Source organism: Nocardia sp. NPDC056541 (genome assembly GCF_042794235.1).
Lineage (GTDB): Bacteria > Actinomycetota > Actinomycetes > Mycobacteriales > Mycobacteriaceae > Nocardia.
Genome location: NZ_JBHTUD010000006.1, coordinates 112,733 through 337,724 on the forward strand (window position 1 = coordinate 112,733; position 224,992 = coordinate 337,724).

Consider the following 224,992-nt stretch of genomic DNA (forward strand, 5'->3'; position numbering starts at 1 on the left):
CGGCAGGGAGATCGACTCCACGGCCCCGGTGACCCAGCTCGACCTCGACGCCAAAGCCATCACCAAACGCCTTGTCGGCAGGCACGACGACCCGCTGGTGGTGCCCGTCCGGGTGTTGTGGCTGCCGCCCGAACGCGACGGCGTGCGCCGGGTGACCTTCGCCGACCTGGCGATGCTCACCAATCCGCGCAAACCCAACCGGCTCGTCCAGCGCAGGCTGCTGCGCACCGAACCCGACCGCCACCGCGTGCTGGTCGGCGCACCCGCCCGGCTCAGCGCGCTGCGCACCAACAATCCCGAGGCCGCGGCGCTGTTGCGCGCGGGCTCGGCGGATCCGTTCGCGCGCGCGGTTGTACGCGCCGCCGTGGTCGCGCTCGAACGCGCCGAACGCACCGTCATCGGCGATCGCTACAAGGTGCCCCAGCTGGTGGCCGAGGAGATCCTCGACTCCCCCGAATTCCAGCGCAAGCTCGACTACATCGCCGACGAGATCGGCTCCGAACCCGACCAGGTGTACCGCAACGCGGAGAAGGCGCTACGCGAGCTCGTCGCCGCCCAGAGCCGGCTGGTCTCGGACCTGTTCACCCAGGCGATGCGACCGGTCCACGCCTCGACCTGGAAGGTCGACACCGATCTGCGCGGCCTCGACGCGTTGCGCAAGCTCAACCGCAAGCACCCGCTGGTGTTCCTGCCCTCGCACCGCTCCTATGTCGACGCGTTCGTCCTGGGTGACGTGCTGGCGCGCAACGACTTTCCACCCAACCACGTGATCGGCGGCGCGAACCTCAACTTCTGGCCGATGGGACCGATCGCGCGACGCACGGGCACGGTGTTCATCCGGCGCAGCTTCGGCGACGACGAGGTCTACAAGGCGGTCGTCGAGGAGTACTTCGCCTACCTGCTGGCCAAGCGATTCAATATGGAGTGGTACTTCGAGGGCGGACGCACCAGGACGGGCAAGCTCCGCCCGCCGCGGTACGGACTACTCAACTACCTTGCCGCCGCGGTCCGTTCGCGGCGCGTCGACGACGTGATGCTGGTGCCGGTCTCGATCACCTACGAGCGGCTCAACGAGCTCGGGGCGATCGCGAGCGAACAGGCCGGCGGCACGAAGAAGGCCGAGGGCATCGGCTGGCTCGCGAAATATGTTCGGCTGCAGCAGCACTCGGCGGGACGGGTGTATGTGCGCTTCGGCGAGGCGCTTTCGGCACGCGAGCGTCTCGGCGTGCACGGCGACCCACTCGATCAGCGCCCGGTGACCATTCCGCTGCGCGATACCGAGACCGGTTCGGCCACCGTTCCCGATGAGAAAGCCGTGGCCGACGCCGAGCACAAAGCGGTGCAGCGCTTGGCTTTCGACATCGCGGTCGGCATCAATGAGGTCACCCCGATCACCGTCAACGCGCTGGTCACCCTGGCCTTGCTGGGCGTGCACGAACGGGCGCTCACCCTCGGGCAGGTGCGCACGGTGCTCGATCCGGTGCTCGGCTACATCACCGTGCGCGGGCTACCGAGCGGCGAATTGTCCACGCTGCGTGACGAACAGGGCCTGCGGGTGGTGCTCGAGCAACTCGCGCTCGCGGGTGTTGTCACCGTGTACCGCGGCGGGTTGGAGCCGGTGTACGCGATCGAACCCGGGGTCCACCTCGAGGCGGCGTTCTACCGCAACAGCGCGGTGCACTGGTTCGTCAACCGGGCCATCCTCGAGCTGGCCGCCCTGACCGCGGTGGAACAGCCGGGTGACGATCCGCTGCGGGCGGCGTGGAAGGCGGCCTTCGCGCTGCGCGATCTGCTCAAGTTCGAGTTCTTCTTCCCGGAACGGCAGGAGTTCGCCGAGCAGATCATCGAGGAAGTGCGCCTCATCGTGCCCGAATGGGACGAGCACACCCCCGACGACCGGCTGGATCGCCAATTCCTCGGCGCTGTCACCGAATCCGGGTTCGTGATGGCCCATCGGGTATTGCGATCGTTCTTCGACGCGCAGCTGGTGGTGGCCGAGCGTCTGGTGGCCCGCGCTGCCGACGCGACGATCGATCGCAAGGAATTCATCGACGAATGCGTGGCGGTCGGCAAGCAGATGCTGTTGCAGCAGCGGCTGCACAGCCCCGAATCGGTGTCGTCGGAACTGTTCACCAGTGCGTGGAAACTGGCCGACAATCACGGCCTCATCGCACCCGCCGCCGCGGGGGCCGAAGCCGAATTGATCGGCAAGCGTCAGGAATTCGCCGACCAGCTGCGTGATCTCGGAGAGCGCATCGCGCGGGCGGCCTCGCTCGATCCATCGAACAGGAACGCGAACTGATGAGCACACTCGCCGAAGCAGTGTCCGCGATCCGGTCGGGTCCGCAGGGCGCGCGGATCGCCGCGGTGTTCGATTTCGGGGGCACCGTCGTCGACGGCCTGCCGCGACGGGGACTGGCACACAAGGTGTTCCGTCGTGGCGACGGCCGCCGGGCCACCCTGCTCGGCGGTATCCAGCGCGGTGGCAGCGATGGTGACTACGGACGCTTCCTGCAAGCCGTGGAACAGACCTGGGCGGGCGCCTCGGAGTCCGAGCTCGAGCAGCTGGGCCGCAAGGCTTTCGCCGAGCAGATCTACGGGCGACTGTTTCCCGAGGCGTGGCAGCTCGTCCGCGCGCACCAATTGGCCGGGCACACCGTGATCATGGTCAGCGAGCTCACCCGATTCCAGGTCCGGCCCGTGGCCGAGCGGCTCGGCATCGACAACGTACTGTGCACGGAACTCGCCGTCCGCGACGGCGTTCTCACGGGCCACACGGCGGGCGCACCGCTGTGGCGCACCGGAAAAGCCACGGCGGTAGCCGAATTCGCCGCGGACCTGGAGGTCGGCTATGTCTATGCCGACAGCGTGACCGACCTGTCCCTGCTCGAACTCGCCACCCGGCCGACCGTGATCGACCCGGACCCCGCGCTGGCCGCGATCGCCATCGGCAACGACTGGCCCACCCTCACATTCCGGCTGCGCCGAGCTCCACGCCCCGTCGACTACCTGCGCACCGTCGCCGGCTTCGCCGGGCTCATCGGCGGTGCGCTGATCGGCGTACTTCGCAAGTCCCACACCGGCAAACGCCAGACGATGGCCGACGCGCTCATGCACGACGCCACCACCGCCACCCTGCGCGCGATCGACGTACAGCTGCGCGTGGTGGGAGCCGAGAACGCCCGCGCACCCAGGCCCGCGGTGTTCCTGTTCAACCACCAGAGCCAGTTCGACGTGATCATCGTCCCGAAGGTGCTCGACGGCGCGGTGACCGGCATCGGCAAGAAGGAACTCGCCAACCACCCCCTGTTCGGCCCGCTGATGCGGTTCGTCGGGGTGACCTTCATCGACCGCACCGATACCGAGCGCGCGAAAGCCGCACTCGCCCCGGTCGTTTCGACCCTGCGCGACGGGCTCTCGATCGCGGTCGCCCCGGAGGGAACGCGCTCGTTCACCCCCGGTGTCGGCCCGTTCAAGAAGGGCGCCTTCCATATCGCCATCCAGGCCGGCGTGCCGGTGATCCCGGTGGTGGTCCGCAACGCCGGCGAGATCGCCTGGCGGGATTCACCGATCGCCCGCCCCGGCATCGTCGACGTGGCGGTGCTGGCGCCGATCGACGTCTCCGGCTGGGACCCGGCCGACATGGACGCCGAGGTGGAAGGCGTTCGGCAGCTGTTCGAAACCACCCTGCTGAACTGGCCGGAACCCGACTGAGATCCGGCCGGGCGCGGTGGTGCGCCCGGCCGGACTCCCTCAGCTCTCGAACAACTGCTGCCCGAGGTAGTTCCCGGCCGCGGGGACGCCGGGCGGGATCGCGAAGACGGCCGAGCCCACCGGAGTCGTCCATTCGTTCAGCGCGTCGAACTCCGCCAGCCGCTGCTGCACAGGCAGGAACTGGGCATCGACGTCGCGCTGGTAGGCGACGAACAGCAGTCCCGAATTCGACAGCTGCCCCGGGGCGGGCGCCTCGTCGTAGTTGAAACCGCGCCGCAGGAACCGTTCACCGTCGTGCGTGTGCCTGGCGCGGGCGACATGCGACGACGGCGGGATCACCGGGATGCCGTTGCGGTCCACCGCCGTCAGATCGGGTTCGTCGTGCTCGGCGGTGCCGGTGAGCGGCGCACCGGTGCTGACCTTTCTGCCCACGGTCAGTTCCCGGCCGTCGGCGTCGAGTTCGTCCCAGCGGTCGAGATCCATGGCGATCCGGCGCAGCACCAGCGAGGTGCCGCCCGTCAGCCACGGCGTCGACGCTCCGTCGTCCCACACCAGACGATCGAAGTCGACCGTGCGCGGGGCGATGTTGACGGTGCCGTCGACCTGGCCCATGAGGTTGCGCATGGTCTGGCCGCGTGGCGCGTCCCGGAAGCCGCGCTGCACCCACCGCACCGTCACCAGCGACTTCACATGCTTGGACAGCACCCGCACCGCGTGCGCTACCGTCGTCGCTTCCTGAGCGCAGACCTGGAGCACCAGGTCCGCGCCGGTGTAGGCGGGCTCCAGCCGGTCGACGGGAAACGGCGGCAGCTGCCGCAGCCACCTCGGTCGTCGTGCCGTGAGACCGGTGACGGTGAACAGCTCGGGACCGAAACCGACCGTGACGGTGAGCCGGGCAGGCCGGGCCGCGAGTTCCGGTTCGGTGTCGGCCAGCGCGGGAACGCCCTGGGTGAGCCGCGACGCGTCGTCGGTCCAGATCCGGAGCAGGCCGACGACGTCCTCGCGTCCGACGCCGGGCGCGAGATCGAAACCGGCGAAGGCCACGTGGCCGGGTGGCGTGGTCTCGATGCCGGCCTGGTGCGTGCCGTAGAACGGAACAACGTCGAGCCCCTCGCCGGGTTCTCGTTCCCGATCCCGGAGACCGGCCGCGCCCCAGCCGATTCCGGCCGCGCCGACGACACCCGCCGCCGCCGCTCCCCCGCCGAGCAACCGGCGGCGGGAGAGCCCGGCATGCGGATCAGCCACCGTGCGTCGGGTTCTCGGAGCCCGGCGTGTAATTCTCCTTGCCGCCCGCGAAATCGCGCACCTGGGCGCTGACGACAGTGCTCGAGCCGTCGGAGAAGGTCAGGGTGAGCGAGGTTTCCGCGCCGGTGCGCAGTGGCTGCAACAGATCCATGAACATCAGATGCTCGGCGCCGGGCTTCAGTATCACTTCACCGTGCGCCGGGATGGTGATGCCGCCCTCCTTCGGCCGCATGGTCTTGGCCCCGGTGCTGTCGGGCACGACCTCGTGGATCTCGACCCGGTTCGAGGCCGGGCTGGTCGCGGCGACCAGGGTGACCGGCACGTCCCCGGTGTTACGCAGGTTGCCGAAGGCGGCGGACATGCCGGAGTCGGCGGCCTTGATCCACTGGTCGCTCATCGTGATCCGGTCGCCCGCCGACGCGGGGGCAGCGGGCGCGGGTTCCGAACCCGAGCAGGCGGTGGAGAAGAGGGCGAGGACAGACAGTGCGGTCGCGGCACCGAGACGGCGGGCGACGCGGGGTGAACGCAGGTGGGTACGCGTGTACGCGGACATGGGGAACTCCGATCATCGGGATGGAATGGACCCCGGACCGGCCTGTCGGCACAGCGAATCATCCACCGGGACGGCGGATTTCGACGGCGTGGAGCCACGCCGGAACGGGGGTGAGTGTGGTCGCGCCCGTTCGGGGCGGACCACGCAGCCCGATGTCCGGTCGTAGGAGGAGTTGCCGGAGCACCGCGCGCTCGTCGGCGGCGGGTCGCCGGACCGCTCGCGCGAGGGGGCGCACGACCCCGGCCAGCACGAGGACCAGCTGACGCACGCTGGTGATCGCCCGGCGTACTCCGACTTCGGCGGCGCGAATCGCGATCGCCCCGACCGGGATCGCGACCAGGTGCGCGAGCACCATCGCGGCCGAAAGGGGATGGTGCTGGACATGTCCCAGCGACATCGCGGTGTGCCCGACGCCCTGGCCGACAGCCAGCACCGCCATGGTCGAGACCGGACTGTGCCCGCGTGGCAGCGCGGAGACCACGACACCGATCAGGGCGCAGGCGGCGAACAGCAGGGCCATCGACGAGCCGGCGGGAAGGGCGGTAGCGCCACCGAGGCCGTGCGCGAGCACGGCGACCGCACCGGACGCGGCACCCACCGCCGCGCCGCGTAAGCGCGCGGTGTGATCCGTCGGTGAACGCACACAGCCATGCTACGACTACGTGTCGTAGACAACGGGATCAGGGCGTATGACCGGGGTCTCATCGGTGTCGCAGCCGAATTCCGAAGAAAGACTTGACCTTAACCATTGTTTGGGTTTGATGATGGTCTCACCACCGAATGAGGGAGAACATCATGACCACCACCACCGCCCCCGCCACCTACACCGTTCCCGCACTGAACCGGCCCGTGGCCGTGCTGGGCGCCGCTGCCGCCGCCGTGGTGCTGAACCTGATCGTCTGGGCCGTCGGCGCCGCCGCGGGCGGGTCGTTCATCATGACCGACCAGGGCAAGGAGGCCAGTGTCGCGCCCGGCGGGGTGATCATGATGTCGGCCGTGCCGCTGCTGATCGGACTGACCGTCGCCGTGCTGGTGTCCTACGTGTGGACCGGCGTGCTGCGGACCGCCGCCGTGGTCGGATCGGTGCTGTCGATCGGGACCATCGCACTGACCGTGGCCACCGACTTCGACACCGCCTCCACCATCGCCCTGTCGGTGATGCACGTGGTGCTGGTGCCGGTCATGGTGATCGCGCTGGAAGGTGTGCGTCGCGGCATCACCGCGAAGTGACCCGAGCACACAGCGAAGGCCCCGCCGAGAAACGGCGGGGCCTTTCGCATGCCGAGTTCTAGACCGAGCGGCCGAACAGCAGCTTCCACGGCATGAGCGCCGATTCGAGCTGCACCTTCAGGCTCATCTTCGACGCGCCGACGGTGCGCTCCTCGAAGCGGATCGGCACCTCGGCGATCGTGTAACCCTTCTTGATCGCGCGGTAGTTCATCTCGACCTGGAACGAATAGCCGTTGCTGCGGATCGACGCCACGTCGATCGCCCGCAGGGTGTCGGCCTTCCAGGCCTTGAAACCGGCGGTCGCGTCCTTCACGCCCAGGCGCAGGATCAGGTTCACGTAGAAGTTGGCCCAGGCCGACAGGGCCTTGCGGTACCACTTCCACTCCGCGGCGGTGGAACCACCGGGCACGTAGCGCGACCCCAGCGCCACGCCGACGTCGTCGGAGCTCAGCTTCTCGAGCATCGACGGGATCACCTCGGCGGGGTGCGACAGGTCGGCGTCCATCTGGATCACCACGTCGGCACCCTCGTCGAGCGCCGCGGTGATGCCCGCGATGTAGGCGCGGCCGAGACCGTCCTTCTCGGTGCGGTGCAGCACGCTCACCACATTCGGCAGCTCAGCAGCCAGTTTGTCGGCGACATCACCCGTGCCGTCGGGTGAATTGTCATCTACCACCAGCACGTGCAGATCGGACACCGGCAGAGCCGTCAGCCGCTCCACCGCCACCGGCAGATTTTCCCGCTCGTTGTAGGTCGGCACAACAACGGTAACCCTCAAGGGTCGCCCTCCCTGCTCACCTGGATAGCCCCGCGGCCCAGGATGCGGGCACGGGGCATGTCATCGATTCGTTATGACGGTACTCGATGGTCCTGACGCTTTCCTGAGTGGCCGTGCGGGCGCTCACCACAGCCGACCCGCGTGGACCAGCGCGTCGATGATCAATCCGAGGCCGAACACGACGAAAAGCACCCTGATGACCGGCGGCCCGAAGCGGGTGATGCCCCGCACGAGCAGGCGGTATACCCGCCGCGCGCGCGGTGTCCGCCGCATGGCGACAGCGAGCACGACCAGCGGCAGGATCAGGGCGATCGCGCAGTAACCGGCCACGATCACCGGCCACACCACCGGCAGCGGGCGCTGTGCGGACAGCAGGGCCAGGGCCGCGAGGTAGGGCACCGAGGTCGGCACCTTCGCCAAACCCAGCGTGAAGCCGAGCACGCCCATCAGCCACGGATGCTTACGCACCGGCTCGACCCAGCGACCACCGGTGGGCGCGGTGGTGTCCACCGGCAGCACGGCGACCGCGATCAGCACCAGGCCGATCACCAGCTCGCCCCAGTACCGCAGAGCCGGGGTCAACTCGAAGTCGAGGAGCCGGACCAGGAAGTCGATGCCGAGCACGGTGCACACGCCGAAGACCACGGAGATCGCGAAAACGCCGCCGAGGAAGCTGAGCACACCCGTCATCGGCGAGCGCCGGGTCAGCCTGGCGTCGGCGACCACGGCCGTGGTGATCGCCACCAGCAGCACATCGAGCGCGTCGAGCAGAGCGAACCCGAGCAGGGCCAACAGTCGATACCCATCCATGACATGGCTGACCCTACTCGCCGGTCATATTTCGATCGCCGACCCGTTCGTCACACCAGCACCACCCGAATCCCGCGGCGAAAGTCCTTGACCTGCGCGGTCTCGAAATCGATCCTGCCATCTGGACTGGACTCCCCCGCAAACGGCGCTCGGTGGTTACGCTTTTGAGCACCGGCCGTGCCGGGATCCGCGATCGTGAAGGGGCAGACATCGTGGCAGAAATGTCTTTCGACCCGTCAGCGCTCGACGCTTATCAGCGTGCGGCAGCTCGGGTTTCCGAACTTCTTGGCACAGCGGCCACAGAGACGACGACCGCGGCCGGGGTCGACCTGTCCGGGCTCGGCGTGCTCGGGCGTGAATTCGCCGCCGCCTGGACACAGGCCGCGGGCGACCACGCGTCGACGCTGAGCACGGCGGGCAACCTGGTCACCGCCTATCAGGACATCTTGAATCGCTTCGGCGCCAGCGTGACCGGGATCGATTCCGGGCTGGCGGGCGATCTGCGAGCAGCCGAGGGAGAGGTGGCGTGATGCGTTCCAAGTCGCTGGTCACCGAGACCACGGTCAGCACGATCACCCCCGCCGAGGCCGAGGCGAAGATCGAGCCGGTGATCGCGCTGCTCGAAGTTCCGCTGCTCGAGTTGCGGAGATCGCTGGGCAGCAACACTTCCGCCGATCCCGACGCGTCCGTGGTCGCCGCACTCACGTCGGCATCCGCCGCGACCACGGCTACCGAAGACCCGCATCGGCTCGGGCTGTACGCGCTCGAGTCGACCGAGACCGCGGCACCGGCCACCCCCGCGCTGCGGCAGACCGCCACCGAGGTCTCGGCCGCGGCCGATCGCGGGACCAGTTTGAGCTCGCTGCTCGGGCAGGCATATTCGACACAGTCGACCGCGGCCGCCAAGGTCGACGCGATCATCGCCGACTTCCGGGCCAAGGCGAAGAAGGCCGCGCCCGCGGTGAACGAGAACAACCTCGACGCCATCGTCGAGCTGGCCGAAGAGGCCATTTCGGAAGCGGTCGGGGTGGTGGGCAACGCCAGCACCGAGATGGATCAGTACACCCGCGACACCAAGGGGCTCACCAGCGATCTCGGCGGGACCAACGGGGTCACCGTGCCCACCGGCGCGACGGAGGTGGCGCCCGGGGTCTATGTGCTCGGCACCGGCGGGTCCGATACGTCGTCGTGGGACGACTCCTCGTGGGATGACGAGGACGACAACATCGATCCGGCAACAGCGGCGCAGATCGCGTTGCAGGAGGCCTTGATCGACGGTGGGGTGTCCTTGGGGACCGCGGCGATCGACGCCGGCGTCACCTTCGGCACGCATCTGATCGACAAGATCGCCGAAGTCGCGATGCACGGGATCGACGCGGGCTCCGAGCTGGCGACGACCGGAATCGACACTCTCGCCGCGAATGCCACCGGCACCGAGGGCGCCGCCTCCACCACCCCCGCGGGCACCGCACCCACCTCGCCGTCGACCAATGGTGGTGGCACCGGCACGAACACCCTGTTCGGCGGATTGGGTGGCGGCACCAGCACCGGCGGGGGCACCGGCACCGGGGCGAACAGCGACAGTGGCGCGTCGGCGAAGCCGGATACCCCCGCGCCGTCCGCGCCGTTCCAGTCCAACCAGGCGCCGAAAACCGAACAGCCCCAACAGGCTCCGAGCACACCGGCGCCTGCCCAGCAGCCGATGCAAGGCGGGGTGGTTCCGCCCGGCAGTCGTCCGCAGCAGGATCAGGAGACCGAAAAACCCTCCGCCGCACCTAAACACGGTCAACCGGGAGTCGTCCCGGCGCCGGCATAGGACCCCCGGATGGAGAATCCGTTCGGTGCCTACTTCACGTCGCCGGATGCCACGACGCCCGGTCGCCGTCGCCCGCAGGGCAAACGGCGACGCAGGCGGCGACGCGAGGCCGAGCCGCAGACGATCGGCACGAACCCCGAGACCTGGCCGCCGCCCGACCCGGAACCGTTCGACAACAACGACCCGTTCGAGCCCGCACCCGTCCAGCCGGTATATCGAAACCCCGCCGACGACGACGGGTTCACCGGCGACTGGAACGACTGGAACGACGGCGACGCGCCGGTCGAGACGCAGCGCGGCGACGATGTCGACTGGAACGACTGGGCCACCGCCACCGCCACCGAACAGAGCGGCGACCACGTGGAGATGCCGGTGTTGCCGCGCCTCAAGGACTTCGGCGGCGGCGGCCAGATCGCGCGGCGCCCCCGCAAGAACTTCGACGACGAACGCTACGACGACAGCGGCGGCCGGGCGAAAGCCGCCGCCGCGATCAAGGGCGTGGTCGGTGCGCTCGCCTTCGTCGTCGTGCTCGGCGTGGCCGCCACCATCTTTCTCGGCCCCGCCGACAAGACGAGCACCACCACCCAGGCCGCCGTCCCCGGCTCGCGGGCGACCACCTCCACCGTGGTTCCCCCACTGCCCGCCCACGCCCTGTCCGGCTGCGAGTCCTTCCGCACTCCCTCGATCACCATCAGCGCCGAGCGCGGCGACACCGCCAGCCCCGAGGGCGCCATCCTCGGCTTCGAATACAGCTACTACGTCGACCGCGACGCCGCCAAGGCCCGCTCCTTCGTCACCGACAACGCGCATGTGGGCAATGCCTCCGCCCTGGCCGAAGGTATCGGTTCGCTGCCCCTCGACGTCAAATACTGCGTCCACATCACCAAGGCCGACGCCGCCGACGCCACCCTCTGGAATGTCACCATCCACCAGAAATGGCCGGGCGACGCCACCACGGAGAAAATCAACCAGGTCATGCGCACCACCGAGGTAGCCCCCGGCCGCCACCGCATCACCAGCATCGACCACCGCATCTGAACACGTCCTCGAACGCGAAAGTCCCCCGCACCGGGATCGGTGTGGGGGACTTTGCTGTGTTGCGACCCTGACGGGACTCGAACCCGCGACCTCCGCCGTGACAGGGCGGCGCGCTAACCAACTGCGCTACAGGGCCTTGCTTCGTTACGTCGGGGGATATTACCCGGTGGGCATCGGTTTCGGTAACCGAACAGGTCAGGCGGTGGATCGGGCGTTGACATTGACGTCAACGTCAACAACACTTGTGGCGGTGACCACCAGCGAGGCGCAGGAGCGGGCCAGGTCGGCGCGCAAGGACAGCGCCGGTCCGCGCCGGGGCGAGTTGCTGGATGCGGCAGCGCGGTGTTTCGCCGAGTGCGGGTACGACCAGACCTCGGTGGAGACGATCACCACGCGGGCGCGAGTCTCCCGGGCGACGTTCTACGCGTATTTCTCGTCCAAGGACGAGGTGTTCGGGGCGATCACCGAGCGAGTGTGCGCGCAGTTCCTGGCCGCGCAACTCGTGGTGGACGTCGAGGTCACCGCGCCCGCCGAGGTCATCGGTGCCACCACGCGAGCGTTCGCGCAAGCCGTGTTCGCCAACGGCGCGCTGGTGGCGCTGATCGAGCACCGGGCGGGGACCGATCCCGCGATCGGCGCGCAGTGGTCGCAGGTGCGCACTCGTCTGCGCAAGCGATTCACCGCGTTTCTCGAACGCACCGAGGTCCGCGGCGGGATCGATCCGTGCGCCCCGCCGTCGCGGATCGTCGAGACTCTCGCCGACGCACTGCTGATCGGCGCCTCCCGGCTCGCCGGAGCCGACCGCGACCGGCGCGAACAGTTCATCACCGACCACATCGCCATCGCCGAACGACTGATCGGCTTCACCGGCCCGACCCGCGCCACCACCGAATCCGAGGACATCCCGTGAAGCTGCTCATCGCCAACCGCGGCGAGATCGCCCTGCGCGTCCTGCGCACCGCCGCCGAACTCGGCATCGACACCGTGGCGGTGTACGCCGAGGACGACGCCGACAATCCCGATGTGCACGCGGCGGGCGAGGCGATCCGGTTGGCGGGCACCGGCGCGACGGCCTACCTCGACCACGCCGCGATCCTCGCCGCCGCCAAGGAATCCGGCGCCGACTACTTGCATCCCGGCTACGGATTCCTCAGCGAGAACGCCGAATTCGCCCGCGCGTGCGCGGCCGACGGCGTCACGTTCGTCGGCCCCGATCCCTCGGCGCTCGACCTGTTCGGCGACAAGTCCTCGGCCCGCGCGACCGCCGTGGCCGCCGGCGTCCCCGTCTTGCCCGCGACCGAGGGACCGACCACCGTCGAACAGGTTCACGCGTTCTTCGGCACGCGCCCCGGCGCGATCATGATCAAGGCGCTGGCCGGTGGCGGCGGCCGTGGCATGCGGGTGGTGCGGAGCGCGCAGGAGATCGACGACGCGTACCGGCAGTGCGCCGCGGAAGCGCGGCTCGGTTTCGGCGATCCGGCGGTCTTCGCCGAGACACTGTTCGAGAACGCCCGGCACATCGAAGTGCAGATCGTCGCCACCGGCGGCACAGCGCTGGCACTGGGCGATCGCGATTGCAGTGTGCAGCGCAGGCACCAGAAACTACTCGAAATCGCGCCCGCGCAGGGACTTTCGGACACCCGGCGCAGAGAACTCCACGCGGCGGCGGCCCGGCTGTGTGCCCACGTCGGCTATCGCGGGCTGGCCACCGTCGAATTCCTGGTCTCCGACGCCGAATTCGTGTTCCTCGAGGTGAATCCGCGAATCCAAGTGGAGCACACCGTGACCGAGGAGGTCACCGGCGTGGATCTGGTCGCCGTGCAGCTGGCGATCGCCCAGGGCACGCCCTTCGACGAACTGGGGTTGCCGAGCGGAATCGTCTCCACTGGAACAGGATCCATCGGCGAACCGGCCGCCGCCGACGGTATCGCGATCCAGGCGAGGGTCAACATGGAAACGATGACGGCCGACGGTTCGGCGGTGCCGGCCGCGGGCACCCTGATCACCTTCGCACCGCCGACCGGCCCCGGCGTGCGGGTCGACACCTTCGGTCGCGCCGGGCTGACTCCGAGCCCGCGCTACGACTCGCTCCTGGCCAAGGTGATCACCCGCACCCGCGGACAGTCCTTCCCCGCCGCCGCCCGCAAGGCCGCGACCGCACTCGCCGAGTTCACCGTGACCGGCATCGGCACGAACATCTCGTTCCTGCGAGAGATCCTCGCCGACAGCACCTTCCAGTCGGGGCTCGCCACCACCAGCTTTCTCACCGAGCGGCTGATCGAACTCGTCTCGGCGGCACAAACCAGTCAGCCCGAGGCCACGGTCACCGCGGTCGAGCTGTATCCAGGGCAGGAGGCCGTGCGCGCTCAGCTCGCGGGCACGGTGGTCGAGGTGGCCGACGAGGGTGTCGACGTCGGCGCGGGCGGTCAGCTCGCCGTGCTCGAGGCGATGAAGATGCAGCATGTGGCCAGCGCGCCCGATGCCGCCAGGATCGTCCGGGTGCTGGTCCGCCCCGGCCAGGTCGTCGCGCCGGGCGATCCGCTGGTCATCATCACCCGCACCGGCGCGGACGAATCCGGCGGCGCGCACACCGAGCTGGATCCCGACCGCGTTCGCGCCGATGTCGACGAGATCCGCGCCAGGCACCTCGTGACGCTGGACGAGTCCCGCCCGGCGGCCGTGGCCAAACGGCACCGGCTCGGTCGCCGCACCGCCAGGGAGAACATCGCCGACCTGGTCGACGAGGGCAGCTTCGTCGAATACGGCGCACTCGCGCTCGCCGCACAACGCAGCAGACGCGCCGAAGCGGACCTGATCGCCAACACCCCCGCCGACGGCCTGGTCACCGGCTTGGCGACCATCGGCGCCGACCGCTTCGACAACGCCGAGGTGGTGGTGGTCTCCTACGACTACACCGTGCTCGCCGGCACCCAGGGCAAGAACAACCACGCCAAGACCGACCGCGCCTTCGAACTCGCCGAACGCAAGCGGATTCCGGTGGTGCTGTTCGCCGAGGGCGGCGGCGGCAGGCCGGGCGACACCGACGGGACCGGCATGGGCCTGGACGTGACGACCTTCCGCGCGCTCGGCGCGCTACGCGGCAAGGTGCCGCTGGTGACGATCGTGTCGGGCCGCTGCTTCGCGGGCAACGCCGCCCTGGCCGGTGTCTGCGACGTGATCATCGCGACGCCGGACGCCAATATCGGCATGGGCGGACCGGCGATGATCGAGGGCGGCGGGCTCGGCGCCTGCCGCCCCGAGGACATCGGTCCGATCGAGGTGCAGCGACGCAACGGTGTCGTCGACCTGGTCGCCCGCGACGAGGCGCACGCGGTGGCACTGGCCAAGCAGTACCTCGGCTACTTCCAGGGCCGGGTCGAAGAATTCGAGGCACCGGATCCGCGGCTGGCCCGGCACGTGGTGCCGGAGAACCGGTTGCGCGCCTACGACATCCACCGCGCCATCGACGCGATCGTCGACGTGGGCTCGGCCCTCGAGCTGCGGGCGGACTACGGGGTCGGCGTCGTCACCGCGCTGGTGCGGGTACACGGCGAACCGTTCGGCTTGATCGCCAACAGCAGCCACCACCTGGGCGGTGCGATCGATGCCGAGGCCGCCGACAAGATGGGCGAGTTCCTCACGCTGTGCCAATCGTTCGGCCTGCCGGTCGTCTCCCTGTGTGACACACCGGGTTTCATGGTCGGACCGGAGGCGGAGAAGACCGCGACGGTGCGCCGGTTCAGCAAGCTGTTCGTGCTCGGCGCGCAACTGAGCGTGCCGTTCGGCACCATCATCCTGCGCAAGGGGTACGGGCTCGGCGCGATGGCGATGGCGGCGGGCCACTTCCACGCGCCGCGGTTCACCGTCGCCTGGCCCACCGGCGAGATCGGGCCCATGGGGCTGGAGGGCGCCGTTCGCCTCGGCTTCAGCAAAGAGCTCGCCGCCGTGACGGATCCGGACGAGCGCGAGACGCTGTTCCAGCAATTGCTCGCCATGGGCTACCAGGCGGGCAAGGCGCTCACCGCTGCCACGGGTTTCGAGCTCGACGATGTGATCGACCCCGCCGACACCCGCACCTGGATCGCCACCCTCGCCGACAGCCGGGCGCGCGGAGGGTCGTGCGGCAGCTCGGCCACTTGATACCACCTTCGCTCCCCGTGTGATTTACGGCATATTTCCAGCCGGTCGCACCGCGCACGCGTCCAGACTTGAAGTTGACGTCAACTTTCAATAGATTCAGACCTGCGGATCACCGAGCAGCCATCGCTGATCGAACCCGGCCGGCGAGCAGGTCTGCGAACCCAGCCGGTACGGAACGAACGGAAGGAATTCTCGTGAGAGTTGCCGACAAAGTGGCCATCGTGACCGGTGGCGGCGCGGGCATCGGCGCCGCGCTGGCCGCCGCACTCGCCGCGGCGGGCGCGAAGGTGGTGGTGGCCGACCTCGACGAGCCCGCCGCGCTGGCGGTGTCGGAGCAGATCAACGCCGATCACCCCGGCACTACCGTCGGAGTCGGCGCCGACGCCGCCGTCACCGAGGAGATCCGCGGTCTGATCGCGGTGGCGCAGCAGCACTTCGGGCCCGTCGATCTGTACTTCGCCAATGCGGGCATCGTCGGCGCCGCCGGACTCGACGTCACCGACGACGAGTGGGACCGCTCGCTGGACGTGAACCTGCGCGCCCACATCCGTGCCGCTCGGCTACTGGTGCCCGAGTGGGTCGAACGCGGTGCGGGCTACTTCGTCAGCACCGCATCGGCCGCGGGACTACTCACCCAGATCGGTTCGGCCACCTACTCGGTGAGCAAGCACGCCGCGGTCGGATTCGCCGAGTGGCTCAGTGTCACCTACGGCGACCAGGGCGTGCGCGTCAGTTGCCTGTGCCCGATGGGCGTCAACACGAAACTGCTGTACGAGGGCCAGAATTCGGGCGAGGAGCTCGGCGCCACAGCGACCCGCGCCGTCGTCGCGGCGGGCGAGGTCCTCGAACCCGCCGACGTGGCCGACATCGTGCTCACGGCCGTCGACGCCGAGGACTTCCTGATCCTGCCGCATCCACAGGTGCTGGACATGTACCGCCACAAAGGCGCCGACTACGACCGCTGGCTGCGCGGCATGCGCCGCTACCAGTCGTCGCTGCTGGCCGAAACCCACTGAGCGAGAGACAAAGCCATGTCACTGTTCGATCTGAGCGATCGCGCGAAGAAGTATTCCGAAGACCTGCTCGACTTCATGGACGCGCACGTCTACCCGGCTGAGGCCGTCTACGAGGCGCAGATGCGCGAATCCGGCGACCCCCATTTCCAGCCGCCCGTCCTCGAAGAGCTCAAAGCCGAGGCCAAACGGCGCGGCCTGTGGAACCTCTTCCACCCGCACCCCGGGCGCGGACCCGGCCTCACCAACCTCGAGTACGCGCCGCTGGCCGAGATCATGGGCCGCAGCCACCTCGCCGCCGAGGCCTGCAACTGCAACGCCCCCGACACCGGCAACATGGAAGTGCTCGAGCTGTTCGGCACCGAGGAGCACAAAGAGAAGTACCTGAAGCCACTGCTCGACGGCACCATGGCGTCGGCGTTCGCGATGACCGAACCGCGGGTGGCCAGCTCCGACGCCACCAATATCGAACTGTCGATGGTGCGCGACGGCGACGACTACCTGCTCAACGGCCGAAAGTGGTTCGCCACCAACGCCTTGCACAAGAACTGTCGTGTGATGATCGTGATGGGCAAGACCGATCCCACCGCGGCGCCGCACCGTCAGCAGACCATGATGGTGGTCCCGATCGACGCACCGGGCGTCACGATCCTGCGCGGGCTGCCGGTCTTCGGCTACCAGGAACGCGAAGGCCACGCCGAGATCGACTTCGCCGACGTGCGCGTGCCCGCCACCGACGTGCTCAAAGGCGAGGGCGAGGGTTTCGCGATCAGCCAGGCCCGGCTCGGACCCGGCCGCATCCACCACTGCATGCGCAGCATCGGGATGGCCGAACGCGCGCTGGAGATGATGTGCAAGCGCGCGCAGGCGCGGGTCACCTTCGGCGCGCCCATCGCCGACAACGCCAACATCGGGGACTGGATCGCCGAGTCGCGCATCGAGATCGAGATGATCCGGCTGCTCACGCTCAAGGCCGCGCATCTGATGGACACCGTCGGCAACAAGGCCGCGCGCACCGAGATCGCCGCCATCAAGGTGGCCGCGCCGAACATCGCGCTGAAGGTCGTCGACCGGGCCATTCAGGTACACGGCGCCGGCGGTGTCACCGACGACTTCCCGCTCGCCGCCGCCTGGGCGCACCTGCGCACCCTGCGGCTCGCCGACGGCCCCGACGAAGTGCACAAGCGTGCCATCGCACGGCAGGAACTGCGCAAGTACAAGGAGAGCAACTGATATGACCGGACTGGATCTCACCGGCCGCACCGCCATCGTCACCGGCGCCTCCCGCGGCATCGGACTGGCGATCGCCCAGTCGCTGGCCACCGCGGGCGCTAACGTCGTGCTGACCGCGCGCACACAGGAATCCGCGGACGCGGCCGCGGCCCAGATCGTCGGCACCGCGATCGGGGTCGGCGCGCACGTCGTCGACGAAGACGCCGCACGGCGCTGCGTCGAGCTGACCGTCGAGCGGTTCGGCAGCGTCGACATCCTGGTCAACAACGCGGGCACCAACCCGGCGTTCGGCCCGACGATCGACCAGGATCACGCCCGCTTCGCGAAGATCTTCGACGTGAATCTGTGGGCTCCCGTGCTGTGGACGCAGCTGGTCACCCGCGCGTGGATGGGCGAGCACGGCGGCGCCGTGGTCAACACCACCTCGATCGGCGGCCTGAGTCTCGAGCCCAACATCGGGCTGTACAACGCGTCCAAGGCGGCGCTGATCCACCTGACCAAGCAGTTGGCGATGGAACTGTCGCCGAAGGTGCGCGTCAACGCGATCGCGCCGGGCGTGGTGCGGACCAAGCTGGCCGAAGCGCTGTGGCAGGAGCAGGAGCGCGAGCTCTCGGCCTCGACCGCACTGGACCGGATCGGCGAGCCCGACGACGTCGCCGCCGCGGTGGCCTTCCTGGTCTCCGACGCGGCGAGCTGGATCACCGGCGAAACCATGGTGATCGACGGCGGCCAGCGGCTCGGCGACGTCGCCCCGTTCCGGAGCGGAGCCTCGGTCGGTGCCTGACGCGCACGAGGTGGTCGGCGTCGACCCGGTCGCCATCGGAAGATGGTTCGCCGCGGTCGGCGTCGAGCACACCGCGCCACTGCGTTTCGACCGGATCGGCCTCGGCCAATCGAACCTGACCTATCTGGTGCGCGACGACGCGGACCGCCGGTGGGTGCTGCGCAGGCCGCCGCTGGGGCACCTGCTCGCCTCCGCGCACGATGTGGTGCGCGAGGCCAGGATCATGGCGGCGCTCGAATCCACCGATGTCCCGGCGCCGCGGATTCTCGGTGTCGTCGACGATCCGGCGGTGTCGGAGGTACCGATGGTGCTGATGGAATTCGTCGACGGGCAGGTGGTCGACACCATGGAGATCGTGGAATCGCTGACCCCACAGCGTCGTCGGGCCATCGCCGAATCGCTTCCGCGCACGCTGGCGAAGATCCACGCCGTCGACCTGGCCGCCGTCGGCCTCGCCGATCTGGCGAGTCACCGGCCCTACGCTGTCCGCCAGCTCAAACGGTGGGGCGGGCAATGGGAGCAATCCAAGACCCGGGAGTTGCCGGAGCTCGACGAGCTCACCCGCAGGCTCACCGCCGACATCCCGGAGCAGCGGGAGGTGACCCTCGTGCACGGCGACTTCCACCTGCGCAACGTGATCACCGCGCACGACACCGGCGAAGTCGTGGCCGCGCTGGACTGGGAACTGTCCACCCTCGGCGACCCGCTGGCCGACATGGGCAGCCTGCTCGCCTACTGGACGGAACCGGGCGAGAACACCGGCGGCGACTTTCCCGCGTCGGCACTGCCCGGTTTCCCGAACCGCGCGCAGATGTCGGCGGCCTACCTCGCGCTGACCGGCCGCGACCCGGCCGCCCTGCGCTACTGGCACGCCTTCGGGCTGTGGAAGCTCGCCGTCATCGCCGAGGGCGTGCTGCGCCGAGCGCGGGACACGCCGCAGAACAGGGCCGCCGCGGGCACCCCGACCGTCGAACGCATCGACGCGATCGTGCACAAGGCACTCGATCTCACCGAACACATCCAGACATGACTCGCACCGCAACCGAGACCGCCGCCGGCCAGGTCACTACCTCGCCGGCGGACCGAAGGACTGATCGACGATGAAAGCATGGCAGGTAACCGAACTCGGCGAACCGCGGAAAGTACTGCAGTTCAACGACATCGACGATCCGGTGGCCGGACCGGGGCAGGTGCTGGTGCGTGTCCTCGCGGCGCCGGCCAACTTCCCCGACGTGCTGCTGTGTCGTGGGCAGTACCAGGTCAAGCCGCCGCTGCCGTTCACGCCCGGCGTCGAACTGTGCGGTGAGGTGGTGGCGGTCGGCGACGGCGCCGATTTCGCGGTCGGTGACCGGATCGTCGGCACCACGAACCTGCCCGGTGGCGCGTTCGCCGAGCTGGCCGTGCTCGATGCCGACAGCGCGTTTCCCGCACCGGACTCCCTCGACGACGCCGAGGCCGCCGCACTGGTCATCGGCTATCAGACGAGTTGGTTCGCCCTGCACCGGCGCACTCGGGTGCAACCCGGCGAGACGCTGTTGGTGCACGCCGCCGCCGGTGGCGTGGGCAGTTCCGCCGTGCAGCTGGGCAAAGCGGCGGGCGCGCGGGTGATCGGTGTCGTCGGCGGCCCGGAGAAGGCCGACTACTGCCGCCGCCTCGGCGCCGATCTCGTGATCGACCGGCGCACAGAGGATTTCGTGCCGATCGTCAAAGAGTTCACCGGCGGCCGTGGCGCCGACGTGATCTACGACCCGGTCGGCGGCGACGCCTACGCCAAGTCCACCAAATGCATCGCCTTCGAAGGTCGCATCCTGGTGATCGGCTTCGCGGGCGGCACGATCCCCCAGCCCGCGCTCAATCACGCGCTGATCAAGAACTATTCGATCATCGGCCTGCACTGGGGGCTCTACAAGCAGTACAACCAGCAGGCGATCGCCGACTGCCACACCGAGCTGTCGCGGCTGGCCGCGGCGGGTGAGGTGAGACCACTGATCAGCGAACGCCTTTCGCTCGGCGACGTCCCCGACGGCCTCGGCCGCCTCGGCGACGGCGACACCGTCGGCAGGCTCGTGTTCCACCCCCGGCTATAAATAGGGCATGGAACGACGTGCGGAGACCGCAGGCGACAGCGCGCCACCCTCGATGGCGCGCACCTCGCTGCTGCGCGAGCTGCCCGCCACGCCGCGCGGGCTGCGCACCAGGACAGCGCTGATCGACGCGGGACGGAAGGTGTTCGAGCGCACGGGGTATCTCGATACCCGGCTCGTGGACATCACCCAGGAGGCCAAATGCTCCTCGGGCACCTTCTACACCTATTTCGCCGGCAAAGAGGAGATCTTCGCGGCGATCCTGGAGCACGCCCAGGAAGACATGATGCATCCCGGGATGGAGCACGTGACGGGTGACGACGATCCCGTGTCGATCATCGAGGCCAGCAATCTGGCGTACTTCGAGGCCTACAAGCGCAACGCGAAGTTGATGGGGCTGCTCGAACAGGTCGCCAACATCGATCCCGAGTTCAGCAAGCTCCGCCAGGAACGGGCCGACGCGTTCATCCGCCGCAACGCCCGCAGCATCGCCGATCTCCAGCGGCGCGGTCTCGCCGATCCCGAGCTGGATCCGATGCTGTCCTCACGGGCGCTGTCGGGGATGGTCAGCAGGCTGGCCTTCAACTATTTCGTCACCGGCGACGGTCTCCTCGACGGCAAGCCGCTCCCGATCGAGGAGCTCGTCTACACGGTGACCCGGCTCTGGGCGAACGCGCTGCGGATGCCGCTGAAGAACTGACCGGCGCGGTCGAACGAAAAAATCCCCTCACCGAGTTGTCTGGTGAGGGGATCGAAGGTGGCCAGAGCCGGGATCGAACCGGCGACCTACCGCTTTTCAGGCGGTCGCTCGTACCAACTGAGCTACCTGGCCGGAAGTACCGGATTGCTCTGGTACTACGTGCGACCCTGACGGGACTCGAACCCGCGACCTCCGCCGTGACAGGGCGGCGCGCTAACCAACTGCGCTACAGGGCCATGCTTCTGCAGTACTGCTAGACACAGTCCGAAGACTGTACCCCCTACGGGATTCGAACCCGCGCTACCGCCTTGAAAGGGCGGCGTCCTAGGCCGCTAGACGAAGGGGGCTCGTTCCGAATCTCTCCGGGGCGGCTTCAACGTTTCCGTTGGGAGCTCGCATAGCTTATGACAGGTGTGCGCAGAGTTCCAAATCGCCTGGTCAGGCGCCCAAACCGAGGTCATCCAGGCGTGCCTGCTCGCGCCAGCCCTCGGTGCGGAAGTTCTGGATCCACAGCGGGGTGGCCATCGCCTCCACGATAACCTCCAGCACCTCGGCGAAGCGGGCGCGCAGGTCGGCGGCGGAACCGTTGGAGATCGGGTCGACCAGATAGCGCTGGCCCGCCAGCGCCGCGGACAGGGTCCGGGTGAAGCGGTCGGGGTCGGCGTCGGCGCGCAGGTGACCGTCGTCGATGGCGCGCACCGCGAGCACGCGGGTGGCGCGGCCGACGATCCGTCCGCCGCCGTTGCCGTTGTCGCGATGGAAGTCGGGTTCGATCACGAGGCGGTACTCGGCTTGCACGATGGTGTCGTGTTCCAGGCGAAGGGCGATCTCGTCGACCATGCCGTGCAGCACGTCGAGCGGACCGAGGTCGGCGCGTGCGAGCCAGCGCTCCGCGCAGATCCGGTACCGCTCGACCGCGGTATCGAGCACCGCGCGCGCCAGGTCTTCCTTGGAGTCGAAGTGGAAGTACATCGCCCCCTTGGTGGCGCGCGAACCTTCCAGAATGCGGTTGAGCGATGCCGCGGCATATCCGCTCTTCCCGAACTCGACGGCCGCGGACTTGATTATCGCCGCGCGTGTCCGGCGCGCCCGCTCTTGCTGCCGTGCCATGCTCGAAACGCCTCCGAACCTTCTCGACGCCGACGGTCGAATACAGACCGTTGGTGCGAATTGTGGTTTTAATTCAAACTTTCGGTATGAAAGACTCGCGGTGCCTCGCACAGCGGCCCCGCCACCAGTGAGAACCGCCTCCTCCTGCGGTAACGACTACCCCTTTGCCGGGAGTTCGCGCACCCATCGCGATCACCTCGGCCTGCGATCCGCCGGTGAATTCCCGAAACGCCACACCCTGCACCGGAGCCACGGAAAACGCGGTACCGGTGATTGTTTCGAAATTCACCAGGCGATCACCGTACCCGCATTCGCGAGTCGACACGCGGCGATTGGAGTACCCATCCGAACATCCGATCCGGTTATCCAAACCAGCAAACGGAGCGCAACCGGAATGGTTACTTCGGGTACGAATTCCATAGGCGCGCAGCCCGGTTGACCACTGCGCCGGCACCGCCGACGTTCGCCGAACGGTCGCGAGACCGGCGCCCACCTTGGACCTCTCCATCGCTGCTGCACCCCTGCTTGTCGAAAGATGTTGCGATACAACAGTATTCGATGACCATACGCAACTCGTAACGCGAACACCGCTGGGGCACCGGGTGTTTACCGGAAATCGTCGCGCACGTCCACGTCGTTACCGGCCGCCACCAGCGGCGATCAGCCGCCCGCGACTCGACCCGGGGGGACTGTTCGGTCCTTCGGCACAGCGTCCGCTAGACTCCGCTGCGCGCCCCTTTAGCTCAGTTGGTAGAGCTGGTGACTTTTAATCACTAGGTCGTAGGTTCGAGTCCTACAGGGGGCACCACGACTACTACCGTGACCATCGTCACGTGGCGACGCGCCAACCACAGACGCCGCCGAAACCAGGGGTTCGGTGCGCGGATTCACCTACCCTGAGCGCGACCCGGACTCCCGGGCGCCCACGACCTCAGGCGGAGTGAGATGACTTCCTTCGACGATTTGCTCTCCCAAGTACCCATCGCCCAGATCGCCGACCAGCTCGGCGTCGACCAGGCGACCGCCACCACGGCCGTGCAGGCCGCGCTGCCGACGCTGCTCGGCGGCCTCCAGGCCAACGCCGCCCAGCCACAAGGCGCGGCCTCACTGCTCGGCGCGCTCGACAACCACGGCGGCCTCGTCGACGGCGAAGGCGCGGTGGATCTGCAGCAGGTGGACGTCGGCGACGGCGAGAAGATCGTCGACAACGTCTTCGGTGACGAGAAGAACACCGTCATCAGCGCGCTCGGCGCGGGCGGCGGCACCGGCGGCAACGACCTGATCGGCAAGCTGCTGCCGATTCTCGCCCCGATCGTGCTCGCCTACGTGGCCAAACAGCTCACCGGCGGTGGCGGCGCCGCGGCTCCGGCACCGCAGCAGACGCAGGCCTCCGGCGGCGGTCTCGGTGATCTGCTGGGCGGCCTGCTCGGCGGCAGCAGCAACACCGGCGGGCTCGGCGGCATGATCGGCGACGCCCTGTCGAAGAACGCGGGAGGTGCGCTGGGCAGCGTGCTCGGCGGACTGCTCGGCGGCAAGCGCTGAGATGTTCATCTACCTGTAGTTAACGTCGCGAGGCCCGCAGCGATAGTCCCTATGCTGCGGGCCGAGCACCTAGACTCGTCAGCACGACCATCGGATCTACTGACGAGTTGTGGCGTTGCTCAACATCGTCGGAAAACCGCTCTGTTGCGTTTCGCATCACACCTACGGTGCCGTAAGGTATGGCCGCATCGCGACGTTCGACCGCAAGCACGACAGCGAAGGGTTTTTACATGGCAAGGGATCTGACTCAACTCGAACTGCTCACGGAGTTGGAGCCGGTTGCCGAGGAAAACGTCAACCGGCACATGTCGCTGGCCAAGGAGTGGCACCCCCACGACTATGTCCCGTGGGACGAGGGCCGCAACTTCGCCGCCATGGGCGGCATCGACTGGGATCCTGAGCAGTCCAAGCTCAGCGAGGTCGCCAAGGCGGCCATGATCACCAATCTGCTCACCGAGGACAATCTGCCGTCCTACCACCGTGAGATCGCCGAGAACTTCTCCCAGGACGGCGCCTGGGGCACCTGGGTGGGTCGCTGGACCGCCGAGGAGAACCGGCACGGCATCGTGATGCGCGATTACCTGGTTGTCACCCGCGGCGTGGACCCGGTCGCCCTCGAAGAGGCGCGGATGATCCACATGACCAACGGCTTCGCCTCCCCCACCGAGGTCGACGCGGGCTTCCTGCACTCGGTCGCCTACGTGACCTTCCAGGAACTGGCCACCCGCGTGAGCCACCGCAACACCGGCAAGGTCTGTGACGACCCGATCGCCGACCGCATGCTGCAGCGCGTCGCCGCCGACGAGAACCTGCACATGATCTTCTACCGCAACCTCTGCGGCGCGGCGATGGACCTGAGCCCCGACCAGACCATCGAGGCCATCTCGATGATCGTCGAGAACTTCCAGATGCCCGGCGCGGGCATGCCGAACTTCCGTCGCAACGGCGTGCTGATGGCCAAGCACGGCATCTACGACCTGCGCCAGCACCTCGAAGAGGTCGTGCAGCCGGTGCTCAAGAAGTGGAACGTCTTCGACCGCACCGACTTCACCGCGCGTGGCGAGGCCACCCGTGAGCGGCTGGCAGGTTTCCTGGAGAAGCTGGGCCAGGACGTGCTGAAGTTCGAGGAGCAGCGCGACAAGATGCTCGCTCGCGAAGCCAAGCGCCGCGAAATGGTGAGCGTCTAACACCTTCCTACGAAAAGCGCCGCCCACCTCGATCGAAGGTGGGCGGCGCTTTTGTGTGGGGACTACTTCATCGGGAGGGCGCCGTCGGCGCTGCCGACGTCGGTGATCTTCCAGTCCTGGCCCGCGTCGACGGTGATGTTGTAGGTGACCGTGTTGCGCAGGCCGTCGGGGTTCTGCGCGTTGGTGGTGCTCACGTCCACGAACGCCGCGACCTTGTAGACCTCGCCCTCGTGCGAGAGCACCTTGGCGGTGATCGGCGTGGCGGTGGAGGTCCACTTCAGCGGGATGATGATCTGCTCGAGCTTCGCGCCGGTGGCGTCGAACTTCTTCGACAGCTCGGGTGAGGTTCCGGCCTTCAGCTTGGCGACCCAGGCGTTGACGTCCTGGTAGTTCAGGGTCGCCGAGCCGACGGAGTAGTCGAGGGCGATCTGTTCGGCCTTCGCGTCGTCGGCGGCCTGGTCCTTCATGTCGGAGATCTCGGAACGGGCCGAGCCGAGCAGCACGCCGAGCACCAGCGCGAGAATCGCGAGGACGGCGATCACGGCACCGCCCACCAGCGACGAGACGCGCACGGCGACCGTGCCCTTGTCGGGCGTGGCAGGGGTTTTCGTCAGGTCGGTGGCGTCTTCCATGGGGGTCTTCTCCGATTACGTGGGGACAGCGCACCGCCGGAGGCGACGATGCCAGCAGAGTAAGGCTACTGACGTCGCGGACCTGTTCCGGACACCGCGTAGCAGGTAAACGGTGTCATCTCGGTCGCAGTGGCGGCGATGACCCGCGGATAAGCATCAGGACGCGAGATCGATCACATCGGGGCGGATGAGACAATCGTGTGCGTGACTACCACGCTGCCCCAGGCGCCCACCGCGCTGCGGATCGGGCCCTACCCGGTCGATCCGCCGGTTGTGCTCGCGCCGATGGCGGGCATCACCAACCGTGCCTTCCGCAGACTGTGCCGGGAGTTCGGTAGCGCGACCTCGATCTACGTGTGCGAGATGATCACCGCCCGCGCAGTGGTCGAGCGCAACGAGAAGACGCTGCACATGATGTCGTTCGACGCCGACGAACATCCGCGCTCGATGCAGCTCTACGGGGTGGATCCCAAGACGCTCGGCGAGGCCGTGCGGATCATCGTCGGCGAGGGCTGGGCCGACCACATCGACCTCAACCTGGGCTGCCCCGTTCGCAAGGTGACCAAGCTCGGCGGCGGTTCGGCGCTGCCGTACAAGCGCAGGCTCTTCGCCAATATCGTCCGTGAGATGGTGGCCGCGGCCGAACCGGCCGGTGTTCCGGTGACCTTCAAGTTCCGCATCGGCATCGACGACGACCACCACACCTATCTCGACACCGGCCGCATCGCCGAGGCCGAGGGCGCCGCCGCCGTGGCGCTGCACGCGCGCACCGCGGCCCAGCTCTACTCGGGCGCGGCCGACTGGTCGGCCATCGCCCGGCTCAAGGAAGCCGTCACCTCCATCCCGGTCCTCGGCAACGGCGACATCTTCACCGCCGACGACGCCCTGCGGATGATGGACGAGACCGGCTGCGACGGCGTGGTCGTCGGCCGCGGCTGCCTCGGCCGGCCGTGGCTGTTCGCCGAACTCAGCGCGGCCCTGCGCGGCGAACCGATCCCGGAGGGGCCGACGCTCGGCCGCGTCGGAGAGATCCTGGTGCGCCACGCCACCCTGCTCACCGAGCACGACGGTGAGGACAAGGCCATGCGCGATATCCGCAAGCACATGGCCTGGTACCTGATGGGTTTCCCGGTCGGCTCGCAGCTGCGGCGCAGCTTCGCCACCGTGTCGAAGCTGTCGCAGATCGAGGACCTGGTCGGGCAGCTCGACCCGGCCGTGCCGTTCCCCACCGACGCGCTCGGACCGCGCGGACGGCAGGGTTCGCCGCAGACCAAGGTGGTACTTCCAGAGGGTTGGCTCGACGATCCGGAGGACGACACCGTCCCGGCCGCGGCCGATGTGATGCACAGCGGCGGCTGACCAGCCACCGATAACGGGTCGACATCAATTCGTAAGCCGCTGCGGTTTCCTCCGATCACACCGTCTCGAGCAGGGCTTTTCGTCGGCGATTCGAGCTTCGTCATCACATCGTCAGCGATTCCCGTGTGCACTGGAGTGGCCACTCGTGGCGGAATCGTTATCATTGCGGGATCGTTCGACTCTGGTTCGAATCGGAGCCGGGCGGTGACGCGCAGGCTGCGCCAGATAGAGAAGTGAGGTTCGTTGGTGGGTGACGATCGGCGCGGGCGTACGCCCCGGCCCGGAAATCGCGCCCCCTGGGAGCGATACCCGACGGCTGAACCCACCGAGCAACCGGAAAACGGCTCGCGACGTTCGCGTCACGCCGACGCGACGCAGGACGCCGGTTCCGCACCGCTGACGGTGGCCGACCTGGTGAACCGGGTCGACAGCGAACGCACCAGGCGCGGCAGACGCGTTCCGCCCGCGGAGAGCGCCGAGCCCGCCTCGCGCGCGGGCCGCCGCGCCCGCGAACAGGCACCGCGCCCCACCCCACGTCCCGACATCGCCCCCCGCACCGACGGCTCCCCCGTCGTCGACGACATCGCGGGCACCCCACCCCATCGCGCCGAATCCCCCGCCGACCGCACCGCGACCACCGCGCTGCCCGCCCAGTCGAAGGAGCCGGTCCGCACCGCCGTCCCGGCACGGCGGGTGGGCGGTCCGGTCGATCCGCCCACCGACATCCTGCCCACGGTGAACCCCGCCGCCGAGCCCGAGCGCGCCCGGCCGGTCAAAACCGCGTCCGCGGCACCGCCACGTCGTCCGGACGGCCGTGCGGGCACAGGAGAGCGCCGGAACAAGCAGGCACGGATGGCAGGGCGCGTCACGCTCACCTTCGTCGCGGTGCTCACGCTGGTGATCACCGGCGGCGGCTGGAGCTACCTCCAAGCCACCAACAGCAGCTTCACCCAGGTCGACGCACTCGGCGGCGGCGCCACCGGCGACGTGCTCGACGGTGATATGCAGCTCGGCGACGAGAACTACCTCATCGTCGGCACCGACACCAGAGCGGGCGTCAACGCCGACATGGGCGCGGGCTCCGCCGCCGACACCGAGGGCGCCCGCGCCGACACGGCGATGCTGGTGCACATCCCGAAGAACCGCTCGCGCGTGGTGGTCGTGTCGTTCCCGCGCGACCTGGACGTCTCCCGTCCGGTGTGCTCGGAATGGGACAACGACACGGCCACCTATACTGACCAGAAACTCCCGTCGGCCATGAGCGACAAGCTCAACGCCGTCTACGCCCGCGGCGGGCCCAAGTGCCTGGTCGACGTGATTCGCAAGATGTCAGGCCTGACCATCGGCCACTTCATCGGCATCGACTTCGCCGGTTTCGAGGCCATGGTCGACCAGATCGGTGGCGTCGAGGTGTGCTCGACCAAGCCGATCATCGACGGCGTCCTGGGTCCGGTGCTCGAGACCTCGGGCAAGCAGCGGGTCAACGGCGAGACCGCACTCAACTACGTGCGCGCCAGGCACGTGGTCGGTGAGGAACGCAGCGACTACGACCGGATCAACCGCCAGCAACGCTTCCTCGCGTCGCTGTTACGTGGGGCGCTATCGAGCAAGGTGCTCTTCGATCCAGGCAAGCTCAACGGGTTCATCCAGGCCTTCACCGCCCACACCTTCGTCGACAAGGTGACACCGCAGGACCTCCTGCTGCTCGGCCGTTCCCTGCAGAAGATGGACGCGGGCGCGGTGACGTTCCTGACCATCCCCACGGCGGGCACCACCTCCTACGGCAACGAGATTCCGCGCGAATCCGACATCAAGGCCATCTTCCGCGCCGTCATCGACGACCAGCCGCTGCCGGGTGAGACCAAGGCACCTGAGGTGCAGAGTTCGGCGCCGTCGCCGGCCCCGGCCGCGCCCAAGCAGTACGCGGTGGCCCCGAGCACGATGTCGCTGCTGGTGTCCAACGGTTCGGGCACGGTGGGCGCGGCCAAGACGGTCGCCTCCAAGCTCAGCTACCAGGGCTTCGGGATCTACAACACCGGCAACTACTCCGGCGGTACCGCGACGACCTCGACGATCCGCTACGCCGCGGGTCTGGAAGCCGAGGCCGCCACCGTGGCGAGCGCGATCCCCGGCGCGGTCCTGGAGCAGGCCAACGAGCTGGGCAGCATCATCGAAGTAGTGGTCGGCACCGATTTCGCGGGCACGGTCCGCACGGCGACACCGGTCGGCACGGAACTGCCGACGGTGCCGATGGGGCAGCCGCACAGCGCGGCCCCGGTCGCGCTGCCCTCCGACCTCGAGCACATGAACGCCGCCGACGACACGTGCAAGTAGGGCACAGCCGCTGACCTGCCACGACACTGCCATGTGGCATTAACCCGGCGTTGGGTGACAGGGATCCGGGTACCCACTAGGGTCTGCAATCATGCGTGTCATCTACAACGAGCAAATGGCCGACCTCGCCAACCTCCTCGGCGAGATGGCCGGTCTCGCTGGCCAGGCCATGGAACAGGCCACCCAATCACTGCTGCAGGCCGACCTGGGTCTGGCCGAGCAGGTCATCGGTGAGCAGGATCGGATCTCGGTGATGATCACCGAGGCCGAGGAGAAGGCCTTCGCGCTGCTCGCACTGCAGGCCCCCGTCGCGGGCGACCTGCGCCAGGTCGTCAGCGCGATCCAGATCGTGGGCGACGTCAACCGGATGGGCGCGCTCGCGCTGCACGTCGCCAAGGTGACCCGCCGCCGCCACCCCGCCCACGCCCTGCCCGAGTCGGTCAACGGCTACTTCGCCGAGATGGGCCGCATCGCGGTCAACATGGGCGCGGGCGCCAAAGAGGTACTCGAGTCCCGCGACCCCGAGCGCGCCGCCCAGCTCAACCAGGACGACGAAGCGATGGACGACCTCCACCGCCACCTGTTCACCCTCCTGATGGACCGCGACTGGAAGTACGGCGTAGCCGCCGCGGTGGACGTCACCCTGCTGGGCCGCTATTACGAGCGCTTCGCCGACCACGCCGTGGAGATCGGCCGTCGCGTGATCTTCCTGGTAACGGGTGTCCTGCCCGGCGACGAGGACCTCGAAACCAGCTGAGAATCAGGAGTCGGCCCCCGCTCACCGCGGGGGCTTTCTTCTTGGCCGGATTCTGTTGCTGCCCTGAGCATTTCGATGGTCGACAGCCATTGTTTCCGCCAACACAGTTCGGTAGCCTACGTAACAAGGGGGGTTCGAACAGCGCAACCTCTGTGGGGATCTACTGAAATGAAAGAGGTTTCGCAATGGCAAAACGATTGCTCTCCGGTGCATTGGTCGGCGCCGCCACGATCTTGACCGCGGTGTTGCTCGCCCCGCAAGCTGCGGCTGCGCCGACAGCGCCGTGCGATGCGTATCACGTCGGCGACGTTCAGTATGAGGGCGCGACGAAGTGGCTGTGCTATTCATACGGCCAGGGCTCGTACGGATGGATCATCGCCTGATATCGCCGGCGGCTGTACAGCAGCGCTAGGTTCCGTGCCGCTGTAACGAGAAAGCCCCGCACTCCTTTCAGAAGGAGTGCGGGGCTTTTCCCTGTGCTCTTACCCGAAGCGGCCGGAGATGTAGTCCTCCGTGGCGCGCTGGGTGGGGTTGGAGAAGATCTTCTCGGTGTCGTCGATCTCGATCAGGCGACCGGGCTTGCCCTGGGCTTCGAGGTTGAAGAAACCGGTCTGGTCACTCACCCGCGCGGCCTGCTGCATGTTGTGGGTGACGATGACGATCGTGAACTCTTTCTTGAGTTCGGTGATCAGGTCCTCGATCGCCAGGGTGGAGATCGGGTCCAGCGCCGAACACGGCTCGTCCATCAGCAACACATCGGGCGAGACCGCGATGGCGCGGGCGATGCACAGACGCTGCTGCTGACCACCGGAGAGGCTGCCGCCGGGCTTGTCGAGCCGGTCCTTGACCTCGTTCCAGAGGTTGGCGCCCTTGAGCGAGCGCTCGGCGACCTCGTCGAGCTCCTTCTTGTTGCGCACGCCCTGCAGCTTGAGCCCGGCCACCACGTTGTCGCGAATCGACATGGTGGGGAACGGGTTCGGGCGCTGGAACACCATGCCGATGGTGCGCCGCACGCCGACCGGGTCGATCGAGGAGCTGTAGATGTCCTCGCCGTCGAGCAGCACGGCACCTTCGACGCGGGCGTTCGGGGTCACCTCGTGCATGCGGTTGAGCGAGCGCAGCACGGTGGACTTGCCACAGCCGGAGGGACCGATGAAGGCGGTGACGCTGCGCGGCAGCACGGTCAGTTCCACATTCGCCACGGCGTGGAAGCTGCCGTAATAGATGTTGAGATCTTTGACGTCGATCCGCTTGGCCATCTGAGTATTCCGTTCGCTTCTATCGGTTCCGGGTGAGCAGCTTGTTGACGCCGGCGGCAGCCAGGTACAGCACCGCGATCATCAGGATCAGCGTGAGTGCCGCACCCCAAACACGTTCGCGGCCCGCGGCCTCCGGGTTGGCCAGCTCTTGGTAGATCAACAGCGGCAGCGAGGCCATGTTGCCGTCGAAGATGTTCTGGTTGATCGACTTCGAGTATCCGACCAGCACGAGCACCGGTGCGGTCTCGCCCATCACGCGAGCGAGCGAGAGCAGGATGCCGCTGATCATGCCGGGAGCCGCGGTGGGAACGACGATCCGCAGGATGGTCTTCCACTTCGGCACGCCGAGCGCGTAGGACGCCTCGCGCAGCTCATCGGGGACGAGCTTCAACATCTCCTCGGTGCTGCGCACGACCACCGGCAGCATCAGCAACACCAGCGCCAGCGAGACGGCGAAGGAACTCTGCGGCATGCCGAAGGTGGCGATCCACAGCGCGAAGATGAACAGCGCGGCGACGATCGAGGGCACACCGGCCAGGATGTCGACCATGAAGGTGGTGACCTTGGCGAGCCGGCCGCGACCGTATTCGACCAGGTAGACCGCGGCCATGATGCCGAGCGGTACCGCGATGACAGAGGCGACCGCCGCCTGCACGATGGTGCCGTAGATAGCGTGGTAGACACCGCCACCGGTCTGGTCGGGCAGGATGCCCTTCTGCGAGTTGAACCACCAGTCCGACGAGATGATCGCGGTGAAGCCCTTGCTCACCACCAGTCCGAGCACCCACACCAGCGGGATCAGAGCGATGACGAAGCAGAGCGTGACCAGGCCGGTCGCGATGTTGTTCTTGATCCGCCTGCCGGTACTGACGTGCCGGAAGGTGGGCGCCTTGAGCGGCTTGTCGAGGGTCGTCGTGGTGGTCATCAGCCGTTCACCTTTCCGCCGGAAGCCAGGCGGGCCAGCGCGTTGACGATGAAGGTCAGCGCGAAGAGAACGAAGCCGGCGGCGATGTAGGCGCCGGTGGGCAGCGGTGAACTGAACTCCGAGGCCGCCGAGGCGATCTTGGAGGCGAAGGTGTAGCCGCCGTCGAACAGCGACCAGCTACCCGCGTTGCTCGCGGTACGCAGCACGACGAGCACTGCGATCGTCTCACCGAGTGCACGGCCGAGACCGAGCATGGAGCCCGCGATCACACCGCTGCGGCCGTAGGGCAGCACGGTCATCCGCACGACCTCCCACTTGGTGGCGCCGAGTGCCTGCGCGGCTTCGATGTGGGCGCGCGGGGTGAGTGCGAACACTTCGCGAGCCACCGAGGTGATGATCGGCAGGATCATCACGGCGAGCACGACACCGGCGGTGAAGATGGTGCCGCCGCCCGCGATCGAGACGTTGCCGTCGGAGAACAGGAACAACCAGCTCAGGTTCTTGTTGAGGAATTCCTGCACCGGCGCGATCTGCGGCGCCAGCACGAGGAAGCCCCACAGACCGAACACGATGGACGGCACCGCGGCGAGCAGGTCGATCAGCATCGTGAACGGCCTGCCCAGCCGCGACGGCGCGTAGTGCGTCAGGAACAGCGCGATACCGACACCGATCGGCACCGCGACGATGAGCGCGAACACCGAGCTCAGCACCGTGACCATGAACAGGTCGCGGATACCGAAGCGCAGGTTGTTCGCGTCACCGGTCGAGAATTCGGTACTGGTGAAGAAGTTGACCTCGTCAGCCCTGATCGAGGGGACCGCGCGGATCAGCAGGAACAGCGCGATCAACGCGATGGCCGCGACGATCGTCGCGCCGGCCGCGGTGGCCGTCCACCGGAAGATCGTCTCGGCGTTCAGGCGGCCGGTACGACCCCCGTCAGGGGCCTTGTCGATTTTCGGTTCGGTCGGCATATTCGCAGTATCTCCGGCCGCCCGTGGGCTCGTCGAATTCGACGAGCCCACTGCGGTCACCTCGGGGTGCATGGTCATGGCCAGGAAGCGATCAGGAGATGGCGTTGATCGCGGTGGTCAGCTTGGTCTTGAACGCGTCGGGCAGCGGCACGTAGCCCGCCTCGGTCAGACCGGTCTGGCCGTTGGTGACGGCCGAGGTCAGGAAGGCCTTGACGGCCTTGCTGGTCTCGGCGTCGGCGTACTTGGAGCACACGATCTCGTAGGTGGCCATGACGATCGGGTACGAGCCGGCGGCGGTCGGCTTGTAGAACGAGCTGGTGTCGAGGACGAGGTCGTTGCCCTCACCCTTGATCTTCACGCCGTCGATGGCCTTGGCGGCCGACTCGGCCGACAGCTTGACCGGGTCCTTGCTCGCGGAGGTGATGATCTGCGAGATGGACAGGTTCTGCGCCTTGGCGAAGGACCACTCGTTGTAGGTGATCGAGTTCTTGGTGTTCTTGATGGCGGCCGAGGTGCCCTCGTTGCCCTTGGCGCCTTCACCGACGCCACCGTTGAAGGTCTTGCCGCCGCCCTTGCCCCACGCGCCGTCGGAGGCCGCGTCGAGGTAGAGCTGGAAGTTGTCGGTGGTGCCCGACTCGTCGGAGCGGAAGATCACGGCGATCTTCTCCGAGGGGAGCTTGGCGTTGGGGTTGAGCGCCTTGATCTCGGGGGCATCCCAGGTGGCGACGGAGCCGTTGAACACCTTGGCGGCGGTCGGGCCGTCGAGCACCAGGTCGGTGACGCCGTCGACGTTGTAGGTGATGGCGATCGGGCCGAAGACTGTCGGCAGGTTCCACGCGGGGGCGCCACAACGCTCCGCGGCCTTGGCCGGCTCTTCCTTCTTGGAGCTCAGCGCCGAGTCGGAGCCACCGAAATCGGTCTGGGCGCCGAGGAACTCGTTGACGCCGGCGCCCGAGCCACTCGAGGTGTAGTTCAGGGTGTAGCCGTCGCAGTTGTTCTCGTAGGCCGCGACGAAACGCTCCATGGCGTTCTTCTGCGAGGAGGCACCGGACGCCTTGAGCGCCTTCTTGCCACCACAGGCAACGCTGGTGTTGGCGGCATTGCTGGCATCGCCACCGGTGGCGTTGTCGTCACTGCCACAGGCCGCCAGGGTCATGGCGCCCACGGCGAAGACGCCGACCAGGGCACTGGTGCGCTTGAAGTTCACTTTTCCTCCGACAATGCTGGGTGTCTCACTCGGTCCCTCACCGGCCCGAGCGAGGCTGGCCGGTGCTCGCTATCCCCGAGGAATGCGCGCACCAGGCGACGACTGTGCCGCCCAGAAGTAACCTAAGGTCGTCCGGTTGACAGTTGGCCCGATGTGGGTTAACGGAGAATGAACAGCCCGGCGCGATCAATGCCGCGAATGTGACGTTAGCCCCAGTTTTACTCGCGCTTACCCGGTCATCCGCGCAATATTCTCCTCGCGCACCAGAATTCACCTCGAATGTGAGGTGACTCGCATCAGGGCAGGGAGTACGCGACGTCGATGTGGGCGGGCGCGAAACCGAGCTTGGTGTAGGTGTTCACGGCGGCGGTGTTGTCGGCTTCGGTGTAGAGCAGGACTTCCGTGGAGCCGGCCGCGCGCAGGTGTCGCAGACCGGCCAGGGTGAGCAGTCTGCCCAGGCCACGCCCCTGCGCGGACGGGTCGACCCCGACCACGTACACCTCACCGGCGGGAGCGGCGTCGGGATGCTGTTTGGTCCAGTGGAAACCGAGCAGGCGGTCCGGGTCGGCGACGTCGAACGCCAGAAACAGACCGGCCGGTTCGAACCACGATTCCGCGCGGCGAGCGGCGATGTCACGCTCGGTCCAGCCGCCCTGCTCGGGATGCCAGGCGAAAGCCGCGTTGTTCACCCGCAGGATCTCGAGGTCGTCGACGGGGCCCGCGTAGGTGCGGAGGACGAGGTCTTCCGGAAGCTCGAGTTCCGGTAGCTCCGGGGTTGCCAGCGAGCGGCGCATCTGCCACAGCTCGCGAGCCGTGACCAACCCGAGGCCGGTCGCCAGTACCTTGGCGGCGGGTAGGTCACCGTGCGCCCACACCCTGGTGCCCGTGCCACCCTCGGCCAGTGCGGCACGGACCAGGTCCGTGCCGATACCGGCGCCACGGGCGGCGGGGTCGACGGCGACCTCGGCCATCGCGGGGTGATCGTCATGTGCCGCAACGAGATTCGCGTAACCCACCAATTCGCCCCCGCGTAGCGCCAGCACGTGCCGGGTCGACGGATCGGCTTCGGCGAGCGACAGCACCGCCTGCTCCGAGACCGGAGCGACACCGTCGAGGTCGGCCGCGCGTTCGAGCAGGGCCCGCACCGTGTTCGCGGTACCGGGCTCGATCTGAGCAGCCCAGGTCAAGGTTGCTGTATCCGGCATCGCCATCCTCCTGGTGCGCTGCTACTGCGCGGTGCCGTTGAGCGGGGCGAAGGAGTCGTCGCCGTCGATGTCCTCGTCGACGAAGGTCACCGCGGGCTCACCCTTGGCTGTGGCCGTCCGTGCCGGGCGCACCGCCTTGTAACCGACGTTGCGCACGGTCCCGATCAGCGACTCGTACTCGGTGCCGAGCTTGGCGCGCAGACGCCGCACGTGCACGTCGACGGTGCGGGTGCCACCGAAGAAGTCGTAGCCCCAGACCTCCTGCAGCAGCTGGGCGCGGGTGAACACCCGGCCCGCGTGCTGCGCGAGGTACTTGAGCAGCTCGAATTCCTTGTAGGTGAGGTCGAGCGGGCGGCCACGCAGGCGCGCGGTGTAGGTGCCCTCATCGATCACCAGCTCACCCAGGGTGATCTTGCCGGTGTTCTCCGGGCTGGCCACTCCACCGTTGCGGCCGACCAGCAGCCGCAGGCGCGCGTCGAGCTCGGCGGGGCCGGTCCCGGGCAGCAGGATGTCGTCCAGGCCCCAGTCCGCGTTGACGGCCACCAAGCCGCCCTCGGTCAGGACCGCGACCACCGGAACAGAAGACCCCGTGCTGCCCAGCAGTCGGCACAGACCGCGCGCGGCGGCCAGGTCGGTTCTGGCGTCGACCAGCGCGACATCGGCGCTACTCGCCTCCAGCAAGGACGACACCTCGGTCGGCGCGGGCCGGACGTTGTGCGCCAAGAGCGTCAACGACGGCAGGACCGCGTCGGGGTTGGGGTCGGAGGTCAGTAGGAGCAGCTCCATGGGGCTCTCCTCCTATCTCGTTGCTCCGCGGACGACAGCAGCCGCGTAGCTACGTCGCCGAAACACAGGTTAAGTCGTGTGCAACATTAGCGCCTCTACAGCCACTACCTCGCAACACGGCGTCCGTTTTGTGTTCTTCGCCCTCGCCTCGGAGGGACCAGGGGCCCGCGACCCGCGACGCCAGCCGCTAGTGTCACAGCATGCGCAAGCTGATCATCGGGCTTCTCTGCCTGGCCGGTTTGGCGGTGGTCATCGATTTCGGCGCCGCCGCCTATTCGGAGTACCACGTCTCCCGTCAACTGCGGGCGGGCGCGGATCTGTCCGCCGACCCGGAAGTCACGTTCCACGGATTCCCGTTCGCCGCCCAGGCGATGAGCGGCCGCTACGACGACGTGACGATCCGTGCCCGCGCCGTGCGGCCCGACATCCCCGGCGAGGTCGGCATCGAGGCCAAGCTGCAGGGCTTGCACGCCACGGCCAGCGAGTTGCTCGACGGCGCGGCGCGCACGGCGCAGGTCGACCGGATCGACGCGTTGATGCGTTTCGAGCCCACCGAACTCGGCAAACTCTTCGGCATCCCGGACCTGCAGGTCCACACCCCGCCGGCCGACAAGTCCGACGGCACGGGTGGCTCCGGCGGGTCCGGAATGACCACCGCGGGCGTCCTCGTCCTCAAGGGCACCCTGCCCACCGCGGCGAACGGCCGCGTCCTGCCCGCCGGTGTCACCCCGTCCAGTTCCGCGACCCGGGTGCCGGTGCAGATCCAGGCCGACCTGCTGCTCGAGGGCGACAAGGTCCGGATCCAGGCGACCGGTTTCTACACCGACACCACCAGCACGGTCGACACCACCGCCGCGGTCAAGACCGATTCGAAGATCCCCGAGACCGATCACGCCGCAGTGCTCGCCCGCTTCAGCCGTACGATCGATATCAAGGAGTTGCCGTTCGGTGTCGCACCGACCGAGGTGTCGGCGCTCGGCGGCCAGATCGTCGTCGAGGGTGTCGGCCGCAACGTCACCATCGACCTGGACCGATTGCAGCAACCATGATCGAGATCGTCATTCTGGCCGCCGTCATCGCGGCCGCCGTCGCGGTCGGGTTCTACCTGTCGCGCAGGCAGGGGCAGGTTCGTCCCGCCACCCTCGACCCCGAGACCCATCAGCGCGCCCGCCTGCTCGACGCCGCCGGTGTGACCGGTGCGGCCCCCGCGGTGCTGCACTTCTCCGCCGACTGGTGCGGCCCGTGTGACGCGGTCCGCCGGGTCGTCGCCGGCGTCACCGCCGACCTGTCGGAGTCCCCGAATGCCCCGCGCGACATCGAGATCGACATCGACGCCGATCCCGCGCTGGCCCGCGAGCTCAATGTCCTCTCGCTGCCGACGACCTTCGTCTTCGACGCCGAGGGCAAGGAGCGCTTCCGCATCTCCGGCGTTCCCAAGGCGGGCGACCTGCGCACCGCCCTCGAGCCCCTGACGGTGTGATCTAGCCCCATATCCAGGGGGGCCGAGACATTCTCCGGTGAGACCGGGTAAACTACTTCTCGTGCAAACCGACCACGAGCTGATGCTCACCCGACGCCGCACAGTTGATCTGTGTCGCCTCGGTGGTTGTTGCTGCCTGTGCTGCTGACCGATCGGCTTTTTCTCTCCCGAGATTTCTGACGTCGATCTATGCCCGCCGTGCGAGTGATCCTCTGGATCCCCCGGTGACCAGGCAGATCCCCCTGACTTACACAAAGCCCAGGAGTTCGCACAATGACCCGTTCCTCTGAATCTCCCCCTCGCGTCGATGTCCGCGGGCCGCGTTTCGTGGCCTGGATCACCACCGGCGTGCTGGTTCTCGTGCTTCTCGTCGCCGCCTTCTCGACCGCCGCGGCCGCGATCCTGATCGGCCTGCAGGCCGTCGTCTTCGCGATCGGCGCGATCAGCGGCCCCGCCAAGCACCCTTACGGCCGGATCTACGCCGCGTTCGTCGCAGAGCGCTTCGGTCCGCCCACCGAGACCGAGCCCGTGCCGCCGCTGCGTTTCGCGCAAGCGCTCGGCTTCGTGTTCGCCGGTCTCTCCCTGCTGGGCTTCGCGCTCGGCTCCTCGATCGTCGGCGCGGTGTTCGCCGGCTTCGCCCTGTTCGCGGCGTTCTTGAACGCGGCGTTCGGGGTCTGCCTGGGTTGCCAGATCTATCCCCTGGTAGCTCGCTTCCGCCGGTCACCAGCCCCGGCACCGAACTGACCCCCTTGCACGTCTCTGAAAGGAACAACATGGCTCGCTCCGATGTCCTGGTCTCCGTTGACTGGGCCGAAGAGAACCTCAACGCCCCCGGCGTCGTCTTCGTCGAGGTCGACGAGGACACCTCCGCCTACGAGGGTGGCCACATCGAAGGCGCCATCCGCCTTGACTGGAAGACCGACCTGCAGGATCAGGTCCGTCGCGACTTCGTGAACCAGGAGCAGTTCTCCGACCTGCTCTCGGCGCGTGGCATCGGCAACGACGACACCGTGGTGCTCTACGGCGGCAACAACAACTGGTTCGCGGCCTACGCCTACTGGTACTTCAAGCTGTACGGCCACAACGACGTCAAGCTGCTCGACGGCGGCCGCAAGAAGTGGGAGCTCGACGGTCGTCCGCTCTCGCGTGACGCGGTCTCGCGCCCGGCCACCCAGTACAAGGCCGCCGCTCCCGACCTGAGCATCCGCGCGTTCCGTGACGAGGTCATCGCGGCCATCGGCACCAAGAACCTGGTCGACGTGCGCAGCCCCGACGAGTTCTCGGGCAAGATCCTCGCCCCCGCGCACCTGCCGCAGGAGCAGAGCCAGCGTCCCGGCCACATCCCGGGCGCGATCAACGTGCCGTGGAGCAAGGCCGCGAACGAGGACGGCACCTTCCGCAGCGACGCCGACCTGGCCGAGCTGTACAAGGACGCGGGCCTGGACGGCGAGAAGGAGACCATCGCCTACTGCCGCATCGGCGAGCGTTCCTCGCACACCTGGTTCGTGCTGCAGGAGCTGCTCGGCCACCAGAACGTCAAGAACTACGACGGCAGCTGGACCGAATACGGTTCCCTCGTCGGAGCGCCTATCGAGTTGGGAGCGTAATCAATATGTGTGCAGCACCTACCCAGGGTCAGGCCATTCCGGCCGGCGTCGATGTGGAGAAGGAAACGGTCATCACCGGCCGTGTCCTGAGCACCGACGGCCAGCCCGTCGGCGGCGCGTTCGTGCGTCTGCTCGACGGCAACGGTGACTTCACCGCCGAGGTCGTGGCCTCCGGCACCGGTGATTTCCGCTTCTTCGCCGCGCCGGGTTCGTGGACCCTGCGCGCGCTGAGCTCGTCGGGCAACGGCTCCGCCGAGATCAGCCCCGAGGGCGCCGGCATTCACGCCGTCGACGTCGCGGTCGCCAAGTAAGAAGCTCACAACGGCCCTGGTAGTTCCTGTGCGGGAACTACCAGGGCCGTTTTCGTATCTGTTACGAGGACTGGCTAGACTCCGATTGTGGTCATCTTCTTCGAGGTACTCCTTGTCGCCGTGTCGATTCTCATCGGCTGGTTCGGCCTGTACGTCTTCTACCGGCTCTTCACCGAGTCATGAGCGGGCTCGCTGGCGAAGGTAACGAACAGGCCGAGCGAGCGAGCACAGAGCAAGACGCTCCGGCCGAGCGTCGTAGCGGCGACGAAGCAGTCAACGTCGCCGCCGAACGGGCGAAGGAAACCGGCGCCCGAAACATTTCGGTGCTGCCCGGCCTCCCCCTGCCCGAGGACACGGCCAATCTGCGCCTCGGCCCGGATCTGAACCACGCCATGCTGGCCCTGCTGCCGCTGGTCGGCGTGTGGCGCGGCGAGGGCGAAGGCCACCACCCCGCCGAGGGCGACTACCGCTTCGGCCAGCAGATCATCGTCTCCCACGACGGCGGCGACTACCTGGCCTGGGAATCGCAGACCTGGAAGCTCGACGCGGACGGCAAGTACACCGGCCTGGACCTGCGCGAGAGCGGCTACTGGCGGGTCGGCGGTGAGGGCACCGACGAGCTGCTCGAACTCCTGCTCACCCACAGCAACGGCGTCATCGAGCTGTACTACGGCAAGGCCCGCAACCAGGCCTCCTGGGAGCTCGCGACCGACGTCTCCATCCGCAGCACCTCCGGCGCGGTGGTGGGCGGCGCCAAACGCCTCTACGGCATCGTCGACAACGGCGACCTCGCCTACGTGGAAGAACGCGTGGACCCCGACGGCGCGCTCGTCCCCCGCCTGTCGGCGCGGCTGGTCCGCTACATCGGCTGAGATTCTTCGAGAACGGCCCGCCCAGATCTGATCTGGGCGGGCCGTTCTCGTCGGGAAATGGAGCGACCCCCGAGCCGTTCCACCGCGATCTGTGAACGCGATGGTCCCGGTTGGATCTTCCGGGGGCTCGGGGGTCGGGTGACTGCCTGGGATTCGCTCAGCGCACCGCTGGGGAATCTCCCGCAGTGGAGCTGCTAGCGGGCAGCCACCTCACGCATCCGATGAACATACATTCTTCAGACCACCTCCTCTCTTGTGTACTGATGAATCTATCCGCGCTCGGCGCGCTCGGCAATTGATTTAATTGCGGTTCTGACCTGGGTGAATGCGTCAGGTTGCCGAAGATGTCGTGGCGTGATGATGCTCGATGTGGCAGGTGCCGGTCGCATCGACGGTGACGACGGTGCCGGCTCTGTGCCCGCGCGGGAGTTGGTGGGTGACAACGACAACGGTGCGATCCGCAGCTACGAGACCGCTGTCCGCGTCGAGGAGGTCGAGCAGAAGTTGATCGCCTTCGGCGGCGGCCAGGTGTTCGGTCGGCTCGTCGAGGAGCAGGGTGTGCGCGGGGGCGACGAGGGCGCGGGCCAGCAGGATGCGGCGGCGCTGACCACCGGATACGGCGGCCGCGCCCGCGGTGAGCGAGGTGTGCAGACCGTCCGGCAGCGTATCCAGCCACGGCCCGAGACCGACTGTGCGCAGAGCGCTTTCGGCCTCGTCGAGGGTGAGGTCGCCACGCGCGACTCGCAGGTTCTCGAGAATCGAGGTGCCGAACAGATGCGCGTCCTCCGCGAAGAACGTGACACCGTCCCGGGGCGTATCGAACAGGCCCGCCCATGCCATCAGCAACGTTGTCTTCCCCGCCCCACTGGGCCCGACGACAACCACCCGCGACCCTTCGGGCATCGGTGTCCGCCGGGCCGTGGCCCATGGACTCGTTACCGGTCCCCCGGGAACCACCGACCGCGCGCGTTCTCGAACTCCCGCGGAGTCGAGGTCAGCCGGAGCAGGCTCGACCGCCGCCCACTCGCGGCGCTCACTGTCGGCACTGTCGGCACCGGCAGTGCCGCGGGTTCCTGCCGAGATGCCACGGAGGCGGTGCAGAGCCGCACGGGAAGTGGTGAGGGTGGTCGCGGCGGCGGGAAGCATGCCCACGGCTTCGAAGGCCGACAGCGGGACCAGCACCAGAATCGTCAAAGCCATCGGAGTCATGCCGCCGGGCAGTCCGCCGGTCGACCCGTAGGCGGCGATGCCGACCAGCAGCGCACCGAACGCGCTCACCCCGATCGACAGCGGAGTGGCCGCGGCCGCCCACGCGCTGCGCGAGGCAGCCGAATCCTCCGCGGTCACCGCCCGCTGAGAAGCCCTGTCCGCCAGGGCGAGTGCCGCATCCAGCCGCCCCGCGACGCGCAGCTCGGCAGCGTGATCGAGTACCGTGAGCGCCCCGGCGGCGAACTCGGCCCGATCGGCTCGCACCGCCCGCTCTGCCTCCCGCGCGGCCGCCGCCGACAGCCATGGCGCGAGGATCCCCGAAACCGCCAGCGCGACAGCCAAGATCACCGCGGCCAGGGGCGAAATGATCGCGATCAGCCCCACCGCGGCCAGCGACAACACCACCGCGACCGCCACGGGCACCAACACCCGGACAACCACCGCCCCGAGATCGTCGATGTCAGCGCCGGTCCGGACAAGCACATCCCCGCGCCGCAGCGCACGCCCCGTGCTGCCGACAGGGCCCGCGTGGTCCGCCACACCGGTCGGCGCAACCGACGAGCTGTTCCGGTCTCGCCACCACCGGACATCCGACTGCGCCAGCGTGCGATACACCGACGTGCGAGCTGTCGTCATCGCCCGCAAAGCCACATCGTGGGTGGCCAGCCGCTCCAGGTACCGGCACAACCCCCGCGAGATGCCCAGTGCCCGCACCGCGACCACCGCGACGCTCAGATCCAGCACCGGCGGCATCTGCCAGGCCCGCGCGATCAACCACGCGGCGAGCGCCGCCAACCCGAGCCCACTGCCCAACGCCGCCACGCCCCAGGCGATCGCCACCGTGACCCGCGCGGGCGACAACGCGAGCAGCCGCCACATCTCCCGCAGATCGCCGATCATGAGACCTCCACTCCGTACGCGCGACCGGCCGACTCACCGGAGGAGCCCACCGCGCGCTGTGGTTCCGAGTCGGCACCAGGCGGGGGTTCGCTCGCTGCCACGGGATCTGAGGCGCCGACCGTGCGGGCAGAAGCCGGTCGACTGGTGTCGGTGTCGGTGACAGGTGCGGAGTTGCCCGTAGCCTCCGAATCCGGAGCGACCGCTGCAGGCGTGTGCGCCGCGACGACGTCGATCACCACATCGCCCGCTGCCAGCACGGTCGGACGGTGGGCGACGACCACAACGGTCGCACCGGCGGCGGCGTGTTCGCGCAGGGTGGTGAGCACGCGCTGCTCGCTCTCGGGGTCGAGGTGGGCGGTGGGTTCGTCGAGGAGCAGGATCGGGCGGTGGGCGGCGAGGACGCGGGTGAGGGCTAGGCGTTGGCGTTGGCCCAGGGACAGGCCGGTGCCGTTCTGACCGACGACGGTGTTCCAGCCGTCGGGGAGCTCGGCCAGCACGCTCTCGAATCCCGTTGCGGCACTGACGGATCGAAGATCGTCGACGGTCGGATCCGGGACGGCCCCGAGCAACTCGACATTCTCGCGCAATGTCCCGGGAACCAGCACCGGCCGCTGCGGCAACCAGGCGATCCGACTCCACCAGCTGTCGAGGTCGAGTTCACGAACATCGGTACCGTCGACGAAGACGGCGCCTTCGTCGGGTTCGACCAGCCCCAGAATCGCCTGCAGCGTAGTCGATTTCCCGCACCCGTTCGGCCCGGTCAGGACGGTCACCATTCCGGGTTCGAGCACGGCCGTCAATCGATCGGGCGCGGTGCCCGTTCTGGCGGCAACAGACAGCCCACGCAAGCTGATTCGCGCCGGCCCGACACCCGCATCAGTCAGTTCGGCCACGTCCGCCGTGCGGCTACCGGAGGCGATGACCTCGCCCCAGGCGGCGCGAGGAGGCGCCGACTCGGCCCGCCGGGCCGGTTCGAGTACCGCGAAAGCCCGGTCAGCGGCTGCCATTCCGTCTTGCGCCGCGTGGAACTTCTCCCCCACCTGCCGCAGCGGCCAGTACACCTCCGGCGCGAGAATCAACGCCACCAGGCCGCTGTACAACGCCATCTCGCCGAACACCAACCGCAGCCCGATCGCGACCGCGATCAACGCGACACTCAGCGTCGCGAGACTTTCCAGCACCATCGAGGAAAGGAACGCGATCCGCAGCGCGCGCATGGTCCGCTGCCGCAGCGAATCGCCGAGGGCCTGCACCTGATCAACCATCGAGGGTCCGTCCGCACCCTCACGCCCGAGCGCACGCAAAGTGGGCATGCCCGCGAAAAGGTCGAGGATCTGGTCCGACAACCGCGTGGTCGCGGCGAGCGTCGCCTCGGCTCGCCCCTGGGTGAGCAGCCCGATCAGCACCATGAACACCGGGATCAACGGCACGGTGATCACCGCGATCAGCGCCGAGGTCCGGTCGTGCAGGGCGATGACCACCAGCACCACCGGCGGAACCAGACAGGCCAGCAACAGCGCGGGCAGATAGCCGGTGAACCACCCACGCAACCCACTGAGACCGTTGCCGACGACGACCGCGATCTCCGTTCGCCGCACGTCGAGTTCCCGTGGCGGCAGCTCGGCGCCGGCCCGCAGCACCGCCGTCTCGAGCTCCGCGACCACCGCGCTTCCGGCCCGATGAGCCAACCGCGCCTGCCACCAACTCGCCAGCCCCCGCACCGCGACGGCCACCGCAAGGACCACCAATTCCGTGGTCCACGTACCGAACTCACGCTTGCCCGGATCCGTGATGACCCCGGCGAGTACCCGCCCCAGCACAATGGCGATCACCACGATCGTCGCTGTGATCACCAGCGCCAGCGCGACAGCGATCACCAGATGCGGCCGCGCCGACCGCGCGTACCGCCACAACCGGGGATCCACCGGGCCGCGCCTCGACCGTGTCGGCGTCACCGCGCCCGGCTCGGGTCCCTCCTGCGACAAGCTCTCCGACACCACAGCGTCCGACCTTTCGCGAGCGACGATTTCCCGAGACGGGGCCGACGCCATCTGTCAGCCCTTACCGCTGCGCGGCAGACCCACCGGCGGCGGAATCTGTTCCACCCGAATCCGCTGCCGGAAAACCCAATAGGTCCACCCCTGATACATCAACACCACCGGCGTAGCGAGCAACGCCGCCCAGCTCATCACCTTCAACGTATACGGCGACGAGGACGCATTGTGGATGGTGAGGTCGTAGAGCGGGCTGGTGGTCGACGGCAGCACATTCGGATACATCGACCCGATGATCAACACCGTCGCCGAGACCACACCGAGCGTCGTGCCGACAAAAGCCCAGCCGTCACGCCCCGCGAAATTCGCCACCGCGGCTAGCGCGAGCCCGAGCACGGCAGTCACCAGCACGATCCACGTCCACCCGGCGCCGTAGGCGAGTTGCGTCCACAATCCGAATCCGCCGACCACCACCGCGGTGGGAATCAGCAGCAGCCTGGCCATCCGCAAGGCATCGGTGCGAACCTCGCCCGCTGTCTTGAGCACCAGGAACACCGCACCGTGCAGCGCGAAGAGAACAGCGGTAGTGAGCCCGCCGAGTAAGGCGTACGGGCTGAGCAGATCCGCGACCGAACCGGCGATCTGCCGGTCCGCGTTCAACGGCACGCCCCGCACCATGTTCGCGAACACCCAGCCCCAGGCCAGTGCGGGAATCCACGACCCGATCCCGATCCCGATATCGCACCAGGCCCGCCAGGTCGGATCGTTGATCTTGCCCCGGTATTCGATCGCGCACACCCGCAGAATCAAGGCGACGAGCAGGAGCAGCAGCGCCAGATAGAACCCGGAGAACATGCTGGCGTACCACTCGGGAAACGCCGCGAACAGCGCACCGGCGGCGGTGATCAGCCACACCTCGTTGCCGTCCCAGACCGGGCCGATCGTATTGAGCACGACGCGCCTGCGGGTATCGGACCCCTTGCCGAGAATCGGCATCAGCATGCCGACACCGAAGTCGAATCCCTCGAGCACGAAGTAGCCGGTGAACAGCACACCGATCAGGAGGAACCAGAACTGTTGCAGATCCATCGTCGGCTCCTAGTACGCGAAGGAAAGTTGGGGAGTGTCCGTGCTGTCCGAACTCTCGGCGTGCACGTGGGTGTCCGGCCCGGCGACGACATACCGTCGCATCAGGTAGAACCACACCACCGCGAGCGCACCGTAGAGCAGCGTGAACACCGCCAGCGAGAACATCACGGTCCCGGCCGAGTGTTCGGAGACCGCCTGCTGCACCGTCATTCGAATATTCGGATCGCCGGTCGGATTGGGCACCACCGCCCACGGCTGACGGCCCATCTCGGTGAACACCCAGCCCGCGCTGTTGGCCAGGAACGGTGTGGGGATCGCGAGCAGGCTCAGCCAGGAGAACCATCGCTGATCCGGCACCCGGCCACCGCGCGTCACCCAGAACCCGGCCAACAGCAGCAGCACCGACCCGCCTGCCAGCCCGATCATGGCGCGGAAGGACCAGTAGGTGACGAACAGGTTGGGCCGGTAGTCCCCTGGCCCGTACGCGACGTTGTAGGTCTTCTGCAGATCCACCACACCGTCGAGCGTCACCCCGCTGAATTCGCCCTTGGCGAGATAGGGCAGCACATAGGGCACCTCGAGCACGTGGATCACACCGTCGCAATTGTTGTGCGTGCCCACGGTGAGAACGGAGAAATCGGGGTCGGTCGCCGTGTGGCACAACGATTCCGCCGAAGCCATTTTCATCGGCTGCTGTTCGAACATCAGCTTGCCTTGAATATCGCCGGTGAAGATCAAGGCGACGCCGGAGAGCGCCACCACCACGAGGGCGAATCGCCCTACCGGCCGCCACATCGTCCGCGCCTCTTCGCGTTTCACCGCATCGCCGCTGCGCGCGTTGCGCACCATCCACCAGCCGGCGATACCCGCCACGAAAGTGCCCGCGGTGAGAAACGCGCCCGCGACCACATGCGGGAACGCGGCCAATGTCGTGTTGTTGGTCAGCAGCGCCGCAATGCTTTCCAGCTCAGCGCGTCCGGTCTCGGGGTTGTACCGGGCTCCCACCGGATGCTGCATGAACGAATTGGCGGCGATGATGAAATACGCCGACGCGTTCACCCCGATGGCGACGATCCAGATGGTCGCCAAATGCACCAGCTTGGGCAACCGGGTCCACCCGAAGATCCACAACCCGATGAACGTCGACTCCATGAAGAAGGCGATCAGCGCTTCCAGCGCCAGTGGCGCACCGAAGACGTCGCCGATGAAGCGGGAGTACTCGCTCCAGTTCATCCCGAACTGGAATTCCTGCACGATGCCCGTCGCGACGCCGAGGGCGAAGTTGATCAGGAACAGCTTGCCGAAGAATTTGGTCAGCCGGTACCAGCGTTCGTTGCCGGTGATCACCCACGCGGTCTGCATCATCGCGATCAGCGGCGCGAGTCCGATGGTCAGCGGAACGAACAGAAAGTGGTAGACGGTCGTGATCCCGAACTGCCACCGGGAGACATCAAGGGTGTCCATCCGACCTCCACCGATCTACTACGACGACTTGTAGTAGATCGTACGCCCGGAATCACCCCGTTCGAGCGTGACAACCGCCACGGCCCGCGGAAACCCTTCCCGCAGGGGCACGCCCACCCGTGCCCCACACACGGATCACCAGTCTCCGATGGTCCCCGGCCGGTCGATCCCGAGGTCGACCATGTCGATGATCTCCTGAGCGTTGTCGGGCGCCGACAAGCGAATGCCGTCGAGCTGGTTCACTCGAGCGGCGAGGGTGATGCTCGACAGCAGCCAGATGCTGTCACAGTCGAAAAGGTCCGCGGTGAACAGTGTCTGGTACTTGCACTCCCAGCCGGACTTCTCCGCCACGTTGAACAGCGCACGCTGCGTGACGCCGGGCAGGACGCCGCTCTTGGCGGGCACGGTGATCAGCTGCTTGCCGCGAGCGATCACCACCGTCGAGCGCGGGCCCTCGAGAACCTTGTGTTCGGTGCTGTGGAAGATCACGTCCTCGGCGCCCATCCGCCGCGCGAACCGCAGCGCGGCCATGTTGGTCGCGTACGACAGCGTCTTCGCGCCGAGCAGCTGCCACGGCGCCGCCTGCGCGAGGTCGACCGAGATGCCGCGCGCCAGCGACATCACCTTCACGCCCTCGGCGCGCGCCGTCGCGACCCGCGCGGGTACCGGGGAGACGAGCACATACGCGGTGGGTTGCGGATCCTCCGGTGCCAGCTCCGAGCGCGGCGCGTCGAATTCCGAGTCGCGGCCGCGCGTGTAGATCAGCCGCAACATTCCTTCCTCTTCCGAGCCCCATTCCTTCACGGCCAGTTCCACCGCGGTGCGCCACCTCGACAGGCCCGGCTCCGGCAGTTCCAGTGCCTGCGCCGAGCGGCGCAGCCGCGCCAGGTGGAATTCCAGCGCGGTGGCCGTGCCGCCGCGCACCAAAATCGTTTCGAATACGCCATCGCCGCGAAGTGCGCCGATGTCGTCGGCATAGAGCGACGGCACGTTCGCGTCAGCGACCGTCCCGTCGAGTGTCACAAGTACCCGTTCTCCCATGCGCCGAGCGTAGGCGTTATCGCTCTGTTATGCCTATGGCTGCTCCGAATCGAGCTCGCGACGCGCGCCGCGAAGACGACCACGTGCGGCGCGTGTCGGCAGACGCGCCTACAGTGGGTGTCGTGTCACAGGTCGTCTCCCCCAGTCCTGTTCTCCATACTCCGGGTGCCGTCGCGGGTGCACCCGATACCCCGGACGCCGCGGTCGCCTGGCATTACGGTGATCCGTTCGGTGAGCAGAAGGCCGCCGCGGAGCGGGTCGCGGTCGTGGATCGCTCCCATCGCAGCGTCGCCACGATCACCGGCGCCGAGCGCCTGAGCTGGCTGCACACCATCACCAGTCAGCACATCGCCGCGCTACCCGACGGGCACAGCGCCGAGACTCTCGACCTCGATCTCAACGGCCGGGTCCTCAATCACTTCGTTCTCACCGACCTCGACGGCACCCTGTGGCTCGATACCGAGGCCGACCGCGGCGCCGAGCTGCTGGCGTTCCTCCAGAAGATGGTCTTCTGGGCCGACGCCAAGCCCGAGGACGCGCCGGATCACGCCGTGCTGAGCCTGCTGGGCCCGCGAGTGGACACGCTGCTCGATGCTCTCGGCATCGCGCAACTGCCAGAGATCTACGGAGCGGTCGCGCTGCCCGGTGGTGGCTTCCTGCGGCGGATGCCGAACTCCTTCGATCTGATCGTGCCCCGGGCCGAGCTCTCGGCCTGGTGGACCAAGCTCACCCAAGGCGGTGTCGCACCGGCGGGTATGTGGGCCTACGAGGCGCTGCGCGTGGCGTCACTGAGGCCGCGCATCGGCGTGGACACCGACGAACGCACCATCCCGCACGAGGCCCGCTGGATCGGCGGCATCGACGAGCACGGGGCCGTCCACCTCGACAAGGGGTGCTACCGCGGCCAGGAAACCGTGGCCAGGGTCCACAACCTCGGCAAGCCCCCGCGCAATCTGGTGCTGCTGCACCTCGACGGCTCGGCCGACGAGCGCCCGGCCACCGGTGACGACGTGACCGCGGGCGGCCGCACCGTCGGCCGCCTCGGCACTGTCGTCGACCACTACGAACTCGGCCCGATCGCCCTGGCTCTGATCAAGCGTTCGGTCCCCGCGGGCACCGAACTGGTGGTCGGCAGCATGGCCGCGGCCATCGACCCCGACTCGGTCCCCGCCGACGACACCGAGCAGGCGGGGCGCGCCGCCGTCAACCGGTTGCGCGGGCGATGAACCGTCCGGTCATGCGCGTCGGCGATACCGGCCGCGTCGAGGCCGTGTGCGTCGTCCACGCCGAGATCGAGGTGCGCACCCGCGTCGGTCGCACCGCCATCGACAAGCGTCCGGTCGACGGCCGGGTAGCGGTGGCCGCCCTCGGTCTGCACGGTGACCACGTCTGCGACACCGCCCACCACGGCGGCATCGACCAGGCCGTCTACGCCTATGCCGACGAAGACGCCCGCCGCTGGGCGGATGAACTCGACCGCGAACTGCCCGCGGGCTGGTTCGGCGAGAACCTGCGCCTGACCGGCCTGCCGGTCAGCGACGCGGTGCTCGGCGCGCACTGGGCGATCGGCGACACCCTGCTCGAGGTCAGCGCGCCCCGGGTGCCCTGCGCGACCTTCCAGCAGTGGTCGGGCGAGCAGCGGTGGGTGAAACGGTTCGCGCTGCGATCCGATACCGGCGCCTACTTCCGGGTGCTCACCGAGGGCACGATCGGCGTGGGCGACGAAGTCCGCGTCGTCCACGTTCCCGAACACGGCATCACCGTGCGCGATCTGTTCACCGGCGCCGACCCCGTGCGCCTGGAACGACTGCGCGCGGAAGAGGCGACCATCTCCGCCGACGTTCGCATGCAGATCGACCGCCACACCCGAACCCGAACCGTCGCCGCGGAGGTCGAGGCATGAGCGGTCAGCACGCGGAGGCGGCAGCTCGCGTAACCACGCAGGACGCCCGAGCGAGGGAGACAGCATGAGTGTCGAACTGGTCGAAGTCGTCCGATCCGGCTTCCGTGAGTGCGTGCACCGCGGATCCGTCGTCATCCTCGACGCCTTCGGCACCCCCACCCTCGAACTCGGCGAGATCCACGGCCCGATCTTCCCGCGCTCCACCAACAAGCCGATGCAGGCACTGGCCCTGCTGCGCAACGGTTTCGATCCCGTCGACGACGACGAACTCGCCATCGCCACCGCCTCCCACTTCGGTGAACCCGACCACATCGCCCTCGTCCGCCGCCTGCTCGATCGCTTCGGCTGCACCGCCGGCGACCTCGCCTGCCCACCCGACCTGCCCTTCGAGGAGAAGGCCCGCGCCGCCGCGATCACCGGCGCGGGTCCGAGCCCGCTGTACATGAACTGTTCCGGCAAACACGCCGCGATGTTGGCGACCTGCGCGATCAACGATTGGCCGCGCACCGGATACCTCGAGATCGAGCACCCGCTGCAGCAAGCGGTCCTGGCCACCGTCGCCGACGTCACCGGCGAACCGGAGACCGATCTGGGCATCGACGGCTGCGGCCTGCCGATCGTGCCCGTCTCGCTGATCAACCTCGCGCGCGCCTTCGCCGGCTTCACCACGGCCGAGTCCGGCACCGCGCCGCGCCGGATCGCCGATGCCGTTCGGGCGAATCCACGAGTGATTTCCGGCACGAGCGGCCCGGATCTGCTGGCCATGTCGGCGACCCCTGGACTGTTCTGCAAGATCGGCGCCGACGGCGTGCACGCGGGCGCGCTACCCGACGGAAGGGCCTTCGCGTACAAGATCGAAGACGGTCACGATCGGGCCCGGATGCCTCTGACGCTGGCGATTCTGCGCGAACTCGGCGTCGAGTGGACCGATCAGCACACTCAGCTCGCGGCCACCGCGGTGTTCGGCGGCGACGCCAGAGTCGGGGTGATCCGCGCGATTCCGGGAGTCATCTGAGACCGGGCGGTCTGGGCGAAGAAGGGGCAAACCGGGGCGCTTCGACAGGTCTTCACCCACTCCTGGGAGCGCGACGCCCTGACACACGCTAAAGTGTCTGTCAGGAAGAGTATTAATTCGAACGGGGCCGCCAACAAACCCCAGGCCGCCCCGCAGTGACGCGAGGGGGTCAGCCATGGGCCGTGGCCGGGCTAAGGCAAAGCAGACCAAAGTCGCACGTGAGCTCAAGTACAGCTCCGCGCCGACGGACTTCGCGAGCCTTCAGCGCGAGCTGTCGGATAGCGATGCTTCGCCCTACTCCCAACCCAGGAGTAGTGCAGTGCTGTCCGATGAGCATGATGCGGACGAGTCGCCGTCTCGTTGGAACGACGAGGACGACGGCTACGACAGCTGGCGCCGCTGACCTGACAGCGACGAAGGGGGAGGCCGACCGGCCTCCCCCTTCCAGCCGTTCTCAGGTGAGTGACGACAGGCTCGCAGTAGCAGTTACGGCGAATACCTGAATACGCGACGAGCGTCCTGTGCGATGCACAGGACGCTCGTCGTGTTCGCCGCCTCGAGGCCCCGACCACCCCGAGCCGACGGTCAAAACCCTCCGGGTATGGGTTAACCACTCAGTGGCCGGAACAAACCCTGAACGCACCGAGAGCCGGGTCGCGACCATCGCGACCCGGCTCTCGTGCGTAGCGGAGATCAGAACCTGGGGTGATCGCCCAGCAGCACCGCACGCGGCGCTTCGACATCGGCGGCCTTCTTGACCTCACCCAGCGTCCAGCAGTCGATGTGGCGGGCCGTGAGCACCGCCAGCGCACGGTCAGCGTCCTCGGGCGCCACGATCGCGACCATGCCGACGCCCATGTTGAACGTCTTCTCCATCTCGATCCGCTCGACGCGGCCGCGCTGAGCGATCATCTTGAACACCGGCGCAGGGTTCCAGGTGCCACGATCCAGCTCGGCCACCAGACCTGCGGGCAGCACCCGAGCCAGGTTGGCGGCCAGGCCACCACCGGTGACGTGCGAGAAGGTGCGCACGTCGGTTTCGGCGATCAGCGCGAGACAGTCCTTGGCGTAGATGCGGGTCGGCTCGAGCAGTTCCTCACCGAGGGTGCGGCCGAACTCCTCGACGTACCCGGTGAGCGACATCCGATCGATGTCGAGCAGCACCTTGCGCGCCAGGCTGTAGCCGTTGGAGTGCAGGCCCGAGGAGCCCATCGCGATCACGACGTCGCCGGGACGCACCCGGTCGGGGCCGAGGACCGCGTCGGCCTCGACGACGCCGACGCCGGTGGCGGACAGGTCGTAGTCATCGGGATCCATCAGACCCGGGTGCTCGGCGGTCTCGCCGCCGAGCAGCGCGCAACCGGCCTTGATGCAGCCCTCGGCGATGCCGGAGACCAGCTCGGCGACCTTCTCCGGGATGACCTTGCCGATGGCGATGTAGTCCTGCAGGAACAGCGGCTCGGCGCCACACACCACCAGGTCGTCGACGACCATGGCGACCAGGTCGAGGCCGACGGTGTCGTGCTTGTCGAGGGCCTGGGCGACGGCGATCTTGGTGCCGACACCGTCGGTGGAGGCGGCCAGCAGCGGCTCCCGGTATCCGCCCTTGAGCGCGAACAGCCCGGCGAAGCCACCGATACCGCCCTGCACCTCGGGTCGGCTGGCCTTCCTGGCCAATGGTCCGAACAATTCGACGGCGCGGTCACCGGCTTCGATGCTCACGCCCGCCGCAGCGTAGGAAGCGCCTGCACCGCTGGGTGTCTGTTCAGTCATTGTGGGGGAAAGCTCCAAACCGAATCGGCGGATAGATGCCTAGTAACTCTATGTGATCCGCCAGTCCAGGTGTCGTGCGGCTCCTAGCTCATTGTTCCAGTTCGGTGGCGAATGTGGCGGCGATCTCGGCGCGACGCCGCCGCTGTTCGACCGGGTCGGGGACCGGAACGGCGGCAACGAGGCGGCGGGTGTACTCGTGCTGCGGGTTGCGCAGGATCTGTTCGTTGTCGCCTTCCTCGACGCAAGATCCCTCGCGCAGGACCATGATCCGGTCCGCGAGCTGGTCGACGACGGCGAGGTCGTGGCTGATGAACAGACACGCCCAACCGCAACCACGCTGCAACTCGGCGAACAGCTCGAGTACCGCCGCCTGCACCGACACATCGAGCGCGCTGGTGGGCTCGTCGGCCACGAGCAGATCGGGGTCGAGCACGAGCGCGCGCGCCAGACTCGCCCGCTGACGCTGCCCGCCGGACAGTTCGTGCGGGTACCGGTTCTCGGTGCCCGCGGGCAGCTGCACGTCGTCGAGCATGTGCCTGACCCGCGCGCGAATGCTCGCCTTGTCACCGATGCCGTGCACGACCAGGGGCTCGGCGACGCATTCGCCGACGGTCAGGCGGGGGTTGAGGGATCCGGCCGGGTCCTGGAACACGAACCCGAACCGCCGCCGGATCGGCCGCAGCTTGCGCTGGGACAGATCCGCGATGTCCTGCCCGCGAATCAGCACGTGCCCCTCGCTCGGCCGTTGCAACGCGGCCACGCAGCGCCCGATGGTCGACTTGCCCGACCCCGACTCGCCGACCAGCCCCAGGGTCTCCCCCGGCCTGATCTGCAAGCTGACGCCGTCGACGGCCCGGAAGGCGGGCCGGCCGAACGGCCCGGGGAACGTGACGACCAGATCCTTCACATCGAGCACGGGCTCGACGGTCCGGTCGATCACGGGCCGCTCGATGGTCGCCGCACCGAGATGCGGAACGGCATCGAGCAGTGCCTTGGTGTAGTCGGCCTTCGGGCTGGCGAACAGCTCGTGCACCGGCGCCTGCTCGACCACCTCGCCCGCGCGCATCACCACCACCCGATCGGCGAGGTCGGCCACCACACCCATGTTGTGGGTGATCAGCACGATCGCGCTGCCGAGCCGATCGCGCAGATCGCGCAGCAGTTCCAGGATCTCGGCCTGCACGGTGACATCGAGCGCGGTGGTCGGCTCGTCGGCGATGATCACCTTCGGCTCACACGAGATGGCGATCGCGATCATCACGCGCTGTTTCTGCCCGCCGGAGAGCTGGTGCGGGTAGTAGTCGACGCGATGCTCGGGATCGGGCAGCCCGACCAGGCGCAACAGGTCGATCGCCTTGGCCTTGGCGGCTTTTCGGCCCATCCCGCTGTGCGCGCGCAGCGCTTCACAGATCTGGAAACCGACGGTGAACAGCGGGTCCAGCGCACGCGCCGGTTCCTGGAACACCATCGACACCTCGCCGCCGCGCAGTGCGGTGAGCTGACGTTCGGTCATCGAGGTGACCGGTCGGTCGCCGATGGTCACCAGCCCGCGCACCGACGCCGAATGCGGCAGCAGTCCGATGGCGGTGCGCGAACTCACCGATTTACCCGACCCGGACTCGCCGACGATGGCGAGCACCTCACCGGGGAACACCTCGTAGGACACGTTGCGTACCGCGTTCACGGGCCCGCTGTCGGTCGAGAAAGTGACCGACAACCCCGAAACAGCCAGTGCGGCGGTCTTTTCACTCATCGACTGTTTCCTTGTCTGCCGAGGTGACCGCACGCCGGGTGCGCAGCAGCGGGTTCAGCGTTTCGTCGAGGCTCTCGCCGACCAGCGTCATCCCGAGCACCACCAGCACGATCGCGGTGCCGGGGAAGATCGAGGTCCACCAGATGCCGTTGGAGACATCGTTGAGCGCCTTGTTCAGGTCGTAGCCCCACTCGGCGGCCTGGGTGGGTTCGATGCCGAACCCGAGGAAGCCGAGCGCGGCGAGGGTGAGGATGGCGTCGGCGGCATTGATCGTGACGATCACCGGCAGCGAGCCGGTGACGTTGGACAGGATGTGGCGGAACATGATTCGCGTCGTCGACGCCCCGGTCACCCGGGCGGCGTCCACGTACGGCTCGGTCTTCACCGCGACCGTCGCGTTGCGCACCACCCGGAAGTACTGCGGCACATAGACAACCGTGATCGCGATGGCCGCCGACAGCATGCCGCCGAGACTGCTCGACGTGCCGCCCGCGACGACGATCGAGACCACGATCGCCAGCAGCAGCGACGGGAACGCGTAGATGGCGTCCATGATCAGCACCAGCGTCTTGTCCACCCAGCGCCCCACGAACCCCGACAGCAGCCCCAGCGGCACGCCGATCAGCAGCGACAGCGTCACCGAGATCGCGATCACCAGCAGCGCGGTGCGCGCGCCGAACAGCACCCGCGAGAGCACGTCCTCGCTGCGCACCGAGGTACCGAACCAGTGCTCGGCCGAGGGACCTTGCTGCGGCACGAAAGCCACTCCGTCAGCGGAGTTCTGGGCCAGCCCGTAGGGCGCGAGCAACGGCGCGAACGCCGCCACGAACACGAACACACCGACCAGCACCAAGCCGGTGATGAGGGTGACCCGTTGCAGCCCCGAGGTTTTCGACAACAGTTCGGCGCCGGGCAGACGCCGGCGTTTCACAGCGGTAGTCATCAGAACCTCACCCTCGGGTCGATCAGCGCGACGATGGCGTCGACGACGAAGCTCATCACCGCGACCACCAGCGCGATGAACGCCACGATGCCCTGCACCGCGATGAAGTCGCGCGCCCGCAGATACTCGGCGAGCTGATAGCCCAGGCCTTTCCATTCGAACGTGGTCTCGGTGAGCACCGCACCGCCGAGCATCATCGCGATGCACATGCCCATCACCGTGATGATCGGGATCAGCGCGTTGCGCACCGCGTGCCTGCCGGTGGCCACCCGCGTGGACAATCCGCGCGCCCGCGCCGCCTCGACGAAATCGCTGCGCAGCGTCTGGATCAGGTTCACCCGCACCAGCCGCAGGAAGATGCCGCCGGTGAGCAGCCCAAGGGCCACCGCGGGCAGCACCGCGTGTTCGAGCACGTCGAGCACATAGGACGGTTCGCCGTAGAGGATCGAATCGATGATCAGGATGTTCGTCTTCGGCGAGACATGTTGCAGCGCGAGCTCTACGTCGGTGCTGGCCCGGCCGCCGACCGGGAACCAGCCCAGCCATACCGAGAAGATCAGCTTGAGCAGCATGCCCACGAAGAACACCGGTGCCGCGTAGGCCAGCACCGCGGAGAACCGCAGGAACGCGTCCGAGGGCGTATCCCGGTGTGTCGCGGCGTATCTGCCCAGCGGAACACCCACCGCGAACGCCACGAGCAGACCCCAGAAGACCAGTTCGAAGGTGGCGGCACCGTAGGTGATCACCACATCGCTGATCGCCTGGTTGTCCTGGGTCCGTCCGAAGTCACCGTGCAGGAAGCCGGTGATGTACTCCCAATACTGCGTCAGGATAGGGCGATTGAGTCCTGCGGCTTCCTTGCGGTCTTCGATCTGGTCCTGGGTCAGCCGACCACCCATGGCCGCGCTGATCGGGTCACCGATCACCCGCATCAGGAAGAACACCACTGTCACCAGCAACCACGCGGTCGGCAGAATCAGCAACAGCCGAATCAGCAGGTACCGCAGCAAAGCCACCTGGCGGGAACCCCCGCCGCGCATCCACCCGAAACGCCGCGCCCGGATCGGTGATCCGGGCGCAGCAGCAACGTCACTCACTTGCTCAGAACCGTGAACCGGAACTTGAAGGAGCCGTCGAGGGTCTGATCGACACCGTCGACGCCCGGCTTCGACACCGCGACCTGCTTACCCGAGAGCAGCGGCAGGGTCGGCAGGAAGTTCTGCGCCAGATCGGTCTGGATCTTCTTCAGCAACTCGGCCCGCTTGGTGGGGTCGCCCTCGGTGGTCTCGGCGGTGAGCTGGGCATTGATGCCGGGGTTCTCGAAGTGCGACTGCAGGAAGTTGTTCGGGCCGAAGAACGGCGTCAGGTAGTTGTCGGCGTCCGGGAAGTCCGGGAACCAGCCGAACTGGTACATCGGGTAACCGTCGGAGGCGCGCTCCTTCTGGTAGGTCACCCACTCGGTGGACTGCAGGTTCACCTTGAACAGACCCGAGGCCTCCAGCTGCGACTTGACCGCCGCGTACTCCTCCGAGGAGCTCGACCCGTAGTGATCGGGGTTGTACTGCAGGTTCAGCGTCACCGGGGTGGTCACGCCCGCGTCGGCGAGGAACTTCGCGGCCGCGGCCTTGTCCGGCTTGGCGCCGTAGAGGTCCTTGAGCGGCTCGGCCGCACCCGCCATGCCGGCGGGCACGTAGCCGAAGGCGGGCTGATAGGTGCCCTTGTAGACACCGTTGGCCAGTGCCTCGCGGTCGACGGAGGACGCGAAGGCTTTGCGTACGGCCAGCTTCTGCTCCGGGGTGTTGCCCGGCATGGTGTTCATGTTGAACACCACGTAGCGCAGCTCGCCGCCGGGGCCGTCGGTGACCTTCACCTTGGAATCGGCCCGCAGGGAGTCGATGTCGGTGGGGGTGAACGAGCGGTAGCCGACGTCGATGGCGCCGTTCTGCAGGTCCAGCTTCAGGTTGTCGGAGGTGGCGTAGTACTTGGTCGACACCGTCTTGGTCTTCGGTGTGCCGAGGATGCCCTGGTAATCGGGGTTGGCCTGGTACTCGACGAGCTTGTTCTTGTCGTAGCTCGAGATCGTGTACGGGCCGGAGTAGCCCTTGGCCTTGACGACCTCGTCGTCGGTGGCCACCTTGTCGGCCGGGAACACCGCCTCGTCGACGATGGGGCCCGCCTGGGTCGGCAGGATGGTCGGGAAGGTCTGATCGTTGGCGACCTTCAGCGTGAACGCGACGGTGAGATCGTCGACCACATCGGTCTTCTCGAGATTGCCGAGCAGCGACGCGGGACCGTGCGGATCGTTGATCTTCACCATCCGGTCGAAGGAGAACTTCACGCTCTTCGCGGTCAGCGGGTTACCGCTGGCGAATTTCAGCCCGGACTTGATCTTGCAGGTGTACACAGTGGGAGTGGTGAATTCGCACTTTTCCGCCGCGTCGGGCTTGGGCGTGGTATCGCCCGGTGCGAAGTTCAGCAGATACGAATAGATCTGGTTCTCCACCAGCAACGAACCGTTGTCGTATGCCGCGGCCGGGTCGAGCGAGAAGATCTTGTCGGTGGTACCGACGACCAGGCCCGCACCGGAGCCCGCCTCATCGGTGCGGCCGGAGCCACAACCGGCCAGCGCGGCGGCGACAGCGGCGGTAATACCCACTGCGGCAATTTGTTTCGCGCGCGTACTTCGTGCCTTGTTCAACATCAGGTCCCATTCTCGAACGCCGCGCAGCCGTCGCACCCGGATCACAGGGGCGACGACTACATGGTGAGCTAGCGATATATCGAGGGACCGTACAGGTGAACCATTACCGCCCAGTTTCAAATGGTCCGAATTATTGCCGCCATGTTATGAACTAATCTTACGAAATTGCCGGTTACCGGAATTACTCTCGTACACAACACAAAAGGGGCCGATCAGGTTTATCCTGTCCGGCCCCTCTGGTGCGGCGTAGTGCAACGTGTCTTTACCGCCGACACGTGTTATGGACGGCTCAGTGCGTCCACGTTGGCGTTCTCACCGAGCAGCTTCGACTCGGCCTTGCCCGAGAGCATCCCCTCGAGCACGTTCTTGCCGATGGCGGCCTCCGGCGGCAGTTCGATCGGGTAGTCGCCGGTGAAGCAGGCGGTGCACAGGCGCGAGCGCGGCTGCTCGGTGGCGGCGATCATGCCCTCGGTGGAGACGTAGCCGAGAGTGTCGGCGCCGATGGAGCGACGCACGTTCTCGACCATGTCGGCGTAGCTGTCGTCGGCGCCGGTGCCGTTGGCGATCAGCTCCGCGCGCGAGGCGAAGTCGATGCCGTAGAAGCAGGGCCACTTCACCGGCGGCGACGCGATGCGCACGTGGATCTCGAGCGCACCGGCCTCGCGCAGCATGCGGATCAGCGCGCGCTGGGTGTTGCCGCGCACGATGGAGTCGTCGACGACGATGAGTCGCTTGCCCCGGATCACTTCGCGCAGCGGGTTGAGCTTGAGGCGGATGCCGAGCTGACGGATCGTCTGGCTGGGCTGGATGAAGGTACGGCCCACATAGGCGTTCTTCATCAGGCCCTGGCCGTACGGAATACCGGAGCCCTGGGCGTAACCCACCGCGGCGGGCGTGCCCGACTCTGGCACCGGGATCACCAGGTCGGCCTCGACCGGATGCTCCTTGGCCAGCTTGCGGCCGATCTCCACGCGGGTGGAGTGCACCGAGCGCCCGGCGATCGTGGTGTCGGGGCGCGCCAGGTACACGTACTCGAAGACGCAACCCTTGGGCTCGGGATTGGCGAAGCGCATGGAGCGCACGCCCTCGGAGTCGATGGCCAGCAGCTCGCCCGGCTCGATCTCACGGACGAACGCGGCACCGACGATGTCGAGCGCGGCGGTCTCGGACGCGACGACCCAGCCACGGTCGAGCCTGCCCAGCACCAGCGGGCGCACGCCGTGCGGGTCACGCGCGGCGTAGAGGGTGTGCTCGTCCATGAAGGTGAGACAGAACGCGCCGCGCAGCTGCGGCAGCAGCTCCATCGCGGCGGCCTCGATGCTGGAGTCCGCCGAGGCGTGCGCCAGCAGCGCGGTGACGATGTCGGAGTCGGAGGTGGCGCCGGTCATCTGCGGGCGGCCATCGATCACACCGGCGCCGATCAGGCCGAGTTCGCGTGCGCGACCGGCCAATTCGGCGGTGTTCACCAGGTTGCCGTTGTGACCCAGCGCCAGGCCGGAGCCGACGGAGGTGGTGCGGAAGATCGGCTGCGCGTTCTCCCAGGTGACGCCACCGGTGGTGGAGTAGCGACAGTGCCCGACGGCGATATGCCCCGGCATTGCCGCGAGCGTCTGCTCGTCGAAGACCTGGGAGACCAGGCCGAGATCCTTGAAGACCAGGATCTGGGAGCCGTCGGAAACGGCGATTCCGGCCGCCTCCTGCCCGCGATGCTGCAGGGCGTACAGGCCGTAGTAGGTGAGCTTCGCCACGTCTTCGTCGGGAGCCCAGACGCCGAAGACGCCACACTCCTCGCGAGGGTCGTGTTCGATCTCGTCGGGGGTATTGGGCGTGGGGACGATCGTGGGATCGACGTCGGTCACCGTTTGCTCCCTGTTCGGGCGGGCTGGGGGCACTAGTCAGTCTACGGGTCATCCGCAGCGGGTAGTACGCGCGCTCGCATCCCGGCAGCAATCCACTGGTCACGAACCCGCCGATCGGCCACACAGAGCTGTTACGGTGCGCATCGTGACGACGGACGACAGTGCACACGTTGCAGCCGGTGGAACCGGGTCGCATAGCGACAACACCGGTGCGGAGCCGATTGATTCCGACCAGAAACCTCTCGGCGAAGCGACGTTCGCCACACCGAACTTGAATCGGCGTCACTGGGCTCGCATCGTGCTCGCGCCGACCGCGGTCTTGACCGTGCTCACCGCACTGCTCGGCTTCATGTACCTCGGCTATATCGCCGACCCGGAGAAGAATCTGCACGACTTCCCGATCGCGCTCGTCGATTCCGACGTCGGCGATGTCATGGGTTCGGGCGATCAGCGCAAGCAGGTCGATTTCGGCAAGCAGGTCGCGGATGCGCTCGTCGCGGGCGTGCCCGCCGATCAGATCGACTTGCGCGTCGTCGGAAAATCGGAGGCCGAGCAGTTGCTGCGCACCGGACAGGTGTACGGCGCGATCATCATCCCCGGCGATTTCAGCAAACGCCTGGGCATTCTCGGCACGGGCAGCATCGTGCCCGGCGAGATGGAACGGCCGATCATCACCCTGCAGACCAACCCGCGCATGGGCGCCTACGGCGTCGGGATCGTGCAGCGCATCGGCGACCGGGCGCTGTCGGAGGTCGACAAGCAGGTCGGGCTCCAACTGACCGAGCAGGTACGGGCGACCCTGGCCGAAACACCGGCGGGCGCACCGCCGCCGCAGGTGTCCGGCGCGGCCATGATCACCCTCGAGAGCCCGATCGATGTGGTCGCGCAGGAATTCCGTCCGCTGCCGAGCGGCACCGGGATCGGCCTGACGGCATTCTTCTTCTCCCTGCTCCTGCTGCTGGCCGGGATGGTCGGGGCGATGGTGATCCACACGATGGTCGATTCCCAGCTCGGCTTCATGCCCACCGAATACGGCCCCTGGTCCGTGCACTATCCGCCGACCCCGATCTCGCGCTTTCACACCCTGCTCATCAAGTGGGGGGTTTCGGCGCTGGTCGCGGTGATCGTTTCGCTGGTGTTCCTGCTGGTGGCGAAGGTGGTGGGCATGCCGGTCGACAATCCGCTCGCCCTGTTCCTGTTCTCGGTGCTCGCCATGATCGCGGTCGGCTGGACCGCGCTGATGACGCTGGCCGCCCTGGGCACCGCGGGTCTGCTGGTGAACCTGACCCTGTTCGTCATCCTCGGTCTGCCGTCCTCCGGCGGTACCGTCCCGATCGAGGCGACGCCGACCTACCTCGCGTGGCTCGCCGAATTCGAGCCGATGCACCAGGTGTTCCTCGGTGTCCGCTCGATCCTGTACTTCGACGCCAGCTATGCGGCGGGTCTCGACCGCGGCATCTGGATGTCGCTGCTCGGCATCGCGATCGCCGTCGTCCTCGGCACGATCATCACCCGCTACTACGACTACAAGGGCCTGCACCGCAAGCACACCGCGGCCGCGTGAGCCGGCGACCCGGTTGCCGCTATTCGGCAGCCGGGTCGGTCCGCGCGGGCAACGGCACGATCGGCAGCCACCCCGCGATCTCCCCCGCCCTTGTCCCCGAGGCGCTCACCACCCCCGCCCGCACCGCGTCGTCGAATCCGAGCAGCCCGGTAGCCAGCAACAACCAGGTCCGCGCATCCGTCTCCACCACATTCGGCGGATTCCCCCGGGTATGCCGAGGCCCCTCGATGCATTGCACGGCCACGAACGGCGGCACCCGCACCTCCACCGAATGCCCCGGCGCACTCCCCGCCAGGGCCCGCGCCGTCCCCTTCACCGCGGCCCCCAACTCCCCCCGCCCCGGCACCGGCAACGCCGGATCCCGCAACCACTCCCCCACACCCAGCACAGCCGCCCGCACCTGCGCGGGGTCGACCACATTCCGTCCAGCCATACCGCGAGACGCTACCGACGTTCACCGACATTCCGGTCACCCGAGCCGACTCCGTGACCCGAACGTCGAACACCCGCTAGCGTGACTTCCGATGAGACGCGCGACAGCCTTGATCTCGATCCCCGCGGCGGCGCTGATCGCCGCCTGCCAGACGCCCGACGACACCACCCCGCCCGATCCGCCACAGACCGTGCTGGCGTGCCAGGGCAAATACGTGACCGGCCCACAAACGATCGCCGGATTCGACCTGTCGAAATTCATGCAGCGCACCCGCCTGCCACCGGATGTCCGCATAGCCGCGGGAAGATCGGCCGTCTCGCCCGAGCGACCGGGCTCGGTCGACTTGTACCTCGACCTCTGCCTGCCCGGGACCGCGACGATGAACGACCTCCTCCCGGTCGCCACCGACCTGGCTCACGAGCTCAAGGCCGACGAACTCGGCTCCCGCACAGACACATTGACCATCGCCTGCGTGTGCGCCCACCTCCCTGGCCGGACCGAAGTGCGCGACGAGGACTTCCTCGAGCACCCGTGGAACGGCACACCGTCCCGCGACGCCGAGTACCTGACCTGGACCAGGTCCGACAGCTGAGACAGAGGCTCATGGCAGCGCCCCGACGGCCGATCGAACGCCCGACGGCGCCGATCGGCGGGGCTCGTCGTACATTCGTCCTATGAGTGTCACCGATCCCCTCGAGCCGACAACGCTGCGATTGCGCGCTGCCGACGGGCTCACCCTGGTCGCGGACAGCTTCGGCGCGGACGGCGGCCCGCTGGTCGTGATGCTGCACGGCGGCGGACAGAACCGGCATTCGTGGAAGCGGACGGGACGGGCGCTGGCCGCGGCGGGCATGCGGGTTGTCGCCGTCGACGCGCGGGGACACGGGGACAGCGATTGGTCACCGGAGGCGGACTACTCCAGGACCGTGATGGTGGCCGACCTGCACACCGTGCTCGAACAGCTCGGTGCGACGCGGGACGCGGGCGCGGTGGTGGTCGGGGCCAGCATGGGCGGGATCACCGGACTGCTCGCCACCGCGACGCCGGGCGGCAGCGCGATCCGCGCACTCGTCCTGGTCGACATCGTGCCCCGTTCGGAGTCCGTGGGCGTGGCGCGCGTCATGGACTTCCTCGGCAGGCACCGCGACGGTTTCGACACCCTCGACCAGGTGGCCGACGCGGTCGCCGCCTACCTGCCGCACCGCCCGCGTCCCGACAACGCCGACGGTCTCCTGCGCAACCTGCGTCAGCGGGACGGCCGCTGGTACTGGCACTGGGACCCGGACCTGATCAGCGACGTCAACGACGACCCGGAAGCCCGCATCGTCGAGATGGAAGCCGCCGCCGAGGCGCTCACCATCCCGGTCCTGCTGATCCGCGGCGGCAAGTCCGACGTGGTCAGCGACGAGGGCGCCGCGGCATTCCTGGCGCTCACACCGCACGCCCGCCTGGCCGAGATCAGCGCCGCGGCCCACACCGCCGCGGGCGACGACAACGACGCCTTCACCGAGGCCGTCGCCGATTTCGTCGCGACTGCCTGAGCGGGGTTACCGCCGCAGCCCGTCCACCCACCGAGCGGCGGCGGGCGCGAGCGCTCCGCCGGCATTGATCGCCAGATGCAGGAGCGCGGGCGCGGTGGCACTACCCGACCGGCGCCGGAGTTCGGTGAAAACGAGACCGGCGAGGGTGGTGGCCAGCACCGTGGGGACAACTGGATCGCCCGCGACCCCTGCCGGTCGGATGTGCCAGAGGCCGAAATCGAGGGCGCTGATCACGGGTGCGAGCGACCCGGCGCTCTCGGCGAGCACCGGGTCGAGGGTTCCGCGGAAGACGGCTTCCTCGGCCAGGACAGTACCCACGGGGATGTGCAGGCCGATCCATTCGAGGGTCGATGTCTCCGGTGCGCGAACAGCGATCTCGAGCGGGAGGCGTCGCAGGGACGGGATCGACAGCGCGACGGCGTAGCCGGCGACGACGACGGCCGCACTGCCGAAACCCCAGCGGAAGCCACTGGGCGACAACCAGTTCGGGTTGCCCCGAAAAAGTTTCGTGTAGCCCGTCGCGAAGGCGATGTTCGCCGCGGTGCGGCCCCGCAGCGCAAGATCGAGGGCGGGGAGAACCCGGTTGCTCCACAGCAGCGGAAGGGCCAGCGCGGCAACGGCTTCGAGCCTTCTCACTTCACCTCCCGCTCGTAGGTTTCCGCCGATTCCAGTGCGGTCCGGATACTTTCGACGACATCACCGTCCATCCCCGGCGGCGCCGCGACGGCCAACCACCCGTCCAGCACCAAACTCCCGTACCGGTGCCCGTGCCCGTCGACCACCCCCTGCGCGTTGGTGAGATCGGCCGTGACCTGCCAGAACGTCACGAACGGCGCCCACCGCATCTGTGTCGACACATCGGGACCGCGCGGTTCGCTCAACCAATCCGGCCGGGTGAAGATCAGATCGGCCGACCACCACACGATCGGGTCGGACGGATGTTGCAGGTAGGCGATGCGGGGTTCGCGCCACGGCTCGGCGCGATCGAGATCTGCCGCGTCATCGGCGAATCGAACGACGAGCCCGTCCGCGTACACCGGCGCCACCGCGGGCGTCCCCGGATCGCGGCGGTCGACGAACTGCCGCCACAACCGATTCGAATTCGGCGGCCCCACCCACAACGCGCCGTCGACCTCCTCGCGAAGATCGGCCAGCCCGTCGAACGCCTCCTCCGACCCCTGCGAACCCAGACTCTCCCCGTAGACGAACAGCTTGGGCCGATGCCCCTCCGGCTGGGCCGACCACCGCTCGTACACCGCGTCGAACAGCTCCCGGCTGGCCGCGGCCGCCTTGTCCCGGTCCGACAGGAACGAGAGCACGCTGGGCAGATACGAGAACTGGGTCGCCACGATCGCCGTATCCCCGCCGTAGAGGTATTCCACGGCGCCCGCGGCCATCCCGTTGACCCACCCGGTCCCGGTCGTCGTGACCACCACCATCGCCTCGCGTTCGAAGGCTTCGGTCCGCTCCAGTTCGGCGACGGCCAGCTGCGCGGCGGTCTGGTCCCGAGTCACCGACTCCAACCCGACGTAGGCCCGGATGGGTTCGCGCGCGGTCTTTCCCGTCACCTCGGTGATCGCGGCGGCACTCGGCCCGTTGGACACGAACCACCGCCCCTCGAACCCCAGCGACTGCCACGGCGCCAGCGATCCCGGACTCCCCGAACGCTCCGGCGCGATCGGCTGCACCGCGTACGGCGTGGCCCGATCGTTGCGCACGCTGAACGCCGAGTTGGCCACCGCGAAGAACGCCCGCGAGGCGACGCCGTTGAAGATCGTCACCGCGAGCACGACCAGCACCAGCAACCCGGCGGCGGGCGCCACTTCGCGCGGCACCCGCACCCACCGATTGAGCTGGCGAGCCAGGCCGAGCACCATGACGCGCACCGTCCGATACGCGGCCACCACCGCCACCCCGACGGCCATGCTGAGCAGTCCGGTCCGCAGATAGGCGGGCGTGGTGGTGCCCGCCATCCCCATCAGCGAGGTGATCTCGCGCTGCCACCGCGCCGACTGCACCAGCATCAGCGCCGCCACCAGCGCACACCCCACCAGCACGGTCGCCTTGATCGCGTATCGCAGCCGATCGGACGGGCTCGGAATCGGAATCCGCGACCGCACCCACCGCCGGAACAACCACTCGAGCACACATCCGAGCCCGTAACCGATCGCGGCGTTGATCCCGCTGATCAGCCCCTGGAACAGCCAGTCACGCGGCACCAGCGAAGGCGTCACCGACAGCCCGAAGAACAGCGTCGCCAGTACCAATCCGACGTAATTCAGATCGACGACGACCTCGACGCGCCGCAAGACCACGGCGCCGCGCGCACGCAGCATCGCGGTAGTCGAAGCGCGCTCGGTCACCGCCCCAGTATGGCGGCCGGTACCGACAATCACCGGATTTGTGACTGCGGAGCCGCTCACAAACTACGTACCGCACTCGAGTAGTTGTACGCGCGATCGCGACACCGAGGATCAGCACACTGAGAGCCATGAGCACAAACACCAAGCCGAAGAACACCTCGGCCTACATGGCCCAGGCCGCGATCGCGTTCGCTGTGAGCCTGTTCGGGACCGGCGCCGGAATCGCGTACCTGCCGCTGGACGGCTGGCAGCGCGCGTTCCTGGCGATGTCGGGCCTGTTCCTGGTGACCAGCTGCTTCACCCTCGCCAAGGTCGTGCGCGACCAGCAGGAGACTCAGTCACTGATCGGGCGGATCGACGAGGCGCGGCTGGAACAGCTGATCGCCGAACACAATCCGTTCAAATCGGTGTCGTGAGCCGAGTCGGGCGGCGCCGATCGAGGGGTTCGGCGCCCCCGGCTCGTCACTTCAACTGACGTTCGGTAGCCATGGATTCTTCGAGGAACACCCGAATCCTGGCAGCCGATTCTGGTGTGTAGTCCGGTGGCTGGGCCACCGCGGCCCACGCGTCGGGCACCAGGTTGCCGTAGTTGTGGCCGTGCCCGTCCGACACCGTCTGCGCGCGCGGCAGATCCGCGGCGACCTGCCAGAACGTGACGATGGGATACCACGACATGGCCGGTGAAACATCGGGTCCGCGCTTCTCCCGCAACCAATCCGGCTGACTGAACAGCAGATCCGGCGACCACCACACCACCGGGTCGGAAGCGTGTTGCAGGTAGGTGATGCGCGGGTCGTTCCAGGTCGGCGTCGGCCGGGCCAGCTGATCGGCGGCGGCGGCGAACCGCACCGACATCCCGTCGGCATAGATCGGGGTGATCTCTTCGGTGCCGGGGTCACGTCTGGTCACGAACTCCGACCACAGCCGGTTCGAGTTGGGCGGTCCCACCCACAGCACGCCGTCGGTGCGGTTGCGGATGTCGGCCAGACCGGAGAACGCGCCCTCCGACCCCTGCGAACCGAGGCTCTCGCCGTAGACGAGCAGCTTGGGCCTCGCGTCTTCGGGCAGCGCCGACCAGCGGTCGTACACCTTGTCGAACAGCGTGCGCCCCATGGTCATCGACTTGTCCCGATCGGACAGGAACGACAGCGCGCTGGGCAGATACGAGTACTGCGTCGCCACCAGCGCGGTGTCGCCGCCGAACATCAACTCGATCGCCTCGGCGCTGACGGTATCGACCCAGCCGGTGCCGGTGGTGCTGATCACCACCAGCACTTCGCGTTCGAAGGCCTTGGTGCGGTCGAGTTCGGCGATGGCCACATCGGTCTGCGCCTCGACCCCGTCCGCGGATTCCAGTCCCGCGTAGACCCGAATCGGTTCGCGCGCGGGCTTTCCGGTGACCTGCCCGATCGCGAGAGCGGTCGGCGCGTTCGCCACGAACCATCGGCCCTCCGAACCCAGCGTGTCCCACTTGGCCAGCGACTCAGGGCTGCCGGAACGTTCGGGCAGCGTCGGCTGGACCGCGTTCGGTGAGGTGTGACTGTTGCGCGCGCTGAACGCCGAATTGGCGACGGCGAAAAAGCCTTTCGCCAGCACACCGTTGAACAGCAGCACCGCGGCCACCAGCACGACGATCACCCCGAGCGGCCGGGCGAACGCCGCCGGAATCCGCACCCACTGGTTCAGCGCCCGCGTCACCGCGCGCACCAATCGCACCACCAGGCGCGAGATCCAGATCAGCAGACCGACCACCACCGCGCCGACCAGCACCGTCCGCGGATACCCCGCGTCGGACACCGGCTCCATCCCCATCAGATCGGTGATCTGCCGCTGCCACTTCGAGGACTGGATACTCATCAGCACCGCGAAGATCAGGCACGCCATCACGATCGCGCTCTGCAGCGCCACCACCAGCCAGCTCGGCCGCCGGGCCCATGCCGTGCGCACCTGCTCGGGCCAGGTGATCCGCGGCGCGACCCATTTGCGCCAGGCCCACGCCAGCAAGCAACCGAGCCCATAGCCGATCGTCGCGTTGATGCCGCTGACCAGCCCCTGGAAGAACCAGTCACGCGGCAGCAGCGAGGGTGTCAGCGACAACCCGAAGAACAACGTCGCCACGATCAAGCCAACGTAGTTGGGATGAAAAAACCTCTCCACCAGGTGAATTCCCCTGATGAAGAGGTTCTCGCGAACTGCCGGTGGAGAAGCCGAGCTCGTATCCTCAGTGGTCACAAGCTCGACTCCTCTGTGCGATCAGGCGGTGTGCGCTCCGAACAGCTTAGGCAGCGTGCCTTCGAATGCCTCGCGCAATTCGGCGAGTGTCACGGAGAACTGCCCCTGCACCTCGACCGAATCCGAGCCCTGGTCGACGACGCCGATGCGCACCCACGGCAGCTGCCGCGCGTCACACATCTTGGTGAACCGGGTCTCCTCCGAACGCGGCACGGCGACGAGCACCCGGCCGGCCGACTCGGAGAACAGCTGCACGAACGGGTCAGAGCCCTCGGGGAGCACGATGCGGCAACCGGTTTCGCCTGCCAGCGCCGCCTCGATGACGGTCTGTGCCAGGCCACCCTCGGACAGGTCGTGCGCGGCGGAGATCATGCCGTCGCGCGAACCCGAGGTGAGCACCTCCGAGAGCAGCTGCTCGCGGGCGAAGTCGACGCGCGGCGGCACGCCACCGAGGTGGTCGTGGGTGACCTGCGACCAGATCGAGCCGTCCAGCTCGTCGTGGGTCTCGCCGAGCAGGATCAGCGACTCGCCCGGTTCGAGGCCGAGGCCGGTCGGGATGCGGCGGTGCACATCGTCGATCACGCCGAGCACGCCGACCACCGGGGTGGGCAGGATGGCGTCCTTACCGGTCTGGTTGTAGAAGCTCACGTTGCCGCCGGTCACCGGAATGCCCAGTGCCGCACAACCATCCGCGAGGCCGCGCACGGCCTGCTGGAACTGCCACATCACGCCCGGATCCTCCGGCGAACCGAAGTTCAGGCAGTTGGTGACGGCCTTGGGGGTGGCGCCGGTGGTGGCGACGTTGCGGAACGCCTCGGCCAGCGCCAGCTGCGCGCCGGTGTACGGGTCGAGCTTGGTGTAGCGGCCCGACGCGTCGGTGGCCAGGGCGATGCCGCGGCCCGAGGACTCGTCGATGCGGACGACGCCCGCGTCGGCGTGCTCGGCCAGCACGGTGTTGCCGCGCACGTAACGGTCGTACTGCTCGGTGATCCACTTGCGGCTGCACAGCTGCGGGCTGGCGATCATCGTGAGCAAGGTCTCGCGCAGCTCGTCGCCGGTCTTGGGCCGGGTCAGGGTGGCGGTGGTGTCGGCGATCAGCGCGTCCTGGGTGTCGGGGCGCTGCACGGGACGCTCGTACACCGGGCCCTCGTGGGCGACGGTGCGCGGCGGTACGTCCACCACGGTCTCGCCGTGCCAGGTGATGACGAGGTGGTCGCCGTCGGTGACCTCACCGATGTCGGTGGCCAGCACGTCCCACTTCTTGCAGACGGCCATGAACGCGTCGACGTTCTCCGGCGTGACGACCGCGCACATGCGCTCCTGCGATTCGCTCGACAGGATCTCGGCGGGGGTCATGTGCGCGGCGCGCAGCGGGACCTTGGTCAGGTCGATGTGCATGCCGCCGTCGCCCGCCGCGGCGAGTTCGGACGTGGCGCAGGACAGACCGGCGCCGCCGAGGTCCTGGATGCCGACGACCAGCCCGGCCGCGTACAGGTCGAGACAGCACTCGATGAGTACCTTCTCGGTGAACGGGTCGCCCACCTGCACGGCGGGCAGCTTCTTGCGGCCGGTGCCGGACTCGTCACCGGAGAAGGAGTCCGAGGCGAGCACGGACACGCCGCCGATGCCGTCGAGGCCGGTACGCGCGCCGAACAGGATGATCCGGTTGCCGTTGCCCGAGGCGAAGGCCAGGTGCAGGTCTTCCACGCGCATCGCGCCCGCGCACAGCGCGTTCACGAGGGGGTTGCCCTGGTAGGAGGCGTCGAACACGGTCTCGCCGCCGACATTGGGCAGGCCGAGCGAGTTGCCGTAGCCGCCGACGCCGCGCACCACGCCGTCGACCACGCGACGGGTGTCGGGGGCGTCCGCCGCACCGAAGCGCAGCTGGTCCATCACCGCGATCGGGCGCGCGCCCATGGCCATGATGTCGCGCACGATGCCGCCGACGCCGGTGGCCGCGCCCTGGTAGGGCTCCACGTAGGAGGGGTGGTTGTGGCTTTCCACCTTGAAGGTGACGGCCCAGCCGTCGCCGATGTCGACCACGCCGGCGTTCTCGCCGATCCCGGCCAGCATCGAGGCCTTCATCTCGTCGGTGGTGGTTTCACCGAAGTAGCGAAGATGCACCTTGGAGGACTTGTAGGAGCAGTGCTCGCTCCACATCACCGAGTACATCGCCAGCTCGGCATCGGTGGGCCGACGGCCCAGAATCTCCTTGATGCGGGCGTACTCGTCGTCTTTGAGACCGAGTTCCTTGTACGGCTGCGGAGCATCCGGGGTGGCTGCGGCGGTAGCGACGGTGTCGACCTGCAGTGTCACGGGAGACCAGGGTCCTTTCGGCCGGGGGGAACTTGATCTGCAGAGTCTAATGGTTGCGGGGTAACCGCCTGCCGCCCGTCCTGCCCTCACGCTGGGGAGGCGGCCGGATTCGGTCTGGTCACACTTGCGGTTGGGCCATTGGGGTACCCATTACTCTGGCGCTGTGAACGAAAGTCCGGGGGTTGCCGAGCAGGTCGAGCCGCGTATTCCCGATTCCGACAACCCGGACCGCCAACGACGCTGGCTGACCGCCGCCATCGGTTTGTTCGTGGTCTCCGCCGCCGTCGCACTGCTGGCGCACTGGTGGCACGGGTTCATCGACCTGCAGGTCTACCGCAACGGCGCGCGGGTGTGGCTCGACGGCGGCGACCTCTACGGCCCGATGCCGCCGGTGTACGGGCTGGGCCTGCCGTTCACCTACCCCCCGCTGGCCGCGATGTTCTTCGTGCCGCTGGCGCTGATGCCGCTGGTGGTCGCCGAGGTCGTCGTGCTGCTGACCTCGCTGGCGAGCCTGGGAATCGTGTTGTGGCTGGTGCTGGTTCGCGTGCGCCCCGAACTCGACCGGATCTCGGTGCTCACCGTGCTGATCGCCGGGCTCGGCCTCGCCCAGTACCTCGAACCGGTCCGCCAGACGTTCAACTTCGGCCAGATCAACCTGATCCTGATGGCCGCGGTCGCCCTCGACATTCTCGTACGCAAGCCGTTCTGGCCGCGCGGGATGCTGATCGGCATCGCGGTGTCGATCAAGCTGATTCCGGCGGGCTATCTGCTGTACTTCCTGCTGCGCCGGGATTGGAAGGCCGCGGCCACCATGGTCGTCTCGGCCGCGGGCGCGGTGGGCGTCGGTTTCCTGCTGTTCCCCAAGGACTCGGTCGAATACTGGTTCCACACCGTGTCCGACACCGGCCGCATCGGCACGCCCTACTTCGCGGGCAACCAGTCGATCAAGGGCACGCTGTTCCGCCTCGGTATGAACGAATCGCTGGCGACGGGCCTGTGGCTCGGTCTGTCGGCGGTCACCATCGCGCTGGCCGCGGTGTGGATGTACCGCCTGATCGGCGTGGGCAACGAGGTCGGCGCGCTGCTGGTGAACGCGGCGGCGGTGCTGTTGGTCTCACCGGTGTCGTGGTCGCATCACTGGGTCTGGGTCGCGCCCGCGCTGGTCGTTGCGGTCAGCCTGGCCGTGTCTCGCCGCTCTCGCGGCTTCACCACCCTCGTCGCTCTGTTCACGGTGATGTTCATCGTGGGCCCGCAGTGGGTGTTGCCACATTCGGGCGACAAGGAACTGGCCTGGGCCTGGTGGCAGCAGATCATCGGCAGCAGCTATGTGTGGACCACGTTCGCCGTGATCGTCTACGCGGTGCTCACCTACCACCCCAGCCGAAAGTCCTCGGCCGCACCGGAACTCGCGTCGGCCTGACCTCGGCGGCCACCGAGGCCGAGCCGATCCCCCGCCGCCGTCAGTCCGTCGCTTCCGGGGTGAGGAAGGCCGCGAGGGCCGAGGCGTAGGCGGGCACGTCGGCGGCACCCATCAGTTCGCGGCACGAGTGCATGGCGAGCTGGGGTGCGCCCACGTCGACGGTCGACATGCCGGTGCGAGCCGCCGTCATCGGGCCGATGGTCGAGCCACAGGGCAGGTCGGCCCGGTGGACATACCGTTGCAGCGGCACGCCGGCCTGCGCACACGCCAGGGCGAACGCGCCCGCGCCCGCCGCGTCGGTGGCGTAGCGCAGGTTCTGATTCACCTTGAGCACCGGCCCCCCGCCGACCTCGATGCGATGCGCGGGCTCGTGCCGGTCCGGGTAGTTCGGGTGCGTCGCGTGCGCCATATCACCGGAGGCGACCACCGAACCGGCAAGCGCGGCAAGGTAATCCGCGCGCCCACCGCCACGGGCCAGCACGATCCGCTCCAGTACGGCGGGCAGCAGATCCGATTGCGCCCCACGATCGGACTGGCTCCCGACCTCCTCGTGGTCGAACATCACCAGCACCGCCGTCGCCGCACCCGGCTCGTCGGCGGCCGCCAGGAAGGCCTGCAGTCCGGCGTAGCAGGTGCCCTGGTTGTCGAGTCGCGGCGCGCTCACCAGGTCGAGGTCGCGACCGACGATCGTGCTCGACGCGAGGTCATGGGTCATCAGTTCCCAGCCGAGCACATCGGCACCGTCGACCTCGGCCCGCTCGGCGACGAAGTCGAGGAACGAGGCGGGCGCGTCGCCGATCCCCCAGATCGCGTTCACGTGCCGCTGCGGGTCGAGGGTGACCCCGCGCCGGTCCTCGGACAGGTGGATGGCCAACTGCGGCACCCGCAGGATCGGCTCGTCGATCCGCACCAGCACATCGCGCATCCGCGCGCCCTCGCGCACACTGAGCCGCCCCGACAGACCGAGCTCGCGGTCCAGCCAGGAGTTCAGCCAAGCCCCGCCGTACGGCTCGAGCCCGACGAGCTGCCACCCCGCACCTGCCAGATCGGGATGCTGCTTCACGCGCAGGTTGGGGCTGTCGGTGTGCGCGCCGACCACCCGGAACGGAGCCGCGGGGACGGCGTCGTAGTCAGCCCACGCGATCAGCGAACCACCGCGCACCACATAGTGTTTGCCGCCCGCGTCGTCCCACGCCGACGCCTCCGTCAACGGCGTGAAACCGTTGCCGTCCAGCTCGGCCGCCACCGTCGCGCACACATGGAAGGGCGAGGGTGACGCATCGATGAAGGCACACAATCCGCTGGCCGTGGCCGCTGTCAAGGAAACCGGCATCCTGCGATCCTAGGCACGATGCCGTGCCCCGGCACCCCGCCCCGGAATACCGCGCTCGGATCAGTCGTCGCGTTCGGCGATCACCGCGAGCGCGGCCAGTAATTCGCCGTAGCGGCGACTCCCCAGGCGGCAGCGTAATTCTTCCTCCGCGAGCTTTTCCTGCGCGCGGATCCTGGCGGCCAGTTTGGCCCCGAGACTGCTCAAGCCGATCAGGATCCGGCGACGATCGTCGGTGGCGGCGACCCGGAAGATCAATCCGCGTTCGGCGAGATTGTCCGCGTGCCGGGTGGCCGACGACGGGGCCAGCCGCGCCTGGGCGGCCAGTTCCGACATCGTCATCCCGTCGTCGGTGGACAGCTGCGACAGGATCGCCCAGTGGTCGGCCGTGAGATTGTCAGCCGACAGCGCCGATTCGAGCCGGCCTACCCAGTTGCGCTCCGCGGAGCGCAGGGCGCCGTGCAGCGTGGAATACCCACTTATGATGGACACCGATTGCATTCCCACCTGCCGAGAAATTCATTCGAACAATCCTGTTCGCGCTAGGCGATAGAGTACAGAATGCCCTCGTTGGACCAGAGCCGGGATGAAACGATCGAGATTCTCTCGATCGTGCCCACACAAGGCCCTGGCGGCATCATCGCGCCATCGTGTACCGCGGCCATTTCCCTGGCAGTAGACGAAATCAATAGCGGCACAGGAATTCTGGGCCGTGAAATTCGTCTCACGACCCTCGACGGCGGCCGCGAACCACACGAAGTCGCCGCCGAAGTAGCGGCCTTCCTGGCCACCGGAATGGTCGGCGCGATCACCGGTTGGCACACCTCCGCGGTACGTCGAGCGGTCGCCGAAGCCGTCGACGCCCGCGTTCCCTACCTGTACGCCACCGACCACGAGGGCCTGCCCGACGAACGCCCCGGGGTCCTGCTGGTGGGCGAACATCCCGACCACCAGACAGTTCCCGCGGCCGCGTGGATGGCCCGCGAACTGGGAGTGCGCCGCTGGGCCGTTATCGGCAACGACTACATCTGGCCCCGCCGAACCGCTCGAGCCCTGCGCCGATCCCTGCCGAATCCGTACGACATCATCGTCGAGCACTACGTGCCGCTCGGCACCGCCGATTTCGGCGACTTCCTCGGCAACCCGACGCTGCTGCTGGCCGACGCGGTCCTGATCCTGATGGTCGGCGCCGACACCGCCCGCTTCAATCGCCAGTTCGCCGCCACCGGCCTGCCCGCCATGATGCCCCGGCTCAGCCCAGCGGTCGACGAGAACGTTTTGCTCAGCGCGGGGCCATCAGCGAACGCCAACCTCTATGTGGCGTCGAGTTTCTTCATCGACAACCACAGCGCCGAAGGTCGTGCTCGCCGCGCCCGCTATCACCGGCATCAGGGTCGATTCGCCCCCGCGCTGACCACTTTCAGCAACTCCACCTACGAGGCGATCCACCTGCTGAACACCCTGGCCGAGACCACCGGCACCCTCGACGTGAAAACGATCATCGCCGCGGCGGAATCGGGCCTGGTGCTGGACGGCCCGGCCACCCGCCGGGGTTTCCTGGGCAATCAAGCAGTAGGCCCCGCCCACCTGGCAACGGCGAACGGGGTCGACTTCGACATCATCGACACGCTCTAGTGCCGATGCAGGGCTGTCAGGCCTTGACGAAACTATCGATCACCGAGAAGAACATGCCGAGACCGTCGTCGCTGGGTCCGGTCAATGCCTCGGTCGCGTGCTCGGGGTGCGGCATCAAACCGACAACCCGCCCGTTGGCCGAGGAAATCCCGGCGATCCCGCGCTGCGAACCGTTCGGGTTGTCACCGGCGTACCGGAACACCACGCGACCTTCGCCTTCGAGCTCGTCGAGCACCTTCTCCGAAGCCTGGAAACGCCCCTCGCCCGACTTCAGCGGGACAAGAATCTGGGCGCCCGGCTCATACCGCGAACTCCACGCGGTATCGGTCGCCTCGACCTTCAACCACTCGTCGCGGCAGATGAAGTGCAGTCCCTCGTTGCGGGTCAGCGCACCCGGCAGCAGCCCGGCCTCACACAGCACCTGGAATCCGTTGCAGATACCGAGCACCGGCAGACCCTGCCCGGCGGCGCGAACGACCTCGCCCATCACCGGCGCGAACCGTGCGATCGCGCCACACCGCAAGTAGTCCCCGTAGGAGAACCCACCGGGCACGATCACCGCGTCGACACCCTTGATATCGGCATCGGCATGCCACAGGCTCACAGCCTCGGCGCCGGCCAACCGCACCGCGCGAGCGGCGTCGACATCGTCGAGCGTGCCCGGGAAAGTAATAACGCCAATGCGTGCGCTCACGAGACCCGAACGACCTTCCAGTCCTCGATCACCGTGTTCGCCAGCAGCGCCTCGGCGATCTGCTCGAGCTGGGCGTCCGACACACTGTCGTCCACCTCGAGCTCGAATCGCTTGCCCTGCCGCACATCCGAGATTCCGGCGAATCCCAGACGCGGGAGCGCGCCGACCACGGCCTGTCCCTGGGGGTCCAGAATCTCGGCCTTCGGCATGACCTCGACCACGACTCGTGCCACGCGTTGCTCCTCAAGTGATGTGGGGGTTACCTCGGAAATCTTAGTTGACCGGGCCGTCGTGCCCGCGTTCCGGGGTCACGGCGGCTTAGCATCGGGTATGCGCATCGCCCACTTCGGTCATTCCTGCATCCTCGTGGAACTGCACGGCGTGAAAGTGCTGTTCGACCCCGGAACCTTCGCGCACGGGTTCGAGGGCATCACCGGCTTGGACGCGATCGCGGTGACCCACCAGCACCCCGACCACATCGATCCGAATCGGATCGGCGATCTCATCGAGAACAACCCCACCGCCCGGCTGCTGTCGGATCCGCAGACCGCACAGCAGCGCAGCGAGGGCTGGGAGCCGGTGTCGGCCGGTCAGGTGCTCGATATCGGTGACTTACAGATCACCGGCGGCGGGGGCAGGCACGCGGTGATCCACCCGGAGATCCCGGTGATCGACAACACCGTCTTCCAGCTCGGCACCGAGGCCGACCCCGCCCAGCTGGTCCACCCCGGCGACTCGCTGTGGGTGCCGCCGGTCCCGGTCGGCGTGCTCGCCATCCCGGCCGTCGCCCCGTGGATGCGCATCGCCGAGGCCGTCGACTACCTACGCGCCGTCAACCCCCGCACCGCGGTGCCCATCCACCACGGCATCATCACCCCTTCCGCCCAGGGCATCTACTTCGGCAGGCTGACCGAGATGGCCCCGGCAGGCACCGAGTTCCGCGTACTCGAACCCGAGGACCAGGGCCAGTTCTGATCAGCGGTAGCTGGTCAGGAACAGCGCCTCGGCCAGTGCCATGTGCTCGATCTCGCTGGGGTCGACGCTCTCGTTGGGCGCGTGGATCAAGCATTTCGGCTCTTCGACGCCGATCAGCATGATCTCGGCCTTCGGGTAGGTATCGGCGAAGACATTGCACAGCGGGATCGACCCGCCCTGTCCCTCGGTGGTCACGTCGCGGCCGTAGGAGGTCGCCATCGCCTTTTCCATGGCCGAGCGGGCGGGGCCCTGCGTGGACGCGACGAACGGTTCGCCGAGCGCCTCGACCTCGATGTCGAGTTCGGCGTTCCACGGCACGTGCGCGCGCAGGTGCTTCTCCAGCAGGTCGTAGGCCTGCTTGGGGTCGGTGCCCGGTGGGATGCGCAGGTTGAGCCTGGCCCTGGTGCTCGGCTGGATCGCCGCCGACGACCCGACCACCGCGGGCACGTCCATCCCCAGCACGGTCAGCGCGGGCCGCGCCCACAGCATGTCGGACACGGTTCCGTTGCCGAGCAGGCCGACACCGTCGAGCACACCCGCGTCCGACCGGAAGTCCGCCGGCGGATACTGCGCGCCGGTCCACTTCTGATCGCCGGTGAGTCCGTCGATCGTGGTGTTGCCCTCGGCATCGCGCAACGACGACAGCAGCTGGATCATCGCGGCGAGCGCATCGGGCGCCGGTCCACCGAACATTCCCGAATGCATCGGCCCTTCCAGCGTTGTCACCGTCAGCACCACATTCACCATCCCGCGCAGGGTCTGGGTGAACGTCGGCACCCCGACCGCGAAATTGCCGCAGTCGGCGACCAGGATCGCATCCGATTGCAGCAGAGCGGGATTGGCGACGACGAACTTCTCCAATCCGCCGGTGCCCTGCTCCTCCGATCCCTCCGCCACCACCGTGATCCCGATCGGGAAGTCGGGTCCGATCGCGCGCAGGGCGGTCAGATGCGTGACGATATTGCCCTTGCAGTCGGCCGCACCACGCCCGTACCAGCGCCCGTCCTTGTCGGTCAGCGTCCAGACCGGTGTCTTCCACGCGGCATCGTCGAGCGGGGGCTGCACGTCGTAGTGGCAGTACAGCAGCACCGTCGGCGTGCCGGGCGGCCCCGGCTTCGACGCGATGACGGCTTTGCTGCCGTCGGGTGTCTCGTGCAGGCCCACCTCGGTCAACCCCGCCGCGGCGAACGCGTCGGCCACCCACTGCGCGGTCTGCGCACACCCTTCCGGCGGGAACTGACGCGGATCGGCGACGGATTTGAACGAAACAAGCTGGGCCAGATCCTTTTTCGCCTGACCCATCAGCCCGGAAACCTTGCCGCGCAGCGCCGTCACATCGTCGGTCATCTCTTCGCGCCTCACTTCGTCGTATCGTCGAGCTTCAGGGTCTCGAGATGAGAAAGATAGTCCTGCAAGCGATCCGGGCAGTAGGTGGCGATCGTGAGCGCCACCGCCTCGGTGGTGGCGCGCGGGCCGATCACCGGACGCTGTCCGGGTCCGGCCGCACCGTTGGTGATCGAGGCCTGGTATTTCGCCTTGATCATCGGCGAAGTCGGGTCCTGGCAGACCGACCCGCCGTCGTCGCCGAGCGCGTCGGCGATCACATTCGCCTCCGGTGCGGGCAGACCGGCCGCGACCAGACTGTTGTGCAGCTGTTCGGCTTTCGCGCTCGCCTGGGTGTTCTCGCGGATCGCGGTGAAGGTGAACAGGCCGATCAGGGCGAACACCACCAGCAGCACACCTGAGGTGATGTAGATCCAGCGTCGCTTGTGGTCGGGGGCGTCTCCGGTCGTCATGCCTGCTGCCCTTCCGGTACGGCGAATTTCCAGCTGTCCCTGCGATTTCGATAGAACAGATACGGAATGAGCAGGCCGACGATGCCGAGGCCGCCACCCACGATGAGCACGTACACCCACGGACTGCCCGAGCCGAACTGTGACGGCGGCACGAAGCCGATCGTGAACGCGGCGATCGAGGAGGCCGCGCCGAGCGCGCACAGCGCCATCAGCGCGGGTGCCCGGTAGCCGCGCGGGTGATCCGGATCGTCGCGACGCAGCTTGGCGGCCGCGGCGAACATCAGCACGTACATGATCAGATACACCTGCGTGGTGATCACCGACAGAATCCAGTACGCGCTCGAGACATCGGGGATGAAGGCGTAGAGCAACGCGATGAACGTGGTGAACACGCCCTGCGCCACCAGCATGTTCTGTTGCACGCCGTGTTTGTTGAGCCGGGTCAGGAACGGCGGCAGATACCCCTCGCTGCGCCCGATCAGCAACAGCCCCTTCGACGGTCCGGCCAGCCAGGTCAGCATGCCGCCGACGGCCGCGGCCACCAACGCGATGCCGACGATCGGGGTGAGGAAGCCGATTCCGAAGTGCGCGAAGAAGGCGTCGAAGGCCTGCATCACACCCGCGGTGAGGCTGAGGCTCGCCGCGGGGACGACCCAGCTGATCGCCAGCGCGGGCAGGATGAAGATCACCAGCACCAGGGCCATGGCCAGGAACATCGCCTTCGGGAATTCCTTGGCCGGGTTCTTCAGCGACGACACGTGCACCGCGTTCATCTCCATACCCGCGTAGGACAGGAAGTTGTTCACGATCAGCACCAGGCTCGCCAACCCCGCCCAGGCCGGCAGCAGGTGCGACGAATCCATCGGCGCCGCGGACGGATTGCCCTGCGCCAGGAAGACCAGGCCGAGCACGACCAGCAAGGTGCCCGGGATCAGCGTGCCGATGATCAGGCCCATACTCGACAGCCCGGCCACGGTCTTGGTGCCCTGCGAGGACACGTACACACCCGCCCAGTAGACGGTGATGATCACGATCGCCACATACAGGCCGTTGGAGGCCAGCGACGGATGAATGATGTACGCGAAAGTGCTTGCCACATAAGCGAGCAGGCTCGGATAGTAAAAGATCGTCATGGCGAACTGGCACCAGACGGCAAGAAATCCGAGCGGCTTACTCAACCCCTGACTGACCCATTGATATACGCCGCCCTGCCATCCCGACGCGAGTTCCGCGGCGACCAGCGAGGTCGGCATCAGAAACAGAATCGCGGGAATGACATAGAGGAATACGCAGGCCAATCCGTATACGGCCATGGTGGGCGCTGATCGCAGACTCGCCACCGAACTCGTGGTCATCAGCGCCAAGGTCACCCAGGACATATATTTCGTCGTCGTCGCGACTTTCGTCGAAGTGCCCGTCATCAGCGCTGCCTCCTGCTGTGTTCACACAACTAGCGGAAACCACTCGATCAACTGATGAATGATAAATCGCGCAGGAAGCTATCGGGGCCACCGCCGCGCGCTGATCGCCGGTTACGCGCGCGGCGGTGGCGGTCAGGCGGCTCGGACAGCCGGGTAGGGCTCCCAGCGGTATACGTCGCTGTGGGCGCCGTGATAGAGCGCGAGGTCGACCGCGTCCAGCACGGCTTGGCGCGGACCCGACCGCTGCAACTGCGCCGCCGACACCGCCAACCGCAGCACGCCGCCGCGTCGAGCGGTGCGCGCGGCGCCCATCACCAGCGCCCGGCACCACCATGGCTCGGCCCGGAAGCCCTCGCCGATCCCGTACACCCGAGCGCGCTGGGCGACATCGCGTTCCAGGTCGAGCATGGTGGTGAGCCCGAATGCCATGCGGAAGCCCACGTCGGGCAACGCCGCCAGCGCACCGTTCGAGGCGTCCCAGCGCGGCGCGGCGAACAGCCGGGTGCGCAGTTGCACCCGCTCCATCACCCGATCGGCGGCCTTGAGCCGCAGCGTCGCCTCGTGCCGGGGCAGATCGGCGAACTCCGCGCGCCGCGCCTTGGTGGCGGCCTGGTCGTAGCCGTGCAGCACGATCGCGTCGCCTTCGAGGCGCCGCCCGCGCAGCCACGACTGCGTCGCCGGATCGTCGACCAACCGGTACTTGCCCTTCAATCGCGGCGCGACCAGCAGCGACAGGCGCACACCTCGCGCGTCCATCTCCCCGGCGAACTCGATCGCGGCATCGCGAGTCGTATCCCGGATCCCCGACACCGAAACGATCAACTCAGCGTTCATGCACCTACGGTGACAGCTCGAGGTGACGCCGGCGTGCTACCCCGATGACGCCACGACGAATTCCAGCGCACTCCTCACCACCCCTGCCAGTGCAATACCTGTTCGCGCGGCACCCGCACCGCGGGTTTGAAGTCGGTGCCGATCGTGAACGCCAGCGGCAGGAAGGCCGCCAGCATGACCTTGTCGTACGGAACACCCAGTACCGCAGCGAGTTCCCGTTCCAGGGGCGCCTGCGCGGTGGTCCATACGGTGCCGAGTCCGCGGGCTCGCGCGGCCAGCATGAAGCTCCACACCGACGGCAGGATCGAGCCCCACGTGCCCGCCTGGACTTCCACCGAGGCGCGGTCGGTGCGGCCTTCCACGGCGGGGATCACGAACGCGGGCACCCGGTGGATATTGGCCGTCAAATAGCGCAAGCCGTCGAAAACCCGCTCGGTGGAGCGCGGGGAGACGTTCATCCGCTCCGCGTCGCGCGCGGTCAGCGGCGTCCCCTGGCTCAGCGGCAGCGACCGCCGGAAGATGTCGGCCAGCTCGCCACGGCGGGCCTTGTCGGTGACGACCAGGAAGTGCCAGCGCTGCCGATTGCGCCCGGTCGGCGCCTGCGTGGCCAGATCGACGCACTCCTCGATGAGCGACCGGGGCACCGGCCGATCGAAGTCGAGCCGCTTGCGAACCGCGCGGGTGGTCGACAGCAACTGGTCCGGGGTCAGATCGAGAGTCATGGGCGCTCCTCGTGCCACGCAGGAATCGTCTGGCACCGGACAATCTGTGCTCAGACGATTATGACGTTAGAGCGCCAACCATCTGCCGTCAAACAATCTGTGTACAGATGATTTAATGGAGGCTCGGACCCGAGGAGTCGCATGCCGCCCAAGCACACCTACTTCCCCCAGCTCGCCGCCGAACGACCCGACATCGCCCTGTGCCGGGCCTCGGCAGCGGTCGCCCGCGCGGCGGAAGCACACGCGAACGCGCAGGGCCTGGGCGTCGGCCAGCACCTGGTCCTCAAGATGCTCGCCGAGGTCGGCGCCTGCTCCCAGCAGGCACTGGCCGAGGAACTGCGCATCGACCGCAGCGTGATGGTGACGGTCTGCGACGACCTCGAGTCATCCGGATATGTTCGGCGCGAACGCAACCCGCTCGACCGCCGCTCCTACGCCGTCACCCTCACCTCTGCGGGCAGCGACCGCCTACACGGCGCCGAAGCCGCCACCCCCGCTTTCCTCGACGACACCTTCGCCGCGCTGACCCCCAGCGAACGCACCCAACTCACCACATTGCTCGGCAAGCTACTCATCACCGACCCCCGGCCCTGACACAAAAAAGGGCCCCGGCCGAAGCCGGGGCCCACCGCATCAGGCGTCCGCGAGACCCACTCGGTCGAGGACCCAGGCGTACTCGAAGCCGACTTCCTTCCACTTCTCGTAGCGGCCGCTCACACCGCCGTGACCCGCGGTCATCTCCGTCTTGAGCAGCACCTCGTTGTCGCCGGTCTTGGTGGCGCGCAGCTTGGCGACCCACTTGGCCGGTTCCACGTACAGGACACGGGTGTCGTTGAGGCTGGTGATCGCCAGAATGGCCGGGTAGTCCTTGGCCTCGACGTTCTCGTAGGGCGAGTACGACTTCATGTACTCGTAGACGTCCTTGTCCGCCAAGGGATTTCCCCACTCGTCCCATTCGATCACCGTCAGCGGCAGCGACGGATCGAGGATGGAGGTGAGCGGGTCGACGAAGGGCACATTGGCGAGGATGCCGTTGAACAGTTCCGGCGCCAGGTTGGCGACCGCGCCCATCAGCAGCCCGCCCGCGCTGCCGCCGTCGGCGATCAAGCGGTCGGGTGCGGTGGCACCGGTATCGATGAGATGACTCGCGCAGGCGACGAAGTCGGTGAAGGTGTTCTTCTTCAGCAGCGTCTTGCCGTGCTCGTACCAGAGCCTGCCCATCTCCCCGCCGCCGCGCACATGCGCCACGGCGAACACCATGCCGCGATCGAGCAGCGACAGCCGCGACACCGAGAACGACGGGTCGATGCTGGCCTCGTAGGAGCCGTATCCGTACAGCAGGGTGGGTTTCGGCCCGTCGGCCAGACCCTTGCGCTTGATGATCGAGATCGGAACGCGGGTGCCGTCGGCGGCGACGGCCCAATCGCGGTGCTGCTCATAGTCATCGGCGTCGTACCCGCCGAGCACCGGCTGTTCCTTGCGCAGCAGCAGCTCGCCGGTGGCGGGCACATAGTCGAACACCTGCATCGGCGTGATGAACGAGGCGACCCCCACGCGCAAGGTGGGCTGCTCCCACTCCGGGCTCGAACCCGCACCGGCGGAGAACAACTCGAGGCCGAAGTCGAGCTCTGTCAGTTCGCCGAAGCCCTCCGGGGTGAGCGGCCACACCGACAGGCGCGGCAGCGCGTCGCGCCGGTAACCGAGTACCAGATGGGTGGCGAAGGCGTCGATGTCCTCGAGCCGCACGTCCTCGCGATGCCCGATCAGGGTCGTCATGTCCGACGGGTCGGTGGCGGGTGCGACGGCGAGCACGAAGTTCTCCGCCTTCACGCCGTCGACCACGTCGTTGTGCAGGATCAGGAACTTGTCCTCGCCCGCGATCACCGCGTGCTCGGCCGAGTACTCCACGCCTTCGCGGCGCGGCAGCAGCACCCGGAACTCGCCCTCGGGATTGTCCGACTCCAGGACCCAGCCCTCGGTGGTGATCTTGGAACCGAGCCAGACCATCAGGTACTTCTCGGAGCGGGTCGCGCCGACACTCACCCAGTAGCGCTCATCGGGCTCGTGGAACACCGTCACATCGGCGTCGGAACCGGTGCCGACGCGGTGGCGCCACACGGTGTCGGGCCGCCACGACTCGTCGACCGTCTGATAGAAGATGTGTGTGCCGTCCAGCGACCAGGTCGCCCCCGGCGCCGCGCCCGCCACCTCGTCGGCCAGCAGTTCACCGGTGCGCAGATCCTTGATCCGCAGCGTGTAGCGCTCGTCGCCGGAGCTGTCCACGGAGTAGGCGAGCAGGTTGCCGTCGTGGCTCAGCGAGAACGCGCCGAGCGCGAAGAAGTCCAGCCCCTCGGCGAGGATATTGCTGTCGAGCAGCACCTGCTCGCCCTCGATCGCCGAGCCGACCTCCAGCTGTGGCGGCGTCCAGGCGTCGATACCCTCGGCTTTCGCGTCGACGGGACAGCGGCAGTGCACCCCGTACTGTTTGCCCTCGAAACTGCGCGAGTAGTACCAGTAGTCGCCCAGCCGCGTCGGGACCGAGAGATCGGTTTCCTGCGTCCTGGCCTTGATCTCGTCGAAGATCTTGTCCCGCAGGGGCTGCAGCTGGTCGGTCTGCGCCGCGGTGAAGGCGTTCTCCGCCTCCAGGTACGCGATGACCTCGGGGTCTTCCTTGTCCCGCAGCCACTCGTAGTCGTCGACGAACGTGTCACCGTGGTGGACCCGCTCGACGGGCGCCCTCTTCGCGATCGGCGCCGACACGGTCTCATTCTCGCCAGCCATTGGTCCACCGTAGCCGCCCCGCTCCCACCGGGCCCGCCAACTCGGCCGTCGGCGGCCGGCGGCAGCGGGCTCGCGCCGGCCGAGTGAGTATTTCTGCGCATCTGCCGCAGGCCCGTTGTGCGTAGCCTGACCCGCATGGGGATGCGGTACGCAATGCGTTCGTTGGTCGTGACTGCCGGGGTGGCCTTGGCCGCGGGATCGGGAGCGGTGATGCCGGCGAACGCGTGCGCCTGCGGCGGCGTGGTGAGCGCGGACAGTTCGGCGCGGGTGAACAACGAGTCCGCGGTCGTGGGCTGGGACGGGCGGCGCGAGACCGTACTGATGCGGTTGGGAATGCAGTTCACCGGTGCCGACGCGGCCCTGATCGTGCCGACGCCGGCGCCGGCGACCGTCTCGACGGGCAGTCCGGACTCGTTCAGGGAGCTGTCGCGCATGACCGCACCCGAGCGGGTCACCGAATACGACTGGTTCGGCAGCGGTTCGCTCGGCGGCGACGCATCCGGCGCCGCTCCGGGTTCGGGTCCCGACGTGCTGAGCCAAGTGCAGTTGGGCCCGCTGGAGGCGACCACCTTGCGCGGCGGCGATCTCACCGGTGTGCGCGAGTGGCTCGACACCAACGGCTATCAGCTCCGGCCCGAGGTGAGCGCCACGCTCGACCCCTATCTCCGCGAGGGCTGGTCCTTCGTCGCGATGCGCCTCACCAGCGCGAAGCCCCTCGCCGGCGCCCTGGACCCGGTCCGCCTCACCTTCGACTCCGACCGCCTCGTGTACCCGATGCGCATGTCGGCCGCCGCGACCACACCGCAATCGGTCCACCTGTACGTCTTCAGCGACCACCGGGTGGCACGCATCGATCCCGATACCGAACCCCACGTCGTCACCACCGAATTCGCCTCTCCGGTCGGCGAACCCAGCGATCCGGACCTGAAAGCGCTTGCGGCGAGCGGCAACTACCTCACCGAACTCTCGATCTACATCCCCCACCCGGCGACGATCACCAGCGATTTCCTTCTGGGTCCCGCCGCCGAGAACGTCCCCGTGCGCGACCGAGTGGTGAGCAAGGAATACGTCGAGATCCTCGGTCTGCCCGCGGGTTACGTCTTGATCGTCGCCGGGTTGTCACTGATCGGCGTGATCGCGAGCGTGGTCCTGCGTCGGCGGTCCGCGAGGTAGTCCGAACGCACCGCGACCCGGCTCTTCGGCGGTCACCGCCGTCGAACCGGGTCGCCTGTGGGAATTCTCAGGCCCCGAGTGCGGGTCCGATGACCGGCCACGAAGCGTGCAGGGCGTCCTGCCAGTAGGACCAGGAGTGCGTGCCCACCGGGTGGTAGTCGATCTTGGCGCCGATGCCCGCGGCGCGCAGGCGCTGGTCGAAGGCCACCATGCAGGTGTTGACGCCGAGCTCGATGGGTCCGCCGAGGAAGATGTTCTCGGCCAGCGTGGGCTTGAGTTCGGCCTCGTGCGGTCCGGGGATGCCGGTGCCGGTCGACATGTACAGCGCCTTGCCGCGCAGCCCGTCGATCATCAGGGCCGGGTCGTGCGCCGCCCACTCGGGGCTGCCGGGCGCGCCCCACATGTTGCCGGGATTGCCGCCCCGGTTGACGATGGAGAACATCATCGCGCCCGCCGCCATGGCGATGTCCGGACAGGCGCTGTAACCGGCGACGGCCCGGTAGAGGCCGGGGTGGCGGGCAGCCAGGATGTAGGCCGCGTTGCCGCCCATCGACAGTCCGCCGATGCCGTTCACGCCGGTGCCGTTGAACTGACCGTCGATCAGGCCGGGCAGTTCCTGGGTGAGGAACGTTTCCCACTTGTACCGGCCGAAACGCGGATCGTCGGTGACCCAGTCGGTGTAGTAGCTGGCCTGGCCGCCCATCGGCATCACCACGTTGACGTTCTTGTCGCGGAAGAAGGCTTCGGCGTCGGTGGCGTTGGTCCAGGTGCTCTGGCCGATGCCGGGGTCGAGGCCGTCGAGCAGGTAGTACGTGCCCCGCGCGCCACCGCCCGCGGGGTGCAGGACCTGGAGATCGACGTTGCGGCCCATCGCGGGCGAGGTGACGGTGATCGCCGTCCGGTGCGGAGTCAGTTCGCTGACTCCGATGATCTGCGCGGCGGACGCCGTCGTGGGGTGAACCACCGCCGGTCCGATGACACCGAGGGCTAGGGCCAGCACTGCAGCAGCAACACCTGTACGACGCACGATCTACCCTCCATAACCGCATGCCAATGACAGTCCAAAATAACCCACAGGCGAACGAATCGGAAGCATTCGGCGGTTCGGCGTTTCTTCAGCAAACTCTCCGGTTTGCAATGACCGCTTCGCCGGAATTCCGGGTCAGCGGGTGAGGGCGCCCCGGATCGAACCGGCCAGATAGTCGAGATCCGCCCGCGCGGGCGACGTGGGCCGCGCACGCAGACCGAAGCCGTCACCGGGCCTTCGCGGGATCACATGCAGGTGCACATGGAAGACCTCCTGCCCCGCCGTAACCCCGTCGGCGAGAAAGAAATTCACCCCGTCGGCCGCCACTTCACTGCTGCGCAACGCGGCGGCGATCCGCTGTCCGACCTGAAAGAGCTTGCCGCCCAACGCGGGATCGAGATCGGCCAGACTCGGTGCGGGCACCTTCGGCACCACGAGCACATGCCCCGGCGTCACAGGACGAATATCCATGAAGGCGAGGACTTCGTCGTCCTCGTACACCTTCGAGGACGGGGCGGCCCCGGCGATGATATCGGCGAAGATCGTGTACGGATTCACCCGACCACGGTATCGACCCCGGCGCACGAAAGCCCGCCACCGGCGCCGAAAAGGCGGCAGTGGCGGGCTGATTCGCACGGGACTACAGGATCGGCGACGGCGTGTAGCGCGCGGCGTCCGGATTCGCCTCGACCAGCTTCTGCACCTGCGCGACGACCTCGGCGACCTGGTCCGATGCCGCGCCGATGAACGCCGCCTTGTCGGCCAGCGCCGCGTCGAGTCCGGCCCGGTCCAGCGGCATCCGCGCATCGGCGGCGAGACGATCCAGCAGATCGGGTTCGCGGCCCTGCTCGCGCATGGCCAGCGCCACCGCCACCGCGTGCTCCTTGATGACCTCGTGCGCGGTCTCGCGGCCGACGCCCGCGCGCACCGCCGCCATCAGGATGCGGGTGGTCGCCAGGAACGGCAGGTACCGGTCGAGCTCACGCGAGACCACCGCCGGGTAGGCGCCGAACTCGGCGAGCACGGTCAGGAAGGTCTCCATCTGCCCGTCGATGGCGAAGAACGCGTCGGGCAGCGCGACGCGGCGCACCACCGAGCAGAACACGTCGCCCTCGTTCCACTGGGCGCCCGCCAGCTCGGCGGCCATCGAGCCGTAGCCGCGCAGGATCACCTGCAGGCCGTTCACCCGCTCACACGAGCGCGTGTTCATCTTGTGCGGCATCGCCGACGAACCGACCTGGCCCGGCTGGAAACCCTCGGTGACCAGCTCGTGACCGGCCATCAGCCGGATCGTGTGCGCGAACGACGACGGCCCCGCGCCCAGCTGTACCAGCGCGGACAGCACATCGTGATCGAGCGAGCGCGGGTACACCTGACCCACGCTGGTGAACACGTTCGCGAAGCCGAGGTGAGTGGCCACCTGCTGCTCGAGGGCGGCAAGCTTGTTCGCGTCACCGTCGAGCAGGTCGAGCATGTCCTGGGCTGTGCCCATCGGGCCCTTGATCCCGCGCAGCGGGTAGCGGTCGATCAGCTCGCGCACGCGCGCCAGCCCGACCAGCATCTCGTCGGCGGCGGAGGCGAAGCGTTTGCCCAGCGTGGTGGCCTGCGCGGCGACATTGTGTGAGCGCCCGGCCATCACCAGGGTCTGATACTCGGCGGCCCGCTCGGCCAGGCGCGCCGCGATGGCGATGCCGTGGCGGTACACGTGCTCGAGCGACAGCCGGATCTGCAGCTGCTCGACGTTCTCGGTGAGGTCGCGGCTGGTCATGCCCTTGTGCACGTGCTCGTGCCCGGCGAGCGCGTTGAATTCCTCGATCCGCGCCTTCACGTCGTGGCGGGTGACCCGCTCACGCTCGGCGATCGAGGCCAGGTCGACGTGGTCGATGACGCGTTCATAATCATCGACAACCCCTGCGGGGACATCGATTCCGAGTTCGGCCTGCGCACGCAGCACCTCCAGCCACAGCCGGCGCTCGAGCACGATCTTGTTCTCGGGCGACCAGAGCGCGACGAGCTCCGGGCTGGCGTATCGGGTGGCGAGGACATTCGGGACGAGGCTCACGAGCACTCAGTCTAATTGCCGCACCCGTTCGGCCTGCTGGGGCATCATGTTGGGGACCACGGGCGGGGCGACGATGTCGATCATTTCGAGCAGACCGGCCCTGGCGGGTCGGCGAGGTTCGGGGTGGCCTTCGATCAGCGCGGCGACCACCGCACCGTCGACGACGGCCACCAGCCTGCGTAACTGCTCGGGGCGCACCACTCGGTCGGAGCGGCGCAGCACGTCGGCGAGCAGTTCTTCGAGCTGGGTGCGTAGTCGGAGCTGGACCTCACGTAACTCGGGGTGACGGGCCGACGCCACGGACCGCTCGTAGCGGGCGATGAGCTGGCCGCGGGCGTCGAGGTCGCCGTCGTCGGGGCCGACGAGCACGTCGAGCACGAGCTCGACCGTCGCCTCGGTGCCGCGCCTGCGATGACTGACCTCACCGACCCGGCGGCGCATCGCGTCGAGTTCGATCGCGCCGCTGAACTCGACGGCGCGGGCGATCAGATCCTCCAGCGATTCGAAGTAGTAGGTGGTCGACGCGAGTGGAAGATCGGCTCGCGAGGCCACCGAACGATGTCGCACGGCGTCGAAGCCGCCTTCGAGCAACAGCTCAGCCGCCGCAGCCACCAGAGCCTGCCGACGTCGTTCGCCTTTCGGGGTCGTTGCGGTGGTCACCGTGCCAACGTGCCAGTCATCATCAGTTCAACCGTGCGCAATCGTCATCGGGGAAACACTGGGAATTCGGGATAACTGAGTTTTACCGTATCCCGGCACAGATGTGTTCGTACTACGCAAAGTTGTTGTCGCACATCACTGTTGACAAGTGTCCAGATCAGCCCTTCAGGAACCGTCCCAGACGCTCCAGTGCTGCGGCGATGTCGTCGGTGGCACCCGCGAAGGAGAAACGGACCGTGTGGTTTCCATTTGTGGTGTCGAAATCGAGTCCGGGCGCCAGCGCGACGCCGGTTTCGGTGAGCACCTCGGCACACCAGGCGCGCGAATTATCGGTCAAATGACCAATATCGGCGTAGGCGTAGAAGGCGCCGTCGGCGGGCGCGAGATCGGTGATTCCGATCGCGGGCAGACCCTCCAGGAGCAGCGCCCGGTTGCGCGCGTACCGGCGCACATGCCCGTCCAGCTCATCCTTGGCTTCCGGCCCGAAGGCGTGCACGGCCGCGTACTGGGAGATGGCGGGCGGGCACACCGTCATATTCGACGCCAGCCGCTGCAGCGCCGGGCGCAGGTCGGCCGGGGCCAGCATCCAGCCCAGCCGCCAGCCGGTCATCGAGAAGTACTTCGACACCGAACCGATCACCACCGACTCACGGGAGAACTCCCAGGCCGAGGAGGTCGGCGTGCTCGCGCCCGCGTAGGTGATGCCGTGATAGATCTCGTCGGAGATCAGCAGCGTGCCGTGCTGTTCGCACCAGCGGGCCAGCGCGGCGAGTTCGGCGGGGTCGATCATGGTGCCGGTCGGGTTGGCCGGGCTGGCCACCACCAGACCCTTCGGCGGCTCCGGCAGCGCTTCGAGCATCGCCACAGTCGGCTGGAATCTGGTCTGCGGGCCGCAGTCCAGTTCGACGACCTCGCAGCCGAGCGCGGACAGCGTGTTGCGGTAGGCGGGATAGCCAGGACGCGCCACCACCACCGTGTCGCCCACGTCGAAGGCGGCCAGGAAGATCAGCGTGAACGCGCCCGACGACCCGGTCGTCACCACCACCTCGTCCGGGTGCACGTCGTAGCCGTAGGTCTCGCTGTGGTGCCCCGCGATGGCCTCGCGCAGCGGCAGAATGCCGAATGTCTCGGTGTAGCCCAGCAATTCGTGATCGATCGCGGCCCTGGTAGCCCGCAACACCGGCGCGGGCGCCTGTGTGGACGGCTGCCCCGCCGCGAGCACCAGCACATCGCCGTGCGACCTGGCGCGTTCAGCGGCCGCTTTCCACACATCCATGACGTAGAAAGGGGCGATGGCCGACCGGCGCGATTCTCTGGACACCCGAGAGACGGTAGAGCACCCGATTGCGGGCGTTCACAGATATGGTCGGCACAATGGCTCCGACAGCGAATACGCAGCCACCGACGCGACCTCTGTGGTCACGTCGGGGCCGGGGCGCGGGGGCGGGATGAAGCGGACAGGGACGGCACGGGACGTGCGGGCGGGCACCCCCGAGGAGTGCGTGGACACCGAATCCGGACAGCTCACCGCAGACATTCGCGCGTCCGGCGGGGACGCTGAATCGACAGCGGCGGGCGGGTCGGCGGGAGACACTGCGACGGCGAGCGGGTCAGCCGAGTCGACGCGATCGAGAACTGGTGCGAGCCGTCGGGCTGTCAGTGTCAATGGCCGTATCTTGCAGGCGAACTGGCGGGAGCAGTTGCCGTCGAAGGGAGCAGCGCGCGACCGTATGACGGAGTGGGCCGCACGGTACCCGGTGGTCGGGGAGATCGCCGGTGAACTGCGTAGCGGTGAGATGCGCAAGGTCTTCTGGCGGCGGCCGAAGGCGCAAGCCGAAGACCTGTGGGCACGGCGGCCGAGTCGCGATCGGGTGCGTCAGGTGCTGGTCGAACGGCGCGTACTCATCGCCGCGATGGCCGCGGTGGCGGTGTTCGTGGCAGCCGACGGACAGGTCGGCGCCGTCGTCGACGGTGCCCCACTCGCACCCGGCGAAGCGATCCACGTGGCCGTCGCCTATCCCCCGCAACTGCTCCCCAACCCCCAGTCGGCGACCCGCATGCTCGCTGCCATCGACGCAGGTGAGAAGCGCCGCGAGGCACAAGTGGTCGCCGCGGCGGCCCGTTCCACGCTCGAACGCGCGAAAGCGGAGGCGGCGGCCGCGGCATCGGGTGAATGGCAGGACTGGATGGGCCAGCGCGCCCCGGTGGTCCCCGGCGCGATGGTGCCGGTGCCCGGCTCGACCCCGTCCGTCGGCGGGTTCAGCCTGCCCGCGAAGGGCGCGTTCACCTCCGGTTTCGGCTCCCGCTGGGGCACCATGCACCGCGGCATCGATATCGCGGGCCCCATCGGCAGCCCCATCTACGCCGTCGCCGACGGCACCGTGGTCGAGGCAGGCCCGGCGCAGGGCTTCGGCCTCTGGGTCCGCATCCGCCACGACGACGGCACCATCAGCATCTACGGCCACATGTACGACTTCTTCGTCTCCCAGGGCGAGCGCGTCCCCGCCGGAATGCAGATCGCGCGCATCGGCAACCGTGGCGATTCCACCGGCCCGCACCTACATTTCGAAATCGTGCAAAACGGCCAGCATGTGGATCCGCAGGCCTGGCTCGCTGTGCATGGATTGCGTCTCGATTGACCGCACAGCGGACACCTGCCCAGTCGATTCGAGCACCTCGCCAGCGTGCGTGAAGTGGGCTACTATTCCCCCGGGAGATCAAGGGGAGGTCCAATGTCTTTGCAGCGAAAATTAATTCGATCATGCCTGAAACATATAGGTGGCTGGCCGCGACCAGCGTCACAAGATCAAGACGCCATGGAGGCAATGTGAGCGTCCTATCGGTCGATGTGTCCCGCCTGAATGGCTTCAAGTTGGATCTGCAAGAGATTGCGTCGAACTCATCACTACCTGGCGCTACGGGACGTTTCGCAGAACTCGTTTCGCCGTTCGAAAAATTTCGGTCTGCCCATTCTACGGCTTTGCAAAGTGACACTTCGGCGATAACGGTCTCGGCCAGAGTTTGAGTACTGCGGACACCACATACAAAACCAGCGCCATCATGGTTGCGATTCGGGAAAGACTGCGAATTCCCGGTTCACTGATGGTCTGGGTACTCGGGCTGTCAGTACTCGTGGGGTCCGGGTGTGCAGATCCAAGCTCCCGAGAATCGGGGACAGTCCAGGAGGCATCGATCAGTCCGGAACTGATTGCGGAAGCGGCGAAGTATGGAGACTGGGTACTTCCAGCGGACGGAAACGTGTTGCTCGTCAGGAAATTGGAGCAGCCTCGGGCGGATGTGAAATACAATCTAGTCGTCGAGACATCACCTGATGGATTGGCGGCGATGTTGGAGAATTCAAAGTTCGTCTCTCCATTCAAGGGCGGTCTTCCGCCATACCCAGAGCGAATAATCGCCGGACCCGACCTTGTCACTTCGCCGAGCGTTCGGAGATCGCAAGATACATTTAGGTCCGCAAAAGGTGACGGCATGATTCGCGATGTCATGGTAGATGAGCGCTCCGCCGACCTGCGAATAGTTCACATCGAGTTTCGCGGTCAATGAGCTACCGGCTCGTCTGTGCCGGACGGGTTTTTCGAGTATTCGTTGCGCGCGGTCGATCGCAGCTATACAACCGAGTTGCACCGGGTTGGGACCGATGGTTCCCAACCCGGGCAACTGCGCCTGGCCGTCACCAGAGCTACGAATTATCCTCTGGCACAACAACTTCAGTCGCACCGATGTCGGTCCGGAAATGACTGCCGGGGCAGCTTGATGCCCGCAAGCCGTGCGTAGCCCGTTCCCGTGCCTGCGCGAGATCCGCGCCGACGCCGACCACGTTGAGCACACGCCCGCCCGCCGACACCAGCGCCTTGTCCGCGCTGATCCGTACCGGCGTGCAGCACCAGCGCACCCACCGCATTTCGAAATCGTGCAAAACGGTCAGCATGTGGATCCGCAGGCCTGGCTCGCTGTGCATGGATTGCGTCTCGATTGACATCGCGTCGAGACCACCGACATCACGGGAACGTTAATGTGAGACCTGTCGAGTGTTTTCCTCCGAACCGAAGCGAGGCAACCATGGCAGGCAAGTTCGAGGTATTCAAGGACAAGGCGGGAAAGTTCCGTTTCCACCTCAAGGCCGGCAACGGCGAAATCGTCCTCGAAAGTCAGGGATACGAAAGCAAGGAAGGCGCCAAGAAGGGGATCGCCTCCATCCAGACGAATGCTCCGAACGCCCAGGTCCTCGACCTCACCGCCTGATCGGCGCAGCCGCGCAACGTGCTGCGCCACCGTTTCCCGCTCGATCGTGATCAGCGGTCGCGCACCGCTGATCACCGATCGCGCGAATTACCCCGCGACGCTGTTGCGTTCCGGGACAACAACTTCGGTCGCGCCGATATCAGTCCGGAAATGACTGCCGGTGAGCTTGATTCCCGCGAGTCGCGCGTAGGCCCGCTCCCGCGCCTGCGCGAGGTCCGCGCCGACACCGACCACGTTCAGCACACGCCCGCCCGCCGACACCAGCGCCTTGTCGGCGCGCTGATCCGTACCGGCGTGCAGCACCAGCGTTTCGCCCTCCAGCGCGCCGTCATCGGCACCGGTGATCACATCGCCGGTGCGCGGTCGCGCCGGGTAGTTCTCGGCGGCGAGCACGACGGTGATCGCGGAACCGTCTTTCCAGCGCGGTGCGTCGACCTCGGCGAGGCGCCCGGTCGCGGTGGCGTGCAGCAGTTCGGCGAACGGGCTGTCCAGCAGCGCGAGCACCGCCTGGGTCTCGGGATCACCGAAGCGGCAATTGAATTCGACGACAGCCGGGCCGTTCGTACCGATCGCCAGGCCCGCGTACAGCAGGCCCGAGAACGAGCTGCCCCGCGCGACCAGCTCGGCGGCGACGGGCTTCACCACGTCGTCGACGATCTCGTTCAGCGTCTCCGCGGGCAGCCACGGCAGCGGCGTGTAAGCGCCCATGCCGCCGGTGTTCGGGCCGGAATCGCCGTCGCCGACCCGCTTGTGGTCCTGTGCGGGCAGCAGCGGGATCACGGTCTCACCGTCGACCAGACAGAACAGCGACACCTCCGGACCGTCGAGGAACGACTCCAGCAGCACCGGATGTCCCTGCTCGAGCAGTTCGGCGCCGTGATCGCGGGCCGCGCGCCGGTCGGCGGTCACCACCACGCCCTTGCCCGCGGCGAGCCCGTCGTCCTTGACCACCCAGGTCGGGCCGAAGCGGTCGAGCGCCGCGTCCAGCTCGGCCGGGCTGTCGACGATCTCGCTGTGCGCGGTGCGCACCCCGGCCACCGCCATCACATCTTTCGCGAACGCCTTCGACCCCTCGATCCGCGCCGCGTCGGCCGACGGGCCGAACACGGGGAATCCGGCCGCGCGCACGACGTCGGCGACGCCGAGCACCAGCGGCACCTCGGGGCCGATCACCACCAGGTCGGCGGCCACTTCACCGGCCAGCGCGGCGACGTCGTCGGCGGAGCAGGGATCGACCGGGCGTAGCTCGGCGTGCTGGCCGATGCCGGGGTTGCCCGGGGCAGCGATCACCGCCGTCACGGACGGATCCCGGCGCAGCGCCAGGACGAGGGCATGTTCACGGGCTCCGGAACCGATGACGAGTACGCGCACGGCCTTAGATTAGTCGCGTACTTCGCGCGTACTTCGCACGCCCCGTTCCGATACAAGGTCCGCGATCGGGTAGCGCGATCGTCACCCCCGCGAGGGCGCTTCGGGCCGGCGATCGGGCTGTCGCGATGCGGCTCGGCCCTCGCGGCTCGGGTTCGATTGCGCCACAATGGGACCAGGCGTGGCGCGGCAGCCGCCACCGAAACGGGGGAATGCCATGGGCCTGCTCGACGGGATGATGGGCAATGCCGGTCGCATAGATCCGGCCGCCGCCCAGCAGGAATACGCGAAGCTGTTCGGGCAGGGCGAGCAGGTGTATGCCGCGTTCATCCTGGTCCGCGACGCGATGCTGTTCACCAATCGCCGCCTGATCATGGTCGACAAACAGGGCGTCACCGGCCGCAAGGTCAGCTATCACAGCATCCCCTACCGGTCGATCAGCCACTTCGCCGTCGAAACCGCGGGCACCTTCGACCTCGACGCGGAGCTCTACATCTGGATCGGCAGCGGCGACGAGCCGGTCAAGCAGCGTTTCAACCGTCAGGTCGACATCTACGAGGTGCAGGGCATCCTGTCGCATTTCGTGTCGATCTAGCTACGCTCACCGGTATGGCATCCGTCTTCAGCGCGATCATCGCAGGTCAGATCCCCGGCCGCTTCGTCTGGGAAGACGACGAGTTCGTCGGTTTCCTCACCATCGGCCCCGTCACCCAGGGCCACACCCTCGTCGTCCCGCGCGCGGAGATCGACCAGTGGCAAGACGTGGATCCCGCCGTGATGGCCCGGATGATGGGCGTGGCCCAGAAGATCGGCCAGGCCGTCCGCGTCGCCTTCGACGCCCCCCGCGCCGGCCTGCTCATCGCCGGCCTCGAGGTCCCCCACCTGCACACCCACGTCTTCCCCGCCTACACCATGGGCGACTTCGACATCTTGGGCGCGAACACCGACCCCACCCCCGAATCCCTCGACGAAGCCCAGACCAAGATCAAGGCCGCCCTCCGCGACCTCGGCCACGAAGCGAACGTCCCAGCCTGAGTTCTGCCCTGGATGGAACCGAAACGACCGGGCGCGCGTCTAAGACATCGAGTGGTCGTTGTGTGCGAAAGAGGAGAGACGATGCGAGTGGTTGGCTTTGCCGCCGGGGTGTGCGCTGTACTGGCGCTCGCCGGATGTTCCACAGCGGTCGACGGGCAGCCTGAGGCCAGCGGGGCTCCGCTGACCAAGGAGCAGCTGTTCGATCCGTGTGCTGTGTCGGACAGTGTGTTGCAGGCGGCGGGGGCCGATCCTGCAACGAAGGACGACAACCCCTTCTCGGTACCGCGACCGGATTGGAAGGGCTGCAGTTGGCGAGCAGGCGATCACTTCGTTTCGTTCTTTTCCACGACAAATACGCTGCAACAATTTCGCGAGAACCAGTATTTTCGAGATTTTCGTGATGTAACAGTCAGCGGCAGGCCGGCCTTGCAATTCTACTTGGGCACGATCAACCCTCCGGAAGAATGCGAAATCGCCTTCGACACGAGCCAGGGACGGGTCACCTTGACGGCAAGCAAAGCCTCGAGCAGTAACTCGACCACCGACCCCTGCGTTTGGGTGAATGATGCGGCACCTCATTTCGCTTCATCAATCCCCCGCTAGCGACGACCGTATCCACACTGGAGATATACGAAATGGCCGATCCTCACGAGCTCACAAAAAAATTTCAGACGCTAGCCGGCGAAGCCGCCGCAGGCAGGCTGGTGATCGAATTCGACACCGCCGAGAGATGCGCGAAGCACTGCGATAACTACATTTCTGACCTGGACCGACTGAAGTCCCGGACGCAGAGCATGGTCAATGTCGGGTCTTTCGGCAGCTTGGGCTCAGCAACCAAGCTCGGGCAGAAGTTTGCAGACCTTGCAATCGGCGGCCCTGGCACCGGTTCCTACTCCGATGCCATCCGCCTCCATCAAGAAGTGCTAGCAGCCATGGCCGACATGTACCGCAAAGCCGGTGCCGCATACAAGAACTGCGACGAAGCCACTCAGCTCGCTATCAAACAACAGACCAACAAAGTAGACTGAATCCGGGGGGATAAATGACCTTTTCAGATTTCATGAGCAAACTGGGCAGCGTTGCATTGACAGCGTCGAGCCCGTCCAGAATTGGTGACCGAATCGGCTCATTGTTCGATTCCGATATCTCCGCCACGCAGTCCGAGCTAGACGCCCAGGCTGCGGGCAACAGCGCACGGTCTCGCATCTACGCCGAGAATTCCAGCCTTGCCAACGGATTTTCCGGCGAGTTCACACCGCAGGTCGTGCCGCCCGTTCTAGAATCGTTCCTCACCATGAGCCATTCGGACATCATGAAATTTGTCGAGTCGATCAGCCCCGAGACGATGAGCACCAGCGTTCAAGGCTGGCGGCAGTTGGCAACCGACACCACGACGAAAGCCACCGCCTTCCACGACAGTATCCAGAAGGAAATGGAGCGGGGCTGGTCGGGAAGCGCAGCGAGCCAAGCGCTGGCGAGCACCAAGAGCTATCTCGCCGACGTGCACAAGGTCGACCAGGCTGCCTCCCTGATCGGCAACAAGATGGAAGAGGCTTACTCCGGCTTCAACCAGGTGAAGTACTCGGTACCGCACGAGTCCGACCAACAGAGCAGCACCGTCGCAGGATTAGTCGCCACCACGCTCTCGAACGCGGTCGCGCCCGGGCTCGGCACCGTAACCAACTTCGTCATGGACAGCACCAGCGCAGGCCGCTCCGATGCCGCCCAAGCCGCGGCTCGCCAGGTGATGGAGACCGTCTACAAGCCAGTCGCGCAACAGTCCGACACCCAGGTCCCGAAGGTTCCCGAGCCATCGAAACCCCAGTCCGACAAGCCGACCGGCGACACCAACAAGGACAAGCCGACGGGCACCACCACCGACAAGCCCACCGGCACCACCACCAAGCCGAGCACCGACGACACCACCCCGTCCACCACGGAGCCGGAAACCCCCACCACCACCGACCCTGGTGACGACGACACCGACGACAGCACCACTGACGACACCACCGGCGACGAGACCACCGCGGCCACGACAACTCCGGAAACCCCCACCACCACTACCCCGTCAGGCACCAGCCCTGGCACGACTCCGGCCGGCACGTCCCCCGGCGGACTCGGCTCCGGCGGCGGAGCAGGCGCTGGCGCGGGTGCCGGAGCAGGCGCGGGCACACCCGGCGCGGCAGTCCCCGGTACCGCCGGTCAGAAGCAGGGCGCCGGTGCGGGCACGGGCACGGGTTCCGGTGCGTCGTCGGGCCGCTCGGGTATGTCCGGCATGGGCGGAATGGGCGCCCCCGGCGCGCGCGGCGGCGGCAAGGACGACGAGAACGAGCACCAGGCCCCCGACTACTTGCGCGGCGTCCACGAAGAACTGCTCGGCCCCGAACGCTTGCACGTCCCGCCGGTGATCGGCGGCGACGCATGACCGACACCTGGGAGCTGACCCCGTTCGAGTTCTGGGTCGCCTGGGAAACGCTCGGCCGCGACCGTATGCCCTGGCCCCTCACCTTCACGGCAGGTGTCGAAACGCAGGTCGAGTTCGACCGGGAATGCCGTCGTGCCGCGGATTCGCTGATCGCCAAAATGGGCACCGACGAATCGCTGTACCACGCCTTGCACGCCCTCGCGCACCCCGAAATCCGGGTGGAACTGTTCGGGCACCGCTTCGACGGCCGCACCCGGATGGTCCGCGCCTGCGCGACCACCGAGGCGAGCAACGGCGTAGTCGCCGCCCAGCTCCCCGGTCCCGAATACGGCCAGGGCGGCAACATCCTGATCACCCTGCGCCCGGCCCACGCCATCGTCACCCGCCTGCTGTCCATCCTCCCGAAAACTCCCGCGGGCACCACCGGCGGCTTCAACGTCCACCGCGACGACTTCACCACCACCCCCGACCCCTACGCCCGCCACCGCACCCCCGCCGAACAGGCCCTCAAATTCCTCAAACGCCCCTTCACCACCTACGCGGAATTCCGCGTAGCAACCGGCCCGGCCCTGGACGGTTGGCAAGAAGGCGGCACCACCCTCCAACTGGTCGACTACACCGACGACGGCCGCTACCTCATCCAAGAAGGCGAACGAGTAGAAGTAACCCCCACCACCCCCGACCGAATCGAAGCCCACCTCCATCACCTGATCGAGAAAGCCACGGCCGGCACCCGCCAATCAGCCTGGTAATCAACACAACCAGGCCCTGTGGCCCGTCATCCCATGGCAATTCCGTACGGGTCTGGACGATCTACGGGATTTCCATGCTGTAGCGATGCCATCGCATGGCACTCCGCTACGCCTGTAGACGCAACGGAGTGCCCTTGCGGTTCCATCGATTTCACCACCGGTACCAGCCCTCGGGATTCCAGTACGCTCATCCCTTGGCACTGCGTGCCGCAGGGTCATGGCGACCGGTTCGGACCGGGCCGATCAAGTTCGACACCGCAGGTCGCGGGCAGGGTTGCCCGCTGAGCAGGGGTGGCATCACACCAGGGGGTGGGACACTGAATATGACAAGAGCAGGCGGAGAACTCAGCTCGAACATGTCTGCGGTCACGGACGCGTTCACAATTCGTGACACCACCAACGCCACTGCGCTCAAGACCCAAGAGTCCGGTCTGTAATGGCCGCCAATCCCCTGATCGCGGCTAAGGAAGACACCACCGACTGGTCCACCGGTATCAGTTTGGTCAGCTCGGTCACCGACCTGTCCGACGCGATCTCGGGCGGTTCCTGGATCGAAGTAGGTCTGGGTGTCGTCGGTCTCGGCGCCGAAGCGGTTTCGTTGGTCGTGGACCCACTCGGCACCTTGGCCGGTTACGGCGTGGGTTGGCTGATCGAGCACTGCCAACCATTGCAGGATGCCCTGGATTGGATCGCGGGTGACCCCGCGCAGATCGAGGCTTATGCCAAGACCTGGGACAACGTTGCCGCCCGGATCAGCGAGGTAGCGACCGCCCAAAATGCCGCGGTTACAGCCGATGTCGCGGATTGGACTGGTCAAACCGCCACCGCCTACAAATCGGCGGCGTCGAACACCACCAACTTGCTCACTGCGGCCAACACCGCCGCGACCGCGGCAGCTTCGGCGATCCGGATGGCGGGTGGGATCGTGGCCGCGGTTCGCGAGACCGTGCGTGACTTGGTAGCCCAGACTGTTGGTCGTCTTGCGGTGTGGGCGGCGGAGTTGGTGTTCTCGGTCGGTCTGGCGACCCCGCTGGTCGCGGTCCAAGCCACCGCTTACATCGCGAAGACTGTCGCGACGATTTCGAAGTTGTTCTCGAAGTTGGCCAAGACGATGTCGAAGCTGAAGCCGTTGCTCAAGCAGTTGAAGTCGGCATTCGGCGATATCGCGAAGGCGTTCAAGAAGACCCCGTCCAAGACCTCGAAGAACGCCGACACCACCACCACGAGCCCCGCGGCCGCGAAGAACACCGACACCTCGACAACACCGGCGACTACGAAACAGCCTGACACACCGACGAATCCGTCGAGTACACCCGACACACCGTCCAAAACCACCGACAACCCAGACACCCCGGGCAGCACGAAACCCGCGAACACCCCGAGCGATACCAGCAAGCTTCCCGACCAAACCGATTCGCAGAAACCCGACCTCAACAAAACCGCGAAACAAACCACCGACTGCGGTGACCCGGTCGACGTCGCGACCGGCGAATTCCTGCTCCCCGCAACCGATATCGAACTCCCCGGCGTACTGACACTGATGTTGACCCGCCGGCACCGCTCGTCCTACCGCTTCGGCCGATGGTTCGGGCCTTCCTGGGCCGCGACCCTGGACATGCGCGTCGAAGTCGACCAGGTCGGAGTCCGGTTCGTCGGACCCGACGGCGAACTGTGGCAGTTCCCCCACACCGCCCCCGACGTCCCAGTCCGGCCGGTCCACCAGGGCACCCGCGCGACCATGACCCGCACCGAAACCGGCGGATACTCAGTCCACGACCCAGACCGCGAACTCACCTACATATTCCGACCGACCGTGGCGGACGGGCCCGAAACCGCACTCGGCACCTATCCGATCACCGAGATCACCGACCACCACCACAACCGAATCACCTTCCACTACACCAGCACCGGCCAACCCACCGAAGTCACCCACACCGGCGGATACCGCGTCCGCATCGACACCACCGACGACCGCGTCACCGGCCTGACCGTCCTCGCCACCACCCCCACCGGCGAGCCGCTGGAAACGACTGTTCGCGAGTTCGGTTACACAGCAGGTGATCTCACCACGGTCACCAACGGTGTCGGCGCGACCACGACCTTCGCCTACGACAACGAACACCGGATGCTGTCGTGGCGCGACTCCCGCGGCACCGAAATGCGCAACACCTACGACCGATCCGGACGGGTCATCGAACAGGTCGGCACCGACAACATCCTGTCGGCGACTTTCACGTATGAGGCGATTGTCGACTTCCGCCGCTCGCGCACTCATCACACGAACTCCCTCGGCGCCACCACCACCTTCGAGTTCGACGAAGACCTCTGCCTACGCAACCTGATCGACCCACGCGGTGCCACCTCGATCACCGACTACAACGAGTACCGCCAACCAGTCCGCCACGTCGACGCCTACGCCAACACCACCGTCTACCTCTACAACCCCGACGGCGACCTGGTCCTGGTCCGACGCCCCGACCAACAAACCATCAGCATCAGCTACACCGCACCACGGCGTCCGGCCACGATCACCGACGTCGACGGCACCACCACCACCCGCACCTACGACGACCATGGCAACCTCACCAGCGTCACGGATGCGGACGGTGTCACCACTGCTTACACCCATCATCGGTGCGGTGCACCGGCCTCGGTCACGCTTTCGACCGGTGCCACCACCAGCATCGACGTCGACGACGCCGGCCTACCGATCCGGATCGTCGAACCCGGCAACGCCGTCACTGTCGTCGAACGCGACATGTTCGGTCGACCGGTCACGATCACAGATCCCCTCGGCTACACGAGCATCAACCGATACTCGGTCGATGGAAAGCGGCTGTCACGTACCGATGCTGATGGCACTGTCCAGTCGTGGACCTATGACGGTGAAGCGAACCTGCTCACCCACACCAACCAAGTCGGTGCGATCACCCGCTACACATACGGCACTTTCGATCTGGTAGCCACCCGCGAAACCCCCGATGGTGCGGTTACCTCCTACACCCACGACACCGAACGTCGGCTCACCTCGGTCACCAACCCACTCGGTGATACCTGGACCTACGAATACGACCCGGCTGGAAATGTCTGCACCGAAACCGATTTCAACGGCTCAGTCATTTGCACCGACTACGACCTCCTCAACCGGCCCAGCATCATTACCACACCCACCGGTGTCCAACGCCGCCTCACCTTCGACATCCTGGGCCGGTTCACCGGTGTCAGCACAGACACCGGTGAATGGATCACCAACACTTACACCCCGACCGGGCAACTCGCGACCGCCCGAAACGGGATCCATGCTGACGTGGTCCATTCGGTCACCTTCGCCCACACTCCAGCGGGCCGAGTCCTGACCCAGCACGTCGACGGAAGACCTGTCACCTACGACTACGACGAACACGGCCGCCGCATCGGATACTCGACTCCCAGCGGCGCGTCGACCAAATATGAACGCACCCCGACCGGGCGAATCTCCGCACTAACTACTAACGGGCACCGATTCGACTTCACCCACGACTCGATCGGACGCCAGAACAGCTGGCACAGTGCCGGTATCGGACAACACAACATCTATAGCGCGTCTGGCCAAACCGTCAGCCGTGAACTCGTCCGACTCGACCCGCGCACCAGCACCCCCACCCGACTCCTCGAACGCGACGAATATGCTTGGCGCCCCGACGGTTACATCACCAGCCACACCACCACGTCACCCACCACCAGTCGTCGCCGCGACTACACCCTCGACGCCCTCGGCCGAATCACTCACATCGCCGCCCCAAGCGAGGGTGTCACCGAGCAGTACAGCTACGACGCCCTGTCGAACCTCACTACGGCCGAGATTCCCTCATCACCAGCACCATCTGATCCTGTCCCGCCCGACAACAACCCATCCGAACCTGCAACTGATCCGCGGTTCGAATACCGCAACAACCTCCTTATCCGAGCCGGTCGCATCCGCTACCACTACGACACCGCCGGCCGCCTCATCCGTAAAGAAAAGACCCGGATCTCCCGCAAACCCGCCATCTGGCACTACCGCTACAACGCCTTCGATCAGCTCACCGAAGTCACCACCCCCGACAACGACACCTGGACCTACACCTACGACCCCTTCGGCCGCCGAACCACCAAACGTCACCGATCGAGCGAAACCCGCTTCTCCTGGGAGGGAATCCATCTCGCCGAACAAACCACCACGACCGCAAATTCTGGCGCCCAAACCCACACCTGGGCCAACCATCCCATCACTCATGTCCCCCTCACACAATCGGTCGACGACCAATTCTGGGCAATCGTCACCAACCTCCAGGGCGCCCCAATTCACCTCGCCGACCCCACCACCGGCGAAATCGCCTCAACAGCCACCACTACCCTCTGGGGTCAGACTATCTGGACGGGCACCACTACGCCCCACCGATTCCAAGGCCAACAACACGATCCTGAAACCGGCCTCCACTACAACCACCACCGTTACTACGACCCAGAAACCGGTCGCTATCTCACCCAAGATCCACTCGGGCTCGCACCCGCGCCTAACCCGGCGACGTATCCACGGAATCCGACGCGTTGGTCGGACTCCCTAGGGCTCGCGCCTGACTGCGATGGCGGAATTGCTCTAGGCTTCAGCGAAATCGATGGCGACCCGATGGCTCTCCAGGATTTTGCCAGTTCGGTCGGGGCTCGGTCGTATCATGACTGGCCTTCGCAGGGCGATGATTGGGTCAATGAATTTCAAAATTTTGTACAAGATCCAGATACTCCTGTCCATTTCAACCTCGACGGACTCGATGACCAAGAGTGGATCACTTCAGCTGGACGAGCAAGAGGAACTGACCCAATTTTCGACGGCCATGTAACCCCCTGGGAATTGTCGTATATCATGGATAACCGCAGCTCGTTGTCGAACGTGTTCTTCTATCGAAACGGAAGTCGGTATGACAACCCCTTCACCTGATCGCGAGTATACGAGAATTGATGGCGATCTTCCGATCCACTTTGGATTCAAGTTCAGGCCGTGGCGCTACAACCTTTCTCTGTCGGAATTGGAGCTACGCAGTTTCGACAGGTCTCCGGATCCGACTTTTGTATCTATTAGATTCTTCAGCGTATTCGCTTTGAAAATGAAGACGTTGTTCAACACTATGACGATCGACCTGGCCGACCGATCTCAGTCCCTGGAGATACTCCAGATTTCGGAGGTGGATGAATCTAAATGGGGTCGAATCAAGTGCCTGGCGTTGAAATCTGGCGATGTGGACAGTTTGGTTGCATGCACCAGTTATTCTATTCGACTTTACCCTCATGGATTTCCGTCGGCCAGCACGGTTACCCGGAATCCGAGCGAGTAAGGGGGAACGACAGTACGGTTCGGCGCCGGGGGCGAGCGACACTTGCTCTTTCGCCCAGGAAACGATGTACTGGGCTCCGGTTCGTTCCTATCGGAAGGTTTCGCAGATGCGTTTGACCGTTGGACTCACCACCGTCGTCGCGATATCCCTACTCGGGGCAGGCACAGCGTCGGCGGAGGTACGCGAGGCGAAGATTCAGTGCCTCGGTTCGAACGCGAACTTCCACCTGTACCCGTTCTATCTGTCGCTGGTGGCGACCTCATCGGACGACCGACCCGGCACCATTTCGATTCAGCCCCGCGGCGATTCGAACTTCGGTCCCTTCGGCTATCACGCGACCGTGAACTGGACCAATCTCGACACCGGCGAATCCGGCGTCGTCGCCCAGGACGGCACCGTCGGCGCCGACATGCCGAGCTTCGACGTGAACACCGGCTGGGGCACGGTCCGCCTGACCGGTGCGGTAGGCACCTCCGGTCTGTCCGCGGGCCAGACCATGCAGTGCTCCGGCGCAGACCTCTACGTGTCGTAGCGCTCGTCAGCCCGGCGGATCATCGAGCGGCACCGTCGTTCGCGCCACGGGCAGCAGGATTTCGTAGCGAGCCGGTCGCTCGGTCACGGCATGGACGGCGGCGATTTCGGTGAGCGCGCGGAGCGGATTCGATACGGTAGGCAGTAGCGAATCCGAGGAGGAAAATGTGCCGCGCCCACGAATCAGCGACTGGTTCCGCGACACCGGCCGATGAATACTCCGCTTCTGCACCAACGCTTTCCACGCCTGCGCGAATCCCTGCCGCATATCGGACTGAGCTCCGGCCCGACACCGGTCCGTAGGCTCGATGCGCTGCCTACCGGTGGCGCGCCGGTCTGGCTCAAGGACGACGGCGCGTTCGGTGACGGCGGGTGGGGTGGCAACAAAGTCCGCAAGCTGGAATGGATCCTGCCCGACGCGCACCGGCGCGGCTCCCGGACCATCCTGACCGTCGGCGGACTGGGGACGAACTGGGGACTAGCCGTCGCCCTGTACGCACGCGATCACGGGCTCGGCACCGCGCTCGCCCTCGTCGACCAGCCCGTGGACGAGCACGTTCGTGCCCAGCTGAACCGACTCGAGAACTGTGGCGCCGCGCTGTATTTCACGCATTCGAAGACGCGGACCATCCTCACCGCGCCGATGCTGCTCGCCCGGCACACCAGTGGGTGGCATCTGCCCTACTTCCTGCCGCCCGGCGGGTCCTCGCCGGTCGGTGTCCTCGGCTACGTCGAGGCCGCGCTCGAACTGGCCGGACAAGTAGACCGCGGCGAGCTACCCGAGCCCACCCACCTCGTGACCGCCGTCGGATCCGGCGGCACGATCGCGGGGCTGCAGCTCGGATTGCGGATGGCGGGCTTGACGACCCGGGCAGTCGGTGTCGTCGTCAACGACACGCTGCGGCTGGACCCGGCGACGATCACCCGGCTCGCCCGCCGTACCGCGCGCCTGCTGCGTCAGCGAGGCGCGGACCTGTCCGATCTCGAACCGCGAGTCGAGGACATCGATATCGTCACCGACTGGCTCGGCAGCGGCTACGGCCACCCCACGTCGGAAGGCGAACGCGCCCAAACCTTGTCAGGCGACCGCGAGCACCTGCACCTCGAACCGGTCTACACCGCCAAGGCCATGGCGGCGCTGCTGGCGATGAACGAGCAGGGCGCATTCGGCGACGGCCCGGTCCTCTACCTCAACACGAACGGGCCGCGCTGACCAAGCGAGTCCATACCGGAAGTCACAGCAGTTCTACACAAGATGCTCACGCCTCCTGCTCAGGTACGCGCGCTCGGCGGGGTTCTGCGTGGCGGCAATCGCGGCGTCGTAGGCCGATCTCGCCTCGGCGCTGCGCCCCAACCGGCGGAGCAGGTCGGCGCGGGCGGCGTACCAGGCATGATAGCCGTCGAGTGGCAGTGAATCTATCTGTGCCAGCGCCACATTGGGGCCGTCCAGTTCGGCGATGGCGACGGCTCGGTTGAGGGCGACGATCGCGGTCGGGGTGACGGTGTAGAGCTGGTCGTAGAGGGCGACGATCTGGTTCCAGTCGGTGTCGCGGGGGTCGGCCGCGTCGGTGTGGACCGCGTTGATCGCCGCCATGATCTGATAGCGACCAGGTGGGTCGCCGCCTGCCGCGACTCGGCGCAGGCATTCGCGTACCAGCGCGTGCCCCTCGGCGATGAGGGTGTGGTCCCAGCCGCCGCGGTCCTGCTCGTCGAGCGTCACCAGCTCCCCGCCCGCGAAACGTGCCGCGCTGCGGGCGTCGATGAGCAACATCAGCGCGAGCAACCCGGCAACCTCGCCGTCCTCGGGCAGCAGATCGCGCATGATGCGGCCGAGCCGAACGGCCTCGGCCGTCAGGTCGGCCCGAACAGATTGCGCGCCTGCCAGATACCCCTCGTTGAAGATGAGGTAGATGACCTCGAGCACACCGCCGAGCCGATCGGTGACGTCCTCGCGATCGGGCACGCGGAACGGGATGTGCGCGGCTTTGATCTTGGCCTTGGCGCGGGTGATGCGTTGCGCCATGGTCGTTTCGGCAACGAGAAACGCACGAGCGACCTCGCCGACGGTGAGCCCGCCGAGCAGGCGCAGTGTCAGCGCGACTCGCGCCTCCGGCGCCAATGCCGGATGGCAACAAGTGAAGACGAGCCGGAGACGATCGTCGTTGATCGGTCCGGTCGGTTCGTGCGGTGTGTGATCGTCGATGATCATGGCTGCCTGGTGTTTCGCGTCGCGCAGTGATTCACGGCGGATCCGGTCGATCGCGCGGTTGCCCGCGGTCTTCGTCAGCCAGCCGCCCGGGTTGGGCGGTATGCCGTCGACCGGCCACCGTTCGATGGCGGTGAGCAGGGCCTCGCCCGCGGCGTCCTCGGCGATGTCGAGATCGCCGAACCGTCGAGCGAGCGAGGCAACCACCCGGCCGTACTCCTCGCGGTAGATCCGATCGATCCGGGCGCGAGTGTCGTCGCTCATGCGCCGTCGAACGTCCTGATCTCGATCTTCTGCTCGCAGACCTTCGACGCCCTGGCGGCGATCTTCAGCGCCGCATCGAGGTCGGGCACCTCCACGACCCAGAACCCACCGAGGCATTCCTTGGTCTCGGCATACGGCCCGTCGGTGACAACCACGTCAGCACCGGTGTTGTCGACCGTGGTGGCCTCATCGATCCGTCCGAGCCCACCCGCGAAGACCCACGCCCCTTCGGCCCTGAGCTCGTCGTTGAACCTCCCCGTCGCCTCGTACTGCGGCTGCGCCTCCTCCTGCGGAATGTCATAAACACTCGGCTCGACAACAACGGAAAGCAGGTACTGAGTCATGGCGATTTCCCTTCCTCGGTGGCCGCCGATCGGCTGCCTCTACCCACACCACGAACGGGCCGACCCGGATACGACAACTCTCGACGAGATCCCCCGAATCTTCTCCGAAATGGGCGCATCGATCCACGAGCCCCGAGCATTCCGGGATAGCAGCTTTGCTGCTTGACCGCTTTACTGCCCAATGGGATAGTGGGGCGATGGGCAATTTTCGCGGATATGCGGCAATCCAGGGACGTGGCACGGTCGCGCTGCCCGCCGAGCTTCGGAAGAAGTACCGGCTGGACGAGCCAGGTGCGCAGCTGGAGATCACCGAACGCGAAGACGGCGTGATCGAGCTTCGGCCCACCTTGCCGGTCCCAGTCGATGAGATCTGGTTCTGGAGCGAGGGCCACCAGGCAGCTGAACGCGAGGCCGAAGCCGATGTCGAAGCTGGGCGACACAGCACTTTCGACAACGCCGAATCGTTCTTGGCGCACCTCGACACTCTGGCGTCGGGGCCCAGCGAGGCGGTGGAGTGAAATACCGGACGCTTGCATCGTTCGATCGAGACTTGCGACGTCTGCCCGCTGAACATCAACGCATGTTTCAGCAAGCCCTACGCTCACACTTCCTGCCGGCCATCGACGCCGGAGCGTTCGCGGGCTCACCACCTTGGCCGACACGCCTGCGGATTCACAAACTGAGCAACTGCGAGGTCTACTCACTCACGTGGAATTTCACCTCACCGGATGGTAGGGCCACGTTCCACCTGGAGAAGACGAACGACAGCGAGCCGATCGTGGTCTGGCGACGAATCGGCAACCACGGATTCTACGACCGCCCATAACGCCACCGCACCGGTCAGTTGGCCCCGGAGAACGCCACGCTGCCACCCACTCCGATGATCATCGCCCCACCCACGCTGCCGACCGCCTCGAGCCGGCGCGGAGATCGCGCGAACCACGTCCGCACGGTGCCGGCGAGCAAGGCCCACGCACTGTCCGAAGCCATCTGAATCACGAGGAAGATCGCCCCGAGCACCAGCAATTGTGCGGGCAGTGCGCCCGCCTCCGGCACCGTGAACTGCGGCAGGACCGCACCGAAGAACACCATCGTCTTGGGGTTGGTCGCGCCGACAACGAAGCCCTGCCACAGCACCCGCCGACCCGTGGTGTTCGGCACCTCCGCTTCGAGCGCTGTCACCAATTTCTTCCGATCCCGAATCGTCACGACGCCCAAGTAGACGAGGTAACCGGCGCCGGCGACCTTCACGATCAGGAACAGCGCGGACGAAGCCATCAACACCGCCCCCAGCCCGAAGGCCACCGCGACCAGCGGAACCCCCGAGCCGGCCACCGCGCCGATCACCGACAGAATCGCCTGCCTGCGCCCCAGGGTGAGTGCCCGCCCGATAGCGAACAGCACATTCGGACCCGGAATCACGATGATGACGAACGCGGCAACCACGAATGCCGCCGCATGAGACAGCGGAACCATCCACCGACCCTAACCGGCCACTGCCACAATGGTCACGAGACGAAAAAGGACCTGACCTGCTTTCACAGGTCAGGTCCTTGTCGAGCCCCCTGTCAGGATTGAACTGACGACCTTCGCTTTACAAGAGCGGTGCTCTACCACTGAGCTAAGGAGGCGGGTGGTGCGCGACTATCTTAGCCGCGCACGCCAACCGCGCGACACCGGATGGGTGTCACGCGGTGGCGGAGGAGATCAGGACTGGGCGCGGGCTGCGTCGTCGGCGGCCATCGCGTCACGCAGGCTCTTGGGCCGCATGTCGGTCCAGTTCTTCTCGACGTACTCGACGCACGCTGCCCGGCTTTCTTCGCCGAACACGACACGCCAGCCCGCCGGGACCTCCGCGAACGCGGGCCACAGGGAGTGCTGCTCTTCATCGTTGACCAGAACGAAGAAGCGGCCGTCCTCGTCGTCGAAGGGGTTGGTGCTCATTTCACCTCACTGGATACTGGCGCTGTGTACAGGATCACTGCGCGGCCGCGAAGCCACGAGCGTTGTGTCGACCCTAGCAAGGCATACGTTACTGGTAGGGAGTTACCCGATGCTGCCCCGGTCACGGCGGTCAGGCGGCGAAGAAGTCGAGCAAGATCTTGTTGATCGCCTCGGGTTGCTCCAGGTAGCCGTAGTGACCGGTATCCGGGACCTCCTGGTAGCGGGCGCCGGGAATGGCCTCGGCGACCTCACGCGAGAGGTACGGCGGAATCATCCGATCATCGGCGAACCCAATTGCCAAGCAGGGCACCGTAATCGAACGATACGCGGCGACCCGATCGAATTCGTGATCCATCGCTCGCTGGGCCCGGACACCGGCCGAGGGCGTCCCCACGCTGAACTCGAACAGATCGAGCCAGTCGCGCGCGGCGTTGGTGTCGGCCATCGTCGCGGGCGACAGATTCATCACCGCGCTCAACGCCGCCTCGAATTTCGCGGGCAGCTTCACCGCCGAGGCGTCGAGCTCCTGCTCACCCGCCGACAACGTCTTCTGGAACTGATCCAGCCTGCCGTGTCCGGCCATGAACACGGCCTTGCGCACCAGATCGGGCCGGGCAAGCGCCAGCTCCTGCGCCACCCGCGCGCCCATCGACGTGCCCGCGACCAGCGCGGGGCCTTCGTCGAGGAACTCGATGAGCGCGGCGGTATCGGCGACCAACTCCTCGATCCGCATCCCGCCCGGGGCCTCGAACGACGGCGCGATCCCGCGGTTGTCGAACACGCAGACCCGGTAACCGGCCGCGACCAGCGCGGGAACCTGATGCAGCTCCCACACCCGGCCCGGCGAGCCCGTTCCCATGATCAACACCACCAGCGGACCACCGCCCTTGACGTCGGTGCCCTTGGTACGGTCGCCCTTGACCTGATAGTTCAGTGCGATGCCGTTCACCGTGGCAAGTGGCATGAAAGAAACCTCTCTGCGGGGTCGATCGTGTACTGCCCCACGGTAACGGGACCGCCACGACACGGCACCGGGGCGGGGTGTTACGCGTCGCTACTTCATCGGCCGTGCGCCGGCGCCCGATAGTATTGATCACTCGCAGGTAGAGCGCAGGGAAACCGGGAGGACGAACCCATTATGGCCGCGAAGAGCACCGCCAACGACATCGCCGACGACGAACTCGAGCCGCTTGCCGACGAGACCGCCCGCCAGGCACAGAAGGTCGTCGCGGCACACGCCGAAGACGCCGACGAATGCCGCATGCTGCTGTCGATGCTCGGCATCGCCCCCGCCTGACACAGCGCACCCCTGCGACGCATAAGGATGCGTGAGTGGACCAAATGATCGATCAACCGTCCAACGACCGTCCGTCCGAAAACAGTGAAACCCTCGTGCCGAACGGCGCTGGTTCGGGATTCGTTGTCGTCGCCAACCGGCTCCCGGTCGACCTCGAGCGCCTGCCCGACGGCACCACCAGGTGGAAGCGCAGCCCCGGTGGGCTGGTGACCGCGCTGGAACCGGTGCTGCGCAGCAACAAAGGCGCCTGGGTCGGCTGGGCAGGTGTGCCCGATGTCGAGGTCGAGCCGATCATCGAAGACGGGCTCGAGCTGTATCCGGTGCCGCTCACGGCGCAGGAGGTGGAGGACTACTACGAGGGGTTCTCCAACGGCACGCTCTGGCCGCTGTACCACGACGTGATCGTGCGCCCGGTGTACGACAGGGCGTGGTGGGCGGCCTATGTCGAGGTCAACCGGCGCTTCGCCGAGGAGACCGCGAAGGTGGCCGCCGAGGGCGCCACGGTGTGGGTGCAGGACTACCAGCTGCAACTGGTTCCCAAGATGCTGCGCATGCTGCGCCCCGATCTGACCATCGGCTTCTTCCTGCACATCCCGTTCCCGCCGGTCGAACTGTTCATGCAGATGCCCTGGCGCACCGAGATCGTCGAGGGCCTGCTCGGCGCCGACCTGATCGGCTTCCACCTGCCCGGCGGCGCGCAGAACTTCCTCTACCTGGCCCGCAGACTGGCCGGTCAGCCCACCTCCCGCGGCACGATCGGGGTTCGCTCGAAACTGGGCGTCGTGCAGGTCGGTTTCCGCACGGTGCGCGTCGGCGCGTTCCCCATCTCGATCGATTCGGCCGAACTCGACGAGTCGTCGCGGCGTCGTTCGGTGCGCGAGCGAGCCGCGAAAATCCGTGCGGAGCTGGGCAATCCCAAGAACATCATGCTCGGCGTCGACCGCCTCGACTACACCAAGGGCATCGACATCCGGCTCAACGCGCTCCAGGAACTCCTCGAGGAGGGCCGCGTCGACCCGACCGAGACGGTGATGGTGCAGCTGGCCACCCCCAGCCGCGAACGCGTGCAGAGCTACATCAAGATGCGCGGCGACATCGAACGTCAGGTGGGCCGGATCAACGGTGAATTCGCCCGCGTCGGCTACCCGGTCGTGCACTACCTGCACCGCCCGATCCCCCGCGACGAGTTGATCGCTTTCTTCATCGCCGCCGACGCCATGCTGGTGACGCCCCTGCGCGACGGCATGAACCTGGTGGCGAAGGAGTACGTGGCCTGCCACAGCGACCTCAACGGCGCCCTGGTGCTGAGCGAGTTCACCGGCGCCGCGGCCGAGCTGCGTCAGTCCTACCTGTGCAACCCGCACGACCTGGACAGCGTGAAGGACGCGATCATCGGCGCCCTCGACGACGATCGCGACACCAAGCGCCGCCGGATGCGGTCCCTGCGTCGCCAGGTGCTCACCCACGATGTCGAACGCTGGGCGCGCGCGTTCCTCGACGCGCTGTCGCAGGGCAATGTGGCGGGTTCGGCGCTGATGAGCGACGAGCAGACCTACCCCGCCGACCAACGCTAGCGGCACACAGCGACCTCACAGCGTCGGTCCAGCCACTTCCCAGCGGGGTGGTGGAGCATAGGGGCATGAGCGGTGTGCCTGATGTGCCCGAGGCGCGGGTACTCGTCGTCGACGACGAGCCGATGATCGTCGAGCTGCTGGCGGTGAGCCTGCGCTACCAGGGGTTCGAGGTGGCGACGGCGGCCGACGGCGCCGAGGCGCTGGATCGGGCGCGCACGTTCCGACCGCAGGCGCTGATCGTCGACGTGATGATGCCCGGCATGGACGGCTTCGGCCTGCTGCGCCGGTTGCGCGCCGACGGGATCGACGCGCCGGTGCTGTTCCTGACCGCGCGCGACGAGGTGGACGACAAGATCACCGGGCTCACCCTCGGCGCCGACGACTACGTCACCAAGCCGTTCAGCCTGGAGGAGGTGGTGGCGCGGCTGCGGGTGATCCTGCGCCGCGCGGGCCATGCCGAACCCGAGAAGGCGAGCACCCGGTTGCGCTTCGCCGATATCGAACTCGACGACGACACGCACGAGGTGTGGAAGGCGGGCGAGCCGGTGGCCTTGTCCCCCACCGAGTTCACGCTGTTGCGCTATTTCATGGTGAACGCGGGCAGCGTGCTGAGCAAGCCCCGGATCCTGGATCACGTGTGGCGCTACGACTTCGGCGGCGAGGTGGGCGTGGTGGAGACCTACGTGTCCTACCTGCGCAAGAAGGTCGACACCGGCGAGCAGCGGCTGATCCACACGCTGCGCGGTGTCGGCTATGTGATGCGTGAGCCGACGCGGTGAGCAGACTTCCCCTGCGGGTGACGCTGGTGTTGATGCTGGTCGCGCTGGCCGGATTCGGTTTGGTCGCTTCGAGTTTCGTAGTGACCAAGGCGATGGAGAACTCGCTGCAGAACCGCACCGATCAGCAGTTGCAGGACGCGGCGATGGAGTGGGAGCGGCGGGTGGGGCTGCCCGCACCGAATCTGCCGCCGCCCTCCTCGGAATCCGGACAGCCGCCCGGGCGATATTTCGTGACCGCCGAGAGCGCGGACGGCACCCGAAAAGTGCGCCTCGACAACGTCTTCGGTACCGATTCCCAGCCCGACCTACCCGAGCCGCCCGCGATACAGCCGATTACGGTCGGCTCGACGGACGATTCGGGCGATCAGTGGCGGGTGCTCACTGTCAACGGTCATCGCGCCACGGCGACGGTCGCGTGGCCACTGACCGAGAACATCGAGACGGTGCGCAATCTCGTTGTGCTGCAATTGATCGTCGGCGCGATCGTGCTGATCGCGCTGGCCATCGCGGCCTATTTCGTGGTGCGCGGCAGTCTGCGACCGCTGCACCGGGTCGAGGCGACAGCGGCGGCGATCGCCGGTGGCGAGCTGCATCATCGAATCCCGGTGCACGGCAACGTCACCGAGGTCGATCGACTGTCACAGTCGTTGAACAGCATGCTGACCCAGATCCAGCAGGCCTTCGCCGCCACCGAGGCCTCCGAGACCGCCGCGCGCGTTTCCGAGGCGAAGATGCGCCGTTTCGTCGCCGACGCCAGTCACGAACTGCGCACCCCGCTCACCACGATCCGCGGCTTCGCCGAGCTGTACCGTCAGGGCGCGACCACCGACCCCGCGATGTTCATGAACCGCATCGAACACGAGGCACAGCGCATGGGCCTGCTGGTCGAAGACCTGCTCATGCTCGCCCGCCTCGATGCCCAGCGGCCCGTGGAACTGGGCCCGGTGGACCTGCTGGCCGTGGCAGGCGACGCGGTGCACAGCGCCCGCGCGGTCGAAGCCGCCGCGGGCCGACACCACCCGATCACCCTCGACATCGCCGAAGGCACCGGCACCCTGGAAGTCCGCGGCGACGAACACCGCCTGCGCCAGGTCCTCACCAACCTCCTCGACAACGCCCGCACCCACACCCCCGACGGCACCTCGATCACCGTCCGCCTGACCCCGGCCACCGACGAGGTCGGCCTCGAGGTCGTCGACACCGGTCCCGGCCTCACCACCGAAGACGCGAACCATGTCTTCGAACGCTTCTACCGTGCGGATATCTCCCGTACGCGCCGCGGCACGAGCGACAGCAACGCCACCATGACGAGCGGCAGCGGACTCGGCCTGTCGATCGTGGCGGCACTCGTCGCGGCCCACGGCGGCACCGTTCAGGTCGAGGCCACTCCGGGTGGCGGCGCGACCTTCGCCGTACGGCTGCCACGCGGCGACCAGGCCGGCTCAGCGTGAGCACCGAGCCGGCTGGTCGCGGCGTGCATCGATCAGACCGGCGTGACCTGAGCGACCAGCCAGCGGTTGTCCGCCTTGTCCAGGGTGACCCGCACCCGGCTGCCCGAGGTGGCGCCCTCAGGTGAGTCCTTGCTGGTGGTCAGCTGGTTCAGGTACAGCAGGACGACGGCGTGTTCCGGATCCGCCGAGACCACGCCCTCGGCCTGGGTGGTGGCCTTGACGGTGAGCTGCTTCTCCTTGGCGCCCGGCGCGATGGCCTGCTCGATCAGCTTCAGGTAGTCGGCCCGGAACGACTCGGTGAGATTGTCGGCCGCCCTCGGCAACTCGGTGTCGACGGTGGCGGGCTCATAGGTGAACATCGCGCTCACCGTCCGGCTCGCGGTGCTCATCGCGTCGGTGCGCGCCTGCTCGGTCTTGTCCTGCTGCCACAGCTGATACCCGCTGACGCCCAGGATGACGGCCGCGATCACACCAGCCGCCGCGAGGGCGCCGAAGACGATCTTGATTCGCTTGCTCATCCCACGAACTCCACTTTCGACACGGTCATCCCGGAATCGCCCTTCGACACGGTGATCCGGAATCGATACTGGCGCGACTGCGGTTCGGCCGACCCGGTGTTGCTCACCATCTGCTTCGCGGCCACCAGCACCTTCGCCGAGTTCTCGTCGACGGACTCGATCCCCGACTCGACGACCTCGCCGGTGGAGACCACCTTCGCCTGCTTCACCACATCCATGAACGGGTCGACGCGACCGTCGAACTCGTTCTTGAACTCGCCCGAGGCCACCGCCAGAATCCGGTCGATGTCCTCCTTGGCGGAGTCGGCGCGGATGGTGGTCAGGTTGATGACCGCCTGCCGGGCGGTCTGGGTGTATTGCGCGCGCAGATCCTCGTCCTGATTGCCCGACCGTGCCGCGAGCGCAGTGAACGTGGCACCGACGACCAGCGCCAACACCAGCACCGCGGCGGCGGCGAGCCCGATGATCTGCCCGAGCCGCGTCAGCTTCGCATCTTCTTCGTCGAGCTCGGCCGAATCATCGTCGGCCTCCTCGTCCACCACCGCGGCCTTCGTCAACTCCACAGGAGCCGCGACTACGGTGGCTTCCTCGGCCGTAGCCACCTCGGCATCGGCCACCTCGGCCGATTCGACCGCACCCGCGTCGACTGTCACGTCGACGACCTGCACATCCTCCACCGGCGGACCCGCCGACCTAGCTGCCCGCCGACGCGGGCGGCCGTTGTTGCTTTCACTCATCTCTGCTGCTCCTCCAACATCGCCTGCCAGCTGGCCGGGACAGTGCCCGAGCCATCGGAGGCGATATCACCTTGGCGGTACATGCGTCCGTCCGGGCCAAGATAGCTGCCCGTGGACGGATCATAGGGGCGCGCGGCGGCGGGGGTGACTCCGCCGGTGGACGCACCGGTGGGGGCCGAGGCCGGGGCTACCGGCTGCGGCGCGCCGAACGGCGGGTTCGTGCCCTGCGGCACGTACCCCGTCCGGCACAGTTCGGGAGTGGGCGCCCGGACGCCGGGATACTCCATGCACGGACTGTTGCGAATACCGCGCACTTCGATCGGAGAATCCTGAGCTACCTTGCAGTACAGCCCTTCCGGAGTGTCGATCGGGCTGAAATCACTCGGCTCACGCCACTGGTCGGCGGGCAGGAAGCCGGTGGTGCAGGCGGGCGGGTCGTGGACCACGGTCATGAAGTCGACCATCGCGCCGTACTTGGTGGGTCCGCGCAGGACCGTCCGCAACGCCGCGATCAACGGCGGGAAGACGACCAGAAGTTGTTCGAGACCAGCGTGATAGGTCACCCCCACCTGGCCGAGGCTCACCAGATTGCCCGCCAGCAGCGGCAGCGTCGGACGCAGACTCTGGAACTGCTCGGTCACCTTTTGCATCGCGGACGGGCTGTCGCGCAACAGGTTCCGCAGGGTCGGGTCGGACTCGCGGAGCTGATCGGTGAGGGTCGCGAGATCTGTTGTCCAGGAACGAATATTGGCATCGGACTGGACCTGGGTGTCGAGCAGCGGACCGATCTGATCGAGCAGTTTCTTCGTCGGTTCCACATCGGTTTCGGCCTGCTGCACCAGCAGCGCCGCCGAGTCGATGAACCGCTGCAGGTCGGGGCCCGCGCCGTTGAACGCCAGGAACGCCTCGTCGATCACCTGGCGCAGCCGGGTATCGGCGACGGTCGAGAGCAGCTTGTCGGTCTGGTCGAGCAGCGAGCCCACGTCCTGAGGCAGCTTGGTGCGCTGCACCGGGATCACCGAACCGTCGCGCAGGTCGCCCGAGGTGGAATTCGCCTCCGGCACCAGGTCGACGTACTGCTCGCCGATCGCTGAAACACTGCGCACCCAGGCGATCGAGTCCGACGGCACCTTGTAATCGCTGTCGATCGACAGGTCCGCCTCGACCCCCGCCGTGGTGAGCCGCACCGCCTCGACCTTGCCGATATTGGTGCCGCGGTAGGAGACATTGGCGGTGGGATACAGCCCGCCGGTGGCGGCGAGCTGGACCGTCACCCCGTAGCGGCCGATCCCGAACATCGCGGGTAGCTGGATGTATGTCCCGCCCATCACGACGAGACCGACCACGGTGAGTACCGCGAAGATCACGAGCTGAACGTGGACGAACCTGGTGAGTTTCATCGTCCCGCCCCTTCCTGGCCGGGCAGCGGCACGGTGATTCCGGGGATGGAGGGCAGGCCGGGAATGGACGGCAGTCCGGGCAGGGTCGGCGTCGGCGCCGCACTGGGTGCGGGTGCCTGCGGGAGCTTCGTCGGATCGCCCGCGTCGGTCGCCGTCGTAGGCGCGAAACTACCGAGCACGCCCTCGACCCCACCGAAGCGGCCGCCGAGCGGAGTACCGGTGAGCCAGTTGCTGTCCAAGCGCTTACCGGTCAGGTCGAAGGTGATGTAGAGGTTGAGGTAGTCACCCTTGATCGCGTTGCCGATGTTCTTGATCGGGAACGGGAAGGAGGGAATGATGCCCATCGCGTCGACGAGGTTGGTGCCGGTGTTCGCCAGGGTCTCCAGCACCGGGCCGAGGCTGGCCAGGTTGGCCTTCAGATCGTCACCGCTGGTCTGGATGATCCGTTCGGTGACATCGCTGAGCTCACCCAGCGCGGTGACCGCCCTGGTGATGTTGGCGGTGCGGTCGGCGAGCGCGGTCAGTGCCGGGTGGATATCGTCGATCGCGCGGGCCAGCACGTCCTTCTGGTCGGCGAAGTTGCCCGCCAGCCGGTCGAGGCCCTCCATCGCGGCGATGATGTTGCCGGTCTGCCTGTCCAGGCCGGTGGTCAGCTCGTTGAGCTGCGGCAGCAGGTCGGCGATCTCGGCCTCGCGACCGTTGAGCGCCGCGTTCATCTCCCTGGTGATGGTCTCGAGCTGGGCGATGCCGCCGCCGTTGAGCACGACCGACAGCGAAGACAGCACCTGCTCGGTGGTCGGGTAGGCGCCTGCCCGCTCGAGTGGGATCACGTCGTTGTTTCGCAGTTGCCCCACGGCGGGCGTATTGGTGGGGGCGGACAGTTCGACGTGATTGCTGCCGAGCAGGCTGGTCTGCCCGATCTTGGCGATCGCGTTGGCGGGCAGTTTCACCTCGGGATTCAGCGACACCGTGACCAGCGCGTGCCAGCCCTCGACGTCGATCCCGGTGACATTGCCGACCTCGACGTCGTCCACGCGCACCGGCGAATTCCGGGTCAGCGTGGTGACATTGGGCATCTGGATCCGCACCGTGTACGAACCGGGGCCGGAGCCCTCGGAGCCGGGCATGGGTAGCGAGTTCAGCCCGTCCCACTGACAGCCGGTCGCGCCGAGCGTCACGGCGACGCCCACCGCCAACCCGGCGAGCATGCGTTGGGGCGTCATCGTTGTCCTCCTGGAACCGCGAGTCCGGCGAGACCGTTCGGCACGGTGATCGGAGCCGTCGCCGGGGACGCAGGCGCGGACGGCACCTCCGCGGCCAAACTCGGCGGGCTGTACGTCAACTGGCCGGGCAGGGCCTGCGTGCCGCCGACCGGGTTGAGCATGATCGGCACGTAGTTCATCGCCAGCGAACTGATCACCGGAGCGATGAATTCCGCGCACAGATCCGCCGACCGGTCCGAGTCGTTGTGCTCGAGCGCGCGGATGGAACCGCAGAGGAAGGTCAGCGGGCTGGACGTATTGTTCAGTGACACAGAGCCGCTGAGCGAGCCCTGAGCCGGCTTGTAGATCTGGTAGAAGTTCACCAGCGCGGTCGGCGCGGAATGCAGCAGCCGTTCGATCTCCGGCCGCTTGTCGACCAGCGTCTGGGTGACATCGGCGAGCCGCTCGACACCGTCGGTGAGCTCGGCGCCACTGCCTTCGAGGAAGCGCTTCACATCGGCGAGCGCCACATCCAGACTGTCCAGTCCCGCACCCAGCTCCTCCGACGCACCCGCGAGTACCGAGGCCACCGAGGCCAGGCGGCCGCCGAACTGCACGATCTGCTCGTTGCTCGCCGAGAGCACCTCGACGAACTTCTGCAGGTTGCGGATGGTGCCGAACAGGTCGGTTCGCCCGTCGGACAAGGTATTCAGCGTCGCCGACAGTTCGTGCAGGGTGTCACGGAACTTCTGTCCGTTGCCGTCGAGGTTGTTCGCGGCAGTGTCGACGAAACGCCCGAACGAGCCCTGCTGGTCGTCGCCGACCGGACCGAGAGCGGTGGCGAGATTGGAGAGTTCGGCTTTGATGTCGTCCCACTCCACCGGGACCGCGGTGCGCTCGATCGGGATCTGTGCGCCGTCGGCCATCTTCGGGCCACCGTCGTAGGCGGGCGCGAGCTGGATGAACCTGGCCGACACCAGCGAAGGTGCGATCAGCACGGCGCGCGCGTCGGCCGGCAGGTCGATGCCGCGGTCGACGGACATCCGCACCTGTACCCGGCCCTCGCCGGGCTCGATCGAGTCGATCTTGCCGATCTTGACTCCGAGCATCCGCACCTCGTCGCCCGCGTACAGGCCGGTGGTCGAGGTGAAGGCGGCGGTGATCCTGGTCTTGCCGATGCCGAGGGTGGTGTAGACCCCGACCGCGACCAGCGCGACGATCACCACCACGGCGACCGCGAGCGTCCAACGCGGCACGCCACGGACTTTCGATGCGATACCACTCATCGCGGCGGATCCTCCTCGGTCGGCACGATGCTCGGCGGCGCCGGGTGCGTGAAGATGTCGATCAGGTCCTGCGGCAGGTGCTCGGGCCAGACCAGCGCGTCCACCAATGGACGCAGCTCGGTACTCGTCGCGTTCACCACGTAGGCGTTGAACCACGGACCGTTGCCGACCTGCTCGCCGAGTGCCGAGGCGTAGGGGCCGATACCCTCCAGCGCCTCCGACAGGTTCTCCTTGTTGCGCTGCAACAGGCCGAGCACCGAATTGAGCCGGTCCAGTGTCGGTTTCATCTGCGCCTCGTTGTCGGCGACCAGCCCGGAGAGCTGCTTGGCGACCGAGTCGACGTAGACGATCAGCTGATTGATGGCGGCACGGCGGTTGTCGAGTTCGCCGAGCAGGTTGTTGCCGTCGAGCAGGAGCGCGTTGAGCTGCGAACTACGGTCGGCCAGCACCTTGGTGACGTTCTGCGCCCGGCCGAGCAGATCGGTGAGCGCCTGGTCGCGCGTATTGATGCTGCGCGAGAGCGCGGTGACGCCGTCGAGGGCGTTGCGCAACGGGCCCGGTGTATCGGCGAAGGCGGCCGAGAGCACATCCAGGGTCTTGTCGACCTGATCCATGTCGAGATCGCGGACGGTCGCGCCGAGGTCGCTGAGTGCCTCGTTGAGCGAGTACGGCGAGGTGGTCCGGTCGAGCGGGATGGTGTCGGAGGTACGCAGCGCGCCCTGTCCGGTCGGCACCACATCCAGGGACTTGCGACCGAGGACCGTGTTGGTCTTGATCGCGGCGGATGTCTTCTGGCCCAGCACGATCGACTCGTCGAGGGTGAACTTCACCAGTACCTTGGGACCGTCGAGCGAGACCTGGTCGACTTCCCCGGAACGCACGCCGGCCACGTGCACCGGGTCGCCCGGCACCAGCCCGCCCGCGTCGACGAAGAACGCGGTGAAGGTCGCGCCGGAGCGGATGAACGGCAGCTTGGTGTACTGCAGGGTGGCGAGCGAGATCGTCACCACCAGCACAATGCCGACGATGCCGATGGTGACGGCCGACGACTTCTTCTCACTCATTGGGCGTACACCTTCCGGTCGCCTGCAGGCCCGGCGCCTTCACTTCCATCGGCTGACCGTTCGGGCCGTCGACAACGAAGTTGGTGCCGCAGATGTACAGCTGCAGGAACGAACCGTAGGCGCCGACGCGGACGAGTTGCTTGTAGGTCTGCGGCAGCTTCTCGAGCACCCACTGGAGGTGGTCGGAGCCGTTGTCGAGGTTGGTGGCCAGCCTGCCGGTCTGCTCGATCGTGTTGCGCAGGTCGGGGCGGGCGGTGGTCAGCAGGTCGTTGAGTTCCTTTGTCGCACCGGCGATCCGCGGTAGCGCGGCGCCGATCGGGTCGCGTTCGGCGGCCAATCCGCTGACCAGGCGCTGCAATTCGTCGATCGTGGTGGCGAACTGCTCGTCGCGGTCGTCGATGGTGGCCAGCACGGTGTTCAGGTTGTCGATCACGCTGCCGATCAGGGCATCGCGGTCGGCGAGGGTCTTGGCGAAGCTGCCACCGCTGTTGAGCAGCGAGACCAGGGTGCCGCCCTGGCCCTGGAAGATCTGCAGCAGCGCCGAGGTCAGGTCGTTGACCTGACCGGGATCGAGCCCACGCAGCAGCGGCTTGAAGCCGCCGAGCAGCAGGTCCAGATCCAGTGCTGGCGTGGTCTGCTCCTTGCCGATGGTGGCGCCGGCGGGCAGCTCGCGGGCCGAGCCCGGACCTTCCTTCAGCTCCAGGTACCGGTCACCGACCAGGTTCTCGTACTTGATCGCCAGGCGGGTGCTGGAGAGCACCGAGTACTTGGTGTCCACGTCGAACTCGACATGGGCGAGATCGTCGTCGCCGACCTTCACCGAGGTCACCGAGCCGACCGGCACACCCGCGATCCGCACCTTCGACCCCGGCAGCATGCCCGAGGAGTTGGTGAACACCGCCTTGTACCCGTTCTCGCTGGAGAACCGTGCCTGACTCAGCACGATCGCCAAGCCGGCGAACACCAGCGTCATCACCACGGTGAAGATCGCGAGCTTGACTGTCGTCGCCGTGTTTCTCACCGTGTCACTCCCGGCAGTCCTTCCAGCAAGAGCTGGAAAACCTTTGGTGCGCTGTCGTTCAACGCGAGCGGCGCGGTACTGGGTGTGTACACCGTGCCCTGACTGGTATCGGTCACCACATAGTTCGAGTGGCTGTCCGGTGCGCGGGTGACCACGCCCTCACAATGCGGTCCGCCGGTGGCGTTCACCTTGGGCAGGTCCTTGGGGTAGGTGTAGGGCTTGGAGCCGGGCATGAGCGAGGCGTTCATACCGACGCCGGGCAGCACGCCGCCGAATACCTCCTCGGCCAACGGCATCAGCGGACCGAGGCCGTTGATGATGCAGCTCAGCGCGGGCGCGTACTCGAACAGCAGGTTGGTCGTCGGCCGCAGCAGGTCGAGCGCGGTGACGAGGTCGGATTCGTTCTCCCGCAGCACCGAACCGGTGGTATCGGACAGCCCGATCACGTTCACCAGCACATTGTCGAGCTCGGCTTGCATCTCCGACAGCGTCTTCGCGGTGACCGTGGCGTTGTCCACGGTGCGCAGCAGCGCGCCGGAGGCATCGGCGTAGATATTGGTCACCTGGGCCGTCTTGTCCAGATCCTGTTGCAGCGTGGGCAGATAGGGGTTGATCTCGCGCAGGTAGCGATCCGAGCGGACGAGCAGGTCGCCGAACTTGTCGCCGCGGCCCTGCAGTGCGGTGCCGAGCGCGGTCAGCGTGGCGTTGAGTTTCTCCGGTTCCACCTGGGCGAGCACATCGGACAGGTGCTGGAACAGGGTGTTGAACTCCACCGTCACCGACGTCGCCGCGACCGTGCTGCCCGGCTTCAGCGGGCTGGACGACGGCTGTTCGGGGACAACGAAGTTCACGTACTTGGCGCCGAACACCGTGGTCGAGCGAATGTCGACGCCCGCGTTCGACGGCACCAGCTTCAGCTGTTCGGGGTCGACCTCGAGCATGATCTGCGCGCCGTCGTCGCGCAGGTTGATCTCGGCGACCCGGCCGATCTCGACGCCGCGCACCTTCACCTTGGCGTCGGGGTCGAGCACGAGGCCCGAGCGGGGAGCGTCGACCAGCACCTTGGCGGTGGTGGTGAACGCGCCTTGGAAGAGGGCGAACGCGAAGGCCGCGAGCCCGACGAGCAAGCCGACCATCGTGAGCGCGGCGAGCTTGCGCCCGAGCCCGCCCTGCAATGCGGCAACGATCCGTGAAGTGTCCATCACGCTATCCCGAGAGGTGGAAGTTGCCGGAGGTGCCGTAGATCGCCAGCGAGATCAGCAGCGTCACTGTGACGACAGCGATCAGCGACGACCGCACCGCGTTACCGACCGCGATGCCGACGCCGACCGGACCACCCGCGGCGTGGAAACCGTAGTAGGTGTGGATGAGCATCACGGCCAGTGCCATCACGATCGCCTGCGCGAACGACCACAGGATGTCGCTCGGGATGAGGAAGGTCGAGAAGTAGTGGTCGTAGACGCCTGCCGACTGCCCGTAGATCACGACGGTCGCGAACCGGCTGGCGATGAACGAGGCGATCACCGCGAGCGCGTACAGCGGCACGATCGCGATCATGCCCGCCAGCACCCTGGTGCCGACCAGGAACGGAATCGGCCGGATCGCCATGGATTCCAGCGCGTCGATCTCCTCGGCCACACGCATCGCGCCCAGCTGCGCTGTCGCGCCGGCGCCGATCGTGGCGGCCAGACCGATGCCGGAGATCACCGGTGCCGCGATGCGCACATTGATGAGGGCGGCGAAGAAGCCGGTCAGGGCCTCGACACCGATATTGCCGAGCGAGCTGTAGCCCTGCACCGCGATGGTGCCGCCTGCCATGAGGGTCAGGAAGCCGACGATCACCACGGTGCCGCCGATCACGGCCAAAGCGCCGCTGCCCATGCTGATCTCGGCGATGAGGCGGATGGTCTCGGTGCGGTAGTGCACCAGCGCGCGCGGCACCGAGCCGAGCGCCTTGATGTAGAAGATGGCCTGATCGCCCAGGGAATCCACCGATTTCGACATTCGGTCGAAACGGCGGACCGTGCGCGGGAACTTACTGCGAACTATGAATGCCATCGTGGTCACCGCACCGTGAATTTCAGGCCGATCGCGGTGACAACGACATTCACCACGAACAGCGCCATGAACGCGAATACCACTGTTTGGTTCACCGCGTCACCGACGCTCTTGGGTCCGCCTTTGACCTGGAGCCCGAGATAACAGGCGACCATTCCGGCGATCAAGCCGAACAGGCCCGCCTTGATTTCGGAGATGATCAGCTCGGACAGATTCGTCAGCAGCGGAATCCCGTTGACGAACGCGCCGGGGTTCACGCCCTGGAGGAAGACCGAGAACACGAAGCCGCCGGCGATGCCGATGGTGCACACCAGGCTGTTGAGCATCAGTGCCACGAACATCGAGGCGAACACGCGCGGCACGACCAGTCGGCTGACCGGGTCGATGCCGAGCACCTTCATCGCGTCGATCTCTTCGCGAATCGTGCGTGCGCCCAGGTCGGCGCAGATCGCGGTGGCGCCCGCGCCCGCCACGATCAGCACCGTGACGATCGGTCCCACCTGGGTGACGGCGCCGAACGCGGCGGCCGCGCCGCTGAGGTCGGCGGCGCCGATCTCGCGCAGCAGGATGTTGAGCGTGAAGACCACCAGCACCGTGAACGGGATGGCGACCAACAGCGTCGGCACGATCGAGACGCGAGCCACGAACCAGGCCTGGTCGATGAATTCGCGCCATTGAAATGGCTTACGGACGGTGGCGCGTGCCACTTCCGCGCCGAGTTCGAAGAATCCGCCGACCGCCCGCAACGGGACAGCAAGGAGGTTGTTCATACCGAATCCTCCTCTTTCGACGGGCGGACCGATGTGTCCGCGTACCCGTACTTCACCGCCACCCCGATCTGAAGACTGCCCAAAGACTAGAACATGTTCCTACTAATGTCTGCCATATTCGTAGACTCAGAGCAGGACTTTTTCTCGTAAAACGCTGTCAAAACTGAAACGGATACTTATTCAATTCGGCGACCTTCCTGTGAGGCGGCACACACCCCGACGGTCATGTCTACCAATACCTGGACTGGTGATCAACACGACAGGCGAGACAAATCCGGCGGGGTATGCGGTCAGCCAACATCAGGCAAACCGTGGACTGGACTGCTCAGCCCAGATCGCGGAGGTCGCGCGCCGAAAAGGTGTGATCCGCAGGGCGCTCTGCGAAGTAGCCACCGAGGGTGGCGGCCAGGTCGGCCTCGGACCATTCGGCACCCGCGGCATCGAATCGCCGCTCGACCGTCGGCGCCGCCATCAGCGCCACCATCGGTCCGTAGACGACGAAGACCTGACCGTTCACGGCATCGGCCGCGGGCGAGGCGAGGTAGGCCACGAGCTTGGCCACATGTTCGGGCGCCAGCGGGTCGACCGCGCCTTCGGGCGCGTCGGCGAAGACCGCCTCGGTCATCGCGGTCCTGGCCCGGGGGCAGATCGCGTTGGCGCGCACGCCGTACCTGGACAGCACGCGCGACGCGGTGAGCGTGAGGGCGGTGATGCCGGCCTTGGCCGCACCGTAGTTCGCCTGGCCTTCCGGTCCGAGCAGGCCCGCCTCCGAGGAGGTGTTGACCAGCCGGCCGTAGACCGGCTCGCCCGCCGCCTTGGATGCCGCGCGCCAGTAGGCGGCCGCGTTGCGGGTGAGCAGGAAGTGTCCGCGTAGATGCACCGCGATCACCGCGTCCCAGTCCTCGTCGGACATGTTGAACAGCATGCGGTCGCGGGTGATGCCCGCGTTGTTGACGACGATGTCGAGCCCGCCCAGCGATTCCTGCGCGGTCGAGACGAGCGCGTCGGCCGTCGAGCGCTCGGCGATGGAGCCGCCGACGAATTCCGCCTTGCCACCGAGCTCGCGGATGGCGGCGATGGTCTCGGCCGCCGCGTCCTCGGTCAGGTCATTGACGACCACCGCCGCACCGGCCGACGCCAGCGCGAGAGCTTCGGCCCTGCCGAGCCCGGCGCCCGCACCGGTCACGATGGCGACCCGGCCCTCCAATGAAATCTGCGTCACACTCATTCGGCCGACTCTAGAACGTGTTCCACCATCCGACAAGAGCGGATCACGCCAACCTCAGCGCGGCCTTGGGGCACTGCGCCACGGCCTCCTCCGCATCGGCGAGGCGATCGGGCGCGACATCGCCCTCGGCGACGGTCAACATGTCGTCGTCATCAAGTTCGAACATGTCAGGGGCGATTCCTACACAGACGCCGTTCGCTTCACATCGGTCGAAATCGACGATGATCTTCATGAGAACTTCCTTCCACACGGTCTTCGCGACACTAACCCAGACAGCCTGGTCCCCGAAGCGGAACAGGCACCGAATCACCATCAATACTGGAACATGTTCCAGTTCATATGCAATGATCGGTTTCGGCGGGGCTCACCCCCTGCGCCCCGCCACCCGCCCTTTCAGCTCGACACCGAGGTAGGAAGCATGCGCGTCGCGTATACGCCGCAGCAGGAAGAATTGCGCGCCGAGCTGCGCGAATATTTCGCGAAGCTGATGACACCGGAACGTCGCGCGGCGCTGAGCATGACGACCGGCGAATACGGCTCCGGCAACGTGTACCGCGAGGTCGTGCGCGACATGGGCCGCGACGGCTGGCTCACCCTGAGCTGGCCCAAGGAGTACGGCGGCCAGGACCGCACCACGATGGATCAGCTGATCTTCGTCGAGGAAGCGGCCATCGCGGGCGCGCCGGTTCCCTTCCTGACGCTCAATTCCGTGGCGCCGACGATCATGCAGTACGGCACCGAAGAGCAGAAGAAGTTCTTCCTGCCCAAGATCGCCTCCGGTGAGCTGCACTTCGCCATCGGCTACTCCGAGCCGGGCGCCGGTACCGACCTGGCCTCGCTGCGGACCACCGCGGTGCGCGACGGCGACGACTTCGTCATCAACGGCCAGAAGATGTGGACCAGCCTCATCGCCTACGCCGACTACATCTGGCTGGCCGTGCGCACCGATCCGGCCGCCAAGAAGCACAAGGGCATCACGATGCTCATCGTGCCGACCGATGTCGACGGGTTCTCCTGGACGCCGGTGCACACGATGGCCGGGCCCGACACCAGCGCCACCTACTACCAGGACGTGCGGGTGCCCGCCTCGTCGGTGGTCGGTCCCGAGAACGGCGGCTGGTCGCTCATCACCAATCAGCTCAATCACGAGCGAGTCGCCCTCACCTCGGCGGGTCCGCTGAGCCTCGCGGTCGCCCAGACCGTGGAGTGGGCACGGGAAACCACCCTGCCCAACGGCAAACGCGTGATCGACCAGGAATGGGCCCGGCTCAACCTGGCTCGGGTGCACGCCAAGGTCGAATACCTCAAGCTGCTGAACTGGGAGATCGCCAGCCGCGCCGATCAGGGCGGCGAGGCCGCGCCGAAGCCGTGGGACGCCTCCGCCTGCAAGGTCTACGGCACCGAACTCTCCACCGAGGCCTATCGCCTGCTGATGGAGGTCGTCGGCCCCCACGCGTACCTGCGCCAGGACTCCCCCGGCGCCGCACTGCTCGGCCGGCTCGAGCGGATGCACCGCGCCGCACTGATTCTCACCTTCGGCGGCGGCACCAACGAGGTCCAGCGCGACATCATCGCCATGACCGCCCTGCGCCAGCCCGCGTCCGCCCGCTGATTCCGAAAGCCGGTATCTCCCCATGGATTTCACTCCCACCGAAGCCCAGACCGATCTCGCCCGGCTGACCGGCGAGATCTGCGCCAAGCTGGTCACCGCCGATCGGCTGCGCGAACTCGACACCGCCGCCCGCTTCGACGAGCAGCTCTGGAAGTCGCTCGCCGAGACCGGCGTGCTGGCCGCCGCGCTGCCGGAAGCCCTGGGCGGCAGCGATTTCGGCATGCTCGAGCAGACCGCGATCCTGCGTGAACTCGGCCGCGTCGTCGCCGCGGTGCCCTACCTGTGGTCGATCGTCCTCGGCGCGGGCGCGCTGGCGAAGTTCGGCAATGCCGACCAGCAGCAGCTGGCCGCGCGCGCGGGCGCGGGCGAGATCGTGCTCACCGCCGCGCTGGCCGAGGAACTGCGCGCCACCACCGACGCACCCGGGATCGTCGCCCAGGCCGCCGGCGCCGGATGGACGCTCACCGGTACCGCGACCACGGTCGCCGTCGCCGATCGTGCCGAACGAATCCTGGTGCCCGCCATCACCTCTACCGGTGTCGGCGTGTTCGTGGTCGATCCGGAGCACGCTTCGGTCACCCGCACCGCCCAGCAGGTCGTCGACCTGAGCCCCGAGTTCGCCGTCGACCTCGCCGCCACCCCCGCCGAACTGCTCGGCAGCATCGAGGCGGGCGCCGACATCCTCACCTGGCTGCGCGAACACGCCTGGCTCGGCCTGTCGGCCCTGCAACTCGGCACGCTGGAGCGCGCACTCGAGCTGACCGCCGAGCACACCCGTACCCGCGAGCAGTTCGGCAAGCCGATCGGCTCGTTCCAGTCGGTCGCCCAGCGCCTGTCCGACGCCTACATCGACATCGGCGGCCTTCGCCTCACCGTCACCCAGGGCGCCTGGCGCCTGTCGGAGGACCTGCCCGCCGCCGAGGCCATCCACATCGCCAAGTTCTGGGCGGCCGAGGCCGGACACAAGGTCGCCCACACCGTGGTCCACGTCCACGGCGGCCTCGGCATCGACCGCGACCACATCACCCACAACTACTTCACCGCCGCCAAGCACCACGAATTCGCCCTCGGCGGCGCAACTCCCCACCTCCTCGCCCTCGGCGCGGAACTGGCGAACTAACTCTTGGCCGACAGTTCGTACGAACTGTCGGCCAAGATGTACAATTCAAAGCATGACTGCAGCCCCCTCGCCCGAGAACTGGGAACTCCCGGTAAGTGAAGCCAGGGAGCGCCTCGCCGAGGTGATTGCGGCCGCCGAGAGCGGCACCGTCGTGCACTTGACCCGTCATGGCCGCCGCGTAGCGGCCGTGGTGCCGGATTCGATGGCCGAGACCGCAAACAGCCAAGTCCGCGCACTATCGCGACAATTCGCCGAGCGTCACAGGAGCCTGCTCGACAGGCTCGCCGAGTGAGCGAAGCGGAGATCTACTACCTCACGGTCGCCGACCTGCGAGCAATCGCCGAGGATGTGGCAGGGCCGTACGTCGTACGCGACGCGGGACTGCTCGCCTCGGCGGCCGCGCGCCCGGCAACCACCGTGTTCGGGACCGACGCCTACCCAGGCATCTGGGAGAAGTCCGCAGCGCTCCTGCATTCGATCGCAGCCAACCACCCACTCGTCGACGACAACAAGCGTCTTGCCATCGCTGGCGCGATCGTCTTCCTGGCCTACAACGGCATCGACACGAGCTCTCTCGACGAAGACCTCACGTACAACCTCATGATCGACGTCGCCAGTGGCGCAGTGATCGATGTTCCCGAGATCGCATCCCGTCTCGCTACCGCTTTGAAGCACTGACCACCGACTCTTGACGCCGTAGGCCGGCCGCGCCTCAAATGGCGTCGCAAGGCACCGATGCACTCCTGCTTACCGATGGAGATCCAACCCCGAAGTCAGGTAGCGCTGCAGGGTGGGGGCGAGGTCGGTGACGATCTGCTGTGGCGTAAGCGCGACTACCGGCGGCAGCCGCAGGACGTACCGACACAGGGCCAGGCCCAGGAGTTGAGTGACGATAAGCGCGGCACGACGCGGGGCGTCTGCGGGGGTGCCGAAGCGGAGGACGGCGGGCAGGACCTGGTCGGCGAAGATCTCACGGAAGCGGGCCGCGACCGCCTCGTCGGTGATCGAAGAGCGGAGCAGGATCAGCAGAACGGTGTTGTCGTTGCCCTCCCAGATCTCGAGGAAGCGGCGGATCATCAACTCGCCCATGGCGTTCGGGTCGGCGGCACTCAGGTCGGGGAGGTCCAGGTCGATCTGAGCGGCGGCGGCGAAGAGGCCGTCCTTGCTGCCGAAATAGCGCATCACCATCGAGGGATCGATCTCGGCGTCGGCGGCGATCGCGCGGATCGTGGCCTTGGCGTAGCCGTCGGCGGCGAAGCGGGCGCGAGCGGCCTCGAGAATGGCGGCCTTCGTCGCGTCGGAACGACGGGTGGGAATCTCCTGGTCAGGCATGTCAACAATTGTAGGCCAACAACTGTTGACTTTCATCCGTGAGCGGGTTTACCGTTATGCCTACAAGCGTTGGCAAACAAGCGTTGACCAGGAGTCGAAATGCCCGCCACCTCACTTCCCGAAGCCACCTCCGTCGTCATCGTCGGCGCGGGTCCCGCCGGGCTCACCGCCGCGATCGTGCTCGCCGAAGCCGGCGTCGACCATGTGCTCATCGATCGACTCGGCGAGGGCGCCAACACTTCTCGGGCCGCGGTGGTGCACGCCAGGACACTCGAGGTGCTCGACGGGCTCGGCATCACGAGCAAGCTCGTCGAACTCGGAATCCAGGTGCCCACCTTCAAGCTCCACGACGGCGCGAAGACGTTGGCCACCATCGAGTTCGGCGATCTCCCCACCGCCTTCCCGTACACGCTGATGGTGCCGCAGGACGTCACCGAGCAGGTGCTCCTGGACCGGCTGCACGAGCTGGGCGGCACGGTACACCGGCCGCTCACCGTCACCCGGGTCAGCGACGAGAACGACAGCGTCACTGTCGAATACGTCGACGAGAACGACCAGGGCGGCGAGATCGAGGCCGACTATGTCATCGGCGCCGACGGCATGCACAGCGTCGTGCGCGAGCAAGTGGGCATCGGCTTCACGGGCGATACCTACCCCGCCTCCTTCGTCCTCGCCGACGTCCGCATGAGCTGGCCTACCCCGCGTTCGGAAGTGTCGCTGCACCTCTCCCCCGAAGGCGTCACCGTGGTCGCGCCCCTTCCCGACGACGCGCACAACCGCTACCGCGTCGTCGCCACCGTCGACGACGCCCCGGAACACCCCACCCGCACCGATATCCAGACCCTGCTGAACACCCGCGGCCCAGCGGGCGAGATCCACGTGGACGAGGTGCTGTGGAGCTCCCGATTCCGGGTCCACCACCGCGTAGCCGACCAGTACCGCGCAGGCCGCGTCCTCCTCGCGGGCGACGCCGCCCACGTCCACAGCCCCGCAGGCGGCCAGGGCATGAACACCGGCATCCAGGACGCGGCACTCCTGGGCTCTCTGCTGGCGAAAGTCGACGCAGGCGAACCGGATTCGATTCTCGACACCTACGAAACCACCCGCAGGCCCATCGCACTCGACGTCGTCGCCTTCACCCACCGCATGACCTCGATGGCGACCCTCCAGTCCGCCCCGGCACGCACCGCCCGCAACACCGCCTTCCGCCTGCTCACCCGCATCCCCGCGGTCCGCGCCAAGCTGGCCTACCAACTCTCCGAACTCGGCAACCGCTGACCGGAACCCGTTTCCCCACCACCGATTCCGAACACGACGAAAGCCCGCCCGGCGACGCTGCCGGGCGGGCTTGTTCGTATCGTGCGGGTACTACGCCGAGCCCGCCTCCGCGTGCTCGTCCGCAGGCCGCTCATCGGTCTGCGACTTGGCCCATCGGTAGTCCGGCTTGCCCGCGGGCGAGCGCTTGATCTCGTCGACGAACCACAGGCTGCGTGGCTGCTTGTACGACGCGATCTCCTGGGCCAGTACCGGTTTCAGGTCGGCCAGGGTGGGGCGGTTCTCGCCACGACACTGGACGACGGCGACCACTCGCTGGCCCCAGCGGGCGTCCTCGACCCCGACCACCAGCGCGTCGAAGATCTCGGGGTGCGCCTTGAGAGCGCCCTCCACCTCTTCGGGGTAGATCTTCTCGCCACCGCTGTTGATGCTCACCGAACCACGGCCGAGCATGGTGACCGAGCCGTCCTCCTCGACGCGCGCGTAGTCGCCGGGGATCGCGAAGCGAACGCCGTTGAACTCCTTGAACGTCGCGGCCGACTTGACCTCGTCCTTGTAGTAACCGAGCGGGATGTGCCCGCTGCGCGCCAGCAGGCCGACGACGCCGGAACCCGGTTCGACCGGATTGCCTTCCTCGTCGAGCACCTGGGTGGCCGCGTCGATCTTCACCCGGGGACCACCGGTGTGGGTGGCGCCCTTGGCGACCAGGGAGAGTCCACCGAAACCGGTCTCCGAGGAACCGATGGAGTCGGAGATCATCCGGTTGGGCAGCACCTCGAGGAACTTGTCCTTGAGCGACGGCGAGAACAGCGCCGCACTGCTGGCCAGCACGTACAGGGTCGAAAGATCGTAGGGCTCACCGGTTTCCGGGTTGCCTTCGGCCAGCGCGTCGAGCATCGGGCGCGCCATCGCGTCGCCGGTGATGAAGATCAGGTTGATGCCGTGCTTGTCGACGGCCTGCCACACTCCGTGCCCGCTGAACTCGGGAATCATCACGGCCTTGCCACCGCCGAACAGGCTGTGGAAGGTGGCCCACTGCGAGCCGCCGTGGATCATCGGCGGAATCGGGAAGCGCACCATCTGCGGGTTGGCCGCGCCGACCTTGGCCAGCTCCCACTCGTCCTTGGTGTACTCGCCGGTGACGAAGTTGATGCCGGCGCCGAGCACCCGCCAGACATCCTCGTGCCGCCACATCACGCCCTTGGGCAGGCCGGTGGTGCCGCCGGTGTAGAGCATGTAGATGTCGTCGGGCGAGCGCTCCCCGAAGTCACGTTCACCCGACGAATCGGCCAAGGCCGCTTCGTACTCCACAGTGTCCGCGCCGGTGGGCCCATCGGTGCCGTCCTCGACGACGATCACCGTCTTCAGGGCGGGCACCTTCTCCCGAACCGCCGCCACCTTGTCGGTGTAGCGGCGCTCGTGGATCAGCGCGACCATGTCGGAGTTGTCGAAGATGTGCAGTAACTCGTTCTCGACGTAGCGGAAGTTGACGTTGATCATCACCGCCCGCGCCTTGAAGACGGCAACCATCGCCTCGACGGCCTCGACGGTGTTCCTGGAATAGATTCCGACTTTGTCGCCGGGACGCACACCCTGTTCCAGCAGGTAGTGGGCCAACTTGTTGGCCCGCTCCTCCAGTTCGGCGTAGGTCGACTCTCGATGTTCGCCGACCAGCACGATCCGGTCGGGCATCAAGTCGACGGCATGTTCGACGAGATCGGCTATGTTGTAGCTCACAAGGACAAAAATAGAACGTGTTACTGTTTCTGACAAGACTCAACTTGTCAGGAGTACGAAAATGGCCCACTGCCTGGTCGAGAAACGCGACCATGTCCTCATCGTCACCATGAACCGCCCCGAGGCGCGCAACGCCCTCTCCGGCGAGATGATGGCGATCATGCGCGACGCCTGGGACCAGGTGGACAGCGATCCCGACATCCGCGTCGCGATCCTCACCGGTGCGGGCGGGGCCTTCTGCGCGGGAATGGATCTGAAGGCGATGAGCTCGCAGCATCCCGGGGACACCGCCTCCTCCGGCAGTTGGGACCCCGCCTACCTCCCCGCGCTGCTGAAGGGACGGCGACTGGCCAAGCCGCTGATCGCGGCCGTCGAGGGCCCCGCTATCGCCGGTGGCACCGAGATCCTGCAGGGCACCGACCTGCGCGTGGCCGGGGAAAGCGCGAAGTTCGGCGTTTCCGAGGCCCGCTGGGGCCTGTTCCCGCTGGGTGGTTCCGCGGTGCGGCTGGCCCGGCAGATCCCGTACACGGTGGCCGCTGATCTGCTGCTGACCGGTCGGCACATCACCGCTGCCGAGGCCAAGGAGATCGGCCTGATCGGACACGTCGTCCCCGACGGAACCGCCCTCGACAAGGCCATGGCACTGGCAGGCCAGATCGCCGACAACGGCCCGCTCGCTGTCCAGGCGATGCTGCGCACCCTGCGTGAAACCGAGGCCATGCCGGAGAACGAGGCGTTTCCCATCGAGGCGAAGATCGGCATCGAGGTGTTCCGATCAGCCGACGCCAAGGAAGGGCCGCGAGCCTTCGCCGAGAAGCGCAAGCCGAACTTCACCGGCTCCTGACACGCCGCCGGGCGCCGGGCTCGGCGCCCGGCGGCCTGATGGCGGTGGGGCCTACGCGCCCGGGTAGTTCATGTAGAACGGCTCCCACTGGTGGCCGTCGGGGTCGAGGAAGGTGCGGCCGTGCATGCCGACCTGGGCCTCCTGGGCGCGCTTGTCCTCGTTGGTCTGCTCGGTGGCGCCCGCGGCGACTGCGGCGTCGGTCAGCGCGTCGACCTCCTCGGCGCTGGCCAGCGACAGCGCGTACCCGGCGGCGGCGGTGTTGATGGTGTCGGCGATCGGACGCGTGCTGAAGGTCGAGAAGAACGGCTTGGTCAGCAGCATCAGGCAGATGTTGTCGTCGATGACGATGCACGACGCGTTCTGATCGGTGAAATCCTCGTTGACCTTCCAGCCCAGCGCCTCGTAGAAGCTCTTCGAGCGGTCGAGGTCGGCGACGGGGAGGTTGATGAAGATCATCTTGTTGCTCATGGGATTCAGCCTTTCGGGGCGTCGTTGCGGTCTCGAACATGTAGACGTGGCGGTCGACGCGGATTCATCGCATCGGCGCGAAGTTCGCGAAATCGCGATAGTCCGTTTTCGCCTCTGTCGGCTGTCGGACCCCTGTGGCATCGTGAAACTATGAGCGACGCCACAACCGCCACCACCGGCCCCGATCCCGCTGTACTCGCCGAATTCGAGACGCATCGGCGCGAGTTGTGCGCGTATGCCTACCGGATGCTCGGGTCCTCCTTCGAGGCCGAAGACGCAGTGCAGGAAACCTTTACCCGCGCCTGGCGCTCCTACGATTCCTTCGAGGGCCGCGCGAGCCTGCGCTCGTGGCTCTACAAGATCGCCACCAATATCTGTCTGGACATGCTCGACCGTCCCCAGAGTCGTGCCAGACCGATGGATCTCAACGGGCCGGGCCGCCCGGATTCACCGCTGCCCATGCCCCAGCCCGACTACGTATGGATCGAGCCGATCCCGAACGCGCTGGCCTTCGGCGCAGACCCGGCCGACCACGCCTCCACCAGGGACACGCTGCGCCTGGCGTTCGTCGCGGCCTGCCAGCACCTGCCCGCCACTCAGCGCGCGATCCTGATCATGCGCGAGGTGCTGCGCTTCTCCGCGGGTGAGACCGCCGAGGCGCTGATGATGTCGCCGGCGTCGGTGAACAGCGCGCTGCAGCGGGCCAGGGCCACCATGTCAAAGGTGCAGCCGACCGTGTCCGACAGCTTCGACGAGACCGATCCGGATCAGCGCAAACTGATCGACGATTTCGTCAAGGCGTTCGAGGCCTACGACATGGACGCGCTCACCACCCTGCTCAAAGCCGATGTGGCGCTGTCGATGCCGCCGTTCGATCTCTGGATCTCGGGCCCGGAGAACGTGGCCGCGTTCATGCTCAGCACGGGCAGCGCGTGCCGCAATTCGCGGATGGTGCCGCTGGTCGGCGCCAACGGTTCGCCCGCCTTCGGCCACTACAAGCCGAGCGAGGAGCCCGGCGTCTGGGTGCCGTGGTCGATCACGGTGCTCGAACTCGAGGGCGACACTATCGCCGGCCTCAACTTCTTCCTCGACACCCAGCGCCTGTTCCCGCTCTTCGGGCTCGAGCCGGAGTGGCGCGAGCCCGTCTGAGCGGGAACGAAATTCAGAGCAGGCGGCGCTTGTACAGCTTCCCGTTGGGATCGCGGGGCAGCTCCGCACGGTATTCCACCGTGCGGGGCAGCTTGTACTTCGCGAGCTGGCTCGCGGCGAATTCGAGGATGTCGGTGGTGAGTTCGTCGCTGCCCTCGGTGCCGGGCACCGGTTGCACGAACGCCTTCACCTGCTGACCCCAATCCGGGTCGGGCACACCGAGAACCGCCACATCGGCGATCTTCGGGTGGCTCATCAGCACGCCCTCGATCTCGGCCGGGTAGATGTTCACCCCACCGGACAGGATCAGATCCGAACGCCGGTCGCAGAGGAACAGGTAACCGTCGGCGTCGAAGTAGCCGATGTCGCCGACGGTGAACATCTCACCGACGCGTGACTCCTCGGTCTTCTCCTTGGCCTTGTGGTACTCGAAGCTGGATGCGCCCATCTTCATGTAGATCAGGCCCTCTTTGCCCGCGGGCAGTTCGGTGCCGTCCTGCTCGTCGAGCACCTTCACCACCGACCACGGCCACGCCTTGCCCACCGAGCCCGGCTTTTCCAGCCACTCGGCGCCGGTGATCACCGTGCCGCCGCCTTCGGTCGCGGCGTAGTACTCGGTGACGACCGGTCCCCACCACTCGAGCATGCGTCGCTTGGTGTCCGGCGGGCACGGTGCCGCACCGTGGATCATGCTGCGCAGCGAGGACATGTCGTAGCGGGCCCGCACCTCGTCGGGCAGGGCCAGCAGCCGGTTGAACTGGGTGGGCACCATGTGACTGTGGGTGACCTTGTACTTCTCGATCAGCGCGAGCATGCCTTCGGCGTCCCAGCGATCCATCAGCACGAGCTTGTGCCCCATCTGGATCGAGATCGTCGAGTTGTTCAGCACGGCCGTGTGATAGAGCGGCGAACCGCAGATGTGCACGTGATCGTCGTAGGGACCGAGGCCGAACAGGCTGAAGTAGGCCTGGTTCGCCGCGGGAACGACATCGGGATCCGCGCCGGTCAGCGGGCGGCGAACGCCCTTGGGCCGACCGGTGGTGCCCGAGGTGTAGAGCATCGGCGCGCCGATGGACCGCTCGTCCGGACGACCGGTGTCGGCGGCGCCGAGCCAGGACACCGGCCGGAAGCCGGGGATGGTGCCCGCCGAGAAACGGGCGTCGGCGGACAGTTCCGCGAGGTCGGCGGCCTCGGCTGCGGTGTCGGCGAACCGCTCACTGGCCAGGAACGCCGACGCCTCGCTGTCGCCGAGGATGTAGGCGATCTCCGGCGCGGTGAGGTGCCAGTTCACCGCGACGATATAGAAACCGGCTTGGTAGGCGGCGAAGTACGCGGCGATGGCCTCGACCCCGTTGTGCAGCATGCTGACCACCACGTCGCCGGTGCGCAATCCGATGCCGCGTAGCCCGTTGGCGTACCGGTTGGCGAGGGTGGCCAATTCTCGATAGCTGATCTCTCTACCGTCCGGGTCGACGAGGGCGATCCGTTCGGGATCGGCCTCGGCGATATTCCACAGTCCGAGGACTTCCGTTGTCTGCTGGCTCACCCCTCGAATTTAGAACGTGTTCTACATGGTGACAAGGGGTTGGAGCCGACGCATTTGTTCGGCATCCGAGACCGAGATCAGCATCATCGTCACGCCCGCGTCCTCCCATTCCTTCAACCGGGAGCGGACATGGGCCTCGTCGCCGAAGATCGCGGTGTCGGTGATCAGCTCGTCGGGCACCGCCGCCGCGGCCTCGGCCTTGCGTCCCGCCTGGAACAGTGCGGAGATCTCGTCGACCTCGGCGGCGTAGCCCATCCGCTTGTACACCTGAGCGTGGAAGTTCAGCTCGGGCGCGCCCATGCCGCCGATGTAGAGCGCGCTCACCCAGCGCATCCGCTCGATCTCGCCGGCCGGATCGTCGGTGATCACCACCTGCGCACTCGCCGCGATCTCGAAGTCGTCGCGCGAACGGCGCGCGCCCGGCCGCGCGAAGCCCTCGTCGAGCCACTCGTTGTACATCCCGGCCAGTCGGGGTGCGTAGTAGATCGCGAGCCAGCCGTCGGCGATCTCAGCGGTCTGTGCGACGTTCTTCGGACCCTCCGCACCCAGCCAGATCGGCAGATCGGCGCGCAGCGGATGCACGATCGGCTTGAGCGGTTTGCCGAGCCCGGTCGCTGCGGGACCCGTGTAGGGCAGACCGTAGTGCTTGCCGTCCGAGGTCACCGGCGCCTCGCGGGCCAGCACCTTGCGCACGATGTCGACGTACTCGCGCGTGCGCCGCAGCGGCTGCGCGAAGGGCTGTCCGTACCAGCCCTCCACCACCTGCGGTCCGGAGACGCCGAGGCCGAGAACGGCCCGGCCGCCGCTGAGGTGATCCAGCGTGAGCGCGTGCATCGCGGCCGCCGCGGGAGTGCGGGCCGACATTTGCGCGACCGAGGTGCCCAGCCGCACGCGCTCGGTGGACGACCCCCACCAGGCCAGCGGGGTGAAGGCGTCCGAGCCCCACGACTCGGCCGCGAACACCGCGTCGAAGCCGGTTTCCTCGGCCGCGACCACCAGCTCGCCTGCGTTGGCGGGCGGCTGCGCGCCCCAGTATCCGAGTTGCAATCCGAATTTCATGATCGGCGCCCTTTCGGCGAATCCTTGCGAGCAGAATAAGAACCTGTTCTACTCGATATCGTGACCCAGGGGAATACCGCAGTGGAAGTATTGAGTGCACCCCTGAGGGTGCGATTCGACTACACCAGGTCCGTCGGACCCATCATCGGCGCATTTCTGACCGGACTGCGCGAACGCCGGATACTCGGCGCGCGCGGCAGCGACGGGCGAATACTCGTGCCACCGCCCGAATACGATCCACACACCAGCGCGGCGCTGGCCGAACTGGTCGAGGTCGCGGCGACCGGCACCGTCACGTCCTGGACGTGGGTGTCCGAGCCGTTGCCCGGCCAGCCGTTCGACCGACCGTTCGCATGGGCGCTGATCCAGCTCGACGGCGCCGACACGGCGTTGCTGCATGCCCTGGACGTGACCGACCCAGGACAACTCAGCACCGGAATGCGGGTCAGTGCCCGCTGGGCCGACGAGCGCACCGGCCGCATCCAGGACATCGCCTGCTTCGAACCCGGCGAGCGCACCAGCCCCGCCGACTACTCCGAACAAACACCGATCACCATCCTGACCACGCCCGTCGACCTCGACTACAAGCACACGGCCTCTCCGCAGGAGAGCGTCTATCTGCGCGGGCTGGCCGAAGGCAAGCTCATCGGCGGCCGCTCCGAAGCGGGCGGGCGGGTGTACTTCCCGCCGCGCGGCGCCAACCCGACCGACGGCAGACCCACCGACGATCTGGTCGAGCTGTCCGACAAGGGCACGGTGACCACCTTCTGCATCGTCAACGTGCCGTTCCTCGGCCAGCGGATCAAGCCGCCGTACGTGGCCGCCTATGTGCTCCTCGACGGCGCCGACATCCCGGTCCTGCACCTGATCCTCGGCTGCGAGGCCGACGAGGTGCGGATGGGCATGCAGGTCGAGGCGGTGTGGAAACCCCGCGAGGAGTGGGGCCACACGCTGGCCAATATCGACCACTTCCGGCCCACCGGGGAGCCCGACGCTCCCTACGAGTCCTACCAGCACCACCTCTAGAGAGGCGACGTTGACCACATCAGCATCCTCCGGCAGCGACGCGAGCCTGCCCGAGATCGCGGTGGTGGGCTTCGCCCACGCACCACACGTACCCGAAACCCACGGCACCACCAACGGCGTCGAGATGCTCGTGCCGTGCTTCCAGCAGCTCTACGCCGATCTCGGCATCACCAAGTCCGATATCGACTTCTGGTGCTCGGGGTCCTCCGACTTCCTCGCCGGACGCGCGTTCTCGTTCATCTCGGCGATCGACGCGATCGGCGCCGTCCCGCCGATCAACGAATCGCACGTGGAGATGGACGCCGCGTGGGCCCTCTACGAAGCGTGGGTGAAGCTGCGTTCCGGACAGGCGCAGACCGCACTCGTGTACGGCTTCGGCAAGTCGTCGGCAGGCACGCTGCGCCAGGTGCTGACCATGCAGCTCGACCCCTACCTGGTCGCACCGATGTGGCCCGACGCGGTCTCGATCGCGGGTCTGCAGGCACGTGCCGGCCTGGACTCCGGCCGGTGGACCGAGCAGGACATGGCGGCGGTCGCGGGCGGTGACCTCGGCGCACCCTATGTGGCCGACCCGCTGCGCGCCCACGACATCGCGCCGATCACCGACGGCGCGGCCGCGATCGTGCTCGCGGTCGGCGACCGTGCGCGCGAGCTCTGCGAGCGGCCCGCGTGGATCACCGGAATCGCGCACAACATCGACGCCCAGGCGCTCGGCGGTCGCGACCTGACCCGCTCCCCCTCCACCACCAAGGCGGCCGCGGTGGCGACCGGCGGCAACACCACCTTCGACGTCGCCGAGCTGCACGCGCCGTTCAGTCACCAGCAGTTGATCCTCGCGGAAGCGATCGGGCTGTCCGCGGACACCCGGATCAATCCCTCCGGTGGCGCCCTCGCCGCCAATCCGATGTTCGCCGCGGGTCTCGAACGAATCGGCAGCGCCGCCCAAGCCATCATGTCCGGCACCGCGAACCGGACCCTCGCTCATGCGACCAGCGGCCCTGCGCTGCAACAGAATCTGGTCGCCGTCATGGAGGTCAAGTGAGCTTCCCCGCAGCGGTGCTCGGCACCGGCCAAACCCATCACGTGACAAAACGTACGGACGTGTCCATGTCGGGCATGTGCCGTGAGGCCATCGATCGCGCACTCGATGACGCGGGTCTGACCATCGCCGACATCGACGCTGTCGTCGTCGGCAAGGCCCCCGACTTCTTCGAGGGCGTCATGATGCCCGAGCTGTACATGGCCGAGGCGCTCGGTGCGGCGGGCAAGCCGTTGATCCGCGTGCACACCGCGGGCTCGGTCGGCGGCTCGACCGGCGTCGTCGCCGCCAACCTGGTGCAGGGTGGGGTGCACAAGCGTGTCCTCGCCATCGCCTGGGAGAAGCAGTCGGAGTCGAATGCCATGTGGGCGTTGTCGATTCCGGTGCCGTTCACCATGCCGGTCGGCGCGGGCGCGGGCGGCTACTTCGCCCCCCACGTGCGCTCCTACATCCGTCGCTCGAACGCACCACTGCACATCGGCGCCATGGTGGCGGTGAAGGATCGACGCAACGGCGCGAAGAACCCGCTCGCACACCTGCATCAGCCCGACATCACCCTCGAGTCGGTGCTGGCCTCCCAAATGCTCTGGGATCCCATCCGTTTCGACGAGACCTGCCCGTCGTCGGACGGCGCGTGCGCCGTGGTGATCGGCGATGCCGAGGCCGCCGCGGTGGTCGAAGCCGAGGGCAAGAAGGTGGCCTGGGTCCACGGCACCGCGATGCGCACCGAGCCGACCACCTTCTCCGGTCGCGACCAGGTGAATCCGCAGGCGGGCCGGGACGCGGCCACAGCCCTGTGGAAATCGGCCGGGATCACCGATCCCCTGGAAGAGATCGACGTCGCCGAGATCTACGTGCCGTTCTCCTGGTTCGAGCCGATGTGGCTCGAGAATCTCGGCTTCGCGGCCGAGGGCGACGGCTGGAAGCTCACCGACAAGGGTGAGACGGAGATCGGCGGGCGCATTCCGGTGAACCCGTCGGGCGGCGTTCTCTCGTCCAACCCGATCGGCGCCTCCGGCCTGATCCGGTTCGCCGAAGCGGCCAAGCAGGTGATGGGCCGCGCGGGCGCGTACCAGGTGCCGAACGCGCGCAAGGCCCTCGGTCATGCGTACGGCGGTGGCTCCCAGTACTTTTCGATGTGGGTCGTGGGAAGCGAGCGTCCGGCATGAAATTCACCCTCGGCGTCGCACTGAGCCCCTTGGATCAGCTCACCGAGCTGGCCAAGACGGCCGAAGAATGCGGGTTCACCTCCATCGGCCTGCCCGATTCGCTGTTCTACATGAAGTCACAGGCCGCCGACTACCCGTACACCCCGGACGGCAGCCGCTTCTGGGGGCCGGAGACTCCGTGGGTGGATCCGCTGATCGCCGCCGCGTCCATGGCCGCGGTCACCACGACCCTGCGCTTCTACACCAATGTCCTCAAGCTCGGCTCGCGCAATCCGCTGCTGCTGGCCCGACAGGTCGGCTCGATCGCCAACCTGTCGGGCAACCGGTTCGGGTTCGGCATCGGGATCGGCTGGGCACCTGAGGAATTCGAATGGTGCGGTGTCCCGTACGCGCGTCGCGGCGCCAGAGTCGACGAGATGATCGAGGTCATCCGGCTCGTCCTCGACGGCGGCATGGTCGAATTCCACGGCGAGTTCTTCGATTTCGACCAGTTGCAGATGAGCCCGGCGCCGAGTGAGCGGGTGCCGTTCTACATCGGCGGGCACACCGGCCCGGCGCTGCGCCGGGCCGCCCGCATCGGTGACGGCTGGACCTCGGCGATGATGAAGTTCGACGACCTGGTCACCACCATCGGCACGCTGCGCGACCTGCGTGCCGAATACGGCCGGTCCGAGGAGCCCTTCGAGATCCAGTCCGTCTGTATCGACAAGTTCGGCCGCGACGGCTATCAGGACCTGGCCGACGCGGGCGTCACCGACAACATCGTGGTGCCGTGGCTGGCCGACGGCATCGGGTTCGACGGCGAGCTGGCGGCCAAGCAGGACTCGCTGCGCAAGTTCGCCGAGAAGTACATCGCCGACCCCATCATCGCGAAGGTGCAGCCATGACCACCATCGAACGCACCGCCCGCGCCGCGGGCCTGGCATCTCAGGCCGCGGTCAGGGCGAAGGACCGGGCGGCCTGGGTCGCCCTGTTCGCCGAGGACGGCATCGTCGAAGATCCCGTCGGTCCTTCGGGTTTCGATCCGGAGGGCGTCGGCCACCGCGGCCACGAGGCCATCGGCGCCTTCTGGGACAAGGCCATCGCCCTGACCGAATCCATCGAATTCCGCTTCGAGGACTCCTTCGCCTGCGGGAACGAAATCGCCTTCACCGGCCTGATCCGCACCACCATGGCCGGCCACGTCATCGACGCCGAGGGCGTGTTCACCTACAAGGTCGATGCCGACGGGAAGATCGCCGCTTTGCGCGCGTTCTGGGAAGTGGACCGCGCGGTCGCGACCACGCGTCCCGTCGTCTAGCAGTAAACGCGAGAACAGCCCGGGACCTTTCGGTCTCGGGCTGTTCTCGTTGTCAGCGACTCAGTGCGCGACGGGGCAGCCGGCGGGCTTGTAATCGACCGGCAGCTCCTTGATCCCATTGAGCCAACCCGAACGCAGCCGCTTCGGATCACCGATTTGCGTGATATCGGGCAGATGATCAGCAATCGCGTTGAAGATCAGATCGACCTCGAGCCGAGCCAGGTTCGCGCCGACGCAGAAGTGGGCGCCGGTGCCGCCGAAGGCCAGGTGCTGGTTGTCGGCGCGGGTGATGTCGAACGTCTCCGGGTTCTCGAACACGTCCTCGTCGAAGTTTGCCGAGCGGTACAGCATCACGAGCCGCTGGCCCTTCTTGATCTGCACGCCGCCGAGTTCGGTGTCCTCGAGCGCGGTGCGCTGGAAGGAGGTCACCGGGGTGGCCCAGCGGATGATCTCGTCCGCCGCGGTGGCGGGGCGCTCCTTCTTGAACAACTCCCACTGGTCGGGGTTCTCCATGAAGGCGATCATGCCGTGGGTGATGGCGTTGCGGGTCGTCTCGTTGCCGGCGACGGCCAGGACGATCACGAAGAAGCCGAATTCCTCCGGCGTGAGGTGCTCGCCGTCGACGTCGGCCTCGATCAGCGTGGTCACCAGATCGTCGGCCGGACAGGCCTTCCTGGCTTCGGCCATCTGGTAGGCGTAGCCGAGGATCTCCATCGACGCGGCGACCGGATCGGCCGTGCTGTCGGGATCGTCGTAGCTGGTCATGTCGTTGGACCAGTCGAAGACCTTCATCCGGTCCTCCTGCGGCACACCGATCAGTTCGGCGATCGCCTGCAGCGGCAGCTCACACGCCACCTGGGTGACGAAGTCACCGCTGCCGGACTCGAGGGCTCGCTTCACAATGCCTTCGGCACGGGCCGAGAGTTCGGCGCGCAGGCCGTTGATCGCGCGCGGGGTGAAGCCCTTGGCGATCAGCTTGCGCAGCTTGGTGTGCTCGGGGGCGTCCTTGTTCAACAGGACGAAGCGCTGCAGTTCGATCTGCTCGCGCTGGATGTCGTCGTTGAAGCGCGGGATCGCGGTGTTCTCGAAGGTGGAGAACACATCGCTGCGGCGCGACACCTCTTTGACGTCGGCGTGCTTACTCACCACCCAGAAGCCGTCGTCATGGAACCCGCCCACCTCGGGCGACTGCGGGTTCCACCAGATCGGGGCCGTACGACGCAGTTCGGCGAACTCCTCGGCCGGAATCCGCTCGGCGTAGATCGCCGGGTCGGTAACGTCGAACCCGTCCGGCAGGTTCGGCCGGGCACCCGTCACGGGGCCGGCGTGTGCGGTGCTCGGATCTACCACCAGATGTCTCCTTCGACAAACTGAAACACGTTCTATAATCATTCAAGCATAGCGGTCGCCGCGACGGAAGAACCTCGCGGTTTTACCCTGAGCTCAAGATCAGAACCTGTTGCAGTTATAAGGGAGAATCACATGGGCACACCCGTGATCGTCGAGGCCGTGCGGACCCCCATCGGCAAACGTCGAGGGCAACTTTCGGGACTGCACGCCGCCGAATTGCTCGGCCTGGCCCAGCGCGGACTACTCGACCGGGCGGGTCTCGACCCGGCCGAGGTCGAGCAGGTGATCGGCGGCTGCGTCACCCAGGCGGGCGAGCAATCCAACAACGTCACCCGCGTCGCCTGGCTGCACGCGGGCCTGCCGTGGCAGACCGGCGCGACCACGATCGACGCCCAGTGCGGCTCGGCCCAGCAGGCCAACCACCTCATCGCGGGCCTCATCGCCACCGGCGCGATCGACGTCGGCGTCGCGTGCGGCGTCGAGGCGATGAGCCGGGTGCCGCTCGGCGCCAATGTCGGCACCGAGGCGGGGCCGCGACGGCCCGCGTCGTGGTCGATCGATCTGCCCGACCAGTTCGGCGCCGCCGAGCGCATCGCCCGCAGGCGCGGGATCACCCGGTCCGATATCGACGAATTCGGTTTGCGCTCCCAGCAATTGGCGGCCAAGGCGTGGGCCGAGGGCCGCTACGACCGCGAGGTACTTCCGGTCTCGGCGCCGGTACTCGATGGCGAGGGCGTGGCCACCGGCGAAAAGGTTGAGGTCGCCCGCGATCAGGGCCTGCGGGCGACCACCCGCGAAGGGTTGGCGGCGCTGAAACCGGTCGTGGCCGACGGCATCCACACCGCGGGCACCTCGTCCCAGATCTCCGACGGCGCCGCCGCCGTGCTGCTGATGGACGAAACCGTCGCGCGCCGAAAGGGTTTGCGTCCGCGCGCCCGGATTCACACCCAGGTACTCGTCGGCGCCGAACCGGAGTTCCATCTGGACGGTCCGGTGCAGGCGTGCACCCGACTGCTCGAGCGCTCCGGAATGACGATTGGCGATATCGATCTATTCGAGATCAACGAAGCATTCGCGTCGGTCGCACTTTCGTGGGCTGCCGTACATCAACCTGACATGGAACGGGTAAATGTCAACGGCGGCGCGATCGCAATCGGGCATCCTGTGGGCTCTACCGGCTCCCGATTGATCACGACCGCGTTACACGAACTCGAACGCACAGGTCAGGGCACTGCCATGGTGCTGATGTGCGCCGGCGGCGCACTGGCGACGGGCACCATCATCGAGCGCCTGTAGACTGGCCCTTACCGAAACCGGGCGCCCAGGTTGAACATTCATCCCAGGGCGCCCGGAACGTGTCGTACGCCACAAAGTCACGGGGGGCAGGGGGATCATGAGATGTCAGCTATCTTTGGGCTATCATGGGGGCATGGTGGAAGAACCCCGCGACGGGCACGAACCCGGGCACCCCAGCGCTCCACAAGAGTCGTTGGCGCGACCCGCAAACGCGACCGCCGCCGCCCCTGCACGCAGGTGAGCGTCGGAAATCGTAGAGAAATCCCCAATCAGGCGTAGGTTTTCAGTTACTGAGCCGCTAATATCAATGATACGTATCCGAGATAACGACTGTTAGTACAGTGAAGGGAATTGGGCGGCTCACAATGGCTGATTTCGCGGCGCGGCTGAACAAGCTGTTCGAAACCGTGCATCCCCCGGGGCGCAAGCCGCACACCAACGCAGAGGTTGCGGCTGCGCTGACTGCCTCCGGGCATCCGATCTCGAAGCCGTATCTCTCGCAGTTGCGGTCGGGACAACGAACGAATCCGTCCGACGAGACGGTGGCCGCCCTGGCGAAGTTCTTCAAGGTCAAGCCTGACTACTTCTTCAACGATATCTACGCGGCCAAGATCGATCACGACCTGGAGCTGCTCGCGCAGCTGCAGGGTTATGGACTTCGTCGACTGTCGAGTAGGGCATTCGACCTGTCCGAAGAATCACAGAATCTGCTCACCTCGATGGCGGAGAAGCTACGGGCCAGCGAAGGCTTGCCCGAAATTCCTCCGGACGGAACAGAATAGGATCCACGCAGCGGCCGGCCTGACGCACCTGATGGTGTCCTGGGTACGGCCGTAAATAGGTCGGATACGCAGACAACGGGCCTGAGACGGTGTAAATCACCAGCTCAGGCCCGTTTTCTGCGTATGGACCTAGGTCGAGGAAGCGGCGTTCTGCGGTGCCGTCTTCGCGTCGGCCACCGCGTACTCGTACTGATTCGACAGCGCCAGCACCCAGCCGCGGGGGCTGATGCCGGGCGGCGGTGCGATCCACCGCGCGTCGACGAACAAGTCCCCCAACGGATTTCGCGCCCACTCGGCCACCACCGCGGCCCGCTGCGGCACCGAACTCGGCGGCTCACCGGCCGCCGGGATCACGATGCCGCTGCCGGAGAGCAGATACAGCGCGTCCATCACCTGTGCCATGTGATCGGAAGCCTTGAGCTGGGCCGAGGTGGCGTTCTGTTCGGGCGCGACCACCTCGGGGAACCGGCCGACCATCAACTGGTGCAGCGGACGGATCTTGCGCAGCAGGAGCTTGGCCCGCCACCACAGCTCGATCACGATCGACACGGCACCGAGCGCGATCAGCAGCGCCGCGATCTCCCACGCGGCCCAGCCCCACAGCGGTTCGTTGGGCGGCGTCGGCGCGGCATTCCGGAACGCGCGGCCCACATTGGCGACCGCGAGCACCGCGACCATCGCGGTGCCCGTGATGTAGATGGCGATGCCACGACCGAGGATCGTCCAGTCCAGGTTGCGCAGACCGGTGGTGACGATGAACACCGCGCCGAGCGCGACGGCGATCCAGCCGAAGGTGAACGACCACGCCAGGGTGATCGCGATCGCCACCGCGCCGATGCCGTACACGACCATCGCGACCTGGCGCAGGTTGCGCCGCGAGACCACCGGCCACGCGGCCGAGGCCACCACCGAGGTGGCCGTGGTGAACAGGATCCAGGCGGAGATCACGAGACCGGTGGACAGCCAGCCGCTGTGCACACCGCCCTTCATCAGGTTGTCGACGGCAACAGCCATCTCGGGTATGGCGACGGTGACCGCGAGTGCCACGGCGGCGACCGCGACGACGATGGCCACGCGGGCGGTCGTCGCGGGCTTCACCAGCACGCGACCCACTCGCGCACCCGCGGCAACCCAGACCAGCAGGGCTGTCAACCAGAGTGTCATCCGAGTGCCTCATCGAATCGAAGGACCGAGACGCCTGCGCCCCGGTTGCTGAATACGCGCAGGCGCGTCATGAGCATGGCCGCGAAGGTCTCGGCTTCCCATTCGGCGAGATCGTCGGCGCCGTCGTCGACGATCTGCGCGTGGGCGCGCTGGCTGAGCATGTAGGCGATCAGATCGTCGCTGACCTCGAGGGTCGTCTCCACCGCGGGCGCGCCCTCGTGGTCGAAGACGATGTGGCCGAGTTCGTGGGCGAGGGTGTGATCGCGACTCGGGAGAGCGTCGGCGAGCACGATGATGTCGCGTTCGGGGTAGAACCGGCGCTGACCGCACACGCCGGGGCCGAGGTTCGCGCTGGTGATCTCGATTTCGCGTTTGCGCTCCAGCGAGATGGCATGGACCACCTCGTCGAGGCTGGTGGCGTCGGAGTCGGCGGCCACCGCGCACACCGCGTCGACGGCGGCGGCGACGCGGCGATAGGACCGGGAGGTGCTCTGGGTCTTGCTCTTACTCATCGAAGATCCCCTCACGACCTCGGTCCGAAGAACTCGGCACGCGCCGCGTTCACCCGCGCTTGGGCTGCCGCGGCACCTTGGAAACTCACTGCGCCCGAACCGGTTCCGGCCAGTGTGAGCGCTATCAGGCCGCCGATCACCGACAGGAGTTCGGGTTCGGGCAGGCCGCTGTTGTCACTGGTCGGCTTGAACTCGTGGTTCGGCTTGGCCGCCGGTGCCGGTGCCGCCGCGGCGGGTGGTGCGGCGGGGGCCGGAGCCTCGGCCGCCGGTGGTGCGGCGGCTGGAATGGGTACTGCCACAGCGATATTCGGGACACCGGGGACCGCGGGAGTGAGTGGGATCGCGATCGACGGAAGCGCCGGAACGGCCGGGACCGAAGGGATCGGGATCAGCAACAACAGCAGGGGCGAGGCCGAGCCGACCGCCGCCGAACCGACAGCGGCGGAACCGACAGCGGCCGAGCCCGCACCCGCGGAACCGACAGCGGCGGAACCGGCGGCAGCGGAACCCACTGCGGCAGAACCTGTTCCGAGGACAGCCGAGCCCGCGCCGAGGGCGGCCGAGCCGGTACCCGCGGCGGCCGAGCCGACTGCGGCCGAGCCGGTACCGAGTACCGCCGCGGCACCGGCCGAACCCGTGCCGAGTACCGCCGCGGCACCGGCCGAACCCGTGCCGAGCACTGCGGCGGCGCCTGCCGAGCCGGTGCCGAGGACGGCGGCCACGCCAGCGGAACCGGTACCGAGGACCACCCCGAGACCTGCCGAACCGGTACCGAGCAGCACTCCGAGCCCCGCGGAACCGGTACCGAGGACCACGCCCGCGGCGGCCGAACCCGCGCCTGCCGCGGCCGAACCCGCGGCAGCCGAACCGGAGAGCGGGCCCGCGACTTCTTTCTTGGGAACGTCAGCGCTGGACTGGCCGGGGATGGTGAGCGGGGTCCATTCGCCTTCACCGGCGACCGGGGCGCCCGCCTGCGGAGCAACCGGGTCGGAACCGGGAGCCGGGTTGGTCGCCTGACCGTTGCCTTGGGTCTGCCCCTGACCGGGCAGGCTGAGCTCATCGGGCTTGGGAGTCGGAGTGCTCTGACCGCCGTTGCCACCGCTGCCGTTGCCCTGCCCCGAGCTTCCGCTGCCGGGGGCCTGCGCGGCAGGCGTCGGCGGCTTTTCCGGGGCGGCCATGGCGACCGCGGGCCCTAACAACGCACAGCCGGCCAGCACACTCGCAGCGGCAAACACGCGCAACATGCGACCAATGGCCATGCGCTAGATCATCCCCTTAGTTATTCAGCGCAGAATTACCCCCGGTCGCGACACATTCCGGGATCGACGAACAGTAGCCCATAGTAAACCCACGGTCCCGGGACCGCAGAAGAGAGCAAGAGTCGTCCAGCCCCCTGGACGTGTGTGACATGCCATAAGTGCAGGCCGGGGACATTTCCCCGGCCGCACGCCTCAAAGTTTGCTATGCGCCGTACACAGGCTCCGGCGGGGTGCTCTTCTCGATCAGTTCCTTGACGACCGGACCCAGTTCGGCGGGGTTCCAGCGAGCGCCGCGATCGACCGGGGTGCCGTGCATCCAGCCCTGCGCCAGCGCCACCTTTCCGCCTTCTACCTCGAACATCCGGCCGGTCACCCCGGCGGATTCGGTGCTGCCGAGCCACACCACCAGCGGTGAGACGTTCTCCGGAGCCATCGCGTCGAAGCCCGCGTCGGGGGCGGACATGGTGTCGGCGAAGACCGTCTCGGTCATCCGGGTGCGGGCGGCGGGAGCGATGGCGTTCACGGTCACGCCGTAGCGCCCGAACTCGGCCGACGCGGTCAGTGTGAGACCCGCGATACCCGCCTTGGCGGCGCCGTAGTTGCCCTGGCCGACGCTGCCCTGCAGACCGGCGCCGGAGCTGGTGTTGATCACGCGGGCGTCCACCGGGCGGCCCGCCTTCGACTCGCCCCGCCAGTACTCGGCCGCGTGCCGCATGGTGGCGAAGTGGCCCTTGAGGTGCACGCGTACGACAGCGTCCCACTCGTCCTCGCCGAGGTTCACCAGCATGCGGTCACGCACGAAGCCCGCGTTGTTGACCAGCACGTCGAGGCCGCCGAAGGTGTCGACGGCCTGACGGATCAGGCGGCGGGCGCCTTCCCAGTCGGCGACGTCGTCGTAGTTGGCGACGGCCTCGCCACCGGCCGCGACGATCTCGTCGACGACTTGCTGGGCGGGGGTTTCCGTGGTGGCTGCGCCGTCGAGGGCGGTGCCGACATCGTTGACCACCACGCGGGCGCCCGCTGCGGCGAAGGCCAGGGCGTGGGCGCGGCCGATTCCGCGGCCTGCGCCGGTGACGATTACGGTGCGGCCTGCGCAGATCACCTGGTCAGTCATGTGTAGCTCCTGTGTTTATTGGCGGCTGGCGCCGCGGGATTTTCGGCCCTGAGGGCCTCACATCCGAAGGGCGATACTGCGCCTTCGGCGTTCCGTCTCGCCCTTCGGATGCGAGGCGGCCGAAAATCGTGGTGGTTGGGTTGGGTGGGTGGCGTTGGTTGCGGCAGGTGGGGAATGTTCAGTCGCTGGACGGGATGACTACTGCGGGTTCGCATCGGCGGCTAGTTGTTCGTGTTGGCGGCGTCCAGGAAGGCGGGGCGTTCGCCGCCGCCGTGGACGAGCAGGGCGGCGCCGCTGATGTGGGCGGCCAGGGGGGAGGCCAGGAACAGCGCGGCGTTGCCGACGTCGGCGGGGTTGGCCAGGCGGCCGAGGGGGACGGTCTTCGCTACGGCGGCGACTCCGTCGGCGTCGCCGTAGTGCAGGTGGCTGAGTTCGGTTTCCACCGGGCCGACGACGACGGAGTTGAGCCGGACTTTCGGGGCCCATTCGACGGCCAGCGAGGAGACCAGGTTGTCCAGGCCCGCCTTGGCCGCGCCGTAGGCGGCGGTGCCGGGTGAGGGGCGGTGGCCGCTGACGCTGGTGATCATCACGATCGAGCCGCCCGCGTCCTGCTTCTGCATCAACGCGTTCGCCTGCTGCGAGATCAGCAGCGGCGCGAGGAGGTTCAGCTCCACGATCTTGGCGTGGAATTTGGGGCCCGCGGCGTCGGCCATCGCGAACGGCGCACCACCCGCGTTGTTCACCACATGGTCGATCCGGCCGTGCCTGGCAACGATCTCGGCGAACATCGCCGGCACCGCGTCGACATCGCGCACATCGCAGGTGAGGTGTTCGGTGCCGCGGTCCCCTACCGCGATCGGCTCGTCGGCCGGTCTGCGTGCGCAGGTCAGCACCGTCGCGCCCGCGGTGAGGAAGGCCCGGCTGATTCCGGCGCCGACACCTCGGACGCCACCCGTCACCAGAACGATCTGCTCGGAAAGGTCGATTTCTACAGCCACCGTGTTAACCTACCAAGCAATTGCTTGCTTTGTCTCGGGTTCGCCGGGGCGCGCACGAGGAGACATCGCGATGGGGATAAACCGTCACACCGAAGCCGACGGGGTAGAGGTCGTCACAGTCGACTACCCGCCGGTCAACGCCCTGCCCTCGGACGGCTGGTTCGCACTGGCCGACGCCGTCCGGGCAGCGGGCCGCAACCAGGAGACCCGGGTGGTCGTGCTGCGCGCGGAGGGCCGCGGGTTCAACGCGGGCGTCGACATCAAGGAGATGAACGCCGACGTCGGCCATACCGCGCTGATCCGCGCCAACCACGGCTGTTTCGACGCCTTCGCCGCGGTCTACGACTGCGAGGTGCCCGTGGTCACCGCAGTGAACGGCTTCTGCCTCGGCGGCGGCATCGGCCTGGTCGGCAACTCCGACGTCATCGTCGCCTCCGACGACGCCACCTTCGGCCTGCCCGAAGTGGACCGTGGCGCGCTCGGCGCCGCCACGCACCTGTCCCGGCTGGTCCCCCAGCACCTGATGCGCACCATGTTCTACACCGCGGGCAAGCTCACCGCCCAGCAGCTGCACCACTTCGGCTCGGTGTACAAGGTGGTGCCGCGCGCCGAACTCGACGCCGCCGCGATGGACGTGGCGAAGAACATCGCGAACAAGGACGGCCGCGTGATCCGCGCCGCCAAACGCGCGCTCAACGGCATCGACGTGCAGGACGTGCACCGTTCCTACCGCTACGAGCAGGGCTTCACGATGGAGCTCAACCTCGCCGGTGTCGCCGACGAGATCAGGGCGCGCTTCGACGACGATCTCGCCGCGCAGAAGAAGGAGAGCTGAAAGCCATGCGCGACAAGAGAATGACCCTCGACGAGGTGGTCGGTGAGCTGCGCAGCGGCATGACCATCGGCATCGGCGGCTGGGGTTCACGACGCAAGCCGATGGCGCTGGTGCGCGCCCTGCTGCGCTCCGACGTCACCGACCTGACCGTGGTCACCTACGGCGGCCCCGACCTGGGGCTGCTGTGTTCGGCGGGCAAGGTTCGCAAGGCGTACTACGGGTTCGTGTCGCTGGATTCGGCGCCGTTCTACGACCCGTGGTTCGCGAAGGCGCGCACCGAGGGCGCGATCACCGTGCGCGAGATGGACGAGGGAATGGTGAAGTGCGGGCTGCAAGCGGCCGCCGCGCGACTGCCCTTCCTGCCGATCCGGGCCGGGCTCGGATCGGCGGTGCTCGACTTCTGGGAGGGCGAGCTGAAGACCGTCGCGTCGCCGTATCCCGCCGCCGACGGTCGCGTCGAGACCCTGGTCGCGATGCCCGCGTTGAATCTCGACGCGTCGTTCGTGCACCTGGATCTGGCCGACAAGCACGGCAACGCCGCCTACACGGGCGTCGACCCGTACTTCGACGATCTGTACTGCCTGGCGGCGGAGCGTCGCTACGTCTCGGTGGATCGCATCGTCGAGACCGAGGAACTGGTGAAAGCCGTTCCACAGCAGGCAATCATCCTCAACCGCATGCTGGTCGACGGTGTGGTCGAGTCGCCCGGTGGCGCGCACTTCACCTTCTCCGGCAGCTACGGGCGCGACGAGAAGTTTCAGAAGCACTATGTGGCGGCCGCGAAGACGCCGGAGTCGTGGGCCGAGTTCAAGGCCCGCTACCTGGATGTCTCCGAAGAGGAATACCAGTCCGCGGTAGCCGCGTTCGCTGAGGAGCAGAAGCTATGACAATTACTCGTGCCGAGGTCTGCGTTGTCGCCGCCGCGGAGATCTTCCGCGGGGCCGGTGAGATCATGGCCAGCCCGATGTCGACGGTCACCACCATCGGCGCCCGGCTGGCCCGGCTCACCTTCGAACCCGACCTGCTGCTGTCCGACGGCGAGGCGCTGTTCTTCGCCGAGGTACCGGCGATCGGGGCCAAAGCCCCTGTCGAGGGCTGGATTCCGTTCTCCCGGGTGTTCGACGTTGTCGCCTCGGGCCGTCGCCATGTGGTGATGGGCGCCAACCAGATCGACCGGTTCGGCAATCAGAACCTGTCGGCCTTCGGTCCGCTCCAACAGCCGACCAGGCAGATGTTCGGTGTGCGTGGCGCGCCCGGCAACACCATCAACCACGCGACCAGCTACTTCGTGCCCCGCCACAACAACCGGGTGTTCGTCGAGAAGGTCGACATCATCTCCGGAATCGGTTACGACAGAATCGATCCCGAGAATCCCGCGTACCGCTTCCATCATCTGCACCGGGTGGTGACCAACCTGGGCGTGTTCGACTTCAACGGCCCCGACCACACCCTGCGCGCGCTGTCGCTGCACCCGGGCGTGAGCGCGGCCGAGGTCGCGGAGAACACCTCCTTCGAGATCGCCGAGCTGGGTTCGGCGGGCGAGACCAGGCTGCCGACCGAGGAAGAGCTGCGGATCATCCGAACCGTGCTCGATCCCAAGGGTTTCCGGGAGAAGGAAGTAGCGGCGTGAGCGGTCAGCGGCCGGAGGCGGCAGCGGAGCGTAACCACGCAGGCCGCCCGAGCACGCCGAGAGGAGACAGTATGAGCGCGCGCTTGCGGACTCCGCTGACCGAGCTGGTCGGCATCGAGCACCCGGTCGTACAGACCGGCATGGGTTGGGTCGCCGGCCCCCGACTGGTCGCGGCCACCGCCAACGCGGGCGGACTCGGCATTCTCGCCTCGGCGACGATGACGTTCGAGGAGCTCGAGGCGGCGGTCGCCAAGACCAAGTCGCTCACCGACAAACCCTTCGGCGTGAACATCCGCGCCGACGCCACCGACGCGGGCGAGCGCATCGAGCTGCTCATCCGCGAGCAGGTACGCGTCGCGTCCTTCGCGCTCGCGCCGAAGAAGGAACTCATCGCCCGGCTCAAAGACGCCGGTGTCGTGGTAGTTCCGTCGATCGGTGCCGCCAAGCACGCGGTGAAGGTGGCGTCCTGGGGCGCCGACGCGGTGATCGTGCAGGGCGGTGAGGGCGGTGGGCACACCGGCCCGGTCGCCACCACGCTGCTGCTGCCGTCGGTGCTCGACGCGGTCGATATCCCGGTGATCGCGGCGGGTGGCTTCTTCGACGGTCGCGGCCTGGCCGCCGCGCTGTCCTACGGCGCGGCCGGTGTCGCGATGGGCACCCGCTTCCTGCTCACCCAGGAGAGCACCGTTCCCGAGGCCGTGAAGCAGGAGTACCTGGCGCGCGGCCTCGGGGACACGGTGGTGTCGGTGAAGGTCGACGGCATGCCGCATCGGATGCTCAACACCGAACTGGTGACCAAGCTCGAGCACTCCGGCGGCTGGCGCGGCCTGTCGGCGGCGGTGTCGAACGCGGCCAAGTTCAAGAGCATGACCGGCATGAAATGGTCGACGCTGATGCGTGACGGTCTGGCCATGCGAAAGACCAAGGACCTCAGCTGGTCTCAGGTCGTGATGGCGGCGAACTCGGCGATGCTGACCAAGGCCGGTCTCGTCGAGGGCCGCACCGACGCGGGCGTGCTGCCCGCGGGCCAGGTCACCGGCATCATCGACAGCCTGCCGACGGTGGCGGAGCTGATCGACGGGATCGTCGCCGACGCCATCGTCCGGATCGAGGCGGTCTCGGCGCTCACCGTCGAGTCCGCCGCCGAAGCCCACTGACCCGGAGCCGCACCCGGCTCCCGCCACGAACTCGCCCCGATCGACGGCCCTGAGCCAACCGTCGGTCCCACGGGGGCGATCGAGCACCGGACCCGATGCCGCACTCACGAGGTGCGCATCGGGTCCGGTGCATTTTCGGTTCAGGGCGTCTCATAGTCGCGACACGCGCTCGAGCCCGCTCCCGACGGTGCCCGGTCGCCTAAAGTTTGCCGGACATCGACATTGCACCGGGAGGTCGCATGGACGCCGAGTTCTCACGGCAGGTCCACGACTCCACGGTGCCGGTATGCGCGATGATTGCCACCCTCCTCGCCGCGCCCCTCGGCCCGTGTCCGCCCCATCGCCACACCGACCCGCAGGAGTAGCGCGATGACAGCCTCGGAACAGACCGCGACCAAGAAGATGCCGCTGCTGACCTTGTCGGCGATGGTGGTCGGCTCCATGGTCGGTGCGGGCGTCTTCTCGCTGCCGCGCAACTTCGGCCAGGCCACCGGCGGATTCGGCGCGATCATCGCCTGGACGATCGCCGGCACCGGAATGCTGATGCTGGCGTTCGTCTTCCAGACGCTGGCCGTGCGCAAACCAGACCTCGACGCCGGTGTCTACGCCTACGCGAAGGCCGGCTTCGGTGAGTACCTCGGTTTCTTCTCCGCGTTCGGGTACTGGGCCAGCGCCTGTGTCGGCAATGTCAGCTACTGGGTGCTGATCAAGTCCACCCTCGGGCAGGTGCTGCCCATCTTCGGTGAGGGCAACACCGTTCCCGCGGTCCTGCTGTCGACGGTGTGCATCTGGGCGTTCCATTTCATGGTGCTGCGCGGGATCCAGGAAGCCGCCACCATCAACCAGATCGTCACCGTGGCCAAGCTGGTGCCGATCCTGGTGTTCATCGTGGTGCTGCTGTTCTACTTCGACCCCGGTGTCTTCGCGGACAACTTCTGGGGCGGCGACGCGTATTCCGAATCGCTGGTCGAACAGGTGCGTTCGACCATGTTGGTGACAGTGTTCGTGTTCCTCGGCATCGAGGGTGCGAGCGTGTACTCCAGGTACGCGCGCAAGCGCGAGGACATCGGTCGCGCCACCGTGCTCGGCTTCCTCAGCGTGCTGGCTATTTTCGCGTCGGTGACCATGGTGTCGTTCGGCATCATGCCGCGTGACGAACTCGCCGTGGCGCAGCAGCCGTCGATGTCGCCGGTCTTCGAATCCGCTGTCGGTACCTGGGGTGCCTGGTTCATCAGTATCGGACTGATCATCTCGGTCCTCGGCGCCTACCTGGCCTGGACGCTGATGGCCGCGGAGGTGCTGTTCGTGGCGGCGAAGGACCGGGACATGCCGTCGTTCCTGGCTCGGGTCAACGCCGCGAATGTGCCGGTGGTCGCGCTGATCTTCACCACCGTGCTGATCCAGATCGTGCTGGTCACCACGCTGTTCTCCGACGACGCGTTCACCTTCACCCTCAAACTGTGCAGTTCGCTGTCGCTGGTGCCGTACCTGCTGGCCGCGGCCTACGCGCTCAAGCTCGCCTACACCAGGGAGACCTACGAGCGGATCCAGCCGGGCGACCGCACCAAAGAGCTCGTCATCGCGTTCGTCGCCACCTTCTACACCGCGTTCATGCTCGTCGCGGCCGGCCTCGAATTCCTGCTGCTGTCGTGCATCATCTACGCGCCCGGCACCATCCTGTTCGCCCTGACCCGTCGCGAGGCGGGCAAGCGGATCTTCTCGCTCTGGGAGGCGGTCCTGTTCGGCGCCGTCGCCCTCGGCGCCGTTGTCGGCATCGTCAGCCTGGCGACCGGCGCCATCTCGATCTGAGTCCGCCCGATCTTTCGAGGAGCAGAAATGACCGGAACCCCCGCCACCGCGTTCGGCGTCCATTCCGAAGTCGGCACGCTGCGCAAGGTGCTGGTCTGCGCGCCCGGCCTGGCGCACGAACGGCTCACCCCGACCAACTGCGACGACCTGCTCTTCGACGACGTGCTGTGGGTGCAGAACGCCAAGCGCGACCACTTCGATTTCATGACGAAGATGCGCGACCGTGGCGTCGAGGTGGTCGAGCTGCACAATCTGCTCGCCGAGACCCTCGCCGTGCCCGGCGCGAAGGACTGGATTCTCGACCGCAAGATCGTGGCCAACGAAGTCGGGCTCGGGCTGATCGACGACACCAGGGCCTACCTGGACTCGGTGGACGACCGGACCCTGGCGACCTACCTCATCGGCGGACTCGCGACCGCGGACCTGCCCGCCGAATTCCGTTCCGGTTACCTGGCGCTGGCGCGCGAGCAGGCCGGGGTCCGTGAGTATCTGATGCCGCCGCTGCCGAACACGCTCTACACCCGCGACACCACCTGCTGGCTCTACGGCGGCGTCACCCTCAATCCGCTGTACTGGCCCGCCCGGCACGACGAGACGCTGCTGATGGCGGCGATCTACGCGTTCCATCCCGACTTCACCGGCGCGAAGGTCTGGTGGGGAGATCCCGAACAGGATTGGGGGCTGGCCACTTTCGAGGGCGGCGATGTGATGCCGGTCGGCAACGGGGTGGTGCTGGTCGGGATGAGCGAACGGACGTCCCGGCAGGCGATCACCCAGGTCGCCGCGTCGCTGTTCGCCGCAGGCGCCGCCGAGCGCGTGATCGTGGCGGGGATGCCGAAGCTGCGCTCGGCCATGCACCTCGACACCGTGTTCACCTTCGCCGACCGCGACCTGGTGACGGTGTATCCCGACATCGTCTACAACATCCACCCGTTCTCCCTGCGGCCCAGCGACCGCGCACCCGGAGTCGAGGTGACCGAGGAGACCGCGCCGTTCCTCGACGTGGTGGCCGCATCGCTGAACCTGCCGAAGCTGCGGGTGGTCGAGACCGGCGGCGGCTACTACGCCAACGAACGCCAGCAGTGGGACAGCGGCAACAACCTGGTCGCGGTCGAACCCGGCGTCGTGTTCGCCTACGACCGCAACACCCACACCAACGCGGCCCTGCGCAAGGAAGGCGTCGAGGTGATCACCATCGTCGGCGCCGAACTCGGCCGCGGCCGCGGCGGCGGCCACTGCATGACCTGTCCGCTGATCCGCGACGCCGTCGAGTTCTGAACGCGGCGATCAGCGGGGGCGCACCTCGACGCGGTTGTCGTGGAACACCGCGCCACCGCCGTAGTCCGAATCTCGTTCGGCGATCGTGGCGTTCACGGTGGCACCGCCGGTGAACTTCGCCCAGCGGCCCTTGGTGGTGCCTGCGACTCCGGGCCGCACCCGGTCCGATACCTCGGCGACGGCCTCGAAGGAGCCGCGATCGTTGGAGACGACCACCGCGGCGCCGTCGGCGATGCCCCGCGCGGCGGCGTCGCCGGGGTGCAGGGTGATGCTGGATTCGCCTGCGCGACGCCGCAATTCCAGGTTGGAGCCGAAGGAACTGTTCAGGAAGTAGTGCGAGGCGGCGGAGATCAGCACCAGACCGTCGCCGGAATCAGCGGGGGGTGTGTAGTCCGGCAGCGGGTCGTGACCCGCCGATTCCGCTCTGGCGGAAACGAACTGGAGCTTGCCCGCGGGCACCGGACCGGCCTGCACCTTGAGGAACCCCTCGGCCCTGAGCCGGTCGAGGTCGTAGCCCTTCAGCAGCTGGCCGGCCAATTCTTCGTCGGAGTCGTACAGCGCCGGTTCGGTCAGACCCAGCCGATGCGAGAGTCTGCGGAAAGTCTCTGTCGTGGACAGGCATTCGCCCGGCGGCTCGACGGCGGGCTCGTTCCAGATCAGGTAGAGGTGGCCGTAGCCGGCGAGCACGTCGAGGTGCTCGGGTTGCATCGTGGCGGGGAGCACGATGTCGGCGTAGTCGACGGTGTCGGTGCCGAAGTGCTCGAGGACCACGGTGAACAGGTCCTCGCGTGACAGCCCCTCGATCACGCGACGCTGGTCGGGATTCGAGCCGACCGGATTGGCCCCGATCACGAACAGTGCCTTCACCGGCGGCTCATCGGTCTCGAGCAGGGCTTCGCCGAGTCTGGTCATCGAGAGTGTGCGGACCGGGTGCGGCAGCAGGTCGTCGCGGGTCAGCGCGGCTTCGTCGAGCCGGAAGTGCCCGCTGGTCGAATAGTGCAGTCCCCCACCGGGTATCGCCCAGTCGCCGGTGACGCCGGGCAGGCAGGCGAGCACGCGCAGGGCCATCCCGCCGCCGGCGTGGCGCTGCATGCCCTGGGAGGCGCGGATCGCGGTCGGCCTGGTGCGCGCGATCCGCGCACCGAGCGCGACGATCTGATCTTCGGGAACGCCCGTGATCGCCGCGGTGCGTTCCGGCGTGAATTCGGTGATGCGGTCCCGGAATTCGGGCCAGCCCTCGGTGTGTTCGGCGATGAACTCCTCGTCCTGCGCGCCGAGCGAGACGATCACGTGCAGCAGGCCGAGTGCCAGCGCCGCGTCGGTGCCGGGCAGCGGGGCGATGTGCTCGTCGCAGCGTTCGGAGGTCTTGGTGCGCACCGGGTCGATCGACACCAGGTACGCGCCGCTGTCCTGCACGAACTTCCACAGATGATGGCCGGAGGTGAGCGGGTTGGTGCCCCACAGCAGGATCAGTTTCGACTGCGCGAAGTCCTCGGGGTCCATGCCGCCGGAGGTGCCGAGGGTGTAGCGCAGGCCGGTGCCGCCCGCGACCGAGCAGATGGTCGGCGCGTGATGCGACGCCCCAAGCAGGTTGAACATCCTGCGCCCCGGAAAGCCTTCCAGCCCTTGGATATAGCCCAGGCTGCCGGTGCCGTGGAACGGCCAGACCGCCTCACCACCGAATTCGTCGATGATGCCGGTGAGGCGCGTGGCGATCTCGTCGAGCGCATCGTCCCAGCTGATCCGCTCGAACTGGCCCGACCCCTTCGGCCCCACCCGGCGCATCGGATACCGGAGTCTGCCCGGCGCACCGACCTGCTCGAGATACCGGTTCACCTTCACGCACAGCGCACCGCGCGTGACCGGATGGTCCTTGTTCCCGCGCAGCCCCGTGGCCACCCCGTCCTCGACGGTCACCACCCATGAGCACGCGTCGGGGCAGTCGAGCGGGCATGCACCGAGCACCTTCACCAGGCCATCATAGGTGGGATGAATCACCCACGCCGAGACCGGACGTGCCCGCCGTGCTGCGGCGCTGGGATGTGGCGACCCAGCGCTGAATGCGGCGACCCAGTGGTGGCGAACGAAGAGTGGTCCCCGGCGAAACCGCCGAGGACCACCACTTCTCGTACCGAAGTCCTACTTCTTGTCGGCGTCCAGACGCTCGATGATCGTCACGTTGGCCGTGCCGCCGCCCTCGCAGATGGTGAGCAGGCCGTAGCGGCCGTTCACCCGCTCGAGCTCGTTGAGCAGGGTGGCGAACAACTTGGCGCCGGTCGCGCCGAGCGGGTGGCCGAGCGCGATGGCCCCACCGTTGACGTTCACCTTCGCGGGATCGGCGCCGATCTCCTTGATCCAGGCCAGCACCACGGGGGCGAAGGCCTCGTTGATCTCGATGACGTCGATGTCGTCGATGGTGAGGCCGGTCTTCTCCAGCGCCCACTGGGTGGCCGGGATCGGCGCGCTGAGCATGAAGATCGGGTCGGCGCCGCGCGCGCTGACGTGATGGATGCGGGCGCGCGGGGTGAGGCCGTACTCCTTGACCGCCCATTCCGAGGCGAGCAGGGTGGCGCTGGCGCCGTCGGAGATCTGGCTGGCCACCGCCGCGGTGAGCGGGCTGCCCTCCGACAGCGGCTGCAGCGACGCCATCTTCTCCAGGCTGGTCTCGCGCGGACCCTGATCGACGGTGAAGTCGCCGACCGGCACGATCTCGTTGTCGAAGCGGCCCTCGGTGATGGCGGTCTTGGCGCGCTGATGACTCTGCAGCGCCCAGCGCTCCATGTCCTCGCGGCTGATGCCCCACTTCTCGGCGATCATCTCGGCGCCCTTGAACTGGGAGACCTCGCCGGTGCCGTAGCGCGAGTCCCAGCCCTTGGCGCCGATGAACGAGGACTCGAAGCCGTAGGGCTTGGCCGCGAGCATGGCGGCGCCGATCGGGATGGCGCTCATGTTCTGCACGCCGCCTGCCACGATGACCTCGGCGGTGCCGCTCATGATGGCCTGCGCGCCGAAGTTGATCGCCTGCTGGCTGGAACCGCACTGCCGGTCGACGGTGACGCCGGGGACCTCTTCGGGGTAGCCCGCGACCAGCCACATGGTGCGGCCGATATTGCCCGCCTGCGGACCGAGGTTGTCGACACAACCGACGATCACGTCGTCGACGACGGCCGGGTCGATGCCCGTGCGCTCGACGAGCCCACGCAGCGCGGCCGCGCCGAGATCGGCGGAATGCACCTCGGCCAGCGCGCCACCGCGCTTGCCGACCGCGGTACGCACCGCATCGATCACATAGGCCTCCCGCAACGGGGCATAGGGGCGGCGCTCGGCGGATGCGGTCATGATGGAACTCCTATTTCGCGGTGCTCCCGGGCAGGGTCAGCCCGTCGAGCACGATGGTGAGATATTGCTGGGCAAGGTTTTGCACGGTGATCGGGCCACCGGGGGTGTACCAGCGGACCGCGACCCACACGGTGTCGCGCAGGAAGCGGAAGGCCAGTTCCACGTCGAGTTCGGGCCGGAAGCTGCCGTCGGCCACGCCGGCGGCGAGCACGCGGTGCCATAGGTCGCGGAACTCGGTGTTGAAGTCGCGGATGTAGCCGAACCGCTCGGCGTCGCGCAGGTTCTTGGCCTCGGCCTGGTAGATCGCGACGGCGGCGTGATGGCGGTCGAACGACTCGTAGGACGCGATCACCAAGGACTCCAGGGTGTCTCGCGAGCTCATGCTCGCGCCCGCGATCTCGCGGTAGCGACCGAACAGGTCGTCGAGGAATCCGCGCAGGATCTCGTCGACCATCGATTCCTTGGAGTCGAAATGGTGATACAGACTGCCCGACAAGATGCCCGCCGAGTCGGCGATATCGCGCACCGTCGTGGCGCGCAGTCCACGTTCGGCGAACAGGTCGGCGGCGAGGTCGAGGAGTTCGGCGCGGCGGGTGCGTTTCACGGTGTCGGGTGCGGTCACACCCGTCATCGTACAACCAAGCACTTGCTTGGTTTCGGAGAACCCGCCACGGCGATCATGCGCGCTGGCTGCTCACCGAGACAACCTCGCCGGTCAGATATGAGGTGTAGTCACTGGCCAGCATGGCGATCGTCGCCGCTACTTCCCACGGTTCGGCGGCGCGACCGAAGGCCTCGCGCTCGCTGAGCGAGTCGAGCAGCTCGGTCGAGCTCACCTTGTCCAGGAACGGGTGGCGGGCGATGCTCGGCGCGACGGCGTTGATCCGCACCCCGAATTCGGCGGCTTCGACCGCGCTGCACCTGGTCAGCGCCATCACCCCCGCCTTGGCGGCGGCGTAGTGCGCCTGGCCGTGCTGGGCACGCCAGCCGAGGACGGAGGCGTTGTTCACGATCACGCCGCCGTGGCCCGCGCCGCGGAAGTACCCCAGCGCCGCACGGGTGCAGCGGAAGGTGCCGGTGAGGGTGATGTCGAGAACCTGGTCCCACTGCTCGTCGGTCATGTCGACCACCGGGGTCTCACCGCCGAGGCCCGCGTTGTTGACCATGATGTCGATCCGGCCGAGTTCGGCGGCCGCGTCGGCCAGCAGCTGATTCACCTGCGCGGTGTCGCGGACATCGCAGACCACGGCACCGACCCGGCGCTCGGGGAACTCCTTGGCCAGCAGTTCGGCGGTCTCGGTCAGGCGGCGCTCGTGCCAATCGGAGACGACCACGTCGGCGCCCTCTTCGAGGAGCCTGCGCGCGGTCGCCGAGCCGATGCCGGTGCCCGCGGCGGCGGTGATCACGGCCGTCCGGCCCGCGAGCAGGCCGTGTCCGGGGATCGAAGCCGGCGCGATCGACAGGGACTTGTTCGCGCCCGAATAGGTCTGCTCGGTCACGGGCGTGCCTCTCGCGGGAGACCGAGCACACGCTCGGCGATGATGTTGCGCTGCACTTCGTTCGAACCTCCATAGATCGTGTCGGCGCGGCTGAACAGGTACAGCCGCTGCCATGCGGTCATGTCGTCGGGGGCGGTGAGCAGGCCCGTCGCGCCTTGGACGGCCATCGCCAGTTCGCCGAGGTCGCGATGCCAGTTGGCCCACAGCAACTTCGACACCGAGGCGCCGCCCGCGTCGTCGTGGTCCTCGCTCATGGTGCGCAGCGCGTGCGCGCGCAGCACCCGCAGTCCCACCCAGGCGCGATCGAGGCGATCGGCGATCAGCGGGTCGTCGGCGGCGCCGGTGCGCCGGGCCAGGTCTTCGATGTCGGAGAGCTCGCGCGCGAAGCGGATCTGCTGGCCGAGGGTGGAGATGCCGCGCTCGAAGGTGAGCGTGCCCATCGCGATTCGCCAGCCGTCGCCCGGCGCGCCGACCACCAGGTCCGCGTCGGTGACGGCATCGTCGAAGAAGACCTCGTTGAACTCGGAGGTGCCGGTGAGCTGTTCGATCGGCCGCACTTCGATGCCCGGCTGGTTCATCGGGACCAGCAGATAGGACAGGCCCTTGTGACGGCTCGAGCCGCGCTCGGTGCGGGCGATGACGAAGCACCAGTCGGCGACGTGCGCGAGCGAGGTCCAGATCTTCTGGCCGTTGATCACCCACTTGTCGCCGTCCAGGCGCGCGGTGGTCGAGACGGCGGCCAGGTCGGAACCGGCGCCGGGCTCGGAATAGCCCTGGCACCAGAGTTCGCCGACCGAACGCACGCCCGGCAGGAAGCGCTTCTTCTGCTCCTCGGTACCGAAGGCCAGCACGGTGGGGCCGAGCAGTTCCTCGCCCACGTGCGAGACCCGCGCCGGCGCGTCGGCCTTGGCGTATTCCTCGTGGAAGATCACCTGCTGACGCACACTGGCGCCGCGACCGCCGTATTCGACCGGCCAGCCGAGGCAGGTCCAGCCCGCCGCGGCGAGGTGGCGGTCCCAGGCCAGCCGCTCGTCGAAGAATTCGTGTTCGCGGCCGGGTCCACCGGTGCCGCGCAGGTCAGCGAACTCGCCCGAAAGATTTTCGGCGAGCCAATCGCGTATTTCCGCGCGAAACTCCGCGTCGGAAGTCGCGGTATCGGAATCTGAGGTCTGGATCACGCCCACCTCGGTAGGATAACCTACCAAGCACTTGCTTTGTTAGCTGCTTCGGAAGAACAGCGAACCGCACAACGGTGAGGACCCCGTGACACCCCCTGCACAAACCACTCCGCAGGCGCTGCGCCACATCGCAGCGGCGCATCCGCACGAGCCTGCCCTGATCGACGGCGCGATCCGCCTGGACTGGACCGAGCTACTCGACCAGGTCCGGGTGGCCGCCCGCGCCCTGATCGCCCGTGGCATCTCCCCCGGCGACCGGGTCGCGATGTGGGCGCCGAACACCTATCACTGGGTGATCGCGGCCCTGGCCGCGCACTCCGCCGGGGCCGCGCTGGTGCCGCTGAACACCCGCTACGTGGCGGCCGAGGCCGTCGACGTGCTGGCCCGCGTCGACGCGAAGGCCTTGTTCGTCGCCGGTCCGTTCCTCGGTCGCGATCGGGCGGCGGAACTCGCGGCGGCGGCGCCGGAACTGGGTATCGGGACCGTCGTCGTCATTCCGATCGAGAGCGAGGCGGCTCCGGCCACGGCCGAGCCCGCACGCACGACGGTGACGTGGGACGAGTTGCTCGCACAGGCCGCGACGGTGTCCGAAGAAATCGGCGAGGAGCGGGCGGCCCAGGTCTCCCCCGACGACATCTCCGACATTCTCTTCACCTCCGGCACCACCGGCCGCAGCAAGGGCACTCTCGTCGCGCACCGGCAGGCGCTGGGGGTGGTGCGCGGCTGGGTCGAGTGCTCGACCCTGCGCGCGGGCGACCGCTACCTGGTGATCCCGCCGTTCTTCCACAACTTCGGTTACAAGGCGGGCATTCTCGCGTGCCTGGTCACCGGGGCCACGATCGTGCCGCAGGCCACCTTCGACGTGCCCGCCGCGCTGGCGCTCATCGAGTCCGCGCGGATCACCGTGCTCACCGGGCCACCGACGATCTACCAGACCATCCTCGAGCATCCCCAGCGCACCGAGCGTGACCTGAGCTCGCTGCGGGTGGCGGTGACCGGCGCGGCGACCGTGCCGGTGGTGCTGATCGAGCGAATGCGCGACGATCTCGCGTTCGAGGTGGTGATCACCGCCTACGGCTTGTCCGAGACGGCCGGTTTCGGCACCATGTGCCGTCCGTCCGACGACGCGGCCACCATCGCCAACACCTGCGGCGGGCCGATCGCCGACTTCGAACTGCGCCTGTCCGACGCCGGTGAGGTGCTGCTGCGCGGACCGAACGTGATGCTCGGCTACCTCGACGACCCCGAGGCCACCGCCGAGGCCATCGACGCCGACGGCTGGCTGCACACCGGCGACATCGGCATCGTCGACGAGCGCGGCTATCTGAAGATCACCGACCGGCTCAAGGACATGTACATCACCGGCGGGTTCAACGTGTACCCCGCCGAGATCGAACAGACCCTGGCCCGGCTCGACGGCGTCGCCGAGTCGGCGGTGATCGGCGTGCCCGACGAGCGGATGGGCGAGGTCGGCAAGGCCGTCGTCGTCCGCAAGGCCGGATCGACGCTGACCGCCGACGAGGTCATCGCCTTCGCCGCGGGCAAGTTGGCGAACTTCAAAGTGCCCAGGCTTGTCGAGTTCCGCGACCAGCTGCCCTACAGCGCCGCGGGCAAAGTGCTCAAGCGTGAGCTACGTGAGGAGAAGTCGTGAGTTCCGAAACCGAGACCGAGGTCGTCACCTACGCGGTGCGCGGATCGGTCGCCGTCGTCACCATGAACCGGCCCGATTTCCGCAATGCGCAGAACTCGAAGATGACCTATGCCCTCGATGCCGCCTTCGTGCGCGCGGTCGAGGATCCCGAGGTCAAGGTGATCGTGCTGGCGGGCAACGGAAAGCACTTCAGCGCAGGCCACGACATCGGTACCCCGGGCCGCGACCACGACGTGCACTACGAGAACAAGGCCGCGCTGTGGTGGGACCACCTCGATCGCCCCGGTGGTGACCAGCGCTTCGCGCGCGAGTCCGAGGTGTATCTCGGCATGTGCAGGCGCTGGCGGGAGATCCCCAAGCCGATGGTGGCGATGGTGCAGGGCGCGTGCATCGCGGGCGGGCTGATGCTGGCCTGGGTGTGCGACCTGATCGTCTGCTCCGATGACGCGTTCTTCTCCGATCCGGTGGTCCGGATGGGCATTCCGGGTGTGGAGTACTTCGCGCATCCGTGGGTGATGGGGCCGCGCGCGGCCAAGGAGTTCCTGTTCACCGGCGACCGGTTCGGGGCGGCCCAGGCCAAAGAGTGGGGCATGGTCAACCGGGTCGTGCCGCGCGAGCAGCTGGAGGCCGAGGTGATGGGGCTCGCGGAGAAGATCTCCGCCATGCCGCAATTCGGGCTCGCGCTCACCAAGAAGGCTGTCAACCAGGCCGAGGATCTGATGGGCATGCGCTCCGGCATGGACTCGGTCTTCGGGCTGCACCATTTCGCACACGCGCACAACGCCGAGGTCGGCGCCGATTCACTCGGCGGGATGAACGCCCGCTCGATGAAGGCCACCGCCACCTCTACCGAACAGAACGGGACGAAGTAAGTGGATCTCGAGATCGACCCGGCTGCCCGGGAATTCCAGCTGGAGGTGCGCGAGTTCCTCGCCGCCAACGTACCGGCGGAGCCGTTGCCGTCGATGGATACCGCGGAAGGCTTCGCCGCACATCGGGAATGGGAAGCGAAGCTGGCGCAGGCCCGGCTGTCCGCGGTCTCGTGGCCGCGCGAGTTCGGCGGGCGTGACGCGTCGATCCTCGAGTGGGTGCTGTTCGAGCAGGAGTATTACGCCGCGGGCGCACCGGGTCGGGTCGCGCAGAACGGCATCTTCCTGCTCGCGCCGACGCTGTTCGAGCACGGCACCCCCGAGCAGCTCGCGCGGATCCTGCCGCGCATGGCGCGCGGTGACGACATCTGGGCGCAGGCCTGGTCGGAACCCGAGTCGGGCAGCGACCTCGCGAGCCTGCGCTCCACCGCACGGCGCACCGAGGGCGGCTGGCTGCTCAACGGCCAGAAGACGTGGAGTTCGCGTGCGTCGTTCGCCGATTGGGCGTTCGGCCTGTTCCGCAGCGATCCCGAGGCACAGCGCCACCACGGACTCACCTACGTGATGTTCCCGCTCACCGCCGAGGGCGTGAGCGTGCGGCCGATCCCCCAGCTCGACGGCGAACCCGGCTTCGCCGAGATCTTCCTCGACGACGTCTTCGTGCCCGACCACGACGTGATCGGCGGCGTGAACGAGGGCTGGCGGGTCGCGATGGCGACCTCGTCGAACGAACGTGGCCTCTCGCTGCGCAGCCCCGGCCGGTTCAGCGCCACCGCGCAGCGCCTCATCGACCTGTGGCGCGAGACCGCCGACCCGAGCGACACCGCGGCCAGGAACTCGGTGGTCGACGCCTGGCTCGGCGCCGAGTCCTACCGCCTGCACACCTTCGGCACCGTCACCCGCCTCACCGACGGCGGCCAGCTCGGCGCGGAGTCGTCGATCACCAAGGTGTACTGGTCCGAGCTCGACATCTCGATGCACGAGACGGCGCTGGACCTGCTCGGCTCGGCCGCCGAGCAGCGCAGCACCTGGACCGACGGCTATCTGTTCTCGCTCTCGGGCCCGATCTACGCGGGCACCAACGAGATCCAGCGCAACATCATCGCCGAACGCATCCTCGGACTGCCCCGCGAGAGCAAGCGATGAACGTCAATTTCTCGGGCCGAATCGCCCTTGCGAACACAGGAGGTCTGCGATGAGATTCGCGCTCAGTACCGAACAGCTCGACTTCGCCGCCGAACTGCGCAAGATTCTCGATGCCGGACAGGTGCCCGCGGCGGTGCGTGCCTGGGCGGACGGTGACACCACCAAGGGGCGCGCCCTGCTGCGGCAGATCGCCGACATGGGCGTCTTCGGTCTGATCGTCGACGAGAAGTACGACGGGGCGGACGCCACCACCGTCGATCTCGTGGTCGCGCTGATCGAACTGGGCCGCGGCGCCGCGCCCGGGCCCGTGATCGAGTCCGCCGCCGTGATTCCCGCTCTGCTGCAACGTCTTCCGGACGACGCACCTGCCCAGCGATGGTTGCCCGCGCTCGCGAGCGGCGAGGCGCTCGGCACCATCACCTTCGAGGCGCAGCGCGGCATCGCCCTCGACGCCGACATCGCCGATCCGGTCCTCGTCGCCGCCGACGGCCGACTGACACTCGGCGTCGCGCCGACGGATTCGGTGACCTCGATCGACCCCGCCCGCAAGCTGTTTCGCGTGCGGGCCGAGGAAGTGACCGCCGAGGGCCCCGAGGCCGAAGCCGCCATCGACTACGCCTTCGACATCGGTGTTCTCGCCTGTGCCGCACAGCTCCTCGGTGCGGGCCGCTCGATTCTCGAGCAGACCACCTCTTACGCGAAGCAGCGCAAGCAGTTCGGTCGTGCGATCGGTGAATTCCAGGCGGTGAAACAGCAACTCGCCGACGTGCTGATCGCCTTGGATCTGGCCGAGCCGCTGGTGTACCGCGCGGCCCTCACACTGGATTCGGACGACCGCGCTCGCGATGTCTCGGCAGCCCTGGTGACCTGCGGCGACGCCGCCCATCGTGCCGCGCGTGCCGGGCTTCAGGTACACGGGGCCATCGGCTACACCGCGGAATTCGACCTGTCGCTGTGGCTGACCAAGGTCGCGGCCCTTCGAACTGCGTGGGGCACCGCCGACTTCCATCGCGGCAGAATCGCCGACGCGCTACGCGCCGCCGAACCTGCGGCCGCAACGAGCTGAGACCCGCGATGCCACCGACGACACCGGCCGAATGCCGCGCGGGTCTGTGTCGCGGTGGCAGCCGAGTCCCGCCGAACCGCAGCCGACGCTCTCCCACCGCCGCCGCCATCACCGAGCCTTACGAGGAACCCCATGTCATCGAATGAACTACTCGAATTCCGGACCTCCGTGCGGGCCCTGCTCGGCAAGCACGCCACGTCGGCCGCGCTGCGTACCGCGATGGACACCGACCTCGGGTACGACCCGAAGTTGTGGCGGATGCTGTGCGAGCAGGTCGGGGTCGCCGCGCTCGCGGTGCCGGAGGAGTGGGGTGGCGCGGGCGCCGGGCTCGTCGAATCGCTCATGGTCGTCGGCGAATTGGGGCGGACGCTGAGCGGTGTGCCGATGCTCGGGTCAGCGGTGCTCGGGGTGCAGGCGATTCTGCTGGCCGGTGACGAGCAGTCGTGCGCCCGGCTGTTGCCCGATCTGGCGGATGGGTCACGCACGGCGGCCCTGTGCTGGGCGGACGCCACCGGATGGGATGCGGCCGGGGTCAGCGCGACCGGCGGAAAGCTCAGTGGCGCGGCCCATTACGTGCTGCACGGAGCTCAGGCCGACCTGCTGTTGGTGCTGACCGATGACGGACTGTTCGAGACGACAGCGGACGCCCCCGGCGTGGCTGTCACCGCGACCCCCGCGCTCGATCCCACGCGCAAACTCGCCACCATCACCTTCACCGATGCCCCCGCCACCCGGATCGGCACCGGCGACCCCGCCGCGCTGCGCCGCCGGCTGCGCGAGATCGCCTGGGCGGCACTGGCCGCCGAGCAGGTCGGCGCGGCCAGGCGCTGCCTCGAGATGACGGTGGAGTACACGGCCTCGCGCGTGCAGTTCGGTCGTCCGATCGGCAGCTTCCAGGCGCTCAAGCACCGGATGGCCGATATGTACGTGCTGGTCGAGTCGGCCGAATCGGCGGCGCTGGCCGCCGCACTCGCGGTGGCCGAGGACAGTCCGTCGGCCGCGGAGGACGTGTGGGTCGCGCGCAAGCACTGCACCGAGACCTTCTCCACGGTGGCGGCCGAGACCATCCAGTTGCACGGCGGCATCGCCATCACCTGGGAACACGACGCCCACCTCTTTTTCAAGCGGGCGCACGCCACCGCCGAGCTGTTCGGCACCGGGCGTCGTCCGGTCGCGGCCTAGCCGTATTCACCGAAAGCCCTGGTCGCAGCTCCGCGACCAGGGCTTTCGGCATGCTGTGCGCCATTTCACCGGGCTTGGGCGCGGACCGGTCTGGATTTAGATAATTAGCTTATGTAATATTATCTCCTGTGAAGCAGACAGCGCAGCCATCGGCAGACGACATCGTGGTCGACCTGTTGGTCACCGCTGGTCGGCTCACCCGACTGGCCGGGGCGATCAGCAACGACGACCTGCCCCGCGCGGTCCTGCGGGCCCTTTCCGTGCTCGACGAGCACGGCGGGCTGCGGGTCAGCGATTTCGCCCGGATCGACAGATGTTCCCAACCGGCGGCAACGGCGCTGATCGGTCGACTCGTCACCGACGGCTTCGCATCCCGCACCAAAGACCCGCACGACTCCCGGGCAGTGCTCATCGAGCTCACCCCGGCCGGCCGGTCCCGCCTCACCGAGGCCAGACGCGCGTTCGCCGCCGCCATGGCACCCGGACTGGCCGATTTCGATCTCGATCGGCTGATCCGCCTCGATACCGACATGAACGACCTGCTGACAGCCCTTCGCTCGGTTGCCCGCGGTCATCAGTGATGCAACCAGGAGCGCCAGTGAGCACCCCCCAGCTGACTCGCGACGACAACGCCGCAACCACCAACTCCCAGCCCAAAGCCGTGTGGGCCGTCGCCTTCGCGAGCGTCATCGCGTTCATGGGCATCGGCCTGGTCGATCCCATTCTCAAGCCCATCGGCGAACAGCTGAACGCGACGCCGTCCCAGGTGTCGTTGCTGTTCACCAGCTACATGGCCGTCACCGGCGTCGCCATGCTGGTCACCGGCGTGATCTCGAGCCGCTTCGGCGCGAAGAAGACGCTGCTGTCCGGGCTGGCGATCATCATCGTGTTCGCCGCGCTGGCGGGCATGTCCGGCAGCATCGGCGAGATCATCGGCTTCCGCGCGGGCTGGGGTCTGGGCAACGCCCTGTTCATCGCGACGGCGCTGGCCACCATCGTCGGCGCGGCCACCGGCGGCGTCGCCAAGGCGATCATTCTCTACGAGGCCGCGCTCGGCATCGGCATCGCGACCGGCCCGCTGCTGGGCGGCGTGCTCGGTGGAATCAGCTGGCGCGGACCGTTCTTCGGAGTCTCGGTGCTGATGGCCGTCGCCTTCATCGCGATCGTCGTGCTGCTGCCCGAAACGCCGAAGGCCGCGCACCCCACCTCGATCACCGCGCCGTTCAAAGCCCTGCGGCACAGAGGATTGCTCACCGTGAGCATCACCGCGCTGCTCTACAACTTCGGCTTCTTCACCCTGCTCGCGTTCACCCCGTTCCCGCTGGACATGGGCACCTACGCGATCGGCTTCATCTTCTGCGGCTGGGGCATCCTGCTCGCCCTGTCCTCGGTGTTCCTCGCCCCGAAACTGCAGGCGCGCTTCGGTTCGCTGCCGATGATGGCCTTGTCGCTGGCCCTGTTCGCGATCGACCTGGCGGCGATGGGGATGTTCACCGAACACAAGGTCGTGCTGATCGTCGGTGTGGTGATCGCCGGTGCGTTCCTCGGCGTGAACAACACGCTGATCACCGAGGCCGTGATGATCTCGGCGCCGGTCGAGCGCTCGACCGCGTCGGCGGCGTACAGCTTCGTCCGATTCGGTGGCGGTGCGGCCGCTCCGTGGGTGGCGGGCAAACTCGGCGAGCACAACATGTCGCTGCCGTTCTGGCTCGGCGCGGTCTGCACGGCCGCCGCGGTCGCGGTCCTCTACATCGGCCGCGGCGCCCTGGCCCACATCGACGACCACGACCCGGCCCCCCACTCGATCGAGGAAGCACAGGCCATCACCGTCGGCGATTGACCCGTCCCCGTCGGTGTATCCGAATCGCCCCTGGTACCACGAGTGCCAGGGGCGATTCGCTGTCGCGGGCGTAGCGTCGAGGGCATGACCGAGGACCGACGCGGGCGCGTCAAGGTGGAAACGGGACAGAAGCGAGTACGGGCCTACTTGCGCGGGAAGCTGGTGGCCGACACGCTCCGGCCGTTGCTGGTCTGGGAGATCCCGTACTACCCGACCTACTACGTGCCGCTCACCGACGTGCGCGCCGACCTCGATCCGAACGGGGTCACCGAGCACTCCCCCAGCCGCGGCGACGCGACGGGTTACGACGTGACGGTCGAGGGTCTGCGCGCCGACGGTGCGGCGCTGCGCTATCTCGACTCACCGCTGTCGGAGCTGAAAGACGCTGTGCGGCTCGATATCGCCGCGTTCGACTGGTTCGAGGAAGACGAGCAGGTCTTCGTCCATCCGCGCGATCCGTATTCGCGCGTGGACATTCTCGGCAGTTCCCGGCACGTGCGGGTGGAGATCGACGGAGTGACCGTCGCGGACTCGCATTCGCCCCGAATCCTGTTCGAAACCGGTTTGCCCGCACGGTATTACCTGCCGCTGACCGATGTCCGGATGGATCTACTGACCGCGTCGGACACCCACACGAGCTGCCCGTACAAGGGCACCGCCGACTACTGGAACGTGCGCGTCGGCGACACCGAGCACGCCGACCTCGTCTGGATCTACCGCACGCCGCTGCCGGAGAGCCAGAAGGTGGCGGGGCTGGCGTGCTTCTACAACGAGAAGGTCGACATCTACCTCGACGGGGTGCGACAGGATCGCCCGCACACCCCGTTCGGCTGACTATTCGCCGACGTCGAGCACGCCTTCGTCGACCGCCCACTTGATCGACTTCTCCAGTGACGGACACGATTCCGGCCGACCCGGCCGCGCACCGTGCGCGGTCAGCTGCGCGAAGATCGGGCAGTGCGCGTCGGGTCGCTCGGTCCACTGCACCGAGGTCTGGTGCTGACTCGCCTTGCGCACCAGCACCTGTGCCGAGCACGCCTGGCACCGCAGTGGTGTGAGACCCGTGTCGAGGTAATGCTGTTTGTCGACCACAGTTTGCGCCCGCACCGCGGCTTGCCGCGCGGGTTGATCAGCGAAATCGGGCGCTTTGGCCCAGGTCGGGCGAGTCCCCGCACGCGGCGAGGAATCGCCCGACCCCGGCTCCGCCGAAGCGAGCTGCGACGGATCGCCGGACCTTTGCGGCTCGCTCTGGCTCATATCAGACGCCTGCTTCCTCGGATTCGGCCTTGCGGCGCAGGTTCTCCGCCACCTCGGCCTCCCACGCCTGATTCGCCTTGGTCGTATCGACCTCGAACTCGAAGCGCTGGGTCATCTTCTCGGTCACCTCGGCGACGTCGACGTAGAACTGCTCGTACCAGCGACGCAGCTGGTAGACCGGCCCGTCTTCCTCGCAGAGCAGCGGGTTCTCGACCTTGGACTTGTGCTTCCAGATCTCCACGTCCTGCAGGAAGCCGTCGCCGAAGAACTTGGCCATCGTGTCGGCCAGTTTCTTCGCGGCCTCGTCGGGCAGGCCCTTGGGCTTCTCGACCGACAGACCCCACTGCAGCACGAACGAATCCTGGTCGACCGGGTAGTGGCAGTTGATCAGCTGAACCTTGATCTCGTACCCGCTGTAGATGTTCACCAGCGGATTGATCATGTAGGACGGCCCGAAGTAGGACGCCTCCGACTTCAGCAGCGTGTCACCACCGTGCTTGGCGGCCATACCGACGTCGGGGCGGCCCTTGGTCTCCAAGAACTGCGTCGCCACATGCCCTTCGAAGACGTTCTTGAAGAACGTCGGGAAGGCGTAGTGGATGTAGAAGAAGTGCGCCATGTCCACGACGTTGTCGATGATCTCGCGGCAGTTGGCGCCCTGGATCAGCAACGAGTCCCAGGTCCAGTCGGTCCAGCCGCTGTTGTGGGCCTCGGTCGGATTGCCCTGTTCGTCGGTGTAGGGACCCTCGATGTACGGGATCGTGACCTCGGCGGGCGGTTCGTTGCCCTCGTGATCGTGCCAGACGTACAGCTGACCGTTGCGCTCGAGCGTGGTCCACTTCCGGGTGCGGGCCAGCGGCGGAACGCGGCGCGCGTACGGAATCGCGGTGCACTTTCCGCTGGCACCCCAGCGCCAGTCGTGGAACGGGCAGGCGATGTCGTCGCCCTTCACCGTTCCCATGCTCAGGTCGCCGCCCATATGCCTGCAGTAGGCGTCGAGCACGCGGATCTGGTCGTCGGTATCGGTCCACACGACGAGCTTGGTACCGAAGACCTCGACCGCGTGCGGTTTACCGTCGCGGAACGTCGACGCGAGGCCGACACAGTGCCAGCCACGCGCGAACCTCGTCGGCGGTGCACCGACATCGAGTTCCCTCACCTTGGGGTTGATCGCCATCCCGAACCCTCCTCGTTCACTAGAACACGTTACAAAACTGAGCCACTTCACGCCAGTTGTCCAGCGAACTTCCTTGTTGACTCCTGTTATATCCGAGGTAGGGCGATCTTCTCGACAGAAACGAGAACCTGTTCTAATCTCAGAGACGAAAAGAACCGGTTGTCGATCCGACAAGGGCAGGAGCGGGCTCCGAAATGACGCAAGAAGTGACCGAACGGGTCGAGGCACTGCTGCCGACGCTGCGTGAGCGTGCGCAGGAGGCCGAAGACCTGCGCCGCATTCCCGAAGAATCCATGAAGGCGCTGCAGGAGACCGGTTTCTTCCGGCTGCTCCAGCCCAAGCAGTGGGGCGGCCACGCGGCCGACCCGGTGGTCTTCTACGACACCGTGCGCAAGATCGCCAGCGCGTGTGGTTCCACCGGCTGGGTGTCGGGCATCATCGGGGTGCACAACTGGCACCTCGCGCTGTTCGATCAGCAGGCCCAGCAGGACGTGTGGGGCGAGGACACCGATGTGCGCATCTCGTCCTCGTACGCGCCGATGGGAGCGGGACAGGCCGTCGACGGTGGTTACATCGTGCGCGGCTCGTGGGCTTGGTCCTCGGGTTCCGATCACGCCACCTGGGCGGTGCTGGGCGGTCCGGTGATCAAGAACGGCAAGCCGGTCGACTTCGGCAGCTTCCTGATCCCGCGCTCGGACTACCGCATCGATGACGTCTGGAACGTCGTCGGTCTGCGCGGCACCGGCTCCAACACCGTCGTCGTCGAGGACATCTTCGTCCCGTCGCACCGGTTCCTGAGCTTCCGCGCGATGAGCGAGGGCCGCGCGCCCGGCCTCGAGCAGAACACCGACCCCGTCTACAAGATGCCGTGGGGCACCATCCACCCCACCACCATCTCCGCGCCGATCGTCGGCATGGGCTACGGCGCCTACGAGGCGCACGTCGAGCACCAGGGCAAGCGCGTGCGCGCCGCCTACGCCGGCGAGAACGCCAAGGACGATCCGTTCGCCAAGGTGCGCGTGGCCGAGGCGGCCAGCGATATCGACGCCGCGTGGCGTCAGCTCTCGGGCAATGTCGCCGAGGAGTACGCCCTGCTGCTGGCGGGCGAAGAGGTGCCGTTCGATCTGCGCGTGCGCGCCCGTCGCGACCAGGTGCGTTCGACCGGTCGCGTGATCGCCTCGATCGACAAGCTCTTCGAGTCCTCGGGCGCCACCGCCCTGGCCAACGGCACGCCACTGCAACGCTTCTGGCGTGACGCGCATGCCGGGCGGGTCCACGCGGCCAACGATCCCGAGCGCGCCTACGTGATGTACGGCACGCACGAGTTCGGCCTGCCCGTCACCGACGCCATGGTGTAGCCGATGACCCGAACCGCTGAACTGACCTACGCATCGACCTCACGCTTCGCGCAGGTCACCCCCGATCTGAAGCTGCACTACCACGAAGCCGGAGTGGGCAACGGGCCGACGATCGTGCTGCTGCACGGTGGTGGACCCGGTGCCTCGGCGTGGTCGAACTTCGCCCGCAACATCCCCGTGCTGGCCGAGCGCTATCACGTGATCGCGCCCGATCAGCCGGGTTACGGCAAGTCCGACAAGCCGATCGACCACCCGCAGTACTTCGTGCACAGCTCGAACGCACTGCTCGCGCTGCTCGATCACCTCGAGATCACCGACCGGGTGCACCTGCTCGGCAACTCTCTCGGCGGCGGCGCCTCGGTGCGGTTCGCACTCGACCACCCCACGCGCGCGGGCAAACTCGTGCTGATGGGTCCGGGCGGGCTGAGCACCAACCTGTTCGCGCCCGACCCCACCGAGGGCGTGAAGCTGCTCTCGAAGTTCACCTACGAACCGACCAGGGACAACCTGGAGAAGTTCCTGCGGATCATGGTCTTCGACCAGTCCCTGGTGACCGAGGAACTCATCGACGAGCGGTTCGCCTTCGCGAGTACGCCCGAGTCGCTGGCCGCGATGAAGGCGATGGGCAAGTCGTTCGCCGGCGCGGACTTCGAGAAGGGCATGCTGTGGCGTGACGCGTACAAGCTGCGTCAGCCGGTGCTGTTGATCTGGGGTCGCGAAGATCGGGTGAACCCCCTCGACGGCGCGCTCGTGGCCACCAAGGTGATCCCGCGCGTCCAGCTGCACGTGTTCGGTGGCTGCGGGCACTGGGCACAGCTGGAGAAGTTCGACGAGTTCAACCGGCTCACCGTCGATTTCCTCGGGGAGAAGTAATGAGCATTCGCGCCCTGGGCTACATGCGCATCGAGGCCACCGACATGGCGGCCTGGCGCGAGTACGGCCTCAAGGTTCTCGGCATGATGGAGGGCACCGGGCTGAACCCCGACGCGCTCTACCTGCGCATGGACGATTTCGCCGCCCGACTGGTGATCGTTCCCGGCGAGCAGGACCGGCTGCTGGTCTCGGGCTGGGAGGTCACCGACGGGCCCGGCCTGCAACAGCTGCGGGAAACCCTGAGCAAGGCTGGGGTCGCCTTCACCGAGGGCACCAAGGAAGAGCTGGGTGAGCGACGCGTCGAGGGCATGATCCGGTTCCAGGATCCGTCCGGGAACACCCTCGAGGCGTTCTACGGCGCGCAGTACCTGGGTCGCCGCTTCGTGAGCCCCTACGGCCACAAGTTCGTCACCGCCGAGCAGGGATTGGGCCACGTGGTTCTCACCTGCACCGACGATGCCGCGGCACAGGCGTTCTACCAGGACATCCTGGGCTTCCGGCTGCGCGACTCCATGCGGCTGCCGCCGCAGATGGTCGGCCGTCCCGCCGACGGCGACCCGGCCTGGCTGCGCTTCTACGGCTGCAACCCGCGCCACCACGCGCTGGCGTTCCTGCCGCTGCCGAACCCCACCGGCATCGTGCACCTGATGGTCGAGGTGGAGAACTCCGACGACGTCGGTCTCTGCCTGGACCGCGCCTATCGCAAGAAGGTGAAGATGTCGGCCACTCTCGGCCGCCACATCAACGACAAGATGCTGTCCTTCTACATGAAGACTCCCGGCGGATTCGACATCGAATTCGGCTGTGAAGGACTGGAAGTCGACGACCACGACTGGATCGCCCGCGAATCGACCGCGGTGAGCCTGTGGGGTCACGACTTCACTGTCGGATTCAAACAGCAATAGGAACGGGCGGCGAAGGACATGACTGAACAGATACCGGCGATCGACGGCCGGCAGTTCCGCACCGTGCTGGGGCAGTTCTGCACCGGCATCACCGTGATCACCGCGCTCGATCCGGACGGTGAGCCCATCGGGTTCGCCTGCCAGTCCTTCGCCGCGCTCTCCCTCGACCCGCCCCTCGTGCTGTTCTGCCCCACCAAGGGGTCGCGGTCGTGGGCGGCGATCGAGGCTGCGGGCAAGTTCTGCGTGAACGTGCTCTCCGAGGAACAGCAGCCGACGTGCGCGCGCTTCGGCTCACGCGAGACCGACAAGTTCGCCGGAGTCGGCTGGCGGACATCCGCATTGGGCGTCCCCGTGCTCGACGATTCCCTGGCCACCATCGAATGCACCGTCGACTCCGTCGTCGACGGCGGTGACCACTACATCGTCATCGGCCGGGTCCACGCGCTCGCGGAGTCGGCCACCACCGGTGGTCGTCCGCTGCTGTTCTACCGCGGCCAGTACACCGGCATCGAGCCGGACAAGACCACCCCCGCCCCCTGGCGCGCGGACCTGGACCACTTCCTCACCACCACCAGCCTCGACACCTGGCTGTGAATCGACCGGCCTGAGCAGGCGGTCACGGCCTCGGTCGGCAGCGTGGCGTGCACTGCTCATCTCGCGGTGAGCAGTGCGGTCAGCAGCGCGGACGACAGTGCCGCGGCGTTGTCCTCCTCGGTGTCCCAGCTGCGCGTGGTGACCGTCATCGCGGCCGGGTGTGGTGCGCCGAGACAGTGCGGGGCGAACGCGGTGAAGAATTCGCGCGGATCGAGCAGGGTCTCCGGCGTGTGGACGCCGGGGCTCTTCGCCCGCAGCAGTGCCGCGACCGCCAACGGCACGCCGGTGTTGTCGGCCATCGTGAGACCGGGGACCTGACACAGCGCCGTGGCGGCGGTCGCGGCGACTCCAGCCCGCAGGCCCGTCGCGACGGCGAACAGCGGTGGCAGGCCACCGGCAGTGATCAGTTTCGCCGGATCGGCGGGCAGGAGTCGTTCGACGCGGGCTGCCACCCCGGCCGCCTGATCCAGCGTCAACAGGCGAGCGCCCATTACCCAGCGCAGGGCCAGCAGCGCCGCCGAGGTCGAGCGGTCGCCGACGACCACGGTGGTCGCGTCGCGGAGTTCGGGGAAGGCTCGCGCCACGGTGATCGCCTCCGGGTGACCGAAGCTGCGGCCTTCGCCGGTGCGCAGGCCCGGGTAGTCGATGCGCATCCGTTCCAGGGCCGGGCGCTGGGCGCGCACGCCGTCGCGGATGACCGGAATGTCACCGGCGATCTGTCGCATGCCGTGCACCACGGCCGCGGTCGCCCCTGGACCGGCCGGTTCGGTGTGCGCGGAGTGAATGTTCCAGCCGGTGACCACGGAGTCGACCCGGTCTAGTTCCCGGCCCGCCAGCACGGCGAGCAGATTGGCGATACCGGGGCTGGCGCCCATGCCGACCAGCGCTGTCACCCCCGCCGCGCGCGCCGCCGCGTCCAGTTCCAGCATGTCGATGGTCGGCTGGGGATCGTCGCAGATGTCGATGTAGTCGCAGCGCGCGGCGATCGCCGCCGCCAGGATCGGTGGGCCGAAGCGGAAATATGGGCCGACGGTATTCACCACCAGGTCGAAATCCCGCATCGCCGAAGTCAGCGCCGAACCGTCGGTGGCGTCCAGTCGACAAGCGGTGGCGCCGAGTTCGGTGGCGAGCGCGCGCGCCGCGGCCTCGTCCCGGTCGGCGATCGTCAGTGCTGTCACCCTGTCGTCGCCGTGCATGATGCGGGCGGCGACCCTGCCCATCTCCCCTGCCCCACCCAGTGCCAGAACTCGCATGACTGCCTCCCCGTCGAATATATTGACTAACATGACAGTAAATAAAGTCGGGCGGCCGAGCAAGGCCAAGGAGCGGATCGGTCAGATCCTGCGGGCCGCTCATTCCGTCGTGGCGACCGACGGTTTCGCCGATACGACGCTGTCGCGAGTGGCCGCGGCGGCCGGAGTGCAGCGCACGCTGGTGCTGCACTATTTCGGCAGTAGAGACGGGCTGATGCGGGCCTTCGTCACCGAAGCCGTCGCCGCGTACGGTGACGCGCAACTGCGGCTGGGCGCCGAGGGGACGATCGAGGATCGAGTGGCACGGATGTTCACACCGGGCGCTTACGGAAACCGCGACGACCTGGTGGTGTGGAGCGAACTGGTGAATCTCGCGGCGCGCGATGAGGTGGTCCGGCACAGCCTGCGGGAGTTGTGGACCGAGCGGTGGCTACCCGAACTGGAGCGACAGCTCGCCGCCGCGTACCCGGCCGCCCCGGCGGATCGCGTCGCGACCAGCGCCTACGGGCTCGCGTGCCTGTTCGAGGCGCACTGGGCGTTTCACCTGCAAGGAGTCGTCGATTCCCGACGGACCGAACAGGCCACCCGAGCCGCCGGCGCCCTACTGGCGACACTCGAACCGGCGTGAATTCAAAGTGCTCATTCGGTGAGCACTTTGAATCGGAGGATAGGTGGCATGGACATCGAATTCATCACCTGCCCCGACGCCGAAGCCTGGGACACGTGGCTGGCGGCGAACCACGCCGACGCCCGCGAGGTGTGGGTGCTGATCGCAAAGAAGAAGGCCCCCGAGAGATCGGTGACGATCAGCGAAACCCTGGACGGCGCACTCTGCTACGGCTGGATCGACAGCCATCGCCGCGGCCTCGACGCCCACCACTACCTGCAGCGATACTCGCCGCGTCGAGCACGGAGCCCCTGGTCGCAGATCAACGTCGCCAAGGCCGAAGCCCTCATCGCCGCGGGGCGGATGCGCCCGGCCGGGTTCGCGGCCATCGAATCGGCGTGCGCGGACGGCCGCATCGCCCAAGCGATCACCGCGCTCGAAAAATGATCACCAGGCCACCGGCGTTCTCATGCTCCGGCGACCTGGTGATCAGTGGTTCGGATCAGGCGATACGCAGGGCGACATCGCTGAGGACGGGGGCATCGTCTCGTTCGACCACGGTGACGACCGCGATCAACTGGTCGCCCTCGCGCCACACCTTGGTGCGCAAGGTCTCGCCCGGGTAGAGCACGCCGGCGAACTTGGCCCGGAACCCGCCGACCCGGCCCGCGTCACTGTCGAGCAGAGCGTCGGTGATGGCCTTGCATACCGTGCCGTAGGTGCACAGCCCGTGCAGGATCGGGGCGGGAAAACCTGCGCCACGGGCGAATTCGGGGTCCGAGTGCAGCGGGTTGCGATCGCCGGAGAGGCGGTACAGCAGGGCCTGCTGTGGCAACGTGGGGGTGAGCAGCTCCGCGTCGGGGGCGCGATCGGGCAGTTCGACGCGGGCACTCGGACCACGCTCGCCGCCGAAACCACCTTCACCCCTGGCGAAAATGGAGGACCGCGCGGTCCACAGCGGTTCACCGTCGGATCCGGTGATGGTGTGCTCCTGCACGATCACCGCGTTGGCGCCTTTGTCCCAGATCTCGACGATCCGACCTGCCCAGAGCGCTTTACCCGCAGCCGGAATCGGCTTGTGCGCCACTACTTCCTGGTGCCCGTGCACCACCTTGGCCAGGTCGATCTCGATGCCGGGGAAGCTCACTCGCGGCGGCTCGGTTTCGCCGAGGGTCGGCGCCACCGTCGCGAACGTCGGCAGCACCTGGGGTGCGCGATCGTCGAGGTAGGCCAGCTCGGCCGGGTCGGTCGGGCGGGCGCCCGCGCCGAGGCCAAGGTGGTAGAGCTGCACGTCGGTGGGCGTCCAGCTGAACTCGCGCGAGGGCAGAGTCGCGCCGAGCGCGGTCGCCAGATCAATGGGCATGGGTTACTCCTGCATGTCTGCTGAACAGTACGAATGGCTCGTTCATCCGTCGACCTCGTCCGCCGACCCGGTCGTCGAGACGTCGATGACCGCCAGGTAGCCGATCGTGATCGTCGGGCTGACCCTCATGCTGTCGCCTTCGTCGAGTCGGTCGACTTCTTGGCGACGATGTCGAGGACCGCCAGGTAGGCGAAGGTGATCGCGGGGCCGATGGTGGCGCCGGGGCCCGCGTAGGTGTGGCCCATCACCGGCGAGCTGGTGTTGCCCGCGGCGTAGAGGCCGTCGATGACGGAATCGTCCTCGCGCAGCACACGTGCGGCCGTATCGGTGACGAGGCCGCCCTTGGTGCCGAGGTCGCCGGGCACCATCTTCGCCGCGTAGAACGGGCCCTGCGACAGTTCGGCCAGGCACGGATTCGGCTTCACGGTCGGGTCGCCGTAGTAGCGGTCGTAGTGGCTGTTGCCGCGGCCGAAGTCCTCGTCCTTGCCCGCGGCGGCGAAGCCGTTGAAACGCTCGATCGTCGAGGTCAGGTTGTCGACGGGCACGCCGATGCGCTCGGCGAGCTCCCCGATCGTGTCGGCCTTGACGATGTAGTCGTTCTCCATCCAGCGCGACGGAAAGCGCTGTCCCGGTTGCAGGCCCGCGAAGATGTAGCGGTTGCGGTAGCGCTGGTCGAACACCAGCCAGGACGGCACGTTCTCGCCGGGACCCGCACCCTGCCCGTACTCACCGCCGTACATGGTGTGCACCGCCTCGACGTAGGGGGCGGACTCGTTGCCGAACCGCTCGCCCCGGTCGTTGACCATGATGGTGCCGGGCAGGTTGCGCTCGGCCAGCGCGAACCAGGGCTTGCCGCCCTTGAAGATCGTCGGACCCCACCAGGCGTCCTCCATGAATCCGACCGTCGCACCCGCTGCCATACCCGCGACGATGCCATCGCCGGTGTTGGCCGCGGCACCGGTTGTCCACTCAGTGGTTATCGGCTGACGCTGGTACTTGGCCCGCATGTCGGCATTGTGCTCGAACCCGCCCGCGCCGAGGACCACGCCGTAGCGCGCGGTGAAGGTGACCGGTTCGCCATCGACGGTGGCCTTGACCCCGGTGACCTTGCCGTCGGTGACCACCAGGTCGGTGAGTGGGGTGTTGAGCAGCACCGGCACGCCCGCGTCGAGCAGGCCCTTGCGCATGGCGGCGATGATGGCCTGCCCCATGCCGAGCAGATGCTTGCCGGTCCACTTGGCCAGGTAGGTGCGCGCGCCGACGCGCAGCGCCCGCATCGCGCCCTTGGGATGACGGCGGATCAGGTTGAGCCGCACGAAGTCGGCCTGCATGACGACCACGTTCAGCGGCGCCTTGGCGTAGGGCGGTTCCAGATTGGCCAGTTCCGCGCCGAGCACCTTGCCGTTGAACGGCGTGGGCTCGCACGAACGTCCCTGGCCGAGCCCGCCCGGGGCCTCGGGGTAGTAGTCGGAGTAGCCGGGAACCCACTTCATCTTCAGCGGGGTGTGGTCGAGGACGAAGTCGAACGCCTCGGCGCCACGATCGAGGTAGGTGTCGATCTTCTCGGCGGGCACCACGTCGCCGATGATGCTGTGCAGGTAGGTGCGCGCGTCCTCGCGGTCGTCGGGGCGGCCCGCGGCGAGCAACGCCTTGTTGCCCGGAATCCAGACGCCACCGCCGGATCGGGCCGTCGACCCACCGTAGTGCGCGGCCTTCTCCAGCAGCACAACGCTCAGTCCCTTGTGCGCCGCCGCGAGGGCGGCGGTCATCCCGGCGGCGCCGCTACCGACGACCACGACATCGTATTCCCGATCACTCATGTAGAACACGTTATAGAAGGGTCCGGTCGTTGGACAGATAAAAGTAGAACTCAGTAGAACATGTTGCAGAAATCACCAGATGTAGCGTTGTATTGTCAGGTGAACGGCTGATGCTGAACTGGAAAACCGGTTACAGTTTTGGCATCTAGATCCTTCCGACCGTGCTGCCAAGGAGGTCCGCGTGCTGCCTGACGCGGTACGAACTCAACTCGCCGACGAACTCGCCCGCGCCGAAGACGACCGGGTCGCCGTGTCGCCGCTCGTCGACCGGTTCCCCGATATCGATGTGGTCGACGCCTACGAGATCCAGCTGCTCAACATCCAGCGCAGGCTCCGGTCCGGCGCGAAGGTCGTCGGGCACAAGGTGGGGCTGTCGTCGAAGGCGATGCAGGAGATGATGGGCGTCGACGAGCCCGACTACGGTCACCTGCTCGCCGACATGGAGGTCTACGAAGACGTCCCTGTCGACACCTCGAAGTTCCTGCTGCCGCGCGTGGAGGTCGAGGTCGGATTCGTGCTCGGCGCCGACCTGCCCGGCGAGGACTGCACCGAGGCCGACGTGCTGGCCGCGACTGTCGCGTACGCCCCCTCGATCGAACTCATCGACTCGCGCATCAACGACTGGAAGATCGGCCTGACCGACACCATCGCCGACAACGCCTCCTCGGCCGGGTGGGTGCTCGGCAAAGAACGCGTCGCACCCGGCGACATCGACATCAAGGCCATCGACGCCGTACTCACCCGCAACGGCGAGGTCATCGCCGAGGGCCGCAGCGACGCGGTGCTGGGCGATCCGGTGATCGCCGTCGCGTGGCTGGCGCGCAAGGTCGCGACCTTCGGGGTGCGGTTGAAGAAGGGCGACATCGTGCTCCCCGGTTCCTGCACCCGCGCCATCGACGCCCGCCCCGGTGACGACTTCCTCGCCGAGTTCACCGGACTCGGTTCCGTCCGTTTGCGTTTCCGCTGAACCAGACTTCCCAAGGAGTACACCGTGACCAGCAAAGTCACCGCCGCGATCGTGGGGTCCGGCAACATCAGCACCGATCTGCTCTACAAGCTGCTGCGCTCGGACAAGATCGAGCCGCGCTGGATGATCGGCATCGACCCGGATTCGGAGGGGCTGAAGCGGGCACGCGGGCTGGGTCTGGAAACCTCCGCCGAGGGCGCGGACTGGCTGCTCGCCCTCGACGAGAAGCCGGATCTGCTGTTCGAGGCCACCTCCGCCTACGTGCACCGTGCGTACGCGCCGAAATACGAGGCCGCGGGTATTCGTGCCGTCGACCTCACCCCGGCCGCCGTCGGCCCGGCCGTGATCCCCCCGGTGAACCTGGATTCGCTGCGGGACGCGGCGAACGTCAACATGATCACCTGCGGTGGCCAGGCCACGATTCCGATGGTCAACGCGGTCTCGCGGGTTGTCCCGGTGTCCTACGCCGAGATCGTGGCCTCGGTGTCCTCGGTGTCGGCCGGTCCGGGTACCCGCGCGAACATCGACGAGTTCACCAAGACCACCTCCAAGGGTGTGGAGACCATCGGTGGCGCCGAACGCGGTAAGGCCATCATCATCCTGAACCCGGCCGAGCCGCCGATGATCATGCGCGACACCATCTTCTGCGCCATCCCCGAGGATGCCGATCGCGACGCGATCTCCGAGTCGATCTTCCGGATGGAGAAGTCCATTCAGGAGTACGTGCCCGGCTACCGGCTGCTCAACGAACCCCAGTTCGACGACCCGTCGCTGGTATCCGGCGGCTTGGCGAAGGTGTCGATCTTCGTCGAGGTCGAGGGCGCGGGCGACTTCCTGCCGCCGTACGCGGGCAACCTCGACATCATGACGGCCGCGGCCACCAAGGTCGGCGATGTGCTGGCCGATCAAATCATCTCGGCTCGGGTGTAAGGGAGAACTCAATCATGAGCAATGTGCGCAAGCCCTACTCGGGCGAACTCGATGTGCGCGTTACCGATACCTCGCTGCGTGACGGCTCGCATCACAAGCGTCACCAGTTCACCGTGACCGAGGTTCGCGACATCGTCGGCGCGCTCGACGCGTCCGGTGTCCCGGTCATCGAGGTCACCCACGGTGACGGCCTGGCCGGGTCCTCGTTCAACTACGGGTTCTCCAAGACCCCGGAGCAGGAACTGATCAAGGCCGCCGCGGAGACCGCCAAGCAGGCCAAGATCGCCTTCCTGATGCTGCCCGGTGTGGGCATCAAGGAGGACATCAAGATCTCGCAGGACAACGGCGCGTCCATCTGCCGCATCGCCACCCACTGCACCGAAGCCGATGTGTCCATTCAGCACTTCGGCTACGCGCGGGATCTGGGCCTGGAGACCGTCGGCTTCCTGATGATGGCGCACAGCACCACCCCGGAGCTGCTGGCCGAGCAGGCCCGCATCATGGCCGACGCGGGCTGCCAGTGCGTGTACGTCGTCGACTCGGCGGGCGCGCTTGTGCTGGAACAGGTTTCGGACCGCGTCTCGGCGCTGGTGGCCGAACTCGGCGACGACGCCCAGGTCGGCTTCCACGGCCACGAGAACCTCGGCCTCGCCGTGGCGAACTCGGTCTACGCCGTGCGCGCGGGCGCCACCCAGATCGACGGCTCGGCCCGCCGCTTCGGCGCGGGCGCGGGCAACCTGCCGGTCGAAGCCTTCATCGGCGTCTGCGACAAGCTCGGCGTCAAGACCGGCGTGGACTTCTTCGCCGTCACCGATGCCGCCGAGGACGTGGTCCGCCCGGCCATGCCGTCGGAGTGCCTGCTCGACCGTCAGGCCCTGATGATGGGTTACGCGGGCGTCTACTCCAGCTTCCTGCGTCACGCCGAACGCCAGGCCGAACGCTACGGCGTCTCCGCCGCTGAAATGCTGGTCCGCGCGGGCAAGCGCAAGCTCGTCGGTGGCCAGGAGGACCAGCTCATCGATATCGCCCTGGAACTCCAGCGCGAAGCTTCGGTCACCGCCTGATAGTTCCCCACCCAGCACCGGGTCGGCAGATATCCTGCCGGCCCGGTGCTGTTTCTCTGGGCACAGCTTCTTTGTGCACAGCGATCCCAAGGACTTACTGCTGCGGGTTCGACTCGATCCAATTGGATCGAGTCCGTCACCGCCGCGATGCAGCCTGGTAGTCGTGACCGCCGACGTAGAACGTGTGGCCGTCCGCGACCGCGTCGGTGCCGGCCCGAACGATCACGCGCGCGAAGTCCTCGACCGTGGGCAACGGGCCTGCCGCGCGGCGGGATTCGACACTGCCCGGGTCGCGCCGTTCCAGCAGGCGGACGATGATCGTCCCGTCGATCATGTCGCCGGACACCACCGTGAAACCGACTCCGCGCTCACGGAATTCGGGGATCAGCGCTCGCAGCGCGTCCTCGCCGGCCCGCTTGCTCCGTGCGATCGGCGTGTAACCCTGTGGCACGTTGTCGTTTTCGTGGATGAAGTGCGCCTGATGGCTGGTGACGAACACTATCCGGCCGCCCTCGGGCATCAGCGGCAGCATCGCCGTCGCCAGGTTCACCTGCGCATCCCGGTTGAGTCGGAGCGCGTACCCGGCATCGGCGTCCCGCTCGAGTCCGCCGGACGCGTTGAGCACCAAGGTATCCAGCCGGCCGAACGTCCGGCCGACCTCCTCGACCATCGCCTCGACAGCCGCCGGATCGGAGACATCGGCGCCGAGCACCGAGGCGCTGCCGCCCGCCGTCACGATCCCGTCCACGACATCCTGGGCCCGCTTGCGCTTCTCCCGGAAGTTCACGACGACATGCGCTCCCGCCGCCCCGAACTGCGCGGCCGCCTCCGCCCCGATGCCCCGCGAGGCCCCGGTCACCAGCACGATTCGCTGAATTGTCGAATCCATCGTCGATCTCCTCGCCACATCCCCGACCGGTCATAACGCTTCTGATTCAGAAGCAACTATCGTGCTTCTGAATGAGAAGCGCAACCGGCGACGAACCCTCGCAAGCGATCCTGGCCGCGATCGACCTACTCGGCCAGCGCTGGATGCTGCGCGTGATCTGGGAACTCGAGCCAGGCCCCCTTGGCTTCCTCGACCTGCGCCGGCGCATGGGCAACTGCTCGTCGAGCATGCTCTCGGACCGCCTCCAGCAGCTCCAGTCCGCGGCGCTGATCCGCAAGAACGGCCAGCGCGGCGCCTACGAGCTCACCACCGAAGGCGCCCTCCTCGCCGAGTCTCTCCAGCCCCTGTGGGACTGGTCCGAGAACCGGACCCCCACCGGCGACGGGCGAATCCCCTGGCGGCCCGACCGCTAGTCCGCCGACCCTCGGAAACTCGCTGGACAGGGGCGATATAACTGGCTGATGAGCGAGGATGCGGCGGCGTTGTTCTGCGATACCGGCATGGCCGGTCGAATCGAGCGGATGGAGACCGAGGCCATTGCCGGTGGGGTGAACGCGGGACTCCGCAGGGCGACCACGACGACCGGCGGGTTCACACAGGAGATCGCCGGTGGCGCAGCGTGTTTCGCCGGCCCGAACTCGCCGTTGAACAAGGTGGTCGGCGTCGGCTTCGCCGGGGTGCCCTCGACGGCGCAATGGGTGGCGGTCGAACAGGCTTATGCCGAGGTGGGGGCGCCGGTCCAGGTCGAGCTGGCCCATCTCGCCGACCCGCGGATCGGCGCCGAACTGACCGCGCGCGGGTATCGGCTGACATCGTTCGAGAACGTGCTCGGCCTGCGCCTGCGCGGCCGTGCGTGGCAGGTTCCGCAGTCGGTCGAGGTGCGCCGCGATGACGACGACGACATGGACACCTGGCTCGATACCGTCGTCGACGGCTTCGCCCACCCCGACGACGACGGCCTACCCGCCACCGAGGACTTCCCTCGCGACATCCTCGCCTCCGCCGTCCGAGACCTGGCTGCCACCAACAACACCCATCGCTATGTGGCCTACCGCGCAGGCGAGCCCGCAGGCGGCGCGAGCCTTCGCCTGGCCGGCGGCATCGCCGCTCTCGCCGGGGCGGCGACGCTCCCCGAGCATCGTCGACAAGGCGTCCAGACAGCGCTGCTCTCCACCCGGCTCAACGCGGCGGCCGCGGCCGACTGCGACCTCGCGGTCATCACCACCCAGCCCGGATCGAAATCCCAGCAGAACTCCCAGTCCCAAGGCTTCGCCCTGCTCTACACCCGAGCGGTGCTGGTCAAAGACCCCGCCTGACCGCGACCTACTCGATGCGGATCTCTTCGACGGTGGGGCCCTTGGCCGAGAGGCCGCTCACCAGGAGTGCGTAGATCGCGACGATGAGGATGGGCGCGGCCAGAGGCGCCCAGATCAGCTGGACGGGGACCCAGGCCGCGGTGGCGGCGGCGATGGTGAACAGGACCGCGCCGCCCACCGAGGGGATGGTGGTGGGGACCACGCCCTCGGGGGCGTGCAGGACGGCCGCGTTGAGCAGGTAGGTGGTGGCAACCAAACCTGTTGCCGCTGCGGCTATTACGCCGACGTCGGCGAAAGCAAGAGCGGCGACGGTGATCAGCACCGCGCCGACCGAGGCCGGGCGCCACCACCAGCTCGCGATCACCAGCGCCAGCGCGGGCACCCCGGCGAGGGGATTGATCAGCGCCACCGCGGCGACCAGGAGCAGACCGGCCAGCAGAGCAAGGAATCTCGTCATCGGCGTACCCGTACCGCTCGGCGGTGTTCGGGGAGCAGGCGCATGGCCTGGTCCAGGCGGGTGTCTTCGGGCCAGGCGATGATGTCGACGCCGACGGTGCCCATGTCCCGATACATCGAGGCCCGTTCGAGCTGCCACATCTTGGCCATGGTCGGGTCGAGGCCGTCCTCGAAGGGTGTACCGCGCAGGACGTCGACCGCGACCACCACGTGGCCGCGTTTGCGCAGGTCGATCAGGGCCAGCGCGAACTGGGTGTCGAGCAGGGTGGAGAAGGCCACCACGATCGCGCCGATCGGCACGGCGGCGTGCGGCGCCAGGGTGCCGGTGGTCTCGACGTGTTCGTCGCCGACGCCCAGAACGGTGTCGACGATGCGGTAGAACTGTCTGCGGCCGATGTCGGGGCGCAGCCAGCGGGGCGATTCACCGAGGCAGACCACGGCGGTGCGGTCGCCGGATTGCAGGGTCGACTGCACCACCTGGGCGGCGCCGCGCACCGACAGTTCCAGCGAAGCGCTGGCGGGGCCGGGCGCCTGCAGAGATGTGTCGACCATGACAACCACGTCGGCGGAGCGGTTGGTGAACCGCTGGGTGACGTAGAGCCTGCCGCGCCGCGCGCTCACCGGCCAGTTGACGGCGCGCAATTGATCGCCCGGCGTGTAGGCGCGGATGTCGGCGTATTCGACACCGGGGCCGTGCCTGCGGGTCAGGTGGGTGCCGATGCGGTCGGGAAGTTCGGTGCGCGGCATGCGCATTCGCTGCGGATCGGCGATGGGATACACGTAGAGCTTGGCCGCGGGCAGCTCGGTGGTAGCGACCGCGAGACCGGCCGGGCTCAGCGCGGACACCTTCACCTGCACCGGATACCGGCCCCAGCGGGTGGCCGAGAGCCCGAGCCGCATGCCCGCGGGCGCACCACCGGAATCGTGGGCTTCCTCGACCTCGAGCTCCAGGCCGGGCATCGGCAGGGCGGTCATCCGCAGCAGCGCGTGCCCGCTCTCGACGAAAGCGACCGCGCTGCAACCGATCACCTCGTTCTCGAAACAGCGAACGGTGCCGCTGCCGTCGACCTGGACCCTGGTCGGCGCCTGCTGCCACGGCGCGGTGGCGAGCACACCGAGCATCGGCGCCGCGAAGACGACCAGCTGCCACTGCCCCAGCAGCACCGCGACGACCAGTGCCGCTGCCGCGCAACCGGCCAGGATGAACACCAGTGGCGCGGGCCGCCACCGGAGGTCGACCTCGACCGTTCTGGATTCGTCGCGATGCTTCATGTGCTCGTGGCGCGGGGCACCGGTAGCCGGCGGAGTAGTTCGGTGATGACGTCCTCGCCGCGGATACGACGCACCCACATTTCGGGGCGCAACGTGATGCGATGCGACATCGCCGCCACCGCGAGGGCTTTCACGTCTTCGGGAATCACATAGTCGCGCCCGAGGAGCAGCGCCCTCGCCCGCGACATCTGCACCAGATCGAGTTCGGCACGTGGGCTGGCGCCGACTTCCACCTGCGGATGACTGCGGGTGGCCGAGGCCAGCGCGACGACGTAGCTCACCACGTCGGGGTGCACCGTGACGAACTCGACCGACTGACGCATCTCCATCAGCCCCTGCGCGTCGACCACCTGGCCCACTTGCGGTGCGGTGGAACCACGTTCGAGCCTGCGCCGGATCATCTGCGTCTCGTCGGCCTCGGAGAGGTAACCGAGACGCAGCTGGATGGCGAAGCGGTCGAGCTGGGCCTCGGGCAGCGGGTAGGTGCCCTCGTACTCGATCGGGTTGTCGGTGGCCAGCACCACGAACGGCTGTGGGAGCAGGAAGGTTTCGCCGTCGATGCTCACCTGGCCCTCGGCCATCGCCTCCAGCAGCGCGGCCTGGGTCTTGGGCGGCGTGCGGTTGATCTCGTCGGCGAGCAGCACATTGGTGAACACCGGACCGCGACGGAAGTTGAACCGGCCCGACGCCATGTCATAGATCGTCGAACCCAGCAGGTCGGCGGGCAGTAGATCGGGCGTGAACTGCACGCGGGTGAAGTCCAGGCCGAGCGCGGCCGCGAAAGACCGCGCGATCAGGGTCTTTCCGAGGCCCGGCAGGTCCTCGATGAGTACGTGGCCTCCGGCCAGCACGGCAATCATGATGAGCTGCAACTCATCTCGCTTGCCGACCACGACACGGCCCAGCTCACGCAGTACGGCATCGGAGCGCTGGACGGTCACGTTCAACGGCATTGTCATCGGTGGCCTCTAACCCCTCACATCGTCTGCAAACGGCGCAGGATCTCATCCAGCGCCTCTCTACCCGGTGCGCGACCGGTGTGATCGCGCAGCGCGGAGTTCGCCGGATCCACCCAGCGCCACAGTTCAGGTCCGAACTGCAGCTGACCGGCGGCCTCGGTGGCCCGGCGATTCTTGGAAACCCTCAGCCCGGTGGACAGCTCGAATTCCTTGGCGAGCAGCGGCCGCAGGTGGCGGTCCCAGTCGGCGCGGGTGCCGTCGGCGCGGGCGGTGAGCATCTCGGCGCGCGCGTGCCAGCGACCGAGCATCTCCGCCGGACCGTTGTCGATGTACTCGGTGAGCGGTTCCTCGCGGATCACACGGTGCCGCAGCGACCAGACCAGCATCGCGAGCGCCGCGGCCACCGGCACGGCGACCGCGAGCAGCACCGAGTCACGATCAAGACGCACCAGCGTCACTTCGATCACCGCGACCGCGAGCACGGCCGTCACAATCACCGAAGTCCGGTTCACGCTGAGCCCTCCTGGCATGCTCCGGTGACCTGCGCGGTGACGCGAGCTACCGCCTCCGGTCCGCTCATGCCGTCACCAGCCTGCGCTGCAGGTCTGTGAGGACGATGCGCAGCAGTTGTTCGGCGCGCATGCGCTGCCATTCGAGCATCGAGTGCGGGCTGAACCGCGCCTCCTCGAACAGCGCGACCAGCTCGCGGGCCGAAGCATCGTGCAGCACACCGCTTTCGAAGGCCCTGGCCAGCACCTCCATCGGGGTGTCCGAGGCCAGCGGGCGGGCGGCGCGGTCGCTGGACAGACCGCGCTCCATCGCCACATAGCAGGCGATGATGGCGGTGCGCGGGTCCTGACCCGGGGCGTTCATCGCAGCGAGGCCCATTTCGGCGGCGCGCGTGAGGGAGTCGACTTCGCTCGAGGTCGGTTCGTCCTCGACGGGCGCGACGGGGGCCGGTTCACGACGCGCGGCGACAGCCACGACGACCAGGCCGACCAGCGCGACCACGATCAGCACAATGGCCAGGATCGCCGCGATCACCAGGGCGGTGCCGGTGAGTTCGGTGGGTCCGGTGGTGGGATCCGCGGCATGGGTGTCGGTCGTGGGGACGGGGCCGGAGCCCTCGGTCAGCGTTTCGGAGGCCGGGCGCATCGGGCGGGCGCCGGGCAGCAGGAACAGTGCGGTGACCCCGCCTGCGAAGATCAGCGCCACCGCGGCGACGGCGACCGGGACCAGCAGCGCCATCCTGCGCCACTGGATGCGCGGCATGGCGTCGCGTTCGGCTTCCGGCATCGCCAGCGGCAGGCGGTGCTGACTGGCGATCACGCCCGCGACCAGGATGACGATCGAGACCAGCAGCAGTACCGGCATCACGGCGACGAGCAGCGCGGAAGGGGCTCCGGTCGAGGTCGCGCCGGAGCCGGGCAGCGTGCCCTGCAACGCGATCGTCGAAGCGACGACCAGTGCGATCACGACGATCGCCCGCGTAATGGGCTGATTCACCCCGATCACAGCTGTACCACCAAACCCCAGAGACTGCACAAAACAGCCACATAGTTACATGCCGAGTGGTCCGCTCGAGAGGAAATCGATGCTTTTGGACCCCTCCCCTCTTATTGTCCCCCCGCGATCAAGGGCTTGCTAAGCAGTGCGAACGTCCGACACGCCAGTTAATGGCAACTCACCGAGGCGGCTGGCGGTGCGAGCCAGATCGGGGATCGCCGGGACGCCCGCTGTCAGGTCGTGCGCGGGCTCCGGAGCGTGGATCGTGAACGGGAGATCGGCGTCGTAGAGGACATCGACGAGATTCACCAGGCGCATCGACCAGGCCGGCGGGACCTCGCGCAGCGGCGGGACCTCGCGCAGGGTCCAGTGGCGGTAGCGCTCGGTGAGGCGGAGGTAGTCGGCGGCACTGGTGGGGGCGGCGCAGATGTCGTGGAAATCGAGGGTGATGGCATCGGTGGCGGCGTGGGCGCGGATGGTCCGGCCGTTGCCGAGGGACACCTCGACGGGGCCGGCACCCGTCAGGGGTCCGGCACCCACTGTGAGCACGTAGCGACCCGCGAGGAAGCCGGTGTCGCGGTGTGACGTGCGGGTGCGGTAGTCGAGTGGTCCATCGAGGGCGACCGGGCGGAGGTGGGCGAGGATCAACTCGATGGTGGGCAGGAACGCGTCGTGGAACAGCGGGTTGGGCAGGAGCTCCTGGGGCCGGTAGTTCGAGGTGACCACGAGGGTGCGGTGGTCGGCGAAGAGGGCTTCGAGCATGCGGGCGACGAGCATGGCATCGCCGATATCGGTGACGTGGAATTCGTCGAAGCAGACCAGGTCGGCGTCGCCGAGGAGTTCGTCGATGGCCCGTTCGATCGAACCCAGCGTGTGCGTGGCGGTATGGAGGGCGGCGAAGAAACTGTGGAAGTGGAAGCGGCGCTTGCGCCGTGTCTCGACCGCGCCGAAGAACCGGTCCATCACCATGGTCTTGCCGCGGCCCGGTCGGCCGTGCAGGTAGATGCCGCCGCGATCGGCCCTCGGATCGCCGGAGCCCCCGGGGCGATCTGCCTGCTGGTTGCCGAGTGCGGCCGGGCGCCCGCGCAGGGCGGCGAAAGCGCCCGATCGCCGACCGCCGCTTTCAGCGAGGCGCGGGCGGCCGAACCGGCCAGTGCGTCGAGCAAGGTGCCCACCGTGTGCGAGGTGCCCGTCGACCGGATCGAGCAGTGATTCGAGCGCGTGTAGGGCCGCTTGCTGTGCGGGGTCGAGCACCACGGTGTCGGGTTTCATGCGAACCTCCTCGTTCCTCTACAGTTGTAGAGGACGGGCGTCGCTGACGGCCAGGAGAGGTGACGATGTCCACAGACCGGCGGGCACAGATCGTGACGGGCGCCATCGAACTCATCGCGACCCGGGGCATCCGCGCGCTCACCCACCGCGCGCTGGACACCCAGCTGGCCCTGCCCGCGGGTTCGACTTCGTACTACTTCCGCACGCGACGAGCCCTGATCGAGGCGGTGGCCGACGGGATCACCACCCGCTCACGCGCGGATTTCGTGGCCGCGCAGGACGAATCATCGGCCGACCCGGAAGACCTGACGCGGGTCGCGCGCGCGGAATCAGCAAGTCGGCCGATGGATCCCGTGCAGGTCGCGCACGACATCGCGACCTGGCTCGATCAGCTACTCGTCCATCGCCGTAACGAGCTGATCGCGCGGCACGCCCTGATCATCGAGGTCCTGTCCGACCCAGAACTGCACGGCCGCCTGGCAGGCAGCCTGTTCTCCCTGGACCGCGCGACAGACCTGTTCAGCGCCCTCGGCGCCGCCGAACCACGCGAGTGGGCGCACGACTTCCTGGCACTGCTGGAAGGACTCGTCTTCGATCGGTTCGCGGGACTGCGCGCGGGAACAGCGGGCACCGTCGACCAGCTCGCCCGACCGCTGACCGATTTCCTGACGAGCGGTCAGTCCCGCCAGCCGAATTCGGAATAGGTGGCGGTCGAATTCAGCGCGGCCAATCCGAGCGCGGAATACTCGATCAGGTCGGCGGGCAACTCGGTCAGCGGAAACCATTGCAATGCATAGCATTTATCGGGTTCCCGATTGAAAGGCTCACCGCGCCACGACTCGACGCGGAAGAACAGGCCGAGCCGGGCGTCGCGACCGGGGGCGGTGACGTGGGCGACGTGGAACAACCGCAGGGCGGTGGGATCGATGTCGACCCCGACCTCCTCCGCGGCCTCACGGACCGCGGCCGCCGCCACCGATTCGCCGGCTTCGACCTTTCCCGACGGCAGGTGCCAGCGGTGATCGAACTCGTCGCCGCTGCGGCGCAGGCTCAGCAGAACCTCGTCACCGCGGATCAGCAGGACGTGCGCGTCGACCAGGTGGCGGGGAGTCACCCGGTCGAGCGTACGAGAGCCGAGGCTACGACGTCAGGACGAGTCCGGAGGTGGGGACGCCGGTACCCGCGGTGACCAGGATGCGTTCCAGGGCGTCGACCTGGTTGACCGAGGTGCCGCGGATCTGGCGAACCGCTTCGGCGATGCCGTTCATGCCGTGGATATAGGCCTCGCCGAGCTGGCCGCCGTGGGTGTTGAGCGGAAGGCGTCCGCCGAGCTCGATGGCGCCGTCGGCGATGAAGTTCTTGGCTTCGCCACGGGGGCAGAAGCCGAGCTCCTCGAGCTGCATGAGGACGAACGGGGTGAAGTGGTCGTAGAGGATCGCGGCCTGCATGTCGGCGGCGGTCAGGCCGCTCTGCGCCCACAGCTGGTCGCCGACGAGACCCATTTCCGGCAGCCCGGTCATGGCGTCGCGGTAGTAGCTGGTCATTACGTACTGGTCCGCGCCGCTGCCCTGCGCGGCGGCCGCGATGATCGCCGGACGCTGCGGGAGGTCGCGGGCGCGTTCGGCGCTCGTGACCACGATGGCGACGCCACCGTCGGATTCCTGGCAGCAGTCGAGCAGGTGCAGCGGTTCGGCGATCCAGCGCGAATCCTGGTGCTGTTCCAGGGTGATCGGCTTGCCGTAGAAGAAAGCGTTGGGATTCACCGCGGCGTGCTTGCGGTCGGCCACCGCCACCGCGCCGAAATCGGCACTGGTCGCGCCGGTGACGTGCATGTACCGGCGGGCGACCATCGCGACCTGCGCGGCGGGCGTGCCGAGCCCCTGCGGGTAGGCCCAGCCCGCGTCGATCCCCGACGACGTGGGCGCGGCGGCCAGCGCGGGCGAGAACTGACCGAATCGGGCGCCGGATCGTTCGTTGAACGCGCGATAGGCCACCACGACATCGGCCACCCCGGTGGCCACGGCCATCGCGGCCTGCTGCACGGTCGCGCAGGCCGCGCCGCCGCCGTATCCGATGTGGCTGAAGAACTTCAGACTCGGAATGCCGACCGCCCTGGCCACCGCGGCCTGGGTGTTGGTGTCCATGGTGAAGGTGGTGAGGCCGTCGACGTCGGCGGGCGTGAGACCCGCGTCGGCCAGTGCCGCGCCGACCGCCTCCGCGGCCAACCGCAATTCACTGCGTCCGGAGTCCTTGGAGAAGTCGGTGGCACCGATGCCGACGATGGCGGCGCGACCGGAAAGGCCGGCGGATTCGGCGGAGGTGGTGCTCATTTCGGCTCCAGATCGGGAAGGGCGATGACGGCCGTGGCGGTGATGTGCTCGCCGAGGCTGTCTGTGCCGTGCACGTCGATGGTGACCTGGGTGCCGTCGATCTCGGTGACCGTGCCGGAAAGGGTCAGGGTGTCACCGGAGTACAGCGGCACGCCGAGACGAAGAGCGATGCGCTTGACCAGCGCACGCGGACCGGCCCAGTCGGTGACGAAGCGCTGCACCAGACCGGTGTCGGTGAGGATGTTGACGAAGATGTCGCTCGACCCGCGCTCGACCGCCTTGTCGCGGTCGTGGTGCACATCCTGGAAGTCCCTGGTGGCCAGGGCGGTGCTGATCACGAACGTGGGGTCGGCGTGGATCACCAACTGCGGCAGGGTGGTTCCCACCGCGAGGGTGGCGAGTTCGACGGTGGGAGTCATCGGGGCGTCCTTTGTGGTCATCACACGGCCTGCCAGTACGGCAGCACGGTGCCGTCGGGGAGCTTTTCGAACGCGACGCGGACAGGCTGGTCGATGGCGACATCGGCGGGGTCGATGCCACGCAGTTCACCGAGCATGCGCACACCCTCGTCGAGTTCGACCAGGGCGACCACGAAGGGCAGATCGCGACCAGGCACCTTGGGCGCGTGGTGCACGACGAAGCTGAACACCGTGCCGGTGCCCGCGGCGACCACGTAGTCGGTGGTCTCCGCCTTGTCCTGCCACAGCGCGGGAACGGGTGGGTGGCGCAGCGTGCCGTCGGGCAGACGCTGAAGGCGCAGCTCACCGATTTCGGTTCCCGCCCAGAAGAACTCGGTATCGCGCGAGATGACCGGGCTGACGCGACCAGCGGGCGCGCTGCTGGGCGATGCCGACGTCTGCTCCGCTGCCGCAGCGGCGGTAGCCGGCGCGAATTTCAGGATGCGGAACAGCATTTCGGTGACGACCTCGTCGCCCACCGACCAGGTGGTGGTGAAGGTCAGGAACCAGCCGTCGCCGAGCCCGGTTCGCTTGGGGCCCTTGAACTCCGAGAGCCTGCTGCTGACCGTCACCTCCTCCCCCGGCGTCAGGTAGCGGTGGTAGGTCTGCTCGCAGTTGGTGCCGACAACGGAGGTGTAACCCGCGTCGTCGAGCAGCTGTGTCGCCAGGCCGAGTGGGTCGTCGGCGGTGCGCACCCCGCGCAGGCCGTTCATCGTCCACACCTGCGCCATGGCGGGCGGGGCGACGATGCCGGGATGACCTGCCGCCCTCGCTGCCTCGGCGTCGACGTAGATCGGGTTGGTGTCCCCCAGCGCCTCGACCCAGTTGTGGATCATCGGCTGGTTCACCGGGTCACGACCGGCACGCGGCGCGGACTCACCCGCCGCCGACAATTTCGCCAGTGCTTCGGGAATGTCCTCGGGGGTGATGCTGTCCGGCACGCGCCGCTCCTTGTTCATCGGGGGACGCGCGGCAGATCGAGGCCCGCGGTGGCGACCAGTTCGCGCATGATCTCGTTGACGCCGCCACCGAAGGTGACGACGAGGTTCTGCTTGGTACGCCGGTCCAGCCAGCCGAGCAGTTCGGCGGTGCCGGGCTCGGCGGGGTCGCCGTAGCGGCCGATGATCTCCTCGACCACGCGACCCGCCTCCTGCAGCGATTCGGTGGAGAAGATCTTGGTCGCCGAGGCGTCGGCGATCACCGCGTTCTGTGCGGCGGAGGTGTCGGCGGCGGCGACCTGCCAGTTCAGCAACTCGTTGAGCCGCACCATGGTGCGCACCCGGCCGAGTGCGCGACGCACTTCGGGCTCGCCGAGCAGACCGTGCTCCGCCGACCAGTCGTGCAGGCGGTCGTAGAGCTGTTCGATCTTGCCGGACGGGCCGAGGCTGACGCGCTCGTGGTTGAGCTGGGTGGTGATCAGCCGCCAGCCGCGGTTCTCCTCGCCGACCAGCATTTCCGCGGGTACCCGCACGTCGTCGAAGTACGTGGCGTTGGTGTGGTGGGCGCCGTCGCAGGTGATGATCGGAGTCCAGGAGTAGCCGGGGTCCTTGGTATCGACGATGAGGATCGTGATGCCGCGGTGGCGGGACTCGACCGTGCCGGTGCGGCACGCCGTCCAGACGTAGTCGGCCTCGTGGGCGCCGGTGGTGAAGATCTTCTGCCCGTTGACGATCCAGTCACCGTCGCTGTCGCGGACCGCGGTGGTGCGCAGCGCGGCGAGGTCGGTGCCCGCCGACGGCTCGGAGTAACCGATGGCGAAATGGATGTCGCCGGACAGGATTCCGGGCAGGAACTTCTTCTTCTGCGCGTCGGTGCCGTACTTCTGCAAGGTCGGCCCCACGGTCAGCAGGGTGACCAGTGGCAGCGGGACATCCGCGCGGACAGCCTCGTTGAAGAAGATCTGCTGTTCCATCGGGCCGAAACCCTGGCCGCCGAACTCCTTGGGCCAGCCGACTCCGAGCCAGCCGTCGCGGCCCATCCGGCGCACCACCTCGCGGTAGGTGTCGCCGTGCCGGTCCACCGCCATCGCCGCGGCCTCGGCCGGGCTGATGAGATCGGCGAAATAGGAACGCAATTCTTCGCGCAACCGCCGCTGTTCGGCGGTCAGATCGATGAACATCTTGCTCCCAGAAGGTCGAGCCGCAGACCCGCACCGCCGAGGAGCCGGGCGAGGTCTTTGGCCTGCGAGTAGTAGCGGTGCATCGGGTGGGTGATATCCACACCCAGTCCACCGTGCAGGTGGTGACATTTCTGCATGGCGCGCGGAACTTCGGCCGCGGCCCAGTAGGCGAGCACGTCGAGGTCCTCGTCGATGCGGTACTGGTGCTGGGGCGAGAGGTCCGGCTGCGCCAGTGCCCAGCACGCCGACTCCGCGGCCACGTGCAGCGTGCGCGAGACCACGTACAGGTCCGCGATCTGCTGCGCCACGGCCTGGAACTCGGCCAGCGGCCTGCCGAACTGCTCCCTGGTGCGCACGTGCTCGGCGGTGAGCGTGATCGCGCCCTTCAGCAGGCCGTCGGCGACCGCGCCGATACAGGCCAGTGCGTGGCGGTGCAGGACGGGCAGCGCGTCATCGGCCAGCAGTTGGTCGGCCGGGATCTCGACGTCGTCGAGGACCAGCGTCGCCTCCGGGATACCCGCCGACCCCGCCACCGGGATGATCTCGAGCCCCGGCGCGACCGAATCGACCAGTGCCACCCCGGCATCGGTGGGCACCAGAATCCACCGCGCCTGCTCGGCGTAGATCACGCCGGACTTGCGCCCGGTGATCCGCACCGTGTCGCCCGCGCGCACGGCCCTGGTGGTGGGCGCGGTGGTGAACGGTGCGCCCGGTTCGTTGAGCGCGGCGGTGAGCACGGTGCCCTTGCCGACCTCGGCGAGCACCCGTTCGGCCAGTTCGTCCGACAGCACACCGAGCAGCGGCAGCACACCGAACCCGAAGGTCGGCAGCGCCGGGACCGCCGCGGCGTCGGTGGCCAGCTCCATGAGCAGGGCCGATACCTCGAGCAGTCCCATACCGTCGCCGCCGAACCGTTCCGGCACCGGCACGGCCAGCAGACCGGAGTCGACCAGGCTCGGCCACAGGGCCATATCCCTGGCCGGCTCACGTTCGAGCAGGCTTACCACTACCTCGGCTACGGCGTCGGCGCTTTCGTCGCGGGTGAAATCCACGGCGTCCTCCCTCATCGAGCTAACTGTCCGCATCGCGCGGCAGGCCGAGAATCCGTTCGGCGGCCACGGTCAACAGGATCTGCTCGGTACCGCCCGCAATCGAGAGACACCGCGTAAGCAGGAATTCTTTCAGAGCATCACTGTCCAGGGAACCTTCTTGGCCGACAAGTTCCAGCGCGTATTCCGCCAGCTCCTGCCGATGCCGGACACCGACCAGTTTGCGAACACCGGCTTGCGCGCCCGCGTCGACGCCCGCCATTGTCGCTACCGCGATCCGCTGTTCCAGCAATGATCCAGCAACCGAAGACGTGATCAGCGCGCCGAAGCGGTCCTCACGCAGTTCCGTTCCCCATCCACCGACCGGGAAACGGTCGAGCAGGGCTTCGAGCGCGCCACCGATACCGCCGCCGCCCATGGCGACCCGTTCGGCCGACAGCGTGGTGCGCGCGATCTTCCAGCCGTTGTTCAGCGCGCCGACCAGGCAGTCGTCGGGCACGAACACGTCGTCGAGGAAGACCTCGCTGAACTTCTCCTCGCCGGTGATCTGCACCAGCGGCCGCACCTGCACGCCCGCGGCGCGCATATCGACGAGGAAGTAGCTGATGCCGCGATGCTTGGCCGCGGCCGGATCGGTGCGGGCCAGGCAGATGCCCCAGTTCGCGGTGGAGCCGAGCGAGGTCCACACCTTCTGGCCGCGCAGCACCCAGCCGCCATCAACCTTCTCGGCGGTGGTGCGCAGGGCGGCCAGATCGGAACCCGCGCCCGGCTCGCTGAACAGCTGGCACCAGATGACCTCGCCGTGCAGGGTCGGCCAGACGTAGCGTTCGATCTGCTCCTCGGTGCCGAAGCGCAACAGCGTCGGCACGGCCCAACCCGCGACGGCGAGGTCGGGGGTCGTCAGCTCGGCGCGACGGAGCTGTTCGGCGATCTGCAGGCAGGTCATCGGGTCGGCGGCACGGCCGTAGGGCCGCGGCCAATGCGGCATCACCATGCCCGCTTCCACCAGCGCGCGCGTCTGGTCGGCGGGCTCGAGCGCGGCGATCGCGGCGACCTCGTCCGCCAGCGCGGTGTCGACGGCCGCGTCACCGAGCACCCGTTCGGCGCCGGTGGTGCGGCGCCGACCGGCCCTGGTGAGCTCGGCGACCCGGGCGCGCCAGCGCGCCGAACCACCGAGGAGCTGGCGCAGCGAGCTCGCCCGGCGCAGGTAGAAGTGCGCGTCGTGTTCCCAGGTGAAGCCGATACCGCCGAGCACCTGGATGGCGTCCTTGGCGTTGTCGACGGCGGCATCGAGGGCCACCGAGGCGGCCACGGCCGCGGCGATCGGAAGCTCGTCGCCGCCCTCGTCGATCGCGGCGGCGGCGTCGGCGGCGACCGCGCGGATCAGCTCGGTGCGGCACAGCATCCAGGCGCACAGGTGCTTGATCGCCTGGAAGCTGCCGATCGGCTTGCCGAATTGTTCACGCACACGGGCGTATTCGACCGCGGTACGCAGGGTCCAACCGGCGATGCCCGCCAGTTCCGCTACCGCGAGCGCTACGAAGAGATCGGTGACATCGGCCGTCGGCGCGAAGCCGTGATCGGCCGGTACGGCCACCTCGGCGGCGCTGACCCGCGCCAGCGGCACGGTGTGGTCGCCGTGCGCCAGCGACGTCACCGTCACCGCTTCAGCGGGCAGCAGCAGCCATCGGGTGCCGTCGATGGTGTTGGCGGGCACGAGAACTCGGGTCCGCTCATCGGCGCCGTAGACGAAATCCCAAGTGCCGGAGACACTCCAGCCGGTATCGGTGGCGACCGCCTTCGCGGACTGCTCGTCGCCGGGCACCGCGACCGCGCACGGTGTGCCGTCGGCGAACGCTCCCTCGGTGATCAGCCCGGCCAGCGCGGTGGCCAGCACCGGACCGCCGACCAGGTCGTCGCCGGTCTGCTCGAGCATGACCGCCAGGTCGGCGACCGTGCCGCCGAGACCGCCATTGTCCTCGGGCAGCGCGACCTCGAACAGCCCGAACTCGCTCAGCCCGGTCCAGTACCCGCGCCAGGCGGCCGAGCCGCCGGTCCGCATTGTTTCAATCGGCGCGACCGTGCTCGCCCAGCCCCGCAGCGACGCCGCGACGGCTTTGTGCTCGTCAGTGGTGGCGATGGTCACAAGAAGATCCGCCCTTCCGGCGTGGTTCACACTTCTAGAACATGTTCTAATATCTAAGCCGGGTATAAGTCAAGAGACCTACACTCGCACTAAGCTCCGGGCACGGCTCGGCCGATGAATTGCCACTGAAGCGAAAGGGTTTCCACGATGGACAGTCCCGCACCAACGCCCACCGTGACGACGCTGTCCGAGGACGAGCTCAGCTCCAGCGCACAGCGCGACCGGCGCAAGCGCATCCTCGACGCGACCCTCGCGCTCGCCTCCAAGGGCGGCTACGACGCCGTGCAGATGCGCGCGGTCGCCGAGCGCGCCGACGTGGCCGTCGGCACGCTGTACCGCTACTTCCCGTCCAAGGTTCACCTGCTCGTTTCGGCGCTGGCCAGGGAATTCGAGATGTTCGAAGGCAAGCGCAAACCACTACCCGACGGCGACGGCCCGTCCGAGCGCATGCACACCCTGCTCACCCAGATCACCCGGATGATGCAGCGCGACCCCTTGCTCACCGAGGCGATGACGCGCGCGTTCATGTTCGCCGACGCCTCGGCCGCCGCGGAAGTGGATCGGGTGGGCAAGGTGATGGACCGGGTCTTCGCCCGCGCGATGAGCGACGGCGAACCCGACGACCGTCAGCTCGCCATCGCCCGCGTCATCTCCGATGTGTGGCTGTCGAACCTGGTGGCCTGGCTCACCCGGCGCGCGTCCGCGACCGATGTCACGGAACGGCTCGAGCTCACGGTCGACCTGTTGCTGGGCGATCGCGGATAACCCAGCAACCCGGCAAAGCTCACTACCGCAACATCACAAATCGCCCATCGCTGTTGACACCCGTCGGCTGTGCGCCTTCCAGTAGGAAGATGCATAGCCGACGCCGCATATGCGAAACAGCGCATCTACCGGGAGCGCGTGCCTCGCCGCGCCCTCATGTGCCCGGTGAGCTCGACGAATCCGGCAGACGGTGGTGGGCCGCCGGTACGAAATTTGCCGTAAGGTCGCGAGCAAACGACCGGGGGTCGTGCGCACAACCCGCCGCGCCGCTCGCGCGGCAAAATTGACGCAGTATTGTTTTTCGCGCCCCCTGATCAACTCCTCCCATCACTAGGTTGGATGCGTGAGCGCACAGGAACTGCCCTTGGATGTCCGCCGTGCACTGGCGTCGGTTGCGCGCGTGCCACGGCTCTTGGTTGCCTCGGACTACGACGGGACCATCGCCCCGATCGTGTCCGACCCGTCGAAAGCGTTTCCCCAGCGGGAATCGGTGAGCGCGCTACGCGCGCTGGCGGGGTTGTCGAACACTACTGCGGCAGTGATTTCCGGTAGAGCGCTCCGAGACCTGGCGGCGCTGTCGCGCCTGCCGGTCGAGGTGCAGCTGATCGGTAGTCACGGCTCGGAGTTCGACGTCGGCTTCGTGCACGCGATCGACAACGACGCCAAACAGCTACTGACAGAGATCAATTCCGCGTTCTCGAAGATCTCCGCCGAGAACCCGGGTGTGACCGTCGAGATGAAGCCGGCCAGCGCCGCGCTGCACGTGCGCAACGCCAGCCCCGAAATCGGCAGGCGCGCACTGACTTCCGTTCGCCAAGGCCCGGCCTGCTGGGTGGGCGTGCAGGTGACCGAAGGCAAGGCGGTGATCGAGCTCGCGGTGATCCCCACCGACAAGGGCACCGCGCTCGACACCATCCGCCATCAGGAAAGCGCTTCCGCCGCAGTGTTCTTCGGCGACGACGTGACCGACGAGAAGGCGTTCCGGGTGCTCTCTGGACCGGATGTCGGCATCAAGGTCGGCGAGGGCGAGAGCATCGCCAAGCTGCATGTGAACTCCACCGAGGAGGTGGCGCGCGCGCTGGCGTTCCTCGTCGAGGAGCGGCGGACCTGGCTGGCCGGGGCGAGCGCCCCCCGGATCGAGCGGCTGAGCATGCTGGCCAGCCCGCGCTCGGTCGCGCTGCTCACCCCCGACGCGACGGTCACCTGGCTCTGCCACCCCGAACCGGATTCGGCGGCGGTGTTCGCGCATCTGCTCGGCGGCGCGGCGGCCGGGCACTTCACGGTGGCGCCGGAGCGGCCGAGCCTGCCACTGTCGCAGCGGTATGTGGACGGCACGATGACGGTCGAAACACGGTGGGCCAGTTTGCAAGTGGCCGACTACCTGCCGCACGACGTGGCTCCCGATCGCACCGATCTGACCAGGGTGATCACCGGCGCCGCGAAGGCCGTGGTCACCTTCGCGCCACAACCGGAGTTCGGCCAGGTGCCGGTGCGAATGCAGGTCGTACGCAGCGGGATTCAGGTCAGCGGCACCAATGATCCGATGGTGCTTCGCTCCCCCGGTGTGGAGTGGGAAATCCTGTCCGACGGCACCAACGAGCAGGCGCGCGCGGTGGTCGACCCGTCGCTCGGGCCGGTCGTGCTCGAATTGCGGTGCGGAACCGCGGATCTCGCGCCCTCGATGACGCCCGAGCCACAGCGCCGCCAGCTCGCCGAGCAGTACTGGTCGCAGTGGGCCTCGGAATTGCTGCTGCCGCCGCTCAAGCCGGATCTGATGAAGCGTTCGGCGCTCACCCTGCGCGGGCTGGTCCATCGCCCGTCGGGCTCGATCCTGGCCGCGGCCACCACCTCGCTGCCCGAGGACATCGGCGGCGTGCGCAATTGGGACTACCGCTACTGCTGGCTGCGTGACGCGTCGCTGACCGCGCAGGCACTGGTGACCCTGGGCTCGCTGACCGAGGCCGAGGAGTTCCTCGGCTGGGTACACAAGGTGCTCGACACCCTGCCGGGACCGGAGCGCCTGCACCCGCTGTACACGATCTACGGCGAGACCCTGCCGCCCGAGGCCGTGATCGACGCGCTGCCCGGTTATGCCGGATCGCGGCCGGTGCGGGTGGGCAACGCGGCCAACATGCAGGTGCAGCTCGACGTGTTCGGGCCGATCGTCGACCTGATCACCTCGATGTCACACGAACGCGAGCGCCAGGGCATCACCGCACCGGCCAAGGCCCTGCCGGATGCCGACTGGGAACTGGTGCACGCGATGGTGTCGGCGGTGCAGCGCCGCTGGACCGAACCCGACCACGGCATCTGGGAGATCCGCGGCAACCCGCGCCACCACGTGTACTCGAAGGTGATGGGCTGGCTCACCATCGACCGCGCCCTGACCCTGGCGGATCGCTTCGACCGCCCCGCCGATCCCGACTGGGTGAGCTTGCGCGACACGATCGCCGACGAGGTGAAGGCGAAGGGCTGGAACGACGAGGTCCAGTCCTACACCGCCGCCTACGACGGCACCGACCTGGACGCGGCCACCCTGCACATCGGCCTGAGCGGCCTGATCGATCCCGCCGACCCACGCTTCGCCGCGACGGTGGTGGCCACCGAGGCCGAACTGCGCAGCGGCGCCACGGTGTACCGGTACCACCACGACGACGGGCTGCCCGGCGGCGAAGGTGGCTTCCACCTGTGTGCCGCCTGGCTGGTGGAGGCGTACCTGCTGATCGGCAGGCGCTCCGACGCCGAGGCGCTGTTCGCCCAGCTGGTCGCCGCCGCGGGACCCACCGGCCTGCTCAGCGAGGAATACGACCCGGTCGCCGAGCGTTCCCTCGGTAACCACCCCCAGGCGTACAGCCACCTGGGCCTGCTCCGGTGCGCCCAGTTGCTCAGCCAGCCGGTCAACGCCCTGGTCTGACAACGCTCGACAAGCCGGGTTCGAATTTCGAGCCCGGCTTTTCGATGCGGTTCGTACTGGGTATTCGTAGCTGCTAATCTAAAACGGTAACGATTTCCATTACGATCTAGAGCTTGCTCGCCAGGAGTGCCGCGTGAACCCTCGATTCGCCCGCTTGTTCGCCGGTCTCACGGCGGGGGTGGCGGCCGTGGTCGTCCTCAGCGCCTGCGGTACCAGCTCCAGCGATTCCGATACCCCCCAGATCGTCGCCTCCACCAATGTGTGGGGTTCGGTGGCCTCTGCCGTTGCCGGGCCGGATGCCCAGGTGACCTCGATCATCAGCGACCCCGCCGCCGATCCGCATTCGTTCGAGACCTCGGCCACCGACACCGCCAAGATCAGTGACGCGGATCTCGTCGTGTTCAACGGTGGGCACTACGACGAGTTCATCGAGAAGGCCATCTCGGGCAAGGACAAGCGGACCGTCGAGGCGTTCGAGCAGCGCGCGGACAAGAACGACGACAACGAGCACGTCTGGTACGACGTGAGCACCGTCGCCGCCGTCGCCGATCGGATCGCGGCCCAGCTCGGCCAGGTCGACGCCGCGCACGCCGATGCCTACACCGAGCGCGCGGTCGCCTTCAAGAATCAGCTGATCGGCGTCAGCACCATCACCGGCACCATCGCCACCCAGACACCGAACGCGCCGGTCGCCCAGTCCGAGCCGCTCGCGCACTACCTGCTCACGGCCGCGACCGCGCAGGACAAGACCCCGCACGAGTTCCAGGAAGCGATCGAGCAGGAGACCGACCCGGCCCCGGCCGCCGTCGCCGCCACCCGCGACCTGATCACCGGCAAGCAGGTCAAGGCACTGATCTACAACACCCAGACCGAGGACAAGATCACCCAGGACCTGCGGGCCACCGCGCAGTCCGCGGGCATCGCCGTGGTCGAGGTCACCGAAACCCTGCCTGCCGGAATGGATTACATCCAGTGGCAGACCGCCAACGCCAAGGCGCTCGCCGCGGCCCTGCGCTGAGGACCCCCATGACCGAGGCAACCGCACTGTCGGACACCACCGCCGCACCGGACATCGAGACCGCCGACGCGGCGATCCGGCTGCGCGGGGCCACCATGGCCTTCGGCGACCGCACCCTCTGGCGCGACCTCGACCTCGACGTGCGGCCGGGTGAGTTCATCGCCGTCCTCGGACCCAACGGCTCGGGCAAGACCTCGCTGCTGCGCGCCCTGCTCGGCACCCTCGACCTGAGCTCGGGCAGCGCGGAGATCGCGGGCAGGCGAGCCGGGGTGGGCAATCCGGGCATCGGCTACATCCCGCAGCAGAAGACCATCGACGCGGGCGTGCAGCTACGCGGCGTCGACCTGGTCGGCCTCGGCGTGGACGGGCATCGGTGGGGGCTCGGATGGCGCGGGCGTCGCAGCCGGGCAGCGAAGGTCGAGCGGGCCATCGCCGCGGTGGGCGCCGGGTCGTTCGCGCACGCGTCGCTGGAGACGATGTCCGGTGGGGAGCAGCAGCGGTTGCGGGTCGCGCAGGCCCTGGTCGGCGACCCGTCGGTACTGCTGTGCGACGAACCGCTGCTGAGCCTGGATATGGCGAACCAGCGCCTGGTCGCCGAGCTGGTCGACCGGCGCCGCCGCGAACACGACACCGCGGTGCTGTTCGTGACCCACGAGATCAACCCGATCCTGCCGCTGGTGGACCGGGTGCTGTACCTGGTGGACGGTGGCTTCCGGATCGGTACGCCCGATGAGGTGATGACCTCGCAGACGCTGTCGGAGCTCTACCGCACCGAGGTCGAGGTGCTGCGGGTACGCGGCCGCCTGGTGGTCGTCGGAACCGGCGACGATATGGACGCCCTCGGCGGTACCGCCTGATGGAAAAGCTCACCAAGGTGTTCCAGCAGATGTTCGACTTCACCACCACCGCGAACCTGCTGGGTTACGACTTCGTGCAGCAGGCGCTGTTGGCGAGTGCCCTGCTCGGGTTGCTGGCCGGCTTGATCGGACCGCTGATCGTCGCCCGGCAGATGTCGTTCGCCGTGCACGGCACCAGCGAGCTCTCGCTCACCGGCGCGTCGGCGGCGCTGCTCGTCGGGGTCGGGGTCGGATTCGGGGCGATCGCCGGTTCGGTGGTCGCGGCCGTGCTGTTCGGGTGGCTGGGTTCTCGTGCGCGCGAACGTGATTCGGTGATCGCGGTGGTGCTGTCGTTCGGGCTCGGGTTGTCGGTGCTGTTCCTGTGGCTCGCGCCGGAGCGGGCCGGGTCGAAGTTCTCCCTGCTCACCGGGCAGGTCGCCGGGGTCGGCTACGACGGGCTCGCACTGCTGGTCACCTGCACCGCGGGCGTGCTCGCCGTGCTGGCCGTGGTGTATCGGCCGCTGTTGTTCGCCAGCTCCGATCCCGAGGTCGCGATCGCGCGCGGGGTGCCGGTGCGGGCACTGTCGGTGGTGTTCGCGGTACTGCTCGGCATCACCGCCGCGTTCGGCGTGCAGATCGTCGGCGCGCTGCTGGTGCTCGCCTTGCTGATCACCCCGGCCGCCGCGGCCGCGCAGGTGACCTCGAGCCCGATGCGGGCGACCGTACTGTCGGTGATCTTCGCCGAGGTCGCCGCGGTCGGCGGGCTGCTGCTGTCGCTCGCCCCCGGTGTTCCGGTGTCGACCTTCGTCACCGCGATCTCGTTCGGCATCTACCTGGTGTGCCGGGTCGTCGGACATCGCAATCGGCAACTCGCGCACGCGCGCTGAACCCGCGCCGGATCCCGCTCCGATGCCCGAACGGCCGCGAACCACGGAGGTCGGCGCGCAGAATGGCCAGCATGATCGACTTCACCGTTCCGGATGATCTGGCCGCACTGCGAGATCGGGTTCGCGCCTTCGTCGTCGAGCAGATCGTGCCGTTCGAGCGCGATCCCCGGCTCACCGCGCACGGCCCCAACGACGACCTGCGGGCCGAACTCGTCGAACTGGCCCGCGCCGAGAAGCTGCTGACCGTGCAGGCGCCGGTGGAATACGGCGGGCTCGGACTCAGCCACGTCGAGCAGGCGCTGGTGTACGAGGCGGCGGGGTGGTCCACGCTCGGACCGGTCGCCATGAACTGCGCCGCGCCCGACGAGGGGAACATGTTCCTGCTCGGCAAAGTCGCCGACCCGGAGCAGGTCAACCAGTATCTGATGCCGGTGATTCGCGGTGAACAGCGCTCGGTGTTCGCGATGACCGAGCCCGGCGGGGCCGGGTCGGACCCCGGGCAGCTCAGCACGGAGGCGGTGTTCGACGGCGAGAACTTCGTGATCAACGGCCTCAAGTGGCTGATCACCGGCGCCGACGGCGCCAAGACCTGGATCATCATGGCCCTGCTCGCCGAGAACCCCCACCTGCCCGCCGGGCCGACCCTGTTCCTCGCCGACGGTGACGCGCCGGGCATCGTGATCGAGCGGATCATGAACACGATGGACCGCAACTACGTCGGCGGGCACGCGGTCGTCCGGTTCGACAATCTCACGCTGCCGCCGACGGCCGTGCTCGGTCGCACCGGACAAGCCCTGCGGTACGCGCAATTACGGCTCGCCCCCGCTCGGCTCACACACTGCATGCGCTGGCTCGGCGCGGCGGCCCGCGCCCAGTCCATCGCGCTGGACTACGCGCGTACGCGCACCGCGTTCGGCAAGCCGATCGGTGAGCACGAGGGCGTGTCGTTCATGCTCGCCGACAACGAGGTGGCGCTGCACCAGTGCAGGCTGACGATCTGGCACGCCTGCTGGCTGATGGATCAGGGACAGCAGGCCAGACACGAATCGTCGATGGCCAAGTCGTATGTGTCCGAGGAGCTGTTCAAGGTCACCGATCGCTGTGTGCAGGTGCTCGGCGGGATCGGGATCAGCGACGAGACGGTGGTGGAGATGTTGTTCCGCGACATGCGCGCGTTCCGTCTTTACGATGGCCCGACGGAAGTGCACAAGTACGCGATCGGCAGACACTTGCTGGCCGGTCGCTAGTACGATTCCATCCCATGAGTTCGGAATTGCTCGTCGATGTCGAAGGCGGCGTCGCGCTACTGACGCTCAACCGGCCAGCCAAGCAGAACGCCGTCACCCCGACGATGGCGGCCGAGCTGAGCGCCGCCCTTCGCCGGTGCGATACCGAGGACGCGATCCGCGCCGTCGTGATCACCGGCACCCCGCCGGCGTTCTGCGCCGGCGCCGACCTGGCCGCGCGCGGTGGCGACGTGAGCGCCACGCTCGATCCGCCCCCCTGGCAGGTCCGTAAACCGGTGATCGCCGCGGTGAACGGGCATGCGGTCGGTATCGGGCTGGCGCTGGCGCTGCAGTGCGACCTGCGCTATTTCGCTCGCGACGCGGTGTACGGGCTGAACCAGGTGCGTCGCGGGGTGCTCGCCGACGGGTTCGCGCACTGGACGGTGCCGCGCCTGGCCGGCCTGGCCAACGCCGCCGACATCATGCTCACCGGGCGCACCTTCGACGGTGACGAAGCCAAGTCACTCGGACTGGCCAATGCCGCACTGCCCGCCGACGAGGTGCTGATGACCGCGATGGCGGTGGCCCACGATATCGCCACCGGGACCGCTCCCCTGCCGGTCGCGCTCACCAAGCGGCTCATCTGGGAGAGCCTCGGCATGACGCCCGCGGTGGTCGGGCAGCTCGAATCCGAGCTCAACGCGCAGGTTGCCAAGAGTGTCGACGGTGGCGAGGCGATGGTGGCGTTCAAGGAGCGCCGCCCGCCGAACTGGACCGGCAGCGTCAGCGGCGAATGGCCCGCCTGGGACGCGCCCGGCGTGCGCCCGAGCCTGGACTGAGCCTAGAAGTTCCCGTTGCAGGACCCGGCCAGGTACAGCATCGCGAACAGCAGCATGCAGATGGTGCCGAAGATGCCCGCGATATAGCCGATCAACACCTGAGACCGGCCGCTGAGCGCACCGTAGGACGCGTCGATGTCGTTGAGTGCCCGCTTGCCGAGCACCCACGCGATCGGCCCGAAGATCCCACAGCAGAACGGGCTGAGCAGCCCGAGCACAAGGATCAGGTTGGCCTGCGGGTGCTCGACCGTTTCGCCGATCGGCTGATTAGGGATCGCCACAGCACGAATTGTACGGTGACAGAGCAGTTTTGCCCGTCAACCGCGCGGACTCAGCCCAGACGGCGCTGCCTGGCGATGTCGGCGAGGACGACGCCCGCGGCAACCGAGGCGTTGAGCGACTCGACCGGGCCCGCCATCGGGATGCTCAGGATCGAGTCGCAGTTCTCGCGCACCAGACGCGACAGGCCCTTGCCCTCCGAACCCACGACCACGACCGTAGGGACACTGCCGTCGAAGTTGTCGAGGGTGGTGTCGCCGTCGGCGTCGAGGCCGATGACCTGAATGCCCTGCGAGGCCCAATCCTTCAGTGTGCGAGTCAGATTGGTGGCCCTGGCGACGGGAAGGCGGGCAGCCGCACCCGCACTGGTACGCCACGCCACGGCGGTGACGCTGGCACTGCGACGCTGCGGGATCACCACGCCCTGACCGCCGAACGCGGCCACCGAGCGAATGACGGCACCGAGGTTGCGCGGGTCGGTGATGTTGTCGAGCGCGACCAGCAGGGCGGGCTCGGCAGTGGACTTCACCCGGTCCATCAGATCGTCGGGATGGGCGTAGCGGTACGGCGGCACCTGCAGGGCCACGCCCTGGTGCATTCCGTTGGCGCTCAGCCGGTCCAGATCGGTGCGGGGCACCTCGAGAATGGAGATGCCCATGTCGGCGGCGCGCTGCACGCTCTCCGAGAGCCGGTCGTCGTTCTCGGTGCCGACCGCCACGTACAGGGCGGTCGCCGGCACGTCGGCGCGCAGACACTCGAGCACGGGGTTGCGGCCGAGCACCAACTCGGGACCCTCGTCGGACTTGCGTCCCGCGCGCGGGACGCCGGACTTTCCGGTCGGCCGACCCTGTGCCGCATTGGCTTTGGCCGCCGCTCTGGCCCGCTTGGCGGCGGGGTGCTTGGTGCGCTCGGACGCGGGCGGGGTCGCGCCCCTACCCTCGAGACCGCGGCGATGCTTCCCGCCGGAACCGGCGACGGCGCCCTTCTTGGTGCCGCTCTTCCTGACTGCTCCGCGTCGCTGTGAATTGCCTGCCATCAGTTCGCCTTTCCGCTCGATGCGCCCAGCGACCATTCCGGCCCCTGCGGGGTATCGGTTACCTCGATACCCGCGGCGATGAGCCGATCCCGTGCGGCATCGGCTTCTGCCCAGTTCTTGTCGGCCCGCGCGTTCGCGCGGCGATCCAGCTCCGTGCGGACGAGCACGTCGAGCGCGTCGATCGCCGCCGAATTGTCGGCGGGGGTGTACCACTGTTCGTCGAGCGGGTCGACGCCGAGAATTCCCAGCATCGCCCGCACCTGACCGGCCAGTTCGACCGCGGTCTCCACCGCACCCGCTTCCAGCGCGCGATTGCCTTCGTGCACCACGTGGTGAATTTCGGCCAGCGCCTTCGGGACTGCCAGATCGTCGTCGATCGCGGCGGCGAATCCGTCGGTCCATTTACCGACGGGCACTTCGCCCGCGCGGTCCAGCACTCGCTGCACGAAGGCTTCGATGCGCTGATAGGAGGCGACCGCGTCGTCGAGTGCCTTGTCGGAGTATTCGAGCATCGATCGGTAATGCGCGCTGCCCAAGTAGAAACGCAATTCTACCGGGCGCACCCGGGTGAGGACATTCGGCACCGAGAGCACGTTGCCGAGTGACTTCGACATTTTCTCCCCGCCCATCGTCACCCAGCCGTTGTGCAGCCAGTAACGCGCGAAACCATCACCCGCGGCTTTGGACTGGGCGATCTCGTTCTCGTGGTGCGGGAAAATCAAATCCATTCCACCGCAGTGGATATCGAATTCCGCGCCGAGATAGAACTCGGCCATCGCGGAGCATTCCAGGTGCCAGCCGGGGCGACCGGGGCCCCACGGCGACGGCCAGCTCGGCTCGCCGGGCTTGGCGGCCTTCCACAGCGTGAAGTCGCGGGGGTCGCGCTTGCCGCGGGTCGGGGTCTCGCCCTGGTGCACGTCGTCGAGTTTGTGGCCCGACAGCTCACCGTAATTCGGCCAACTCACCACATCGAAATAGACATCGCCGTCGGCGGCATAGGCGTGGCCGCGCTCGATCAGGCGCTGCATCAGATCGATCATCTGGGTGATGTGACCGGTGGCGCGCGGTTCGGCCGACGGCGGCAGCACGCCGAGGGTCTCGTAGGCCTTGTCGAACGCGCGCTCGTGGGTCGCGGCCCATTCCCACCACGGCCTGCCCGCTTCGGCGGCCTTGTTCAGGATCTTGTCGTCGATATCGGTGACATTGCGGATGAACTGCACGTCGTAGTCGTGCGCGAGCAACCAGCGGCGCAGCACGTCGAAGGCGACGCCACTGCGCACATGACCGATATGGGGTTGCCCCTGAACGGTGGCCCCACACAGATACACCGAGGCACGGCCGGGGACCAGCGGGGTGAATTCCCGCATGGTCCGCGTGTCGGTGTCAAAAAGGCGCAAGGTCACGGCATTCGATCCTAGTCGGTGGGATTGGGGTGGGGTTGACCGGCCGGTTCGTGGCGCCGTAGTGAACGGAACGGCTGATCGAATCGGCGAAAAGCAATGCGCGGAAAGAAAGGTTCAGTGGCCCGTAGGGGCTACGAACACGCCGCGATCAGACAGGTGGCGATAGCGGCGATACCCTCGCCGCGACCGGTCAGACCGAGACCGTCCGTCGTGGTGCCCGACACCGACACGGGGGCGTCGAGGAGTTCGCCGAGCACTTTTTGCGCTTCGGCGCGGCGGGGGCCGATCTTCGGGCGATTACCGATGACCTGCACAGCGGCGTTCACGATCTCGAAGCCTTCGTCGGCCAGCAGCCTGCGGACCTCGGTGAGCATGGCGGCCCCGGTGACACCGGCCCATTCGGGGCGGCCTACGCCGAAGACAGCGCCCACGTCGCCGAGGCCGGCGGCGGAGAGCAGGGCGTCGCAGAGCGCGTGGGCGGCGACGTCACCGTCGGAGTGGCCCGCGCAGCCGTCGGCATCCGGGAACAGCAGACCGGCCATCCAGCAGGGCCGTCCCGGCTCGATGGGGTGCACGTCGCTGCCGATACCGACTCTCATCGGGCAACCGCCTGCTCGACGCCGGGACGCCCGACGGCAGGCGAACGACCGCCGTCAGCCAGCAGCGCCTCGGCCAGGCGTAGGTCGAGAGGGGTGGTGATCTTGAATGCCAGTGGGTCACCGGGGACCGTGTGCACGGCGACACCGAGGCGTTCGACCAGGCCGGCGTCGTCGGTGGCGCCATCGTCGGTGGCGTAGGCGCGGCGGAGCAGGTCGGCGGCGAAGCCCTGGGGGGTTTGGATGGCGCGCAGGTGGGCGCGATCGGGGGTCCCGGTGACGATGCCCGCGTCGTCGACCGACTTCACGGTGTCCACGACGGGCAACGCGGGTACCACGGCCTGACTGCCTGCCTGGAGCTCGGCGGCCACCCGTGCGATCAGTTCCGGTGGGGTGAGCGCTCGTGCGGCATCGTGCACGAGATAGCACGCGGCGTCGGGCGCGGCGGCGATGCCCGCGCGCACCGAATCGGTGCGCTCGGCGCCGCCCACCACCACCTGCACCGGCACAGGGGGCATCGAACCGCCGGTCAGCGAACCGCCGGTCAGCGAGGTGGTGGTGGACAGCAGCGCGGATGCGGCCTCGACCAGTTCGGCGGGCACGACCACGACAACCCGGTGCACCGCACCGGACGCGATCAGACCGTCGACGGCCAACCGGACCATAGGTGTGCCGCCGACCGCGACGAACGCCTTCGGGGTGGGTTCACCCAGGCGCACGCCACGACCGGCGGCAGGGACCAGTGCTACGACAGGTCGCACTTGTTCGTTTGTTTCTAGGAAGCCGCGGCGAGAACCTCGTCGAGCAGCGATTCGGCCTTGCCGTCGTCGGTGCCCTCGGCGAGCGCGAGCTCACCGACGAGGATCTGACGGGCCTTGGCGAGCATCCGCTTCTCACCGGCGGACAGGCCGCGGTCCTGCTCACGACGCCACAGGTCACGCACCACTTCGGCCACCTTGTTCACATCGCCGGAGGCGAGTTTCTCGAGGTTGGCCTTGTAACGGCGGGACCAGTTGGTCGGCTCCTCCGTGTGTGGCGCGCGCAGCACCTGGAAGACGCGGTCGAGACCTTCTTGGCCGACGACGTCACGGACGCCGACGTATTCAGCGTTCTCTGCGGGAACCCGAACGGTCAGGTCGCCTTGCGCAACCTTCAGGACCAGATACTCTTTCTGCACACCCTTGATGGTGCGGGTCTCGATTGCTTCGATCAGCGCCGCTCCGTGGTGGGGGTAAACGACGGTGTCTCCGACCTTAAAAATCATGTGTCCCGTGCCCCTTTCGATGTTCACAGTTTAACATGCGACTCGATAACGGCGCGATCAACTGTGCAGGTCAGGGCCACAACGAGGCCATCGCAGGGGTTGACAATACAGAATTGTTGTGCATTGTGTTGTGGCAGAACGGGTTAACCACCAGCACAGCGACAGGTTATCGCACAGCGCGATCCCGGCATCGATCCGGCAAACCCCCTCGAGACACCGAACTGTTACTTCCGCACCCGCGCGTCGCGAGCCCGAACGTCACCCGCGCGAAGTGAACTACTACGCTGCCTAGTTACTACCCTCCGATCCCCGTGTGGACGGAGTGAGCCCGGTCGACATGGAGGACAAACCGTGACTGCCCTGAAAGCTGTGACCGCCCACTCGGCGCGACGTCGCATGGTGACGGTTGCCGCGCTCGCCGCTGCCGCGGGCATCGCCCTGACCGGCTGCAGTGCCGGCCAGCACACCCAGACCTCGACGCAGGCCGCCGCGATCAACGGCAACCACGCCAACGTCGGCGCCATCGCCCTGCGCAACGTGCACATCGTGTATCCGGAGGCCGCCGCCGAGCACGACAAGGGCGGCAAGGCGGTGATCGCGCTGTCGATCATCAACAACAGCGAGACCGTCACCGACGAGCTGACCAGCGTGAGCACCGACCTGGGCCAGGTCAAGATCACCGGAGCCGCGGGCGACCCCAAGTTCGTGCTGAAGCCGCAGCAGACCGTGGTCGTGGGACCGGGTGAGACCAAGCCCGCCGCGGCCGACGATCACCACGGCACCACCTCGGCGGCGCCGACCACCACCGGGGCCGCGCCGACCGGCGCGGCGGGTATCGACATCCCCTCGAACGACCCGGTGAAGACCCCGGCCACGATCGAGATCACGGGCCTGTCCAAGGACATCGTCCCCGGCCTGACCTACAACGTCACCTTCAACTTCAAGGACGCGGGCACCGTGCAGGTGTCGGTCCCGGTCGATGCCGCGGCCGTCCCGCGCATCGAGAACGAGAAGTCCGGCCCGGCGCCCGAGGGCGCGGGCGGTCACTGACACCAGCCGTGAGGAAGAGCCGTCGCGAACTTCGCGGCGGCTCTTCCTTTTTGTGTCGGTCCGGGTCCGTAGGGTGCGCGTGTGGCCAAGACCAAAGCAGTCTTCCGGTGCTCCGCGTGCACGCACGAGGTGTCCAAGTGGGTGGGTAAGTGCCCTGATTGCGGCGCCTGGGGAACGGTGAACGAGGTGGCCGTTTCGGCGTCCACCGCTGCTCCAGGGCGGCGAGCGATGCTGCCGAGTACCGCGGCGGCGCCGCTGTCGCAGATCGACGCCAAGGTCACGCAGGCGCGGTCGACGGGGGTGAGCGAGCTCGATCGGGTCCTCGGAGGCGGGGTGGTGCCGGGGTCGGTGGTGCTGCTGTCCGGCGAGCCGGGAGTCGGCAAGTCGACGCTGCTGCTCGAGGTCGCGTTCCGGTGGGCGGCGGCGCGCGAAGAGACCGCGCTGTACGTGACCGCCGAGGAGTCCGCCGGGCAGGTGCGGCTGCGGGCCGATCGCACGGGCGCGGTGCACGACCGGGTGTACCTGGCGGCCGAATCGGATCTGTCGATCGTGCTGGGGCATGTGGAGCAGGTGCGGCCGTCGCTGCTGGTCGTCGACTCCGTGCAGACCATGCTGGCACCGGAGGTGGACGGGGTGATCGGCGGTGTCACCCAGGTGCGCGCGGTCACCGCGGCGCTGACCTCGCTGGCCAAGGCGACCGGGATCGCGGTGCTGCTGGTCGGACACGTCACCAAGGACGGCAACGTGGCCGGCCCGCGCACGCTCGAACACCTGGTGGACGTGGTGCTGCAGTTCGAGGGCGACAAGAATTCGTCGCTGCGCATGGTTCGCGGCATCAAGAACCGGTTCGGCAGCGCCGACGAGGTGGGCTGCTTCGAACTGCACGACGACGGCATCGCCTGCGTCGACGATCCGTCCGGGTTGTTCCTGCACCATCGCACCGACACCGTCCCCGGTACGGCGGTGACCGTCGCGATGGACGGCAAACGGCCGCTGGTGGCCGAGGTGCAGGGGCTGACCGTCAAGACCGAGATCCCGCAGCCACGCCGGGCGGTGAGCGGGCTGGACTACAACCGCGTCGCCATGGTGCTGGCGGTGTTGCAGAGCCGCGGCCGGGTATTTCTCGGCAAGCACGATGTGTACGCGGCGACCGTCGGCGGGATGCGCCTGCTCGAGCCGACCGCCGACCTGGCCATCGCCTTGGCCATCGCCTCCGCCGAGGCCGACATCGCCCTGCCCGCGGGGTGGGTGATCCTCGGCGAGGTCGGGCTGGCGGGTGAGGTTCGCAAGGTCACCGGGCTCGGCAGACGCCTGGCCGAAGCCGAACGGCTGGGGTTCACCACCGCGCTCGTTCCGCCCGGTTCGGAGAAAACCAAGACCGGCACGATGCGTATCCACGAGGTCGGGGATCTCCGATCGGCACTGCGATTGGCCGAACTCCGCAAATCCCGCGCACCCCGCGAAGTGGTGGCCGTGGAATAACTGCGGCAATCGCCTGATTCAGCGCCGGTTCGCCAATGCCGCGCCAATGTCCATTGACGGCACCGCCGATCTTGCGAACGCTGCAAATCAACCCATCTTGAACATGTGACCTATGGCGCACCCGCACAATGCCCCCGGCATGCGGGAGCGCGGCGTCAAGAGGCGAGGTTGAACGGCTCCGCGGCGCTGCGAACGGCACCGAGCTGGGCTACGACCATGTACGCACCCGCGGGCACCTGGAGGCGGTCACCCGCGCACTGCGGCTGCGAGGTGGTGCCGAACCAGGTGCCTTTGTACGAGAGTTGTTCACCGGCCTTGAGCGTCTTCATCTCCGCCGGATCGTCCTGGTTGCAGTCGTTGCTCGCCCAGAGCCTGCGCTGGCCGTCGAGGGTGTAGACGAGGAACTGCGGGCCCGCGCCGAGGTCACGCGAGCAGGCCGCGGACGAGATGTTGGTGATCACTGTGCCGAACGCGGGCTGGTCGCCGACCCGATAGGTCGGCTGGCCGACCGTCACCTTCAGCGCCAGCGACTGATCCGGGCACGGCTGTGCCGCGGGCTGATCGACGGCGGTCGTCGTCGCGCTGGGCGTGACCGACCCACTGATGGGCGTGGCCGACGCACTACTCGACGACGCACTACTCGACGCCGAGCTCGTCTCGGACGCGCTCGACTCCGCCGACGTGGTCGTGCTCGCGGCCGCGTTGTCGGCGCCGGACGAGTCCCCACCGCGCGCGACCATGGTGACGAGCCAGATCACGATCGCGAGCGCGACGACGATGACGCCGATCGCGAGTGCACGGCGGCGCCAGTAGATCTCCGGTGACAGCGGTCCATTCGGTTCCAGCACGCCTCAACGGTAAGCGCAGCGCGCAGGGGCGCGCTCGATGACCTCGGCGTGTCGGGGGCCGAACCGGGGAGAAGCCGGCGGTTCAGACCACCTCGCCGATATTGCCGACAGTGCGCCGCAGGTGCACGCGACCGTCTTCGAGCTTGTAGGTGACGCTCGCGATAGCGCACTGACCAGTGGCAACACGCTGGGAAATGATCATCGAGCGCTGCATGAGCAGCTTGCTGGTCTCCACCACGTGACGCGCTTCGAGATCGTCGAGCGAGGTGAGCCCTTCGCGTCGCCCGACCAGGATCGACGGGGTCACCCGCTCGACCACGCTGCGAATGAACCCACCGGGCACCTCGCCGCCGTCGAGCGCGTCGATGGTGGCCTTCACGGCGCCGCAGCTGTCGTGCCCGAGGACGACGATCAGTGGCACGTTGAGCACCTCGACGCCGTATTCGATCGAGCCGAGCACCGAACTGTCCACGACGTGGCCCGCTGTGCGCACCACGAACATGTCGCCGAGCCCCTGGTCGAAGATCAGCTCGGCGGCGACGCGGGAATCACCGCAGCCGAACAGGATCGCGTGGGGGTTTTGGCCCTTGACGAGTTTGGCTCGGTCCGCGGCACCCTGGCTAGGATGCTGCAGGGTGTCGTTGACAAAGCGCTCATTGCCTTCGCGCAACGACTTCCAGGCGCTTATCGGATTGGAACCAGGCATACCGACCATTGTGCACAGACCCTTGGTTACCAGCGAGTCCGCCACGTTACGCGTCGGCAAAGAGAGACTGGCTCAGAGGAAACGGGAACAGTGAGCATCGACGCGCAGGCCCTGCTCGACTGGTTCGACGACACGGCGCGCCCGCTGCCGTGGCGCGAACCGGACGCGACCGCATGGCACATCCTGATGAGCGAGATCATGCTCCAGCAGACGCCGGTGGTGCGGGTGGAGCCGATCTGGCGCGAATGGGTGGCACGCTGGCCGGTGCCGTCGGCGATGGCGGCGTCCTCGCAAGCGGAGGTGCTGCGGGCGTGGGGCAAGTTGGGATATCCGCGGCGGGCGTTGCGGCTGCACGAGTGCGCGCGGGTGCTGGCGACCGAACACGGTGACGTGGTCCCCACCGACGTCGACGTGCTGCTGAGCCTGCCCGGCATCGGCGCGTACACCGCTCGCGCGGTGGCCTGTTTCGCCTACGGGCAGCGAGTTCCCGTGGTGGACACGAACGTTCGACGCGTGGTGGCTCGGGCGGTCCACGGCAGGGAGCCCGGCAACCCGTCCTCGCGCGATCTCGCCGAAACCGAGGCGCTGCTGCCTGTTCCGGTGCCGCGGGCCGCGAGGTTCTCGGCCGCCCTGATGGAACTGGGCGCGCTGGTGTGCACGGCCCGCAACCCGGACTGCGCCCGTTGCCCGCTGCCGAGCTGCGCCTGGGTCACGGCGGGCAAACCGGCCGCCGACGTGGTGCGGAAGGTGCAGAAGTACGAGGGCACCGACCGTCAGGCTCGTGGGCGGCTGCTCGATGTGCTGCGCGACGCGTCAGGTCCGGTCGAGCGGATTCGCCTCGACCTGGCATGGACCCGCGATCCGGGTCAGCGTGCGCGAGCGTTGGACTCGCTGCTGGTAGACGGGCTGATCGAGCAGACCGACGATGGGCTGTTCGCACTCGCGGGCGAAGGAAGCCCCACCGGGTGACGCCGGATCTCGGCACCTGCCGGGGGATCGGGACCACCACCTGCCGACTCACCTCGTGACGCGCTCCAGGAACCGGCCGACGTGTTCGCGGTATGCCTCGGGTTGTTCGTCGTGCACGAGGTGGCCCGCCTCGGCGATGCGCACATACTCCGCATCGGGATGCACCTGCGCCATCGTCCGCATCTGCCCCGGCGGGGTGATGGTGTGCTCACCTTCGATGAGCAGTGTGGGCACCCACAGCGACTTCCATTCGGTCCAGAAGTCGCGCGTGCCCCACTCCTCGGAGATCGCGCGGAAGGTGTCCACCTCGCCGTGTAGCCGGTAGCCGTCGGACGCGGCGGTGAACGCGCGCAGGAAATACGTGCCCGCGACCGGGCCGAAATAGTCGAGCACCGCCTGCTCGTCGGCGAACGGTTGCGGCCAGGAGTGGATCAGCTCGGCCCAGTGGGCGGCGGTGCGGCCGGTGAAATCGGGAGCGATGTCCTCGACGACGATCGCGCGCACCCGTTCGGGCCAGGTCGCCGCGAAGACCCACCCGTGGATCGCGCCCATCGAGTGCCCGACGATCACCATCGGCTCGGTGATCGCGGCGGTGCGCTCGGCCAGATCGGCCACGAACGCCTCCGTCGTGAGCTCGGCGGGCGTCGGCCGGCCGTGCCCGGCGGCGTCCACCGCGTAGACATGCCCGAACTCCCGCAACCACGGCACCTGATCGGCCCACGTCCGCGCGCTCCCCATCAACCCGTGCAACAGCAGAATCGGAACCCCGGACCCGCCTTCGTCGTACAACACACCGCCGATACTGCCCCAGCTCCGTCCTCGCGCCGAGGCGAGGCCCGCCAGGGCCGCGAACACCCGGCGCCGGTCGGCAGCGATACTGTCCGCATGGCTGTTGTGAAGATCAATGCGATCGAAGTTCCCGAGGGCGCGGGCCCCGAGCTGGAGAAGCGGTTCGCCGCGCGTGCGGGAGCGGTGGAGAACTCCCCCGGTTTCCTCGGGTTCCAGTTGCTGCGTCCCGTGGCCGGTGACAACCGGTATTTCGTAGTGACGCAATGGGATTCAGAGGATTCGTTCGCCGCGTGGCGTGACGGTCCGGCCCGTGCTGCGCACGCCGGAAACGGTGGCGACGGCGAGCGTCCCAAGCCGGTGTCGACGGGCGCCTCGCTGCTCGAGTTCGAGGTCGTCCTCGACGTGCCGGCGAAGGGCTGACAGCGGCGTTTCCGCTGGACATGCGGTTGCGTGTATTGACGTGGGTGGCTCGCGGCTGTCACAGTTCGAGGGAACATCCGCGAGGGTGCGCGGTAATTCCGGTGTGAATCCGGAGCGGTCGCGCCACTGTATCCAAGTACCGGGTCCCCGGTGCCGGAGAGCCAGACACCGGCACCTTCGCACCACACTTCAACCGTGGGACGCGTATCCCTAGAGGAGGACCCGAATGGCTATCGCGCATTCACCCAGCCGGTCTACCGGTCTCGACACCCTCGCAACCGTGCTCGTCACGGTCGGTGTCGTCCTGCTTGCACTGCTCGCCCTGTACCTGGTCGGTTTCGACCAGGGGGCCGTCTCGCGTAGCGGGATGTTCCTGCACGAGCTGATGCACGACGGACGTCACCTGCTGGGTGTTCCGTGCCACTGATCGGATCACTCAAGACCCTGCTGTTGCGTGGCCTGCTGGCCGGCTTGATCGCCGGCCTGCTGGCCGCGACAGTGGGCTACTTCGTCGGCGAGCCCCAGGTGGACGCCGCGATCGCTATCGAAGAGGCCGCGGCCGCTCCGGCCGAGCACGGCCACGAAGCCGCGGAGCCGCAGGGCCACTCCCACGGCGACGAGGAAGAACCGCTGGTCAGCCGGCCGGGTCAGAAGGCGGGACAGTTCCTCGCGCTGGGCTTGGCCGGCATGGCGTTCGGCGCGTTGTTCGCGTCGGCGGTGAACGTGGCTCGCCGGTTCACGAACCTGTCGGGGCCCCAATTGTCGCTGACCTCGGCGGTTCTCGCGTGGGCGGCGATCGTCGCGGTGCCGTTCTTCAAGTATCCGGCCAACCCGCCCGCGGTGGGCGATCCGGACACCATCAACGAGCGCACCTGGCTGTGGGTCGCGGCCGTCGTGCTCGGCCTGCTGGCCGTCGCGGCCGCTGTCGCGGCCTACCGTGCGCTCGCCGCGTCGGACACGCTGCGACTCATCGCCGGGGTGGGCGCGTTCGTCGTGGTCACCACGGTCGGTTACGTGCTGCTGCCCGGCGTGAACGAGGTGGCCGACGACTTCCCCGCCACCCTCCTGTGGAACTTCCGGGTGGCTTCGCTGGCCGAAACCACCACGCTGTGGGTGAGTTTGGGGCTGGCGTTCGCCGCACTCACGGAATTCGCCTCGCGGCGTAGCACTCCGGTAGTGGACAAGGTTCCTACCGCAGGGTGATCCTCGCGAGCAGCTGAGAACGGCAGTGTCGGTGTCATGACCGGCACTGCCTTTCTTGTTTCCAGCACTCGCCCCCGCGCCGTGAATGTCGCCTTCGGCGGGCTCGTCACCGCGCTCGCCGCCGGAGCCACCGAGGGCCTGTTGCGCGCCGTGCGTGGTGGCGATGAATTCGGCGCCACCGCAACGGGTCTGCTACCCCGGCTCGCCATCTACCTGGCCGTCGCCGGGGTGGCCCTGTACATGCTGAACGGCAGCCGGGTGGCCCGTGCGCTGCTGACCGTCGGCATCGGCGTAGTGGGCCTGGTCTCGCTGATCATCGAGCCGCTGGCCGTGGTGTTGTCGACCGACGACTACGCGACCCTGTTCGACGGCATGTCCCCCAGCTCGACCGTGCTGGCAGGCTGCCGGACCGTGCACATCCTGGCCGTCGTCATCGCGATCCCGGCCATGTACACCCCCGCCGCGCACCGCTGGTTCACCCAGCGGTGACGGCGAGCGCCGCTCAGGCCAGTGCCGCGTCCAGCTCGATCTCGGCCACCCCGGTGAGGGCCTTGCTGACCGGGCAACCGTTCTTGGCCGCGAGGGCAGCCGCGGCGAACCCGTCGGCATCCAGCCCCGAGGCACGACCGCGCACCGTGAGCTTGATCTTGCTGATCCGGAAGCCACCGGCCGGGTCGGGCGCGAGGGTGACATCGGCATCGACGTCGAGGCTTTCCGGCGTCCCGCCGGCATTGGCGATCTCCGCCGAGAGCGCCATCGAATAGCACGACGAATGCGCCGCCGCGATCAGCTCCTCCGGGCTGGTGCCCTCGGCCGTGTCGGCCGCCCGGCGGGGAAAGCTCACATCGAACTTGCCCACACCCGAGCTGGCCAGTTCGACCTGCCCGGACCCGTCCTGCAGTCCGCCTGACCAGAGTGTGCGTGCGCTGCGAGTCGGCATCGCAATCCTTTCGGTTCGAGTTGTGTTGCGTGGCGATGACGAACCTACTCGGGTACTCAGACGGTGGCGCTGGTGATTTCGTCGAGACGCTCGAGTTTGTCCGGCCAGACCTGCTGGTGTAGGTCCCGGATCGCCGCGGTGGGGAAACCGGAGTGGCGCAGACGCAGGCGGATACCGCGTGGTTGTTTGAGGAACTCGGCGGCGACCACCGTTTCCACGCCGTCGGTGGCGGCGGTGACCCAGGTGAATTCGATTCGCCGATTCGGCTCGAGCAGCAGAATGCGGCCGTAATGGGGGTTGCGCTTTTCAGGCGAGCCGGTGTCGAAGTAGAGGGGCTCGTTGACGGCGGGGCGCATCAGCACCGATCCGGGAACGGCCAGCCATAAATCCAAGCCTTGGGTCCAGGCCGCGTAGAGCAGGCTGGGCTGGGCTTTCATCACGCGCTCGACCGTGAGCTCATGTGGCCGCGTGGACAGGTCCGGGGGGCGAACTGGCTGGTCCATCAGCCGACCTTACCGGTCATGACCGGCCGATCCTCGCATCGGGTGTACGACAGAGTTACTCAGGATTCGTCACCCGCGCGAGCACGATGCCGCCGAGGATCAGCGACAGCGCCAGCACGCGGCCCGCGCTCAGCGGATCCTTGTGCACGAGCACACCGAGACCGATCGCGCCGAGTGCGCCGATTCCGGTGAAAACCGCGTAGGCGGTGCCCACCGGGAGGGTCTGCATGGCGCGCGAGAGCAGATAGACGGCGAGCGAGCCGAGCGCGACGCACAGCAGGGTCGGACCGAGTCTGGTGAAATTCTCGGTCGGTTTGATGGTCTGCGACCACACGATTTCGACGAGCCCGGCCAGGCCGAGCACTATCCAGCTCATCGCACGTAATCCTTTGCCAGCGAACGCACTTCGGCCTGCGCGGCGGCGAAGGAGGCTTCGTGCGTGTCGCGCAGATGGGCCAGGTTCGGATCCTGCACGGCATTGGCCAGTTCGGCGTTGACGAAAACCGTGTCGGTGACCGCGAAGTGACCGGCGAAGAAGTCGCGCAGAAAGCGCTCCTGGTAGTCGAACGCCGCTTTGGGCGCACCGGGCGAGTACGCACCGCCACGGGCGGTCACCACGACGAACCTGCGTTCCCCCAGCGACATTCGGGGAAAGGTGACCTGGTCGAGCCATGCCTTGAGAGCGGCGGGGACGGAGTAGTTGTACATCGGTGTGCCGATCAGGATCACGTCGGCGGCCAGCACCTGCGCCAGCAGCGGTTCGGCCACCCGCCATGCGGCCTTCGCCGCGGGAGTGACGGCGAGTTCCGGGAGCCGGTCGAGGTCGGTGACCCCGGCGGCGAGGACGGCGTCACACAGTTCGGTCCAGCCCTCGTCGATGAACGGCGTCGGCTCGGCGGCGAGGTCGCGGTAGGTGTAGGTGCCGCCGGGCTCGGCGTCGCGCCAGGCCCGGACGAATTCGGCGCCCAGCTTGCGGCTGAGGGAGTTCGTCCGGGCGCTGGCGTCGAGGTGCAGCAGGTGAGTCATGACATCTTCCTAACTGGACATGTTGTCCACTTGTCGATTTCTCGACGATAGAACACAAGTGGACATGTTGTCCAGATATTCGTTGCGGGGCTACAGTCGTACCCATGGAGCCACGATCCGACCTGATCACCGGCTTGGCGCTCGACGCGCAGCCACCCACCGAACGCACCGACGCGGCCCGCAATCGTGCGAAAGTCCTGGCGGCGGCGGCCGGCCTCTTCGCCACTCGCGACCCACGCACGATCACCAT

General features: G+C 67.5%; 225 protein-coding genes, 6 tRNA genes and 1 pseudogene (2 of these 232 cut by a window edge). 112 read left to right on the forward strand and 120 right to left on the reverse strand.

Annotated elements, in window-relative coordinates; translation table 11 throughout:
* Positions 1-2,302: the 3' portion of a glycerol-3-phosphate 1-O-acyltransferase gene (locus ACFQ9R_RS12360; protein ID WP_378990536.1), read on the forward strand. It extends 116 nt beyond the left edge of the window; the window shows 2,302 of its 2,418 coding nt (coding positions 117-2,418); its start codon lies beyond the left edge, outside the window; the stop codon is at positions 2,300-2,302.
* Complete coding sequence (locus ACFQ9R_RS12365) at positions 2,302-3,714, forward strand: HAD-IB family hydrolase (RefSeq protein ID WP_378990537.1); 1,413 nt, start codon at positions 2,302-2,304, stop codon at positions 3,712-3,714. The genes ACFQ9R_RS12360 and ACFQ9R_RS12365 overlap by 1 nt, the downstream gene beginning before the upstream one ends.
* A gap of 39 nt (positions 3,715-3,753) precedes the next feature.
* Here ACFQ9R_RS12365 and ACFQ9R_RS12370 read toward each other — a convergent pair whose 3' ends face one another.
* Genes ACFQ9R_RS12370 through ACFQ9R_RS12380 form a run of 3 tightly spaced genes read right to left on the reverse strand, consistent with a single transcriptional unit; the run spans position 3,754 to position 6,155 of the window.
* A complete protein-coding gene (locus ACFQ9R_RS12370; protein WP_378990538.1) occupies positions 3,754-4,959 on the reverse strand; it encodes a Dyp-type peroxidase in 1,206 nt (401 codons plus the stop codon).
* Complete coding sequence (locus tag ACFQ9R_RS12375; RefSeq protein ID WP_378990539.1) at positions 4,952-5,512, reverse strand: copper chaperone PCu(A)C; 561 nt, start codon at positions 5,510-5,512, stop codon at positions 4,952-4,954. Before ACFQ9R_RS12375 ends, ACFQ9R_RS12370 begins: the two co-directional genes overlap by 8 nt.
* Positions 5,513-5,570: 58 nt before the next feature.
* Entirely contained in the window at positions 5,571-6,155 is a 585-nt protein-coding gene (locus ACFQ9R_RS12380; RefSeq protein ID WP_378990541.1) for a hypothetical protein, read from the reverse strand.
* A 152-nt stretch (positions 6,156-6,307) separates the two neighbouring features.
* Between ACFQ9R_RS12380 and ACFQ9R_RS12385 the strand changes: the two genes are divergently transcribed.
* The gene (locus ACFQ9R_RS12385) at positions 6,308-6,742 is read left to right on the forward strand and encodes a DUF6069 family protein (protein ID WP_378990542.1); all 435 of its coding nucleotides are present in this window, start codon (positions 6,308-6,310) and stop codon (positions 6,740-6,742) included.
* A gap of 58 nt (positions 6,743-6,800) precedes the next feature.
* Here ACFQ9R_RS12385 and ACFQ9R_RS12390 read toward each other — a convergent pair whose 3' ends face one another.
* Positions 6,801-7,520 (reverse strand): polyprenol monophosphomannose synthase, encoded by a 720-nt coding sequence (locus tag ACFQ9R_RS12390; protein WP_228536832.1) that lies wholly within the window; start codon positions 7,518-7,520, stop codon positions 6,801-6,803.
* Between the two features lie 123 nt (positions 7,521-7,643).
* Positions 7,644-8,330: a GAP family protein gene (locus ACFQ9R_RS12395; RefSeq protein ID WP_378990543.1), complete on the reverse strand. Its 687-nt coding sequence runs from the start codon at positions 8,328-8,330 to the stop codon at positions 7,644-7,646.
* Between the two features lie 212 nt (positions 8,331-8,542).
* Between ACFQ9R_RS12395 and ACFQ9R_RS12400 the strand changes: the two genes are divergently transcribed.
* From ACFQ9R_RS12400 to ACFQ9R_RS12410, 3 genes are read left to right on the forward strand one after another with little or no spacing between them, the layout of a single operon-like run.
* The gene (locus ACFQ9R_RS12400) at positions 8,543-8,860 is read left to right on the forward strand and encodes a hypothetical protein (protein WP_378990544.1); all 318 of its coding nucleotides are present in this window, start codon (positions 8,543-8,545) and stop codon (positions 8,858-8,860) included.
* Positions 8,860-10,146, forward strand: a complete 1,287-nt coding sequence (locus tag ACFQ9R_RS12405) for a hypothetical protein (RefSeq protein ID WP_378990545.1) — start codon at positions 8,860-8,862, stop codon at positions 10,144-10,146. The genes ACFQ9R_RS12400 and ACFQ9R_RS12405 overlap by 1 nt, the downstream gene beginning before the upstream one ends.
* Before the next feature lie 9 nt (positions 10,147-10,155).
* Complete coding sequence (locus ACFQ9R_RS12410; protein WP_378990547.1) at positions 10,156-11,184, forward strand: hypothetical protein; 1,029 nt, start codon at positions 10,156-10,158, stop codon at positions 11,182-11,184.
* Between the two features lie 62 nt (positions 11,185-11,246).
* Here ACFQ9R_RS12410 and ACFQ9R_RS12415 read toward each other — a convergent pair.
* Positions 11,247-11,320, reverse strand: a tRNA-Asp gene (locus tag ACFQ9R_RS12415).
* Positions 11,321-11,434: 114 nt separating this feature from the next.
* Here ACFQ9R_RS12415 and ACFQ9R_RS12420 point away from each other — a divergent pair.
* From ACFQ9R_RS12420 to ACFQ9R_RS12455, 8 genes are all read left to right on the forward strand, one after another.
* Positions 11,435-12,094 (forward strand): TetR/AcrR family transcriptional regulator, encoded by a 660-nt coding sequence (locus ACFQ9R_RS12420; RefSeq protein ID WP_378990548.1) that lies wholly within the window; start codon positions 11,435-11,437, stop codon positions 12,092-12,094.
* The gene (locus tag ACFQ9R_RS12425; RefSeq protein WP_378990550.1) at positions 12,091-15,324 is read left to right on the forward strand and encodes a carboxyl transferase domain-containing protein; all 3,234 of its coding nucleotides are present in this window, start codon (positions 12,091-12,093) and stop codon (positions 15,322-15,324) included. The genes ACFQ9R_RS12420 and ACFQ9R_RS12425 overlap by 4 nt, the downstream gene beginning before the upstream one ends.
* A gap of 194 nt (positions 15,325-15,518) precedes the next feature.
* Complete coding sequence (locus tag ACFQ9R_RS12430; RefSeq protein ID WP_378990551.1) at positions 15,519-16,340, forward strand: SDR family oxidoreductase; 822 nt, start codon at positions 15,519-15,521, stop codon at positions 16,338-16,340.
* 15 nt (positions 16,341-16,355) lie between these two features.
* Positions 16,356-17,570 (forward strand): acyl-CoA dehydrogenase family protein, encoded by a 1,215-nt coding sequence (locus ACFQ9R_RS12435; protein ID WP_378990552.1) that lies wholly within the window; start codon positions 16,356-16,358, stop codon positions 17,568-17,570.
* 1 nt (position 17,571) lies between these two features.
* Positions 17,572-18,354 (forward strand): SDR family oxidoreductase, encoded by a 783-nt coding sequence (locus tag ACFQ9R_RS12440; protein ID WP_378990553.1) that lies wholly within the window; start codon positions 17,572-17,574, stop codon positions 18,352-18,354.
* Entirely contained in the window at positions 18,347-19,384 is a 1,038-nt protein-coding gene (locus ACFQ9R_RS12445; protein ID WP_378990554.1) for a phosphotransferase family protein, read from the forward strand. Before ACFQ9R_RS12440 ends, ACFQ9R_RS12445 begins: the two co-directional genes overlap by 8 nt.
* 70 nt (positions 19,385-19,454) lie before the next feature.
* Complete coding sequence (locus ACFQ9R_RS12450; RefSeq protein ID WP_378990555.1) at positions 19,455-20,441, forward strand: NADPH:quinone oxidoreductase family protein; 987 nt, start codon at positions 19,455-19,457, stop codon at positions 20,439-20,441.
* A gap of 7 nt (positions 20,442-20,448) precedes the next feature.
* A complete protein-coding gene (locus ACFQ9R_RS12455; protein WP_378990556.1) occupies positions 20,449-21,138 on the forward strand; it encodes a TetR/AcrR family transcriptional regulator in 690 nt (229 codons plus the stop codon).
* Between the two features lie 58 nt (positions 21,139-21,196).
* On the opposite strand, the gene ACFQ9R_RS12460 is transcribed toward ACFQ9R_RS12455, so the two are convergent.
* The 4 genes from ACFQ9R_RS12460 to ACFQ9R_RS12475 all read right to left on the reverse strand — a co-directional run bounded on the left by ACFQ9R_RS12460 (position 21,197) and on the right by ACFQ9R_RS12475 (position 22,248).
* Positions 21,197-21,270, reverse strand: a tRNA-Phe gene (locus tag ACFQ9R_RS12460).
* A 30-nt stretch (positions 21,271-21,300) separates the two neighbouring features.
* Positions 21,301-21,374 (reverse strand) — tRNA-Asp (locus ACFQ9R_RS12465).
* 38 nt (positions 21,375-21,412) lie between these two features.
* Positions 21,413-21,485 (reverse strand) — tRNA-Glu (locus tag ACFQ9R_RS12470).
* 91 nt (positions 21,486-21,576) lie between these two features.
* Entirely contained in the window at positions 21,577-22,248 is a 672-nt protein-coding gene (locus ACFQ9R_RS12475; RefSeq protein ID WP_378990557.1) for a TetR family transcriptional regulator, read from the reverse strand.
* 732 nt (positions 22,249-22,980) lie between these two features.
* Between ACFQ9R_RS12475 and ACFQ9R_RS12480 the strand changes: the two genes are divergently transcribed.
* The 3 genes from ACFQ9R_RS12480 (at position 22,981) to ACFQ9R_RS12490 (ending at position 24,977) form a co-directional block, all read left to right on the forward strand.
* Positions 22,981-23,056, forward strand: a tRNA-Lys gene (locus ACFQ9R_RS12480).
* A 137-nt stretch (positions 23,057-23,193) separates the two neighbouring features.
* On the forward strand, positions 23,194-23,790 hold the full coding sequence (locus ACFQ9R_RS12485; protein ID WP_378990559.1) for a DUF937 domain-containing protein: 597 nt from the start codon (positions 23,194-23,196) through the stop codon (positions 23,788-23,790).
* A gap of 230 nt (positions 23,791-24,020) precedes the next feature.
* Positions 24,021-24,977 (forward strand): acyl-ACP desaturase, encoded by a 957-nt coding sequence (locus ACFQ9R_RS12490; protein ID WP_378990561.1) that lies wholly within the window; start codon positions 24,021-24,023, stop codon positions 24,975-24,977.
* A 62-nt stretch (positions 24,978-25,039) separates the two neighbouring features.
* On the opposite strand, the gene ACFQ9R_RS12495 is transcribed toward ACFQ9R_RS12490, so the two are convergent.
* Entirely contained in the window at positions 25,040-25,609 is a 570-nt protein-coding gene (locus ACFQ9R_RS12495; protein ID WP_378990562.1) for a hypothetical protein, read from the reverse strand.
* Positions 25,610-25,813: 204 nt separating this feature from the next.
* Here ACFQ9R_RS12495 and dusB point away from each other — a divergent pair, with 204 nt between their 5' ends.
* The 4 genes from dusB to ACFQ9R_RS12515 all read left to right on the forward strand — a co-directional run bounded on the left by dusB (position 25,814) and on the right by ACFQ9R_RS12515 (position 30,442).
* Positions 25,814-26,968: a tRNA dihydrouridine synthase DusB gene (gene dusB, locus ACFQ9R_RS12500; RefSeq protein WP_378658002.1), complete on the forward strand. Its 1,155-nt coding sequence runs from the start codon at positions 25,814-25,816 to the stop codon at positions 26,966-26,968.
* Positions 26,969-27,214: 246 nt separating this feature from the next.
* Entirely contained in the window at positions 27,215-29,302 is a 2,088-nt protein-coding gene (locus ACFQ9R_RS12505; RefSeq protein WP_378990563.1) for an LCP family protein, read from the forward strand.
* Between the two features lie 91 nt (positions 29,303-29,393).
* Positions 29,394-30,059, forward strand: a complete 666-nt coding sequence (phoU, locus tag ACFQ9R_RS12510) for a phosphate signaling complex protein PhoU (RefSeq protein WP_378658005.1) — start codon at positions 29,394-29,396, stop codon at positions 30,057-30,059.
* A gap of 185 nt (positions 30,060-30,244) precedes the next feature.
* Positions 30,245-30,442: a hypothetical protein gene (locus tag ACFQ9R_RS12515; RefSeq protein ID WP_378990564.1), complete on the forward strand. Its 198-nt coding sequence runs from the start codon at positions 30,245-30,247 to the stop codon at positions 30,440-30,442.
* A gap of 99 nt (positions 30,443-30,541) precedes the next feature.
* Here the strand turns inward: ACFQ9R_RS12515 and pstB are convergent, their stop codons facing one another.
* The 6 genes from pstB to ACFQ9R_RS12545 all read right to left on the reverse strand — a co-directional run bounded on the left by pstB (position 30,542) and on the right by ACFQ9R_RS12545 (position 36,412).
* Entirely contained in the window at positions 30,542-31,318 is a 777-nt protein-coding gene (gene pstB / locus ACFQ9R_RS12520) for a phosphate ABC transporter ATP-binding protein PstB (RefSeq protein ID WP_056818713.1), read from the reverse strand.
* A gap of 19 nt (positions 31,319-31,337) precedes the next feature.
* A complete protein-coding gene (gene pstA / locus ACFQ9R_RS12525; protein ID WP_378990565.1) occupies positions 31,338-32,243 on the reverse strand; it encodes a phosphate ABC transporter permease PstA in 906 nt (301 codons plus the stop codon).
* Positions 32,243-33,214 carry a phosphate ABC transporter permease subunit PstC gene (gene pstC / locus ACFQ9R_RS12530; RefSeq protein ID WP_378990566.1) on the reverse strand — a complete coding sequence of 324 codons (972 nt, stop codon included), beginning with the start codon at positions 33,212-33,214 and terminating at the stop codon, positions 32,243-32,245. The genes pstA and pstC overlap by 1 nt, the downstream gene beginning before the upstream one ends.
* Positions 33,215-33,305: 91 nt before the next feature.
* Complete coding sequence (gene pstS / locus ACFQ9R_RS12535; RefSeq protein ID WP_378990567.1) at positions 33,306-34,421, reverse strand: phosphate ABC transporter substrate-binding protein PstS; 1,116 nt, start codon at positions 34,419-34,421, stop codon at positions 33,306-33,308.
* A 296-nt stretch (positions 34,422-34,717) separates the two neighbouring features.
* Positions 34,718-35,626, reverse strand: a complete 909-nt coding sequence (gene mshD, locus ACFQ9R_RS12540; RefSeq protein WP_378990569.1) for a mycothiol synthase — start codon at positions 35,624-35,626, stop codon at positions 34,718-34,720.
* 21 nt (positions 35,627-35,647) lie between these two features.
* Entirely contained in the window at positions 35,648-36,412 is a 765-nt protein-coding gene (locus ACFQ9R_RS12545) for a response regulator transcription factor (RefSeq protein ID WP_101464573.1), read from the reverse strand.
* Between the two features lie 200 nt (positions 36,413-36,612).
* Here ACFQ9R_RS12545 and ACFQ9R_RS12550 point away from each other — a divergent pair, with 200 nt between their 5' ends.
* The 6 genes from ACFQ9R_RS12550 to ACFQ9R_RS12575 all read left to right on the forward strand — a co-directional run bounded on the left by ACFQ9R_RS12550 (position 36,613) and on the right by ACFQ9R_RS12575 (position 40,682).
* Positions 36,613-37,461 (forward strand): LmeA family phospholipid-binding protein, encoded by an 849-nt coding sequence (locus ACFQ9R_RS12550; RefSeq protein WP_378631811.1) that lies wholly within the window; start codon positions 36,613-36,615, stop codon positions 37,459-37,461.
* On the forward strand, positions 37,458-37,892 hold the full coding sequence (locus ACFQ9R_RS12555) for a thioredoxin family protein (protein WP_378990570.1): 435 nt from the start codon (positions 37,458-37,460) through the stop codon (positions 37,890-37,892). The genes ACFQ9R_RS12550 and ACFQ9R_RS12555 overlap by 4 nt, the downstream gene beginning before the upstream one ends.
* 273 nt (positions 37,893-38,165) lie before the next feature.
* Complete coding sequence (locus ACFQ9R_RS12560; protein WP_378990571.1) at positions 38,166-38,636, forward strand: DUF4395 domain-containing protein; 471 nt, start codon at positions 38,166-38,168, stop codon at positions 38,634-38,636.
* Positions 38,637-38,665: 29 nt separating this feature from the next.
* Positions 38,666-39,499 (forward strand): sulfurtransferase, encoded by an 834-nt coding sequence (locus ACFQ9R_RS12565; protein ID WP_056818725.1) that lies wholly within the window; start codon positions 38,666-38,668, stop codon positions 39,497-39,499.
* 5 nt (positions 39,500-39,504) lie between these two features.
* Positions 39,505-39,810: a DUF1416 domain-containing protein gene (locus ACFQ9R_RS12570; RefSeq protein ID WP_056818727.1), complete on the forward strand. Its 306-nt coding sequence runs from the start codon at positions 39,505-39,507 to the stop codon at positions 39,808-39,810.
* A 179-nt stretch (positions 39,811-39,989) separates the two neighbouring features.
* Positions 39,990-40,682, forward strand: coding sequence for an FABP family protein (locus ACFQ9R_RS12575; protein WP_378990573.1), 693 nt, complete (start codon positions 39,990-39,992; stop codon positions 40,680-40,682).
* Between the two features lie 330 nt (positions 40,683-41,012).
* On the opposite strand, the gene cydC is transcribed toward ACFQ9R_RS12575, so the two are convergent.
* From cydC to ACFQ9R_RS12600, 5 genes are all read right to left on the reverse strand, one after another.
* The gene (gene cydC / locus ACFQ9R_RS12580) at positions 41,013-42,791 is read right to left on the reverse strand and encodes a thiol reductant ABC exporter subunit CydC (protein ID WP_378990574.1); all 1,779 of its coding nucleotides are present in this window, start codon (positions 42,789-42,791) and stop codon (positions 41,013-41,015) included.
* Positions 42,788-44,842 (reverse strand): thiol reductant ABC exporter subunit CydD, encoded by a 2,055-nt coding sequence (gene cydD / locus ACFQ9R_RS12585; RefSeq protein WP_378990575.1) that lies wholly within the window; start codon positions 44,840-44,842, stop codon positions 42,788-42,790. Before cydD ends, cydC begins: the two co-directional genes overlap by 4 nt.
* A 3-nt stretch (positions 44,843-44,845) precedes the next feature.
* A complete protein-coding gene (gene cydB, locus ACFQ9R_RS12590; RefSeq protein ID WP_378990577.1) occupies positions 44,846-45,874 on the reverse strand; it encodes a cytochrome d ubiquinol oxidase subunit II in 1,029 nt (342 codons plus the stop codon).
* A gap of 9 nt (positions 45,875-45,883) precedes the next feature.
* Positions 45,884-47,338 (reverse strand): cytochrome ubiquinol oxidase subunit I, encoded by a 1,455-nt coding sequence (locus tag ACFQ9R_RS12595; protein WP_378990578.1) that lies wholly within the window; start codon positions 47,336-47,338, stop codon positions 45,884-45,886.
* Between the two features lie 135 nt (positions 47,339-47,473).
* Positions 47,474-48,379 carry an aminodeoxychorismate lyase gene (locus ACFQ9R_RS12600; RefSeq protein WP_378631794.1) on the reverse strand — a complete coding sequence of 302 codons (906 nt, stop codon included), beginning with the start codon at positions 48,377-48,379 and terminating at the stop codon, positions 47,474-47,476.
* Between the two features lie 122 nt (positions 48,380-48,501).
* Between ACFQ9R_RS12600 and ACFQ9R_RS12605 the strand changes: the two genes are divergently transcribed.
* The 4 genes from ACFQ9R_RS12605 (at position 48,502) to ACFQ9R_RS12620 (ending at position 51,700) form a co-directional block, all read left to right on the forward strand.
* The gene (locus tag ACFQ9R_RS12605) at positions 48,502-49,605 is read left to right on the forward strand and encodes a YgfZ/GcvT domain-containing protein (protein WP_378990579.1); all 1,104 of its coding nucleotides are present in this window, start codon (positions 48,502-48,504) and stop codon (positions 49,603-49,605) included.
* An 11-nt stretch (positions 49,606-49,616) separates the two neighbouring features.
* Entirely contained in the window at positions 49,617-50,282 is a 666-nt protein-coding gene (locus ACFQ9R_RS12610) for an MOSC domain-containing protein (RefSeq protein WP_378990580.1), read from the forward strand.
* 64 nt (positions 50,283-50,346) lie between these two features.
* Positions 50,347-51,297, forward strand: coding sequence for an asparaginase (locus ACFQ9R_RS12615; RefSeq protein ID WP_378990581.1), 951 nt, complete (start codon positions 50,347-50,349; stop codon positions 51,295-51,297).
* Positions 51,298-51,472: 175 nt separating this feature from the next.
* Entirely contained in the window at positions 51,473-51,700 is a 228-nt protein-coding gene (locus ACFQ9R_RS12620) for a DUF3073 domain-containing protein (RefSeq protein WP_067448610.1), read from the forward strand.
* Between the two features lie 290 nt (positions 51,701-51,990).
* On the opposite strand, the gene purM is transcribed toward ACFQ9R_RS12620, so the two are convergent.
* The 6 genes from purM to purF form a co-directional block, all read right to left on the reverse strand.
* The gene (gene purM, locus ACFQ9R_RS12625) at positions 51,991-53,070 is read right to left on the reverse strand and encodes a phosphoribosylformylglycinamidine cyclo-ligase (RefSeq protein ID WP_378990582.1); all 1,080 of its coding nucleotides are present in this window, start codon (positions 53,068-53,070) and stop codon (positions 51,991-51,993) included.
* Between the two features lie 88 nt (positions 53,071-53,158).
* Complete coding sequence (locus ACFQ9R_RS12630; protein WP_378990583.1) at positions 53,159-54,823, reverse strand: ABC transporter ATP-binding protein; 1,665 nt, start codon at positions 54,821-54,823, stop codon at positions 53,159-53,161.
* Positions 54,816-55,766 carry an ABC transporter permease gene (locus ACFQ9R_RS12635; protein WP_378990584.1) on the reverse strand — a complete coding sequence of 317 codons (951 nt, stop codon included), beginning with the start codon at positions 55,764-55,766 and terminating at the stop codon, positions 54,816-54,818. Before ACFQ9R_RS12635 ends, ACFQ9R_RS12630 begins: the two co-directional genes overlap by 8 nt.
* Positions 55,766-56,806, reverse strand: coding sequence for an ABC transporter permease (locus tag ACFQ9R_RS12640; protein ID WP_378990797.1), 1,041 nt, complete (start codon positions 56,804-56,806; stop codon positions 55,766-55,768). Before ACFQ9R_RS12640 ends, ACFQ9R_RS12635 begins: the two co-directional genes overlap by 1 nt.
* Before the next feature lie 53 nt (positions 56,807-56,859).
* On the reverse strand, positions 56,860-58,467 hold the full coding sequence (locus ACFQ9R_RS12645; RefSeq protein ID WP_378990585.1) for an ABC transporter substrate-binding protein: 1,608 nt from the start codon (positions 58,465-58,467) through the stop codon (positions 56,860-56,862).
* 278 nt (positions 58,468-58,745) lie between these two features.
* Entirely contained in the window at positions 58,746-60,326 is a 1,581-nt protein-coding gene (gene purF / locus ACFQ9R_RS12650) for an amidophosphoribosyltransferase (RefSeq protein WP_378631779.1), read from the reverse strand.
* 298 nt (positions 60,327-60,624) lie between these two features.
* Here purF and ACFQ9R_RS12655 point away from each other — a divergent pair, with 298 nt between their 5' ends.
* Positions 60,625-61,890 (forward strand): YhgE/Pip domain-containing protein, encoded by a 1,266-nt coding sequence (locus tag ACFQ9R_RS12655; protein ID WP_378990586.1) that lies wholly within the window; start codon positions 60,625-60,627, stop codon positions 61,888-61,890.
* Between the two features lie 19 nt (positions 61,891-61,909).
* Here ACFQ9R_RS12655 and ACFQ9R_RS12660 read toward each other — a convergent pair whose 3' ends face one another.
* Positions 61,910-62,323 (reverse strand): sterol carrier family protein, encoded by a 414-nt coding sequence (locus ACFQ9R_RS12660; protein WP_378990587.1) that lies wholly within the window; start codon positions 62,321-62,323, stop codon positions 61,910-61,912.
* A gap of 91 nt (positions 62,324-62,414) precedes the next feature.
* On the opposite strand from ACFQ9R_RS12660, the gene ACFQ9R_RS12665 reads away from it, so the two are divergent.
* Positions 62,415-62,915 carry a hypothetical protein gene (locus ACFQ9R_RS12665; RefSeq protein ID WP_378990588.1) on the forward strand — a complete coding sequence of 167 codons (501 nt, stop codon included), beginning with the start codon at positions 62,415-62,417 and terminating at the stop codon, positions 62,913-62,915.
* 82 nt (positions 62,916-62,997) lie between these two features.
* Positions 62,998-63,864, forward strand: coding sequence for an alpha/beta fold hydrolase (locus tag ACFQ9R_RS12670; protein WP_378990589.1), 867 nt, complete (start codon positions 62,998-63,000; stop codon positions 63,862-63,864).
* A gap of 6 nt (positions 63,865-63,870) precedes the next feature.
* On the opposite strand, the gene ACFQ9R_RS12675 is transcribed toward ACFQ9R_RS12670, so the two are convergent.
* Both ACFQ9R_RS12675 and ACFQ9R_RS12680 read right to left on the reverse strand, forming a co-directional pair.
* The gene (locus ACFQ9R_RS12675; RefSeq protein ID WP_378990590.1) at positions 63,871-64,500 is read right to left on the reverse strand and encodes a CPBP family intramembrane glutamic endopeptidase; all 630 of its coding nucleotides are present in this window, start codon (positions 64,498-64,500) and stop codon (positions 63,871-63,873) included.
* Complete coding sequence (locus ACFQ9R_RS12680; RefSeq protein WP_378990799.1) at positions 64,497-66,200, reverse strand: alpha/beta hydrolase; 1,704 nt, start codon at positions 66,198-66,200, stop codon at positions 64,497-64,499. Before ACFQ9R_RS12680 ends, ACFQ9R_RS12675 begins: the two co-directional genes overlap by 4 nt.
* 155 nt (positions 66,201-66,355) lie before the next feature.
* Here ACFQ9R_RS12680 and ACFQ9R_RS12685 point away from each other — a divergent pair, with 155 nt between their 5' ends.
* A complete protein-coding gene (locus tag ACFQ9R_RS12685) occupies positions 66,356-66,643 on the forward strand; it encodes a YiaA/YiaB family inner membrane protein (RefSeq protein WP_056818759.1) in 288 nt (95 codons plus the stop codon).
* Positions 66,644-66,689: 46 nt separating this feature from the next.
* Here the strand turns inward: ACFQ9R_RS12685 and ACFQ9R_RS12690 are convergent, their stop codons facing one another.
* Both ACFQ9R_RS12690 and purL read right to left on the reverse strand, forming a co-directional pair.
* Entirely contained in the window at positions 66,690-68,459 is a 1,770-nt protein-coding gene (locus tag ACFQ9R_RS12690; protein WP_378990592.1) for an alpha/beta hydrolase, read from the reverse strand.
* Between the two features lie 21 nt (positions 68,460-68,480).
* Positions 68,481-70,775 carry a phosphoribosylformylglycinamidine synthase subunit PurL gene (purL, locus tag ACFQ9R_RS12695; protein WP_378990593.1) on the reverse strand — a complete coding sequence of 765 codons (2,295 nt, stop codon included), beginning with the start codon at positions 70,773-70,775 and terminating at the stop codon, positions 68,481-68,483.
* A 163-nt stretch (positions 70,776-70,938) separates the two neighbouring features.
* Here purL and ACFQ9R_RS12700 point away from each other — a divergent pair, with 163 nt between their 5' ends.
* On the forward strand, positions 70,939-72,195 hold the full coding sequence (locus tag ACFQ9R_RS12700) for a glycosyltransferase 87 family protein (RefSeq protein ID WP_378990594.1): 1,257 nt from the start codon (positions 70,939-70,941) through the stop codon (positions 72,193-72,195).
* A gap of 40 nt (positions 72,196-72,235) precedes the next feature.
* On the opposite strand, the gene ACFQ9R_RS12705 is transcribed toward ACFQ9R_RS12700, so the two are convergent.
* Together ACFQ9R_RS12705 and ACFQ9R_RS12710 are read right to left on the reverse strand one after the other, a co-directional pair.
* Positions 72,236-73,528, reverse strand: coding sequence for a M18 family aminopeptidase (locus ACFQ9R_RS12705; RefSeq protein ID WP_378658054.1), 1,293 nt, complete (start codon positions 73,526-73,528; stop codon positions 72,236-72,238).
* 60 nt (positions 73,529-73,588) lie between these two features.
* Positions 73,589-74,026: a MarR family winged helix-turn-helix transcriptional regulator gene (locus ACFQ9R_RS12710; RefSeq protein ID WP_378990595.1), complete on the reverse strand. Its 438-nt coding sequence runs from the start codon at positions 74,024-74,026 to the stop codon at positions 73,589-73,591.
* 60 nt (positions 74,027-74,086) lie between these two features.
* On the opposite strand from ACFQ9R_RS12710, the gene ACFQ9R_RS12715 reads away from it, so the two are divergent.
* Positions 74,087-75,160 carry a substrate-binding domain-containing protein gene (locus tag ACFQ9R_RS12715; RefSeq protein ID WP_378990596.1) on the forward strand — a complete coding sequence of 358 codons (1,074 nt, stop codon included), beginning with the start codon at positions 74,087-74,089 and terminating at the stop codon, positions 75,158-75,160.
* Positions 75,161-75,176: 16 nt separating this feature from the next.
* Here the strand turns inward: ACFQ9R_RS12715 and purQ are convergent, their stop codons facing one another.
* Complete coding sequence (gene purQ, locus ACFQ9R_RS12720) at positions 75,177-75,854, reverse strand: phosphoribosylformylglycinamidine synthase subunit PurQ (protein ID WP_378631755.1); 678 nt, start codon at positions 75,852-75,854, stop codon at positions 75,177-75,179.
* Positions 75,851-76,087 carry a phosphoribosylformylglycinamidine synthase subunit PurS gene (gene purS, locus ACFQ9R_RS12725; RefSeq protein ID WP_056818769.1) on the reverse strand — a complete coding sequence of 79 codons (237 nt, stop codon included), beginning with the start codon at positions 76,085-76,087 and terminating at the stop codon, positions 75,851-75,853. Before purS ends, purQ begins: the two co-directional genes overlap by 4 nt.
* Positions 76,088-76,184: 97 nt before the next feature.
* On the opposite strand from purS, the gene ACFQ9R_RS12730 reads away from it, so the two are divergent.
* Complete coding sequence (locus ACFQ9R_RS12730; RefSeq protein ID WP_378990597.1) at positions 76,185-76,829, forward strand: MBL fold metallo-hydrolase; 645 nt, start codon at positions 76,185-76,187, stop codon at positions 76,827-76,829.
* Here ACFQ9R_RS12730 and ACFQ9R_RS12735 read toward each other — a convergent pair whose 3' ends face one another.
* The 5 genes from ACFQ9R_RS12735 to ACFQ9R_RS12755 form a co-directional block, all read right to left on the reverse strand.
* Entirely contained in the window at positions 76,830-78,176 is a 1,347-nt protein-coding gene (locus tag ACFQ9R_RS12735) for a dipeptidase (RefSeq protein WP_378990598.1), read from the reverse strand.
* 11 nt (positions 78,177-78,187) lie between these two features.
* Complete coding sequence (locus ACFQ9R_RS12740) at positions 78,188-78,625, reverse strand: hypothetical protein (protein WP_378990600.1); 438 nt, start codon at positions 78,623-78,625, stop codon at positions 78,188-78,190.
* Entirely contained in the window at positions 78,622-80,046 is a 1,425-nt protein-coding gene (locus tag ACFQ9R_RS12745) for an APC family permease (protein ID WP_378990601.1), read from the reverse strand. Before ACFQ9R_RS12745 ends, ACFQ9R_RS12740 begins: the two co-directional genes overlap by 4 nt.
* 132 nt (positions 80,047-80,178) lie before the next feature.
* Complete coding sequence (locus ACFQ9R_RS12750; RefSeq protein WP_378658062.1) at positions 80,179-80,880, reverse strand: DUF2334 domain-containing protein; 702 nt, start codon at positions 80,878-80,880, stop codon at positions 80,179-80,181.
* 74 nt (positions 80,881-80,954) lie between these two features.
* Complete coding sequence (locus ACFQ9R_RS12755) at positions 80,955-81,602, reverse strand: nitroreductase family protein (RefSeq protein WP_378990602.1); 648 nt, start codon at positions 81,600-81,602, stop codon at positions 80,955-80,957.
* Positions 81,603-81,743: 141 nt separating this feature from the next.
* Here ACFQ9R_RS12755 and ACFQ9R_RS12760 point away from each other — a divergent pair, with 141 nt between their 5' ends.
* The gene (locus ACFQ9R_RS12760) at positions 81,744-82,196 is read left to right on the forward strand and encodes a MarR family winged helix-turn-helix transcriptional regulator (protein ID WP_378990603.1); all 453 of its coding nucleotides are present in this window, start codon (positions 81,744-81,746) and stop codon (positions 82,194-82,196) included.
* 39 nt (positions 82,197-82,235) lie between these two features.
* Here ACFQ9R_RS12760 and ACFQ9R_RS12765 read toward each other — a convergent pair whose 3' ends face one another.
* Entirely contained in the window at positions 82,236-84,383 is a 2,148-nt protein-coding gene (locus ACFQ9R_RS12765) for a S9 family peptidase (RefSeq protein WP_378990604.1), read from the reverse strand.
* 153 nt (positions 84,384-84,536) lie between these two features.
* Between ACFQ9R_RS12765 and ACFQ9R_RS12770 the strand changes: the two genes are divergently transcribed.
* Entirely contained in the window at positions 84,537-85,556 is a 1,020-nt protein-coding gene (locus ACFQ9R_RS12770) for a DUF2330 domain-containing protein (RefSeq protein WP_378990605.1), read from the forward strand.
* Between the two features lie 67 nt (positions 85,557-85,623).
* Here the strand turns inward: ACFQ9R_RS12770 and ACFQ9R_RS12775 are convergent, their stop codons facing one another.
* The 5 genes from ACFQ9R_RS12775 to ACFQ9R_RS12795 form a co-directional block, all read right to left on the reverse strand.
* Positions 85,624-86,583, reverse strand: coding sequence for an alpha/beta hydrolase (locus ACFQ9R_RS12775; RefSeq protein ID WP_378990606.1), 960 nt, complete (start codon positions 86,581-86,583; stop codon positions 85,624-85,626).
* 135 nt (positions 86,584-86,718) lie between these two features.
* The gene (locus ACFQ9R_RS12780; protein WP_378990607.1) at positions 86,719-87,141 is read right to left on the reverse strand and encodes an HIT family protein; all 423 of its coding nucleotides are present in this window, start codon (positions 87,139-87,141) and stop codon (positions 86,719-86,721) included.
* An 82-nt stretch (positions 87,142-87,223) separates the two neighbouring features.
* Positions 87,224-88,645 (reverse strand): adenylosuccinate lyase, encoded by a 1,422-nt coding sequence (purB, locus tag ACFQ9R_RS12785; protein ID WP_378990608.1) that lies wholly within the window; start codon positions 88,643-88,645, stop codon positions 87,224-87,226.
* A gap of 6 nt (positions 88,646-88,651) precedes the next feature.
* Complete coding sequence (locus ACFQ9R_RS12790) at positions 88,652-89,305, reverse strand: TetR/AcrR family transcriptional regulator (RefSeq protein WP_378631736.1); 654 nt, start codon at positions 89,303-89,305, stop codon at positions 88,652-88,654.
* A gap of 157 nt (positions 89,306-89,462) precedes the next feature.
* Entirely contained in the window at positions 89,463-90,626 is a 1,164-nt protein-coding gene (locus ACFQ9R_RS12795) for a pyridoxal phosphate-dependent aminotransferase (RefSeq protein WP_378990610.1), read from the reverse strand.
* 409 nt (positions 90,627-91,035) lie between these two features.
* Between ACFQ9R_RS12795 and ACFQ9R_RS12800 the strand changes: the two genes are divergently transcribed.
* Positions 91,036-91,944, forward strand: a complete 909-nt coding sequence (locus ACFQ9R_RS12800) for a M23 family metallopeptidase (RefSeq protein ID WP_378990611.1) — start codon at positions 91,036-91,038, stop codon at positions 91,942-91,944.
* Positions 91,945-93,005: 1,061 nt separating this feature from the next.
* On the opposite strand, the gene ACFQ9R_RS12805 is transcribed toward ACFQ9R_RS12800, so the two are convergent.
* Entirely contained in the window at positions 93,006-93,305 is a 300-nt protein-coding gene (locus ACFQ9R_RS12805) for a phosphoribosylglycinamide synthetase C domain-containing protein (protein ID WP_378990612.1), read from the reverse strand.
* Between the two features lie 80 nt (positions 93,306-93,385).
* Between ACFQ9R_RS12805 and ACFQ9R_RS12810 the strand changes: the two genes are divergently transcribed.
* Positions 93,386-93,568 carry a YegP family protein gene (locus ACFQ9R_RS12810; RefSeq protein ID WP_194825705.1) on the forward strand — a complete coding sequence of 61 codons (183 nt, stop codon included), beginning with the start codon at positions 93,386-93,388 and terminating at the stop codon, positions 93,566-93,568.
* Positions 93,569-93,655: 87 nt separating this feature from the next.
* Here ACFQ9R_RS12810 and purD read toward each other — a convergent pair whose 3' ends face one another.
* Entirely contained in the window at positions 93,656-94,939 is a 1,284-nt protein-coding gene (gene purD / locus ACFQ9R_RS12815; protein WP_378990613.1) for a phosphoribosylamine--glycine ligase, read from the reverse strand.
* Between the two features lie 214 nt (positions 94,940-95,153).
* On the opposite strand from purD, the gene ACFQ9R_RS12820 reads away from it, so the two are divergent.
* The 6 genes from ACFQ9R_RS12820 (at position 95,154) to ACFQ9R_RS12845 (ending at position 99,148) form a co-directional block, all read left to right on the forward strand.
* Complete coding sequence (locus ACFQ9R_RS12820) at positions 95,154-95,531, forward strand: PH domain-containing protein (RefSeq protein WP_378966914.1); 378 nt, start codon at positions 95,154-95,156, stop codon at positions 95,529-95,531.
* Between the two features lie 14 nt (positions 95,532-95,545).
* Positions 95,546-95,971: an HIT family protein gene (locus tag ACFQ9R_RS12825; RefSeq protein ID WP_378990615.1), complete on the forward strand. Its 426-nt coding sequence runs from the start codon at positions 95,546-95,548 to the stop codon at positions 95,969-95,971.
* 81 nt (positions 95,972-96,052) lie between these two features.
* Positions 96,053-96,574 carry a DUF3558 domain-containing protein gene (locus tag ACFQ9R_RS12830; RefSeq protein ID WP_378990616.1) on the forward strand — a complete coding sequence of 174 codons (522 nt, stop codon included), beginning with the start codon at positions 96,053-96,055 and terminating at the stop codon, positions 96,572-96,574.
* A 32-nt stretch (positions 96,575-96,606) separates the two neighbouring features.
* Positions 96,607-96,999, forward strand: coding sequence for a hypothetical protein (locus ACFQ9R_RS12835; RefSeq protein ID WP_378631722.1), 393 nt, complete (start codon positions 96,607-96,609; stop codon positions 96,997-96,999).
* A gap of 266 nt (positions 97,000-97,265) precedes the next feature.
* Positions 97,266-98,396, forward strand: coding sequence for a hypothetical protein (locus ACFQ9R_RS12840; protein WP_378990617.1), 1,131 nt, complete (start codon positions 97,266-97,268; stop codon positions 98,394-98,396).
* Entirely contained in the window at positions 98,393-99,148 is a 756-nt protein-coding gene (locus ACFQ9R_RS12845; protein ID WP_378990618.1) for an ESX secretion-associated protein EspG, read from the forward strand. The genes ACFQ9R_RS12840 and ACFQ9R_RS12845 overlap by 4 nt, the downstream gene beginning before the upstream one ends.
* Positions 99,149-99,976: 828 nt before the next feature.
* On the opposite strand, the gene ACFQ9R_RS12850 is transcribed toward ACFQ9R_RS12845, so the two are convergent.
* Together ACFQ9R_RS12850 and ACFQ9R_RS12855 are read right to left on the reverse strand one after the other, a co-directional pair.
* Positions 99,977-100,198, reverse strand: coding sequence for a hypothetical protein (locus ACFQ9R_RS12850; RefSeq protein ID WP_378990816.1), 222 nt, complete (start codon positions 100,196-100,198; stop codon positions 99,977-99,979).
* Between the two features lie 3 nt (positions 100,199-100,201).
* Positions 100,202-100,489, reverse strand: coding sequence for a hypothetical protein (locus ACFQ9R_RS12855; protein WP_378990818.1), 288 nt, complete (start codon positions 100,487-100,489; stop codon positions 100,202-100,204).
* Positions 100,490-100,622: 133 nt separating this feature from the next.
* On the opposite strand from ACFQ9R_RS12855, the pseudogene ACFQ9R_RS12860 reads away from it, so the two are divergent.
* Positions 100,623-100,817 (forward strand): annotated as a pseudogene (locus tag ACFQ9R_RS12860) (DUF6531 domain-containing protein); the annotation flags it as partial.
* 96 nt (positions 100,818-100,913) lie between these two features.
* Here ACFQ9R_RS12860 and ACFQ9R_RS12865 read toward each other — a convergent pair.
* Positions 100,914-101,270: a hypothetical protein gene (locus ACFQ9R_RS12865; RefSeq protein ID WP_378990820.1), complete on the reverse strand. Its 357-nt coding sequence runs from the start codon at positions 101,268-101,270 to the stop codon at positions 100,914-100,916.
* Between ACFQ9R_RS12865 and ACFQ9R_RS12870 the strand changes: the two genes are divergently transcribed.
* On the forward strand, positions 101,169-104,105 hold the full coding sequence (locus ACFQ9R_RS12870; protein ID WP_378990800.1) for an RHS repeat-associated core domain-containing protein: 2,937 nt from the start codon (positions 101,169-101,171) through the stop codon (positions 104,103-104,105). The genes ACFQ9R_RS12865 and ACFQ9R_RS12870 overlap by 102 nt on opposite strands.
* Positions 104,106-104,605: 500 nt before the next feature.
* Entirely contained in the window at positions 104,606-105,031 is a 426-nt protein-coding gene (locus ACFQ9R_RS12875) for a hypothetical protein (protein ID WP_378990619.1), read from the forward strand.
* Between the two features lie 6 nt (positions 105,032-105,037).
* Here the strand turns inward: ACFQ9R_RS12875 and ACFQ9R_RS12880 are convergent, their stop codons facing one another.
* Entirely contained in the window at positions 105,038-105,235 is a 198-nt protein-coding gene (locus ACFQ9R_RS12880) for a hypothetical protein (protein ID WP_378990620.1), read from the reverse strand.
* Between the two features lie 6 nt (positions 105,236-105,241).
* Here ACFQ9R_RS12880 and ACFQ9R_RS12885 point away from each other — a divergent pair, with 6 nt between their 5' ends.
* Positions 105,242-106,243 (forward strand): 1-aminocyclopropane-1-carboxylate deaminase/D-cysteine desulfhydrase, encoded by a 1,002-nt coding sequence (locus tag ACFQ9R_RS12885; RefSeq protein WP_378990621.1) that lies wholly within the window; start codon positions 105,242-105,244, stop codon positions 106,241-106,243.
* Between the two features lie 33 nt (positions 106,244-106,276).
* Here ACFQ9R_RS12885 and ACFQ9R_RS12890 read toward each other — a convergent pair whose 3' ends face one another.
* Both ACFQ9R_RS12890 and ACFQ9R_RS12895 read right to left on the reverse strand, forming a co-directional pair.
* Complete coding sequence (locus ACFQ9R_RS12890; protein WP_378990622.1) at positions 106,277-107,500, reverse strand: RNA polymerase sigma factor; 1,224 nt, start codon at positions 107,498-107,500, stop codon at positions 106,277-106,279.
* Positions 107,497-107,844, reverse strand: coding sequence for a YciI family protein (locus ACFQ9R_RS12895; RefSeq protein WP_378990623.1), 348 nt, complete (start codon positions 107,842-107,844; stop codon positions 107,497-107,499). The genes ACFQ9R_RS12890 and ACFQ9R_RS12895 overlap by 4 nt, the downstream gene beginning before the upstream one ends.
* A gap of 197 nt (positions 107,845-108,041) precedes the next feature.
* Here ACFQ9R_RS12895 and ACFQ9R_RS12900 point away from each other — a divergent pair, with 197 nt between their 5' ends.
* A complete protein-coding gene (locus tag ACFQ9R_RS12900; RefSeq protein WP_378990624.1) occupies positions 108,042-108,362 on the forward strand; it encodes an AbrB/MazE/SpoVT family DNA-binding domain-containing protein in 321 nt (106 codons plus the stop codon).
* Positions 108,363-108,684: 322 nt separating this feature from the next.
* Here ACFQ9R_RS12900 and ACFQ9R_RS12905 read toward each other — a convergent pair whose 3' ends face one another.
* From ACFQ9R_RS12905 to ACFQ9R_RS12920, 4 genes are all read right to left on the reverse strand, one after another.
* The gene (locus ACFQ9R_RS12905) at positions 108,685-109,320 is read right to left on the reverse strand and encodes a LysE family translocator (RefSeq protein ID WP_378990625.1); all 636 of its coding nucleotides are present in this window, start codon (positions 109,318-109,320) and stop codon (positions 108,685-108,687) included.
* A gap of 83 nt (positions 109,321-109,403) precedes the next feature.
* Positions 109,404-109,475: transfer RNA gene (locus ACFQ9R_RS12910), tRNA-Thr, on the reverse strand.
* Positions 109,476-109,551: 76 nt separating this feature from the next.
* The gene (locus tag ACFQ9R_RS12915) at positions 109,552-109,788 is read right to left on the reverse strand and encodes an MbtH family protein (RefSeq protein ID WP_022565839.1); all 237 of its coding nucleotides are present in this window, start codon (positions 109,786-109,788) and stop codon (positions 109,552-109,554) included.
* Positions 109,789-109,918: 130 nt separating this feature from the next.
* The gene (locus tag ACFQ9R_RS12920; RefSeq protein ID WP_378990626.1) at positions 109,919-110,752 is read right to left on the reverse strand and encodes an alpha/beta fold hydrolase; all 834 of its coding nucleotides are present in this window, start codon (positions 110,750-110,752) and stop codon (positions 109,919-109,921) included.
* Positions 110,753-110,926: 174 nt separating this feature from the next.
* On the opposite strand from ACFQ9R_RS12920, the gene ACFQ9R_RS12925 reads away from it, so the two are divergent.
* The 4 genes from ACFQ9R_RS12925 to ACFQ9R_RS12940 all read left to right on the forward strand — a co-directional run bounded on the left by ACFQ9R_RS12925 (position 110,927) and on the right by ACFQ9R_RS12940 (position 114,889).
* A complete protein-coding gene (locus ACFQ9R_RS12925) occupies positions 110,927-111,085 on the forward strand; it encodes a hypothetical protein (protein ID WP_165610244.1) in 159 nt (52 codons plus the stop codon).
* Positions 111,086-111,129: 44 nt separating this feature from the next.
* A complete protein-coding gene (locus ACFQ9R_RS12930) occupies positions 111,130-112,659 on the forward strand; it encodes a trehalose-6-phosphate synthase (protein WP_378990802.1) in 1,530 nt (509 codons plus the stop codon).
* A 65-nt stretch (positions 112,660-112,724) separates the two neighbouring features.
* Complete coding sequence (locus ACFQ9R_RS12935) at positions 112,725-113,438, forward strand: response regulator transcription factor (RefSeq protein WP_378990627.1); 714 nt, start codon at positions 112,725-112,727, stop codon at positions 113,436-113,438.
* A complete protein-coding gene (locus tag ACFQ9R_RS12940; RefSeq protein ID WP_378990629.1) occupies positions 113,435-114,889 on the forward strand; it encodes a sensor histidine kinase in 1,455 nt (484 codons plus the stop codon). Before ACFQ9R_RS12935 ends, ACFQ9R_RS12940 begins: the two co-directional genes overlap by 4 nt.
* A gap of 32 nt (positions 114,890-114,921) precedes the next feature.
* Here ACFQ9R_RS12940 and ACFQ9R_RS12945 read toward each other — a convergent pair whose 3' ends face one another.
* The 12 genes from ACFQ9R_RS12945 to ACFQ9R_RS13000 all read right to left on the reverse strand — a co-directional run bounded on the left by ACFQ9R_RS12945 (position 114,922) and on the right by ACFQ9R_RS13000 (position 126,405).
* Positions 114,922-115,407, reverse strand: a complete 486-nt coding sequence (locus ACFQ9R_RS12945; protein ID WP_378631700.1) for a h domain protein — start codon at positions 115,405-115,407, stop codon at positions 114,922-114,924.
* The gene (locus ACFQ9R_RS12950; protein WP_378990630.1) at positions 115,404-116,144 is read right to left on the reverse strand and encodes a hypothetical protein; all 741 of its coding nucleotides are present in this window, start codon (positions 116,142-116,144) and stop codon (positions 115,404-115,406) included. The genes ACFQ9R_RS12945 and ACFQ9R_RS12950 overlap by 4 nt, the downstream gene beginning before the upstream one ends.
* Complete coding sequence (locus ACFQ9R_RS12955; protein ID WP_378990631.1) at positions 116,141-117,544, reverse strand: MCE family protein; 1,404 nt, start codon at positions 117,542-117,544, stop codon at positions 116,141-116,143. Before ACFQ9R_RS12955 ends, ACFQ9R_RS12950 begins: the two co-directional genes overlap by 4 nt.
* Entirely contained in the window at positions 117,541-118,767 is a 1,227-nt protein-coding gene (locus ACFQ9R_RS12960; RefSeq protein ID WP_378990632.1) for an MCE family protein, read from the reverse strand. The genes ACFQ9R_RS12955 and ACFQ9R_RS12960 overlap by 4 nt, the downstream gene beginning before the upstream one ends.
* Positions 118,764-120,032: an MCE family protein gene (locus ACFQ9R_RS12965; protein ID WP_378990633.1), complete on the reverse strand. Its 1,269-nt coding sequence runs from the start codon at positions 120,030-120,032 to the stop codon at positions 118,764-118,766. The genes ACFQ9R_RS12960 and ACFQ9R_RS12965 overlap by 4 nt, the downstream gene beginning before the upstream one ends.
* Positions 120,029-121,096, reverse strand: coding sequence for an MCE family protein (locus ACFQ9R_RS12970; RefSeq protein WP_378631693.1), 1,068 nt, complete (start codon positions 121,094-121,096; stop codon positions 120,029-120,031). The genes ACFQ9R_RS12965 and ACFQ9R_RS12970 overlap by 4 nt, the downstream gene beginning before the upstream one ends.
* A complete protein-coding gene (locus ACFQ9R_RS12975; RefSeq protein ID WP_378990635.1) occupies positions 121,089-122,117 on the reverse strand; it encodes an MCE family protein in 1,029 nt (342 codons plus the stop codon). The genes ACFQ9R_RS12970 and ACFQ9R_RS12975 overlap by 8 nt, the downstream gene beginning before the upstream one ends.
* The gene (locus ACFQ9R_RS12980) at positions 122,114-123,319 is read right to left on the reverse strand and encodes an MCE family protein (protein WP_378990637.1); all 1,206 of its coding nucleotides are present in this window, start codon (positions 123,317-123,319) and stop codon (positions 122,114-122,116) included. Before ACFQ9R_RS12980 ends, ACFQ9R_RS12975 begins: the two co-directional genes overlap by 4 nt.
* 4 nt (positions 123,320-123,323) lie before the next feature.
* Entirely contained in the window at positions 123,324-124,175 is an 852-nt protein-coding gene (locus tag ACFQ9R_RS12985) for an ABC transporter permease (RefSeq protein WP_056819342.1), read from the reverse strand.
* Between the two features lie 5 nt (positions 124,176-124,180).
* Entirely contained in the window at positions 124,181-124,945 is a 765-nt protein-coding gene (locus ACFQ9R_RS12990) for an ABC transporter permease (RefSeq protein ID WP_358180900.1), read from the reverse strand.
* A gap of 325 nt (positions 124,946-125,270) precedes the next feature.
* Entirely contained in the window at positions 125,271-126,173 is a 903-nt protein-coding gene (locus ACFQ9R_RS12995) for a 3-oxoacyl-ACP reductase (protein WP_378990638.1), read from the reverse strand.
* A gap of 43 nt (positions 126,174-126,216) precedes the next feature.
* Complete coding sequence (locus tag ACFQ9R_RS13000; protein ID WP_056819344.1) at positions 126,217-126,405, reverse strand: ferredoxin; 189 nt, start codon at positions 126,403-126,405, stop codon at positions 126,217-126,219.
* Between the two features lie 186 nt (positions 126,406-126,591).
* Here ACFQ9R_RS13000 and ACFQ9R_RS13005 point away from each other — a divergent pair, with 186 nt between their 5' ends.
* The 4 genes from ACFQ9R_RS13005 to ACFQ9R_RS13020 are packed head-to-tail and all read left to right on the forward strand — an operon-like array spanning position 126,592 to position 129,583.
* Complete coding sequence (locus tag ACFQ9R_RS13005; RefSeq protein ID WP_378990639.1) at positions 126,592-127,785, forward strand: acyl-CoA dehydrogenase family protein; 1,194 nt, start codon at positions 126,592-126,594, stop codon at positions 127,783-127,785.
* A 22-nt stretch (positions 127,786-127,807) separates the two neighbouring features.
* Positions 127,808-128,905, forward strand: coding sequence for an acyl-CoA dehydrogenase family protein (locus ACFQ9R_RS13010; protein WP_378990640.1), 1,098 nt, complete (start codon positions 127,808-127,810; stop codon positions 128,903-128,905).
* A 52-nt stretch (positions 128,906-128,957) separates the two neighbouring features.
* A complete protein-coding gene (locus tag ACFQ9R_RS13015) occupies positions 128,958-129,197 on the forward strand; it encodes a type II toxin-antitoxin system Phd/YefM family antitoxin (RefSeq protein ID WP_378990641.1) in 240 nt (79 codons plus the stop codon).
* A complete protein-coding gene (locus tag ACFQ9R_RS13020) occupies positions 129,194-129,583 on the forward strand; it encodes a type II toxin-antitoxin system death-on-curing family toxin (protein WP_378990643.1) in 390 nt (129 codons plus the stop codon). The genes ACFQ9R_RS13015 and ACFQ9R_RS13020 overlap by 4 nt, the downstream gene beginning before the upstream one ends.
* A gap of 69 nt (positions 129,584-129,652) precedes the next feature.
* Here the strand turns inward: ACFQ9R_RS13020 and ACFQ9R_RS13025 are convergent, their stop codons facing one another.
* A complete protein-coding gene (locus ACFQ9R_RS13025) occupies positions 129,653-130,237 on the reverse strand; it encodes a TetR family transcriptional regulator (RefSeq protein WP_378990644.1) in 585 nt (194 codons plus the stop codon).
* 99 nt (positions 130,238-130,336) lie between these two features.
* On the opposite strand from ACFQ9R_RS13025, the gene ACFQ9R_RS13030 reads away from it, so the two are divergent.
* Positions 130,337-131,515, forward strand: a complete 1,179-nt coding sequence (locus tag ACFQ9R_RS13030; RefSeq protein ID WP_378990645.1) for an FAD-dependent oxidoreductase — start codon at positions 130,337-130,339, stop codon at positions 131,513-131,515.
* A gap of 90 nt (positions 131,516-131,605) precedes the next feature.
* Here ACFQ9R_RS13030 and ACFQ9R_RS13035 read toward each other — a convergent pair whose 3' ends face one another.
* Positions 131,606-133,249, reverse strand: a complete 1,644-nt coding sequence (locus ACFQ9R_RS13035; protein WP_378990646.1) for an acyl-CoA synthetase — start codon at positions 133,247-133,249, stop codon at positions 131,606-131,608.
* Positions 133,250-133,310: 61 nt separating this feature from the next.
* Here ACFQ9R_RS13035 and ACFQ9R_RS13040 point away from each other — a divergent pair, with 61 nt between their 5' ends.
* Positions 133,311-134,093 carry a crotonase/enoyl-CoA hydratase family protein gene (locus ACFQ9R_RS13040; RefSeq protein WP_378913823.1) on the forward strand — a complete coding sequence of 261 codons (783 nt, stop codon included), beginning with the start codon at positions 133,311-133,313 and terminating at the stop codon, positions 134,091-134,093.
* Between the two features lie 51 nt (positions 134,094-134,144).
* Here the strand turns inward: ACFQ9R_RS13040 and ACFQ9R_RS13045 are convergent, their stop codons facing one another.
* Positions 134,145-134,561: a VOC family protein gene (locus tag ACFQ9R_RS13045; RefSeq protein ID WP_378990648.1), complete on the reverse strand. Its 417-nt coding sequence runs from the start codon at positions 134,559-134,561 to the stop codon at positions 134,145-134,147.
* A gap of 150 nt (positions 134,562-134,711) precedes the next feature.
* Here ACFQ9R_RS13045 and ACFQ9R_RS13050 point away from each other — a divergent pair, with 150 nt between their 5' ends.
* Positions 134,712-135,710 (forward strand): sigma-70 family RNA polymerase sigma factor, encoded by a 999-nt coding sequence (locus ACFQ9R_RS13050; protein WP_378990649.1) that lies wholly within the window; start codon positions 134,712-134,714, stop codon positions 135,708-135,710.
* 13 nt (positions 135,711-135,723) lie between these two features.
* On the opposite strand, the gene ACFQ9R_RS13055 is transcribed toward ACFQ9R_RS13050, so the two are convergent.
* Positions 135,724-137,256: an acyl-CoA synthetase gene (locus tag ACFQ9R_RS13055; RefSeq protein ID WP_378631673.1), complete on the reverse strand. Its 1,533-nt coding sequence runs from the start codon at positions 137,254-137,256 to the stop codon at positions 135,724-135,726.
* 21 nt (positions 137,257-137,277) lie between these two features.
* A complete protein-coding gene (locus tag ACFQ9R_RS13060; protein WP_378658154.1) occupies positions 137,278-138,315 on the reverse strand; it encodes an LLM class F420-dependent oxidoreductase in 1,038 nt (345 codons plus the stop codon).
* A 60-nt stretch (positions 138,316-138,375) separates the two neighbouring features.
* Between ACFQ9R_RS13060 and ACFQ9R_RS13065 the strand changes: the two genes are divergently transcribed.
* From ACFQ9R_RS13065 to ACFQ9R_RS13085, 5 genes are read left to right on the forward strand one after another with little or no spacing between them, the layout of a single operon-like run.
* The gene (locus ACFQ9R_RS13065) at positions 138,376-139,341 is read left to right on the forward strand and encodes a Zn-ribbon domain-containing OB-fold protein (protein ID WP_378990650.1); all 966 of its coding nucleotides are present in this window, start codon (positions 138,376-138,378) and stop codon (positions 139,339-139,341) included.
* Between the two features lie 46 nt (positions 139,342-139,387).
* Positions 139,388-140,383 carry a thiolase domain-containing protein gene (locus ACFQ9R_RS13070; RefSeq protein ID WP_378632448.1) on the forward strand — a complete coding sequence of 332 codons (996 nt, stop codon included), beginning with the start codon at positions 139,388-139,390 and terminating at the stop codon, positions 140,381-140,383.
* Positions 140,380-141,549 (forward strand): thiolase domain-containing protein, encoded by a 1,170-nt coding sequence (locus ACFQ9R_RS13075; protein ID WP_378631669.1) that lies wholly within the window; start codon positions 140,380-140,382, stop codon positions 141,547-141,549. Before ACFQ9R_RS13070 ends, ACFQ9R_RS13075 begins: the two co-directional genes overlap by 4 nt.
* Positions 141,546-142,436, forward strand: a complete 891-nt coding sequence (locus ACFQ9R_RS13080; protein WP_378990651.1) for a TIGR03619 family F420-dependent LLM class oxidoreductase — start codon at positions 141,546-141,548, stop codon at positions 142,434-142,436. Before ACFQ9R_RS13075 ends, ACFQ9R_RS13080 begins: the two co-directional genes overlap by 4 nt.
* Positions 142,433-142,849 carry a nuclear transport factor 2 family protein gene (locus ACFQ9R_RS13085; protein ID WP_378990652.1) on the forward strand — a complete coding sequence of 139 codons (417 nt, stop codon included), beginning with the start codon at positions 142,433-142,435 and terminating at the stop codon, positions 142,847-142,849. Before ACFQ9R_RS13080 ends, ACFQ9R_RS13085 begins: the two co-directional genes overlap by 4 nt.
* A 60-nt stretch (positions 142,850-142,909) precedes the next feature.
* Here the strand turns inward: ACFQ9R_RS13085 and ACFQ9R_RS13090 are convergent, their stop codons facing one another.
* A complete protein-coding gene (locus ACFQ9R_RS13090) occupies positions 142,910-144,199 on the reverse strand; it encodes a cytochrome P450 (RefSeq protein ID WP_378990654.1) in 1,290 nt (429 codons plus the stop codon).
* 132 nt (positions 144,200-144,331) lie between these two features.
* On the opposite strand from ACFQ9R_RS13090, the gene ACFQ9R_RS13095 reads away from it, so the two are divergent.
* On the forward strand, positions 144,332-145,495 hold the full coding sequence (locus tag ACFQ9R_RS13095; protein ID WP_378990655.1) for a steroid 3-ketoacyl-CoA thiolase: 1,164 nt from the start codon (positions 144,332-144,334) through the stop codon (positions 145,493-145,495).
* Positions 145,496-145,860: 365 nt separating this feature from the next.
* A complete protein-coding gene (locus tag ACFQ9R_RS13100) occupies positions 145,861-146,277 on the forward strand; it encodes a helix-turn-helix domain-containing protein (RefSeq protein WP_019044759.1) in 417 nt (138 codons plus the stop codon).
* Between the two features lie 129 nt (positions 146,278-146,406).
* On the opposite strand, the gene ACFQ9R_RS13105 is transcribed toward ACFQ9R_RS13100, so the two are convergent.
* The 5 genes from ACFQ9R_RS13105 to ACFQ9R_RS13125 form a co-directional block, all read right to left on the reverse strand.
* Positions 146,407-147,441 carry a hypothetical protein gene (locus ACFQ9R_RS13105; protein WP_378990656.1) on the reverse strand — a complete coding sequence of 345 codons (1,035 nt, stop codon included), beginning with the start codon at positions 147,439-147,441 and terminating at the stop codon, positions 146,407-146,409.
* On the reverse strand, positions 147,438-147,953 hold the full coding sequence (locus ACFQ9R_RS13110; RefSeq protein WP_378631659.1) for an ImmA/IrrE family metallo-endopeptidase: 516 nt from the start codon (positions 147,951-147,953) through the stop codon (positions 147,438-147,440). The genes ACFQ9R_RS13105 and ACFQ9R_RS13110 overlap by 4 nt, the downstream gene beginning before the upstream one ends.
* 11 nt (positions 147,954-147,964) lie before the next feature.
* Positions 147,965-149,212 (reverse strand): hypothetical protein, encoded by a 1,248-nt coding sequence (locus ACFQ9R_RS13115; protein WP_378990658.1) that lies wholly within the window; start codon positions 149,210-149,212, stop codon positions 147,965-147,967.
* A 202-nt stretch (positions 149,213-149,414) separates the two neighbouring features.
* On the reverse strand, positions 149,415-150,326 hold the full coding sequence (locus tag ACFQ9R_RS13120) for an SDR family oxidoreductase (RefSeq protein WP_378990659.1): 912 nt from the start codon (positions 150,324-150,326) through the stop codon (positions 149,415-149,417).
* A 221-nt stretch (positions 150,327-150,547) separates the two neighbouring features.
* Entirely contained in the window at positions 150,548-151,324 is a 777-nt protein-coding gene (locus ACFQ9R_RS13125; RefSeq protein ID WP_378990660.1) for an SDR family oxidoreductase, read from the reverse strand.
* A 70-nt stretch (positions 151,325-151,394) separates the two neighbouring features.
* On the opposite strand from ACFQ9R_RS13125, the gene ACFQ9R_RS13130 reads away from it, so the two are divergent.
* From ACFQ9R_RS13130 to arcA, 6 genes are all read left to right on the forward strand, one after another.
* Complete coding sequence (locus ACFQ9R_RS13130) at positions 151,395-152,159, forward strand: enoyl-CoA hydratase family protein (RefSeq protein WP_056818882.1); 765 nt, start codon at positions 151,395-151,397, stop codon at positions 152,157-152,159.
* Positions 152,156-153,046, forward strand: coding sequence for a CoA transferase subunit A (locus ACFQ9R_RS13135; RefSeq protein ID WP_378990804.1), 891 nt, complete (start codon positions 152,156-152,158; stop codon positions 153,044-153,046). The genes ACFQ9R_RS13130 and ACFQ9R_RS13135 overlap by 4 nt, the downstream gene beginning before the upstream one ends.
* Positions 153,043-153,789, forward strand: a complete 747-nt coding sequence (locus ACFQ9R_RS13140) for a CoA-transferase subunit beta (RefSeq protein WP_378990661.1) — start codon at positions 153,043-153,045, stop codon at positions 153,787-153,789. The genes ACFQ9R_RS13135 and ACFQ9R_RS13140 overlap by 4 nt, the downstream gene beginning before the upstream one ends.
* Before the next feature lie 71 nt (positions 153,790-153,860).
* Complete coding sequence (locus ACFQ9R_RS13145) at positions 153,861-154,946, forward strand: NAD(P)H-dependent flavin oxidoreductase (protein ID WP_378990662.1); 1,086 nt, start codon at positions 153,861-153,863, stop codon at positions 154,944-154,946.
* Positions 154,947-155,315: 369 nt separating this feature from the next.
* Positions 155,316-156,755 (forward strand): basic amino acid/polyamine antiporter, encoded by a 1,440-nt coding sequence (locus ACFQ9R_RS13150; RefSeq protein WP_378990663.1) that lies wholly within the window; start codon positions 155,316-155,318, stop codon positions 156,753-156,755.
* 27 nt (positions 156,756-156,782) lie between these two features.
* A complete protein-coding gene (arcA, locus tag ACFQ9R_RS13155) occupies positions 156,783-158,033 on the forward strand; it encodes an arginine deiminase (RefSeq protein ID WP_378990664.1) in 1,251 nt (416 codons plus the stop codon).
* A gap of 9 nt (positions 158,034-158,042) precedes the next feature.
* On the opposite strand, the gene ACFQ9R_RS13160 is transcribed toward arcA, so the two are convergent.
* The 5 genes from ACFQ9R_RS13160 to ACFQ9R_RS13180 form a co-directional block, all read right to left on the reverse strand.
* On the reverse strand, positions 158,043-160,004 hold the full coding sequence (locus tag ACFQ9R_RS13160; protein ID WP_378990666.1) for a molybdopterin-dependent oxidoreductase: 1,962 nt from the start codon (positions 160,002-160,004) through the stop codon (positions 158,043-158,045).
* A 168-nt stretch (positions 160,005-160,172) separates the two neighbouring features.
* The gene (locus ACFQ9R_RS13165) at positions 160,173-161,336 is read right to left on the reverse strand and encodes an acetyl-CoA C-acetyltransferase (protein ID WP_378990805.1); all 1,164 of its coding nucleotides are present in this window, start codon (positions 161,334-161,336) and stop codon (positions 160,173-160,175) included.
* A 46-nt stretch (positions 161,337-161,382) separates the two neighbouring features.
* Positions 161,383-162,003: a TetR/AcrR family transcriptional regulator gene (locus tag ACFQ9R_RS13170; RefSeq protein ID WP_378990668.1), complete on the reverse strand. Its 621-nt coding sequence runs from the start codon at positions 162,001-162,003 to the stop codon at positions 161,383-161,385.
* A gap of 46 nt (positions 162,004-162,049) precedes the next feature.
* The gene (locus tag ACFQ9R_RS13175) at positions 162,050-162,871 is read right to left on the reverse strand and encodes an SDR family oxidoreductase (protein ID WP_378631644.1); all 822 of its coding nucleotides are present in this window, start codon (positions 162,869-162,871) and stop codon (positions 162,050-162,052) included.
* Positions 162,868-164,055 carry an acyl-CoA dehydrogenase family protein gene (locus ACFQ9R_RS13180; RefSeq protein ID WP_378990669.1) on the reverse strand — a complete coding sequence of 396 codons (1,188 nt, stop codon included), beginning with the start codon at positions 164,053-164,055 and terminating at the stop codon, positions 162,868-162,870. Before ACFQ9R_RS13180 ends, ACFQ9R_RS13175 begins: the two co-directional genes overlap by 4 nt.
* A 79-nt stretch (positions 164,056-164,134) precedes the next feature.
* Here ACFQ9R_RS13180 and ACFQ9R_RS13185 point away from each other — a divergent pair, with 79 nt between their 5' ends.
* From ACFQ9R_RS13185 to ACFQ9R_RS13220, 8 genes are all read left to right on the forward strand, one after another.
* A complete protein-coding gene (locus tag ACFQ9R_RS13185) occupies positions 164,135-165,700 on the forward strand; it encodes a FadD3 family acyl-CoA ligase (protein ID WP_378990670.1) in 1,566 nt (521 codons plus the stop codon).
* Positions 165,697-166,572 (forward strand): enoyl-CoA hydratase, encoded by an 876-nt coding sequence (locus ACFQ9R_RS13190; protein ID WP_378990671.1) that lies wholly within the window; start codon positions 165,697-165,699, stop codon positions 166,570-166,572. The genes ACFQ9R_RS13185 and ACFQ9R_RS13190 overlap by 4 nt, the downstream gene beginning before the upstream one ends.
* Positions 166,573-167,715: an acyl-CoA dehydrogenase family protein gene (locus ACFQ9R_RS13195; RefSeq protein WP_378990672.1), complete on the forward strand. Its 1,143-nt coding sequence runs from the start codon at positions 166,573-166,575 to the stop codon at positions 167,713-167,715. It begins immediately after the preceding gene.
* Between the two features lie 49 nt (positions 167,716-167,764).
* A complete protein-coding gene (locus tag ACFQ9R_RS13200; RefSeq protein ID WP_378990674.1) occupies positions 167,765-168,781 on the forward strand; it encodes an acyl-CoA dehydrogenase family protein in 1,017 nt (338 codons plus the stop codon).
* A 132-nt stretch (positions 168,782-168,913) separates the two neighbouring features.
* Positions 168,914-169,963, forward strand: a complete 1,050-nt coding sequence (locus ACFQ9R_RS13205) for an acyl-CoA dehydrogenase family protein (protein ID WP_378990675.1) — start codon at positions 168,914-168,916, stop codon at positions 169,961-169,963.
* 128 nt (positions 169,964-170,091) lie between these two features.
* Entirely contained in the window at positions 170,092-170,544 is a 453-nt protein-coding gene (locus ACFQ9R_RS13210) for a MarR family winged helix-turn-helix transcriptional regulator (protein ID WP_378990677.1), read from the forward strand.
* Between the two features lie 17 nt (positions 170,545-170,561).
* Positions 170,562-171,803: an MFS transporter gene (locus tag ACFQ9R_RS13215; protein WP_378990678.1), complete on the forward strand. Its 1,242-nt coding sequence runs from the start codon at positions 170,562-170,564 to the stop codon at positions 171,801-171,803.
* A gap of 84 nt (positions 171,804-171,887) precedes the next feature.
* Positions 171,888-172,637, forward strand: coding sequence for a DUF427 domain-containing protein (locus ACFQ9R_RS13220; protein ID WP_378990679.1), 750 nt, complete (start codon positions 171,888-171,890; stop codon positions 172,635-172,637).
* Here ACFQ9R_RS13220 and ACFQ9R_RS13225 read toward each other — a convergent pair whose 3' ends face one another.
* Positions 172,638-173,060, reverse strand: coding sequence for a hypothetical protein (locus ACFQ9R_RS13225; protein WP_378990680.1), 423 nt, complete (start codon positions 173,058-173,060; stop codon positions 172,638-172,640).
* Position 173,061: 1 nt separating this feature from the next.
* Positions 173,062-174,237, reverse strand: coding sequence for a Rieske 2Fe-2S domain-containing protein (locus tag ACFQ9R_RS13230; protein WP_378990681.1), 1,176 nt, complete (start codon positions 174,235-174,237; stop codon positions 173,062-173,064).
* A gap of 194 nt (positions 174,238-174,431) precedes the next feature.
* On the opposite strand from ACFQ9R_RS13230, the gene hsaA reads away from it, so the two are divergent.
* From hsaA to hsaB, 4 genes are read left to right on the forward strand one after another with little or no spacing between them, the layout of a single operon-like run.
* Positions 174,432-175,595 carry a 3-hydroxy-9,10-secoandrosta-1,3,5(10)-triene-9,17-dione monooxygenase oxygenase subunit gene (hsaA, locus tag ACFQ9R_RS13235; RefSeq protein WP_378990683.1) on the forward strand — a complete coding sequence of 388 codons (1,164 nt, stop codon included), beginning with the start codon at positions 174,432-174,434 and terminating at the stop codon, positions 175,593-175,595.
* A 3-nt stretch (positions 175,596-175,598) separates the two neighbouring features.
* On the forward strand, positions 175,599-176,468 hold the full coding sequence (hsaD, locus tag ACFQ9R_RS13240) for a 4,5:9,10-diseco-3-hydroxy-5,9,17-trioxoandrosta-1(10),2-diene-4-oate hydrolase (RefSeq protein WP_378990684.1): 870 nt from the start codon (positions 175,599-175,601) through the stop codon (positions 176,466-176,468).
* Positions 176,468-177,373, forward strand: a complete 906-nt coding sequence (hsaC, locus tag ACFQ9R_RS13245) for an iron-dependent extradiol dioxygenase HsaC (protein ID WP_378990685.1) — start codon at positions 176,468-176,470, stop codon at positions 177,371-177,373. The genes hsaD and hsaC overlap by 1 nt, the downstream gene beginning before the upstream one ends.
* 18 nt (positions 177,374-177,391) lie before the next feature.
* Positions 177,392-177,967 carry a 3-hydroxy-9,10-secoandrosta-1,3,5(10)-triene-9,17-dione monooxygenase reductase subunit gene (gene hsaB / locus ACFQ9R_RS13250; RefSeq protein WP_378990686.1) on the forward strand — a complete coding sequence of 192 codons (576 nt, stop codon included), beginning with the start codon at positions 177,392-177,394 and terminating at the stop codon, positions 177,965-177,967.
* Positions 177,968-178,023: 56 nt separating this feature from the next.
* Here the strand turns inward: hsaB and ACFQ9R_RS13255 are convergent, their stop codons facing one another.
* Positions 178,024-179,220 carry a saccharopine dehydrogenase family protein gene (locus ACFQ9R_RS13255; RefSeq protein WP_378990687.1) on the reverse strand — a complete coding sequence of 399 codons (1,197 nt, stop codon included), beginning with the start codon at positions 179,218-179,220 and terminating at the stop codon, positions 178,024-178,026.
* Positions 179,221-179,251: 31 nt separating this feature from the next.
* Between ACFQ9R_RS13255 and ACFQ9R_RS13260 the strand changes: the two genes are divergently transcribed.
* Together ACFQ9R_RS13260 and ACFQ9R_RS13265 are read left to right on the forward strand one after the other, a co-directional pair.
* Positions 179,252-179,848 carry a TetR/AcrR family transcriptional regulator gene (locus ACFQ9R_RS13260; protein WP_378990688.1) on the forward strand — a complete coding sequence of 199 codons (597 nt, stop codon included), beginning with the start codon at positions 179,252-179,254 and terminating at the stop codon, positions 179,846-179,848.
* A gap of 48 nt (positions 179,849-179,896) precedes the next feature.
* The gene (locus ACFQ9R_RS13265) at positions 179,897-180,274 is read left to right on the forward strand and encodes a YdeI family protein (RefSeq protein ID WP_378990689.1); all 378 of its coding nucleotides are present in this window, start codon (positions 179,897-179,899) and stop codon (positions 180,272-180,274) included.
* A 55-nt stretch (positions 180,275-180,329) separates the two neighbouring features.
* On the opposite strand, the gene ACFQ9R_RS13270 is transcribed toward ACFQ9R_RS13265, so the two are convergent.
* Together ACFQ9R_RS13270 and kstD are read right to left on the reverse strand one after the other, a co-directional pair.
* A complete protein-coding gene (locus ACFQ9R_RS13270) occupies positions 180,330-181,190 on the reverse strand; it encodes a MaoC/PaaZ C-terminal domain-containing protein (protein WP_378990690.1) in 861 nt (286 codons plus the stop codon).
* A 125-nt stretch (positions 181,191-181,315) separates the two neighbouring features.
* Positions 181,316-183,019 (reverse strand): 3-oxosteroid 1-dehydrogenase, encoded by a 1,704-nt coding sequence (kstD, locus tag ACFQ9R_RS13275; protein ID WP_378990691.1) that lies wholly within the window; start codon positions 183,017-183,019, stop codon positions 181,316-181,318.
* A 172-nt stretch (positions 183,020-183,191) separates the two neighbouring features.
* Between kstD and ACFQ9R_RS13280 the strand changes: the two genes are divergently transcribed.
* From ACFQ9R_RS13280 to dmpG, 3 genes are read left to right on the forward strand one after another with little or no spacing between them, the layout of a single operon-like run.
* On the forward strand, positions 183,192-183,977 hold the full coding sequence (locus tag ACFQ9R_RS13280; protein ID WP_378990692.1) for a 2-keto-4-pentenoate hydratase: 786 nt from the start codon (positions 183,192-183,194) through the stop codon (positions 183,975-183,977).
* A 24-nt stretch (positions 183,978-184,001) separates the two neighbouring features.
* Entirely contained in the window at positions 184,002-184,907 is a 906-nt protein-coding gene (locus tag ACFQ9R_RS13285) for an acetaldehyde dehydrogenase (acetylating) (RefSeq protein ID WP_378990693.1), read from the forward strand.
* 14 nt (positions 184,908-184,921) lie between these two features.
* Positions 184,922-185,971 carry a 4-hydroxy-2-oxovalerate aldolase gene (gene dmpG, locus ACFQ9R_RS13290; RefSeq protein WP_378990694.1) on the forward strand — a complete coding sequence of 350 codons (1,050 nt, stop codon included), beginning with the start codon at positions 184,922-184,924 and terminating at the stop codon, positions 185,969-185,971.
* A gap of 136 nt (positions 185,972-186,107) precedes the next feature.
* On the opposite strand, the gene ACFQ9R_RS13295 is transcribed toward dmpG, so the two are convergent.
* Complete coding sequence (locus ACFQ9R_RS13295) at positions 186,108-186,860, reverse strand: SDR family oxidoreductase (RefSeq protein ID WP_378990695.1); 753 nt, start codon at positions 186,858-186,860, stop codon at positions 186,108-186,110.
* A 71-nt stretch (positions 186,861-186,931) separates the two neighbouring features.
* On the opposite strand from ACFQ9R_RS13295, the gene ACFQ9R_RS13300 reads away from it, so the two are divergent.
* Entirely contained in the window at positions 186,932-187,273 is a 342-nt protein-coding gene (locus ACFQ9R_RS13300; protein WP_378990696.1) for a winged helix-turn-helix transcriptional regulator, read from the forward strand.
* 69 nt (positions 187,274-187,342) lie between these two features.
* A complete protein-coding gene (locus ACFQ9R_RS13305; protein ID WP_378990807.1) occupies positions 187,343-188,176 on the forward strand; it encodes a GNAT family N-acetyltransferase in 834 nt (277 codons plus the stop codon).
* A gap of 7 nt (positions 188,177-188,183) precedes the next feature.
* Here ACFQ9R_RS13305 and ACFQ9R_RS13310 read toward each other — a convergent pair whose 3' ends face one another.
* From ACFQ9R_RS13310 to zapE, 6 genes are all read right to left on the reverse strand, one after another.
* Positions 188,184-188,633 carry a hypothetical protein gene (locus tag ACFQ9R_RS13310; protein WP_378990697.1) on the reverse strand — a complete coding sequence of 150 codons (450 nt, stop codon included), beginning with the start codon at positions 188,631-188,633 and terminating at the stop codon, positions 188,184-188,186.
* Positions 188,630-189,904 (reverse strand): DUF58 domain-containing protein, encoded by a 1,275-nt coding sequence (locus ACFQ9R_RS13315; protein WP_101464690.1) that lies wholly within the window; start codon positions 189,902-189,904, stop codon positions 188,630-188,632. The genes ACFQ9R_RS13310 and ACFQ9R_RS13315 overlap by 4 nt, the downstream gene beginning before the upstream one ends.
* Complete coding sequence (locus ACFQ9R_RS13320; RefSeq protein ID WP_378970823.1) at positions 189,901-190,863, reverse strand: AAA family ATPase; 963 nt, start codon at positions 190,861-190,863, stop codon at positions 189,901-189,903. Before ACFQ9R_RS13320 ends, ACFQ9R_RS13315 begins: the two co-directional genes overlap by 4 nt.
* 17 nt (positions 190,864-190,880) lie before the next feature.
* Positions 190,881-191,375 (reverse strand): hypothetical protein, encoded by a 495-nt coding sequence (locus ACFQ9R_RS13325; protein ID WP_101464691.1) that lies wholly within the window; start codon positions 191,373-191,375, stop codon positions 190,881-190,883.
* Between the two features lie 64 nt (positions 191,376-191,439).
* Positions 191,440-192,369, reverse strand: a complete 930-nt coding sequence (locus ACFQ9R_RS13330) for a DUF4129 domain-containing protein (RefSeq protein ID WP_378990699.1) — start codon at positions 192,367-192,369, stop codon at positions 191,440-191,442.
* Between the two features lie 138 nt (positions 192,370-192,507).
* Entirely contained in the window at positions 192,508-193,641 is a 1,134-nt protein-coding gene (gene zapE, locus ACFQ9R_RS13335) for a cell division protein ZapE (protein ID WP_378990700.1), read from the reverse strand.
* Positions 193,642-193,706: 65 nt separating this feature from the next.
* Here zapE and ACFQ9R_RS13340 point away from each other — a divergent pair, with 65 nt between their 5' ends.
* Positions 193,707-194,345 (forward strand): TetR/AcrR family transcriptional regulator, encoded by a 639-nt coding sequence (locus ACFQ9R_RS13340; protein WP_378990701.1) that lies wholly within the window; start codon positions 193,707-193,709, stop codon positions 194,343-194,345.
* Here the strand turns inward: ACFQ9R_RS13340 and ACFQ9R_RS13345 are convergent.
* From ACFQ9R_RS13345 to ACFQ9R_RS13375, 7 genes are read right to left on the reverse strand one after another with little or no spacing between them, the layout of a single operon-like run.
* The gene (locus ACFQ9R_RS13345; protein WP_378990702.1) at positions 194,318-194,755 is read right to left on the reverse strand and encodes an NUDIX domain-containing protein; all 438 of its coding nucleotides are present in this window, start codon (positions 194,753-194,755) and stop codon (positions 194,318-194,320) included. The two genes, ACFQ9R_RS13340 and ACFQ9R_RS13345, sit on opposite strands and share 28 nt — an antisense overlap.
* 25 nt (positions 194,756-194,780) lie before the next feature.
* Positions 194,781-195,971: a lipid-transfer protein gene (locus ACFQ9R_RS13350; protein ID WP_378990703.1), complete on the reverse strand. Its 1,191-nt coding sequence runs from the start codon at positions 195,969-195,971 to the stop codon at positions 194,781-194,783.
* Positions 195,968-196,390 (reverse strand): MaoC family dehydratase, encoded by a 423-nt coding sequence (locus ACFQ9R_RS13355; protein WP_378990704.1) that lies wholly within the window; start codon positions 196,388-196,390, stop codon positions 195,968-195,970. Before ACFQ9R_RS13355 ends, ACFQ9R_RS13350 begins: the two co-directional genes overlap by 4 nt.
* A 20-nt stretch (positions 196,391-196,410) precedes the next feature.
* Positions 196,411-197,370 (reverse strand): bifunctional MaoC family dehydratase N-terminal/OB-fold nucleic acid binding domain-containing protein, encoded by a 960-nt coding sequence (locus ACFQ9R_RS13360; protein ID WP_378990705.1) that lies wholly within the window; start codon positions 197,368-197,370, stop codon positions 196,411-196,413.
* A gap of 14 nt (positions 197,371-197,384) precedes the next feature.
* Positions 197,385-198,548, reverse strand: a complete 1,164-nt coding sequence (locus tag ACFQ9R_RS13365) for an acyl-CoA dehydrogenase family protein (RefSeq protein WP_378990706.1) — start codon at positions 198,546-198,548, stop codon at positions 197,385-197,387.
* Positions 198,533-199,615, reverse strand: coding sequence for an acyl-CoA dehydrogenase family protein (locus ACFQ9R_RS13370; RefSeq protein ID WP_378990707.1), 1,083 nt, complete (start codon positions 199,613-199,615; stop codon positions 198,533-198,535). Before ACFQ9R_RS13370 ends, ACFQ9R_RS13365 begins: the two co-directional genes overlap by 16 nt.
* Positions 199,616-199,619: 4 nt before the next feature.
* Positions 199,620-201,743, reverse strand: coding sequence for an acyl-CoA dehydrogenase family protein (locus ACFQ9R_RS13375; protein ID WP_378990708.1), 2,124 nt, complete (start codon positions 201,741-201,743; stop codon positions 199,620-199,622).
* A 147-nt stretch (positions 201,744-201,890) separates the two neighbouring features.
* Between ACFQ9R_RS13375 and kstR the strand changes: the two genes are divergently transcribed.
* The 7 genes from kstR to ACFQ9R_RS13410 all read left to right on the forward strand — a co-directional run bounded on the left by kstR (position 201,891) and on the right by ACFQ9R_RS13410 (position 210,228).
* The gene (gene kstR / locus ACFQ9R_RS13380; RefSeq protein WP_378631587.1) at positions 201,891-202,508 is read left to right on the forward strand and encodes a cholesterol catabolism transcriptional regulator KstR; all 618 of its coding nucleotides are present in this window, start codon (positions 201,891-201,893) and stop codon (positions 202,506-202,508) included.
* Positions 202,509-202,851: 343 nt separating this feature from the next.
* On the forward strand, positions 202,852-205,422 hold the full coding sequence (otsB, locus tag ACFQ9R_RS13385) for a trehalose-phosphatase (protein WP_378990709.1): 2,571 nt from the start codon (positions 202,852-202,854) through the stop codon (positions 205,420-205,422).
* Positions 205,423-205,555: 133 nt separating this feature from the next.
* A complete protein-coding gene (locus tag ACFQ9R_RS13390) occupies positions 205,556-206,440 on the forward strand; it encodes a metal ABC transporter solute-binding protein, Zn/Mn family (protein WP_378990711.1) in 885 nt (294 codons plus the stop codon).
* Between the two features lie 95 nt (positions 206,441-206,535).
* The gene (locus tag ACFQ9R_RS13395; RefSeq protein ID WP_378990808.1) at positions 206,536-207,297 is read left to right on the forward strand and encodes a metal ABC transporter ATP-binding protein; all 762 of its coding nucleotides are present in this window, start codon (positions 206,536-206,538) and stop codon (positions 207,295-207,297) included.
* Positions 207,297-208,163, forward strand: a complete 867-nt coding sequence (locus ACFQ9R_RS13400) for a metal ABC transporter permease (RefSeq protein WP_378990712.1) — start codon at positions 207,297-207,299, stop codon at positions 208,161-208,163. Before ACFQ9R_RS13395 ends, ACFQ9R_RS13400 begins: the two co-directional genes overlap by 1 nt.
* 71 nt (positions 208,164-208,234) lie before the next feature.
* Complete coding sequence (locus ACFQ9R_RS13405; protein WP_378990713.1) at positions 208,235-209,410, forward strand: acyl-CoA dehydrogenase family protein; 1,176 nt, start codon at positions 208,235-208,237, stop codon at positions 209,408-209,410.
* Positions 209,411-209,424: 14 nt separating this feature from the next.
* Entirely contained in the window at positions 209,425-210,228 is an 804-nt protein-coding gene (locus tag ACFQ9R_RS13410) for an enoyl-CoA hydratase/isomerase family protein (RefSeq protein WP_378631577.1), read from the forward strand.
* A gap of 2 nt (positions 210,229-210,230) precedes the next feature.
* On the opposite strand, the gene ACFQ9R_RS13415 is transcribed toward ACFQ9R_RS13410, so the two are convergent.
* The 6 genes from ACFQ9R_RS13415 to carD all read right to left on the reverse strand — a co-directional run bounded on the left by ACFQ9R_RS13415 (position 210,231) and on the right by carD (position 214,806).
* Positions 210,231-210,509: a DUF4190 domain-containing protein gene (locus ACFQ9R_RS13415; protein WP_378990714.1), complete on the reverse strand. Its 279-nt coding sequence runs from the start codon at positions 210,507-210,509 to the stop codon at positions 210,231-210,233.
* Between the two features lie 50 nt (positions 210,510-210,559).
* Positions 210,560-211,543, reverse strand: coding sequence for a 23S rRNA (guanosine(2251)-2'-O)-methyltransferase RlmB (gene rlmB, locus ACFQ9R_RS13420; protein ID WP_378990715.1), 984 nt, complete (start codon positions 211,541-211,543; stop codon positions 210,560-210,562).
* On the reverse strand, positions 211,543-212,946 hold the full coding sequence (gene cysS / locus ACFQ9R_RS13425; protein ID WP_378990716.1) for a cysteine--tRNA ligase: 1,404 nt from the start codon (positions 212,944-212,946) through the stop codon (positions 211,543-211,545). Before cysS ends, rlmB begins: the two co-directional genes overlap by 1 nt.
* A gap of 131 nt (positions 212,947-213,077) precedes the next feature.
* Positions 213,078-213,545, reverse strand: coding sequence for a 2-C-methyl-D-erythritol 2,4-cyclodiphosphate synthase (gene ispF, locus ACFQ9R_RS13430; RefSeq protein ID WP_378990717.1), 468 nt, complete (start codon positions 213,543-213,545; stop codon positions 213,078-213,080).
* The gene (gene ispD, locus ACFQ9R_RS13435) at positions 213,542-214,303 is read right to left on the reverse strand and encodes a 2-C-methyl-D-erythritol 4-phosphate cytidylyltransferase (protein WP_378990718.1); all 762 of its coding nucleotides are present in this window, start codon (positions 214,301-214,303) and stop codon (positions 213,542-213,544) included. Before ispD ends, ispF begins: the two co-directional genes overlap by 4 nt.
* A 14-nt stretch (positions 214,304-214,317) precedes the next feature.
* Positions 214,318-214,806: an RNA polymerase-binding transcription factor CarD gene (carD, locus tag ACFQ9R_RS13440; protein WP_019044685.1), complete on the reverse strand. Its 489-nt coding sequence runs from the start codon at positions 214,804-214,806 to the stop codon at positions 214,318-214,320.
* 351 nt (positions 214,807-215,157) lie between these two features.
* Between carD and ACFQ9R_RS13445 the strand changes: the two genes are divergently transcribed.
* A complete protein-coding gene (locus ACFQ9R_RS13445) occupies positions 215,158-215,856 on the forward strand; it encodes a hypothetical protein (protein ID WP_378990719.1) in 699 nt (232 codons plus the stop codon).
* An 81-nt stretch (positions 215,857-215,937) separates the two neighbouring features.
* Positions 215,938-217,338 (forward strand): DNA repair protein RadA, encoded by a 1,401-nt coding sequence (gene radA / locus ACFQ9R_RS13450; protein WP_378962695.1) that lies wholly within the window; start codon positions 215,938-215,940, stop codon positions 217,336-217,338.
* Between the two features lie 155 nt (positions 217,339-217,493).
* Here the strand turns inward: radA and ACFQ9R_RS13455 are convergent, their stop codons facing one another.
* On the reverse strand, positions 217,494-218,186 hold the full coding sequence (locus ACFQ9R_RS13455; RefSeq protein WP_378990721.1) for a hypothetical protein: 693 nt from the start codon (positions 218,184-218,186) through the stop codon (positions 217,494-217,496).
* 82 nt (positions 218,187-218,268) lie between these two features.
* Positions 218,269-218,892, reverse strand: a complete 624-nt coding sequence (locus ACFQ9R_RS13460) for a carbonic anhydrase (RefSeq protein ID WP_056819369.1) — start codon at positions 218,890-218,892, stop codon at positions 218,269-218,271.
* A gap of 90 nt (positions 218,893-218,982) precedes the next feature.
* Between ACFQ9R_RS13460 and ACFQ9R_RS13465 the strand changes: the two genes are divergently transcribed.
* Entirely contained in the window at positions 218,983-219,861 is an 879-nt protein-coding gene (locus ACFQ9R_RS13465; RefSeq protein WP_378990723.1) for an A/G-specific adenine glycosylase, read from the forward strand.
* 48 nt (positions 219,862-219,909) lie between these two features.
* Here the strand turns inward: ACFQ9R_RS13465 and ACFQ9R_RS13470 are convergent, their stop codons facing one another.
* A complete protein-coding gene (locus ACFQ9R_RS13470) occupies positions 219,910-220,653 on the reverse strand; it encodes an alpha/beta fold hydrolase (protein WP_378990726.1) in 744 nt (247 codons plus the stop codon).
* A gap of 93 nt (positions 220,654-220,746) precedes the next feature.
* Between ACFQ9R_RS13470 and ACFQ9R_RS13475 the strand changes: the two genes are divergently transcribed.
* From ACFQ9R_RS13475 to ACFQ9R_RS13490, 4 genes are all read left to right on the forward strand, one after another.
* Entirely contained in the window at positions 220,747-221,070 is a 324-nt protein-coding gene (locus ACFQ9R_RS13475; protein WP_378990727.1) for an antibiotic biosynthesis monooxygenase family protein, read from the forward strand.
* A gap of 226 nt (positions 221,071-221,296) precedes the next feature.
* Positions 221,297-221,497, forward strand: a complete 201-nt coding sequence (locus tag ACFQ9R_RS13480) for a CbtB-domain containing protein (RefSeq protein ID WP_019044677.1) — start codon at positions 221,297-221,299, stop codon at positions 221,495-221,497.
* A complete protein-coding gene (locus ACFQ9R_RS13485) occupies positions 221,488-222,273 on the forward strand; it encodes a CbtA family protein (protein WP_378990728.1) in 786 nt (261 codons plus the stop codon). The genes ACFQ9R_RS13480 and ACFQ9R_RS13485 overlap by 10 nt, the downstream gene beginning before the upstream one ends.
* Before the next feature lie 36 nt (positions 222,274-222,309).
* Positions 222,310-222,762 (forward strand): hypothetical protein, encoded by a 453-nt coding sequence (locus ACFQ9R_RS13490; protein ID WP_378990729.1) that lies wholly within the window; start codon positions 222,310-222,312, stop codon positions 222,760-222,762.
* Positions 222,763-222,775: 13 nt separating this feature from the next.
* Here the strand turns inward: ACFQ9R_RS13490 and ACFQ9R_RS13495 are convergent, their stop codons facing one another.
* From ACFQ9R_RS13495 to ACFQ9R_RS13510, 4 genes are read right to left on the reverse strand one after another with little or no spacing between them, the layout of a single operon-like run.
* A complete protein-coding gene (locus tag ACFQ9R_RS13495) occupies positions 222,776-223,213 on the reverse strand; it encodes an OsmC family peroxiredoxin (RefSeq protein ID WP_378990730.1) in 438 nt (145 codons plus the stop codon).
* Between the two features lie 56 nt (positions 223,214-223,269).
* Entirely contained in the window at positions 223,270-223,716 is a 447-nt protein-coding gene (locus ACFQ9R_RS13500; protein WP_378990732.1) for an SRPBCC domain-containing protein, read from the reverse strand.
* A gap of 55 nt (positions 223,717-223,771) precedes the next feature.
* The gene (locus ACFQ9R_RS13505; RefSeq protein ID WP_378990733.1) at positions 223,772-224,092 is read right to left on the reverse strand and encodes a DMT family transporter; all 321 of its coding nucleotides are present in this window, start codon (positions 224,090-224,092) and stop codon (positions 223,772-223,774) included.
* Positions 224,089-224,742 carry an FMN-dependent NADH-azoreductase gene (locus ACFQ9R_RS13510; RefSeq protein ID WP_378990734.1) on the reverse strand — a complete coding sequence of 218 codons (654 nt, stop codon included), beginning with the start codon at positions 224,740-224,742 and terminating at the stop codon, positions 224,089-224,091. Before ACFQ9R_RS13510 ends, ACFQ9R_RS13505 begins: the two co-directional genes overlap by 4 nt.
* Positions 224,743-224,846: 104 nt before the next feature.
* Between ACFQ9R_RS13510 and ACFQ9R_RS13515 the strand changes: the two genes are divergently transcribed.
* Positions 224,847-224,992 carry the beginning of a TetR/AcrR family transcriptional regulator gene (locus ACFQ9R_RS13515; RefSeq protein ID WP_378990735.1) on the forward strand. Its footprint extends 460 nt past the window's final position, so 146 of the gene's 606 nt are visible here — the first part of the coding sequence; its start codon is at positions 224,847-224,849; its stop codon lies beyond the right edge, outside the window.

Coding starts and splice junctions, on each gene's coding strand:
- ACFQ9R_RS12995 (WP_378990638.1), bottom strand. CDS start 126,173: ATGAGTGTGACGCAGATTTCATTGGAGGGCCGGGTCGCCATCGTGACC.
- ACFQ9R_RS12485 (WP_378990559.1), top strand. CDS start 23,194: ATGACTTCCTTCGACGATTTGCTCTCCCAAGTACCCATCGCCCAGATC.
- ACFQ9R_RS13040 (WP_378913823.1), top strand. CDS start 133,311: ATGGCCCACTGCCTGGTCGAGAAACGCGACCATGTCCTCATCGTCACC.
- ACFQ9R_RS12395 (WP_378990543.1), bottom strand. CDS start 8,330: ATGGATGGGTATCGACTGTTGGCCCTGCTCGGGTTCGCTCTGCTCGAC.
- ACFQ9R_RS12985 (WP_056819342.1), bottom strand. CDS start 124,175: ATGGCATTCATAGTTCGCAGTAAGTTCCCGCGCACGGTCCGCCGTTTC.
- ACFQ9R_RS13315 (WP_101464690.1), bottom strand. CDS start 189,904: ATGAAGCATCGCGACGAATCCAGAACGGTCGAGGTCGACCTCCGGTGG.
- ACFQ9R_RS13505 (WP_378990733.1), bottom strand. CDS start 224,092: ATGAGCTGGATAGTGCTCGGCCTGGCCGGGCTCGTCGAAATCGTGTGG.
- ACFQ9R_RS12750 (WP_378658062.1), bottom strand. CDS start 80,880: ATGAACGCTGAGTTGATCGTTTCGGTGTCGGGGATCCGGGATACGACT.
- ACFQ9R_RS12915 (WP_022565839.1), bottom strand. CDS start 109,788: ATGAGCACCAACCCCTTCGACGACGAGGACGGCCGCTTCTTCGTTCTG.
- ACFQ9R_RS12610 (WP_378990580.1), top strand. CDS start 49,617: ATGCGCGTCGGCGATACCGGCCGCGTCGAGGCCGTGTGCGTCGTCCAC.
- ACFQ9R_RS13270 (WP_378990690.1), bottom strand. CDS start 181,190: ATGCCCATTGATCTGGCGACCGCGCTCGGCGCGACTCTGCCCTCGCGC.
- ACFQ9R_RS13480 (WP_019044677.1), top strand. CDS start 221,297: ATGGCTATCGCGCATTCACCCAGCCGGTCTACCGGTCTCGACACCCTC.
- ACFQ9R_RS12685 (WP_056818759.1), top strand. CDS start 66,356: ATGAGCACAAACACCAAGCCGAAGAACACCTCGGCCTACATGGCCCAG.
- ACFQ9R_RS13150 (WP_378990663.1), top strand. CDS start 155,316: ATGACAGCCTCGGAACAGACCGCGACCAAGAAGATGCCGCTGCTGACC.
- ACFQ9R_RS13255 (WP_378990687.1), bottom strand. CDS start 179,220: ATGCGAGTTCTGGCACTGGGTGGGGCAGGGGAGATGGGCAGGGTCGCC.
- ACFQ9R_RS12730 (WP_378990597.1), top strand. CDS start 76,185: ATGCGCATCGCCCACTTCGGTCATTCCTGCATCCTCGTGGAACTGCAC.
- ACFQ9R_RS12715 (WP_378990596.1), top strand. CDS start 74,087: ATGCCCTCGTTGGACCAGAGCCGGGATGAAACGATCGAGATTCTCTCG.
- carD (WP_019044685.1), bottom strand. CDS start 214,806: ATGATTTTTAAGGTCGGAGACACCGTCGTTTACCCCCACCACGGAGCG.
- ACFQ9R_RS12555 (WP_378990570.1), top strand. CDS start 37,458: ATGATCGAGATCGTCATTCTGGCCGCCGTCATCGCGGCCGCCGTCGCG.
- ACFQ9R_RS12705 (WP_378658054.1), bottom strand. CDS start 73,528: ATGCCGGTTTCCTTGACAGCGGCCACGGCCAGCGGATTGTGTGCCTTC.
- ACFQ9R_RS12960 (WP_378990632.1), bottom strand. CDS start 118,767: ATGACGCCCCAACGCATGCTCGCCGGGTTGGCGGTGGGCGTCGCCGTG.
- ACFQ9R_RS12920 (WP_378990626.1), bottom strand. CDS start 110,752: ATGCCACTTGCCACGGTGAACGGCATCGCACTGAACTATCAGGTCAAG.
- ACFQ9R_RS12670 (WP_378990589.1), top strand. CDS start 62,998: ATGAGTGTCACCGATCCCCTCGAGCCGACAACGCTGCGATTGCGCGCT.
- ACFQ9R_RS13265 (WP_378990689.1), top strand. CDS start 179,897: ATGGACATCGAATTCATCACCTGCCCCGACGCCGAAGCCTGGGACACG.
- ACFQ9R_RS13115 (WP_378990658.1), bottom strand. CDS start 149,212: ATGGCCATTGGTCGCATGTTGCGCGTGTTTGCCGCTGCGAGTGTGCTG.
- ACFQ9R_RS13410 (WP_378631577.1), top strand. CDS start 209,425: ATGAGTTCGGAATTGCTCGTCGATGTCGAAGGCGGCGTCGCGCTACTG.
- ACFQ9R_RS13130 (WP_056818882.1), top strand. CDS start 151,395: ATGGGGATAAACCGTCACACCGAAGCCGACGGGGTAGAGGTCGTCACA.
- ACFQ9R_RS13025 (WP_378990644.1), bottom strand. CDS start 130,237: ATGCCTGACCAGGAGATTCCCACCCGTCGTTCCGACGCGACGAAGGCC.
- ACFQ9R_RS13340 (WP_378990701.1), top strand. CDS start 193,707: ATGTCCACAGACCGGCGGGCACAGATCGTGACGGGCGCCATCGAACTC.
- ACFQ9R_RS12835 (WP_378631722.1), top strand. CDS start 96,607: ATGGCCGATCCTCACGAGCTCACAAAAAAATTTCAGACGCTAGCCGGC.
- ACFQ9R_RS12875 (WP_378990619.1), top strand. CDS start 104,606: ATGCGTTTGACCGTTGGACTCACCACCGTCGTCGCGATATCCCTACTC.
- ACFQ9R_RS13200 (WP_378990674.1), top strand. CDS start 167,765: ATGAGATTCGCGCTCAGTACCGAACAGCTCGACTTCGCCGCCGAACTG.
- ACFQ9R_RS12925 (WP_165610244.1), top strand. CDS start 110,927: ATGGCCGCGAAGAGCACCGCCAACGACATCGCCGACGACGAACTCGAG.
- ACFQ9R_RS13110 (WP_378631659.1), bottom strand. CDS start 147,953: ATGAGTAAGAGCAAGACCCAGAGCACCTCCCGGTCCTATCGCCGCGTC.
- ACFQ9R_RS13080 (WP_378990651.1), top strand. CDS start 141,546: ATGAAATTCACCCTCGGCGTCGCACTGAGCCCCTTGGATCAGCTCACC.
- ACFQ9R_RS12905 (WP_378990625.1), bottom strand. CDS start 109,320: ATGGTTCCGCTGTCTCATGCGGCGGCATTCGTGGTTGCCGCGTTCGTC.
- ACFQ9R_RS13045 (WP_378990648.1), bottom strand. CDS start 134,561: ATGAGCAACAAGATGATCTTCATCAACCTCCCCGTCGCCGACCTCGAC.
- ACFQ9R_RS13205 (WP_378990675.1), top strand. CDS start 168,914: ATGTCATCGAATGAACTACTCGAATTCCGGACCTCCGTGCGGGCCCTG.
- ACFQ9R_RS13060 (WP_378658154.1), bottom strand. CDS start 138,315: ATGAAATTCGGATTGCAACTCGGATACTGGGGCGCGCAGCCGCCCGCC.
- ACFQ9R_RS13500 (WP_378990732.1), bottom strand. CDS start 223,716: ATGGACCAGCCAGTTCGCCCCCCGGACCTGTCCACGCGGCCACATGAG.
- ACFQ9R_RS12600 (WP_378631794.1), bottom strand. CDS start 48,379: ATGGGAGAACGGGTACTTGTGACACTCGACGGGACGGTCGCTGACGCG.
- ACFQ9R_RS12630 (WP_378990583.1), bottom strand. CDS start 54,823: ATGAGTGAAAAGACCGCCGCACTGGCTGTTTCGGGGTTGTCGGTCACT.
- purM (WP_378990582.1), bottom strand. CDS start 53,070: ATGACTGAACAGACACCCAGCGGTGCAGGCGCTTCCTACGCTGCGGCG.
- ACFQ9R_RS12760 (WP_378990603.1), top strand. CDS start 81,744: ATGCCGCCCAAGCACACCTACTTCCCCCAGCTCGCCGCCGAACGACCC.
- ACFQ9R_RS12770 (WP_378990605.1), top strand. CDS start 84,537: ATGCGTTCGTTGGTCGTGACTGCCGGGGTGGCCTTGGCCGCGGGATCG.
- ACFQ9R_RS13300 (WP_378990696.1), top strand. CDS start 186,932: ATGAGAAGCGCAACCGGCGACGAACCCTCGCAAGCGATCCTGGCCGCG.
- ACFQ9R_RS13495 (WP_378990730.1), bottom strand. CDS start 223,213: ATGCCGACTCGCAGCGCACGCACACTCTGGTCAGGCGGACTGCAGGAC.
- ACFQ9R_RS13140 (WP_378990661.1), top strand. CDS start 153,043: ATGACAATTACTCGTGCCGAGGTCTGCGTTGTCGCCGCCGCGGAGATC.
- ACFQ9R_RS12830 (WP_378990616.1), top strand. CDS start 96,053: ATGCGAGTGGTTGGCTTTGCCGCCGGGGTGTGCGCTGTACTGGCGCTC.
- ACFQ9R_RS12490 (WP_378990561.1), top strand. CDS start 24,021: ATGGCAAGGGATCTGACTCAACTCGAACTGCTCACGGAGTTGGAGCCG.
- ACFQ9R_RS13170 (WP_378990668.1), bottom strand. CDS start 162,003: ATGACGGGTGTGACCGCACCCGACACCGTGAAACGCACCCGCCGCGCC.
- hsaB (WP_378990686.1), top strand. CDS start 177,392: ATGACTGAACAGATACCGGCGATCGACGGCCGGCAGTTCCGCACCGTG.
- ACFQ9R_RS12665 (WP_378990588.1), top strand. CDS start 62,415: ATGAGACGCGCGACAGCCTTGATCTCGATCCCCGCGGCGGCGCTGATC.
- ACFQ9R_RS12495 (WP_378990562.1), bottom strand. CDS start 25,609: ATGGAAGACGCCACCGACCTGACGAAAACCCCTGCCACGCCCGACAAG.
- ACFQ9R_RS12735 (WP_378990598.1), bottom strand. CDS start 78,176: ATGACCGACGATGTGACGGCGCTGCGCGGCAAGGTTTCCGGGCTGATG.
- ACFQ9R_RS13230 (WP_378990681.1), bottom strand. CDS start 174,237: ATGGCGATCAACCCCAAGGTGAGGGAACTCGATGTCGGTGCACCGCCG.
- cydB (WP_378990577.1), bottom strand. CDS start 45,874: ATGGATCTGCAACAGTTCTGGTTCCTCCTGATCGGTGTGCTGTTCACC.
- ACFQ9R_RS12660 (WP_378990587.1), bottom strand. CDS start 62,323: ATGGCTGGACGGAATGTGGTCGACCCCGCGCAGGTGCGGGCGGCTGTG.
- ACFQ9R_RS13295 (WP_378990695.1), bottom strand. CDS start 186,860: ATGGATTCGACAATTCAGCGAATCGTGCTGGTGACCGGGGCCTCGCGG.
- ACFQ9R_RS12365 (WP_378990537.1), top strand. CDS start 2,302: ATGAGCACACTCGCCGAAGCAGTGTCCGCGATCCGGTCGGGTCCGCAG.
- phoU (WP_378658005.1), top strand. CDS start 29,394: ATGCGTGTCATCTACAACGAGCAAATGGCCGACCTCGCCAACCTCCTC.
- ACFQ9R_RS12900 (WP_378990624.1), top strand. CDS start 108,042: ATGGGCAATTTTCGCGGATATGCGGCAATCCAGGGACGTGGCACGGTC.
- ACFQ9R_RS12615 (WP_378990581.1), top strand. CDS start 50,347: ATGAGTGTCGAACTGGTCGAAGTCGTCCGATCCGGCTTCCGTGAGTGC.
- ACFQ9R_RS12980 (WP_378990637.1), bottom strand. CDS start 123,319: ATGGACACTTCACGGATCGTTGCCGCATTGCAGGGCGGGCTCGGGCGC.
- ACFQ9R_RS12575 (WP_378990573.1), top strand. CDS start 39,990: ATGAGCGGGCTCGCTGGCGAAGGTAACGAACAGGCCGAGCGAGCGAGC.
- ACFQ9R_RS12965 (WP_378990633.1), bottom strand. CDS start 120,032: ATGAGTGGTATCGCATCGAAAGTCCGTGGCGTGCCGCGTTGGACGCTC.
- cydC (WP_378990574.1), bottom strand. CDS start 42,791: ATGATCGGCGATCTGCGGGAGATGTGGCGGCTGCTCGCGTTGTCGCCC.
- ACFQ9R_RS12765 (WP_378990604.1), bottom strand. CDS start 84,383: ATGGCTGGCGAGAATGAGACCGTGTCGGCGCCGATCGCGAAGAGGGCG.
- ACFQ9R_RS12405 (WP_378990545.1), top strand. CDS start 8,860: ATGCGTTCCAAGTCGCTGGTCACCGAGACCACGGTCAGCACGATCACC.
- ACFQ9R_RS12990 (WP_358180900.1), bottom strand. CDS start 124,945: ATGAACAACCTCCTTGCTGTCCCGTTGCGGGCGGTCGGCGGATTCTTC.
- ACFQ9R_RS13050 (WP_378990649.1), top strand. CDS start 134,712: ATGAGCGACGCCACAACCGCCACCACCGGCCCCGATCCCGCTGTACTC.
- ACFQ9R_RS13120 (WP_378990659.1), bottom strand. CDS start 150,326: ATGACTGACCAGGTGATCTGCGCAGGCCGCACCGTAATCGTCACCGGC.
- ACFQ9R_RS12740 (WP_378990600.1), bottom strand. CDS start 78,625: ATGACGACCGGAGACGCCCCCGACCACAAGCGACGCTGGATCTACATC.
- ACFQ9R_RS13260 (WP_378990688.1), top strand. CDS start 179,252: ATGACAGTAAATAAAGTCGGGCGGCCGAGCAAGGCCAAGGAGCGGATC.
- ACFQ9R_RS12805 (WP_378990612.1), bottom strand. CDS start 93,305: ATGTCAATCGAGACGCAATCCATGCACAGCGAGCCAGGCCTGCGGATC.
- ACFQ9R_RS12755 (WP_378990602.1), bottom strand. CDS start 81,602: ATGACTCTCGATCTGACCCCGGACCAGTTGCTGTCGACCACCCGCGCG.
- ACFQ9R_RS12635 (WP_378990584.1), bottom strand. CDS start 55,766: ATGACTACCGCTGTGAAACGCCGGCGTCTGCCCGGCGCCGAACTGTTG.
- ACFQ9R_RS12885 (WP_378990621.1), top strand. CDS start 105,242: ATGAATACTCCGCTTCTGCACCAACGCTTTCCACGCCTGCGCGAATCC.
- ACFQ9R_RS13225 (WP_378990680.1), bottom strand. CDS start 173,060: ATGAGCCAGAGCGAGCCGCAAAGGTCCGGCGATCCGTCGCAGCTCGCT.
- ACFQ9R_RS13095 (WP_378990655.1), top strand. CDS start 144,332: ATGGGCACACCCGTGATCGTCGAGGCCGTGCGGACCCCCATCGGCAAA.
- ACFQ9R_RS13010 (WP_378990640.1), top strand. CDS start 127,808: ATGGATTTCACTCCCACCGAAGCCCAGACCGATCTCGCCCGGCTGACC.
- pstC (WP_378990566.1), bottom strand. CDS start 33,214: ATGCCGACCGAACCGAAAATCGACAAGGCCCCTGACGGGGGTCGTACC.
- ACFQ9R_RS12935 (WP_378990627.1), top strand. CDS start 112,725: ATGAGCGGTGTGCCTGATGTGCCCGAGGCGCGGGTACTCGTCGTCGAC.
- ACFQ9R_RS13365 (WP_378990706.1), bottom strand. CDS start 198,548: ATGTTCATCGATCTGACCGCCGAACAGCGGCGGTTGCGCGAAGAATTG.
- ACFQ9R_RS12955 (WP_378990631.1), bottom strand. CDS start 117,544: ATGAAACTCACCAGGTTCGTCCACGTTCAGCTCGTGATCTTCGCGGTA.
- ACFQ9R_RS13490 (WP_378990729.1), top strand. CDS start 222,310: ATGACCGGCACTGCCTTTCTTGTTTCCAGCACTCGCCCCCGCGCCGTG.
- pstB (WP_056818713.1), bottom strand. CDS start 31,318: ATGGCCAAGCGGATCGACGTCAAAGATCTCAACATCTATTACGGCAGC.
- ACFQ9R_RS13320 (WP_378970823.1), bottom strand. CDS start 190,863: ATGACAATGCCGTTGAACGTGACCGTCCAGCGCTCCGATGCCGTACTG.
- ACFQ9R_RS12640 (WP_378990797.1), bottom strand. CDS start 56,806: ATGCGCGGCGGGGGTTCCCGCCAGGTGGCTTTGCTGCGGTACCTGCTG.
- ACFQ9R_RS13030 (WP_378990645.1), top strand. CDS start 130,337: ATGCCCGCCACCTCACTTCCCGAAGCCACCTCCGTCGTCATCGTCGGC.
- ACFQ9R_RS13405 (WP_378990713.1), top strand. CDS start 208,235: ATGATCGACTTCACCGTTCCGGATGATCTGGCCGCACTGCGAGATCGG.
- ACFQ9R_RS13370 (WP_378990707.1), bottom strand. CDS start 199,615: ATGAGGGAGGACGCCGTGGATTTCACCCGCGACGAAAGCGCCGACGCC.
- pstA (WP_378990565.1), bottom strand. CDS start 32,243: ATGACCACCACGACGACCCTCGACAAGCCGCTCAAGGCGCCCACCTTC.
- ACFQ9R_RS12550 (WP_378631811.1), top strand. CDS start 36,613: ATGCGCAAGCTGATCATCGGGCTTCTCTGCCTGGCCGGTTTGGCGGTG.
- ACFQ9R_RS12895 (WP_378990623.1), bottom strand. CDS start 107,844: ATGACTCAGTACCTGCTTTCCGTTGTTGTCGAGCCGAGTGTTTATGAC.
- hsaA (WP_378990683.1), top strand. CDS start 174,432: ATGACGCAAGAAGTGACCGAACGGGTCGAGGCACTGCTGCCGACGCTG.
- ACFQ9R_RS12570 (WP_056818727.1), top strand. CDS start 39,505: ATGTGTGCAGCACCTACCCAGGGTCAGGCCATTCCGGCCGGCGTCGAT.
- ACFQ9R_RS13475 (WP_378990727.1), top strand. CDS start 220,747: ATGGCTGTTGTGAAGATCAATGCGATCGAAGTTCCCGAGGGCGCGGGC.
- ACFQ9R_RS12820 (WP_378966914.1), top strand. CDS start 95,154: ATGGGCCTGCTCGACGGGATGATGGGCAATGCCGGTCGCATAGATCCG.
- ACFQ9R_RS13355 (WP_378990704.1), bottom strand. CDS start 196,390: ATGACTCCCACCGTCGAACTCGCCACCCTCGCGGTGGGAACCACCCTG.
- ACFQ9R_RS12560 (WP_378990571.1), top strand. CDS start 38,166: ATGACCCGTTCCTCTGAATCTCCCCCTCGCGTCGATGTCCGCGGGCCG.
- ACFQ9R_RS13145 (WP_378990662.1), top strand. CDS start 153,861: ATGAGCGCGCGCTTGCGGACTCCGCTGACCGAGCTGGTCGGCATCGAG.
- kstR (WP_378631587.1), top strand. CDS start 201,891: ATGGACAGTCCCGCACCAACGCCCACCGTGACGACGCTGTCCGAGGAC.
- ACFQ9R_RS12565 (WP_056818725.1), top strand. CDS start 38,666: ATGGCTCGCTCCGATGTCCTGGTCTCCGTTGACTGGGCCGAAGAGAAC.
- ACFQ9R_RS13400 (WP_378990712.1), top strand. CDS start 207,297: ATGGAAAAGCTCACCAAGGTGTTCCAGCAGATGTTCGACTTCACCACC.
- ACFQ9R_RS12930 (WP_378990802.1), top strand. CDS start 111,130: ATGATCGATCAACCGTCCAACGACCGTCCGTCCGAAAACAGTGAAACC.
- ACFQ9R_RS12845 (WP_378990618.1), top strand. CDS start 98,393: ATGACCGACACCTGGGAGCTGACCCCGTTCGAGTTCTGGGTCGCCTGG.
- cydD (WP_378990575.1), bottom strand. CDS start 44,842: ATGGCGTCGGCCCCGTCTCGGGAAATCGTCGCTCGCGAAAGGTCGGAC.
- ACFQ9R_RS12620 (WP_067448610.1), top strand. CDS start 51,473: ATGGGCCGTGGCCGGGCTAAGGCAAAGCAGACCAAAGTCGCACGTGAG.
- ACFQ9R_RS12800 (WP_378990611.1), top strand. CDS start 91,036: ATGACGGAGTGGGCCGCACGGTACCCGGTGGTCGGGGAGATCGCCGGT.
- ACFQ9R_RS12745 (WP_378990601.1), bottom strand. CDS start 80,046: ATGACGGGCACTTCGACGAAAGTCGCGACGACGACGAAATATATGTCC.
- ACFQ9R_RS12945 (WP_378631700.1), bottom strand. CDS start 115,407: ATGAGCAAGCGAATCAAGATCGTCTTCGGCGCCCTCGCGGCGGCTGGT.
- ACFQ9R_RS12680 (WP_378990799.1), bottom strand. CDS start 66,200: ATGCTGCGTGCGCGCGGCGCCGTGGTCTTGCGGCGCGTCGAGGTCGTC.
- ACFQ9R_RS12455 (WP_378990556.1), top strand. CDS start 20,449: ATGGAACGACGTGCGGAGACCGCAGGCGACAGCGCGCCACCCTCGATG.
- ACFQ9R_RS12410 (WP_378990547.1), top strand. CDS start 10,156: ATGGAGAATCCGTTCGGTGCCTACTTCACGTCGCCGGATGCCACGACG.
- ACFQ9R_RS12970 (WP_378631693.1), bottom strand. CDS start 121,096: ATGAGTGAGAAGAAGTCGTCGGCCGTCACCATCGGCATCGTCGGCATT.
- ACFQ9R_RS12545 (WP_101464573.1), bottom strand. CDS start 36,412: ATGGAGCTGCTCCTACTGACCTCCGACCCCAACCCCGACGCGGTCCTG.
- ACFQ9R_RS12840 (WP_378990617.1), top strand. CDS start 97,266: ATGAGCCATTCGGACATCATGAAATTTGTCGAGTCGATCAGCCCCGAG.
- ACFQ9R_RS13350 (WP_378990703.1), bottom strand. CDS start 195,971: ATGAGCACCACCTCCGCCGAATCCGCCGGCCTTTCCGGTCGCGCCGCC.
- ACFQ9R_RS12375 (WP_378990539.1), bottom strand. CDS start 5,512: ATGTCCGCGTACACGCGTACCCACCTGCGTTCACCCCGCGTCGCCCGC.
- ACFQ9R_RS12435 (WP_378990552.1), top strand. CDS start 16,356: ATGTCACTGTTCGATCTGAGCGATCGCGCGAAGAAGTATTCCGAAGAC.
- ACFQ9R_RS12440 (WP_378990553.1), top strand. CDS start 17,572: ATGACCGGACTGGATCTCACCGGCCGCACCGCCATCGTCACCGGCGCC.
- ACFQ9R_RS12385 (WP_378990542.1), top strand. CDS start 6,308: ATGACCACCACCACCGCCCCCGCCACCTACACCGTTCCCGCACTGAAC.
- ACFQ9R_RS13460 (WP_056819369.1), bottom strand. CDS start 218,892: ATGCCTGGTTCCAATCCGATAAGCGCCTGGAAGTCGTTGCGCGAAGGC.
- ACFQ9R_RS13395 (WP_378990808.1), top strand. CDS start 206,536: ATGGCCTTCGGCGACCGCACCCTCTGGCGCGACCTCGACCTCGACGTG.
- ACFQ9R_RS12890 (WP_378990622.1), bottom strand. CDS start 107,500: ATGAGCGACGACACTCGCGCCCGGATCGATCGGATCTACCGCGAGGAG.
- ACFQ9R_RS12475 (WP_378990557.1), bottom strand. CDS start 22,248: ATGGCACGGCAGCAAGAGCGGGCGCGCCGGACACGCGCGGCGATAATC.
- rlmB (WP_378990715.1), bottom strand. CDS start 211,543: ATGGCAGGCAATTCACAGCGACGCGGAGCAGTCAGGAAGAGCGGCACC.
- ACFQ9R_RS13310 (WP_378990697.1), bottom strand. CDS start 188,633: ATGACGAGATTCCTTGCTCTGCTGGCCGGTCTGCTCCTGGTCGCCGCG.
- zapE (WP_378990700.1), bottom strand. CDS start 193,641: ATGAAACCCGACACCGTGGTGCTCGACCCCGCACAGCAAGCGGCCCTA.
- ACFQ9R_RS12950 (WP_378990630.1), bottom strand. CDS start 116,144: ATGAGTGAAAGCAACAACGGCCGCCCGCGTCGGCGGGCAGCTAGGTCG.
- ACFQ9R_RS13100 (WP_019044759.1), top strand. CDS start 145,861: ATGGCTGATTTCGCGGCGCGGCTGAACAAGCTGTTCGAAACCGTGCAT.
- mshD (WP_378990569.1), bottom strand. CDS start 35,626: ATGCCGGATACAGCAACCTTGACCTGGGCTGCTCAGATCGAGCCCGGT.
- dmpG (WP_378990694.1), top strand. CDS start 184,922: ATGAGCAATGTGCGCAAGCCCTACTCGGGCGAACTCGATGTGCGCGTT.
- ACFQ9R_RS12645 (WP_378990585.1), bottom strand. CDS start 58,467: ATGTTGAACAAGGCACGAAGTACGCGCGCGAAACAAATTGCCGCAGTG.
- hsaC (WP_378990685.1), top strand. CDS start 176,468: ATGAGCATTCGCGCCCTGGGCTACATGCGCATCGAGGCCACCGACATG.
- ACFQ9R_RS13220 (WP_378990679.1), top strand. CDS start 171,888: ATGACCGAGGACCGACGCGGGCGCGTCAAGGTGGAAACGGGACAGAAG.
- ACFQ9R_RS13105 (WP_378990656.1), bottom strand. CDS start 147,441: ATGACACTCTGGTTGACAGCCCTGCTGGTCTGGGTTGCCGCGGGTGCG.
- ACFQ9R_RS13005 (WP_378990639.1), top strand. CDS start 126,592: ATGCGCGTCGCGTATACGCCGCAGCAGGAAGAATTGCGCGCCGAGCTG.
- arcA (WP_378990664.1), top strand. CDS start 156,783: ATGACCGGAACCCCCGCCACCGCGTTCGGCGTCCATTCCGAAGTCGGC.
- ACFQ9R_RS12515 (WP_378990564.1), top strand. CDS start 30,245: ATGGCAAAACGATTGCTCTCCGGTGCATTGGTCGGCGCCGCCACGATC.
- ACFQ9R_RS12825 (WP_378990615.1), top strand. CDS start 95,546: ATGGCATCCGTCTTCAGCGCGATCATCGCAGGTCAGATCCCCGGCCGC.
- ACFQ9R_RS13085 (WP_378990652.1), top strand. CDS start 142,433: ATGACCACCATCGAACGCACCGCCCGCGCCGCGGGCCTGGCATCTCAG.
- hsaD (WP_378990684.1), top strand. CDS start 175,599: ATGACCCGAACCGCTGAACTGACCTACGCATCGACCTCACGCTTCGCG.
- ispF (WP_378990717.1), bottom strand. CDS start 213,545: ATGAGAGTCGGTATCGGCAGCGACGTGCACCCCATCGAGCCGGGACGG.
- ACFQ9R_RS13015 (WP_378990641.1), top strand. CDS start 128,958: ATGACTGCAGCCCCCTCGCCCGAGAACTGGGAACTCCCGGTAAGTGAA.
- ACFQ9R_RS12710 (WP_378990595.1), bottom strand. CDS start 74,026: ATGCAATCGGTGTCCATCATAAGTGGGTATTCCACGCTGCACGGCGCC.
- ACFQ9R_RS12810 (WP_194825705.1), top strand. CDS start 93,386: ATGGCAGGCAAGTTCGAGGTATTCAAGGACAAGGCGGGAAAGTTCCGT.
- ACFQ9R_RS12595 (WP_378990578.1), bottom strand. CDS start 47,338: ATGGACACCCTTGATGTCTCCCGGTGGCAGTTCGGGATCACGACCGTC.
- ACFQ9R_RS12450 (WP_378990555.1), top strand. CDS start 19,455: ATGAAAGCATGGCAGGTAACCGAACTCGGCGAACCGCGGAAAGTACTG.
- ACFQ9R_RS13510 (WP_378990734.1), bottom strand. CDS start 224,742: ATGACTCACCTGCTGCACCTCGACGCCAGCGCCCGGACGAACTCCCTC.
- ACFQ9R_RS13000 (WP_056819344.1), bottom strand. CDS start 126,405: ATGAAGATCATCGTCGATTTCGACCGATGTGAAGCGAACGGCGTCTGT.